This is a genomic window from Bacillus cereus group sp. MYBK79-1 (genome assembly GCF_051915365.1).
Classification (GTDB): Bacteria; Bacillota; Bacilli; order Bacillales; family Bacillaceae_G; genus Bacillus_A.
Map to the genome: position 1 here is coordinate 173,014 of NZ_JBQAEO010000002.1, position 216,429 is coordinate 389,442.

The window sequence follows — 216,429 nt, forward strand, 5'->3', positions numbered from 1 at the left end:
TGGTTTATGAAAGGCAATATACACCTTTTCCTTCTCTTCCTTTGCAATAACCTGCCCATCAATCGTTACAACATCACCATCGCTCACAAGTGCACCGTGCGTACACATTTCACCGTTAATACAGACGCGTCCTGCTTTAATAAGGCGGTCTGTTTCACGTCTTGAGCAGGATTTTGCTTCGCTTATGTATTGGTTGATTTTCATAGCTTATTCCTTTTCATATAGATTAAAAGCGTCAATCTATGGCAATATCACTCTGCCACGATTGACGCTCTTTTACTTCGCAAAAACAACTAAATAAATAACCCCAATCACCAAAAATATTCCGCAACAAGCTAACAATACTTTTGCAAGTTTGTCCATAAACATATAATGGTTTCCCCTTTGTTTCGTTGTTTGCTATTTTAATTCGACAACTGTTACGCCTAGGCCTCCCTCGCCCATGTCACCGTAACGGTAGTTCTTCACACCGCGATGTTTCTTCAAGTAATCTTGTACACCTTGGCGAAGCGCTCCTGTTCCTTTACCGTGAATAATTGATACACGAGGATAGCTTGCAAGCTGTGCATCGTCTAAATATTTCTCAACGCGCATCATTGCATCTTCATAACGTTCACCGCGGAGGTCAAGCTCTAAAGAAACGTGATAATCTCTACCCTTCACACTTGCAACTGCTTTTTTCTCAGTTTGCTTCGGTGTATTAATGTATTCCATATTGGATTCTTTCACTTTCATCTTCAGAATACCAATTTGTACGTTCCACTCTGTATCACTTACCTTTTCAAGTAATTGACCTTTTTGACCGAACGTTAATACTTTTACTTCATCGCCTGCGCGTAATTGTTGTTTTGGCGCAGTGTTTTTCACGTTTACTTTTTGTTTCTTCACAAGCTCTGGCGCCGCACCTTCTAGACGGCTCTTCGCTTCAATAAGCTCATGGTCTTTCACGTTTACAAGCTGTGCTTTACGCAATTGACGAAGTTCTTGAATAATGCCTTCTGCTTCTTTCTTTGCAGCTTCGACTTTTTCTTCCCCTTCTTTTTGCGCTTTTAATAATTTTTCATCGCGCTCATCATTAAATTCAATAATTTGACGCTGTAATTCGCGATGCAGTTTTTCAGATTGCTTACGAAGTGCTTCTGCCTCGTTCCAGTCACGCTCTGCGTTCTTTTGACTTTCTTCTAACTTCGCAATCATATTTTCAATTTTGTTTGTATCTGTACTAATGTGATTACGAGCTTGATCAATAACGCGATCAGATAATCCAAGGCGTTTTGAAATTTCGAAGGCATTACTACGCCCTGGTACACCGATTAATAATTTATACGTTGGGCTTAATGTATTCACGTCGAACTCTACACTCGCATTAATAACTTGCTCACGGTTATATCCGTATGCTTTTAGTTCTGGATAATGCGTCGTAGCAACAACGCGAGCACCGCGATTACATACTTCATCTAAAATTGAAATTGCTAGTGCAGCTCCTTCTTGCGGGTCCGTTCCAGCACCTAATTCATCGAATAAAACTAAGCTTTCGAAATCAGCTTTTTCTAAAATATCAACAATGTTCACCATATGTGAAGAGAACGTACTTAAACTTTGTTCAATCGATTGCTCATCACCGATATCAGCAAAGATATTTTTAAATACACAAATCTCTGACTCGTCCATTACTGGAATGTGAAGACCAGATTGCGCCATTAACACACAAATACCAACTGTTTTCAGCGTAACTGTTTTACCACCTGTATTCGGTCCTGTAATAACAATTGTCGTGAAATCTTTACCTAACATAATGTTATTTGGCACGATAATTTCTGGATCAATAAGCGGATGACGTGCTTGTCTTAAATCCATATAACGCTCGTTATTTACGATTGGCTTCGTTGCTTTTATACGCTTCGCATAAAAAGCTTTCGCAAAGATAAAGTCAAGATTCGCCACTACTTCTACGTTAGATAAAACGATATCCGCTTCTACTGCCACTTCTTCTGTTAACATCAATAAGATGCGTTCGATTTCTTGTTTTTCTTTCACTCGTGCTTCTTGAAGCGCGTTATTTAACTCTACAATGACTTGTGGTTCAATAAATAACGTTTGCCCAGAAGCTGATTGATCGTGGACAATACCGCCGTATACGCCGCGGTATTCTTGTTTTACTGGGATTACGTAACGTTCGTTACGAATCGTTACAATCGCGTCAGATAGCATCTTTTGCGCGTTGGAAGAACGCGTCATGTTTTCTAACTTTTCACGAATACGGCTTTCTGCAGTACGAATTTGAGTACGAATACCGCGCAGTTTATCACTTGCGCTATCGACTACTTCACCGCCATCACCGATACAATTTGTAATTTTCTTTTCTAAATCATATAAAGATACAATTTGAGCGACATGAGTTTCTAAAATTGGAAGCTCGACACCATTATCAACCATATCTTCGATGAAACGTTTCATATTACGACTACCGTACATCGTATTGGCAATATCAAGTAGTTCATTTGGGCTTAACATACTTCCAATCTTTGCACGCTTCACATTTGAGCGAATATCCGTAATACCACCTAATGGTGCACTACCTTTTAAACGAATGACTTTCGCTGCTTCATCCGTTGTATCTTGCATTTCTACAATTTCTTCAAAATCAGTGCTTGGCACTAAATGCTTCACTTTGTCACGGCCAAGTGAAGAGGCTGTATGTTCAAGTAATTGTTCTTTTACTTTATTATATTCTAATACACGCAACGTTCTTTCTAACATGTTGCAGGTCCCCCTTGTGTTACTTATTACGTTTAATATAGTCTAATAAACGTTCAATATCCCACGTGTTAATCACGTTATCTTTTTGAATCCAACCTTTACGTGCTGCTGCTACACCTGTTTCCATATCTTCTAACATTTCAAGTGTATGAGCATCCGTATTAATCGCTATTTTTACACCCGCATCTTGTGCTTGTTTTAATAATTTCGCGCTTAAATCTAGACGGTTTGGATTCGCATTTAATTCTAAAACTGTATTTGTTTCTTTTGCGAGCTCGATTAATAAATCTGTATCTACATCATAGCCTGCGCGGCGTCCAAGGAGACGTCCTGTCGGATGAGCAATCATTGTGACATGTTTATTCTCAAGCGCAGCACGAAGACGTTTCATAATCGTTTCACGGTCTTGTGAGAAGCTAGAATGAATCGCTCCAATGACATAATCTAATTCTGCTAACACTTCATCATCAAAATCAAGTGTTGCATCCGGTAAAATGTCCATTTCAATTCCGCGTAAAATTGTAATGTCTGGATACTTTTCGTTCATACGTTCAATTTCTTTCGCTTGTTCACGAAGGCGCTCTTTCGTTAAACCATTCGCTACTTTTAAGTATTGAGAGTGGTCGGTAATTGCCATAAATTTATAACCACGAGCACGACATGCTTGTACCATTTCCTCAATTGAAAAGGCACCGTCACTCCACGTTGTATGCATATGTAAATCACCTTGTATATTAGAGAACTGAATTAAATTTGGATACTCTTTAATTAATTCAATTTCTTTTCCATCTTCACGCACTTCTGGCGGGATAAATGGAAGGCCGAAATGAGCAAAGAATTCCTCTTCTGTTTCAAATGTCTTCACTTCGCCTGTTTCTAAGTTTTCTACACCGTACTCACTAATTTTCTCGCCTCTATCTTTTGCGATTTGGCGCATTTTTACGTTATGGTCTTTTGATCCTGTGAAATGGTGAAGAGTTGTAATAAATTCTTCAGGTTTTACTAAACGGAAATCGATTGAAATATCATATTCATATTGAAGACGAACAGAAACTTTCGTATCTCCACTTGCAATGACTTCAATCATATTATCAAATTGCAGTAAATGCTCACGCACTGCCGCTGGTTCTGTTGTCGCAATGATAAAGTCTAAATCTTTCACCGTTTCACGAACGCGGCGCAAACTACCAGCACGAGAGAAACGAATTACTTCAGCAATATTCGACAATTTCTCCTCTATTTCCCCGGCAATAGGCAATACCATTGAGATTGGTAAACGCTCTGGACGAGATCCTACTTGATCGATTGCTTCTAATATTTTCTCTTCTGTCTTCTTACCGAAACCAGCTAAAGCTTGTACTTTATTTTCCTCACAAACCGCTTTTAGCGATTCCATATCAACAACACCAAGTTCTTTATATAACTTAGCTACCTTTTTACCACCAAGACCTGGTAATTTTAATAACGGTAATAAGCTACTTGGCACTTCTTTCTCAAGCTCTTGTAATACTTCAGATGTTCCCGATTCTATATATTCTTGAATAACTGCTGCTGTTCCTTTTCCAATGCCCGGAATCTTCGTAAAATCTTCAATCTCAGAAAGACTACGATCATCACTTTCTAATGCTGCTGCCGCTTTACGAAATGCAGATATTTTAAATGGATTCGCGCCCTTTAGTTCCATAAACAGGCCGATTGTCTCTAATAATTTAATAACTTGTTTTTTATTTACCTTCATCATTGCCCCGCCTTTCTTTCATAGAAAAAAACTCCTCTTTCCGAAAAAAGAGAAGTTATACTCTGCTACCTGTCTGCCATAGTTCCTTCACCTTTTCAGAGAGAATCGGTGTATCGTCTACAATTATTTTGCTAATTGATGATTTTTGTAATGGTGTTTGTATTTGTTCAATTGGAAGAATATTTCCAACAATAATTAAAACAAACAAAATAATATATACTTCTAAAAATCCGAGGATTGCCCCCGCAAACGCATTGACTTGCTTTAAAACCGGTATTTCTGCAAACATATTTAACAAATTACCAAGTAATGAAAGTGCAATTTTTGTAATAATAAACAATATGATAAACGCAAGTGCTTGATAAAATACTGTCTCAATATTATTTGCATCAATCCATTCTGGAACAGATACGTTTTTATCAAATGGATACGGAATAAATTTCGCAAGTGCTGGCGCTAAATCTTTACAGTACCAGTATGCAACAAGGTATGCGATAATAAAGCTTGTTAACTTTACAAGTTGCAGAATAAACCCTCTGCGTAAGCCGAGGAAAAATCCCATAACAAGCAGTAAAATGATAATAATATCAATCATGTTATTCCATTCCTTTTTTTGTCATACTTTCTTTCAATTTCTCATGTTCTTCTTTTAATTTTATGTAATCGTGTATGACGTTTACCGCCGTCAATACCGCTAGTCTACTCGTGTCAAGCGAAGGATTCTTGGCATTGAGTTCGCGCATTTTATCATCCACAATCGCTGCTACCATGCGGATATGACTTGTACTTTCATCGCCAACAACTGAATATTGTTGACCATAGATTTCTACATTAATTCGACTTTTCTTTCCCTTTTGTTGTGACAACTCACCGGCCTCCAATCACGTACAGAATCCTAAAGTTTATCATACCATGAACCTTCATAATATGGAAACAGAAAGAACAATCCGATATGATAAAAATAACAATATAAAAAAGGAGTGACCATCTTGTCAAATTCTATCGTAATACAAACAAGTTCTACAGTAATTGAAGACATGAAACAACAATATAAACAAGCGCTTAGCCCAAAAACCCCACAAGGCGGAATCTTCATGGCAAAGGTGCCATCTTGCACGATTACAGCTTATAAATCTGGAAAAGTAATGTTCCAAGGAGGCCGTGCTGAAGCAGAAGCTTCTCGTTGGCAAACTGTCTCTCAAACACCGAAAACAGCTGTAAAAAAATCTGTCGATTCACACCGTTATGCACCCCCTGCTTCCATCGGTACAATGTCTATCGTAGGGTCAGATGAAGTTGGTACTGGTGATTTCTTCGGACCGATGACAGTCGTTGCTGTATATGTGGACGCGAAGCAAATTCCACTTTTAAAAGAACTTGGTGTAAAAGACTCTAAAAACTTAAATGACGATCAAATTTCTGCCATTGCGAAACAACTTCTACACGTTGTTCCTTACAGCTCTCTTGTCCTTCATAACGAAAAATATAACGAACTATTTGATAAAGGAAACAACCAAGGTAAGTTAAAAGCTTTACTACATAATAAAGCTATTACAAACTTATTAGCAAAAATCGCACCTACAAAACCTGAAGGCGTCTTAATCGATCAATTCACACAACCTGATACATACTACAAATACTTAGCAAAACAAAAGCAGGTACAGCGTGAAAATGTTTACTTCGCGACGAAAGGTGAAAGCGTCCATTTAGCGGTAGCTGCTGCTTCTATTTTAGCTCGTTACTCATTCGTAAAACAGTTTGACGAACTAAGCAAAAAAGCTGGTATGCCACTTCCAAAAGGAGCTGGTAAACAAGTTGATATCGCCGCTGCTAAATTAATTCAAAAACTTGGTGAAGAAAGATTACCTGAGTTTGTGAAAATGCATTTCGCTAATAGGGAGAAGGCGCTTCGCTTATTAAAATAGTATCGACAAAAACAGGAGCCTACAAACTCCTGTTTTTTGTTTCACTCTACTATTAACCTTATATTTTTGTTACAATTAAAATATACAGATTATTCTAACACAGGAGGAGATTCCCATTGCTACTTCTACAAATGATTCTAAATATTTTACTAGGTGATCCACACGAAAGACAGTTTGAAATTAGAGAAAACATTCAGCTACTAAGTGAGCAACGAGAGTTCAACGATTTAATAGAGCGTTACGGCCGGTCTTTCTTATTAAACTTTCGGATTCGAAGATTTATCGGAAAACACGATGCCCGCTTGTTAATACATAATCCAGCAAAACTACAACACTTCTGTGAGGAACTTGAATTTATGATTAGAAGAAAAGGATTGTTTACATAAGGAGGGAGTTCATATGAACGCTGTAAAAGTTAAAAAGTTATTATATGTTTTCGTACATCTCGTAGGCCCACTTTCTTACCTCACTATTTCTACCATTTGGGGAGCTTTTTTCACTACTAAATCCACATTCGAAAATTTATCTGATAGTCTTGGTGTGATGGCCATCTATTACGTGCTCATGAGCTTAATGTGGTTTTTCTATTTAGATCGATTAGACAAAGATGTAGATAAAATTACAAAAGAAATTAATGATAATAAGGTGTAATACATATAAAAAAGGAGAGCCGCCAAGACTCTCCTTTTTTATGTCAACTTCTTTTCTGCTTCTTATTTGATGAAGATACTTTATGAGAACCTGTTTCATGCGTCGTCGTTCCTTGTCCTTCTACTTCTGGAGAACCTAGGCTTGCTCTTGAATGATCTTTTTTCACTTTTTTACTCATTTATATTCACCCCTTCGCATTACTTTTTGCTATGAGGTAATAAACTATGCAAAATAAAAAGCGAGAGGAAACCCTCTCGCTTTTTTCATATTTTAGAATTCAGAAGAACCTGGAGTTCTTGGGAATGGAATTACGTCACGGATGTTAGCCATGCCAGTGATGTACATTAGGAAGCGCTCGAAACCTAGGCCGAATCCAGCATGTTTTGTACCGCCGTATTTTCTAAGTTCTAAGTACCACCAGTAGTCCTCTTCGTTCATACCTAGTTCTTTAATTCTGTCTACTAAAACGTCCATTCTTTCTTCACGTTGGCTTCCGCCGATTAATTCGCCGATGCCAGGAACTAGAAGGTCAGTAGCAGCTACTGTTTTTCCATCTTCATTCATACGCATGTAGAACGCTTTAATGTCTTTCGGATAGTCAGTTACGAATACAGGGCGTTTGAAGATTTCTTCTGATAAGTATCTTTCGTGCTCTGTTTGTAAGTCAATACCCCATTCTACTGGGTATTTGAAGTCAGCGCCTGACTCTTGAAGCACTTTAATTGCTTCTGTATATGTGATACGACCGAAGTCAGAGTTGATTACGTTATTCATGCGCTCTAGAACTGTTTTATCAACGAAGCTGTTGAAGAATTCCATTTCTTCTGGTGCATGCTCTAGTACGTATTTCATTGCATATTTCAGCATATCTTCTGTAAGATCCATTACATCGCCTAATTCAGCGAATGCAATCTCCGGCTCAACCATCCAGAACTCAGCAGCGTGGCGAGTTGTGTTTGAGTTTTCCGCACGGAATGTAGGTCCGAATGTGTATACGTCACGGAATGCTAATGCATAAGCTTCAGCGTTCAGCTGTCCACTTACTGTTAAGTTTGTTTCTTTACCGAAGAAGTCTTTTGATTCATCAACTTGTCCGTCTTCACCTTTTGGTACGTTGTTTAAATCTTGCGTTGTTACACGGAACATTTCGCCTGCACCTTCTGTATCACTACCAGTAATGATTGGTGTGTGAACATGTACGAATCCACGCTCTTGGAAGAACTGGTGAATCGCAAACGCTGCGACAGAACGTACACGGAACGTTGCAGAGAATGCATTTGTTCTTGGACGTAAGTGAGCGATTGTACGTAAGTATTCAAACGTGTGACGTTTCTTTTGAAGTGGGTAATCAGAATCTGATAAGCCCTCGATATCAATTTTTTCTGCTTTAATTTCAAATGGTTGCTTCGCTCCAGGCGTTGCAATTACTGTACCTTCTACTTTAACTGAAGAGCTAAGTGGAAGTTTTGCAATTTCTTTGAAGTTTTCTAACTCTGTATCGAAAACGATTTGAACGCTTTTGAAGAAGCTACCGTCGTTTAATTCGATGAAACCAAATGCTTTTGAATCACGTAAGTTACGAATCCACCCTGATACTTGTACTGTTTGACCTGCGTATTTATCTGTATCTCTATACAGACTTTTTACTAATGTGTTTTCCATAGTGAAATTCTCCTTTGCTGATATATTTAAATACAAAAAAACCTTTCATCCATAAAGGGACGAAAGGTTAAACTTCGCGGTACCACCCAATTTGTCATAAAGACCAACTTTAACTCGTATGTAATACATACTTCCCGGTTTGTAACAGGCCGGATTCCCGTCTAAGTCTACTCTTGAATATAAGTTTCAATTTCGGTTAGCAACTCCAAGGTGTTCTTCACATATACCGCCTCATCAGGCTCTCACCGTCCCTGACTCGCTTTGGATTATAGTATATACTACTTTTCCTTATCATCGTCTTTCATTTTGTTAAACTAAAATTAATGTACTACATTCGAGAGAAAGATGCAAGATACCTTAATATTTATCGGCGATTTTTATCATATATCGACAATCGTGCCATAAAAAAATTGCCGGACTGAATCCGGCAATCTTGTATTACTTACGTAACTCCGCACCAAATTTCTCTTCTACCGTTGTTAATACACGGTTATGTGCTTCTGTTACTTCTTCGTCTGTTAACGTACGTTCTGCATCAAAGTAGGTCATAGAGAATGCAAGTGATTTCTTACCTTCTTCCATTTTTTCACCTTCGTATAAGTCGAATAACGTTACGTCTTTCAGAAGTTCTCCACCAGCTTCAGCAATGACTTGCTTCATTTCGCCAGCTTTTGTTTCTTTCGTTACGACAACAGCCATATCACGTGTCATAGATGGGAAACGTGGAATTGCTGCGTAGTAAGTTTCTTCTGCGTCTGCACCGAATACTTTTACAAGAGATAGTTCGAATACGAATGTATTTTTTACATCTAATTGTTTTTCTGCTTCTGGGTGCAATTGACCGATGAAACCAATTACTTCGCCATCTAATACGATGTCAGCTGTACGACCTGGGTGCATACCTTCACGTTTTGCTGGTGCATATGTGATTTGGTTTGCAACGCCAAGTACGTCGAATAATCCTTCTAGTACACCTTTCACAACGAAGAAGTCTACTACTTTCTTCTCACCTTGCCATGCATGGTGAAGAGCAAGACCTGTCATAACACCTGCAAGATGTTGTTCTTCTTTCGGAAGTTCTCCTGCTTCTGTTGGTAAGAAGATAGAACCTACTTCGTATAAAGCAACGCTATCGTTTTTACGTGCAACATTGTATGAAACTGCTTCTAACAATTGTGGCACTAAGCTTAAACGAAGTTGGCTACGCTCTTCACTCATTGGAAGTGCAAGGTTTACAGGCGCCTTTTCGTTAGGCTCAACCATATATTGTTTCGCTTTGTCAGCGCTTGTTAATGAATATGTGATTGCTTCATATAAACCAGCACCTTCTAAGAAGCGACGTACTCTACGACGTTTCGTTTGTGCTGCTGTTAATTTACCACGAGTCATCGTTCCAGAAGGCAATGTAACTGGAATGTGATCATAACCGTATAGACGGCCCACTTCTTCGACTAAGTCTTCTGAAATTGTAATATCAGGACGACGTGCTGGTACATTCACATGGAATGTTCCTTCTACTTCTGTGAATGGGAACTTCAAGTTTGTGAACATCGTACCCATTTCACTTGCAGAAATATCTGTACCTAATACACGGTTTACTTTTTCAGCAGTAACAGATACTGTACGCTCTTGTACTTGTAAGTTGTCAGCTTCTACTACACCTTCAAGTGCTTCTCCGCCAGCGTATTTCGCCATTAAAGCAGCTGCGTGTTGAATGGCTTCAAATGTACGTGTTGGGTCGATTCCTTTTTCAAAACGTGCACTTGATTCACTACGAAGACCTAAGTCTTTTGATGTACGGCGCACTGTTTGACCTGCAAAGTATGCAGACTCGATTAAAACGTTCACTGTCTCATTTGTAACTTCAGAATCCGCTCCGCCCATTACACCAGCAACAGCTAAAGCTTTTGTTCCGTTTGTAATTACAAGGTGGTGGCTTTGTAACGTACGCTCTTGATCATCTAACGTTTCAATTTTTTCGCCTTCTTTTGCAAGACGAACAACGATTTCTTTTGAACCTAATTTATCGTAATCGAATGCATGTAACGGTTGACCGTATTCCATTAAAATGTAGTTAGTAATATCAACTACATTGCTAATTGGACGAATGCCAGCTGCCATAAGGCGCGTTTGCATCCACATTGGTGATGGACCAATCTTTACGTCCTTCACCATTTTTGCAATATATAATGGGTTTTCTTCTTTCGCTTCTACACTTACAGAAATGTAATCAGAAGTTTTTTCTGCTGTTTCTTGTAAGCTGATAGCTGGAAGTTTTACTTCACGGCCATAAATAGCAGCGACTTCATATGCAACACCTAGCATGTTTAAGCAATCTGCACGGTTTGGTGTTAAACCAAGCTCAAGTACTTCATCATGTAAATTTAAAATTTCAAGTGCGTCTGCACCAACTTCAGCGTCACTTGGGAAGATGAAGATACCGTCTGCGTATTCTTTCGCAACTAACTTTCCATCAATGCCAAGCTCTTGAAGCGCACAAACCATACCGTGAGAAGCTTCACCGCGTAGTTTTGCTTTTTTAATTTTGAAGTTTCCAGGAAGTACAGCGCCAACTTTTGCAACTGGTACTTTTAAACCTTTTGCAATGTTAGCAGCTCCACAAATAATTTGAACTGGCTCTTCTTCACCGATATCGATTAAGCATTTGCTTAACTTATCAGCTTCTGGGTGTTTTTCACATTCTAATACGTGACCTACTACAACACCTTTTACACCTTTATTTAATACTTCAACACCTTCTACTTCAATACCACTTTTCGTGATTTTGTCTGCTAGTTCTTGTGCTGTTACATCTTTAATATCTACATACTCTTGTAACCAACGATATGATACGAACATACTTATCCTCTCCTTCCCTTACGCTCGTTTGAATTGTTGTAAGAAACGTACATCATTTGTATAGAAATGACGAATGTCATCTACGCCGTATTTCAACATTGCGATACGCTCTGCGCCCATACCGAATGCGAAACCTTGATATTCTTTTGAATCATAACCAGCCATTTCAAGTACGTTCGGGTGAACCATACCTGCGCCTAAAATTTCGATCCAACCAGTTCCTTTACAAGTGCCGCAACCTTTGCCGTGACACATCATACAAGAAATATCCATCTCTACAGATGGCTCTGTGAATGGGAAGAAACTTGGACGAAGACGGATTTCACGATCTTCACCGAACATCTTTTTCACGAATACTTGCAGTGTACCTTTTAAGTCACTCATACGAATGTTTTTATCAATTACAAGACCTTCAATTTGCATGAACTGGTGTGAATGCGTCGCATCATCATCATCGCGGCGATACACTTTACCAGGACAAATAATTTTAATTGGGCCTTTTTCTTTATTATTTTCCATCGTACGTGCTTGCACAGAAGATGTATGTGTACGTAGTAACGTTTCTTCTGTAATGTAGAATGTATCTTGCATATCACGCGCTGGGTGATCTTTCGGTAAGTTTAATGCTTCGAAGTTGTAGTAGTCTTTTTCTACTTCTGTTCCTTCAGCTACTTCATAACCCATACCGATGAATACATCTTCAATTTGCTCAACAACAGCTGTTAACGGATGGTGACAACCTGTTTCAACAGGACGACCTGGTAATGTAACATCAATTGTTTCAGTAGCTAATTTCGCTTCAATTACTGCTTTTTCTAAGTTACCAATTTTGTCGTCTAAACGCGTTTGAATTGCTTCACGTACTTCATTTACTAATGCTCCCATACGTGGACGCTCTTCTGCTGATAATTTTCCCATGCCGCGTAATACTTCTGTAATTGGACCTTTTTTCCCTAAATACGCTACGCGTACGTCGTTTAAGCCCTTTAGCTCTTTCGCTTCTTCAATAAGCTCTAACGCTTTTTGCTTTAGCTCTTTTAAACGTGCTTCCATTTGGAACCCTCCTAATTTTAAAAATAAAAAAACCTCGCTCCCAAAAAGGGACGAGGTAAATTCGCGGTACCACCCTAAATTGACAGACCAGGTCTGCCCACTCATTAGTTATAACGATCAATTCTGACCGGAACGCCTTTACATATATATGGTCCTGGCGTCAACTCAAGAGGTGAATTCACTTCCGTCTACCATAAGAATGCTTTCAGTCTAAGGCATTCTCTCCCTATATGGCGATTTTGTAAGTTACTCTTCTCTATCAACGTTTTTCGTTATTTAACTTTTAATATAATATACTTCAACTTATTATAAGAAGTTTTTTATTTGTTCGCAACTGGGCTTTGTAAATAATACGTTAAAATCCCTGCTGCAACCGCAACATTTAATGATTCTGCCCCGCCGTAAATCGGAATATACAAGTTTTGATCACTTTTTGCAAGAATTTCTTGGCTTACGCCGCTTCCTTCATTTCCTACAATTAATGCAAAACTACCAGCTGGTGTTACTTCACCATACGGAACCCCATTTTCAAGAGCTGTTCCATATACAGGAACGTTATTTTCTTTTAACTTGTCTACCCATTCTTCTAAGTTACCTTTGACAACTGGTAAATGGAAAATAGAACCTTGTGTAGAGCGAAGCACTTTACTATTATATGCATCAACGCATCCTTCTCCAAGCACAACGGCATGAATACCAGCTGCATCAGCTGTACGAATAATTGTCCCTAAGTTGCCTGGGTCTTGAAGACCATCTAATAAAAGAAACTTCCCATCAGCAAGAGCTACTGCACTCTCGTGTTTCTCACAAACAGCAAATACCCCTTGCGTCGTTTCTGTTTCACGAAGTACTTTTACGATTGCTTCAGGTACGATATACATTTCCACATCATTAACTGTCCAATCTTTCGGAAGATCTGTCTGATCAGAAACGATAAGTTCTGTTACAACTCCTGCTTTTAAAGCTTCCTCCACTAAGTGGAATCCTTCTACAAAAAATAAACCTTTTTTATCGCGCTCTTTTTTCGTCTGCAGCTTTTTCCACTGCTTCACACGCGGATTTTGCACTGAATCAATGTTTTTCATAATATGTATTTCCCTCTCTTCTTGTCTTATCATTATAGCCTATTTTTCATACATATTTACATAAAAAAGAACAAAAACTAACGTCAGTTTCAATTCTGAAGAAGAGGTGAAGATAATGAGTTTTAATTTACGCGGTGCTGTATTAGCGAATGTATCTGGAAATTCACAAGATCAATTACAAGAAACGATTGTCGATGCAATTCAAAGCGGTGAAGAAAAAATGCTTCCAGGTCTTGGCGTTTTATTCGAAGTCATTTGGAAAAATGCTGATGAAAATGAAAAACACGAAATGTTAGGAACACTGGAGCAAGGTTTAAAAAAATAAACAATAAAAGGTCACCTTAGAAAAAAACTAAGGTGACCTTTTATGTCTATAAAATTTTTCTTCTCCTAAACATTTCTACTTTACTAACGCTATCCCTATGGAGTACAATGTTCAAAATACATTTAAACCGATCGATTTTCTTATAGACACCATTAGATAAAAAGGAGTGAATGTTTTATGCAACGTATTACGCTTGAACAAGTTTTTAAACATCACATTACACAAAAATATGTAAACCGTTCTGGAATGGTCCACGCGATTGCTGTCGCTTACCATGCGTTTCACTTAGCGAAAAAGCATCATGCCTCAGTCGATGCTGCAACAAAAGCTGGTTTCCTTCATGATATCGGACATCACACATGGTACAGTGAGGGAGAATGGGACTATGACTTGTACAAAAAGAATGATATACATGCGATTAAAGGAGCAGAAAGAGCTCATAAATTGCTTATTAGATTAGGAGAACATCCGAAACTAGCAAAAGAAATTTCTATTGCGATTCTTCTTCATACAGATTCTTTCTTAGTACAGCAAGAAATTGAAAGAACATCTCTTCAAAACATTATTAAATGGGCAGACGAAGCAGATGAAGAACCGGGCGGAGCGCACCATTATAGAACAATTTCTTATGAAAAAGCATTAAAAGCTATTCAGCAGTTAGATCGATTAGTAGAGCGTGAATTGCAAATAGAGCAATTAAAATCGAATAACAAGGCAGAACATAGTTATCAATGAGAGAGAGGCATCACTATAGGGTGATACCTCTTTTATTATTTTATGGAAAATACACCTTTATATGTAATATTTAAATGTTACATATAAAAATAAAATACTTTATAATTAAATATACAAATATAAAGAGGTGATTTTACAAATGCAACCCGCTACACAACTTTCTAATGAACAGAAATACTCTATGTCATGGGGACAATTTATTAGCTCCGTTTTATTCGCTTTTTTCGGAACTGGACTTATTACTGTGTTCCTCGCAATGCCCTTAACAATTTATACAGCCGGTCTTACAGATAAAAAACAAATCGCCCTGTATGAATCTATTGTAAATACCGCAAGTATCGGATTACAACTAGCCGTATTGTTATTCTTCATTTTTAAATTTCAACCCGCAAAAAAATTACTATTAAAATCATTTAACTTTAAAGCACTTAAAGAATGGCATACATACGTATACTTACTTCTTTTCTTCGCTATAAACATTTTACTCAATTACATCTTGTTAAATTATATGTTCCAAGACGCAACAAAGCAGCAATCTTTCGCATTAAACTTAGACGTTTTTAAGCAGTATCAAATATTATTACTTCTCGGTTTCGCAATACTTACACCAATTTTTGAAGAGCTTATTTTCCGTGGTTTTATACTTCGCTTCTTCTCAGAGCGCTTTCCCTTTTGGATTGCAGCCATCTTAACAAGCTTCTTCTTCGGTATCGCTCATACATACTCACTTGGGGTAATGGTAATTACTTTCTTCATGGGATTATTAATGGCTATTTTATGCAAGAAAACAAAATCCATTATTCCAGCTATGTTATTTCATATTATGAATAATACCTTATCTTTCTTATAAACTAACCCTTCAACTTATATAATAAAAAGGAGGATTCTTTTGCAATTACACACAAAATTAAATTACCATACTAACATATCATGGTTACACTTCATTGGAGTTTTATTCTTTCTCTTGATATGCCTCCCAATGATAATTGGGATATTTATAGCATTACCTTTTTGGTTATACGAACAAGCTAATCCAAATACAAATAAACTATTACTTGAGTCTATAAGCAGTAGTAGCTATGATTTAGCATCCTTACTATTATTAATCGTATATATTATGAAATACAAGCCAATGAGAACACTAGTATTACCTACCATTAATTTTCAAGTTTTAAAATCTTTTCAAATGTACATATATGTTCTCATTTATTATGCAATTAGCCTTTTTGTAGATATATTTGTATTAGATACATTATTCCCTTTAGCCCTACAAGAACAATCTGATGCATTAGAACTTTCAACACTAGAGCACTATCCGCTCCTCTTGATTCTATCTAGCGGTATTTTGGCACCTATTTTTGAAGAACTTATATGCAGAGGTATTTTTCTTCGTTTTTTTGAAGAAAAGTTTACTTTTTGGCCAGCTGCAATTCTCTCCAGTTTACTTTTCGGTATTGCCCATACATATTCTGTAGGAATTATGGTTAGTGCATTTGTCACTGGAATTTTCGCTTGTTTATTGTACAAACAAACTAAATCCATTGTTCCAGCAATACTATTACATATTTTGACCAATGTAATCGCTTTTTCATCTTAAGCAAGAGGTATCACTACAATACCTCTTTTTTACTCTTTTATAACAACTTCAAACTCTTCTTCCGTTAATACTTTTCGATAATTCGTTTTCCTTTCTCCCTCTTCACCAGAAGTTAGGACAGGTGTCAGTATAACTTTCGTTACACTATCCTCTAGTTTTTCAAATCGCCAATAACACATCATCCATACATTCCTCTTGGACATCTTGAAACGAAGCTAAATGCTTCTGAATAATACTTTTTATAAGTCCGCCGTATTGATCGATAATAAAGTATAATGCTTTTTCATTCTTTTTCCTTAGCTGCATTGCAACGTTATCTTCTGTAATTTTCATATGCACCCTCCTCTCTAACGTTCTCTATATCTATTAATTCGTATCATCACTTCTCATTTCTATCAAATTATACATATTTATTAATAATATCCAAAATAAACCTTATGTAGTAAAATATAACTCATTACATAGAAGGAGATTATATATGTTTAGCTTACTTTGGGTTGTTTATATGCCACTTCTTGTTTTATGTGGATTTTTCGGTGGTATTATTTTAATTGTTACTAGCGTGAAACATCGTAAATTATTTGCTGGTTTAATGGGGCTACTTAGCTTCTCCTTTGTCACACTACCTTTTGTTTTTTGGGGCATGGGAGTGGAGAACAATACAATCCTCCCTATTTCAACTACTTTATATTGGATACTGTTTTCTTTAACTGGGTTATCGGCAGGATTGAGTGGATTACAAGCAAAGATTAAAAGTATACGTAATACGGGATTCATTATTTTTATCGCCGGCATATTAGGGGTTATCTTCTGGGTACTTATGTCTGTAGGGGATTCATTCTATATATAATATTTTATCGGAGATAATACAGAAGTGTTTTAAATATTAACTTGGATGATTTTAGCTCTTACTTTGATGTTATGCCAATTCATCATTGGTATTTTTTAATTATTACTGGTATTAAATGTCGTAAATCACTTACTACTATAGCTGGTTTCATTAGCATATCGCTTATCGTTGTTCCTATCATTTGTATAGGTTCTGGAATAGATTTAGAGGGGATGGTTCCAATTTCAGGAACCTTATATTGGAGTTTCTTCTCTTTAGCTGGACTATTAGCTATTATAAGCGGAAGACAAATATCAAGTATTCGTTCTATGGGGACAATTTTATTTATAACAGGATTGTGCTCCGTAACTGGTTATCATTTTTTATATTTAACTCTTTAACAAGACAAAAAAGCAGGGAAATTAATTCCCTGCTTTTCTATTTGGTTTATTACCTGATGGTAAGAAGAACGATAACACCCAAGCAATCCCTGCGAGTATCGTTGCAATTAAGAAGGCATCGTTAATACCGTTAATTGCAGATAGCTTTGAAATTTGTCCATATAATAGTTGCGTGCTCATCGCGTCTCCTGCTTGCGCTGATCCAGCTAAGGCCGCTAAGCTTTGCCCCATGCCATGTACTTTATCAACTAAAATTGGATTTGTCGTTGTTAACAAATTGCCATAATCTGCTACGTGAGCAGTCGTTTGTTGCGTCATAAGCGTAATTAATATCGCTGTTCCGATTGAACCAGCTACTTGTCTTGACGTATTTTGCGTTGCTGTACCGTGAGAAATTAATTTCATCGGCAGTGCGTTCATACCAGCTGTCATAATTGGCATCATAATGAATGACATACCAATTGAACGTATAATATAATCCATCATAATAACGCCATATGGTGTATCCATCGATAACGTTGTGAATTCATATGTCGCAAACGTTGTAATGGCTAATCCGACAATTGCTAACGGACGAATACCGTACTTATCAAATAGTTTACCTGCAATAGGTCCCATGATCCCCATAATTAATGATCCTGGAAGTAATAATAAACCTGATTCTATCGGTGTGAAACCGCGAATGTTTTGCAGATATACCGGAAGCAATAACATACCTCCGAATAATGCCATCGTAACAATTGCATTAATTACTAAAGTAAAAGTAAATACTGGGTATTTAAACACTTGTAAATCAAGCATTTTATTGTCTGTTGTTAACTCTCTCCAAATAAACAACGCTAAACCAATTACACCGATAACAAGTGAAATAATGACTTCTGCACTAGTCCAACTATTATTTCCAGCTTCACTAAACCCGTACAATAAGCTTCCTAGTCCAATACTTGAACTAACAACACCAAATATATCTAATTTCGTTTTAGACACCGGCTGAGCTAGTGTAAAGAATTTTAAAGATAAGAACGTAATAATTAAACCGATAATAAACATCGCATAGAACATTAAGTTCCAGCTATAGTTTTCAATCACCCAGCCCGTTACAGTTGGCCCGATAGCTGGTGCTAAAATCATCGCTACACCTAGTAATCCCATCGCTGCTCCGCGCTTATGAGGCGGGAATAGTGTCATGAAGATATTCATACCAACTGGCATTAAAATACCTGCACCAACCGCTTGAATCACACGGCCCGTCATCATCATCGTAAAGTTTCCTGAAGTAGCACAAATGATAGATCCTACCGTGAAGAACAACATTGCCGCTACGAATAATTTGCGATACGTAAATCGTGAAACTAAAAAGGCACTAATCGGTACTAAAATACCATTTACAAGCATGAAACCTGTAATTAACCATTGTGCTGTTGAAGTTGATACGTTAAATTCATTCATTAACGGAGGCAATGCAACGTTAATGATTGTTTGGTTTAAAATAGAAACGAACATGCCGAGAATTAATACAGCTACAACTGCTTTTACGTTCACATTCTCTACAGGCGTAGACATTTGCTTTTTCGGCACTTCTTTTTCTTGTTTTACTTCTTCTTGCTTGCCTGTTTCTAACTCAACTACATTAGAAATTTTCGATTCTTGCTCTCGTTCAATTTCTTTCTCTTCTGTTTCTACTTTACTTACTTCTATTTTATTTACGGCTGGGACTTGTTCTTCTCCCACATTCGTTTTTTTCTTTCGTAAAAGACGATTTACAAGGAAGAAGACGATTATACAAAATAGTGCATATCCTACAATTACGATTGAGGACATCTCATCTCCCCCTTACTTATGAATACGAACTGTCACATTCATGCCAGGAACAATATTTACTGATTTGCTATGATCTAAAGAAATTTTAACTGGTACTACTTGTGTTACTTTCGTATAGTTCGCTGTTGCGTTGCTTGATGGTAACATAGAGAATGTGTTCGCTGTTGTTAATCCCACTTGCTCCACTTTTCCTGATAACGTTGTATCTGGGTATGCATCTACATACACATCTACATCTTGACCTTTTTGTACATCGTCAACATCTGTTTCTTCAATGTTTGCTGTTACCCATAAGTTGTTCATATCAAATGCATAAGCAATTGGGCTACCTGCTCCAACGAAAGCATTTGTCGTCGCGTTTGATTGTACAACTGTTGCATTTTGCGGAATTGTTACGTCTACTGTTTGCTCTCCATTTGCTGCCGCTACAGTAACAGCACCTAATTTATCATTCTCGTTGTAGTTCTTTCCTACTTCAGCTTTCCAGTCAGTTAATTTACCTGCTACTGGTGATGCAATCGGAATTACTTTTCCATCAATTTTTGCATTTTCTGTTTTCAAATAATTTTCCGCTTGATTGTAATAGTAATAACCGCCAATACCGCCGCCAACTAGTACAATTAATGTGATAATGTTGATAATCACCATTCTTCGAAACTGATTCATTGCATTCCTCTCCTTATATCGCATATAATTTTTTCTAAACTATTCATGTCCTTATTGTTTAGACTGTTTAATTGTTAATTATATTAACTTTTAAACAAAAAAATCACACCATTTACAGCGTAAACTAAAATATGTCTACCTGCGAGCGGTGCTGATTTCTGAAGGACTATCGTTTATAATTATAAATAATTATTTTGAATCTACAACCAACAATTTACGTATGAAATGTCGCTTAAACAACAATATAATACCATCGTGTTGTTTAAGTGTGAAAAATTAAACGAGGAGAAGCAAAAATGTCTATTAAAAATACAAATGATCCACGTGTAAAGCGGACGAGACAACTCATACAGGATGCTTTTGTCGCTTTAGTAGGCGAAAAAGGGTTTGAAAATGTAACTGTTCAACATATTGCAGAACGTGCTCCTGTAAATCGCGCTACGTTTTATAGCCATTACCATGATAAATATGATTTATTAGACAAAAGCATTGAAGAAATGTTAGAGAAGTTAACGGAAGTAATCAAACCGAAAAATAAAAATAAAGAAGAATTTCAACTTACATTTGATTCACCAAATCCAACCTTTTTAGCTTTATTCGAACATATTGCAGAAAATGTGAACTTCTATAACGTTATGCTTGGTGATAAAGCCGCTGGAAACTACTCTTATAAAATGATGAAAACAATACAAACACATTTAACATTAAGCTTGTCTATTTCACAGCCAGATGATAAAGACCTTATGGTTCCTCGTGATATTTTAATTAGTTATGTGACAGGAGCTCATATCGGGATGATTATGTCATGGTTAAAAAGAGGGATGATTTATACCCCGCATTTTATGGCCATGCAATTAACTCGTTTAATTATTTTAGGAGCTCATACTGCTGCAGGATTAGAAAGACCTTTTTAAAGCAGAAAAAGCGAAGGAGAATCTCCTTCGCTTTTTCTATTAATTAAATGTAATGTTATGTACAGCCTCTTTATCAAGACGTTTAATAACTTCTACAATTAACTTCACTGCATTTTCATAGTCATCACGGTGTAACATTGCCGCATGAGAATGAATGTAGCGTGTCGCAATCGTAATTGCCATAGACGGAATACCATTTACAGAAATGTGAATTGCGCCTGCATCCGTTCCACCGCCCGCTACTGAATCATATTGATACGGGATTTGTAATTCGTCAGCAACATCAACTACAAAGTCACGTAAACCTGTATGTCCAATAACAGAAGCATCATATAAAATGATCTGTGGTCCATCGCCCATTTTACTTTGCGCTTCTTTTGCCGTTACACCTGGCGTATCTCCAGCGATACCAACATCTACTGCGAACGCGATATCTGGTTTAATATAATTCGCAGATGTTTTCGCTCCACGAAGACCAACTTCTTCTTGTACAGTCCCTACGCCGTATACAATGTTTGGATGCTTTTCATCTTTTAATTGTTTTAATACGTCGATTGCAATTGCACAACCAATTCGGTTATCCCATGCTTTTGCAAGTAACATTTTTTCATTTTTCATCACTTGGAATTCAAAGTAAGGTACAACTTGATCTCCTGGTCGTACGCCCCACTCCATTGCCTCCTCTTGGCTAGAAGCACCAATATCGATGAACATGTCTTTAATATCAACTGGCTTTTTACGCGCTTCTGGCGGTAAGATGTGCGGTGGTTTTGAACCAATTACACCTGTTACATCTCCTTTACGTGTTACAATTGTCACGCGCTGCGCAAGCATAACTTGTGACCACCAGCCACCAACTGTTTGGAAACGAAGGAAACCTTTGTCATCAATTTGCGTAATCATAAAGCCAACTTCATCTAAATGACCTGCAACCATAATTTTTGGACCGTTTTCTTCCCCAACTTTTTTCGCAACTAAACTTCCTAAATTATCAGTAGAAAGTTCGTCCGCAAACGGCTCAATATATTTCTTCATTACTTCGCGTGGTTCACGCTCGTTACCCGCAATACCACGTGCATCTGTTAATTCTTTTAGCATTGTCAATGTCGCGTCTAATTTTGTCATTGCCAACACCCTCCTTTTTCTTCAGTCACTTCATTATACAAAAGGAAATTGAAATATTCAAAAATTAAATCAGTATCCTTGTGTTTGACGCTGATGATTCACTTCATTTTTATCTAAATATGCCTTTTCAATTTCTTCTTGCTCAAACTCTAGTGCTTGTCCAAGTCGAAGATAGCTTGTAAATAATTCAATATAGTTCGTAATAGATGGTTGATCTGTAAAACGAATTACTTTCGCATATGTGTCTAAGAAAATTTCTACTTGCGTTTTATTCGTTTGTGCACATTTATAGAATAGGAAGTTTTTATCAATACCTAAATCAATTCCGATTGATAAAATAAAATGCAAGCCATCTACGTATTCTTCTAATATTACTTCACGTTCTGATGCTGGTTTGTTGCTCCAATATTTAAAACAACGTGTTTCATTTGCAAGTTCTCCAATTTCTACAAGAAGAGCTAACATTTTTTCTTTTAACAACTTTTTCGGTTGTAAGTCATGCTCTTTCACAATACGGTCATCTAATTCTTTTTGTAATTTAAATAGTTGTAGTAAGTCCATTCTATTGTCCTCCTCCAACATCGCATTTTACGCAACAATGTTGTTTCATCTCAAAGTTCATTATTATTTTTTGTTTCTTATTAATAAGTCAGCCATTTATCTCTTTACAAAATAGCTTGTCCTTAATTTACAAATACGTTTCAATCATCACTATTAGATTGTTCACTCCGATTGGTGATAGTTAATCATTATCCGGGGATTGTCCACTGATAAAAAATTTATTTTATCTGATGAAAGTTCCATATCATCTTTCCATTATAGCAGTGTCGTTTCAGGTAGGAAAGATACTCTTCTTTCCAAAGGGGGATAATTGAAAAAAGCCAGGAGAATTTTCTCCTGGCTTCATATATATTCTTCTATATCGCTATAGCTTTTATATTGATTTTGTCATATCGATAACGACATACTTCTCTTTGCATACAAATAAAAAACCTTAGAAGAAAAATCTTCTAAGGTTTCAACTAATTAATTAGTTAATGTTGTTTTTTGCAACTGTTGCTAATTCAGCGAAAGCTTTTTCGTCATGAACAGCTAAGTCAGCAAGCATCTTGCGGTTAACTTCGATGCCAGCATTTTTAAGACCGTGCATTAAGCGGCTGTAAGAAAGACCATTCATACGAGCTGCTGCGTTGATACGTGTAATCCATAATTTACGGAAGTCACGTTTCTTTTGACGACGGTCACGGAATGCATACATTAGAGATTTCATAACCTGTTGGTTAGCAACCTTGAATAATGTACTCTTAGAACCGTAGTAACCTTTTGCTAATTTTATAACTTTTTTACGACGTTGACGAGTAACTGTACCACCTTTTACTCTTGGCATAATATTACCTCCTAATTGTTCTATATATCAGCCGAACTTATTTTAAGTTGTCAAGCATTTGACGAATGCGTTTGAAGTCACCAGCGCTTACTACACCAGCTTTACGTAGTTTACGTTTAGCTTTTGTAGATTTGTTAGCGAATAAATGGCTTGTGTAAGCGTGAGAACGTTTCAGTTTACCTGATCCAGTCTTTTTGAAACGCTTTGCAGAGCCGCGATGAGTTTTTTGTTTAGGCATAGGTATTTCCTCCTCTATCTATTACTTATCGTTTTTCGGTGCTAAAACTAAGAACATACTACGTCCTTCCATTTTAGGTTTAGATTCAATTGTACTAACTTCAGCACAAGCTTCTGAGAAGCGATCTAAAACACGTTGACCGATTTCTTTATGAGTAATGGCACGTCCTTTAAAGCGAATTGACGCTTTAACCTTGTCGCCTTTCTCTAAAAACTTGATAGCATTACGAAGTTTTGTGTTAAAGTCGTGTTCATCAATTGTTGGACTTAAACGAACTTCTTTCATGCTAATTACTTTTTGATTTTTGCGCTGTTCTTTTTCTTTCTTCTGTTGCTCAAAGCGGAATTTACCGTAGTCCATAATGCGGCATACTGGCGGTTTCGCATTTGGAGCAACTAATACTAAATCAAGATTAAGATTTGCAGCTAAGTCTAAAGCGTCATTACGAGACTTGATTCCAAGTTGATCGCCATTTGCACCAACTAAACGTACTTCACGTGCACGAATTTGCTCGTTAATCATCATATCCTTGCTAATAGTAAGCCACCTCCAAGGTTTTTTCAGAACATATTTTGTAGTCATAGAACCCGACAAAAAAAGTGCGGGCATACGACACCCACACTTGTAAATTCTTAAGTAAGAAATACATTTACCTGTAAACTGCGAATGCGTCCATCAGGTGAGAAGCGGGTGCTTCTACTTGTTCCACAAAACAATATTCTATTATCCTTGATGAGTTTATCATAGGACATGACGTCTGTCAAGAAGACGCGATGTGTTTTACTAACAACAAGAAATATTGTAACAAACAACTAACATACTTGCAATACTTTTTTACGATAAGTATAGTTTGGTTATTTTTTCTAGTTTTTCTTTTTTATAATACATACGAAAGCCGCGGTATACCGCGGCTCTGTCTTATCGTTTTCCTTCTACTTTAATCATATCAACAAAAGCATCTAATGCAATTGTTTCTGATTTTTGTTCACCATATTTACGTACGTTTACGCCGTTTTCAGTTACTTCATTGTCACCTACTACAAGCATGTACGGAATTTTTTGCATTTGTGCTTCACGGATTTTGTAACCAATCTTCTCTTCACGAGTATCTAATTCAACACGGATACCAGCACGACGTAATTCATCTTGTACTTTCTTCGCATAGTCTAAATGTACTTGCGGAGAAACTGGAATTACTTGCGCTTGAACTGGAGCTAACCAAGTTGGGAATGCACCTTTGTATTCTTCAATTAAGAAGGCTACGAAACGTTCCATAGTTGATACAACACCACGGTGAATTACAACTGGACGATGTTGTTTACCGTCTTCACCAACGTAAGATAATTCAAAGCGTTCTGGAAGTAAGAAGTCTAATTGTACAGTTGAAAGTGTTTCGTCTTTTCCAAGAGCAGTACGAACTTGAACGTCAAGTTTTGGACCGTAGAATGCCGCTTCACCTTCAGCTTCATAGTAATCAAGACCCATTTCATCCATAGCTTCTTTTAACATACCTTGTGCTTTTTCCCACATCTCGTCATCAGCATAGTACTTTTTAGTATCAGCTGGGTCACGATAAGATAGACGGAATGAATAGTTCTCTAAACCGAAATCTTTGTACACTTCTAGCGTTAAGTTTACAACACGTTTTAACTCTTCTTTAATTTGATCTGGGCGAACGAAAATGTGCGCATCGTTTAAAGTCATTCCGCGTACACGTTGTAATCCAGATAATGCTCCAGACATTTCATAGCGGTGCATTGTTCCAAGTTCCGCAATACGGATTGGTAATTCACGGTAGCTGTGAATATCATTTTTATAAACCATCATGTGGTGAGGGCAGTTCATCGGACGAAGTACTAACTCTTCATTATCCATTTCCATTGATGGGAACATACCATCACGGTAGTGATTCCAGTGACCAGAAGTTTCATAAAGCTCTCTGCTTCCTAGTACTGGAGTGTATACGTGATCATAGCCTAAGCTTGCTTCTTTATCAACGATGTAACGCTCGATAATGCGGCGGATAGTTGCACCTTTTGGTAACCAAAGTGGTAAACCTTGTCCTACTTTTTGGCTATTAGTAAATAGTTTTAATTCTTTACCTAATTTACGGTGATCGCGCTCTTTCGCTTCTTCAAGCATACGTAAGTGCTCATCTAATTCTGCTTTCTTAACGAATGCAGTACCGTAAATACGTTGTAGCATTTTATTATTGCTATCGCCGCGCCAGTAAGCACCCGCAACGCTTAATAATTTAAACACTTTAATTTTCCCTGTAGATGGAAGGTGAACACCACGGCAAAGGTCGAAGAATTCGCCTTGCTCATAGATTGAAATAACTGCATCTTCTGGAAGATCGTTAATTAAATCTAATTTTAACTCATCGCCGATTTCTTCAAAGCGACGAAGTGCTTCTGCACGCGGTACTTCATGACGAACGATTTCTAAGTTTTCGTTCACGATTTTTTGCATTTCTTTTTCGATTTTCTTGAAGTCTTCAACTGTAATTGCTTCTTCCATATCAATATCGTAGTAGAAGCCATTTTCGATTACTGGACCAATGCCAAGCTCAAGCTTAACATCTTTATATAAACGTTTTAACGCTTGTGCTAATAGGTGGGCTGTTGAATGGCGTAAAATGTATAAGCCATCTTCAGAATCTAATGTAATAATAGAAACTGCACCATCTTCTTCGATTGGTGTAACAAGATCGATCATCTCATCGTTTAATTTTCCAGCCACAGCTTTTTTCTTTAAGCCTGGGCTAATAGAAGCTGCGATTTCTTCAGTTGTTACGCCTTTTGGAAACTCCTTCACAGCTCCATCAGGGAAAGTAATTTTAACTACATCTGCCATCACTGGTCACTCCTCTTTTTTTTCAAAATAAAAAACACTCATCCCGTAAAAAGGGACGAGTGTTGAATTCGTGGTTCCACCCTTGTTCCAATTAACCTTATTGTTAATTGCTCAAGTTCAACATAACGGTGTTGTCCGTTAGCAATTACTAGAAAAAACGTTCACTGCTAAAGTTTAGAGGTGGTAAGTAATGATCCCGTACTAGGAAGCTCACACCCAAAGGCTTCCCTCTCTGAAAATCGTAGAAAACTACTCATGTCCTCATCATGACATTTCAATATATTTCATTTATGTAGGTAATTATATGCTCAAAAACTTAGAAAATCAAGGGCGTTACCTTTATTTTTTAAATTTTTCACATTGCGCTCAAACTCATGTAATCCATGTAATTGTACCCGTTCTTGAAATACATTTCGCAAAGTAATAATCATATTATGGTCTTGTTCTTTCGTATATAAATAAATTTTTTTCGGTGAAATAGAAAGAAGTGGTGCAATTACTTTCGTATCAATATATACATCCTTTTGCTTTAATAATTCCTCATCTATATATTGGACCAATTTCTCCTGTTTTAAACGTCTACCTTTATCGTCATAGAAAATAAAGCTTTCATCAAAAATAAGATGCACACAGGACAAACGTGATTTTCGGCTACGCACTTGTTGCCTTAGCGTCTCAATAAACATTTGATATTCTTGTTCCAACTTATACTCATCAATCGACAATTCAGCAAGCTTAGCTACCATTTCCCTATATGTACGAAGGCGAAAACGAACATATGATGAAAACGAGAACGAAAGCGGATCACAAAGCCAGTTATTTAAAGAAGATTCAATATATGATTCAAATGCGTGACGTGTTAATTCACAAGCAATCCCTTTTCTTCTTCCCTTTAAAATCTCTTGTGCCATATGCAATATTTGATGACATTCTTCCTCTTCTTCATAAAAAAACTTCTCTTTTAAGATTGTATAAATCCACTCATTTTGTTTTACATTCACAATGAAATATACCATTACTGGCAATAAAATCTTTTCAATATAATTCGATTCACATACTGGTATGTGAATCACCACTTTTTGTTCCTGTAAATACACACTCGTTTCCTTATATAACAATTCCGCTCTTTTCAATAGTTGTCTATATACATGCATAGCATCATTTTTTTCTTCGAAGCAAATTTCAATCACTTTTGTCCCCCCTTTTATCCCTGCTCTAAAGGATTGTATCTATACGTTACAAATCCTATAAGAGTCCGTTCCGCGTGAAGTTCACCCTTAGTAGAATTACATTTCCTATCGTTAGAAAATCCACTCGATATGGCTTGCTAATTTTATATATATTAAGGGAGGGAGAAAAAAATGATACAAGCTACAATGAATTTTCCATAAGAACTTTTCGTTTTACAATTCACCTAGTCTGAAAAGTGTTCAAAACGAAAAAAGAGCAAGCTTTTCAGCTTACTCTTTACTTATGACGTCGGTTTTTCCCGCCAATCGGAATTGGCTTCGCTAAATATTTAATTCGTTCCATAATACGCGCTGCTTTCATTTGTTCTGCTTCACCACGCTGTGTATACGTTAAATGATGTTCCAATTCCTTGAAATCAAAGTTAGACGTAAAGAACGTCGGTAAGTTTTCTAACATACGGAATTGCAAAATTGCACCAAGCACATCGTCACGCACAAAGCTTGACATCGCTTCTGCTCCGATATCATCTAGCATTAAAACTTGTACGCGTTTCACCGCATCAATCTTTTCCCCAATCGAATTATCTTGAATCGAACTTTTAATTTCACGTAAAAATTCAGGAAAGTATACGAGCATCGAACTTATTTTCTTTTGAGCAAGTTCATTCGCCATTGCTCCTAACAAATACGTTTTCCCTACACCAAATTTACCGTACAAATATAAACCTTGTACTTTTTTACCAGGTTCATATGTACTTAAAAATTCATTAGCCGCACCAATTGCATCAATACGCGCATCTAAATCTGAAGGATCTAAGTTTTCCATCGTTGCCTGTAAAATGTCCGTTGGCATATATACACTTTGAACGAGTTTTTCATATTTCTTTCTCTCGTCATATGCTACTTTTCTAACGCAACGATCGTATTGAATATCAATCATCTTCCCTTGGATAACGAGCTTTGGCTCATATCCTTGCAGCATGTTTTTACACGAACCTAGATCCGGACAATCCGCACAACCTACACTTTGTCCAATATATTCGTATAGCTTCACAAGGCTGCGCTCAATCATAGAAGTTGTTACTTCACCTTGATGTTCGTCTATAAATTCTTTCACACGCGGATGTGCCATTACTTCCGCCTTTAATACTTCATATCTATTTTTAAAATTTTTATTTTCCATTAACTTTGCAAATGAATTTTGAATATGCTCCATTTTCTCACCTCAAAGAGCGTTCATTCTCTTCTATTAATCACGCTTATATTTTTTTAACACTTCTTCTAGTCGTTTTCGTTCATCATCTAACGTACTTGCATCTTTTTTCTTACTTACATCTTTCTTCACTGTTTCTTTCTCTTGTTCTTTCGGCTCTTCTTTCAGCCAACCTGGTACCATTTCTTGTCGTACCGTTTTCTTCGACGTACGGCCTTTTTTCTTCGTCTCAGCCCATTCTTGATATTGACGATTTTCTTCTTTCGCTAACGCCATTGCTTCAGCTACTGTACCGACCTTTTTACGTGCCCAATGCCCAGCAATTTTCTCCACATACGTTTTCGCAAGTTTCATATCTGAGCGTAGCATAACGTAATAAATAAGTACATTCACAACACCTGGTGTTAATTTTTGATTAATCATTACATCTTCAACGATTTGCAAGTCAGCCTTTGTCGCCTCTGCACCACCAGAGATTTCTTTCAATAGTTGTTTTGGTGAGATTTCCTCTAACTGTTTTATTAACATCTCTTCTTGCGTAGAAGGCTCTTTCCCTTTCATCATACGTGCAGCGTGAGGCTGTACTCTTTCACTTAATACAGGTAACGCTTGACCGTTTTCAAACTGATACCAATCACGTGCTCCTTTTCTAAGCCTTTCGATATCAATTGTCTGCATCTCTGTCACCGTACCAAGAACGATATTTTGCATCGATAACACATCTACATCGTACACGTAAGCAAGTGTAATGACACATTCTCGCACTTGATCTGTAATCGCCTTTTTAGGAACAAGAGCGGACAAGCCATCTACAAATAAGGAGAAATCAAAGAAATCATTCCAAACTTTCGGAGCGTCTCCCTTCTCGTTACTTGGCATAGCTGTCGTTTTTGGAATACGAAGATCTTCTTGCGCATGCTCAAGCTGTCCTGGATTAAACGAACCAAACACATCATTGAAAGAACGCGTAACATTTTCATAAGAATCAAAATCAAATTCTTCTTCTAAGAAATATTGCTTTACTTGATTATATTTTGTCCGACTCAATCGATTGTATAAAAAGATGCTTAACACAATATCATCAAAAAACTGCTTCGGAGATAAAGGTGGTTGCAATTCGTATATAAACATTCGAACATCTTTTTCTTTCTTAATATATACCTTCAAAAGCCCAATTGCCTCTAACTTTACTCGTTCTTCATATATTTCGGGAAGCTGCATTTGCATGGTCACCATAAGGGAATGATGTGTATTCTCTTTTCCAAACACACGATCTTGCTCTAACTCTCCCCATAGCGTCATGTACAAGCTAAAAGCTCTACTACCTATTAACGGCTGATACAACATCGTTAACACTTTTCGGTCATAATTATGCAGTAACCCTTTCGCACTTACTTTATAACGATCAATTGGCAATAGCTCCATCCATGACTGTTTTTCCATTCTTGCTTTTCCTTTCTCTCATCCAATCTATCCTCTACTTCATTCGTTCTATCTTCATTATATAATTTCTTAGCGAAAAAGAGCTATTAGCTTTCGCTTCTAGCTCTCTTATCTTATTACTTACTGTATGTAAAGAGAATAAAATACAACTTCTACTCTCTTTCTTTTTGCAGTATATCTTTTAATTCTTCAATAAATACATTTAAATCTTTAAATTGGCGATATACAGAAGCAAAACGCACGTAAGCAACATCATCAATATCACGCAGTTCTTCCATAACAATTTCACCAATCATATCACTTTTCACTTCTGATATACCTAAATTACGAAGTTCACGTTCCACACTTTGAGTTACTTCTTCTAATTGTCTTAAAGATACTGGTCTTTTTTCGCACGCTTTAATTAAGCCGCGCAAAATCTTTTCTTTATTAAACTCTTCTCGTGTGCCTTCTTTTTTTACAACGATAAGAGGTGACTCCTCTACTCTTTCAAATGTCGTAAAGCGACTTAAACAACTTTCACACTCTCTCCTTCTTCGAATAGAGCGTCCCTCGTCTACCGGACGCGAATCTAACACTCTTGTACCATTATGAGAACAGGATGGACAACGCAATATATTCACTCCTTTACACTATACTCTTTATTTTTTCTCTACTTACTTCATCTGACAATATATATACAATATTATATAACTCATTCTAACTCTCTTACCACTTTAAGTTTAAGCACATTATTTTATCATCTCGTTTTCAAAAATAAGATGGTAGATGAGGTGCTAACTTATTCGTAAGAGCTCAATTTATTTACCTAACGAGTACGTTATATTTTTCCTTTTTTATAAACTAAAAAAGAGGTGCATTATACACCTCTTTACATTTTAAATCAATTATGTTCTTTTTTAAAGAGCTTTTGTTTCTCTCTGCTTAATTTCGAAGCTACCAGTGCCTCGAGGAAGCTCGATGCTCTCACGCGTTTTCGCGTTTAAACCTTCTGCAATATATTCTGCAGCAACATTTGGATCAATACGATCCCCACAAGTATAAACATCGATACTTGCGTAACCGTGCTCCGGAAAGCTATGAATTGTTAAATGTGATTCCGAGATAATTACTACTCCACTTACACCTTGTGGTGCAAATTTATGGAAAGCAACCTCACGCACTTCAGCACCAGCTCTCAGTGCTGCATCCACAAATAATTGTTCAATATACGGCATGTCATTAAGCTTGTCGAAATCGCAATCCCAAAGTTCAGCGATCACGTGACGACCCATCGTATCCATAGTATCCATTCTACAGTTCCCCCTTGTAAATTTATTCTAACTGTTCGAATTGAAAACTAATTTGCAATTTGGCTTGCTCCACTACCACGGGGGAAAGTTAGTCCAGAGAGGTCCTAACCCTTTAAGTAGTGACTACGTACCTCAGCTCTTAAGTTTACGAGTGTTAGTATACTTTGTTTATTTTCATTTTGCAACAACAGTTTTTTCGATTTTCTGTCATATTTTCCTCTTTACTTTTCCCTAAAAAAAATAAATGATTCACAAATACAGTAATCACAACGTTTCGTGGTATGTCCACTTCCAAAAATATACTCCTATAATTTTTTTCCTTTTCAGAAAAAAATAAAAAAAAGAGGGCAAATATTTACTTGCCCTCTCCGTTATTTACTTAAATATGTTGCACTTTTTTTTGCTTCGCTAATTCGTCAACAACTAACGTTACAAGATCTACAACACGACGAGAGTAGCCCCACTCATTATCATACCAAGCAAGTACTTTCACTTTACGATCACCCATTACCATTGTAGATAAACCATCAATAATAGCTGAGTGTGTATTTGTATTAAAATCAATAGATACTAAAGGCTCTTCGCTGAATTCTACAATACCTTTTAATGAACCGTTTGCAACCGTTTTGAATGCTTCATTAATAGCTTCAACTGTCACATCACGTTTTACATCTACTACTAAGTCAACAAGAGACACGTTTGGCGTTGGTACACGAAGTGCCATACCATGAAGTTTTCCGTTTAAGTGCGGAAGAACTTTTGCTAGCGCTTTCGCAGCACCTGTCGTTGTCGGAATGATTGATTGTCCGCAAGCACGCGCTCTTCTTAAATCTTTATGTGGGTTATCAATATTTTTTTGGTCATTTGTATAAGCATGAACAGTCGTCATTAAACCGTTTTCAATTCCAAACTGCTCATCTAACACCTTAACAACAGGCGCTAAACAGTTTGTTGTGCAAGATGCATTTGAAATAACAGTATGTTTTGTAATATCTAACTCGCCTTCGTTCACACCAACTACAATTGTTACATCTTCATTTTTACCAGGCGCTGTTAAAATAACTTTTTTCGCTCCAGCTTCAACATGAAGAATTGCTTTTTCTTTTGAATTAAATTTACCAGTTGCTTCAATTACAACTTCAACACCTAGATCTGTCCAAGGCAATTCCTTTGGATCGCGGTTGTTTAAAAGGCGAATCATTTTCCCATCAACTAATAAGTGATCTTCAAATGCTTCTACTGTTCCGTCAAACTTGCCGTGAACTGTATCATATTTAATTAAATGTGCTAACGTTTCAGATGGATAGCTTGCATTGATTGCTACAATTTCGAATGCGCTTTCTTTTATTGCCTGACGAAATACCATTCTCCCAATACGTCCAAATCCATTAATTGCCACACGAGTCATAATATGTTGTCCCCCTTGAATGCGTTATACTATTTATCTCCAATCCCAATAATAGTATAACACAAAAAGGAGGTATGTCACTAAGCATTTTCATTAATTTCACAATTTTTTAGTCAATAATGTTCCAATTCTTTAAAATAACCTGCAATTGTGTTTTCGTTCCCATAATTGTGCCATCATTATTTATCACTTCATCTGCATGTTTCACTTTTTCTTCTAACGGCATTTGAGATTGAATACGCGCTGTTGCTTCTTCTTCTGAAAAATTATTTCGTTTCATTAAACGCTCTAATTGCGTATGCGGCTTAACTGCTACAACTAAAACGCGGTCAACGAGACTTGTTAATTTGCTTTCAAATAAGAGGGGAATATCTAACACAACCGCTTGCACATCTTCTTTTATGTACATTTCCTTTTGCCTATTCATTTCCTCACGCACTGCAGGATGAACAATTTTATTTAACTGCAATCGTTTTTCTTCATTATAGAAAACAACACTTCCTAATTTTGAACGATCCAGTTCTCCATCTTCTTGCAATACTTCCGTTCCAAACACTTCTACAATTTTGTTATATGCTGGTTTTCCTCGTTCTACAACTTCTCGCGCAATAATATCTGCATCAATAACTGGTATACTCAGTTCACGAAACATTTGAGACACTGTACTTTTTCCACTTGCAATGCCTCCCGTTAATCCAATTACTACTGTCATCATAATCCTCCTCACAATATAAAAGGCGCGAAACTAATGTTCCACGCCCATACTTACATTTTCCAAATTCCAATAATAATGAGTAATACCCCAGGCAGGAATGTAAATTTTTGTAACCATTTCATATTTGATAAAACCGTTCCAAGTTTCATTCCAATAAATAAAAACAAAGAACTCATAACCGCAACTAATACAGCCATCATAGCAGGGGCATACCCTAATAAAGATGCACCAATTCCGGCACCGAACGAATCTATAGAAAGAGCGATACCAAGAAGCAATGCTTCTCCTGCAGAAATAGTGCCTGATTTATCAAAATCTGCTACAGTCGGTTTCCGTAAAATTTGAATCACTAGCCCAAGTGAAGCAATTTCTAATTTCCAAACCTTCTCCTCTTGCTTCGGTTCTTCTTTTTTCTCACTTCGAAAAAATTGGTATAATACCCAAATTCCTATTCCAATAAGAACAAGCCCACCGATACGCGTTGCAATAACAGGTGAAAATGCTTTCGCGATCATATGTCCAATTCCCATTGAAACAAGCATAACAGCTGCTGAACACATTCCGATAATTATAATTGACCTTAGTGGAATTCTTACGCTTCTTAAACCATATGTTAGCCCTACACTACAGCTATCTAAGCTTAATGTAAAAGCTAATAAAATAAGAGATAAATAAAGGTACATCGGTAAGCTCCTCCCTTATACATAGCTCTGCTGTATGTATATGACAAATGCCTATCCGATGTTATCTCTTTTCTATATTCTTGGCTGACAAATTGGGCAGTAATGCGTTCCTCGTCCGCCAACAACTGTTTTTTCTAATATCGTACCGCAAGTCACACACGGCTCTCCTTTTTTTCCATATACATTTAGAAGCTCCTGGAACGAACCAATTTGCCCTTGCGAGTTAATATACGTTCGAATTGTACTTCCGCCACGCTTCACCGCTTCGCCTAGCGTTGTAACAGTCGCCTCATAAATCCGCTCAACTTCTTCTGCTGTTAAAGACGATGCTTCTCGCTCTGGGTGAATTTGCGAACGGAATAAAACTTCATCTACATATATATTTCCAAGCCCCACTAAAAGACGCTGGTCTAATAATACGACTTTTATTTTACGATTTGTCTTTTGCAATCTCTCTTGTAAATACTGTGGTGTCAATTCAGCATCAAATGGCTCCGGGCCTAAGTCAGCAAGAGGCATTTGATTCAACTCTTCACCTTTTTTAAAGAGATGCATCGTACCAAACTTTCTCACATCTTTATAATGTAATTCAGTTCCATCTGTAAATAAGAAACGGACGTGCGTGTGCTTATCAATTGGCTCATCCTCTTGATGCAGTAAAAACTTACCTTCCATACGCAAATGTGAAACAATAACATAATTCGTTACATATAAAAGCAGAAACTTTCCTCTTCGCTTTATATTCTCAATCTTCTCACCTCTAAGCATTTCTTTAAAGATTTCTACATCATCCGGTCGTTTTACTATTTTTGGATATGTAACAATAACATCTTCAATCGTTTTTCCTGTTACAAGATTTTCAAGTGTCCGTCTGACGTTTTCAACCTCTGGTAATTCAGGCATTTCATCACTTCCTTATTTTGCGTCGTACCAAGTTGGACCGTAAGAATAATCAACTTTTAGCGGAACTGCGAGTTCAATTGCATGCTCCATTACTTCTGGTACAAGCTTCTCTAATTTTCCAATTTCTTCTTTTGGTGCTTCAAATATCAATTCATCGTGTACTTGCAGAAGAAGACGCGCTTGTAATCCTTCTTCTTCTAAACGATCTGCCATAATAATCATCGCTTTTTTAATAATATCTGCTGCAGTACCTTGAATTGGTGTATTCATAGCTGTACGCTCAGCAAAGCTACGTAAATTAAAATTACGACTCGTAATTTCTGGAATATAACGGCGGCGATTTAATAATGTCGCCACATATCCTTTTTGTTTCGCATCTTTTACGATGTCATTCATGTATTCTTGTACACCAGGGAAACTTTCTAAATACTTTTCAATAAATTCCGCTGCTGCTTTTCTTGTAATTCCTAAGTTTTGTGAAAGACCATAATCACTAATACCATACACAATTCCGAAGTTAACAGCTTTCGCTTGTCTTCTCATATTTGAAGTCACTTCATCTTTTGCAACGCCAAATACATCCATAGCTGTTTTCGTATGAATATCCATGTCATGTTGGAACGCGTCAACTAGCCCTTTATCATTTGCAATATGAGCTAATACACGAAGTTCAATTTGTGAATAATCCGCTGCATACATAATCCATCCTTCTTCCGATGGAACGAATGCCTGACGAATCTTTCTTCCTTCTTCTAATCGAATCGGGATATTTTGCAAGTTTGGATCCGTTGAACTTAATCGGCCCGTTTGCGTTAATACTTGATTGAAACGCGTATGGATTTTAGATGAATCTTCATGTACAACTTTTAATAAACCTTCAATATACGTTGAGTTTAGTTTCCCTAATTGACGGTAATGTAAAATGTTTGGAATAATTTCATGGTGATCCATCAGCTTATCTAGTACATCAGCTGACGTAGAATAACCTGTTTTCGTCTTTTTAATAACTGGTAAGTTTAAGTTCTCAAACAAAATAACACCAAGCTGCTTCGGTGAATTAATATTAAATTCTGTTCCCGCAAGCTTATAAATTTCCTGTTCCATTTCCTTTAATCTACCTGCAAGTTCTTCTCCCATATTACGAAGGCGCTCTGTATCAACTTTTACACCTTTTACTTCCATATCAGCTAATACACGTGCAAGTGGTAATTCTAACTCTGTAAACAGTTCATATTGCTCATTCTTTTGTAACTCTTCAACGAATGTTTGCTTTACATCATATAATACGTGCACTTTACGAGCTACATGCTCCGCTACTACTTCTAGCTCTGGAACAGCACGCTTCGCACCTTTTCCATAAACTTCTTCATCGGATTTCACAGCATGCGTTTCTTTCATTTTCGCTACAGTACGGAAATCTTTATCCGTATCGGCCGGGTCAAGTAAATAAGCAGCGATTAATAGATCAAAGTCAATCCCTTGCATATCTATCCCATTCCACTTAAGTGCAACGATCGCACGCTTCGCATCAAATGTATGCTTTCTCATTTCTCCATCTGCAAGCCACTCTTTAAAAGCGTCTGACTTAAGAGCGATGTCTGTTTGAATAAAGTAACAGCCATTTTCATTTTGAATACCAAAACCTTGAATGTCTGCTTTATGATAGTTATCTTCTTGTACTTCAACAATAAGTGCACTATCTTGCTGAAGCATTTCTTCTGTAACTTCTTCCACAATATCAAATGTAATATCATTTAATTCAGCTGGAGCCGTTTCTTCTGGCGTAACACCTAATTTATTTAAAAGAGATGTAAATCCTAAATTCTCGAACATTGGAATGACATCACTTGCTTCATATCCTTTATACTCCATATCATCCACATGCACAGCAATTGGCGCATCTGTAATAATCGTTGCAAGATCTTTACTCATAAGAGCTTGGTCTTTATTTGCTTCCAGTTTTTCTTTTAATTTCTTCCCGCTTACTTGATCTATATTTTCATACACTGCTTCAACCGTTCCAAACTGTGTTAACAATTTAATCGCAGTTTTTTCACCAACACCTGGTACACCTGGAATATTATCTGATTGGTCTCCCATTAAACCTTTCATATCGATAATTTGCGTTGGTGATAAGCTGTATTTCTCAAATAAAGCTTCTGTCGTATATTCATCTACTTCCGTAATCCCTTTTCGAGGAATACATACGAGCGTGTTATCAGAAACAAGTTGAAGTAAATCTTTATCTCCTGAAATAACTTTTACATTTGCTCCTTGTTCACTCGCTTCTTTCGCTAACGTTCCCATAATGTCATCCGCTTCATAATTTTCAAGTTCATAACGCGGTACGTTGAATGCATCAAGCATCTCACGAATAAACGGGAATTGCTCTGATAATTCAGGTGGAGTCTTTTGACGTCCTCCTTTATACTCACTATATGTTTTATGACGGAATGTCGTTTTCCCCGCATCAAACGCTACTAACATATGCGTCGGTTTTTCTTCCTCTAATATTCTCATTAGCATCATTGTAAAACCGTAAATTGCGTTCGTATGTATACCTTTGTCGTTATTTAAAAGCGGTAGTGCAAAGAAAGCACGATACGCGATATTATTACCATCTACTAATACGACCTTTTTTTCCAAATCAGAAACCTCCCCATGCAAATTTGAAATGATTTTTTTCACAGAAAAAAACCGTTCCTTTCTTCTCTCTATATTAACATGACTAATAGAGAGAAGAAAAATAACGGCTATTTTCTATCATATATAAAAACGTTTACTAATATAAAAGGGAAGTGACGAGAACAGCATAACTATTCTCGTCCAAAATTACTCCTTGGATGAAGGGGTTTTCATGTATTATATTAACAGAGCTTTATTAATATTTAATTAAGCCATTGTTAATATATTGTAAACATCCTTCATCCTATTTTTCAGTTGCTGATTTTGGTAAAACAACTGTAAATGTTGTCCCTTCCCCGACTTCACTATCCACTGTAATCGTACCGTGATGCGCCTCAACTAAATGCTTTACAATTGATAACCCAAGGCCTGTACCACCAGTATTTCTACTTCTCGCTTTATCCACTCGGTAAAAACGTTCAAAAATACGCGGAATTTCATCTTTACTAATACCAATTCCCGTATCCGATACTTTTATATACGCATTATATTTATCTTCTGCTAATTCAACAGAAACAACGCCTCCAGCCGGTGTATATACGATTGCATTATTAATTAAATTAATAAAGATTTGCTTCAAACGACTTGGATCCCCAATGACAGAGACTCGTTTTAGCGTATTTACTTGTAAAGAAATTTCTTTTTCTCCTGCTTTGTTATCAAGCACCATATGAATGTCTTCAAGAAGTCCCTTCATATCAACGGTCCCCATACTCAATTTAAACCCTTGTTGCTCAATCTTTGATAAATCTAATAAATCTTCAATTAAGCCTTGCATACGTTCACTTTCTTTTAAAATAATGTGTAAGAAATGTTCGCAGAATTTCTTATTATCCATAGCACCGTCCAAGAGCGTTTCTGAAAAACCTTTAATAGACGTAATCGGTGTCTTTAGTTCATGAGAAACATTCGCTAAAAAGTCTTTTCTCATTTGTTCTAATTTCTTTAACTCAGTAATGTCATGGAATACAAGGACAATCCCTTTCCATTCATGGTTCGTCCCGATAATCGGTGCTCCATACACTTCGAAATGCTTTCGCTCAATTCCAAGAGGCAATAACATTTGTTTACGCACTTTCACTTCTGTCATAAAGATTTCTTCCACGAGCTCTATAATTTCTGTATGATGAAACGACTCATAATATAAACGATCTAAATATTCTTCATCTGTAACGTGGAAAGTCTCCTTATACGAACGATTTACAAGATTTATATAACCGCGGCTATCAATTAAAATCATTCCGCTTCCCATATTTTCAATTAACGTATGCAGACGATCTTGTTGCATTTCTTGTTCAAGTGTCATCTCTTGTAAATTACGTGCTAAAATATTAATCGCTTTACTTAACATTCCCGTTTCATCCGAATGACTTTCATAAGCGCGTGCTTTATAATTTCCCTTCGCTAATTCGATAGCAACTTTCGTAACGGATTCAATCGGCCTAATATATTGCCCTGTAATTTTCATACCTAAAAATACGACTACGAGACACGCAATAACAAATCCGATAATTAATAATCCCCACGTTTTTTGATGAACAGCTTTCAAAGGCTCAATTGTACTTTTCACCAAAATGTATCCTTGTTTCCCTGCTACATCTTGAACGAATACCGCATGGTAAAATTCATTATTCTGATCTGTTTCTTTCGTAATGACTTTGTTTCTTTGTTTCGTGGTTTCAGAAGTAAGTTCTTTCATTATCTCTTGACTAAAAACAGACTGTTCTCCGCCGCTATATTGCACTTTCTTTTTTTCATCCAAAAATATAATAGAAGCTGATACTTTTTCTTCTAACTTTTCAAATACATATGGATTTTTTAAAACATCATCAAAACCTTGTTCTTCTGCTAATACCGCAACATACTCTGTCTCTTTTACCATTCTCTCTTTGGCATGATCTATATAGTAGTTTTCAAACACAGTTTCTAGCAATAAACCTAGTCCAACTAAAATAAATACAATAAGAGAAACAAATGTAAAAAGAAGCCTGGAACGAAATTTATTCATCCCCTTTTGGCTCCTCTAATTTATATCCTAAACCACGTATCGTTTTAATGTACGTCGGTTTTTTCGTATTTTGTTCAATTTTATCGCGCAAATGGCTAATATGAACGTCAACAATTCGTGTATCACCAGCAAAATCATAGTTCCATACAGCACTTAATAATTGATCACGTGTCAACACGCGACTTTTATTTTTCGCAAGATAAACAAGTAGTTCAAATTCTTTTGGTGTTAATTCAAGCTTTCTTCCTTGGAAATAAGCCTCATAAAATTCCGGCAAAATTTTAAGTTCAGCAATTGTGATGCTCTCTTCATCTGACGCTTCTTTAACTTGTTCTTCTTGTTGTAATTTCGTGCGGCGCAAAATTGCCTTCACACGCGCGACAACTTCCCTTGGGCTAAATGGCTTCGTCATATAATCATCTGCCCCAAGTTCAAGACCTAGCACCTTATCAAATTCATCATCTTTTGCTGTTAACATTAAAATTGGCGTCATAACGCGCTGCAATCGTAATTCTTTACACACTTCCATACCATCCATTTTTGGAAGCATTAAATCTAATATAATTAAATCTGGGCGTTCTGTTGTCGCTTTTTGAAGCGCCATTTCTCCATCCATCGCTGTTATCACTTCAAACCCAGCTTGTTGTAGATTAAATTCAATTAAAGTTAAGATAAACTCCTCATCATCAACTACTAAAATACGATTGTTCATTCTTTTCCTCCAAGTTATAGACTTGAAACCTTCTTCATCCTAGTATTTTCCCCGTTATTCTCATCATACTAGAAAACAAGGTCCCTCTCAATATAATTGTCTATTCATGGATTCAGATTGTTCTATTGTAATTACTCATGCACTCCAATTAACGTGTTGTTATCCATACTTTATACACTTCTATATTTTCACGAAATTCTACTTCCGTATGAATATTGAATTCTTGATTTTGTGCTAGAAAAAACGAAAGAGCATACGCTATTTTATAGTCCCGCGTTTCATATCCATCAAATACTCTTCCGTACATTTCATTCGCGACCCCGTCTGCCCACACTTCAGCTTCTCTTATCGTTTCAAAAATAACGTCTTCTCTTTTCCATCTCATCTTAAAAAACCATCCCTTCAATTGACTTCAATTATTAAATCACGATATAGTAAATATTATTAATCCAAAAATCCTAATATAAAAGATATGGAGACTCTATTATGCGACTAGTGCTACCTATTCTGTCTTTAATAGTAACGTGCATTCTTACATTCAACGCCACAAGCTGGGACACGATTAAAACAGGTTGTTCCGATTTCGCCGAAGGATTCACACAAGGATTCTTCAACTAAAAATAGCGCTAGCCCCCTTATAGAAAGGTACGCTAGCGCTATTCATATTTTTACTTTTTAAAAATTATCTAATGCTTTTTCCATAATAGAAACTGATTTAAAAGGCGGCGTTACTGTTAAAGAACCCTTTACAACCGTTTCTCCTTTTTCATCATGAGCAGATACAAGCATATCAATTGTATGTTCCTCCTCAGAAACAGCCACAACTTCAAAGTGGATTTGTAACGTTTCATAATGGTGAACATGCTTCACGAACGTAAGGTCCTTCCTCGTAATATGACTACCTGGACCTGGTAAATATTTCGTGACTGCCGTTGTAATCATCCCCGTTAGCATAATGCTTGGTACAATCGGCTTTTCATACGGAGTTTGGGATGCGTAATCATGCTGAATATATAATGGATTGGCATCATTCGTTAACCCTAAGTACAATAACAAATCTTTATCCTCAATTTTTTCAGTGATAGATAATTTCTCTCCTACTGTAATTTCATCCATTTTACGACCAATTTGAACTTTTTTCTTTAACATGTTACAACCCCCTCCGATTTTTTCACCTTATTATCCTACTAAAAGTGATACCTTATCCGAAATTTACTATGATGAGGGCAATGTATAGTATAAATCTATAGTTTCATTATAGGATACACCGAATGATAGCGTTTTCATATTATTTCAAAAAAACATTTACATATATAGTAGAAAAAGATTCGGGGCCCCGAATCTTTTTCCGCTTATATTTAATTATTAAACAAGAACCTTCATAACATTACGTACAGATTCTACAGAGCGATCTAACGCTTCTTTTTCATCTGCAAGAAGTTCTAATTCAATAATTTTTTCAATTCCGTTACCACCTAGAATTACTGGTACCCCTAAGTAAAGGTCGCTATAACCATATTCCCCTTCAAGGTACGCAATAGCCGGTAATACACGGCGTTGATCTTTTAAGATTGCTTCTGTCATTTCAACTAAAGAAGCAGCTGGTGCGTAATATGCACTACCGTTTCCTAATAAGCCTACAATCTCTCCGCCACCTTTACGGGTACGTTCTACGATTGCTTCTAAACGCTCTTTAGGAATTAACGTTTCTAACGGGATGCCACCTGCATAAGAATAACGTACAAGAGGTACCATATCGTCACCATGGCCACCAAGAACAAATCCTGTAATGTCTTTCACAGAAAGATTTAATTCTTGTGCGATGAATGTACGGAAACGAGCTGTATCTAATACGCCCGATTGACCGATAACACGCTCTTTCGGGAATCCTGCTTCTTTAAATACAGAATATGTCATTGCATCAACTGGATTTGTTAATACAACAATAATCGCATTTGGTGAATGTTTTGCAATGTCGCGCGTAATACTTTTCATAATTTTAGAGTTTGTTGCTACTAAGTCATCACGGCTCATACCAGGCTTACGCGCAATACCTGCTGTAATCACAACAACGTCAGAATCAGCAGTATCTGCGTAATCAGATGTTCCAATAATGTTAGCATCAAAACCTTGTACTGGGCTCGCTTCTAACATATCTAACGCTTTCCCTTTTGTTGGATTTTCCAGTTGTGGAATGTCCACTAATACAACATCTGCAAGTTCTTTTTGTGCTAATAAGAATGCTGTTGTTGCTCCTGTAAATCCTGCACCGATGACTGAAACTTTCTTGCGTTTGATTGTCATAATTTACCCCCCGCTTTAATTATGCGTTTTTGATTATCGCTACATCCATGTTTTTAATAAGTTCATTAGCGAACTCAGAACATTTCACTTCTGTTGCACCTTCCATTAAGCGTGCGAAATCATAAGTTACTACTTTTGAAGCAATTGTTTTCTCAACTGAAGCAGTTACTAATTTCGCAGCTTCGTTCCATCCTAAGTGCTCTAATAATAATACACCAGAAAGAAGAACTGAAGATGGGTTTACTTTATCTAAACCTGCATATTTTGGAGCTGTACCATGTGTAGCTTCAAAGATAGCATGTCCAGTCACATAGTTAATGTTTGCACCAGGTGCAATACCAATTCCACCTACTTGTGCAGCAAGTGCATCAGAGATGTAGTCTCCGTTTAAGTTCATTGTCGCAACAACATCGAACTCACGTGGACGAGTTAAAATTTGTTGTAAGAAGATGTCTGCAATAGAATCTTTTACGATGATTTTTCCAGCCACTTCAGCATCTGCCATCGCTTTATTCGCTGCATCTTTACCATCTTTCTCAACGATACGGTCATATTCAGCCCAAGTAAATACTTTGTCGCCGAATTCTTGTTCCGCTACTTCGTAACCCCAATTTTTGAAAGCACCTTCTGTAAATTTCATAATGTTTCCTTTATGAACTAATGTAACAGAAGAGCGTTTTTCATTAATTGCATATTGAATCGCAGCACGAACAAGACGCTTTGTCCCTTCTTCTGAGATTGGTTTAATACCAATACCAGATGTTTCTGGGAAGCGGATTTTATTAACACCCATTGCTTCTTTTAAGAAAGCAAGAACTTTTTCTGCTTCTGGAGATCCTTGTGCATATTCAATTCCAGCATAAATGTCTTCTGTATTCTCACGGAAAATAACCATATCAGTATCTTCCGGACGTTTTACAGGTGAAGGAACACCATCAAAATAACGAACTGGACGTAGACATACATATAAATCTAATTCTTGACGAAGTGCTACGTTTAGAGAACGAATACCACCGCCAACTGGAGTTGTAAGCGGACCTTTAATCGCGATTAAATATTCACGGATTAAATTTAAAGTTTCTTCTGGTAACCACTCGCCTGTTTGGTTGAATGCTTTTTCCCCTGCAAGCACTTCTTTCCAAACAATTTTCTTCTCACCATCATAAGCTTTTTCAACTGCTGCTTCTAGTACACGAGATGCAGCTGCCCAAATATCAGGACCAATTCCATCTCCTTCGATAAATGGAATAATCGGATTGTTTGGTACATTCATAACACCATTAGTTACAGTAATTTTTTCACCTGTCGTCAATGTGATAACCCCCATGTTTGAAATTTCATATGTATGAAACTGAGGGAATAACCCCTCAGTTCAAACCGTTATTCAAATTTAAATATTCTAATCATTACGTCTTTCCGAAAAAATCAGACTTTTGAAAGCTTATTTTCACTATCAAAATAGTGTTTTTCGCTTATCGTTGTGCAATTGGAACGTACACTTGGTGTGTTGGTCCATTATAATCAGCACGTGGACGGATTAAACGGTTGTTTTCATATTGTTCTAGAATATGAGCTAACCAGCCTGACATACGGCTAATTGCAAAAATAGGTGTAAATAAGTCATGGTCAATTCCTAAGCAATGGTATACAGAAGCTGAATAGAAATCAACATTTGGTGGAAGACCTTTTTCTTTTGTTACAATGTCTTCAATTTTGATAGACATATTATACCATTTGTCTTCTCCTAAAAGCACGCATAATCTCTTGGACATTTCACGTAAATGTTTTGCACGTGGATCACCCTGCTCATATACACGGTGGCCAAAGCCCATGATTTTCACTTTATTTTGAAAAGCATTATGAATATATGATTCTACATTTTCTTCTTCGCCAATTTCCGTTAACATCTTCATTACATTTTCATTTGCCCCGCCGTGAAGAGGACCTTTTAACGCACCGATTGCTGCTGTAATACCAGAATATACATCTGAAAGTGTAGCTACACAAACGCGTGCAGTGAATGTAGAAGCGTTTAACTCATGATCTGCGTGAAGTACAAGCGCCTTATCAAAAGCTTCAATTTCAACTTCATTTGGCTCGCGATCATTTAACATGTACAAGAAGTTTGCAGCTAATGATAAATCGTTTCTAGGCTCAACAATATCTAAACCTTTACGAATTCTTGCATAAGCAGCAACTAAAGTTCCCACTTGAGCCTGCAATTTAACCGCTTTCAAATAGTTGGACTTCTCATCCATAATTTCAGCGCTCTCATCGTATAATGATAGCATGGAAATTGCAGTTCGTAAAACAGACATCGGATGTGCGATTTTTAAATCTACTTGTTTCAAATATGTTAAAATCTCACCTGGGACTTTATAGTATTCCGATACAGTCTCTTTAAATTTCGCTAGTTCTTGTTCATTAGGAAGCTTGCGATGCCATAATAAGTACACTACTTCTTCAAATGTAGCATTCTCAGCTAAATCATCAATATTATACCCAACATAAGTTAATGTATCATCAATAATAGAGCTCACAGATGATGTTGTTGCTACTACCCCTTCTAAACCTCGAATAACAGTCATGACATTCTCTCCTTTTCCTGAAAATTCTCCCAACCTTGCTCCTTATATCTATTTGCTCTCCTTTTGAATTATGAACGCCCGTTCACTCTTTAGGCAAGCAAAATGCACGATCATGCAAATCTGTTGCAATGTTCCCCTCTTATGTCCATTGTCTACATGGAGAGCATGAGCGTGAATGTCTCCCCGAATCCTCACGCTCAAAACAACAAGTTAGTGAGGAAAATGAATTCCGAAGAGTTTTATGATAAAAACAACATAAAACAATATCATTATAAAATTGTTTTATGTTGTTTTTATTTTATCTGGTGTAAAGTCTCTGCTGTTATGTAACTTTTCAAAGTTTCTAATCCTATTATAAACAATTATCTGACTTTTGTGAACAGAAAGAATTCAAAATTTTTATATTACTATAAAATTCCTTATTTAAACATCTGTATAATACTCATAACTGCATAGGCAATTCCAGCCCCAATTAATGGACCTACAGCAACTCCATTAAATAAAGCAACCGCTATAATTGTCCCGAAAACGAGCGCAGTTGTAATATGAGGATCCGTCGTCAATAATTGTACGCCGCCTTTCGCTAACAAAGCAACCGCTATCCCTGAAGCTAAAGCAATCCATGCATAATACGATTTGGCTGCTTCTCCAAGTTGTTTAAAACCTATTTCCCCCGTCGCAATCGGTACGAGTACTGCTATTGTAATAACCGTAACACCGAGGTTAATCCCTTTCGTTTGTAGATAAGGAAAGACTTTATCTCCTAGAAACGTAAACTTCAATAAAAATAACACACCAATAGCTACAGTAAGCGATTGGTTTTTAGCAACAAGTCCGATAATAAGTAGTATGAATAAAAATAACGTTGACTGACTAATCATGTTTGCACTTCCTTTCTGAAAATAATGAACTCATTTCCAAACAAAAATACCTTTAAACCTATCGTTATACATGCTATATCGATGCCTATTCAACATAAACCACTTCATTTTTTTATGTATTTTAAAATGACAAACTGAGACTTTTACCATCAAAATTTAAGCATGTATACATTTTAAAAAACGATCGTCTCTCCTTTCTTTTCTAATAAGAAACAGGTAAAATAAAAAGAAGAGAAAATGAAGTTTTTACCATATAGTAGAAGCATCAACACCAAGCCTTTACAGTCACTCATGTACTGAAAAAGCAGGAAAAATCCATCATTCCACTATAACATAAAGTGAAACTTTAATCAGTGGGGCATTTTCCACTGATTATTAGCCTTCACCAATCGGGCTTTTACGGGAAGTTTATCTCCATCTAACTCCTTTGATCCAGCCGCACTTTGGGTAGCAGATTTACTTGCCCGCAAATAGCGGGGTAAAGTGAAACTTTAATCAGCGGGGCACACTCGTTATAAGTTGAACGAATTAGGATAATCCAAATTGGGATGGGAGGTATACATCTTTGAATCGAAACTTACTATATATGATATTGCGACTCATATTTGTCATTGTAGCGACGGTAGCCGGGTTCTATGCATTACTATATATGTCAGGACTTATCTACCCTTTTATTATCGCTTTCGCATTTGCTTATTTGATTAATCCTGTCGTCAATTTCCTTAATCAAAAACTACAATTTCCTCGCGCACTCGCAGTACTCGTTAGCTTAATTCTCGTATTCGGAGCTATCGTCGGACTCGTTACATACCTTGTAACCGAAGCAATATCTGCCACAACATACTTACTACAACTTGTTACAGTAAAGTTTCCGGATATCGTTGCATTCGCTCAGCAATTTGCACTTAATCATATTATGCCTCTCTATGATGATTTAATTTCTAAATTTAATCATCTTGGGGAACCACAGCGCTATACGATTACACAAAACATTCAAAACTTAGGAACAGAAGCAACGACGCAAATGAAAGAACTTTTAACTGCTATTATAAGCGGGTTAACAAATTTCATTAGTGCATTACCAACAACTTTAACTGTCCTTGTATTCGTTTTATTAGCCACCTTCTTCATTAGTTACGATTGGCACCGTCTTGCTCAGAAAGTAAGAAAATTTTTGCCCAATCGTGTTCATGGCTATGGAAAAACTATTTTTGTCGATTTAAGAAAAGCTTTATTTGGTTTTGTTAAAGCGCAACTTACACTCGTATCTATGACAACTATTATTGTACTAATCGGACTTTTAATATTACGCGTACCATATGCCATTACTATCGCGATTATTACAGGGGTTGTAGATTTACTCCCGTATTTAGGAACAGGCGCCGTCTTCGTTCCTTGGGTTATATACGTATTTTTCACTGGCGACACCGCTTTCGCCATCGGTCTTCTCATCTTATACATCGTCGTGATTGTCCAAAGACAAATTATGGAGCCTAAAGTACTTTCCTCTAATATCGGTCTTGATCCATTAGCAACACTGATCGCTCTATTTGTCGGCTTTAAACTTTTTGGCTTTTTAGGATTAATCATCGGTCCAGTCATCTTAGTACTACTTAATACATTGCACAAAGCTCGTGTATTTCATGATTTGTGGAAATATATTAAAGGCTCACCTTCAAAATAATAGTTTCTATTTCATATACAACAAAAAACTTACATGTAATCAGTGGGAAATTCCCACTGATTATTCCTTGTACTTATTTTTCACACTCATTACATGCAACGAGAGGATTTTCCCAAAAAAAGGATAATCCTCTTGTTTTTTGCATAGAAAATGTATATTCCGAGGTATTTTTACATATATATTCTATTATTTTCATAATTATTACTTACATTTATTACTTTTTATGTAAATGAATAAATATACAAAACAACATAGAATTAGACTTAAACTAAGCTTTTTACTACTCTCATTTAACTTTTTCACACTAATTAATTCTTTTCACACACAAAAACAAGCTTAAGTTCAGAAATTTTCTCTTAAAACACATTCATTAAGAGCTAATAACTCCTCCTATCACATATCCAATCGAAAAATACACAACAAATAAAACTTTAACTTAAGGATTTTGTCCCCACTCATTATTAATCTTCACCAATCAGACTTTTATCGACAGTCCGATCCCCCTCCACACTCACCAGATTTTAATCAACAGCCCTTTAACCATCCCTTTACCCTTTTGCAGACAAAAAAATAGTGCTTAGATCGCTATAATCTAAGCACTATTTCTGCACAATAATAGTAGAGTTCTTTCTAAACTTCCATTCCATCCACTTCATAACAAATGGCTTCAACAAAGCCCTCGTCATAGGGATAACAAAGATAAAACCCATTATATCCGTTACATATCCAGGAAGTACTAAAAGAATACCTCCTACAAAGATAAAAATACCATCCAGCACTGCCCCTCCTGGCATCTCTCCTCTATTCAACTTAGATTGAATCTCTCCAAGTACTTTAAATCCTTGCCTTTTCGCCAAATAAACACCTACAGCACCCGTAAATACAATCATAGCGAACGTAGACCATAAACCTATTACATGACTCGATCCAATTAAGACTGTAATCTCAATCGCCGGTATTAAAATAAACAAGAATAGTAACCACTTCATAGTTCTACACTCCTCTCACATACCATCACTTTAAACATCCTCACAACGCCCATATGCACCACATAAAAGCCGAATGCATTTCACATCAAACTTCATAATAAACAGCTTATAAAAGCAATTTCAGACGTCTCAAGCTAGCTAGTTTCGCCTCATTTTGTGTAAAAAAAAGAGAAGGACTCCGATCCTTCTCTCCGTATTACTTATAGCACTTCCGCATGTCCATTATAAACAATTCCGCGTGCTGCATCAACTGTTACTTCTTGGCCACTTTTTAAAGTTGCTGTTACGCCGTTTACACCAACGATAACAGGAATACCGATAGATACACCTACAACAGCCGCGTGGCTTGTTAGACCGCCTTCTTCTACAACTAGAGCAGCAGCTTTTTCAATTGCAGGAATCATATCTTTATCAGTGCTTGTTGTAACAAGGATATCACCTTTGTTTACGTTCGCTACAGCTTCAGCAGCTGTTTTCGCTACAACTACTTTACCTTTTGCAGCTTTACGACCGATCCCTTGTCCCTTCGCAACTTCTTCACCAACAACATGGATTTTCATTAAGTTTGTTGTACCAGTTTCAGCAACCGGTACACCAGCAGTGATTACTACAGTGTCTCCAAGTCCGATTAGACCTGCATCCATACCTGTTTGAATTGCAGTATCTAACATTTCGTCAGTAGACGCTGCACGTTTTCCAGCCATAAATGCTTGTACACCCCAAACAAGTGCAAGACGACGTCCTACTTGCTCGTCAGATGTTACAGCTACGATTGGAGATTTTGGACGGTATTTAGAGATCATTTTTGCAGTATGTCCACTTTCTGTTGGAGCTACGATTGCAGCTACATCAAGAGCAAGTGCTGTATGCGCAACAGATTGGCTAATTGCATCTGTAATTGTTGGAGTGAACTCTTTAATACGTTTTTTGAACATATCTTCATATTGTAATGATTTTTCAACACGTACTGCAATGTTAGCCATCATTGTTACTGCTTCTACTGGGTATTGACCAGCAGCTGTTTCACCTGAAAGCATGATTGCATCTGTACCATCGAAGATTGCGTTAGCTACGTCACTTGCTTCCGCACGAGTCGGACGTGGGTTACGTTGCATAGAATCTAACATTTGTGTCGCAGTAATAACTGGTTTACCTAACACGTTACATTTTTTGATTAGACGTTTTTGTACTAGTGGTACTTCTTCTGGTGGAATTTCTACACCCATATCACCACGAGCTACCATTAAACCGTCAGAAACTTCTAGGATTGAATCGATGTTATCGATACCCTCTTGGTTTTCGATTTTTGGTACGATTTGGATGTATTGAGCGTCATGCCCTTCTAATAATTCACGGATTTCTAATACGTCAGACGCTTTACGTACGAATGAAGCTGCGATGAAATCAACTTTTTGCTCGATACCGAAAACGATATCTTTTACGTCTTTTTCAGTGATACCAGGAAGCTTAATGCTTACGTTTGGTACGTTAACACCTTTTTTATTTTTTACAGTTCCGCTGTTTAAAACTTTTGTACGGATGTTTCCATCAGCTTTTTCGATTACTTCTAGTTCGATAAGACCGTCATCGATTAGAATACGAGAACCTGGGTCTACATCGTCATAAAGACCAGCATAAGATACAGAGAACTTCTCTGCAGTACCTAATACTTGCTCAGTAGAAAGAACTACTTCCGCACCTGTTACAAGCTCAGCTTGTCCGTCTACGAAGTCGTGAGTACGGATTTCTGGACCTTTTGTATCAAGTAAAATACCAACTGTTTTACCAGTTTTCTTTGAAGCTTCACGAATGTTTTTAATACGAGCGCCGTGCTCTTCATGGCTACCATGAGAGAAGTTTAAACGAGCAACGTTCATACCCGCTTCGATTAATTGTTCTAATTTCTCAATACTTTCACTAGCAGGACCTATAGTACATACAATTTTAGTTTTACGCATATTGCACCTCCGAAAATTATGAAACCGTTCCCAAATAAAAGACATTAAGCCGATTAGATGGATAATTCTTTAGATAATTGATACATATCTTTATCGATTGTATGCTTTTGAGCTAACGCTTCGATAATGTCATGATCAACAAGTTTATTATCTTGAATACCTACACAACGTCCACCTCTACCAGCAATTAATAATTCAACTGCTCTTGCGCCAAGACGACTTGCTAATACACGGTCTTGTGCACTTGGTGATCCACCACGTTGTACGTGCCCTAATACAGTTACACGCGTATCAAAGTTTGTTGCTTCTTCAATATGCTTACCGATGTCAATTGCACTTCCAACACCTTCAGCCACAATGATAATACTGTGTTTTTTCCCACGTTCACTACCGCGCTTCAGACGAGCAATAACATCTTCCATGTCATACTCTTCTTCTGGAATTAAGATTGTTTCAGCACCATCAGCTAAACCAGCCCATAATGCGATATCTCCAGCATGACGTCCCATTACTTCGATAACATATGTACGTTCATGAGATGTAGCTGTATCACGAATTTTATCAATTGCATCAATAACAGTGTTTAAAGCTGTATCGAAACCAATTGTGAAGTCTGTTCCAGGAATATCATTGTCGATTGTACCTGGTACACCAACACATGGGAATCCTTGTTCAGTTAATTTTTTAGCACCTTGGTAAGAGCCATCTCCACCAATAACAACAAGTCCTTCGATACCGTGTTTCTTTAATTGCTCGATACCTTTTAGTCGTACTTCTGGATCTTTAAACTCAGGACATCTTGCTGTATATAATTTTGTACCACCACGGTGGATAATATCGCCAACAGAACCAAGTTCTAATTTTTCAATATGACCAGAAATTAAACCAGCGTATCCATGGTAAATACCATATACTTCAATATCATGGAAAATCGCTTTACGAACAACTGCACGAATGGCAGCATTCATACCAGGTGAATCTCCACCACTTGTTAATACACCAATACGTTTCATTTGTACTCACCTCATAAAGATTATTTGCCTTATAATAAAATAACACGAAAAAATATAAAAACACAATGGAGAAGATGTGTCTTTTCATAATAAAAACGTGCATTCGCGAAGAGGAACGCACGCTTTTATTATTTTATCCCAATGGAAGCGTTTGAAAACGAAACTTGCCCAATTTTCATATATTTTTCATAACGTTTTTCGATTAATTCATCTTTCGAAATTCCGCTTAATTGTTCAAAAGTTTTCTTAAGCATTAAATCTATATTTTCTGATTGTTTTAAAATATTACGATGCGCTCCGCCTTTTGCCTCTGGAATGATTTCGTCAATTACACCTAATTCTTTCAAATCTAATGCTGTAATTTTCATCGCTTCTGCAGCTTCTTTTGCTTTACCAGCGTCTTTCCAAAGAATTGCCGCCGCACCCTCTGGTGTAATAACAGAATACGTGGAATTTTCCAGCATATGAATGTAATCTCCTACTCCAAGACCTAACGCACCACCACTACCACCTTCACCGATAACAATACAAATAACAGGTACAGTTAAACCCGCCATTTCAAATAAATTACGGGCGATCGCTTCACTTTGTCCACGTTCTTCAGCTGCTTTACCAGGATAAGCTCCCTTCGTATCGATGAAACAAATAATAGGACGATTAAACTTTTCCGCTTGTTTCATTAGACGCAGTGCTTTTCGATATCCTTCTGGATGAGGCATCCCAAAATTACGACGAATATTTTCTTTCGTATCTTTTCCGCGTTGGTGCCCAATTACAGTTACAGGCATCCCCTTATATTTCGCAATGCCGCCGACAATCGCTGCATCGTCGCCAAATAGGCGATCTCCATGACATTCAAAAAAATTAGTAAATAAGTGCTCAATATAATCGAGCGTTGTCGGTCGTTCTGCATGACGAGCAATTTGAACACGGTCCCATACTTTCATATTACCGTATATATCTTCCTCTAATTTTTCTAGCTTGTCTTCCAAAATACGAATCTCCTCACTGAAGTCCATCTGGCTGTTTTTCGTATAGTCTTTCAGTTCACGAATCTTATTTCTTAGCTCAACAACTGGTTTCTCAAATTCTAGCTCTGCCATACAGCCATTTCCCCTCCTTGATGAACTTCTAAAATCTTACGGAGCGATTCTCTCATATCATCACGATGCACCACCGCATCTAATTGACCGTGCTCTAATAAAAATTCTGCCGTTTGGAAATCTTCCGGTAGTTTCTCACGCACTGTTTGTTCAATTACACGTCTACCAGCAAATCCGATAAGTGCACCTGGCTCTGCAAGATTGTAATCACCAAGTGAAGCGAAACTCGCTGAAACCCCGCCCGTCGTCGGGTGAGTCATAACAGAAATAAATAATCCTCCTGCATTACTATGCTTTTTCAAAGCTACGCTTGTTTTTGCCATTTGCATTAAACTTAATATCCCTTCTTGCATACGGGCACCACCCGAAGCAGTAAAGATAATAAATGGAACTTGTAAGTCGTATGCTTTTTCAACTGCACGGGCAATTTTCTCTCCTACAACAGAGCCCATGCTGCCCATTCGAAAACGAGAATCCATTACTGCAACAACAACAAGCATGTCATCAATTGTTCCTTCACCAGTTACAACCGCTTCGTTCAATTCAGTCTTCTTACGATCGCTCTCTAGTTTCTCTTCGTATCCTGGAAACTCGAGTGGATTTAATGAAACCATTTCTTTGTCATACTCACGGAACGACCCTTCGTCCAATATACTATCAAGACGTTCCCACGCATTCATAGGATGATGATATCCACAATTCACACATACTTTTAAATTTTTTAGAACCTCTTTCGTATACATGATTTTTTTACATTTCGGACATTTTGTCATAACGCCATCCGGTACATCTTTTCGTACTTGTTCTGAAGGTATTGCAGCGTACTTTTTCTTTTTCACGAATAAATCTCTTAGCACAATTTGACCCCCTTCGTTGAGAGCTAAGGTTAGCGTAAGAAGAAAATTGGGCTAACACCAAAGTTTGATGTTAGCCTTATCTTCTCAATCTGTCTAATAACCTCACTCTTTACGTTTAACTTTAACCGCTATGCGATAGAATGTTTGTCATAACGTGTCATGGTCATTTCGACAAATTTTATACATTACGAGTGAAACTGTATATTCTCTACTAATTCATCGTAAATTTTTAGTGCATCATTTTCTTGTTTTTCTTCCAAAGTAGCATAAAGCTTTCTATACATATCGATAGAATCCCCTGAAACTTCACAAGAAAGAGTTGATACGTAATCATTTACGATCATCCAAATGCGATATAGTAAATAATTATCGACTTGTTCAATAAGTGTTTTAAAGAACGTTTGATGAAGCATCGGAATTGAGTTTTCATTTTCTTCAAGCACTTGATTTAATTTTCTTAGCACTTTAGAAAACGTTTCTTTCGGTAAATTACATACAATTCGAATCATATCTTTCTCAAGCAATCGTTTTGTTTGTAATAAATCACGAATTGTTTTCTCATCTTGCAGCAAGAACGGCGCAATCAATTGTACAAGACCGTTATCGTAAAAGTTTCGAATAAACGTCCCTTCACCACGTCTCGTTTCAATCAATCCTACCAGTTCTAAAGCACGCAATGCTTCTCTTACAGAGGAACGTCCTACGTTTAAACGTGAACTTAACTCACGCTCAGACGGCAGGCGATCCCCCGCTACCAATCCATCTTCTTCCATAATGGAACGGATTTTTTTTACAATTTCGAGATATACTTTTGTATTTGATGATGTCAATGGAAATTCCTCGCTTATTCTTTACCAATCAGCGCTAATTGTTTTGTTTTCTCAGCAATCTCATTTGGGTCTACTTGACGGCGAGCTACTCCTGTCTCCATTGCAGCTTTCGCAACGTAAGCTGCCACTTGAGGCGCTACACGCGCGTCAAACGGTGCCGGAATGATATAGTCTGCATTCAACTCATCTTCTGCTACAAGCTCAGCAATAGCCTGTACAGCTGCCATCTTCATTTCTTCGTTAATTTGTGTCGCATGTACGTCAAGTGCACCACGGAAAATACCAGGGAACGCTAGTACATTATTTACTTGGTTTGCGAAGTCAGAACGACCCGTTCCAACAACAGCTGCGCCCGCTGCTTTTGCCAATTCTGGCATAATTTCTGGAACTGGATTCGCCATTGCAAAAATAATTGCATCGTCATTCATTGTACGAACCATCTCTTCTGTTAATGCACCTTCTGCAGATACACCAATGAATACGTCCGCACCTTGTACAACATCAGCTAAAGAACCTTCGATACGATTCTTATTTGTATATTTTGCAACTTCATCCTTCACCGGATTCATGCCTGTAGGACGACCATCATAGATTGCCCCTTTACGGTCACACATAATAATGTCGCGTACACCATAGCGATATAAAAGTTTAATAATTGCAATACCTGCTGCACCTGCGCCATTTGCGACAACTTTAATGTCAGACATTTTCTTTCCAACTAATTTTAGCGCGTTCACAAGACCTGCTACTGTTACGATAGCTGTTCCGTGTTGATCATCATGGAAGATAGGAATATTTGTTTCTTTTTTCAAACGTTCTTCAATAATGAAGCAGTTTGGTGCTGCGATATCCTCTAAGTTAACGCCGCCAAAAGTTGGCTCCATTAATTTTACAGTTTCAACAATTTTATCTACATCGTTTGTATTTAAGGCAATTGGGAATGCATCTACACCAGCAAAGCTCTTGAATAATACAGCTTTACCTTCCATTACTGGAAGAGATGCTTCAGGTCCAATGTTACCAAGACCAAGTACAGCCGTGCCATCTGTCACAACTGCTACCATATTTCCCTTCATCGTATATTCATATACCTTACTTTTATCGTCATAAATTTCTTTACAAGGTTCTGCAACCCCTGGAGAATATGCAAGACTTAAATCTTTTGCATTTTCTACTTTTACTTTTGATACAGTTTCTAATTTTCCTTGATGCACTTTATGCATGTGAAGTGCTTCTTCACGAAGTGTTGACAAACTATCCACTCTCCTCAAATTATTCTAGCTGATATCAATTTCTCCAAGTGGTCTGACCACGAACACTACTACTATAATAATCGAAGTGTAGGGAAATTGTCCATTATATTTTCACAACCACATTTTCTTCCCCGACAATTTCACGAAGTGCTCCTAAACATTCTTCACTTGGATGAATCGATAAACTTCGAGATAATTGTACCATTTTATGTTCCTTTTCATAATAAATTAGTACTTTCGCAAAACCTGAATAGTCAAACAACATTTTAGTAACCTGATTTAAAAGCTTTTTCTCATACTGAGACGGTAATTTCACGTAAACAGATGCGTCTTTCTTTTCTTCATACACATCCATTTCTTCTAGTGGATATAGCCCGTTTACAATCCATTGTAACTTATGATTTCTTAGCTCAATCATGCCGTCAACTAAAACAATTGCTCCTTCTTGTAACTTATCTGAGAAATGTATATACGTTTCGGGGAACAGAACTGCTTCCATTTCATCATTTTGATCACAAAATGTAATAAACGCCATCTTTTGCAACTTTTTCGTACGAATCACTCTCACGCTTGTTATATACACGATAGCCCTTTGTACTTTTTTCTTATGTCGCATTGCCTGAGCGAGAGATGGAATTTCTAATTCTTTCGCTAACTTCACATACTGCGCTGTCGGATAGCTTGATAAATAAAAACCTAGTGCTTCCTTCTCTTTATTTAACTGTTCAATGAAAGAGAGCTCTTCTCCTTGTACGTATTTTGATTTTGGAACAGCATCTCCTAAATCACGTGCAAGATTTGCGTACTCTAACGCTCCTTTAAGGCTTTTCCATAAATTCGTTCTCGAAACACCAAAATCGTCAAAACACCCAGACCAGACGAACGCCTCTAGATTTCGCTCTGTTACAAACTTTGATGGCATGCGAAGACAAAATTCAAATAAATCTTCAAACATTTTTTTCTCTCGTTCTTCTAACAAAGCTGTCACTGTAGCCATTCCGATGTTTCGAATTGAAAGTAAGCTGTAACGTATCGCATTACCTTCTATTTGGAAATTGTAACCACTTCTCTGAAGAGACGGCGGCAATACGTGAAAACCCTTCCGCTTCGTTTCTCGTATATACTGCACAATCTTATCTTCATTTCCAATTGCACTTGATAATAATGCTGTCATAAATTCCAGCGTATAATTCGCTTTTAAGTAAGCAAGCTGATATCCAATCATACTGTAGGCTACAGCGTGACTTCGGTTAAAACCGTAATTTGCAAATCTTACAATCAAATCGTAAATTTTCTCTGCGGATGTCTCATCATAACCATTTTGCAAACAACCTTGTACAAAATGCTTACGCTCCTGATCTAAAATATCACGATTTTTTTTACTCACTGCACGGCGTAATAAATCTGCTTCTCCGAGCGAGAATCCCGCCAACTTCGACGCAATTTGCATAATTTGTTCTTGGTATACAATTACACCGTATGTTCTTTCTAAAATCGGTTTTAAATCCGGGTGTAAATATTCAATTTTTCTTTTTCCATGCTTTGATTCAATAAAGGTTGGAATTTGTTCCATTGGTCCTGGTCTATATAACGAGTTAACAGCGACAATATCTTCAAATTCATTCGGTTTTAACCCGCGAAGTACATTTCGCATACCACCTGATTCAAGCTGGAATACACCTGTTGTATCCCCTCTCCCTAACAATTGGAACGTCTTTTCATCTTGAAGTGGTAAATTTCTTAAATCAATTTGTGTCCCCGTCTTTTTCACGATAAACTTTATAATATTTTCAAGTAACGTTAAATTACGTAATCCTAAAAAGTCCATCTTTAACAAACCAAGCTCTTCTAATGCATCCGCTGGATATTGCGTAACATACACATCGTTATGCCCTTCTTGAATCGCAACACTTTCTGTTAATGGCTCTTGACTCATAATAACGCCAGCTGCATGAATAGACGTATGACGCGGTAAACCTTCTACACGTTTTGCAATTTCAAACACACGCTCATGTAACAGATTTCCTTGTATGAACTCACGGAGTGATTGCGATTCCTCATATGCATCTTTTAACGTTATACCGAGCTTTGATGGGATAAGTTTTGAAAAGATGTCAATATCTCGCGGCGGAAGCCCCATTACACGAGCAATATCTCTAATTGCCGCTTTCGCTGCAAGCGTCCCGAACGTTACGATTTGTGCAACACGAAGCTGACCATATTTATCTTTCACATATCGAATCATCTCATCACGTCTTATATCTGGAAAATCGATATCAATATCTGGAAGCGTCACACGTTCGGGGTTTAAAAATCTTTCAAATAATAGATCATATTCAATCGGATCAATATCTGTAATTTCTAATACGTAAGAAACGAGTGAGCCAGCTGCCGATCCACGTCCTGGTCCTGTTAAAATATGATTTTCATGCGCATACTTCATAAAATCCCATACGATGAGAAAATAATCACTAAACCCCATACTAGAAATAACGTTTAATTCATGATTCAAACGCTGTATATGTACTTCTTTCGGCGTACCATAACGTTTCTGCAACCCTTTTTCACAAACGCGGCGTAAATACATATCATTCGTCTCGTTAGCTGGAACAGGAAATTTCGGTAGTTGATTTATATGAAACGGTATTTCCACTCTGCAACGTTCTGCAATTTCTACTGTGTTATAGATCGCTTCTTCTAAGTGAGAAAATAGTGCGTCCATTTCATCTGATGATTTTAAATAATATTGATCCGTTTTCAACCTCGGTCTATCTGGATCAGTCATTTTCGTTCCGCTTTCAACAGATAATAAGCACTCATGAACAAGTGCGTCACTTTGATTGATGTAGCGTACATCGTTTGTTGCAACGACTGGAACATTTATCCTACTCATAAATGCAGGTAATTTCTCTTGCAGGAGCAGTTCATCTTGAATCGCATGATGCTGCAAACTCATATAAAAATTGCCGAACATACTTTGATACATGCGAGCTACTTCTTCAGCTTCACTCTCTTTGTCTTCTAATAATAATTGTTCAATTTCCCCATCTTTACCTGGTGAAATAGCAATTAATCCTTTCGCATAATGGGCGAGCCACTTTTTCGGAATCCCTTCTTTTGACTTCGTCATAATGCTACTAGAAATCTTTAATAAATTTTGATAGCCTATTTCATTTTCAGCAAGTAAAACAAGCGGATAAGATTTTTCGTCTTCTTCACTAAAAATAGAAGCTGTTAAGCCAATAATAGGCTGTATACCATGTTTCTTACATGCTTTATAAAACGGAATAACGCCATACATAACATTTTCATCCGTAATAGCGAGTGATGAAAAACCAAGTTCTTTCGCCCTGACTACAAGCTCATCAATTTTACAAGCACTTTTTAATAAACTAAAAACGGTTTGACATTGTAAATGCACAAACTTCACTGTTGTACCCTCTCTTTACCAATTTGACTACTTTTATTATAGGTGATGAGGAAAGCGGAAATCAAAACATACTTCTTATACTTTGTCCATATATATGAAGAAGAAAGGGGAATGACGATGGATGTAAGAGAACACACTTTTTTCTCTCTGCTTATTATTAGTTATTTTATTGCCTTTGGAGTGATACTCGGTGGTTCATTAATTGGCGGCTTTGGTGCATTTCTTATCGGAAAACCAACTCTCACTTACATTAATCAATTCGCCCAAAATTTAAGAATTTGGGCACTCGTTGCAGCAATTGGCGGAACATTTGATACTTTTTATAGCTTTGAAAGAAGCTTCTTTGGCGGAGATATGAAAGATATCGTAAAACAAATTCTCCTTATTCTTTTCGCAACGGGTGGTATGCAAACAGGTCTTATTATTATTAAATGGCTAACGCAGGAACATGCATGAGAGTACCAAGTGCCAATACAGCAAAAAGATGGTATTTAGTTTTAGCTGGTGCTGCTGTTGGAGGTGTATTGAGCTGGTTTATTTTTTTGTACATATACGGTGTTTTTCAAGAAGAACAAGCTATTAAAATAGCAGAACAAAAAGAAATTATTGAAAAACAAGAAGCAAAGCTCCACGTCCTTCTCGAAGATCAAGAAAAATTGAACACTGAAAATAAACGGCTCTTAACCATTCAAGAGATTAAAATAAAAATAATAAATCGAGAAAAATACGATTTAGACAATCTTACACTAGAAAATATGACTACTTCTATCCATAATGACCTCCAGCATCTTTTAACGAAAAACATTCAAAGTATCGCCAAAAATAAAGACCTGCTCAAAAAGGTAATCGAAAACAAGACGTACAAACATTACGATCGTCTATATCGTTTTAAAGTCGATACGATATCTTTTGATACAGTGCTTGAAATTAGTATTACGATAGAGAAAGAAAAATAAAGAAGGAGGGCTTTAGCGCCACTCCTTCTTTTCGTTTTCATATATAATCTCTTATCTACACAGCTCACGTAAATCAGTAAATAGACGATCCGCTTCTTCCCAAGAAGATGCTTTTGCACCAGAAGCCATCGGATGTCCTCCACCGTTATATTGCATTGCTAATTTATTTATCACTGGTCCTTTTGAGCGAAGACGAACACGAATCACGTCATCTTCCTCTAAAAATAGAACCCACGCCTTTAATCCATCAATATTACCAAGTGCTCCAACAACACCAGATGCCTCAGAAGGAAGTACATCAAACTTTTCTAATACTTCTTTCGTTAATTTAATGTAAGCTGCTCCTTCTTCTACCATCGTAAAGTTTTGTAAAATATAGCCGTTTAAACGAGCAATCTTTTCTTTCGTCTTATACATTTCGTTGTATAAATCTGTGAATTTCACATCCATATCAACAAGCTCACTCACGTAACGAAGTGTTTTTGCTGTTGTATTCGGGAATAAGAAACGACCTGTATCCCCAACAATACCTGCTAAAATAAGACGAGCTGCTTCTTTCGTTATCTGTAATCCTTTATCTTTTCCATAACTGTAAAACTCATAAATCATTTCACTTGTAGAACTTGCTGTCGTATCTACCCACGTAATATCTCCGTACGGATCTTCATTCGGATGATGGTCAATTTTAATTAACATCTTCCCTTTTGCGTAGCGTTGATCGTCAACACGTTCTTGGTTCGCAGTATCACATACAATAACAAGTGCATTTTCATATACACTATCTTCAATATCATCCATTACTCGTAAGTATGCTAGTGACGGTTCATTGTACCCAACCGTATAAATATTTTTCTCTGGAAACGATTCTTGTAGAATGGTACTAAGACCGCCCTGTGAACCTAACGCATCTGGATCTGGACGTACATGACGGTGAATAATAATTGTATCAAACTCTTTAATAGCTCCTAAAATTTGCTCATGCATATGTATAATCTCCTTTTTACTCAACTTCTTCACTTTATCTTCCATTATAACGGAAAGTATTTCATACATGCGAACAATTGCTTTATAATAAAAATTAGAAAGTTTAGATATTTCTTTTTTCTCCACTATTATTTTTCATAAAGCGATGGGAGTGTGCATTATGCCAGTATTAGTCTTCTGTATTATCGTCTCATTTATGTTGTACCTCTTCTATAAAACAAAATACTTTCGTACAAACCGCCCAATGGAGAAAGGTTGGCTCTCAGGAAAATCTGCAATGGCACTCGGTTCATTCGTCTTATTCTTCGGGATAAACCAATTCTTTTTAGACCTTTCAACCGCTCGTATTATCGTTGGTGTCTTATTTGTTTTATTTGGTAGTGCAAGTATATTTAATGGATTTCGCCAATATAAATATTTCTTACCATTAGCAGTGGAAGAAGCTGAATCTGCCTGAAGAAACGTAAAAAAGCATCAACATTGTGATGCTTTTTTACGTCCTCTAACTTTTAAAATCATATATGCAACAAACGCAGAAGGGATATTGAATGGGTTGCCTTGCACATGAAGGTGTAATTGTTCTTCCCCAAAAGACATTTTTTCATATAGCTCTCGCTGAGATAATCCTGTTTTTTTCTTTTTTTCATGTAAACCTTGTAAGTATAAATATTGAATCGGTATCATCACAAGAAAGTAAAATAGTGCGATACTACCAAAAAAGAGTACTGTTGATGACATAATGCATACCACCTTCCAGAAATCCATTTTCTTACAATATAATCATAACATAATATATAACCTAAATGAATTACTATTCTGTCTTTTCTTTATATAACTGTTTCTCCACATAACTCTTTTTCAGCATATTGAACATATCGCCGAATAAAAGCACCAGGATCTTTTCTAATAGGTTCAATATCAAGTCTTAATGGTATTTTTCCTGCCATATAAAAGATTCTTGAAGCAGTCCCAAGTCGAATGGTTGCTTCCGAAATATTTTCCCCATATCCCATCATGAAATTCCCCCATACGTCTTCTAACTGTCCCGAAGCAATTAAATGTAATCTTGGAACACCAATATCAAACTCTTTATACCCAAATCCACATTCATCAAAATCAAGTAAATACCAATCCTCTTTGTCTACAAGAACATTACCAAAATGCATATCCCCATGAATAAATTGTTTTTCTCCTAGTTGAGTTGAATTTGTGAGTTCTAGTATTCTTTCTGCAATTCTCATGCACTTACGCTTATCTGCATGCGATAGAAATGAAGTATTTAGTAATCGTTGTAAAGGCTCATGAATCATCTTTTGCTCGCTATATATAGGTCTTTCATAACCTCTCCAAGTTTGCGGTACTCTTTTGAGCACTTCATTTGTTTTTTCATGAAACATTCGCATGAATGAACCAAGTTTTTCATAATCCCTATCCCTTGGTTCTAAAATTTCACTTCCGTTTATAAACCTAAAGACAACAAAATACCGAGTACTTCCCTCATCTTTCATAACAGATGTGATCCAATCACCATTTTTATTTGCAACTACTTCTGGTACTAACATTTGTTTTTGCATCGCTATTAACCAATGTATTTCAGCCTCTATTTGCTCGGCTATATAACGTCCTTCTCTATACTGCCTAACTACAAATTTATTTTTGCCCGATTCGAATATATATGTTTGATTTTCTCCCCCATGCAACAATGAAACTTCCGTAAGACTATTTAAATTATATTGCTTACATAACTGTTTTTTAGTGTAAAAATCCATTCCTATCCCCCTAGTTCGTATAGTGAAGCATAGTAGTAATTAGTAGCTTAAACTCCTTATCGACTAATCACCAATTTTCTATCCGTACCAATACATATCCTGCTATTTGTTCACTCCTCTACCCAAACTCTTGCGTAGCTTAAATAATAATTTCAAAACCAAATAAAACAAAATAAAGTTAACAAAAAAGCCTAATGGATTAAAAGAAATTTCCCATCCGCCATAATAAATGAAATTTTCTGCTGGTATACCAAAGTAAAGAAAATCACTCTTATTTTCTCCAGTTGTAGGGATAAAGGAACAAATAATAGCAAAAACCAAACTTACTACATACAATTTCTTTTTATTTGCATCCATTCTTCTATGTGTTAACACATGAAAAGTTATTGCAAATACTACCCCTAAAAAGAGAACTATTACTCCCATTCGACACCTCCACAATTATTGTTCAAGCATCTTCAAGTGATTGCGTGCCCTATTTATAAATATGAAGCAAAACGTGATAGATTCAGTTGCTAACTAAATTTACAAACTCCCTACTGTAGCGTTCTTAAAAAAATGGAACAAACCAAAGCGGCTTGCTCCATCTTTTTATTTATCGATCAACTGCACCATAAGTAATGCTTTCCCGACAACATTACCTTCATGATGTACTTCTACATCCACCTTACCAAATTTACGTCCAATTTCTAATACTTTCGGATGGACCGATACAACATTGTCAATTTGAACTGGTTTTACGAAATAAATTGTTAAGTTCTCAACAATTAAATCACTCTTCTTTTGCGCACGAATAACGCGATTCGTTGCTTCCGTCACAATCGTTGCGAATACACCGTAAGATAACGTTCCGATTGAATTCGTCATTTGTGGTGTCACTGAAAATTGGTATAAATGTTCATTTTTCGCTTCTTTCGGCGTCATAAATTGATTCGTTACAATATCATCGATTGTTTCCCCAACTTGTGGTTGACGCTGAATCATTTGCAACGCCTGAAGTACATCTTGACGGCTAATAATACCTTGCAGTTTATTTCCTTCATCAACAACAGGAAGTAACTCAATACCTTCCCACACCATCATACGTGCCGCAGCCGCGACAGACATTTTCCCATTTACCGTAATTGGATGTTTTGTCATCACTTTATCAATCGGTGTTTCTTTTGCAACACCGATCATATCTTTTGAAGTTACAATACCTAATACCTTTTTGTTTTCATCAACAATTGGATATCTTCCGTGCATCGTCTCTTCGTTATACGCATGCCATTGCTGCACTGTATCATTCGGCTTTAAATATAAAGTCTCTTCAATTGGCGTTAAAATATCTTCAACGAGTACAATTTCTTTCTTAATAAGCTGATCGTAAATTGCACGGTTAATTAACGTTGCAACTGTAAATGTATCGTAACTACTTGAAATAATCGGCAGTTTTAATTCATCTGCTAATTTCTTCACATGATCTTCCGTATCAAATCCGCCCGTAATCAATACCGCAGCTCCGGCTTCTAACGCTAATTGATGTGCATTCGTACGGTTACCGATAATCAGTAAGTTTCCTGCTTCTGTATAGCGCATCATCGCTTCTAATTTCATTGCCCCGATTACGAATTTATTTAACGTCTTATGTAGTCCTTCTCTGCCCCCAAGTACTTGACCATCGACAATGTTAACGACTTCTGCATATGTCAGTTTTTCAATATTTTCTTTCTTCTTTTGTTCAATTCGAATTGTTCCGACACGTTCAATCGTACTAACATATCCTTTATTTTCTGCATCTTTAATTGCACGGTAAGCTGTCCCTTCACTTACACTCAAATCTTTCGCAATTTGCCTTACAGAAATTTTATGCCCTACTGGCAGGCCATTAATATGTTCTAAAATTTGGTTATGCTTGGTAGCCAAATGGTTTCACCATACTTTCTTTTCCCTAAATTCTTCATGTGTTGTATTTTCAGTATACTATATTTTCAAAACTGTTACACTCTCTCTTTATATATCTGTACTATTTTTTTTATAACAAAATACGCCTTACATTACACCGCTGCTTCCATTACAACAATGTAATGGTATTGTCATCTCGTTCGATAGTTTCTCCAGCCGCTTCCATATACAATTAAGACAAGAAATGAAACAAAGGAGCGGATACATGATGAAAAAATTATTAGAAGTTGTAGGTGCTGTATTTTTAGCTTTCGTAGACGGGAAAAAAGTTGCAATGGAATTGAATGAAACACCTGAACAGCCACTTCCAAAAAGGAAAGAGTCACCAAAACAAGTACAAACTTTAAAAGCTGTCCTACACACGTAAAAACCCTTCACTTGTCTTTTCAAATGAAGGGTTTCTTTTCTATAGTGTAATACTTTCTCCAGCTTCTAATACTTTCCCTGTACAATTTTGTAGCTTTTCTACAAATTGATATGGATCTTGTTCAATTACTGGGAACGTATTGTAATGCATCGGTACAACAGTTTTCGCCTGAACCCATTTTGCTGCTAACACAGCATCTTCTGGTCCCATTGTGAAGTTATCACCAATTGGTAAAAATGCTACATCAATGTTATTTAGTTCCCCAATTAATTTCATATCAGAGAATAGAGCAGTATCTCCTGCATGGTACACAGTTTTCTCTTCTGCTGTAAATAAAATACCTGCTGGCATACCTGTATATGTAATCGTCTTATTTTCTTCATCAATATAACTAGAACCGTGGAATGCTTGTGTAAACTTCACTTTTCCGAAGTCAAATTCATGCGAACCACCAATATGCATCGGATGTGTATTTACACCTTGCCAACTTAAAAATGTCGCTAGTTCAAACGGTGCCACAACAACTGCGTTATTTTTCTTTGCAAGCTCTACTGTATCTCCAACATGATCACCATGTCCATGCGATAAAAGAATCGCATCTACTTTTACATCTTCAGCCTTTAAATCTGTTTTCGGATTGCCCGTTAAAAATGGATCAATTAAAATTACTTTTCCATTCGTTTCAATCTTTACAACTGAATGCCCATGATAAGATACTTTCATTATTACATTCCTCCCCTATTCACATTCTCACTTTTTATTCTACATGATTTTTCAATTCCCTGTCTTTTCTAACATCTATTTACTTGTCATAACGCTTTCCTACGATGTAAAGTTATATTTGTAATTAAATATCTCGGGGGTGCCAATCGATGAATGCTAGATTAGAAAATTTAATGCAATGGCTAAAAGAAAAAAACGTAGAAGCTGCGTTCTTAACTTCTACACCAAACGTTTTCTACATGACAAACTTCCACTGTGAACCACACGAAAGACTTCTTGGTATGTTTGTATTCCAAGAAAAAGAGCCTATTTTAATTTGCCCTAAAATGGAAGAAGGCCAAGCACGTAACGCTGGCTGGGCACATGAGATTATCGGATTTACCGATACTGACAGACCATGGGATATGATTGCAAAAGCAATTAAAGACCGCGGTATCAATGCAAACGCAGTTGCGATTGAAAAAGAACATTTAAACGTAGAACGTTACGAAGAATTAACAAAACTATTCCCAAATGCAGCTTTCAAATCAGCTGAAGAGAAAGTTCGTGAACTTCGTTTAATTAAAGATGAAAAAGAACTTTCTATTTTACGCGAAGCAGCTAAAATGGCGGACTATGCTGTTGAAGTTGGTGTAAATGCAATTAAAGAAGATCGTAGCGAGCTAGAAGTATTAGCAATTATCGAACACGAATTAAAAACAAAAGGCATACATAAAATGTCATTCGATACGATGGTATTAGCAGGTGCAAACTCTGCTCTTCCACACGGTATTCCTGGTGCAAACAAAATGAAACGCGGCGACTTCGTACTATTTGATTTAGGCGTAATCATTGACGGTTACTGCTCTGACATTACACGTACAGTAGCATTCGGTGACATTTCTGAAGAACAAACTCGCATTTACAACACTGTACTTGCTGGACAACTACAAGCAGTTGAAGCATGTAAACCAGGTGTTACACTTGGCGCAATCGATAACGCAGCTCGTTCTGTTATCGCAGATGCAGGTTACGGCGACTTCTTCCCGCACCGCCTTGGTCACGGACTTGGAATTAGCGTCCACGAATATCCAGATGTAAAAGCTGGTAACGAATCTCCATTAAAAGAAGGTATGGTCTTCACAATCGAGCCTGGTATTTACGTACCAAACGTAGGTGGCGTTCGTATTGAAGATGATATTTATATCACAAAAGACGGATCAGAAATTTTAACGAAATTCCCGAAAGAATTACAATTTGTGAAATAAGAAAAAAGGCAGCGTGATTGCTGCCTTTTTCTATTTCTCTACTATTTCAAATTTCTCTACAATCATTTTTACTGGATAACTCTCAAGTGTTTGAGAAGACCATACTTTTATTTTATCCCCTGTTTTTAGTTTATTATATGCATCTTTATCCTTAAAACTCAGGACTATATCTGATGGCTGCTCTTTATCTATTTGTTGTTCTATATAATTTTGTAGCTCTACTTTCGTTTCAAACGTTTTATCACTGACGAAAAATACCGTGTCATTTTTTAATATGACATATCCTTCTTTAAGTACCTTTTTGACGGCTACTCGCTCTACTGGCTTTGTAGTGCACGCTGATAATATGATTAGAAATACACTAAAAAATATATACATGGCAACTCTCATATTCCTATTCATTTTTAACCCCTCACTCTACACTATTTCCGCTTTAAAACCATCTTCTCCTCATACTTATCATCCCATTTAATCACAACCTCTATCGGTTCATCTTTGGATAGGGGTGCACAACTTACACAAGACGACTTCATTTCAATCCTTGCTCCTTTATGAACTTCTGACGTTTGTGTCATCGTACGAAAGGTTTCATTAATAGCAATCTCTAAGTTTTTAAATTCGGTATTTCCATCTCCGCCCTTATACTGAAACGTAAACATTCCATCTTCACTGTCGTCCTTAATATGGCCTTTATATTGCCCCTTCCAACTTTTGCTCTCGCTAGAAAAAGTAACATATGAAATTGAACAACTTCCTAAAAAGAAAATAGTAATAAAAAAGAATAATGCTCTCTTCATCATGCCCCTCCATTCAAAAGCATTTATTTATTGTCTATTTCTTCCTCTTATTATATTATAAAAATACAGAATTTTCTAAAATAGGGGGTTTATATGTTACAACAACAGTTAGAAGAAATTCGTAATAATAATTACATAATGGATAACACAATTAACATTGATTCTTTAAGTTCCAATATGCTTGAGCACATCGGTGTTACCGATAGCTATTTAAGAGACAAACTCATCTACTCTACTTTTTATCATCTCATCAACAAAGACTACATTTCACATACACACTTACAGAAATTATTATTAGAAAGCATTAGTGAAAACTATTTATTTTATAAAATTCATTCAGATGATGAAGATGCTGTATTTACTCGTGCATTTACGACTTTATTACTTGCGCTCATTATTGACGCTGATACAAAACATAATTTCTTATCACAGACTGATATTTCAAATGTAAAAGATCAATTAATTCTATATATGAATAATGAGCATGATTTCCGTGGATATGTGCAAGAACACGGCTGGGCACATAGTATCGCTCATGCTTCCGATACATTTGAAGCGCTTGTTCGTAGTCCTAAACTGGAAACTTTACATTACGAAGAAATATTACAAACTTTATTAAACAAAGTTTGTGTCCATTCGATTTACTACCAATATGAAGAAGACGAGCGTCTCGTTTATCCGATTTTCGCAATGCTACAACGTGGTCTAAAGGAAGAAACACTCATATTAGCCCTTCATGATTTAGTAGCTCAATTACCCTTCCAAAAACAAACATTACATATTCAATCGTACGAGTACCTATACGGAAATATAAAGTCTTTCTTGCGCAGCTTATTCTTCAGACTACGTACACTGTCTATATGTAATGAAACAGAATACGAAATTGAAAAATTGCTACGAGAACTTCCAAAATATTATTAAAAAAGAAGGCCACTCAAAAAGTGCCTTCTTCTATTTCACTAATATTTAATTGAAATTTCACGATCCAAACTGAGAAAAGGTGGACAAGAAGCGCAAACGCCATACATGCTCCGCTTAAAAAAGTTAGTATAGGATGCGAATACACGTGCCCTAATCCATAGGATATCGCCACGAAAAACATAGTTATGTAAATATAAATTGCTCCATGTATTTGCCTCATACAAACCTCCTTTTCCCATATTATAACATAAATTTTCTGATTATTCACATTAATCGTTTGTGATTAATATTTCTCAACTGTTACACCTCTAACAGCCGCCTTAATATATGGTGCCCCTTGTAAACTTTGTAAATCTTCTGTTTTGCCTGTTACGACTACACCGTATATTTGTAAGTCTTTTGGTTCGGTGTTTTTTATTTCTTTATAATATTGTTCAAAATAATCACTTGGTATACCTTCACTATTTTTTGCTAAATACTTCATTTGGTATAGAAACTCTTTTGAGTTTATTGTTAAATCGTTTTTCACATCTTCTTTTACTTTTGCATAACTTCCTTCAAATCCAAAAACATTTTTAGCCATTTCCGCATTTAATATTGCGCCATTTTTAGGATCTTTTAACCCTACATAAGAATCACTTTTCTGTTCATTATATGTATCTACCCAAAACCAAACTGGCTGTACACTTTTCGGAAGCATCTCAGTAATTTGTTCAGCTGTATACGATTTATCAAAAGATAAGGCTACTTCTGCAACTTTATTTTGCAAATCCCCAATATTTTTCAAGTCATCTACATAATTTTTATAAGTAACGAAAGGTAAATAAAACCTCATCTCCCTTTGCATTGTTTGCACATTATAATCTGGTATCGTAACAGCCTCTTCACCTCTTTTTTCCTCATCTAAACTAACAAGCTCACCATTGTAGTGTTTCATACTATAATCCCATATACCAGATTCGTATATATCATTTACCCATTTCACTGGTTGACCAGCTATATTTTTGTAAGAGTTATATATTACTGTACTTCCTGTCATACCAAGGCTTAAATACATACTTCCGCTGAAACGGATATTAGGCCCTTGAACCATATGTAGTGCATTCATTTCTCTTTCCATTTTTCTAAACGTTTGCTGAGAAAAGTAAGCTGCTCCCAAAAACAAACTTACTATAACAATAATGGACGCACAAATAGAAATAAGCCAATTTCTCCAAAGTTGCTTCCGCTTCGCTCTCTTCATCAAAACTTTCATCTGCTTATCATCCATATTCAAATCAAAGTCCTTCCGACTCATCGTTTCTCCTCCTATACAATTTTTTAAATTGATTTCTTGCACGGTACAAACTTGTTTTCACTGTTTCTTCTTTCATACTTAATAAAATGGCAATTTCCTTATAAGATAGTTCATATTCATATTTCAACAGTAAAATATGACGATAATCCTCCGTCATCGTCTCCAATGTTTCTTGTACCTCACCTTGTAATTCACTTGTTAAAAGCACTTCATCTAACGACTTTTGACCAATAAGAACAACAGATTCAATCGCTATAGGATTTAGTCTTTTTTCTTTCCGGTGTAAATCTCGGTGCTGATTGATCGCAACTCTAAAGAGCCACGGTGTTAAATGCTCTAGCGGTATTTCCTCCATAAGTAATAAAGCTTTGTACAACGTATCTTGCACAATATCCTCTGCTTCTTTTCTATCTGCTCCAATCTTAATTAAATATCCAAACACAGCTTTTGACTTCTCTATTAATAATGTTTCAAACGTATCATGGCTCATCCTGCTCTCCTTTCTATATACTCAACGTTTGAGAGCGTAAAATGTATACAGCTTTTCTATAATTTTTTTCAAAATAAAAAAGCACACCTATTTTGATGTGCTTCTCTCCAACATACTATTCTATTATTTCATCGCTTCCTTCACAACATCTTGAATCATAACGACTTCTGTTTTCATATCAACAGACGGTACTTCCTCATCGATACATTCATACCAAAATTCCAAATGCTTTTTATCAATTTCATGATGAGAATTTTCGACAGGAGCTCCATCTTCTCCTTGCACAGAATACCAATATAAGTACTCTTCTTCATTTCTTATTTCCCGGAAAATTGTCTCAACGTACATCTTTTCGTCGTTTAATGTCAAAAGTACTTCTTTCATATTGTCATTCAGAAGCTGCATCCATTCATCTACACGATGACTTTTACCAGGCTTCACTTTAAATCTCGTTAATTCTACATTCATTTTTATTCCCCCGTTTTCTTACGTACAAACAATCTATATTCTATTGGATTATGAAAACTTAATTTACTAGCTAATTGTTGCGAAGGAATATTGTCTACATAACAATCCCAGCACGGTGTAATATCATTTTGCATGCAATGTTCAATAAACCGTGTTGCAACAGCTTGAGCTAATCCTTTCCCTTGATATGCTTTATGCGTCGCAATATCAATTTCAGCAAATCCATTCCCATTAAATATCGAAACACATTCAGCTACAATTATCCCATCTTGTTCTATACAAAATCCGAAACCACTGTTCAAAAATAGCTCTTTTGACCCCCAATATTCTTTATAGTACTCCTCTGTAAATTCATTGCTTCGTTCTATATCACTTTTATCAATACGCTTCACTTCATATGTATTTTTGTTTGCATCTCGTTTTCTCTCTTCAAAGATTTCTCTTTGGAATTTCATTCGTGGCATATTCCGAAGTACATTACTAAAACGCCCTTCAATCATCATTTCCCACTCTTCACTTGAAGCGAAGAGTGTAAATCTCTTCTCTGTTTTTTCAATAGCCATTTTTAAATACGCAAATAAACCTTCGTTATAATTGTGATCATCCGTATCACCAAATAAATAATAGATACCGTTAGCTGTACGAATTAATCCTGCTGTTAATTTCTCGTTTGTAAAAACCTCACCATCTATCATTTGATCACATACCGCATAAGCAAACGTCGTCGTTCTTGTATGACTTTCTAAAATCGGAAGGATTTTTCTATACTCATCTACAGATAATTTTTTCATAATTGCTCCACCTTAATCGTATCCGCCTCTATATTTTCAAAACAAAGATTTACCGTTCTCTTTAATGCTCTCGTTCTATGAATCGTACAAGCCGGAATTAAGATAGAATCATTCTGCTTTAAAACCACTGTTTCTCCATCTTCAAAATCAATAAGCAATTCTCCCTCTAATACAATGAATAATTCGTCGGAGTTAGAGTGATAGTGCCAATCATATTCACCAGTAAACACAGCGATTCGTAAGCAATGACTATTTACATTTGAAACGACGAAGTTTTTATGCTGATCTTGAATGTCCTTTGTTAATTCTATTAAGTTCACAGTTTCCATCTTTCGTCTCATCCTTTCATTAGTCGTTCTCCTGAAAAACTAGCTTAGTCTCCTCCACCATCACTTGATGAACTTGAAGCATATGAAGATTTTTTGCTCATTTTTCTTTGCTTATCTTTCTTACTTTCATGACTAGGCCATACTGTAGCAAAGAGTATAACGAATAAGGCTAATTCTATTATGACAAGTGTAAATTCTAAAATACTCTCAATAATATTAGGAGTTATCTCAAAACTGTAAAACACTCCAAATGAATACATACACAAAATTACATACAGAGCCATACAAATATACCGAAATGTTTTTTCTATTATAAGGACTACTTTTTGTGAAAAAGGTATGTTCTGTTCCTGTTTTTTCTTTATGTACTTTTGTCTTTTAGCTTGCTTTTGCTTCCTCTTTTTGCTCCCCACCGAATCTCCTCTTTTTTTATTATATAATTCTAAATTATCATAATGAAAATCGATTAACATCAATAAATACCCATTTTTACATGTTATTACCTATAAAAAAGACCCTCCCCATAAAAAGGAAGGTCTCGCATATATCTCTATTATGATAAAGCAGGAGCTTTTTCAAGTAGCTCTTTTGCATCAGCGTATTGTAAGCCGTGAGCTTCTGCAACTGCTTCGAATGTTACATATCCATCTAATGTGTTAATACCTTTTAATAATGCAGTATTACCTAAGCAAGCATCTTTATAGCCTTTGTTCGCAATTTGCACTGCATATGGTACTGTTACGTTTGTTAATGCAAGAGTTGATGTACGTGGAACCGCACCTGGCATATTAGCAACTGCATAATGAACAACGCCATGTTTTTCGTAAGTTGGGTTGTCATGAGTTGTAATACGGTCAGTTGTTTCGAAAATACCACCTTGGTCAATCGCGATATCTACAACGACAGAACCTGGTTCCATAGATTGAATCATTTCTTCTGTTACAAGTTTTGGCGCTTTTGCACCTGGAATTAATACTGCACCAATGACAAGGTCAGATTCTTTTACAGCTTCTGCAATGTTGTATGGATTAGACATTAACGTTTTTACTTGGTTACCGAAAATATCATCTAGTTGACGAAGACGTTCTGCACTTAAGTCGATGATTGTTACATCTGCACCTAAACCTACTGCAATCTTCGCTGCGTTTGTACCAGCTTGACCACCGCCGATAATTGTTACTTTGCCGCGTTTCACCCCTGGAACGCCTGCAAGTAAAATACCTTTACCGCCTTTATTTTTCTCAAGGAATTGTGCACCGATTTGTGCAGACATACGACCAGCTACTTCACTCATGGGTGCAAGTAATGGTAGTGAACGGTTTTCTAATTGTACTGTTTCATATGCAATTGATACAACTTTGTTATCAATTAATGCTTTCGTTAATTCTGGTTCTGGAGCTAAGTGTAAGTATGTGAATAAAATTAAACCTTCGTGGAAATAACCATATTCACTTGCAACTGGCTCTTTTACCTTCATAACCATATCTTGATTCCATGCTTCTTCAGCAGTTTCAACAAGTTTCGCACCAGCTTGTACGTATTCTTCGTCTGTAAAGCCTGATCCTATACCTGCTCCTTTTTGAACAAAAACTTCATGACCATTTTGCACTAAATGTACAGCTCCCGCTGGCGTCATTGCCACGCGGTTTTCATTGTTTTTAATTTCTGTTGGAATACCGATACGCATTATGAGTTCCCCCTTGAGTTATGAAATGACCCCTGAATCATTTTTTAAAGCGCTTTCTATGCTCTTATATTTTAACATAATATCTCAATATTTGACAAAAAATAATACAAGTTTTCCGATAGATTTAATCTTACATGAAAGGACAGTAGTATCCGCGCCTCTCAGCATAAAAGATAAACTGTCCAATTATTCGAAACTTCACTTTATTTGCTCTATCGATGTCTATGAATGACATCTACTGCACCAGTTACTTCAATAATTGTACCGGTAATCATATCGGAATCATCCTCACATAAAAACGAAATCGTTCTTGCGATATCTTCACCTGTTCCAGATCTACCAATTGGTGTGTTACGTTCTTTCAACTGACGTGCTTCTTGAATTGTCGCTTCTTTCATTTCACCAATAATATCACCAGGACATACCATGTTTGCAGTAATACTATATTCAGCTTCTTCATAAGCAACTGTTTTCGTTAATGAAACAAGTCCTACTTTCGCTGCTGCAAAAGCTGAACGATAAATCCATCCCGGCGCGCTATCTGCCCCTTGGAATCCGTAATTAATAATACGGCCAAAGTTCTGTTTTCTCATAACCGGAACGACAAGTTTCAACAAATGAAACACCGCTGTTAAATTACCCTGAATCATTTCATTCCATTCGTCTTCTTCATAATCGACTAACTTTTTTCGTTCAAATACATATGGACCAGCATTATTAATTAAAAAGTCAATTTTGCCAAAACGGCTTATCGCTTCTTCTACTATTTTATGTAAATCTTCCTTTTTCGTGACATCCGCTTGCACGAATTGTAGACGCTCTTCCATATTTTTATATGTTTCTTTCATCGTTTCCATAGCCGCTATATCGCTATGATATGTTACTGTTACTGAATATCCTTTAGCCAGTAACTTTTCTGTTACTTGCTTTCCTAAACCTTTCGTACCGGCTGTAATGAGCGCATGTCTCACAAAAAACTGCCTCCTTTTAAATTGCCATAGTTCATATGTAACAAGTTCTCACACCAATTACAACTAAAATGAATTAAAATGAAGTTTTCAAAATTCTGTAACGTTTCCGACAAGCACATTACCAAAATTTGTTTTATAATAAAGTTGTAAACAGTAATAAAAATGATTGGGAGGAATTTACTATGAATAATACATATACAAATATTTTAATCGCTGTGGATGGTTCTAAAGAAGCAGAAAAAGCCTTTAAAAAAGCAATTCAAGTCGCAAAACGCAACAATGCAACATTAACAATTGCTCATATCGTTGATGTAAAAGCATACTCAGCAGTAGAAGCTTATAGCCGTGCAATTGCTGAACGTGCCAATCTATTTGCAGAAGACTTATTAGAAGACTACAAAAAAACTGCGCTTGAAGCTGGCCTTGAAAAAATTGAAACTGTATTAGAATTCGGTAATCCTAAATCTAAAATTTCAAAAGAAATCGCTCCAAACCATAAAGTAGATTTAATTATGTGTGGTGCAACTGGTTTAAATGCTGTTGAGCGTTTCCTAATTGGTAGCGTCTCTGAACATATTATTCGCTATGCGAAATGCGATGTCCTTGTTGTTCGTGGTGATGAGGAGCAAGGTGATCTTTAATTTATAAATAAAACACCAAGTCCACATGGGCTTGGTGTTTTTCATTTAACATATTTCACTATAAATACAAGACAAGCCGCAATAACAACAGTAATTGCTAATACATAAGGCGGAAGAAATTTTAAGGACCAAAGTGCCATCATGATCGTAGCTACCGTTAAATACGATTGCCTTGCATCTTCTGTCATTTTTTTACGAAGCAAGAACACATACAAATAACCGATTGGCGGCGTGATGAAGCAAAGAACATAGATGATCTTGGACTTCAAATACCATTTTTGTTCTCCAAGTTTCTGTATATCTTCTTCTATTCTCTTATGCTCTTGTTCTCTCGCTTCTTCTACGAGTGGATCGTCCTCTTCTTCTCGCTTTTCTTTCATATAAGGAAGAAAGTTCCTGAAGAAATAGTATGCAAATACGAACGCTCCAAATCCAATATTTAATCTTTCTAATGGAATATTCTCATTTAAAAAAGCAGCAACAAGTATTAAAGAAAAACAATACGTTGTCATCCAAAATGAACGTTTTCTCTTTTTCCGTTCCATTTCTTTTTTATCTTGTACATCTTTTCTTTTCGAAAGCCATATCGAAATACAGCAATCTACTACAAATAGAATAAAGATAAATATCCCAACGTGTACTGTTTCTAGATCTTCAAATGAAAAGATATTTGGGAATGCAGCGTGTAATACGATTAGCATGTACAAAATTAACCCTATAAAATAAATACGTCTCATTTTCCATCCCTTTCTTATTTCCTAACATTACATTACCATACATTTTTTAGAAATAGACGGACAAAATATATATGTTTAAAAAGGAGGATGCTACATGGATGATTCTGAACGCATTATTTTAGATGTGAATGGGAAAGAAATCGAAATGTTAGAGACGATTCGTGCACATTTTAAAGAGACACACGGAATGGAACTCAGTAACGGTGCATTACTACGAGATTTAATGGATATTGAATATATTCGAATTACGGAAGATCGACATAAGTATGATTAATCAATACATTTTAAGCCTGGAGCCCATTGCTCTAGGCTTACTTACATTCATACGAAAGATGTTATAATTAGGAAAAAGTGTGGAGGATACAAAAATATGAAATCTGAAACTATCTCAAAACATTTTCATACATTACATGAACAAAGAAACGCGTTCCTTCCTCATCTCCATTCATTATCACAAGAACAACTATGGTATAGGAAAAAGGACAAAAAATGGTCTACTGGTGAACACTTTTATCACTTATATTTAATTGCAAGGATGCTCAAAGTAGCAATTAAATTCTCTCTCACTCTTATCCCTTATGCAAAACTAAGAAAAAATACCCCATTTGCAACTGACATACATGACATTTATGCTGAATATAAAGAAAAGCATGGTAAAGGAATGAAAGCACCTTGGATTTTAATCCCCTCAAAAAAAGTCTATCACTCTATGAATGTAACTGAATTAGAAGAATTACTTGCACGTGAAACAGATAAAATAAAAAAGCTAGTTCAAAATATAGAAGAAAGTATTGCAGGACATATCATATTTTTCGATCCAATTGCTCACTATCCTAACCTGATTCAATCTATTCAACTATTAGCGATACATGAAAAACATCATTTTATGATTATGAAATGCTCGACGCCTCTCTAAAAATACAAAAGACTGCTAATATTACCTATTAGCAGTCTCTCGTATCTATTTAAGTTCTTGATGCTTTCCGCCCATACCACCTGGCTCATTGCTATCTTGGTGTACAGTTAATTTATTTGTTTTAGCATCTTTCAAAACTCTATATGTATATGATTCATTTGGTTCATCTTTAAATTGGACATTCATACCGTATGAACCGATTTTGCTATAAAATGCCGGTTTTATGTATGAAATATCACTTTCTTTATATCCTTTCTCTTGCAAATGCCACATCGTTGCGATAATCGCTTCTTCTCTCTTCTCTTTTTCACCAACAAACATATATTTGTCCAAAAGAAATACTTTAACATTTGCAACTAAGCTAATTAACAGTAACACGATAAATACTATTTTTTTCATAGACTTCCCCTAAATTGTTATTTTTTACTATATTGTAACTTAAATACTAGTAAAAAATAAAGTACGCCATACTTTAACAGATTGGCGTACTTCCCAACTCAATTCCTAATAACTTCTTTCGTTAATCCTTTCGCCTTCTCCAAAGCTTTTTCAATTTGCTCAAACCCTGTTCCACCAGCACTATTACGACGTTTCACAGCTGCATATGGTGAAAGAACTTCATACAAATCTTCTTCAAATAACGAACTCATCTCTTTATACGTTTCAAGTGGTACATCTACTAAATAAATTCCTTTTTGTGTGCAGTGTAGCACTAGCTTCCCAACAATTTCATGAGCTTGACGGAATGGTAGTCCTTTACTTGCTAAGTAGTCAGCAATTTCTGTTGCATTAGAGAAATCTTGGGTTACAGCTTGCCCCATCTTTTCTTTGTTTATAGTCATCGTCTCTAACATGCCGGCCATAATATGAAGACAGCCCTCTACTGTTTTTACTGTATCAAACATTCCTTCTTTATCTTCTTGCAAGTCTTTATTGTACGCGAGCGGTAATCCTTTCATGACTGTAAGTAAACTAAATAAATTACCGTACACTCTGCCTGTTTTACCGCGGATTAGTTCCGCCATATCTGGATTTTTCTTTTGCGGCATAATGCTGCTTCCCGTTGCGTATTGATCGCTCATTTCAATAAATTGAAACTCTTGGCTACTCCATAAAATAAGTTCTTCGCAAAAGCGTGATAAGTGCATCATGAGCATAGATGAGTTACTTAGGAACTCCAGTATGAAATCACGATCACTTACTGCATCTAAACTATTTTCATAGATTCCATTAAATCCAAGAAGCTCCGCACTATATTCTCGGTCAATCGGGAATGTTGTCCCAGCTAACGCTCCTGCTCCTAATGGTGACATGTTAATGCGCTTTAATGTATCTTCATAACGATTTACATCACGCTCTAACATCCAAAAATAAGCGAGAATATGATGCGCAAATGAAATTGGCTGCGCACGCTGCAAATGCGTATAACCAGGCATAATGGTTTCAATATTATTTTCTGCTTGATGAACAAGAACCGTTTGCAATTGTTTTGTAGCTTTAATAATATGTTCTACTTTTTCTTTTAAATATAAATGCATATCAGTCGCTACTTGATCATTACGGCTTCGGCCTGTATGAAGTTTCCCTCCTACTTCGCCAATTTGTTCAATTAACATTTTTTCGATGTTTAAGTGAATATCTTCTGCTTCTACTGAGAATTGAAGCTTATTCACTTTTGCTTCTTTTAATAAATACTGAAGCCCTATCTTTATTTTCTCAGCTTCTTCTTTCGTAACGATACCTTGCTTTGCTAGCATCGTTACATGTGCAATACTCCCTTTTATATCTTGATTTACTAATTGTTGATCGAAGGAGATGGACGCTCCGAACTCCTCAACCCATGCTTCCGCTTCTTCTGTAAAACGTCCGCCCCAAAGTTTGCTCACGCTTCCACCTTCTTTTGATTCACTTGGCTGTATACTTTCGTTGGTAAACCAAATAATGAAATGAATCCAACCGCTGCATCATGATTGAATTCATCCTGGGCAGTATATGTTGCTAGCTTTTCATCGTATAGAGAATACTCAGATTTACGTCCTTCTACAATCGCATGGCCTTTAAATAATTTCACACGCACTGTACCCGTAACGTTCTTTTGCGTTTCTTGTAAGAATGCGTTAAGCGCTTGTTTTAAAGGTGAGAACCATAAACCGTTATAAATAAGTTCTGTTATTTTCTGCTCAATCATCGGTTTAAAATGCGCTACTTCTTTTACGAGTGTTAAATCTTCAAGTTCCTTATGCGCCGTAATTAATGTCATCGCTGCTGGGCATTCGTATACTTCACGCGATTTAATACCAACAAGGCGATTTTCTACGTGATCGATACGTCCAACGCCATGTTTTCCAGCAAGTGCGTTTAACGTTTTAATAAGTTCTGAAAGTGGATATGCAGTGCCATTTAAAGTAGTTGGTACGCCTGCTTCAAAACCGATTTCTACAAATTCTGGTTTATTCGGTGTATCTTCTAATGCTAATGTCATCTCATATGCATCTTCTGGCGGTGCTGCCCATGGATCTTCTAAAATGCCACATTCATTACTACGTCCCCATAAATTTTGATCGATTGAAAATGGGCTATCTAAATTAATCGGAATTGGGACATCGTTTTCTTTTGCATAAGCAATTTCTTCTTCACGTGACCATTTCCATTCACGTACAGGCGCAATCACTTCTAAGTAAGGATTTAACGCTTGAATAGAAACTTCAAAACGAACTTGATCATTTCCTTTCCCTGTACATCCATGTGCAACTGCAGTCGCCCCTTCTTGTTCTGCAATTTCTACTAATTTCTTCGCGATAAGCGGACGAGATAACGCAGAAACGAGAGGATATTTCCCTTCGTATAACGTGTGCGCTTGCATCGCCATCAATGCATATTCATTTGCAAATTCTTCTTGAACATCAATCATATATGATTTAATTGCACCTACTGAAAGTGCCTTTTCTTTTACAAATGCTAAGTCTTTACCTTCCCCTAAGTCTAAACAAAGCGCGATAATATCATAATTCTTCTCTTGTAACCATTTAATTGCAACGGAAGTATCAAGACCTCCGGAATATGCTAATACCACTTTTTTCTTCTCCATTTTGCATCCCCCTAAAGAATAAATATTCATTTTCTTTTATAATAATTCACACTTTAACACCTTTCACAAAATGTATCAAGAGTCATTTTCAAATTTTTTCAAACAATTTCGTCGAACTTCTTTCTGTTTTTATGTAAAATATAATCAGGAAAACGGGGGTGAACTTATGGAAAAGTATTTCTTATACGATGAACATCTAGGAATTGAAATTCCGCATTTACAAGAAGACTGGGAAAATATCCCCGAAAAAATGCAGCATGCTATTTTATTGAGATGGGAACAAGTTCGCGGAAAGATTCCTGATCGAATAAAAGAACTCGAGCACTCTATTAATGCAAAACAGCATCATTTAAATAACGAAGAAGACTTCGAAATTTCTTGCAAACTGAATTCAGAAATTGCCGATCTCGCTTCCATCATTAATGACCTTTGGCTTTGGTATCGACTCACTCAAAATGTATCTGAGGGGAAAGCACACCAATGAAAAAAGCATGCCCCTCAATTACTTTGGGTCATGCTTTTTTGTCGTAACACGATTTACAATATATTTCTTGTGCTGTTTTTGCCAAACATACATCAAATGGACCGACTAATATACTTTTTTCTTTCGGCAACTTTACAAAAGCGACAAGCTCTTCTTCGTATTGAATCTTTTTCTTACATGAAATGCATGTTAATTCTTTTCTTTTGAACATGTCTTTTAGCATATCTTCTCTCCCTTTCATCTATCTATACTGATATAATCTCATAACAATTAAGACTTGTAAAAAAAATGAAACATTCTGAAATAAATTATTCATATACTATGTACAAAAGGAGGTCTCAATTTTATGCGAGCTTTCATTATTATCGCTTTAACTTTTTTAAGTGTGATTAGCTGGGATGCGTTTTTTAAAGATAAAGGTGACCAGAAAGATACAACTGAATAAACGCCATCTCTTTCTTACTTATTGGACAAACTTTTAAAAACTGTCCGATTTTACGAAATAACTTAGGCTTTTCTACAAAAATATTTAAACATAACAATTTTTGTAGATTCCCTCCGTTTATTGTCGGTTTCCATCCGCATACATTTTTTGAAAGTATGATATAATAATATAAATCTTGAAGGAAGGGATTTTGATATCATGATCGCTCGAAGGAGCATGTGGCATCGTATTGACGAATCATACACGTAGCGTATTTTTCAGCTCAGATACTTTAGTCTAGCGAAAAAAATACGAGAGTGGGGAAATTATGATTGCCCGAAGGATAATTTGGCAAAAAAAAGACTCTTCTTACACATAGCGTTTTGTTTAGGACTTAATTGTTACTAGCTAAACAAAACAAAGAAGAGCAGGATTGCTAAATGAAGAATCCTACTCCGCGTTTTGTTTAGTCGTTTTAAGACTTAAACTAAAACGAAGGTAGGGAGAATTGATGGACGAGAGGATTATTCGTTATTTCTTCAGCGACATATAGCGTAGTTAGTTTTTTTCGTAAACTAACTGAAGCTACATGTGAGCTCGTAGTTAGTTTACAACACAAAAAGGACTACTAACTACGGAAAGAAGGAATAACGATGAGGAACATCCAAAGTCGACAAATTATTAAAGAAGTTTTTATGGTTTTAATCGGTTCATTTATTTTAGCAGCAGCGCTATATCACATTCACTTCCAAAACCACTTAACAGAAGGTGGCTTTGTAGGAATTGCACTATTTATCCAAAATTTTTATGATATTTCACCATCTATTTCAACTGTAATCATGGATATCCCAATTATTTTACTATGTGCTTCATTTTTAGGTAGAAAAATGGTTGGCTACTCATTCCTAGGTTCCATTTCATTCGGAGTATTTTATTCTCTTATGGAGAATTATTCTCCATTTACGGTCGATTTATCAAATAATTTATTTATAGCTGCAGTAGTTGGCGGTGCATTAGCTGGTATTGGACTCGGTTTTATATTGCGATTTGGCGGTGCAACCGGCGGAGACGACATTTTAACAATTGTATTAAGTAAACGAACTCGTTTTACAATTGGGCAAATTTTCTTCGTCTTTGACGCGATTGTTCTTGCGCTTTCATTATATTATTTAAATTGGACAGAAATTGCTTTTACTATTCTTTCGATTGCCGTACAGGCAAAAACATTGGATTTAATTTATTATCCAAAAGCAGAGAAGAAAGCAGAAAAGCAACCAGTATCTATTCCAATGTCCAAAAAGCATGCAACAAATTAAAAAAAGCGAAAGGCTTCGGCCTCTCGCTTTTTTTACGCTCTTTTTTCCTTCTCGACTATGTGGCGCACTTGATAAAATCTATTTGCAAATTCAGTAACGCTTCTTGTTAAACGATAGTTCACTGTAGACCCGATTGCCATTCCAATTACCGGAATACCTTGGAATAATTTACGACGAAGAGCATAAATTGAAAATGTTTTCAAAATTTGTTTTAACACAACTTCAGTAGAAGCTGGCTGTAACACCGCTTCGTCTCCTTCATAGAAGAATGAATCTTCTTGCTCTAGCTCTTGCAGTAAATTGTACCATGCGTATTGCTGAAGCCTTCCTGGTAGTAATGACGCATGAAACACCTTTAACGCAAGCATCATTTCATAAGGCTTGTTCACATCATGTCCAAATGATGTTGCAATAAGTTGAACAGCTTTCACATTTAACGCGATCATAACCGGAAAATCAGCTGTTAATAATAATAAACCTCCAGCACCCGTTGCTCCGCCTTGTACGAATGAATATAGACGATGTCTTGCTGTTTGCTGCTCTGCTATGTATGTTAACTGATCAATAGATAATGCTTTCAAATCTTCTAGTTGCTCAATCGATTCATCAAACAATCTCGATGTTCCTAAAATACGATTACGCGCATCTAACTGTGATTGTGAACTTTGAATCAATGCATGCAAATGAAAGAGCCATCCGTCTGCTTTCGTAAAGAAATCTTTTCGTTTTTTCTCAGGCAATTTCGCAATTGTAGTATGTACCCATTTATCAAACATTTTTTGAAAATCAGTCGCTTCTTGCTCAACTAATTGCGATTCCCATTCTTTTATATTGTCTAAAATGGCTTGTTCTCGCTTCGATCGCATCGTAACAACCACCTCGTTCGATTTTTTTCTATTGTAACATATTTGCAAATATGCTTGTACATCGCATGCTTTTTATTTTACAGCAACAATCTATCCAAATATATGTTATCAATTTCTACTTAACTATATATAATCATCCTTATACAGAAGAAATAAGGAGTGATTATATATGTATCCACGTGCAAAAGCTTTTGGCATTGCTATACATCACGATCGCCTTCTCGTACAAGAATATCATACAGGCGATGAAACATATTACCGACCTCTTGGGGGTTCAATTGAACTTGGTGAAAAATCAGCACATACCGTTATTCGTGAATTTCAAGAAGAGCTTCATACAGAAGTGGAAATCACCAATTATTTAGGCTGTTTAGAAAACATCTTTCATCTAGGTGAGGAAATTGGTCATGAAATCATTCAGCTATATTCTTTACGTTTATTAGACACATCACTATATGAAATGGAAATACTGAATATACAAGATGAACAAACAATATCATATGCAAAATGGATTTCCCTCACTGCATTCATTCAGAACGAAAAATCACTATATCCTGATGGGATTTTGAAATATATCCAACAGAAAAAAGACGAGATCCTATAGGATCTCGTCTTTCTTTTCATATAGTATATTAACCAATATCTCCAAGACGTAGTACGTCACGAGCGATCATAACTTCTTCGTCAGTTGGAATTACGATAATTTTTACTGGAGAGTGTGGGAAGCTGATGAATGCTTCTTCACCAAATACGTTATTACGTTTTACGTCGAAGTATACGCCCATGTACTCAAGGCCTTCTAATACGCGCTCACGAATAACTGCACTGTTTTCACCGATACCAGCTGTGAAGATGATTGCGTCTACACCTTTCATACGAGCTGTGTAAGAACCGATGTATTTGTGGATACGGCTTACGAATACATCAAGTGCTACTTTCGCACGGTGGTCGCCTTCTTCTTCTTTCGTGATGATGTCACGTAGGTCACTAGAATAACCAGTAAGACCTAACATACCACTCTTCTTGTTCAATACGTTAACTACTTCTTCTACTGTTTGGCCTGTTTTTTCCATGATGTATGGAATTAACGCAGGGTCAATGTTACCAGAACGTGTACCCATTGTTACACCAGCAAGTGGAGTGAAGCCCATAGAAGTATCGATAGATTTACCGCCTTCTACTGCTGCGATACTTGCACCGTTACCTAAGTGACAAGAAAGTAAGCTTAAGCTTTCAAGTGGACGACCTAATAATTCAGCCGCACGCTCAGTTACATATTTATGAGAAGTTCCGTGGAAACCGTATTTACGGATGCCAAATTTCTCATAGTACTCATATGGTAAGCTGTATAGGAATGCAGATTCCGGCATTGTTTGGTGGAATGCTGTATCGAATACTGCTACTGCTGGTACGTTTGGTAATACTTCTTGGAATGATTTAATACCAACAATGTTTGCTGGGTTGTGAAGTGGTGCTAAATCGCTTAATTCTTCGATATCAGCTAATACTTCATCAGTAATTAAAACAGAATCAGCAAATTTTTCGCCGCCGTGTACAACACGGTGACCGATACCGCCAATCTCATCAAGAGATTTTACGATTCCGTTTTCAGTTAATTTCTTAAGAAGCATGTTAACTGCTACTGCATGATCTGGGATGTTTGTAATTTCTTTTTGTTTTTCGCCATTTACAGTAATTGAGAAGACACTATCTTCTAAACCGATACGTTCTACTAAACCTTTTGTTAATACTGTTTCACTTGGCATTTCAAATAATTGGAACTTTAAGGAAGAGCTTCCTGCGTTAATCGCGATGATTTTTGACATCTAGTCTTTCGCCCCTTTTTCTCTTGGTAGTTGTGTGGATATGTCCACAAACCGCTCGATTTTATCTAATTAAATTCACTCAATATGAAAACGTTTCATCATTAGTAAATTTTATACTCACGATTTTAATTTAAACATCGTCCGACATATATTTCAAGTGAAAAAATTGTAACACCAAGAAAAAATATATATTACAGATTTCAAAAAAATTCAGTTTAATCTAGTATATATTTAAAAATATGACATATCATATAAAACTGTACTACATGAATTACTAACCCTGTTACATATACCTTGCCTTATTTGTGGGTTGCAAACCAAGTATTTAATTGATCCATAATGTTCTCCATCGCCTTCATGTTGGAGAATTTAGGTAACTCCACTAATAACGCCTGTTTTGGCATTGTTACACTAGGACCTTTCTTTTGGAGAACAAATATACTTTTTGCATTTTTCTCGTTTTTAAACATGGAAACAGGTAGCTGTAATAGCCCTTGAATAAAACATGTTTCTTTAATAAATGCATGTAATTTTGGCGCTTGATCACTTTCAAAAATGAAGTTTGGTACTAGGAAGAATAAGTATCCGCCTTCTTTCGTATGTTTCACACTTTGTTCAATAAATAGGTGGTGGGCATACGACATTCCTTCATCTGCTTTTAACTTATATTCACTTGCACCGATTTCATTTGGATAGTAACCAATCGGTAAGTCTGAAATGACTGCATCAACCGGATCGATATAAAGTGGCGCTAGTCCATCTTGATGGAAGAATTCGATTGCATGCTTTTGTAAATTCGCATTTACTAAAGCAAGTTTAATTAGCACTTCATCCACTTCTACACCAAATCCACTCATTGCTAGTCCTTCTTTGGCGCTATTAAACACTGTAGTCATTAAGTTACCTGTTCCAATTGCAGGGTCTAACACAGTAATTTCGTTTTGACCTTGCATAAATTTATGGAATAAGTAGCTCATGAACATGCCAACTGCATCAGGCGTCATTTCGTGATTCGCTTGTACGCCTTCTTTCATTCCTTTTAAAATGGCTAACTGAAATGCTTTACGAATTTCTTCACCTTTATATGTTTCTTCATTAAACGTACTATATTCACGATTCAGCCTTTCAATTGCTGATTCGGATAATTCCTCTTGTAAAATTGCTCCTTCAAACAAGTTATCACCTGTTTCTACAAGCGCCTCTAAATATGTTACATCTAATTCTTTACGTAAAACTACCGCAGAAGAATCAAAAATAGAAAATAATGTTTCTACTGTCTGACTCACGTACATTCCTCCTTCTCTCTTTTACACATAACTTATATCATACCACAAAGTGTTTTTTTCCAAAAAGAAAAAGCGACCTCCTGCAAAGAGCTCCCCTTTAAGTTATATATGAGAAAAAACGACCTCTTTATAAGAGGTCATTTCCTTCACATTATTTTGCCGATTTAGCTGCTTCTAATGCTGCTTCATAGTTTGGATGGCTTGTACCTTCGCTTACGTACTCTGCGTAAACTACTTTGTCGTTGCTATCTACTACGAATACTGCACGAGCAAGTAAACGAAGCTCTTTCATTACTAAGCCGTAAGCTTCACCGAATGAAAGGTCACGGTGGTCAGAAAGTGTTACAACATTTTCTAAACCGTTTGCTGCACACCAGCGTTTTTGAGCGAATGGTAAGTCAGCACTAATTGTTAATACTTTCGCGTTTTCAATACCTGCTGCATCTTGGTTAAAACGACGTGTTTGTGCATCACACACACCTGTGTCGATTGAAGGTACAACACTAATTAATTTTACTTCGCCTTTGTATGTTTCTAAACTTACTGGAGATAAGTCATTTGCTAATACTTGGAATTTTGGCGCTTGATCGCCAACTTTAACTTCTGTTCCAACTAAAGTCATTGGATTACCTTTAAAAGTTACGTTTGCCACTTGAAAATCCTCCCTTATTTAAACAAAATATGTACAATGTAAATGATAGTTTGTCCCTATTGATAATGCAAATAAAATCGCTTTATTTATAAAAAAAATAAAGAAGCTAATCCATTGATCAGCTTCTTTATTTGTTAAATTTGAAATTCAGGATCGTCTTCTTTTCGTTTATCCATCATTTCCTTCACTTTATCAACAGCTTGTGGCGCTAATTCAATTATTTTATCGATGACGTGTGTTTGCTTATCTAAATGCAATACTTTTACACCGTCTCCATTTATAACAAGAAAAGCAACAGGATTAATAGAAACTCCTCCACCACTTCCCCCGCCAAATGGATGACGGCCTGCCTGTTCTTTACCAAATTCACTTCCACCAGCGGCAAATCCGAAACTAACTTTCGAAACGGTAAGAATTACACTTCCATCTGCCGCTTTAATCGGATCACCAACAATTGTATTTACATCAGTCATTTGTTTTAAATGCTGCATTGCGGTTGTCATTAAACCTTGAATTGGATGGTCCATTCTATATCCCCCCTATGCTTGAACAGATTTTTCTGTCATACCTGATCTTTGCTTCCTCATAAAAATGAGTAATTTTACCGCTGTTTTTACAGTACGGAATATACGAAATGATGCTGTTAATTCACATCGTGACGCAAATCCTTTCCCTTGAAAAACAGGGGTAATTTCAAATTCTGGTACATCGACAATATGCATATATTGTCCTACAACTCCAGCAGCCATTCCTTTTGTCCCCCATGCATATCCAGTGAGAATTCCAGTACTAGCTGCATCACCTGCACCAATTTGCGTATGCCATCTCCAACCATTGATTTTCACTCGTTTGAGAAAATCTTTAACAATAGTATGAACTTCTTGCAGCTTTTTTATCAGCTCTCCCATACTATCAAGTTGCGCCATAATTTTATTATCTAATCCCCCATCTTCTTCAGCCTTCTTGATTTTTTGTCCCGTCTTCTTCTGTTGCTTTTCAATTCTTTCCAACACATCGAATGTATATCGAATCATCCATATTTTCACTTGAAACAAACATTGCTTTTCCATTTCTGAATATAAAAATGTCACTTTAAGCTTTATTTTCGACAATAGTATAAGCAAAATAAAAAGGAGAAGAATTATTATTCCAATTACGAGCCACTTCATACGTATCATCCTTTCACTCCGTACCCATTATCGACAAGTTTATTCATCATTAAACAGAATTCCATAAGATTGAATATAAAAATTTTTCTAAAAATAAAAAAGGATTTTGACATTTTATATCGAAATATATTATTTGAACATATCGTCGGGGAACGTATTCTGATGATATGTAGCACGAAGAACAGAAAATTTAACTGCAGTGGAGGGATACATAATGGCAGATCGTCGCAATTTATTTTTCTTTTATGGTGATGATAAAGCAACGCTAGTTGAAAAAATGAAACCAATCTATCGTATTTTAGAAGAGAATGGATTCACCATATTAGATCATCCAAAAAATGCAAACGCTATCGTCAGTGTTGGAGATGATGCAACTTTCTTACAAGCCGTTCGTAAAACTGGTTTTAGAGAAGATTGCTTATACGCAGGGATTTCTACGAAAGATGAAATTTCGTTCTACTGCGATTTCCATATTGATCACGTTGATACAGCCCTTCAAGAAATTACAAAAAATGAAATTGAAGTGCGAAAATACCCAACAATTCAGGTAGATGTAGATCACGGTACATCTTTCCATTGTTTAAATGAGTTCTCATTACGTTCTAGCATTATTAAAACATTCGTTGTAGATGTTCACGTTGATGATCTATATTTCGAAACATTTAGAGGGGACGGTTTAGTCGTTTCTACCCCAACAGGAAGTACCGCTTACAATAAATCGTTACATGGTGCGGTTGTTGATCCGCTTATCCCATGCTTCCAAGTAAGCGAACTAGCATCATTAAATAACAACACATACCGTACGCTTGGTTCACCGTTCATTTTAAATCACAAGCGTACACTAACTTTAAAACTAAAACCAAACGGTAACGATTATCCTGTTATCGGTATGGATAATGAAGCGCTTAGCATTAAACAAGTGGAAAAAGTTGTTGTACGCTTAAGCGATAAACAAATTAAAACAGTTAAATTAAAAAACAATTCCTTCTGGGAAAAAGTACAGAGAACGTTTTTATAGTATGAAAATAACCGCCGAATTATGGGATTCCATAATTCGGCGGTTATTTATTTCTCTCGCTACCGGCCACTATTCTTGTTAGCTGTTGTCGGTAAGTCAATATATTTTAACTCGTCTTTCCTATACACAATCTTCCCATCAATTACGGTCATTTCTGCTTGCATTTCTTTTATTTCTTCTGCCTCTATTTCAAAAACATTGCGATCTAATATCGTAAAGTCCGCTTCATATCCTTTCGCGATTTGTCCTCGCTTCGCTTCTTTTCCAATTGCATAGGCACTTCCTGTTGTAAACAGCGAGATAGCCTCGTATACTGTTAATCTTTCCTCCGGCATATAGCATACGCCGTCAATAAAACTTCTGCGTGTAACAGCACTATATATGCCTAAAAACGGATTCACTTGTTCAATTGGTGCGTCAGATCCACCGTTGCAGTGTAATCCTGCTTCCAGTAACGTCTTCCAAGCATACGCATAACGAAGACGATGCTCACCTAGCTTTTCAATGACTGACGGGAAATCTGATGAAACAAAGACCGGTTGTATATCAATAATGGCTTGCAAGTTTTTCATTCTCTCAATCAACTCTTCACGAGCAAGCTGACAATGAATAATGCGGTCACGTAATCCTTCTGCTGGTGGATATAATTCAAATGCATCAATGACATATTCTAGCGATAAGTCACCGATTGTATGAATCGCTACTGGCATATGTAAAGCTCGTGCTTTTTTCACTAACTCTGTAAGCTCTTTGCGTGAGAAGATTGCAACTCCATTTGTTTCCTTCGCATCTTCATACGGTTCACTTAATAAAGCTGTTCTTCCGCCAAAAGAGCCATCAGAAAAAATTTTCATCGCCCCAAATTCAATATAATGCTCATTTTCATATTCTTTTCGTTCATGTGCTACTTCATGGTGAACGAGTAAATGTGCTTTAAATGGCATTTCCTTTATAATATGAGAAAAAGCATTATGCGTTTTTCTAAAACCACCGTAATAATTTAAATCTTCCGTATGCCCGCCAACGAGTCCATATTGCCAGCAGTCTTTAATCGCTGTTTGCAGAGCTCTTTGTAAATAAGCTTCATCAATTTCTGGCTGCACATGTTTCATTAACTCTTGCCCTTGTTCATATAAAAGCCCTGTTAACATATTTGATGAATCCCGGCCGATTTTCCCGCCTTTCGGGTCTTGCGTCATTTCTGTTACGTTCGCCTCTTGCAATATGTATGAGTTCACCCATGTAACGTGACGACACACTCGTTTTAATAAAATCGGATGTTCTTTAGAGATTTCATCTAGATCACGTACGTGAACTTGTTTTGTATCTGTAAAGTTATTTTCATTCCAGCCTTCTCCAATAATCCAAGAACCTTTTGGCGCTTCTTCTACTCGTTTCTGAACGAGAGTAAGCATCTCGCTATAAGATGTACAATTTGATAAATCTAGACGAAGTAACCTCTCCCCATGACCAATAAGATGCATATGACTATCAACGAGACCTGGGATCATAGTTTTCCCTTTTAAGTCACACAGCTTCACGTCTGAATATTTGCTTGCTAACTCTTCCTTACTTCCAGTATCAACAATCATGCCATTTTCAACATAAATGGCTTCTACTTTTTCATTCTCTTCTCGCATCGTATAAATGGTGCCGCCATACCAAATTTCTCCCATATGCTCATCCCCTTTTCCCTTTAGTCTACGAAATTCGTTCGTATAAAAAAAGCACCATTTCGATTAAAAATGGTGCTTTTCCAAAAATTAATTTTGTTCAGTAGGGTTCGTTGTAATTTGCCATTCAATGCTAAATTTATCTTTTAGTTGTCCGTATGCTGGGCTCCAGAATGTTTCTTGAAGTGGCATAATAACTTCGCCACCTTCTTGTAACTTATCGAATACTTCTTTCGCTTTTTCTACATTACTAATTTGAATTGCGATTGTTACTTGAGATCCGATTGCATGCCCTTGACCTGGGAATGTATCAGAAATCATAAGTTTCGTATTACCAACTTGTAAAGTAGCATGGGCAACGCGCTCTTTTGCCTCAGCTGGAATTGGGTATTCTGGATTTTCAGGCATCTCACCAAAAGTTTGCATGACTTCTACTTTTGCATCTAACGCCTCTTTATAAAGTTGTACAGCCTCTTGTCCACCACCATCTAAAACTAAGTACGGATTAATACTTAAAATCATACGGACACCTCTTTTTTAATTTATAAAAACGAACGAATGTTCGTTTTTATCTTATCATTGTTTGCCATTTCATTCAACTATTTTCGAAATTATTTTGAAGGAATCTCCATCTCTTGTTTTCTAAGTTCAATACGGCGAATTTTTCCGGAAATCGTTTTTGGTAGTTCATCTACAAATTCAATTTTGCGAGGGTATTTATATGGTGCAGTGAGTTCTTTGACGTGTTGTTGGAGTGCTGGAATTAATGTTTCTTCATTCTTGTCTATATTCTCTCTTAATACGATAAATGCCTTCACGACACTTCCGCGAATTTCATCAGGGCTTGCGACAACCGCACACTCTCTTACATAAGGATGTTTTACGAGCGCATCTTCTACTTCAAACGGCCCAATTGTATAACCAGAACTAATAATAATATCATCACCGCGCCCTTCAAACCAGAAATAGCCTTCTTCATCTTTCTTCGCTTTATCACCGGTAATATAATAATCACCGCGGAATTGCATCGCTGTGCGCTCATCGTCTTTATAATATTGTTTAAAGAGGGCTGGTGTTTCAATGTGAACTGCAATATCACCAACTTCTCCTACCTGTACCGGAATACCTTCCTCATCTACAATATCAACGTGGTTGCCTGGTGTTGGTTTTCCCATTGATCCTGGTCTAATATCCATCCCTTTCATTACACCAACAAGCAATGTATTTTCCGTTTGTCCATAGCCGTCTCTTACTGTAATATTAAAGTGCTTTTGGAACGTTTCAATGACTTCTCTATTTAACGGCTCACCTGCGGATACAGCGCTATGTAACGCCTCTAAATTGTATTCACTTAAGTCTTCTACCTTTGCCATTAATCTATACTCAGTCGGCGTACAACAAAGCACGTTCACCTTATTATTATCTAATAAATTTAAATACGTTTTTGGTTCAAACTTACCGTGGTATACAAATCCTGTTGCGCCTGATCCGAGAGTTGCTACAAACGGGCTCCAAATCCACTTCTGCCAACCTGGACTAGCTGTCGCCCACACAACATCATTCTCTTCAATTCCGAGCCAGTTTGGAGCGCTCGTACGTAAATGAGCATATGCCCATGCATGTGTATGAACAACACCTTTTGGATTTCCTGTCGTCCCTGACGTGTAAGATAAAAAGACCATATCTTCTTTATCTGTCTTCGCCATTTCTAACAGGTCACTTTCTGTTTCTAACGCTGTTTTTAAATTAATCCATCCATCTACTGACCGCTCGCTCAGAACGAATTTTTGAAGAGATTCCATCGCTTCTATATCGTCAAACTGTCCAATGTATGGCTCATAGCTTACGATTGCTTTTACTTCCCCGTGCCCAATGCGATATTCTATATCCTTTTTGCGCAACATTTCCGAACTCGGAATTACGACAAATCCTGCTTTAATCGCAGCGATATACGTCATGTATGCTTCAATTAAACGCGGCATCATAATGAGGAGCTTGTCCCCTTTTTGCAGACCACTCTTTATAAAAGCGTTTCCAATTTTATTCGCACCTTTCATTAACTCAGCGTATGTAACTTCTCGTCTATTCCCTTTATCATCTTGCCAAATTAAAGCAAGCTTCTCTTTATCACCTGTATATTTCTCTATTTCAGAAACTAAATTATAAGACGCTGGCGCCAACAATTCTTCTCTCTTCATACAATATCCTCCTCCATTTCTATGCCTCCCTTATATAATAAAGAATTTTCAGTTAATTTTGAACCCTCTTCTTTTGACAAATTTTTTATGTCTATGTCGAAATAAAGTGAAACTTTAATCAGTGGGGGTTTTCTTCATCCCCCACTGATTATTAGCCCTCACCAATCGGACTTTAATGGGCAGCCCGACCCCCACCTAACTTCTTTGCTTTCGCTGAATTTTGAGGTGGGGGTCGGGCTGCCCATTAAAGCGGGATAAATGTATAACGTGCAAACAACAAAAAGAAAGAGCGGGAGAACCCGCTCTTTCTAAGCCATCATATATGGGATTATTTTTGGAAACCGCCTAATTGTTGCTCAGCTAGTGAAACTAGACGTTTAGTAATTTCGCCACCAACAGAACCGTTAGCGCGAGCTGTTGCATCAGCTCCAAGTTGAACACCAAACTCTTGAGCGATTTCGTATTTCATTTGATCTAATGCTGCTTGAGCACCAGATACTGCTAATTTATTTGTGCTTGCCATGTTGTATCACCTCCTTGTGAGTATAGAGTGTGATAAACAACATGACTTCATACATATTTTAGATATGGTAATTTATGGTTTTAGAAAAGTTCTTCGAATTTTTCTTCTTCCGCCACTACTTCTACCGTTTGTAATACCATTGTTTCTTTGTTCGCTACAGCTTCATCAATTAATGGTGTGAAATCGTATTTCGCTTCAAAACGATTCGCTTTTTCACGCTTCGGCTTCGTCGCTGGGCTTGCTGGTGTGAATACTGTACAGCAATCTTCGTACGGACGAATTGAAATATCATATGTGCCGATTTCTTCAGCGATTTTAATAATTTCTAATTTATCCATCGTAATAAGTGGACGAATAACTGGATAGTTTGTTACTTCGTTAATCGTATGCATACTATCTAACGTTTGGCTTGCTACTTGTCCAAGACTTTCACCAGTTGTGATTGCAAGTGCATTACGCTCCTCTGCGATACGCTCTGTAATACGCATCATCATACGGCGCATAACTGTCATTGAATAGCTAGATGGAATTTCTTTATTAATCGTTTTTTGCACTTCTGTAAATGGAACAAGGTGAAGTGTTACACGTTTACAGTACTTCGTTAACTCTTGTGCTAAATCAATTACTTTTTGTTTCGCACGCTCGCTTGTGAAAGGTGGGCTATGGAAATGAACTGCTTCCACAGACACGCCGCGTTTCATCGTTAAGTACGTTGCTACTGGGCTATCAATACCACCAGAAAGAAGTACCATTACTTTTCCGCCAACGCCAACTGGTAAACCACCAGCTCCCATATGCTCACCACACATAATGTAGCTGTAACCACTGCGAATTTCTATACGTACATTCACATCTGGATTATGAACATCTACTGTGATATCCTCTGTATTTTCTAAAATGTGCCCACCGATTTCTGGAAGTAACTCCATCGTCTTCATTGGGAAGCGCTTATCAGAACGGTGCACTGTAATTTTAAATGTTTTCACATCGCCTTTTACTTGTAAGAAGGCTGCTAATGCACCCTTTTTAATATCTTCTAATTCTGATGGTACTTTCATCGCTAAGTTAAACTTATGAATACCAAATACATCTTTCAATCTTTCAGAAATTGCTTCATGGTCTTCGCCATTTAATTGAATGTACATACGGTCATGCGTTGCATCGATTTTAATATTTGGGAACTTTTTCAGTTTAAACTTTACGTTATCTTTTAATGTGCTTACAAATTTAGAGCGGTTCTTACCTTTAGTCGTCATCTCTCCGTAACGAACTAAAATATATTCATATGTCATCATATTCCTTTACCTCATCACTTCATGTAATTTTGGCATTGTCTCTTTCACAATACCTTCAAATTGTTTTACTTCTTCCATCGTGTTTTCTGGTGCCAAACTAATGCGAATAGCACTTGCAGCAGCGGCATGCGGTACTCCCATTGACACTAACACTCTGCTCACTTCATTTGCTTTTGAAGAACAAGCAGACTTCGTCGATACATATACACCGTGCTCTTCTAAAGCATGAACGACCACTTCTGGTTTTAAACCAACAAATGATACATTTAAAATGTGCGGTGCTGCATATGCAAGCGACGTATTGATCGTTACATCTTCCATCTCTTTAAAGAAACGGACAAGCTCTGTTTGTAAATTGTGCAAATGAGCTATCTTTTCTTTCACTTGTTCCATTGTCATGCGAAGTGCTTTCACCATCGCTACAATGCCAGGTAAGTTTTCTGTACCAGAGCGATATTTAAGCTCTTGTTGACCACCTGATAAAATTGGATCTAACCTTACGCCATCACGTACATAAAGAAGACCTGTTCCTTTTACACTGTGGAATTTATGTCCAGATATTGAGCAAAGATCAATATGAGAAGCATATAAATCAAGCGGTACTTTTCCTATCCCTTGTACATGGTCCACATGGAATCTTATTTTCGGATAGTTCGATAATAACGTTCCAATTTCAGCAACAGGCTGAATTGCTCCAGTCTCGTTGTTCACGTGAATAATTGACATAAGAATCGTATCTTCACGAAGTGCTCGTTTTACATCCTCTACCGATACAATACCATGCTCATTAACCGGTAAATATGTTACATCAAAACCGAGATCTTCTAATTGTTTATATGCTTCAAACACAGACGCGTGTTCAATATTTGTTGTAATGATATGTTTACCGCGCGAACGATTCCTCATCGCTATTCCTTTAATCGCAAGGTTATTCCCTTCCGTTCCACCTGATGTGAAAATAATCTCAGAAGGTTTAACATGAAGAAGCTGCGCTGCAATCGTTCTTGATTGTGTTAATAGACGCTCTGCCTCTCCCCCAAGCGAATGAATAGAAGAAGGGTTTCCAAAATATTTTCCAGCAACCGTTACGTACGATTGAAGGGCTTCTGGATATGGCTTCGTCGTCGCACTATTATCAAAATAGATCATCGTTCTTCCCCTTTCAGCGCTGTCACATCATATAATCATATCACAAATACGTGTCATTACGCTAAGACTACTAAAAGGTTCCGTTATATTTTAAAACGAATAACCTTACTGTATTCCGCTATTCATTATAGCAACATCGCCCCTAAAATTACACAAAAAAACAAACCCTTATGAAAGGGTTTGTTCATTGTCTACATATTCAGCTATTTTTTGAACAACGCCAGGTTCAAGTTGCTCTAGTACAGAAGCCGCTTGTTCTAAAGCTGCATCGTATTGATATTCACGGAATAATTTCTCCGCATAATTTAAGCTCTCTGCAAGGTTCTCATCATGACTGCGGTAACGATTACCGTATTGAATTAATTTTTCAACTAAATACGCTTGTCCAATTAACTCTTCTGTCATTTCAGCTACACCATTAACAGTTGTGTACGCTTCTTCTAAACTGCTATTTACAGCGTTCATATTTAACGGTTTCACTTCTAACTGATCATATACAGCTTGCATTGCCATTTGTCCTCTTTTTAAATCTTCCATAATGCTCTCTGGAAGACCTGGCAAATTCGACTTTTGCATAAAACGTTTCGTTTCAAAAATGATATTTCGCATTTCTTGTAACTTCTCACGCACTTCAAATTCCTCTTTACGCATCGTTTGCAGCATTTCTTTATATTCTGCATGAAGTACTTTTAACGTTTCACATTGCTCATAAACCTCTTCTAGTTCCTCACGAATAATAGAGAAGGCAATATCTTGTTCCGCAACGCGTAATTGCAGCATTTCAAAACGTTTCATTAAAATGTGCATTTGTTTTTCAATTACTTTTTGAGACTCAATATCCTTATCTTGTAACTGATAACTTTGTTTCACAAGTTGTGTTTCTGCTTTTGTTTCAATCGTTTCAATGCGAATTTCTTCTAAGTCTTCATAAACAGAAAGTGTTTTTTGCTCCACATAATGTCTCGCATGTACTTCTTGTTCCAGCTGATCATAGAAGCCATCTAAACGCGTTTTTAAGTTTTCTACTTTTTCAGCCGCTTCCGTTATATGAAGCTCCTGTATATCCATTAAACATGTTTGTAGTTGTGTCGTCATATCACGAACTTCTTTAGGGACTTCCAAATACTCTAATACATAACCTTGTCTTACCATGTCATTATGTCCCTGTAATAAATCTTCCAACTGAACCGGTAAAGTCGCTTGACACTCTACCAATAAATCTGGAATTTGGTGAATAATGATTTCTAAACCTGCTAAACCTTCTTCTAAACTAATAACAATTTCTCTCGCTTTTAAATAGTCGCCATTATCTGTTGCCTCTTCAAAGCTTTTAAACTTATTAGATTCAGCATCTAGCATCTCTTCAATTTTCTGCTCTGCTGCTCCATACATATGTCTATGGGCAAGAACACTCTTCTTCATACTACGATATGTATCACGTAACCCTTCAATTTCCGAGCTATTTTTTTCATGGCTTTCTAACAATTGCTGTAATTCATTTAAAATGTCTGTAATACGATTATCAGCGTCATCTAAACCACTTATGGATTCATTCATCGCATGCTTTGCTTTTCGGAAGGAGAATTGCGAGGCGAATTTTCGCGCTTGCGCTAAATCTTTGTCTGCTTTCGGAAGGGTTGTTGATACAATCTCATCCCATTCTTCACGCCATTTACCAAACAGTTCTTCTGTTTGACCTGTCATATTTAAGTCTTTCACCCGTTTTAGTTCATCTGCCACAGGTTTATCTTTTATCTCTTGTTTCCACTGCTCAAGTGCTTCAATATCTTTATATGAACGATTTCTTATCACAAGCTCTATCATGAGCAGCACTAGAATAGAGCTTACTACAATGATAACGATCGTCAGGATAGAATCCATGCAAAAAAGCCTCCTAGTTATATCTCTTTTTTTGTCCGTTCCGTTTATGAAATGGAAGGCATTATGTATAAAAAGGGAATTCCCCTATATTTAACAACTAACAATGTACTAATCATACCATGTAATGGCTTGTTTTTGACCTAGTTTTTTTTAAAATTTCATGTTTCTTTCAATGCAATTGTAATCTTTCTCAATCTTCTGCTTGCTCCTCTACCTATCCTCAAATGATTGTAGTAGCAGGTTCCCTTTCATATGAGATGCGAAATAAATTTTGCGCACAAGTGGTGGTTCAATAGAAATTGCATGCACATTTCCTTGCTTTACCGCTTGCTCTACTGACATTTCTGGAAGTAACGTAATACCAAGTCCAGCACCGACCATCGCAAGCATCGGTTCTGCATAAGAAGTTTCAAATGCAATGATTGGTTTCGCACCTATCCCTTGAAACATATCCGTAATCATTTTCCTTACATCACAAATTTCTGGATATACGATTAACTTTTCATTTTGCAAATCTTCCATCCGGATTACTATTTTCTCTTTATAAAGATGATTACTTGAAACTACACAAACAATTTTTTCTTCTCGCATTTCTTTTATACACGTAGCGCCTTCTACTACTGAATCGACGAACATCGCTTCAATCTTCCGTTCTTTAAAGAGTCCCAGTAGTACTTTCGTATGCTCAATTTTCCATTCTACTTCGAATCCGTCACCTAATATATCTTTACATTTTGATATGTAATGCGCTGCTAAACTTGGCAATATGCCTATAGAAATTTTCCGCTTCTCTTGGAAATTCTTCATTTCGGCTTTCACTTCATGTATGTGTTCCAAAATGGGTAACATCCTTGTTATAAATAACTCTCCAGCCTTTGTTAACTCCACTCCTTGCGCGGAACGCTTGAGTAAAGTAACCTCTAAATCCGCTTCTAACCTTTGAATTTGCTTACTAAGCGCCGGTTGAGAAATATGTAACAGCTTACTCGCCTTTGATAAACTTCGCGTATTCTTCACTTCAAGAAACGATCGTACTGCCTCCAAATCCATCGTACACACCTCTAACAAAAAGTTATAACTGTCATAAAAAATCGATATTTCCTTCTATAAACAATTACTCTTTATACTTATTTCATCAACTTACTATAACGAAATGTAAAGGGGAAAGATACTCATGGACAAAAAACAAATGCTACTCGGATCCCTCCTATGCTTACTTGCCGTAACTGCTTGGGGATTTATGTTTCCTGTCATGGCAAATGCCCTGCAGTTTATCGATCCGTTCTTCTTCACAACTATCCGATACGGATCAGCAGCTATTATTTTTCTTATTTTTCTATTCATTACCGAAGGAAAAACTTCACTCCGCTTAGAAAAAAGAGCACTTTCGTTATTCTTTTACGGAACAGTCGGTTTCGCTGGATATGGTTTTCTCATTTTTTACGGCCAACAACTTGCCGGGCCTTCTGGGGCCATCCATGCTGCGATGATTCAATCTCTTATGCCGCTCATCGCTTTATTATTGCAGTGGATAACAAAAAATAAGCGCCCACAAAACTACACATTCCTTTGTATGTTCGTTGCATTGCTCGGTGTTATGCTTGTCATTTCAAAAGGAAATATTCACTTATTATTTGGAGCTGCCAGTCACCTCTCAACAAATATACTTATGCTATGCGGCGTTACTTGCTGGGTCATTTACACGAACGGCGGTGCTCGTTTTCAATCTTGGTCACCACTCAGGTATACGACGTTAACTTGTTTATTCGGCTCGATTTCACTCATCGTTATCGTCACTTTCTTCACTTACACAAACATCGTTACTATGCCGGCACTACGTACAATTATGAGCGTTCGTTTTGAACTCTTGTATATGTCGATTATTGCAGGTGTTATCGCTGTATTTTGCTGGAACACAGGAAATCGCTATATTTCATCTATTAACGGCATATTATTTATGAATTTAGTTCCTATACTTGCACTTATCGGTTCCATCTTTCGAGGTTATACAGTCGACAAAATTGAAATTGCCGGAGCCTCCTTAACAATTATCGCGCTATTATGCAACAATGTATGGCAAAGGAAAGCAAACACAAAAATCCCCACCTCAGTTCGTTAGGTGGGGATTTTTCACATATGAACAGCTCTTGGCAATTCATAGTACATATTGGTTGTACATAATGTTTGCTCCATCCATTGTTCAATTTCTTTCGTGTACATTTCTATGAAAAATGTCTCCGACGGAAAAGAATGCAGCACTTCTGATATATATTGTGGATATAAAAACGGCATATTTATCATGCCTTTTAATTGCGTCATAAACATTGTAAAAGATACCTTCTTAAACTCTCGTTTCATTTGTCCTTGCTTTATGATTTGCTCTATATAATATCTTTCTTTAGAAAAGTAAATGGTCATCACTTCGCGAATTAATGTCGTATCAAGTGAAAGCTCTCGGTAGAAGAAACGTGTCAGTTCCCTATTTTCAAATTGATATCGTAAAATCCCGCGCACCATTTGCACCATCACATCTTTAGCCGACAAATATTCTCTCTGTTCGAACGACATTTCAATCACATGAATATATCCTTCTAAAAAGTCAGTAATAAGCTGTTCTAATAAACCTTGCTTTCCAGCAAAATAATATGAAATATTCGCTACATTCACATCCGCTCGCTTTGCAATTTCTCGCACCGACGTTCCATCATAACCCTTCGTGTTAAACAACGATATTGCCGCATCAATTACTTTTTGTTTCGTCTGTTTCATGCGCTCACTTCCTCTCACTGAACAGCTATAGTGTAAATTTCTTGACTTTTAAGACAAATTCCTTTAATTTTCTATCGACAAAGTCATGTGAAATACATCGTATTTTGCTAATGTTTTACACATCTCGATAAAAAGGGAGTTGTTTCCATGTTTACAAAAGAAAGTTATGCAGGTTCTCGTGAAGAGCAATACGAGACAGTAATTAAACAACTGGATGCATTATTAACTGGCGAACCAAACGTAGTCGCAAACTTATCAAATGCGTCCGCATTATTAAATCAATTTTTAGATCGTGTGAATTGGGTTGGCTTTTATGTAACAGAAGGAAATCAGCTTGTTCTTGGACCTTTCCAAGGAATGCCGGCTTGCGTGCGCATTCCATTTGGACGAGGCGTTTGCGGCGTTGCAGCTGAAACGAAAACAACGCAGCTTGTAGCAGACGTTCACCAATTCCCAGGACATATCGCTTGCGATAGTGCTTCGAATTCAGAAATCGTTGTACCGATTGTGAAAGAAGAAACTGTCATTGGTGTACTTGATATTGATAGCCCTGAAAAAAATCGTTTTGATGAAGTAGATCAGCGCTATTTAGAAAAGTTTGTGGAAACACTCTTAAAACATATTTAAAAAAGAAAAGAGCGAGTTATCGATTGCGTACATCACGTACGAAACCGATAGCTAGCTCTTTTTTATTAATTACTAACAGTAGATATTTTCTTTAGTGCCTGTTCTAAATCAGAAACGATATCCTCCCATGATTCTAAACCGACAGATAAACGTATTAAATTATCGTAAATACCCATTTCTTGTCTTAGCTCAGCTGGAATTGCAGCGTGCGTCATCGTTGCTGGATGCTGAATTAACGTTTCTGTATCCCCTAAACTTACGGCAATTGTAATAAAGTGAAGGTCATTGATAAACGCTTGCGTCTCTTCTTTTCCGCCTTTTACTGAAAAAGAAACCACACCGCCGCCTCGTTTCATTTGGCGAGATGCTAACTCACCTTCTGGATACCAAACACCTTCTACTGCATCATGATTTTTCAGAAACGATACAATTTTTTCTGCATTATCACAATGACGGTCCATCCTTACCGCTAGTGTCTTTAATCCGCGTAACAATAACCACGCATCAAACGGCGCCATAATACCGCCGATATCTTTTCGCATCGGGCGAATTTTTTCGGCTAACGCTTTCGTTTTACAAATCGTTACACCCGCCACAACATCGCCATGACCGCCAATATATTTTGTCGCACTATGAACAACCGCGTCACAACCAAGCTCAAGCGGTCTTTGTAAATAAGGTGAACAAAACGTATTATCAACAACGACAAGTAATCCATTTCGCTTCGCAACCTGAATCACTTGTTTTAAATCGATTAATTTCATTGTTGGGTTAATCGGTGTCTCAACGAAAATAACCTTTGTATTTGGACGGATTTTATTTTCGACATCAGCCTCTGTCTCCATATCACAAAACGAATGCGTAATCATAAATTTCTCTTCTAACACTTCTAAAAAACCGTACGTGCACCCATATAATCCATTTGAACAAATAATATGATCTCCAGCTTTTAGAAAACCAATTAACGTTGCGGAAATAGCTGCCATACCGGATCCGAAAGCAAGCGCTTCTTCTCCTCCTTCTAACACCGCCATACGTTCTTCAAATAATTTTACAGTTGGATTTCCAAGCCTTGAGTAAATATAAGACGGATCCACTCCCGCAAAACTCGCCTCTCCTTGTTGCGCAGTCTCAAATGTAAATGTAGACGTCTGAAATAACGGTGGTGTTAAACTTCCTTTATGTTCCTCAGATGTATACCCGTGATGAATTAACGCTGTCTCCATATGCTTCTTTTTCATAAAAACATCCCCTTTTATGTTTTTACTGCCGCATATTCATCAAAAAAATTAATGAACATTTTTTACTACATTTTATGTAAGCGTTTTATTTGTGTTTCTATCACTTCTTTTATATCGTTTTAAATTCCTTCTTGTTCATTTCCAAAATTTATATGCATAAAACAAAAACGTACTCGCTTGACGAAACTCTGGGTAAAAGATATAATAGCGTTTGTGTAAAATAAAAAGGCAGCCTTGTAATGTGAGTTTATCGTTTGTATTTTGTTCCTCTACGGAGGTGTATCTCGTAACTCCCTGCTGCTGGAGCGAAGGTACATGAAAACAAAATGCCCGTAAATATCGATTACGTCTGTTTTTATTTTACGTAAATAAAAACATTTTTAAAGGAGGAGTCAACTATGGCTCGTTATACAGGTCCAGCTTGGAAACTGTCTCGTCGTCTTGGAATCTCTCTAAGCGGCACAGGAAAAGAATTAGAAAAACGCCCTTACGCACCAGGTCCTCACGGTCCTAACCAACGTAAGAAACTTTCAGAATACGGTTTACAATTACAAGAGAAACAAAAACTTCGTCACATGTACGGCATGACTGAGCGTCAATTCCGTCGCACATTTGACCAAGCAGGTAAAATGCCTGGTAAGCACGGCGAAAACTTCATGATCCTTCTTGAAGCTCGTCTTGACAACTTAGTTTACCGTATGGGCTTAGCTCGCACTCGTCGTGCAGCTCGCCAATTAGTAAACCACGGTCACATCACAGTTGATGGATCTCGCGTAGATATCCCATCTTACCGTGTAAAACCTGGTCAAACAATCAGCGTTCGCGAAAAATCTAACAGCCTTGTTGTTGTTAAAGAAGCGATCGAAGTTAACAACTTCGTACCAGAATACTTAACTTTCGATGCTGATAAATTAGAAGCTACTTACACTCGTCACGCTGAGCGTTCTGAGTTAGCAGCTGAAATCAACGAAGCATTAATCGTAGAGTTCTACTCTCGTTAATGACAAAAAGCCAATCCTCTGGATTGGCTTTTTTCGTTTATATATAAAATAAAATTATTTATTTTCCTCTTTCTGAACATATACATAAGCATCTTTCTGCTCTTTATGTACATCCACCTTCGAATTCTCTGCAAGCTGACCCGCGTTTAGCAAAGAAAAAATAATGAGCGCTTCTAGTGACATTTTGTTTTACCACTCCTTTCTAGTTGTTATACATTTATCATACCGCTTACATGTGATTTCCGTATGAACTCGAAAAGGAGATTACAACAAAAGGTTACAGGAATATGAATGCACGCTATAATAACCATTAAATAGGAGGTCGATTCATTTTGACAATAAATCAAATGGTTCAATTGGGTAGCGCATGTATGTTGTTTATTACTTCCGCGCTTATTAATTGGTATCAGGGGAGTAATTTGATAGATTATCCCGATGAGTGGAAATATAGCGCGAAGTTTACGAATTACTTTAAAGGCACCGTTTCAAATTACGAAGATATTTATCAAATTGATTTCTTTATATATGCGGCAAAGTTTTATCCAACAGCATTTATTGTTATGCTCATTAGCTTACTTTATATGATCGTATTAATTCTTCATATTCTATTTACAAGAACTCGTAAGGTAATCTAAATTCATACATAAAAACCCCGAATCATAAACTTTTCAGCCTACAATTCGGGGTACTATTTGTTTTATATTCGTTTCTAATTAGTAACGAATTAAGAAATATTTCTTTTTACCGCGGCGAATGATTGTGAATTTACCTTCGATGCGGTCGTTTTCTGTTACAACGTAGTCTAATGCTTGTGTACGCTCACCGTTTACGTAGATTGCGCCGTTCGTTACATCTTCACGTGCTTGACGTTTTGATGGAGAGATTTTGCTTTCTACAAGTAAGTCGATTAATACTGTATCTTCTGCAGTACGTTCTACAGATGGTACGTCTTTGAATCCTTGTTCGATTTCGCTTGCAGTCAGTTCTGCTACAGAACCGCTGAATAATGCAGCTGAAATTTTAATCGCTTGCTCTAATGCTTCTTCGCCGTGAACAAGTTTTGTCATTTCAGAACCTAATGCTTTTTGTGCTGCACGTTTTTCTGGTGCTTCAGCTACTTGCTTTTCAAGCTCAAGAATTTCTTCATGAGATAAGAATGTGAAGTATTTTAAGTATTTAACAACGTCGCGGTCATCTGTGTTAATCCAGAATTGGTAGAACTCGTAAGGAGTTGTTTTCTCTGGGTCTAACCAAATTGCGCCGCCTTCTGTTTTACCAAACTTCGTACCGTCTGATTTAGTAACTAGTGGAATTGTTAAACCGAATGCTTTCGCATCTTCTTCTGATTTACGGATTAATTCAAGACCAGCTGTAATGTTACCCCATTGGTCACTACCACCGATTTGCAAGCGGCAATTATGGTTTTGGTATAAGTTTAAGAAGTCGTATGATTGTAAAATCATATAACTAAACTCAGTGAATGAAATACCAGTATCTAAACGAGATGCTACTGTATCTTTTGCTAACATATAGTTTAAACCGAAGTTTTTACCGATATCGCGTAAGAATGAAATTACATCTAAGTTACCAAGCCAATCATAGTTATTAGCCATTGTTGCTGGGTTGTCCACGTTTTCGAACTCTAAGAAGTTTGAAAGTTGGTTTTTAATGCTTTCTGTGTAGTAAGCAACTGTATCTTTCGTATTTAATGTACGCTCTGCTTTTTTACCACTTGGGTCACCGATCATACCAGTACCACCGCCAACAAGTGCGATTGGTTGGTGACCAGCTAATTGGAAACGACGTAACATTAATACTGGTAACATATGACCGATGTGTAAGCTATCCGCTGTCGGATCGAAACCACAGTATAATTTAACGCTTTCTTTTTCTAATAATTGCTCAAGTCCCTCAGCATCTGTTTGCTGATTAATTAGACCGCGAAATTCAAGATCTTGTAAAATACTCATATCCTACATACTCTCCTTTAAGTTCATTACTGGCGTGAAGGTTGAAAACATAAAAAAATCGCCCCTTGAAATAAGGGACGATTTTGATTATCGCGTTACCACCCTAGTTGCAGGCAAAAAAAGCCTACCACCTTATTTACATAACGGCTTAGCACCGTCTTTTCCCTTTTGAATACCATTCAATCGAAAAAAGATGCTCTAGGGGCGTAATTCGCGATCATCTATGTGCTGATTTTCACCGGCCATCAGCTCTCTAAAACAGGGAAATGATCACTACTTCTCCCTTTCCACGCTCAATTATTCATATACTTTTCTTTATACCATCATTTATATAGGCGTGTCAAATAGAGGTGGGGTTTCTCTTCTTGCCAATCCTTTACAACGTCGCAAAGAGTATCGTAATAAGAGAAAGGATTGGAACCCCAACTAATAACGATACGTGAAACACAACCGATAAATCATTCCCAATCGTCGCCTCCACAGGATCTTTCGCTGGAGAACCGAGAAAGCCAATTAATCGATCGAAGCGACTTACCGTTTTTGGAAAATCCGGTATCTCTACATGGTCACTATCTAAATGTTGCTGTAATTTATATTCATTCTTAAAGGGATTTTCGCTCAATTTCATCCACCTCCAGCAATTGTTTCAATTTCTTTATTCCGTTATGGAGTCTCGATTTTACTGTTCCAATCGGAATGTTTAATATCTCAGCAATTTCTTTTTGCTGCATATCATGATAATAAGAAAGAATAAGGACAGCTCGTTGCTCTTCCGGAACTTTCAAAATCGCTTCTCTTACTGTGAGCCGTTCTTCGTGAGAGAATTCTTTTTCCTGAATCGGCACTAAAAATGGCAAAAGCGTACGCCACTTTTTTCTTCTATTTAATTTATTAATCATAAGACGATAACCAATTTGGAATAAATACGTTTTTATTTTTCCTTTTTCAGGTTCATACATATGTTTCTTTCGTTCTAGCATCAAAAACGTATCTTGCACAAGGTCTATACTTAATTGTTCATCTCGGTTAAATCGATACAAAAATGTATATAGCGCTGGTTTGATCAAAACATATAGTTTTTCTCCCGCCTGTTTATCTCCACTTTGATACGCAAGCATGAGTTCCTCCTCAATCCCAATCTGCGCCATGATTTTTGATCTCCTTTATTCCTTTTAACGTTAATGAAATGCGGGAAATTAAATAGCAACTTGCGACAATAATCCATACTTGTGATTGATTCGTAAAAAATTGAACATACGGGTTTTGTATTGTATGACCTGTTGAAACTAAAATATTTAATACCTGCACACATATGCATGCATACACTGCAAGACAAGCTGAAATCGTATCAAATACATTCCAGCGAAAATACACTTTTGTTTTTGTAAAATCAATTTTATATCCTTTTTTCCGTACTATATATTTTCTATCAAACGGAATAATGATCGAAAATATAACAATCATCATAACCCCAGCTGTAATCATTGATACTTTAAATCCGATTGGCATCGGTAATAGCAAACCACAAGAAAATACGACTATAATTCCAATTACAGCAAAAGTAAGAAGTAACTTATTAGACATATAAAAGCCTCCCTCATCTATTCTTTCATAAATGTATACAGACGAGAGGAAGGCACTTCGTTCAAATTTTATTTTATTTTTTTAATAATCTTCGCAGGATTTCCGCCAACTACTACATTGTCCGGCACATCTTTCGTTACGACGGCGCCAGATGCGATAACAGCATTATCTCCAATTGTTACACCAGGATTAATAATTGCTCTTCCGCCAATCCATACGTTATCGCCAATTGTAACTGGTTTTCCGTATTCTGATCCGCTTATTCGCTCTACTGGATCAAGCGGGTGTGTTGCTGTATAAATGTGAACTCCTGGAGCTAACATACAGTTCACTCCGATTGTCACCGGGCATACATCTAAAATGGTACAATCAAAGTTCGCGTAAAAATTTTCACCCACGTGAATGTTATAGCCGTAATCACATCTAAAAGAAGATTCAAGATGAATGCTATCTCCAGTCGTTCCGAATAGTTCTTTTACGATTTCGCTACGCTCTTTTAATTGTACTTCTGACGTTTCATTTAATTTTCTCGTTAATATACGAGCTTGCTCCCTCTCTTGAACTAAAACTGGATCAGCTGGTATGTACATTTCACCTAGTATCATCTTTTCTTTTTCTGTTTTCATTTCATTATCCCCCTTAACTTATATATACGAGTTTATAATAACATAAAAAAGGCCTGAACGTTATTTCGTTCAGACCTTCCTCTCTTAATCTTCCATCGTTGATAAGTCACCTGTTGGTAAGTTTAATTCCCACGCTTTTAATACGCGGCGCATAATTTTACCACTTCTCGTTTTCGGTAATTTATCTCTAAATTCAATTTGTCTTGGCGCTGCATGAGCTGCTAGGCCTTTCTTTACAAATTGACGAATTTCTTCTTTTAATTCATCAGATGGTTCGTATCCTGCTCGAAGCGCGATAAATGCTTTAATGATTTCTCCGCGCACTGGATCTGGAATACCAATTACACCAGCCTCTGCAACAGCAGCATGCTCGATGAGTTTGCTTTCTACTTCAAACGGACCAACTCGCTCACCTGACGTCATAATTACATCATCAATACGTCCTTGGAACCAGAAGTATCCATCTTCATCCATATAAGCAGAGTCACCTGATACGTACCAATCTCCTGGCATGAAATAAGACTCATACTTTTGCTTGTTATTCCAGATGCCACGCATCATCGCTGGCCAACCCTTACCAATTGCTAAGTTACCCATTGTATATGGAGGAACTTCATTTCCTTCATTATCAACAATCGCTGCTTTCACACCTGGAATTGGTTTACCCATTGAACCTGGACGAATTTCCATACAAGGGTAGTTACAAATAACTTGTCCACCTGTTTCTGTCATCCACCACGTATCATGAATACGAAGTCCAAATGCGCTCATACCCCAGCGAATTACTTCTGGATTTAACGGTTCACCAACGCTTAATACGTGGCGCACTTGTGATAAATCATATTTTTTAATTGCGTCTTGTCCAGCACCCATTAACATACGGAATGCTGTTGGCGCGCTATACCAAACTGTTACACCGTAATCTTGCAATGCTTCATACCACGCTTCTGGACTAAAGCGCCCGCCTAAAACAACATTTGATGCCCCAACTAACCACGGTGCGAAAATACCGTAAGCTGTTCCAGTTACCCAGCCTGGGTCAGCTGTGCACCAATATACATCGTCTTCTTTTAAATCTAATACCCATTTCGCCGTTTGATGGTGCTGCACCATTGCATTTTGCGCATGAAGCACACCTTTTGGCTTACCAGTAGAACCAGACGTGTAATGTAAAATTAAACCGTCTTCACGACCTAACCATTCAATATGTAATTCTTTTGAAGCTTGTTCAAATAAAGGATTGAACGCTACCGTTTTACCGCCTTCTTCTACATTATCTCCAACAAGGAAGACTGTTTTTAAAGCAGGTAAATCATTTAATGGTACGCGCTCTAACAATTCAGGCGTTGTAATTAACACCTTTGCTTCGCTATCTTCTAAACGATCGCGAACAGCGCCTTCCATAAATGCTTCAAATAGTGGACCAACGATTGCCCCTAATTTCACTGCACCAAGAAGTGCGAAATATAATTCTGGAGAACGCGGCATAAAAATAAAAACGCGATCGCCTTTTTCTACATCGCCATAATTTTTCAGGACGTTTCCTGCTTTATTAGAAAAATCCTTCATTTCCTTAAATGTATACTTCTCTTTTCGCGATCCATCTTGATAATAAAGGGCTACTTTATTTTTACGATCGGATTTCGCATGCTTGTCAATTGCCTCATACGCCATATTTACTCGGCCTGTCTCATTCCAAGTAAAGTTTTTATTAACCTCTTCCCAGTTAAAATTCGCGTATGCCTCATCATAATTCGGCAAATTATTTTCTCCTTTAATGACAGGAAGCGTTTCTACTTTCATACTTTACATCCCCCTCCTATGTATTCTATTATCTATTATAATAACATTATTTAAAATTTTCAGTATATTTGTTGATTTTTAGACAAATTTTTAATGACAAATTTCGATTCACATCGCATATATTATAAAGTACGATATTAATAGATTCACAAACCCTCAAGGTGGTGAGCAATACATTGATTCATAAAAAAATATATAATGCCAGAAACTTGAAAACAGCGAAAGGCACTTTAATTATTGAAGGGCCTGTCTCTACACATAACTTAGAAATGTATGAATTTCATCCAGATTTAGTTGCGTTTCGTCCTGCCGAGCAGCAATATAAAGCAATTGTCGAAATTTCTAAATTACCAGAAGCTCGTCTCATTATTGCGAGACATGACCAAACGATTGTTGGATATGTTACATACTTGTATCCTGATCCACTTGAACGATGGTCAGAAGGAAAAATGGAAAACTTAATTGAACTCGGGGCGATTGAAGTTGTCCCTGCCTTCCGCGGTTGCGCTGTCGGAAAGAACTTACTAGAAGTTTCAATGATGGATGATTATATGGAAGATTACATTATATTGACAACCGAATATTATTGGCACTGGGATTTAAAACAAACAGGCTTAAATGTTTGGGAGTACCGAAAAGTAATGGAAAAGATGATGAATGCTGGTGGCTTACAATGGATGGCTACAGATGATCCTGAAATTTGTTCGCATCCCGCTAACTGTTTAATGGTCCGCATCGGTAAACGCGTTGATACGGATTCTATTCAAGCATTTGATCGTCTACGTTTTCACAATCGTTTTATGTATTAATAAAGGGGGGCAACTGGAATGATTGTAGAAGAAATTATGAATCAAGATGTAGTGACACTACATCCAAACGATACAATCGAAACAGCAATCCGAACGATACGCACGAAAGGCATTCGGCACATTCCAATTGTCGATCAAAATAATCATGTCGTAGGCATTATTTCTGATCGGGATGTAAGAGATGCAAGTCCGTCTATTTTAGATGAACAAGTTTCACTCGATATGCTGAAGCAACCACTTGAACTTATTATGAAACATCCTGTAATGACTTGCCATCCTCTCGATTTCGTTGAGGAAATTGCTACTTTATTTTTTGAAAATAAAATTGGCTGTCTTCCTGTTACAAAGGCTGGAAAGTTAGTTGGAATCATTTCTGAATCTACTGTGCTGCACACGTTAGTGAAATTAACAGGAGCACATCAACCGAGTTCACAAATTGAAATTCAAGTAAAAAACGAACCTGGTATTCTCGGAAAAGTCGTTGCCATTTTTAGTGAATTACAAATCAATATCGTGAGCGTTCTCGTCTATCCAGCAAAAGATGAGAATGATAAAGTACTCGTTTTCCGCATTCAAACGATGAATCCGCTAAAAGTGATTGATGCACTTGAAGCAGAAGGCTACCGCGTATTATGGCCGAACATTATGGGGATGCAAGCATGAGTAGCGCGTTTATTTATTCGGATGACTTTCGGGGCTATTCGTTTAGCCCTGATCATCCTTTTAACCAACTGCGCGTCACACTTACGTATGATTTATTACAAAAGGGTGGTTTCATCTCTCCTTCTCAAATCATCTCACCACGGATGGCTACAGATGAAGAGATCGCCTACGTTCATACAGAGGAATACATAAATGCGGTAAAACGTGCTGGAGAAGGTAATTTAGAAAAATCAATTGCGATGACATATGGACTTGGAACAGAAGATACACCGATGTTTCCAAATATGCATGAAGCAAGCGCATTACTCGTTGGTGGTACATTAACGGCTGTCGATGCTGTTCTTTCCGGGAAAGTAAAACACGCGCTTAATTTGGGCGGCGGCTTACATCACGGATTCCGCGGCAAGGCATCTGGCTTTTGTATTTATAACGATAGTTCCATCGCAATGAAATATATTCAGAAGAAATACGGTTTACGTGTTTTATATATTGATACAGATGCTCATCACGGTGATGGTGTACAGTGGTCTTTTTACGACGATCCTAACGTATGCACTATTTCCCTACATGAAACCGGTCGTTATTTATTTCCTGGAACTGGCGCTGTAAATGAACGCGGACAAGGGAATGGCTATAGTTACTCTTTTAATGTTCCACTCGATGCTTTTACAGAAGACGAATCGTTCTTAGATTCTTATCGAACTGTCGTAAAAGAAGTTGCCGCATACTTTAAACCGGATATTATTTTAACGCAAAATGGCGCTGACGCACATTATTACGACCCACTTACACACCTTTGCGCAACGATGAATATTTACCGTGAAATACCGAAGCTCGCTCGTGAAATCGCTAATAAATATTGCGACGGTCGCTGGATCGCTGTCGGCGGTGGTGGCTATGACCACTGGCGCGTCGTCCCAAGAGCTTGGGCACTCATTTGGCTCGAAATGAACAACATCCAAAACATCTCAGGTTATCTCCCTCCAGAATGGATTGACGCTTGGAAAGGACAAGCTGAAACAGAACTTCCCCTCACATGGGAAGACCCAGACAACATGTACAAACCTATCCCCCGCAAACCAGAAATTGAAGAAAAGAATGCATTAACTGTAACAAAATCCCTTGAAATTATTCGGAATAATATGACAAAATCTTTGTACTAAACGAAAAGGAGGCTCGTTTTTGAATAGCCTCCTTTTATTTATAGTTTGTATTGTCGACTTCTGTCGGTAAGTCGATATATTTTGAGAATCGCTGATATATTTTACTTCACAATTAATCGGTCCAACCTTTATGAGAAAAGGCGTGATATTATGTGGAAGCAACAAATGATCTCCACAAAACGTGGCACATTTGAACTCTTTACAAAAGGAAATGGCAAACCACTTTGTATTACACATCACTATTCACAATTTAATGAAACTGGTGATTACTTTGCTGATGTTTTCACTTCTACGCATCGTGTATTTCTTATTAATTTACGAGATGCTGGTAACTCGACAAAAGCCCATTCAGAAAAAGAATTAATTATGATTGAAACAATTCACGATTTAGAAGCTATACGAGAAGCTTTACAACTTCCAACATGGCACTTCGCGGGTCATTCAACAGGTGGTATGCTTGGACTTTTATATGCAATTACATATCCAAATTCCTTACAATCATTAGTCGTGGCCGGAGCTGCAGCAAGTAACTATACCGAAACATCATTTTGCATTTATAACCGCGAACATCCACAGTTTCATTATATGCAACAACTCATCGAAAACTTAAAAAACCCTCACCTTACAAGTGAAGAACGGAAAGAAATATCTACTAAGAGAACAAAATTATCATTGTATAAACCCGAAAACTACAACTCTTATTTTTGTAAACCAATCCAAAAAGCAATGTCCGCTAGCCGGATGAACGCTTTCGCCAATGAATATCCGTCATTTGATTTAAGAGAAAATTTACCTTCCATCCAAACAAAGACTCTCATTATATGCGGAAGACATGATGTACAGTGCCCAATTCAGTATTCTATCGAGATGCATAATGGTATACGTAATTCTATCTTCATTCCATTTGAGAACAGCAACCATTATCCTTTTTTAGAAGAAGCTGCTCATTTTACTTCTACTACTCAGACATTTTATAAAGTGAAACTTTAATCAGTGGGGGTCTTACTTCCCGTTAAATGCGGGATAAATCGTTACACTAGTACCGTTATTATTAAGGAAAGCTCATAGTCTCTATAAGACTATAAGCTTTTTTCAAAAAAATATTTCACGCTAAAAACAGCAAGAAGAATACAAAAATCATTAAACCTACATCAATGAATATCGACTTTTTATCTCCTTCTTTTATACTCATCATAAAATTAGAAATTATTTTAATTCCAAAAAAGACCATCATAAATAACCCACCGAAATGATTATTTGTAGGGTCTTCATCATAAAACATTTGTATTGCACCAATAATTAATAAGATAAGTATGATATTAGTTCCAATCTTTAAAGCCTTGTTTGATTTATTATCTTTTAATGTATCCCCCAAAATGTAGCACGCCCTCTCATGCTCTCCTATGTTTTATCTCTCTTTATATTTTAACATAAATTACCTATTATTTCCTTTTCGTTCAAATAACATAAAAAACCTGCCAATTACTCGGCAGGTACATTACACGTTAAAGCGATAACCAGCTCCCCATACTGTTTCAATATATTGCGGGTGAGCAGGATCTCTTTCAATTTTTTCACGCAGCTTTCTAATGTGAACAACGACAGTAGCTAAATCGCCAGCTGAGTCTAGTCCCCAAATGCGTTCAAATAACTGTTCTTTATTTAATACTTGGTTTGGATGCGTTACAAAGAATGTTAATAAATCAAATTCCTTCGTTGTAAACGCGATTTCTTCATTATTTATAAAAACTTTTCTCGCTCGCTGATCAATAGAAATTCCGTGAATGTATAGCGTATCGCGTTGCTTACTCACATTTCCTGATAATCTTTCATAACGAGAAATATGCGCTTTTACTCTTGCGACTAATTCACTCGGGCTAAACGGTTTCGTTATATAATCATCCGCCCCTAAACCGAGTCCGCGAATTTTATCTATATCTTCCTTCTTTGCTGAAACAAGTAAAATCGGAATATCTTTGATAGCACGTATTTGTTTACAAATTTCAAAACCGTTCATTTTCGGAAGCATAATATCTAAAATAATTAAATCATAGTCTTCCTGAAGAGCCATTTGTAGACCTATTTCTCCTGAATGTTCTACATCCACTTGAAAATCACTAATTTCTAAATAATCTCGCTGTAATTCTGCAATACTTACTTCGTCTTCTACTAGTAAAATTCTTTTCATTCTACTCACCACATTCCTGTACTTTTTTCAATGAGAAGAAAATACTTGTACCTTCCCCAAGCTTACTTTCCGCCCAAATTTCCCCGCCATGCTCTTCAATAATTTGCTTCGCTATCGCTAAACCAAGTCCACTTCCACCTGTGCTAGAATTTCGCGATTGCTCTGCACGATAAAACCGCTCAAATATATACGGCAGCGTATCCGCTTCTATACCTGATCCAGTGTCCATCACTTTTACAATGACTGTATTGTTATCACTTAATACTGTTACAGTAATTTTCTTCTCTTCTTTATCCATGTATTTCACACTATTATGAATTAAATTGGATATAACTCTATTTATCTTTTCGCAGTCGGCCGTTACATATAGTGGTGATGAATGTAATTGTAAGTAAACTTCTATACCTTCCTCACTTAAATCCATTTGCATCTCTTCTAATAATTCCTGCATAAACACGTTTAATTCTATCGTTTCAAACTGAAAGGGAACTCGATTCAAATCTAGCTTCGAAAACAAAAAGAGCTCATCAATAAGTGTATCCATATGTTTTGCCTTCGTATGAATCGTTGTTAAATACTTATCCATTTTTTCCGGCGTATTTGCGACTCCATCTTTTATTCCTTCCACATATCCGATAATAGATGTAATCGGTGTTTTTAAATCATGAGATATGTTTGAAATGAGCTCTTTTCGATTTTCTTCATACTGTGTTTGCACTTCAATCGATTCTTTTAATTTCTTTCTCATTTCCTCAAACCCTTGATTTAATTGCCCGATTTCATCATGGGATGTAACTGGAATTTGAAAATCTAAATCCCCTTCTTTAATTCTCCCAGTCGCATCTTTCAATACAAAGATTGGTTTTATTACACTTCTTGAGACTAAATAACTTAATAGTCCTATAAGTAAAACGGCTAGCAGTAAAAGCGCTCCGAACAAAATCGGAAATAACTTTTGTGTAAGATCGACAAATGAACTTTGCCTTTTTAGTACAAATATACTCCCTTCTTCATCCCCTGGAAAATAAAAATCAAATTTTACATATCGATAAAATGTATCGCCTAGTTCTGTTGTACCACGGCTATTAATATTGGCTGATTCAAATTTCGGAAGGGCTTCTTTTAAAGATACACTTTCAAATACTTTTGTAGCATAAGAAATGGTTTCTCCCTTTCTTACAACTATTTTCACACCTTCTTTTTCAAGTGACGAAACGAACGATTCATCTAATAGTTGTGATTGATTTTTCTTTGCCGCTAATTTCAATTCAATATACGTATTCTCTTCTTCTGGCGTAAGCGGCTTTTGAATATAGGAACTTTTATAGAAATTTTTCACTGATTCCAAGTCTCCTGTTATGGAAAAAACAATTAAAAATCCCGCGACTAATATGAGCGTGATGGAAACGAGAATAACAGCGATATAAGAGAATAAAAATCTTGTTTTAATAGACATATGTTACATCCTCACTTTAACAAACCTTGTTATTCATAAGCATAAAAATATATGTTCAAATACTCAAGCGATTTTATAGTAATTTTAGCTTCAGTTTATCAAAATTTAATGTTCTTATTTTACAGTTGAAATGAGGAGGTTGAAATTCCATGTTTAAAAAAACATTAAGCATGATCTGTTGCGTAATTTTTTTGCAAGGATGCTCGCAAGAACAAGAAGTTAAAAAGGAGATGACAAACATGGAGACAGCGCTACTAGCAGCTACTGAGAAACAAGAAACAAATACTGTTATATCGTTACTCAAAAAAGGGGCTAACATAAATATAAAAGACAATAAAGGACGTACTCCTCTTATGATTGCTACATACAAAAATGATGTAAAAACCGCAAAAGCGCTTATCGAAGCTGGTGCTGACGTAAACATCCAAGATGATATGAAAAATAATCCCTTTCTATACGCCGGTGCTGAAGGTTACTTGGATATTTTAAAACTAACGATTGATGCTGGTGCAGATTCAGCGCTTACGAATCGTTACGGCGGAACAGCCCTTATCCCCGCTTCAGAACATGGCTATATCGATGTTATTAAAGAACTCCTTACGCGAACAACTATTGATGTTAACCATGTAAATAATCTCGGATGGACTGCTTTAATGGAAGCGATCGTACTAAGTAACGGAAACGAAACACAACAACAAGCCATCCGTCTTCTTATTGAGCACGGTGCAGATGTAACTATTCCAGACAACGATGGTGTTACCCCGTTAGAGCATGCGCGCGCTCATAACTTTGAAGAGATAGAGAAGATTTTGTTAGAAGGGCGTAAATAAAAAAGCTAATCTTTGCCTTCCTCCCCCGCCCTATGCTACATTTAACCCGTTACATCAATATTAATAGGGTGGGAATAAACATGAACAAACCTAAAATTGGGATGATTGGACTTGGCAGTATTGCACAAAAGGCCTATCTTCCAACACTTACAAAAGAAACAGATTGGAATTTTGTAGGAGCGTTTACACCTAACGTTGAGAAAAGAAAACAATTGTGCCAGCAATACCGCATTCAAGATTTTCATTCTATTGAAACGTTAGCTTCAGAATGCGATGCAATCTTCGTTCATAGTTCAACTGCTACACATTATGAAATCGTTTCTGAACTTCTGAAAAAAGGAATCGACGTTTATGTTGATAAGCCGCTAGCAGCTACAGTAGAACAAGCTGAGAAACTAGTCGAGTTGAGCGAAAAGCATAACCGAAAATTAATGGTCGGATTTAATCGCCGATTCGTTCCTATGTATGTTGCGGCAAAAGAGCAAGCTCACAATATTTCATGGGTTCGAATTGAAAAGCACCGTACAAATAAAGTTGGGCCATATACGTATGACTTTACTATGTTAGATGATTACTTACATATTGTAGATACTGCTCGCTGGTTAGCTAACGATGACCTTAACGTCGTTCATAATATGATGCAAACTAATGAAAAAAATGAACTTCTTTACGGACATCATACATATACAACGCCAAGTGGACTGTTGCTTTCTACTGCAATGCATCGCCATGCGGGTACAAATTTAGAACAAATTGAACTTGTAACAACAGGGAAAATCATTCGCGTAAAAAATATGAACACATTTGAAGTTGAGCAGGAAAATTCCGTTTCTCAAATTGGTTCACCATCATGGGATACAACGTTAAAACAGCGCGGCTTTGAAGATGCTGTTCATCATTTTATCGAATGTGTACATGGAGATACAAAGCCTGTTGTAGATGGATTAGAAGGATTAAAAACACAACAACTGCTGCAATCTTTACTGGACGATGCAAATAAAAAGTAAAACGGATACATTTTTCAGAATTTACTTTCATTCCCATTTCCTCTTTATTTCTCTCACAAATTTCTATAGAATATGTTGATAGGAATTATAAATTTCATATTGAATCGTGGAAAGGATGGGATTAACACATGTGGAACGAGTTTAAAAAATTCGCATTCAAAGGGAATGTAATCGATTTAGCTGTCGGGGTTGTAATCGGTGCTGCATTCGGTAAAATCGTTAGTTCTTTAGTAAAAGATATTATCACACCATTACTTGGTATGGTATTAGGTGGCGTTAACTTTACAGATTTAAAAATTACATTCGGTAAATCATCTATTATGTATGGTAACTTCATCCAAACTATTTTTGACTTCTTAATTATTGCAGCTGCTATCTTTATGTTCGTTAAAGTATTCAACAAACTAACATCTAAAAGGGAAGAAGAAGAAAAGAAAGAAGAACTTCCAGAACCAACAAAAGAAGAAGAACTTCTTAGCGAAATTCGCGACTTATTAAAACAACAAAATTCTTCTAAAGATAGAGCATAATTGAACGGATAAAAAGGCATGTCCCTCGGGACATGCCTTTTCTATATGCTATAACGTTTCCGAATTCATATGAATAAATAAAATAATACCAGCAACCATAAGTACCATGACACTACCTGCAAATAGTGTAATACCGATAAACATTAAACTCGTGCTCATGTCCACTGATACACTTTCAATAAAAATAGAAATTACATACGTGATAAGGGCAATTCCTGCAAGAATACTTCCTGGAACTAATCGCTTTAAGCCATTTTGTTTTAACGTCATATATGCAAAAATAGCAGTCATACAAAGCGTAATTATCCAAAGAACGATCATCTCTTCTCCCCCCTCACAAGCCTTTTCTTTCTATTATACATGACATTGCCCTATAATAGTTAAATTTGCACTTATGTGACATATAACAAGGAATCACTCCCACAATAGCGAAAACATTACAACATACACTTACACAATAAAGAGGCTTTCATTTGGAATACACTACCACATATAATTTGGAACTAACTGAACGATTTGATTACGTTACGATTGACTTAGAAAAACAATTTTTTTATATCGAAGTTATAAATTTACAAAGCAATACAGCTGTACTAAAAATATCAATCAACTTGGAAAAAGATGAAACGATGGTAGAGGGAAATATAGTTCAGTACGATACTTTTCACATAGAAGCATTATTACAAGGATTGAAATATACCGCTCAAACATGTATTGAACACAATTTAAGAAACCAAAGGGAACTGTTCGCATTTTTAGAAGAAAACTAGCTCCAAAAATGGTTATTTTTTCTATTAATTGATATAATTATCATATACAAATATTTTTCATGAGGGAGTGTTCATAATGATTTGGATTTCACTAATCGCATTAGCCTATTTCATCATTCTCGTCCCAATACAGTATAACTATATTAAGATGCTCAAAACAAAACAGAAAAAAATGAACATGTCACAAACCGAACTATACGACAACATGTCTTATGAAGAATCCCAAATACACTATCATTATCAAAGTAACGTATTTACAATACCTGCTTCACTTGTCGCAAGTATTATTTATAGAGTGAAACATGCAGCATAATATGTACGCTGTAAAGTTATTGTTTGAATCTGTTCATTCTGGTGAGCCTGATCCTACGAAAATTGATGAGCATTATGAAGAGAATCACGATACACTTTTTGAAGAAAGTATTATTCTTGTTAAAGCAAAAAGTTTAGAAGAAGCTCATGAACTAGGTGAAAAAATCGCTATGCAATCTGAAGAATCGTACGACAATGTGTACGGCGAGCAAGTCACATGGACGTTCCGGAAAGTGTTGCATGTGTTTGAATTAGACGATACACCATTTGAAACAGGAAAAGAATTGTACGCAAGATTTTTACATGTTAAGAAAAATGAAACGGTAGATACAGTCGTACAAAAATACTATCCTGAATACGAATAAAAGCTCACAGCAATCGCTGTGAGCTTTTTTATACTTACTTCGTTGAATCTCTAAATTGGATACGGTGAGGTAAGATAACAGTGTGATCTTCCACTTTCTCTTTGTTCATATACTTTGTTAATAGACGCATTGCTACTGCACCGATATCGTACATTGGTTGTACAACTGTTGAAAGCTGCGGGCGTACCATTAATGCAAGGCGTGTATTATCGAAACCAAGTACTTCTACATCCGTTGGTACGTTTAATCCAGCGTCTTGTGCTGCATGGATTACACCTAGTGCCATTTCGTCAGAAGATACGAAGATCGCTGTTGGCTTGCCATCAAGGCTCCAAAGCTTTTCAAATGCTTCGATACCTGAATCATATGTGTAATCTCCATCGATTACAAGATTTTCATCATATGAAATACCTGCTTCTTCTAGAGCTTTTTTATAACCTTGTAACTTCTTCGCACTTCCTGCTTTATCAATGAAAGGACCAGAGACGAAACCGATACGCTTATGTCCTTGCTCAATAAAGTGCTTCATTGCGTCGTAAGCTGCTTGTGTATAATCAATATTTACTGAAGGCGTTTCATTTTGCTCATCAAATGAAGCTGCTAATACGATTGGTACTGGAGACTTTTTGAATTCTTCAATGTGAATGTCTGTAATATCTTCACCCATGAAAACAATTCCGTCTACTTGCTTTCCAAGCATCGTATTTAATAAATGGAACTCTTTCTCTTTGTTTTGGTCAGAGTTACTTAAAATGATGTTATATTTGTACATTGTTGCGATATCTTCAATTCCACGAGCAAGTTCTGCATAAAACGTATTTGAGATATCAGGAATAATAACACCTACTGTAGTTGTCTTCTTACTTGCTAGTCCACGTGCTACCGCATTTGGGCGGTATCCTAAACGATCAATTGCTTCTAATACTTTCTTTCTTGTTGTAGGCTTTACATTTGGGTTACCGTTCACAACGCGTGATACGGTAGCCATTGAAACGTTCGCTTCGCGCGCTACATCATATATTGTTACGTTCATCTCATCGCACACTCCTTCTATTTTTGTTATCTATTTTTATGTATCGGTTACTTGAATGAAAAAAAGACATCAACTCTATTTGCAGATGCCACCAATCGTCCCGAGTTCTTCCTTTTACTAATGATACGATAAAAACGCAGGCTCATACAATATTTTCCCGCAAAAGTTTCGAAAAAATTCGCTTCTTTTCTCGTATTTTCGTATTTTTTATGAAAAAAAGGGCATTTTTTGTAAAAATATAGATATTTCATAAGTAGGAACTGTATATTAAGCCGTACGTTAGTATATGAAATTTATATCGGCGATTTTTCAAATATATCAACCACAACTCAAATTATATCAGCGATTTTCCAAATATATCGACTTACCGACAGAAACCGACAATGGTAGTCATTTGATATGCTAGATCTGGAGGTGCGCGGCGCCCTGTAGAATGCGTTATATCAAGAACGACAGGGATAACTATATTTCATCCTTTAAAATTGGCACAGCGTAAATATGACGCGCTCTTTCCCATCGTACATTTTCACTTACAATATAAAAAAAGACAGTTTAAACACTGTCTTTTTTTACAAGAAGGAAACAAACGGTTTATCGCTGTTTTTCTCTTTTATAATAATTGCCTCGATTTTACTCTCGGACTTGATCTGCAATTGTACTTTCGCATCTTTAGGTAATTTTTCTAGCATACTTTGAGCAGCCATTTGGGTAAGGGCCATTAATTCTGTTTTACCGTTATATTTAATAACAATATTCATATTTAATGCATCCATTTGATTTTTCTTATAAGACACTTTAGCATTTACTGGGATAAAATCTCCAGGCGAAAACTCTTTCATTGCCTTAGCGAAGTCAGTTATTTTTGTATTATCTTCTCCATGCGCTTTTGTAAATTCATCAGAAGGATATGAATACGCTTGCTCATCGATTGTACTCCAATTTCCAAGATTCGTATCATTCTTTTGAACGGTAGCACTAGCAATATATGTACCATTTTTCAAAGAACTCGTACTTTCTTGCTTAAAGATAGCAAACGTAATTGGAGATTTGTTATACTTGTCATTTTTATTAATAGCGTCTATAAGTTGTCCAGCAACTTCAGTACCTTTAGACATTGCTTCTTCATTTGATACAGTTGACGACATTGCTAACCCGATCACAACGCCAGATAAACTTAATTCATTTGAATTCTGCTTCCCGAAATAGTCTTGTTCTATAATATTTGTCAAAACTGGCGCTTCTACTTTCGCGACTAGCTCATCAATTAACTTCTCCGGAATATACTGATTTAATTGTAGTACATGATTTTCTGTATCAAATTGCTCTTTTGCAATACTCATTAAACCATTTTCATACTCTGCTAAATCTAATTTAGAATTTGTTTTTATATTGGCTGTATTTATAACCTTTTGTTCTTTTAAAGGAATTACAGTTCTATAATAATCTTTCGAAACAGCAGTTCTCGGAATCATGCTTTTTTCTTTCGTATCTTTCTGTATAACTTCATCCTTCTTACTAATCGTATCATTACTACAAGCTCCTAGTAATAAACTTACGACCGCGAAGGATAATGCCATTTTCTTCATTACTTAAAACCTACTTTCAACAATCTAGTTATTTAATTTGAACTAATAACAGTGTACCATTAAATATATTTCAACAAAAACAAAAAAAAGAAGCAAGCACCTTTAGCTTGCTTCTTTTTACTTAATATTCTCTTCTAAAGCGTCTTTTTTAATGTTCCAATGAGACGTATTCCATACTACCATCCCATCTTTTATGTATAACACTTGCGGAGATTCATGTTTCATGCTGTACTGTTCTGCAACACGATTTGAAACATCTCTCGCGTCTTGTACATATAAATAATACGCTGGTACTGCTCTTTCTTCACTGCAATACGCTTGAAATTCTGTATAGGCACCATGACTAATCGGGCATGTCGTACTATGTTTAAAAAGAACATAAGGTTCGTTTTTTTCTACTAATACTTCAAGCTCTTCAATTGTTTCAACTTTTGTCATATTCATCACGATTCACCTCTCATACGAAGTCTAGAGCGCTTCTCTTTCTTTTCAGCTTTTTTCTCAAGTCTTTCTAATTTACGCTCTTCTTTTTCAACCTTTTTCTCTTGTCTTGACGCACGATAATGGTTGTATACTTCAATTGCTGCGCTACTCCACTGTACAACTTGCGCTACTTTATCCGCATTATTTTCAATTTCGTCCGTAACAGACTCTGATACATTACGAAGTTTCGTATTTAAAGAATGGATTGTCGTTCCAATTCCATCTACACCTGATACTACTTTATTTAACGATTGTGACTTCTGTTGAATGTCATCAGCTAACGCATTTGTTTTATGTAATAATTGCTCCGTCTCTACGCTAATCCCTTGCATTTGCTTTTCTAAACCTTCTAACGTGCTTGCAACGTTTTCTAACGTCTTCTGAACCGATAACAACGTTCTGCATACATACACTACTAATACAGCGAAAGCAACCGCGATAATAGCCGCACTTACATATAAAAGAACTTGCATTTCATCACTTCCTTTATCTTTTTCTTACTTTCTCCTATTATACAATCATTTTCCGTTTCGTTCTAATCCCTATCTTTTCATTAGAATTTTCATACTTGTTCGTTAACTTTAACATAAATCATTCAACAAATTCCACTAAGTAGGTTACAATAAGAGAGGATACATAATTAGTAGGGAGGCTTTACATATGAAAGATCCACGCATTGAAAAGTTAGCATACAATTTAATTAACTACTCTATCCGCTTACAAAAAGGCGAAAAAGTATTAATTGAAAACTTTGGCTTACAAAAAGAACTTGTAACTGCACTTGTAAAAGAAGCATATGCAGCTGGTGGTTTCCCATTCGTTTCTTTAAAAGATCATCAAGTAGATCGCTCTTTATTAATGGGTGCTACTGAAGAACATTTCGAACAAATCGCTGCATATGAAGCAAGCGTAATGAAAGATATGGACGCTTATATCGGTCTTCGTTCTGGGGATAACATTAACGAACAAGCTGACGTGCCAAGTGAAAGAATGCAAATTCACGGTCAAACAGTTGGTAAGAAAGTTCATAGAGACATCCGCGTTCCGAAAACTCGCTGGGTTGTTCTTCGCTATCCAAATGCTTCTATGGCGCAGCTTGCTAAAATGAGCACAGAAGCTTTCGAAGACTTCTACTTCGAAGTTTGTAACTTAGACTACGGTAAAATGGATAAGGCGATGGATAGCCTTGTTACATTAATGAATAAAACAGATAAAGTTCGCTTAACTGGTCCTGGAACTGACTTAACATTCTCTATTAAAGACATTCCAGCTATTAAATGCTCAGGTCATTTAAATATTCCAGATGGTGAAGTATACTCTGCACCAGTTCGCGATTCTGTTAACGGTACAGTTTCTTACAACACACCATCTCCTTACAACGGTTATACGTTTGAAAATGTACAACTTAAGTTTGAGAATGGCCAAATCGTTGAAGCAACTGCAAACGATACAGAGCGCATTAACAAAATCTTCGATACAGACGAAGGCGCACGCTTCGTTGGTGAGTTCGCAATCGGCGTAAACCCATACATCTTACATCCAATGGGAGACATCCTATTCGATGAAAAAATCGATGGCAGCTTCCACTTTACACCTGGACAAGCTTACGACGATGCATGGAACGGCAATAACTCGAACATTCACTGGGATTTAGTATGCATCCAGCGCCCTGAATACGGCGGCGGCGAAATTTACTTCGACGACGTACTAATCCGTAAAGACGGACGCTTCGTTGTATCTGAATTAGAAGCTTTAAACCCTGAGAACTTAAAATAATAACAAAAACGCTCGGATGCACTCCGAGCGTTTTTCTATTAATAATTTAATAAATCTTTCGCCACATCTTCTGGCACTTTAAAACTCATTTTCTTATTTTTCATTTCAACTTCGACATAAGGGACATCTTTATATACTGTCATCGTACCAATTTCATGTAACTTCTTTTTATCTTTACTCGACTCCGATAATTTCGCTGTATCCTCTTGGTACATTTTAAATGTTTTCCCTTGCGGAGTATCTAAAGGAGCCGATTGCACTTCCCACTTATCCATTTTCATGACTTCAAACAGCTTTTCAATTTCTTTCTTATCGGTAATTACTTTTTTATCATTTGAATCTGTAAGTGATTCAATCTCAACCTTTTGTGCCTTTTCAAAGTTCATATCAGCCTTTTCCTTCTTCGCACTACACCCTATTAAAAGAACGGATGCGGTTAGCAGAAGTAAAAATAACGTAAGGACTTTTTTCATTTCTAATCCTCCTAACTACATAGAGCTACTTTTTTCGTTTTTTGTTTGCTGAAAATGAAAATAATATAAAAGCGCCACTGCAATAGTACCTATTAATATCGGTACATATAAGGGCAGATCCCATTTCATATATACTCTAGTGCAAATAGCAAGCACCAACAAAATTTCCAAACAAAACAAAGGTTTTACATATTTCATTTCTTACCTGCCATTTCTATTTTTACATGTGGATTCTCTTTTTGTACAAGCGATAAAAACCGCTCCATATGTTGCGGCATCGCAACCATATGTACTTTATATGCATTCGTCGTAATTTCAAGAGATTTCCCAACTTGACGAATGATTCTTATCTCTTTCAATACGATATCGTCATTTAAAATGCCGTACTTTAATACACCATTTTCTACTTTATGCTTTTTAATAAATACTTCCCAAACGAGTGGCACATTGACAATGAAGCATAAACCCATTCCAATTAACGCTGACATCCACTTTTCTTGATTGGTGAAAAGTATGACAAGTGGATACACAAACATAAAAGCTAACGTGAGAGCAACGAAAATTACTACTGACTTACTTCTTTGAATTGGAAAATTCATACCTACACCCCCTAACTAAATTATACCATTATTTCCATTTTAGTTCATAAAAAAAGGCCATTTCTGAATGACCTTCTTAAACGATATACATATAACATTTCTTACTTACCTTGAATCTCTTTCCACTCAGAAGCTAGTAAACTATATACAGCGATATCATGAAAATGATCATATAACCATTCATCATCTCTTAAAATACCATCTAACTTAAAACCTAAACGCTCTGGAATAGCACGGCTTTTCACATTTTCAACACCGCATCTAATTTCCATTTTATTTAATTTTAAATTCTCAAATACATAGTGAAGTACAGCCTTCACGCTACGCGTCATAATACCTTTCCCGCCAGCATCTTCCGCAAGGTAATATCCGAGACTCGCCGCTTTCTTTCCCCAGCTTACCGGATGAATGCCTACCATCCCAACGAGCTTTCCTTTGTAACGTATGCCACTTTCAAAACCGTCTCCCTCTGCAAACTTCTTTAACCACATCGGACAAATCTCATCATACGCACCAGCAGATTTCATCCCATCTACCCAAGGAAGCCATCTTCGTAAATGATTACGGTTTTGGTCTATTAATTGATATAGATCCTCTTTATGATGCTTCTCTAACAACTGTAATTCGATTTCATCGTCTACTCGAAGTGTGAACATGTTTTTTAGCTCCCTTTTAGTTTTCTTATTATTCTAACACTTACAGATGTAAATTGTTAAATATTCACACTTTCTTATAATTTTATATATGAACAACCACTATATATGATTGATATCTAGATATGAATCATATATAGTTAAAGTATGGAAAAAAATGATAATTTTATAATTCAATTACGTAAAGGTGTTTTTGATCTCGCTATTTTGTCTTTAATAAGTAAACAACCTATGTACGGATACGAAATTACAAGTGCATTACAAGATATCCCTGTGTTTCATATCCCAAACGGTTCGATTTACCCTATATTAAATCGAATCACGAAAAACAATTGGGCTGTTTCCTATTGGGAAGAGTCCGGTGATGGCCCAAAAAGAAAGTACTATCGCATTACAGACGAAGGGAGAGAAATTTTATATAGTCGCTTACATGATTATGATGCAGTTTATCAAGCTCTAATGTTACTAGCTAAAGGAGAGGATAAAAAATGAACAAGGAACAATTCTTCGCAAATGAACTCATTACTTCTTTCTTACAGGATTTCAACAAAGGTTTAATGAACTTACCTACCTCAGCAAGAGAACAACATGTGCTAGAAATCAAATCTGATTTATATGAAAATGCATTAAGTAAAGAAAGTGAAGGGATACCATTAGAAATCATCCCTTCACAAGTGATTGAAGAATTTCTTCCTCCAAAAGAATTAGCAAAGGAAATTGCAGTAGAATATACAGATGTTATTCAAAATGCACAGCAATCTACAAATACATTTATCAAATACTTTACAGGTCTATCAGTTGCTCCACTTGTTGCTTTATCAGTACCTATCGCACTTGGCTTTATAAATATTTCAGCTAATTTACCATTTTTATTAGCCTTTATCGCAAGCAACATTTGGTTCATCTGTAGAGAAAACCATTGGAATACACAGCAATTAAAATTTTTAAAAACAATGATTTCCTTTAGTACTAGCGTTTTAATCGCACTTCCATTTGCATTTTTTGCAGTTCGAATTATGATAACAAAACAATTCGATATGTTTTCATTCTATTATTTAATTGGATACGTACTTTTTAGTTCAATTTATATCGTTTTGTTGAAACAACTATACAAAAAGAATGAACAATACCAACATATCAACGCTTTTTAAAATATATCGAACACAACAAAAAAGACGCACAGCCACAGCTATGCGTCTTTTCTATTACTTCTCTGCAACTTGAACTTCTTTTACGTAAGCTGCTTCGAATTTTTGGATGTCTCCTGCGCCCATGAAAATTAGAACACCGTTTTTATGTTTCTTTAATACATCCGTTGTTGTATCTGTAATTAGTTCTGCACCGTCAATACGCTTTTGCAGATCTTCAATTGTTAATTCACCTTTGTTTTCGCGCGCTGATCCGAAAATATCACATAAGTATACTTGATCAGCTTTGCTTAGGCTCTCAGCGAACTCATCTAAGAACTTTTCTGTACGTGAGAATGTATGTGGCTGGAATACAGCGACAACTTCACGCTCTGGATGTTTTTGACGAGCTGCTTCAATCGTTGCATTAATTTCTGTCGGATGGTGTGCGTAGTCATCGATAATAACTTGCTCTCCCATCGGCTTTTCATTAAAGCGACGTTTTACGCCTTCAAAAGTTGTTAGCTGATGCTTAACTGCTTCTACATCAACGTTTTCATAATGGCAAAGCGCGATTACTGCTAATGCATTTAACACGCTATGGTTGCCGTACCCTGTAATTTTGAACGTGTCATAGTACGTATTACGAACGAATACATCGAAAATAGTACCATCTGTTCTCTTTTGAATGTTACGTGCTTGGAAATCATTATCTTCTCCAAATCCATAGAAAATAACAGGTACTTTCGCTTGAATTTTTTGAAGTTCTTCATCATCTCCACATGCAATAATACCTTTTTTCACTTGCAATGCCATCTCTTGGAATGCATTGAATACATCATTGATATCTGTGAAATAATCCGGATGATCAAAATCAATATTTGTCATAATCGCATAGTCTGGATAATAAGACAAGAAATGACGACGATACTCACAAGCTTCAAATACAAAATACTTACTATTTTCTACCCCATGCCCTGTTCCATCTCCAATAAGGTAAGATGTAGGGTGTGCACCTTGCATTACATGGGCTAACAAACCAGTTGTTGATGTTTTTCCATGTGCACCAGTTACAGCAACGCTTGTGTATTGGTTCATAAGGTCACCTAAGAAGTGATGGTAACGATGTACTGGGATGTTTAATTCTTTTGCTGCTACGATTTCTTCATGCGTATCAGGAAATGCATTTCCTGCAATAATCACTTGTCCTTCTTTTACATTATTTTTATCAAAAGGAAGGATCGAGATATTACGCTTTTCCAACGCTGTTTGTGTAAAGAAACGCTTTTCATAATCAGACCCTTGAACAGTATGCTTCATGTCATGAAGAATTTGAGCTAATGAACTCATTCCTGTTCCTTTAATTCCTACAAAATGGTAAACTGTCATCTTAAAGAACCTCCAACATTTCGAACTAATACAACGGCCTATCTATAAGACAGTATATGAATCTTTTCTTATTTTGGTAATCATCATACATTTTTGATGTAGTGAAGTTATTCTTTCCCTTCACTTATCAGGATAAACTCGTACGTACTTCTTTTTATGCCCATAACAAATCCATTATAGCAAAAAAGAAGCCGCTATACTATGATAACAGAAAAACTGATAGGGTCAATCACCTATCAGTTTTTCTCTCTTTTACATATCTTCTCTTTTTTCTAATTGAACACGCTCTAGACGTGGGTTTGGACGATATTTACGACCAGCTTTCGCTTCTGGTTTTCCATTTAATTCTACGTTATCACCAGTAAAGCCAATATTCATTTTTAATAAGCTACTTCCTACTCCGTATATATCAACAGGTACGTTTTGAGCTTCAAATTCACGAATACGTTTCTCATCAAATCCACCAGTTACAACGATGTCTACATGCTGGAATCCTTCTTCATCAAGTGCTTTACGAAGTGCGAATACAAGCGATGGGTTTACACCACGTGGATCGAATGTTCCAAGTACTTCTGGGTGGCGAATGAAATATTGATCAATCATCGTGCGCGACGTATCTACACGTACACCTTTTAATGTTAATCCAAATTCACGCGCTACGCGAAGTGCATCTGTAATGACATCATTGTTGTAATCAATTAATACAACTAATTCATCTTCTGGGAATTTCTTATGATATGCTTTTGCCGCTTCCACAACATCACCATTAAACATTTGAATTAATGCGTGAGGCATTGTCCCCATACCACTTCTGCCCCACCATTCATTCATCGCATGCGTCGCTTGTGCACTCATACCTCCGATGTATGCTGCATAACCGTCACCAGCTTGTTGTGTATAATGATCGTCACGATCTCCCATGAAAATAACTGGTTTTTCTTTATCTACACTACGTGCAGCTTGGACAACGTTATATACGTTTGTCGCAACTGATGTACGACGAGCTAAAATCCCATCAATGACACCTTCTAAAAATCCGAAATTTTCATAAGGACCATGAATTGTTAACACTGTTTCAAACGGACTAATATTATCGCCATCTTTTAAAGAGTTAATTTCAAGTTCCTCAGGATTTTTAGCGAATGTTTGTAGCAATGCAATCACTTCATCTGTTCCGCAAAGAACTGCATTTTCCTTTTGGAAAAATTGCATCGTCACAACACTTTTCGGGCGAAATTCTTCAATGATTTCTCTAGTCTTTAAAAAGTAAACGGCAGAGAACCAACCTTCTCCAACACGTTCGTCAAATTTAAATGTTCTATTTGTTAGTCTATTTATTTCACCTTTTAATTTTAATTCAATCTCTTTCATGTCGCTTTACTCCCTACTTTACTATCCAACATTTTCTATTAGTATACAGCAAAACCGTTTACTATACATTTGTTTCCTGCATAGCAGCGAATTCATCCTCAGAAATAAGGACGTCTCTCGGTTTCGTTCCTCTTCCTTCAGAAATAATTCCTTGCGATTCCATCTCTTCAATGAGACGTGCCGCGCGATTATAACCGATGCGGAATTTTCGCTGTACAGAAGATGTGGACGCTCCCCCTTGTTCTACAACAAATTGACATGCATCAAAGAACAATTCGTCTTCGGACTCAGCCTGTTCTGTTTTCGCTAATAAATCCTCTTGCTTAAATAAGTAATTCGGCTTCATTTGCTTTCTCACATGATCAACTGTCTTTTCAATCTCATCATCCGATACATATACACCTTGTACACGAACTGGTTTAGACGTACCGTTTCCTAAAAATAGCATATCACCACGGCCAAGTAATTTCTCCGCGCCTCCAATATCAATAATCGTACGCGAATCAACTTGAGATGATACAGTAAACGCAATACGCGTTGGAATGTTTGACTTAATTAAACCTGTAATAACGTCTACAGATGGACGCTGCGTCGCTACTAATAAATGAATACCACACGCACGTGCTTTTTGTGCAATACGACAAATCGCTTCCTCAACATCACCAGGTGCTACCATCATTAAGTCGGCTAACTCATCAATGACAATAACGATATAAGGTAATGTCTCTCCCGGAATTTCTCGCCCACTTACAATCGTATTGTAACGAGTTAAATCACGAGCACCAGCGTGCGCAAACAATTCATAACGGCGTTCCATCTCTTCGACTGCCCACTTTAAAGCCGCTGTTGCTGCTTTTACATCCGTAATAACAGGTGCTACAAGATGTGGAACAGAATTGTATGGTGCAAGCTCAACCATCTTCGGATCGATTAACATTAACTTCACTTCATGCGGTTTCGCTTTATATAAAATGCTCGTTAAAATCGCGTTAATACACACACTTTTACCAGAACCAGTCGCACCCGCAATAAGTCCGTGTGGCATTTTTCGAATATCCGTTACGATTGGATCACCTGAAATATCAAGTCCAAGCGCAACAGTAAGCGGTGATTCACTCTTTGTAAACACAGGACTTCTTAAAATTTCACGAAGAAATACTGGCTTACTTTCTTTATTTGGAACTTCAATTCCAATCGCACTCTTCCCTGGAATTGGCGCTTCAATACGAATATCTTTCGCTGCTAAACTCAGCTTAATATCATCGCTTAAGTTTGTAATTTTATTTACTTTCACACCTGGGTCTGGCTGTACTTCAAAACGAGTTACCGCCGGACCTTGTGACACATTAATAACATGTGCACCAACATGGAAATTATTAAACGTTGTATCTAATAATTCTTTCTGTTCATCCAACCATTCCGTATTATCTAACGCCGCTTGCTGCGGAATTGATAACAATGTTAATGGCGGAATTGCATATGTCGGTGGTGTTTGCAATACATTTCGCATATCGTTCTCTCTTTGATTTACAACATATGCTTTCTCTTGTACTTCCTTACTTGAAAGTGACTTTTGTACTTGCTCTACCACTACTTGCTGCACTGGACGTTCTTCCACTTGTGGTTCTACTGCCACTTGTTGCACTGGTTGTTCTTCCACTCGTGATTCTACCACCACTTGCTGCATTGGTTTCTCTTCCACTTGTGGTTCTACTGCCACTTGTTGCACTGGTTGTTCTTCCACTCGTGATTCTACCACCACTTGTTGCATTGGTTTCTCTTCCACTTGTGGTTCTACTGCCACTTGTTGCACTGGTTGTTCTTCCACTCGCGATTCTATCACCACTTGTTGCATTGGTGTTTCTTCCATTTTCGGTTCCACTACTTCTTGTTGCACTGATGTTTCTTCTACTTGTTGTATAGGCTTATTCTCTACTCGTTCGCTCATAGAAGATTGCATTGCATTCGCTCTAGCCGCATGTCTTTCCATTAATCGCGTTCTGTCTTGTTTCAACATAACAACATTAAATGGTACGTGACGCTTCTTCTCACGTTTTGGTTCTTCTTTTTGTACAATTGGTTGCTCTTCTGCAATCGGTGCTTCTTCTACAACTTGTTGCTCTTCTGCAATCGGTGCTTCTTCTACAACTTGTTGTTCTTCTGTAATTAAAACATTTGCAAAGCTTTGAACATCTTTTTTCGTTTGTTCATCAGCCTCAGCAACATGTATGAATTCATTCTTTTGTTCAATTGCTTTATTTAACAACATTTCTTGCTGCGTTTCCTCAAGTGCTACAGGTTCCGCTTCTTTTGCTTCTGTAATTACTTCCACTTCTTCTGACTCTTCTGTTTCCGCAATTACTTCTACTTCTTCTGACTCTTCTGTTTCCGCAATTACTTCTACTTCTTCTGACTCTTCTGTTTCTGCAATTACTTCCACTTCTTCTGACTCTTCCGCTTCTGCAATTACTTCCACTTCTTCTGACTCTTCCGCTTCTACAATTACTTCCGCTTCTTCTGACTCTTCTGCTTCTACAATTACTTCCACTTCTTCTGGCTCTTCTGTTTCCGCAATTACTTCTACTTCTTCTGACTCTTCTGCTTCCGCAATTACTTCTACTTCTTCTGGCTCTTCTGCTTCTGTAATTACTTCCACTTCTTCTGGCGCTTCCGTTTCCACAATTACTTCTACTTCTTCTAGCGCTTCCGTTTCCACAATTACTTCCACTTCTTCTGTTTCTGCAATTACTTCCACTTCTTCTGACTCTTCCGCTTCTACAATTACTTCCACTTCTTCTGGCTCTTCTGTTTCCGCAATTACTTCCACTTCTTCTGGTATTTCCACGATGATTGTTTCTTCAAGTTTTTCTTCTGCTTTGACAATCACTGATTCTTCTGGAGCTTGCTTTTCTACTTCAATAGTAGGTTGTTCTATTTCTGTATTACGTTTAATTTCTTCTGATAATATTGTATCCTCGTGCTCTACTTTAGAATCTACTAATTCCTCTTGTAGAATGTTTCGGGCCACTACATCACTTTCTGGCTTTGCATCTTCCATATGCCCAGCAATTGTTTCATGAAGTAATTCAGCCGCTGGAACTTCCTGCGGTGCACTCATTTCTTGAACCACTTCTTTTTCTTCTACTATAGGCTCTTGGCGTTCAATTTCATAACCGTTTTTCTCTAGCCATTGATCGACAACTGACTTTTCTTCCTTTTTACTTTGTTGATCTTGCTGATCAACTCCTTCATGACTGGAAGAAGTCGGTGCTTGTCCTTCTGAGAAATGAGATAATGTATATCCTTTTTTCTCTAACCATGCATCAACGACTGATTTGCCCTCTACAGATATTTCAAGATCTTCTCTTTCCTTTACTTCCTCCTGCTTTTCTTCCTTTTTCTCTACTGAAGGACGATTATATCCGTAAATTGGCGAAATCATTTCTGTTGGACGAAATGGTCTACGGTTACTTTCTTGCGTAGGTGCAGTTGCTTTCTTTATGACAGGCTCTCGCTCCGGTTCATATTGTATTTCCGGCTCTTCATATGTAGAAACTACCTTCTCCACATGCTGTCGTCTACTTCTTTCCGCTTTGATTCCTCTTTGAATAGGTTGATCTTCATATACTTCCCTTTGAACAGGTTGTTCTTCAAAGTGAGGTAATTCTTTTACATCATCCTCATCGAACCCATTATCCGGTACTAATGGAAAACGGCATTTACCTGCATTCCTACTTGCCATTTGTGCTTCTCTTGCTTCAGTATAGTGGTTTACACGAGGAATTTTCGGCTGACTTTCAATTTGCTTTGATACTTCTTTATTTATCGCTGTTTGTTCTTCCTCTTTGTTAAACAGCTTTTTCATCCAATCTAACATGCTTACCACTCTTTCTACTAAATAGTAACATCCTTTATTGTATCAGCATTCGGCAAAAAGTGCAGGTAAAATTAAGCATGTCATATTTATCCATAACATTCTAATTTACGAGTGTTTTCATATAGAAAAACGCACCCTTACATGTAAGACTGCGTTTAAGCTTTACTCTTCCGATATTCATCTACACTATCCGTTACACTTTGCAATAAAGAATTTACATACTGCGGGTCAGATAATTTTTTATCTTCTTCAGGATTTGACATAAATCCAAGTTCTAATAGTACGCCAGGTACTTTGGACCAATTAAATCCAGAAAGGTCATCCCTAAATTTAATTCCATTTACTTTCACTTGCTGATTCTCTCTCATTTTATTTACGATCGTTTGAGAGATTTGAAGGCTTTCCGCATAAATCTCTTTCGTATACGGACTTCCTTCGGCTGGTGTCAATACAGCAAATCCACTTTGATTCGGATTTTCAGAACCATCTGCATGAAGACGTAAAAATAAATTCGCTTTATGATCATTCGCCAATGTCGCACGTTCTTTATTACTTATATCAACCTCTTGCGACGTTCTTGTCATTAATACTTGCATTCCCTTTGCTTCTAACTTTTCTTTTAATAAGAAGGCCATTTCCAATACGAGAACAGCCTCTCTTTTTTTCGTCACAACACCAGTTGTACCATCTGTCACTTTATATTTTTGCGTCGTTGCTCCTGGTCCAATCGGTTCTAAATTTAAATTCGCTTTTTGTTGATGGCCCGGATCAATAACAATGAGAAACTTTCCTTGTTTTTCATTACTCTCTACTTTTTGTTCATTATTTTGCAGCGGTTGCTCTGTTGGCTGTACTGGCGTAGCTTCCTCTTTCTTTTCTTCGGCCAGCACTTCTTCCTGCTTCTGCTCCACTCTCTCATTCGTTTGAACTGCTTGCGGTTCTTCTTTCTTTTCTTGTTCTTCTTGCTGCTTTTCTACCGGTGCGTCTTCCTTGTTATCTTTGTTTGCTTCCTGCATAGAAGATGTTACTTCTTGTTTTGGCTCTTCTTGCGAACAGCCTCCCATATATATTCCAATGAATGCAATCATGCTCATTATTTTTATATACTTCATATTTTTCTCCCATCACTTTGCACCGGTCTCAAAGTTTTTCTTATAATTGTTTTATAATCTCATCCATATTTCCAATGTGAACAGGTTGCCACGTCTCTGTACCACGCTCTGCCGTATAAACTAAATACGCATCATCGGCCACATTTACGAAAATCGGATCCCCCATATCTGTTTCATATCCGATAACAATCCATTCCTCTTTCCATTTTCCATGTTCTTCACTTATTAATGAATTTTTATGTTTATCATATCGATAACCGATTTGTCCTTTTTCTAATTCATTTTCACTAAACAAATATATTTCATAAGAACCTAACTCGATATCTTGCTGTTTTGAAGTTTCAATTCGTTTCAGAAGTTCTGCGATTTTTAGTTGTTGTTTCATACGTCTATCCCCTTCTTTTTTTCTAAATTTTAACTAGATTGTTTATAAAATACAATATAGATTTTGTGAAAAATGGTGACATCCTTATAATATGAACAATTTTTTGAATATATCTGTCACAACTCGTAATATATCAACGATTCAATAGAAAATATAGATTCCCCGGCGAAAAGTGAAAATAAAGAAAAGAGAGGCTGCCCAAAAGGACAACCTCTCTTTCCTTACATCAATTAAAATTTGAACTCTTGTCCAACTTCAAAGCTATCTTCTAATACAAGAATACCTTTTTCTTGCGGAGCATCTGGAAGCTCTAACTCACGTGCTGAGCAAATCATTCCAGAAGAAGGAACTCCGCGAAGTTCAGCTGGTTTAATTAGCATACCGCTTGGCATTACAGCGCCGATTTTTGCAACGACAACTTTTTGTCCTGCATCAACGTTCGGTGCGCCACATACGATTTGTAATGTTTCTGTACCGATTTCTACCTTACAAATGTTTAACTTATCAGCATTTGGATGCTTCTCTTTTTCAGCTACATAGCCTACAACAAATTTTGGAGAAAGATCTGCTTCTACTTTTTCTTCAAAGCCGTTCTTCGCTAAAATTTCATTGATTTTTTCTACAAGTTCTTTCGTTAATGTAAGGTTACCTGTTTCTTTTACTTCTAAGTAAGAAGATGCATTAAAGATGTTGAATCCTGCTGTTTCGTTGCTTTCACGGTCATATACGCGTGCAACATCTCCTTTGCGATCAAAAGTACGGTTCTCTAAAGTAATATCTTGTAAGGCAACAATTAGAGTGTCACCAATTCCTTCAAGGTTGTAAAAAACGTTCACTTCGTTCATCCTTTCTCTTTTCCATCTGTCTTCTTCCGATTCTTCGCTAAAATAAAGATTGGTTCAAAGTCCCCATCTTCATATACGAATGAAAGTGATGTAATCGGAACATGCCCTTCGGCAAAAAATTTCATTGTCATTTGTGCAATAATATCATAACCGATTTCGTTGACGATATCAGCAATAATTAATACATCTTGGTGAGGAACAGCAACAACCATGTCACCAGAAATCTTTTCACGCATCGATTGTAGTAACGATTCGTTTAAAATACGCGTCGCATCATACCCATCATTTGTGTTTAAAAAGTAGAATGTATTCCCTGCTACGGTTTCTTGTTTAAATTCATAACCTAGTGAGCGAGCGTTAAATAATGCTATTTCACGCACTTGCTGCTCTGTAAGTTCTAATTTCTGTAATAGACGCTCATCAATTAGTCGATATGTTTTATTCGAATCTAGCGCATAGTAAATACGTGTTTCTGCCGTATGATCCGTCATAATAAACGGATTTCCTTCTTCTGCTTGTTTCGGGAAAGAAGTAGAGCGAATAACAGGTAGAATTTTCGCCGCGCTATTTTCTTCTCTATGCATCGCAATTAACGCTTCTTGTACGTAATAGGCAACCTCTTCAATCGCCTTTTCTTTATTCACTTCCCATTTTGCTACAACTCCTGGAAGCGATACGTTAATACCTTTTTTCGACTCTTTCTGTTCTATACGTAGAACTTCTTTCTCGCTATCATACTGAAAGTCCCATTCTGGGCGAGATAATTTCTTCATTAACTCGTCTTTCATCTTTTTACTTGTCATCTTCATCTCTTTTTCCTCCCTTCCAAAAAAACAACCTCCCCCGCGAAGGTAGAGGTTGTTTTACAATTCAATTGGCAAATTGCCTTATTTTAAACCTTCAATGAACTCTTCGATTTGTTCTTGTGTTTTACGATCTTTGTTTACATAGCGACCTGTTTCTTCACCTTTATTGTACGCTACAAAGCTCGGAATGCCAAATACGTCTAATTTTATGCATAGATCAATAAACTCATCACGATCTACATAGTAAAATGAGAAATCACTATATTTCTCTTCTACTTCTGGCATAAATGGATCTACAAAACGGCAGTCTGGGCACCATTCTGCTGAGAACATAAAGACTACATTCTCTTCATTTTTCAATTGTTGGAATTGCTCCATGCTTTCTAATGATTTCATCTATATTTCCTCCTCTAACGAGTGCATTTTTTCATGTTATAATCTTTCTTTTATACTACCATACATCGCGCACGGTGCAAGGTTTATGCTTGCTTTTCGTCATACTTATATTGCCCAACAAGTAACTTAACAACGTGTACAAATAATTCCGTACGGTCGACATAATCATCTGTAAAAATACCGATAGCACCTTCGTGGCTACGAATATCTTTTCTCTGCACAAACTCTTCCATCACTTCACTTAACTCCTTGCCATCTTCAAGAGGTGCTAAAAAATCATCTGGTAACTTAATACGTGCACCGCCGGCAACGAATGTTTTACCGTCACTTGTTGCTAGCGCGCCCCAGTTACACATAAATAAACCGTGCTCCGTTTTCATTACACCGCCCTCTAGCCCAATACCAATTTGAGCTTCTCCTTCTTGCAGCGCTCGCTTCGCTCTATTAACCGCTCCTTGCATCGTCTCTTCATCTGTAAACGGCTGGCTCGCTACTCCTGAAGGGACAGAAAGAGATGTAATTGTAGCCTCTTTCCAAACCTTCTCCACAGCTCCAACCTTCGTTTTATTCTTCGATCCAACTACTACTTTCATTTCATTCACCTCTATAAAAATTCATCATCTTACCTTAATCGAATTATTCTTTATATATGGGAGTACCGCCACCATGATCAATTACTCGGTCACCTCTTCACTCTAAAAAAGAAAAGTTTTTCTCACAAAATTGCCGACCTCGAATACAAAAACAGCCTTCCTCTCTCTCCATACTCGGGGTCTTAATACATCATTCGAACACCAATTAAGCTCTGACCGCTACCACACATCGCTGGCTCATCTCTCCTACCTAAAAATAGAAAGGTTTTTCTCACAACATCGCCGACCTCAAGTTCAAAAACAGCCTTCCTCTCTTTTCCTATCCAGTGTCTTAATACATCATTCGAACACCAATTAGGCACTGACCGCTTCCACACATGGATGGGTCATCTGTTCAACCTAAAAAAAGAAGGGTTTCTCGCCCTTCCTCTTTACGCGTTATTCTTAATTGTTTCTAACGTCGTTTTATCCGTTGCTCTTACAAGCTTCGTAATGAGTTCTTTTGCTGCCGCATAATCATCAACATGCAAAATAGAAGCATGTGTATGAATGTAACGCGCACAAACACCAATTACTGCTGATGGGATACCTGAGTTACTTGTATGTACACGGCCCGCATCTGTACCACCTTGTGAAATAAAGTATTGGTACGGAATGTTGTGTGTTTCTGCTGTATCTAAAATGAATTCGCGCATTCCTCTATGCGTTACCATCGTACGGTCGTAAATACGAAGAAGAGCACCTTTTCCTAATTGACCGAACTGTGTTTTATCACCAGATGCATCGTTTGCTGGGCTTGCATCAAGCGCATAGAAAATGTCTGGTTGAATCATATTTGCAGCAGTTTGTGCACCGCGAAGACCAACTTCTTCTTGTACAGTCGCACCAGAGTATAATGTGTTTGGTAATGTTTCGTCTTTTAATTCTTTTAACAATTCGATTGCAAGGCCACATCCGTAACGATTGTCCCAAGCTTTCGCCATAATTTTCTTTTCGTTTGCCATCGGCGTAAACGGGCAGATTGGCACGATTTGTTGTCCTGGTTTTACACCAATCTCAATCGCATCTTCATAGCTATCTGCACCTATATCAATTAACATATTTTTTATATCCATTGGTTTTGCACGTTGCGCATCACTTAATAAATGAGGAGGAATAGAACCAACAACCCCAATAACAGGGCCATTCTTCGTCATAACTTGTACACGCTGTGCTAATAGTACTTGGCTCCACCAGCCGCCTAACGTTTGAAAACGAAGCATCCCGTTTTTCGTAATTTGCGTAACCATGAAACCTACTTCATCCATATGACCTGCTACAAGAACACGTGGGCCAGTTTCGTCCCCTTTTTTCAGACCAAATACGCTACCTAAACCGTCTTGCACAATTTCATCCGCATATTTGCTTAATTCTTGCTTCATAAAACGGCGTACATCATGTTCGAAACCTGATGCACCTTGTAATTCTGTTAACGTACGAAATAATTGTAATGTCTCTTTATTCACGAAGTCCCCTTCTTTCAAACCTTAGTAGAATACCTCTTTTATTGTAACGAAATTTTCGAAATGTTTCTAGTTTCTTCTTTTTTAGCTGTATTTGCTTTATAATTATTATTGGTACACTATTTTTATTTTACAGAATTGAGGTGAATATATGAGCTGGAAAGGTTTAGTAGCAGGTCTTGGCGTTGGATTTGCAGCTGGTTATCTCGTTGCAAACAAAGTACAAGAACAATCCCATATTTCTTCAGAAAAAGCATTGAAAATGGTGAAACAAGCATTAAGTCATAAAGGTGAAATTACTGGCTCTTGGGTACATATGGTTCCAGAGACATTTGAAAAATATGATGTCGCATACGAAGTTTATCGCGGCGGTCTTACAACGATGTTAGATGATATACAAGAACGATTTGAATTTTTAGTTGATGCTAAAACAGGTACTGTTTTAGAGGTTATAGCAGCATAAAAAGGAAGGTTCCCATTAGGTGAACCTCTTATTTTTTTATCGTGGATAGTAATTGAAATTATATCGGCGATTTACCGAATATATCGACTTACCGCCCAAAAACGACAACAAAAAGGAGACTGCCCCAACAGACTTCCGGAACAACCTCCTCTTTTTATCCCGCTTTAATGGGCAGTAAGACCCCCACCTCAAAATTTAGCGAAAGCAAAGAATTTAGGTGGGGGTCGGGCTGCCCATAAAAGTCCGATTGGTGAGGGCTAATAATCAGTGGGGGATGAAGAAAACCCCCACTGATTAAAGTTTCACTTTATGCTTCTATACTCGTTTTCCGTTCTATTTTTTCTACAATCTGCCCTTCTTCATTCCACTTTACTGCACGGTAATACGCGTCATGATAAAACGTGAACCAAGCATTGTTTTCAGCACCGTACTTCATCCACTTTTGCTTATTTTCAATCGATGTCATCGGATAATCGTCGTAGGCCATCACCCATAGTACATTTTGATGTGCGTGCGTCGGCAATAGGTCTGCTAAATGAAGCATCGTTTCACCTTTGCTTTCTAAAGCAATAACTGCATGTCCATCACTATGACCACCTGTATGCGCCATTTTTATTTCATCCGTAATTTCTATTTCTTGCTGGAATGTAACAACTTGATCTACAATCGGCTCCCAATTTTCCTTCCAATATGTATTGCGTGATCTAATATTTGGGTTCCTCATTTCATTCCATTCTGTTTCGCTTACGTAAACTTTCGCATTCGGAAACGATGGTACAAGGTGATCACCTTCCCATTTCGTTAAACCAGATGCATGATCAAAATGCAGGTGTGTCATTAAGACGTACTGAATATCTTCAGGTTTTAAATCTAGTTTTTCTAATGATTTATAAACCGATGACTCTTCTGTTACACCTTGATTTCGCTTCATCTTCTCATTCAATTTACCGTTTCCTATTCCGGAATCAATGAGCATATTACCATCTTTCGTTTGCAAAAGTAACGGATCTGTTCGTAAATAAATATGATTTGTATCATTATGTTTATACTTACGTGACCAAAGTACTTTCGGCACAACTCCAAACATTGCTCCTCCATCTAAATGTGTGTTCCCACCTTTTAGCCACGTCACTTTTATATCTCCAATCTGTAACTGTTCCATTATGCATCCCCCTTTTAAATTAATATTAACATAAAATTCTGATTTTTTTAGTTACAAAAAACCTATGCATTACTGCATAGGCTCTGTACGATATTTCGCTTCCACTCGGTAAATACGATGACCTTTACTAGAGAATTTCTCTTCGTATTCAGTCATGATATTACCTTCATAATCACTATTATGAAGATCTAGGCTAAGGTAAGTTAATAACATACCATACTCAGCCATACTCATTAGAGAGTATTCAAATAAACCTTGGTTATCTGTTTTGAAATGAATTTCTCCGCCTTCTACTAACACTTCTTCATAATTGCGTAAAAACGTTTTATACGTTAAACGACGCTTCGTATGACGTTTCTTTGGCCATGGATCTGAGAAGTTTAAATAAACGCGATCAATCTCACCTTTTGCAAAGAAAACTGTTAAATCTTCAGCATCTTTATTAATTAACTTTAAGTTCGGTAATTCTTCTTCAATTAATTTATCAAGTGCATCTACAACAACACTTGTGAATTTTTCAATTCCAATATAATTAATATGCGGATTTGCTTTTGCCATATCATACATAAAGCGGCCACGACCTGTACCTACTTCAATATGAATTGGTTGTTCATTTCCAAATACTTCTTTCCAATTACCAGCGCGCTCCTCTGGGTTTCCGATTACGATATGTGAATACTCATTAATTCGATCCATTGCATACGGTTTATGTCTTAAACGCATAGATGTCTCCCTCTCTTTACATAGCTATTTTAAAGGAATAATTCCTTCTTTCTGTTTTAATCAATCTATCAAACAAAAAACCAAGTACGTACGAGCACTCGGTCCGTTTCTTTCAAGTATAAGATGTACCATTTTGATAAAAACTACATACAGCATTAAACATTCCATGACGAAACAGCTTTTTCTCTTACATTTGAAGAGAAAAACAATCGAAAGGATGATCCGTTCATGCCAATTAATCAACAACATCAATTAGAAGTGCTGAAAGATATTTTAGTCAATCACCAAAGTGATTGTTGCGGGACAGTTTCTGAATGCGAGCAATTAGAGCGTCTCATTCAATCGTTACTCGCAAACGATAGTATAAGTAGTGACGCTAAAGCAATGCTAAACGATGTATATTCTTATAGTCAATCGGGTAAATCTTCCTCTAATTTGGACAACCACATTTCCAATAATCAAGAACAACTTACTCAGTGGATTGCTGGAATGGACAATTTTTCTTAAGTATTACTCTGAAGCAAGTAGCTGCTGTAAATATTGATGCCAATATTCAGCTTCTGCTTGCTGTTTTTTTGTTGTGTGCCATTGCATAGACAAAATCGTTTGTGCTATTACATACCATCTCATACGCCTAAGCAGCGATTCATCCATTTCAATATCATAATATTCGAGCCACTCGCTCCATTCGTGGCGCGGAATGTACCAATATAATAACATACCGAGGTCTAGAGCTGGGTCAGCAATTACAGCTCCATCCCAATCAATTAAAAACAACTCATCTTCATCCGACAATAGCCAGTTGTTATGGTTTACATCACAATGGCATACAACGAATTCATTGTATTCAATATCTTTTAATGAATCCATTAAATATTGAAGGCCTTGCTGAATTGTTTCATCATCCCTTATATCTCCTCTTAAAACAAGTTGCAGTTGTTGTAATAACTCTTGTGCGTGAAGCGGCTGCTTCCCAAGTCTTTGAATCATCTGTACAAGCGCTTTAGAGGAGTGTATTTTCTTCAAAAGTTTTGCAACACGTTCTAGTTTCATATCCTCTGGCTCTAGCTTCTGTCCCGGAAGCCATTTTTGAGCAGAAATTACATCACCGTTCGTTACCCTTCTTGTCCAAAGTAATTTTGGAACAATTCCTTCTGCTGACAATACCGCTAAAAAGGGCGATGTATTCCGCTTTAAAAATAACTTCTGTTGTCCGTTTTGCGCAATATATGCATCGCCCGTTACTCCACCAGCCGGTACAAGACTCCACTCTTTTCCTAATAATTGTTCCAACCATTCCATATTCATTACCCGTTAACAAATCCTTATCTTTTATAGTTATGAAAAGAAAACCGCAACATTTTTACACATGTTGTGGATTCATATATTTTACTGTAAATGAAAAGAAAACTTGGCATAAGCCAAAAACTCTCTATTTTATTTTACAAAACCAGTCATAGAATGACAACTTATCAAAATCGTCACCTTTGTCAATTCTACATTTATTACATTCTCATCGTCAAGTAGCGATTTGTCACATTATCGTCAATATATACGTGCTAATTGGAGCGAGCCTAAGTTCCTTTCCTCTAAATGAAGAAATTGGCTCTATTTTCGCTTGCTTTTCGTTTACTAACACATGCCACGTTTCTTCTTTCGGAAGTTGCACCGTTTTAGCTTCTAAACCGCTATTAAATAAAACTATAATCTCTTTCCACGGCCCAAACGATTCTGCATGCTCTAGGTGATATGCAAGTACTTCTGGAGAGGTTTGCAAAAAAGTCATGTGCTTTTTTATAAGGTCTGCGTTTTGTAATCGGAATGCTCCGTGCTCTTTACGAATCGCAATTAAACCTTTTATATAGTTAACGGTCTCTATCTCTTTCTCTTTTTGATCCCAATCTAATTGATTAATTTCATCATTTGCATTATAACTATTTTCATTCCCTTGCTTCGTACGATAAAACTCTTGCCCAGCATGTAAGAAAGGAATACCTTGCGAAAGAATCACCATTGCGCTCGCTAGAAGGTGACGTTTTTTTAGAATCTCTTCTGGCTCTTCATTACTGCACATTAGTTTATCCCACATCGTCATATTGTCATGACATTCTACATAGTTAATGCTTTGCACAGGCTCTAGAAACAAACCTGTTTCTTTCATACGCAAAAGGCTTCCTGATGCTATATACTGCAAATGATTACAGTCTACATGCCCACCAAATGCAAAACCACGTTTATTTATATGAAAGGTACTCCCTTTTATCCCATCACGAAATTGATCATTAAATTGCGCAATATACGGCATTTTCTTTGCATTATTTAACGTTGCTTTTTCTTCGGCAGGAAGTGGTGTTTGTAGCTCCCACCCTTCTCCTAATAACAATGCATCTCGCTTTATGTTTCGCACTTCTTTTTCTATTATATTCATTGTATCAACATCTATAATTCCCATTAAGTCGAACCGAAATCCATCAACATTGTATTCAGTAAGCCAATATAAAATAGACTCTACAATGAATTTCCTCATCATTTTTCGTTCAGATGCTATATCATTCCCGACTCCCGTCCCATTAGAAGGCATACCATTTTCACCATGACGGAAATAATATCCTGGGACAAGCTTTTCAAATGATGATAGCTCTCTTTCATAAACATGATTATATACAACATCTATAATCACCCTAATGCCATGCTCATGAAATGTTTCAATTAACTGTTTACACTCTACTATCCTGTTATATGGATCAGAGGGATTTGTAGCATAATATCCCGTTGGCGCATTGTAATATAATGGATTGTAACCCCAATTATAGGCAGAGGAAGGATTCGCCTCATCTACACCACCGAAACAATATAAAGGTAATAATTCAACATGTGTAACACCTAAATCTTTTATATGAGACAAGCCTGTCAACGTCCCATTTTCCCCTGTTGTTCCTTCTTCCATTAGCCCTTTATACGTTCCTTTTTTACTCACTCCACTATTCGGATGAATAGTAGCATCACGAATATGCAGTTCATACAATATAGCATCTGTCATTGACTGTAATGGCGGTAATTGCTCTCGCTTTGTTACATTTGTCTTTTCCAAATCGATAACAATGCCGTACTTCCCATTTACAGTCAATGACTTTGCGTAAGGATCCACCGCTTCATTCCATATTAAATTAATACAAACAAGAAATGTATACTTTGCTCCGGCTAAATCGCCTTGTAATGTATGAGTCCAAACTCCATTTTCTCCTCTATACATTTCATGATCGATATACTCTTTATCACTTTTATAAATCCTTATTTTTGCAAGTCTCGCAGTTGGAGCCCATACTTTAAATATAGTTGCTTCTTTTTGATACACAGCACCTAAATCAGTACCTTCGTAATAATACTTTTCATCAAAAATCGCCGTTCTTATGACAGCACCTATTTGTAAATCTGTTTCTTCATTCCGTTCATCTCGTACTGTATAATACTTCCCCACATCTAGCGGCTCTTCTATAAAGCACTCATACTTCGTTGCATCCGGAAGCGCAATTGTATGAGCAATCGGTAAATCTTTCACGTTACTTCCTTCTTGCAAACGAAATGTCCGGCTTGTTCCATACGCATGTGGGAGCAAAATTGTAATTTTATTCATTTCATCTAAATAGGCATCAAATGGACGTTTTACTTTCAGCATAAAAAAATCACCATCATTCTTAAAGTTAAATGAAACGAGCTGCAAATGATAAGGCTTTTCTTATCAGCAACACCCTATACAGTAACACATTGTTCTTTATAGTATATTCACCTGTATAAAAAACGTTTTCATACATTCTATTTTTGTAATTTTATTTCAGCAATTGCTTTATACTTCGGTGTCTCCTTCACGTGAGATTCGTATAAAGTAATCGTATCCGCTTGAAATGATATTTCAGGCACTTCCTTTATATGTTCTAAATCAAACTTCTCTTCTCCTACCCATTTACGAGCAACAGTAATATGCGGATGATACGGGCGAGTTTCTAAAGAAAAGCCATTCCCTTCACAAATAGCGTGCACTTGCTTTTGTAATTGAAACAAATCGTGATTCTCGCTTACCTTCGACCAAAAAATACGCGGTCTATCTTCCATACCGAACGTTGAAAATCCTTGTAATGTGAACGATAGTTCCTTTGTTTCTGTAAGTGTTTGTAATCCATTCTGTATTCCTTCTAATTGTTCCTCTGTCGCACTACCTAAAAATGAAAGGGTAATATGATAGTCTTCTTTATGTACCCACGAACGAAATGGCAATTCCTCTTTCATTTCCTCTTTATGAATAGACAGCACTTCTTTTATATGATTTGGTAAAGTAATCGCGACAAAATAATGCGGCTCCATGTACATCTTCTCCTTCTTTCTATTGTTGCTTTTCTTTCTTATATCATTCAATGAAAAAGAATCGAACTTCCCTACAAGTCTAACCAAATTAAGGTTGGGCTAATAAATCAAATTATATCGGCTTAACAACAAACGATACGTAACAGAAAACCGTCCCAAATTATGTATCGGGACGGTCTCTTATTATTTATATATCTATTACTTCGCTAATTCATGAATTGCTTGCGCGTAAATTGCTGTCGCTTTTAATAAGTCTTCAATTTCAATGTACTCGTCTTTTTGATGTGCAAGCTCTTCTTTTCCAGGGAACAACGGACCAAACGCAACGCCAGCTTCCAATGAACGAGCGTAAGTACCGCCGCCAATCGCTAATAGTTCTGCTTTTTCACCTGTTTGTTCTTCGTATACGCGCTGCAACGTACGAATTAATACGTGGTCTTTATCAACGTGATGCGGGCGAGAGTTCGAATAGTCCGCTACTTCAAATCCATGAGTACCAACGTATTCTTTTAACTTCGCAATCATCTCTTCAAAGTTAGTCGTAACTGGATAACGTACATTTAATCCTAAATTACCACCAGTCTCTTTCGTATAAGAAAGACGACCAACATTCACTGTTAACGGACCGCTAACTTCATCTTTATAGGCGATAGTAGCCTTTTTACCATAAATATCACCAGTAAATGTTTCTGTTGCAAATGTTGCAAACGAAGCTCCTTTTCCATCAAGAGCGACTTTCGTTAAGAAGTTTGCCAGTAATAAACCGGCATTCTCACCCTTCTCCGGAGTAGATCCGTGAGCTGAAATCCCTTTAATTTGCAATGTCACCTTATTACCTTCTACAATGGCTTCACCTATTTTTTTAGCAGTTTGTAAATACTCTTCATATGCTACTGTAAGTGCATTTACATCTTCTCCTATAATAATTGCTTCTGCAAAATCAGGAACCATATTTAAACGGCGACCTGATTCAAATGAAACAAGTTCATATGTACCTTTCTTCTCTTCACTACCACTTTGCACAACTTGTATATCAGAAATTCCTTTTTCCGCATTAATAATTGGAAAATCAGCGTCTGGGGCAAAACCAATTGTTGGCATTTCTTCATTTTTAAAGTAGTGATCTACACATTTCCAATTGCTTTCCTCATCTGTTCCTAAAATCATACGAACGCGTTTTGAAAGAGGTAAACCTAATTCTTTCACAATTTTCATCGCATAATAAGCTGCCATCGTTGGGCCTTTATCGTCAATTGCACCACGTGCAAAAATCTTTCCGTCGCGAATATCTGCACTATATGCAGGAGTCGTCCAGCCATCTCCTTCTGGTACAACGTCAACGTGACAAAGAATGCCTACTAAATCTTCTCCTTGTCCCATTTCAAGATGACCTGCATATCCTTCTAAATTTTTAGAAGTAAAACCTTCAGTTTCCCCTTTATGTAACATGAAAGATAAAGCTTTTTCTACACCTTCACCGAATGGTGCGCCCTCTTTCGCCGATTCTTCTTCCCATACACTTTTAATTTGTAAAAATTGTTGTGTATCACGAATTAAATCATCTTTTCGTTTTGCAACTTCTTCTGTCCAATTAATTGCTGACATCACGCATCCATCCTTCACTATATTGTTTCTTTCATCATAACAAACCGAAATCTCTTATGCCATACACGAAACTTAAATACCGAACAATTGTAATATTTCAGATATTTCCCATTAGTTTTTCTTTTATTTTTTCAAAAAAATTTGCAGGAATTTGGCGTTTTACGTAGAATTTTATGTGTTAGTTGACTGACCATATATACAATGTCAACTACCAATATTTTTCTATATGAATATTTGTTAAACTTTTGTAAAATTTAAGTAGATTAAAGCATGAATTTTATCATGTAGAGTACAATGGTAGTAACGACCTTCTTTCCTGAATGGGGTCAAAAAAACTAGTAGAGGAGTGGTTTTCTCTTGAAACCTACAACTACTCGTATGCTAACACGCATTAAATCAATTTATATGTACATCAATGAAAACGGAACGGTAACGACGAAAGACCTTGTAGATGAGTTCGGGATCACACCGCGAACGATACAACGTGATCTAAATGTGTTGCAGTTTAATGAACTCGTGTATAGCCCTTGCCGCGGTAAGTGGACAACAACAGGAAAGAAAGTGAGAATGACCTCATAATGAAAAAATAATTGTATGTAAATAAATACATACCCCTTTCTAACTCATTAGAAAGGGGTCTTTTCTGCGCCGAAAAACAGCACTATTTCTCAGTATCTACTTGATATGTTTTTAACATCTCTACTTCTTCATCTGATAGCTCTCGGTATTCTCCAAGTTCTAACTCTGCATCTAATACTAACGGTCCCATCTCTGTTCTCTTTAGGTAGACTACTTTTTTCCCTACCGCTTCAAACATGCGCTTCACTTGATGGAACTTTCCTTCGGTAATGACAAGCTCAATTTCAGAAATCTCATCGCTTTTTAATATTGTAAGTGCACCTGGCTTTGTTTCATAGCCATCATCTAAAATAACACCTTTAGCAAACTCTTTTACATCTTCTTCTGTTACGACTCCTGCAACGTGTGCATAATATTTTTTCGGCACATGCTTTTTCGGAGATAACAATTGATGAGATAACTTCCCGTCATTTGTTATCAATAAGAAACCTTCCGTATCAATATCAAGTCGTCCAACTGGGAACGGATCAAAGATTGCATCTTCTAACTCTAATAAATCTATTACTGTTTCATGATTATCATCTTCTGTCGCTGAAATAACGCCTTGTGGTTTATGCAACATTAAGTAAACAAACTCTTTATATTCCACAACTTCTCCGTGAATCATAACTTCTTGCTCTTCTACATTTACATGAACCTTTGCATCTTTCACTGGCGTTCCATCAATTTTCACAACGCCGTCTTTCAATAATTTCTTTACTTCTTTTCTACTTCCATATCCCATATTCGCTAATAATTTATCTAATCTCACGTTTTTCACCTTCTTTGTTTATCATAGAAAAGGGGACGTAATTACGCCCCTTTTGATTTCAACTTTATTTTGAATCTATTGCCAAGTTTACGTTGGATTTTCTCTAACGCTTCTCCGCCAAATACTCTTTCCAGTACTCCTGTGCGAATCGCTAACAATCCGTACACAAGACCACCAATACCTGCACAAATCGCAACTGTAATAAGAGCACCCATTCTTCCATCAGACGAAATCATGAAGGATAGAATCCATTGTGATAACTTTACAGCAACGACCATTACAAGTGTTAATACTGCAATTTGGAATGTTCTCTTATATACAACACCAAATGAATAGTGTACATGTTTTTTGATTTGTCTATTCGTATACCATACGGAAGCTAAGAAGCCGACTGCAGTAGCTAAAATCGCTCCAACTGTACCGAAATAACGAATAAAGATTACATTACATACGAATTTCAAAATAACACCCATAATAAGCGCGACAATCGCATGTTTTTGTTGATTGATTCCTTGCAGAATTGCTGCTGTTACTGTAAATAAAGCGAATAATAACGCAACCGGTGCATACCACATTAACACTTGTCCACCTAATGGATCTGAGTCATAGAACGCAGTATAAATTGGATATGCAAGTGTAGAAATACCGACAACTGCTGGCAATGTTAAGAACATATTTGCCTGGAATGTTTGTGTAATTTGTAACTTTAAATAACGGTATTGTTTTTCAGTAAATGATTTTGTAATCGCTGGTACAAGAGTTAAACTAAACGCTGTTGCAAGCGATACAGGAATCATAATTAATTTATGCGTCCACATTGTGAAAATACCGAGAGCTCTCTCTGCAATATCACCTTGGCCAATCGCCTGCATAATTGAGTTAAAGGTCAATGTATCAATTTGTTGGTATAAAGGAATTGTTAACCCAATTACAACGTAAGGAATCGCATATGCAAATAATTCTTTAAATAATTGAACGGTACTCACTGTCGATTCTGGTACAGTTTGTTCAATTAAATATTGATCCAAATGTTTTTTACGTTTTAACCAGTACCAAATAAGTACACCGAGCGCTCCAACTGCTGAAACGAACGCAGCAAATGTCGCTACCCCAACTGCTGTTGCAACTGTACCGCCAAGTACTTTAATAACGATAAAACTACCCGCTAATAAAAAGACGATACGAATAATTTGTTCAATAATTTGCGAAACAGTAGTCGGCCCCATCGATTGGTGACCTTGGAAATAACCACGAATTAAACTCGCTGCTGGTACAACAATAAGTGCAAAACTTACAAGACGAATAATCGTCGTAACTTCTTCTACATTACTGTGTATACTTTGTTTACCAAGCATTGCTTCTGCAAACAGTGGCGCTGTCATGTATAGAACTAGGAACGAAAGAACTCCTGTTACTATCATCATAACCATTCCCGAGCGGAACATTCTCCGGCTCGTTTTATAATCGCCAAGCGCATTATATTTGGAAACAAATTTTGAAACAGCAAGCGGCACCCCTGCCGTTGCAATACTTAAAAAGATCGTATATGGAATGTATCCATATGTATAGAGCGTTCCGCCTTCTGTTCCTACTAATGCATGAAACGGAAAGACGTAAATCATGCCTAAGAACTTTACTAAAAATGTCCCTAGCGTAACAATAAGCGTTCCGCGCAGAAATTTCGAATCGGACATACAAAAATCCTCCTACATCTACATAAAGTGAAACTATAATTTGCAGGGAAGGTGTTAACTCCCTACTCTTTATTAGTTGAACTATTCGAGCATTTACAGGCTACCAAATTCCCTTTTTATTTCTCTTACATCTTAAGGTTTTTATATTATTGCCCACAAATAGCAGGATAGTGCTGAACTCTAACTTTTGTATTGTACCACAATTCTCTCCTTAAACAGTACTTCACTCTATTTTTCTTTTAAGGGAAAACATGCTATTCTTTTAGGCAGGAAATGTAGAAAATGAGGTCGATATATTATGCATTATGATGTTATTGTCATCGGCGGTGGGCCTTCTGGTCTAATGGCTGCAATCGGTGCTGCAGAAGAAGGCGCAAAAGTCTTACTTCTTGATAAAGGAAATAAACTAGGGCGTAAACTTGCGATTTCTGGTGGTGGCCGTTGTAACGTAACGAACCGTCTACCACTTGATGAAATCGTTAAACATATACCAGGAAACGGCCGCTTCTTATACAGCGCTTTTTCTATTTTCAATAATGAAGATATTATTACATTCTTCGAAAAGCTTGGCGTGCAACTAAAAGAAGAAGATCATGGTCGCATGTTCCCTGTATCAAATAAAGCACAATCAGTAGTAGACGCACTTTTAACACGATTAAAAGACTTAGGTGTAAAAATCCGTACAAATACACCTGTTGAAACGATTGAATATGAGAATGGTCAAACGAAAGCAGTCGTACTGCAAACTGGCGAAGTGTTAGAAACAAATCACGTCGTTATCGCTGTTGGCGGAAAATCCGTTCCTCAAACTGGCTCTACTGGAGACGGATACGCTTGGGCTGAAAAAGCTGGGCATACAATTACAGAGTTATTCCCAACAGAAGTACCAATCCTTTCAAACGAACCATTTATTCGTGATCGCGTATTACAAGGTCTTGCTTTACGCGATGTAAATTTAAGCGTATTAAACCCGAAAGGAAAAGCTATCATTTCTCACAAAATGGACATGCTCTTCACTCATTTCGGCCTATCTGGTCCTGCCGCTCTTCGCTGTAGTCAATTCGTCGTGAAAGCACTGAAAAAGTTTAAAACGAATACAGTTCAAATGAGTATCGATGCATTGCCAGAAGAAAATAGTGAACAACTATTCCAGCGCATGCTGAAACAAATGAAAGAAGATCCGAAAAAAGGAATTAAAAACGTTTTAAAAGGTTATGTACCTGAACGTTACTTCCTATTCTTATTAGAAAAAAATGAAATTGACGGTAGTGAACAAGCTGGACAAGTTTCTCACGAGAAGATTCGTGCACTTGTGAAAGACTTTAAAGAGTTTACTGTGAATGTAAATGGTACGCAGTCAATTGAAAAAGCATTCGTTACTGGCGGCGGTGTATCCGTTAAAGAAATTAACCCGAAAGAAATGTCTTCTAAATTCACGAACGGCGTATATTTCTGCGGAGAAGTTCTTGATATTCACGGTTATACTGGTGGCTATAACATTACATCTGCTCTCGTTACTGGTAGAATTGCCGGAACTACAGCTGGAGAAAACGCGAAAATGCAGTATTAAAAAAGAAACAGGGATTCCTGTTTCTTTTTTTATAGGTACATGAAATTATATCGGTGATTCCTCAAATATATCAGCGATTCTTCAACTTATATCGGCAATTTCCTGAATTGATCGACTTACCGACAAGAAGCGACAAATATACGCTCCACTTAACTTCCCATTGCTTTTTTGTTGCTTTATATACCTTAGTACCTTTATATTTTATATTGTTGAATATTTGAAAAAGGGTAAGGGGAAAAAATATGAGAAAAAAAGTCATGATGTCTTTAATGCTAATGACGTTTCTTTCTGCGGTAGAAGGAACGATTGTTAGTACAGCAATCCCTCGTATAACGAGTGATTTATCAGGCGTCGAACTTGTTAGTTGGGTATATGCAATTTATATGCTTGCAACAGCAGTTTCGACTCCAATATACGGAAAGCTTGCTGATTTGTTTGGCCGTAAAAAAGTTTTACTCATCGGAGCTACAATCTTCTTAATCGGTTCTGCGCTTTGCGGAGTCGTTACATCGATGGAACAGTTAATTTTCTTCCGCGCTCTTCAAGGTATAGGTGCTGGTGCTGTTATGCCGATCACAATGACGATTATTGGGGACTTATATAACGAAGCGAAAGACCGCGCGAAAGCACAAGGCTGGATGAGTGCCGTTTGGGGTGTATCTGGTGTTATCGGACCGTTAGTAGGTGGATTTTTAGTGGATTCCCTATCTTGGCGTTATATTTTCTTCTTAAACGTTCCATTCGGAATTATCGCTTGTTTAATGATTGCAATTTATTACAAAGAATCTATTAAGTCATCTAAGCAACATATCGACTACCTTGGTGCTACAGTCTTTTCATTAAGCACAATCGCTTTACTATACGCATTATTAACAGGTAGTAGTAAACAAAACTGGGGAGACATAACAATTATCGGTCTATTAATCTTCTCTGTCGTTTCATTCATTATTTTCTTATTCATCGAGAAAAAATCTCCGGAACCATTAATTCCGCTAGCACTTTTCTCTAATCGTACACTATCTACGATAAACATATTAACGCTTATTGCTGGCGCAATGATCATTAGTATTACAATGTACCTTCCAATTTGGAGCCAAGGTGTATTAGGAAAAAATGCAACGGAAGCTGGACTTATTTTAATGCCTATTCCTGTTATGTGGACATTTGGCGCTATTTTCTCCGGTAACTTAGTAGGCAAATTAAAAACGAAACAAATCATTTTACTTGGAGCTAGCATTTTATCAGTCGCTACGTTCTTATTATTTACATTATCAACACATTCACCATCGTTCCTTATTTATGTAGCAGTCGGATTATTCGGCTTAGGAATGGGGCTTGTGACACCAATTTATATGGTAACAATTCAAGCAGCCGTACCAGCTCATACACGCGGAACAGCCGTTGGTTTAAACACATTTATTAATACATTTAGTCAAACGTTAGGTGCTGCAATCTTTGGCACAATCTTCAATACGATGATTCACGCACGCGGCATTAAAAACCTTGATCTTGTATCTGGTGGACACGGCGGAACTACAGCAAATGTAGCAACTGAATCGCAATCCGCATTAGCAGCAAGTGTACATGTCATTTATATGAGTACTTTCGTATTAGCAGTATGTACATTAATTATCGCTTGGCTTTTACTAAAGCCAGCTACACAAACAAGTGAGCAATAATAAAGAGGATGACCATTTCGGTCATCCTCTTTTACTCTTCACTCTCCACAATATGTTTCAGCATGGACAACTTATTATCCCAAAAACGTTCATAATACGAGAGCCACTGTTGTAACTCCTCTAATGGTTCCGGATGCAAGCGATATATCTTCTCTCTTCCGCTCTTTCTTCCGCTTACTAAATTCGCTTCTGAAAGAATATGAAGGTGTTTTACAACCGCAGTACGACTCATCGGAAAATGATCCGTTATTTTGGAAATCGTTAACTCTTTATCACTTAATAACCGTATTACTTCTCGGCGGGTTGGATCAGCAATTGCTTGAAATACATCATATTTTGCTGCCGATGAGGACACTTAGCCTTCAACAACCTTTTTCAGTTTTTCATTTACAATCGCTACCCAGCCTCCGCTCATTCTGTCGCGAATAATAGAGCTCTTCGCATTCGCTTTCGGAAGAATTTCATCAGGATGTTTCCAGCCGCCGTGAATTAACGTAAATTCTGTTTTATTATCTCCTAGGTCTTTCAGATTAAATGAAACGACCCAGCCATCTGTATCCCATGAGAAAGACAGGTGATTTGGCTTATCGATTTCTAACACTTTACATGGTGATGGCCCAAATGGTGATTGCACATGAAATTCATGTCCTACCTCTAATACAAAATCATTTGGCATAAACCATGAGGCAATGCCTTCTGCAGTTGATACTACATTCCATACCTTTTGAATAGATGCGTTAAAAACGATCGTTTGTTTAATATCAGTTAATGTATTTTGTTGTTCCATTTTCATTCTCCTTTATTCGGCACTCAAATATAACACCTTTTGGTTACATTTCTGATAATATAACACCTTTTAGTTTCATGTCAACGCTAACTCTTTTTTAATGTTGAGAAATTCTCAACATTTTTTCAACAGGACAAACACCGATACGATAAACTTAACTAAATCTATACAATTCAATCAAATTTACACAAGTTAGTGCTTCAAAGTGTTCTCGCAACCCCGAGGGGACGAGGGGGTTAACACTCCACACGAGGCAGTATCGTTACCTCCTATTATCAAGCAATTATTTTACCCATCTTGATAAATTTATCGAAGCATTTACATCCCTATCGTGCTGGCTATTGCATGAAGCACAACGCCACTCACGTATTTTTAAACTCCACTGTCCTTCTGGTTGAACTGAATGGTCGTATTTCATGCCGCAACATGAACAAATCTTGCTTGAGGCGAACCATTTATCAGCTTTTACATACGCAATGCCATACTTCTCGCACTTGTATGATAAACATTGAAAGAAGAAGTGTAATTTTTGAAAGGAAAATGCTTTCGATAGTTTTTTGTTTTTTAACAGGTTTGAGATAGATAAGTCTTCCACAACAATCCTCATTGGTTTGGTTTTCACCAATTTAGCTGTTGCTTGATGGATATGGTTATTTCGGATATTCGTAATTTTCCTAGATAACCGCAGGTGTTCAGCTTTCGCTTTTTCATATCCGGCAGATTGAATTTTTACACCTTTTTTAAATCTCCTAGACATATCTCTTTGTGCTGACTTTTTCCTTTTCAAAAGCTTTTTAACCTTGGCATCTTTGTTTATATTTCGTTCTTTCATACCATTAGAAGCTACAAACAGCTCTTTTAAACCAACATCCACACCAATCGACTCATTGGTTAGTTCTTGTGATTCAAAGTCTTCTTGGAACCCCACACTAATCCACCAGTGACGACCATCAAAGGTAACTCTTGGATTAGATGGTTTTTTATTTCTTGGTAGTTGTTGGCTTGTTTTCACTTCTCCAATAGACTGAATATGAACTACTTTCTTTCCTATAATCAGTCTTTCATAATTAGCATAAAATCCTTGGATTACATCTTTTTTGGATTTATAAGAAGTGTGAGAACCATTTTTGTACTTTTTAAACGAATTTTTTCTCGCCGTATCAAAATCTTTTGAAGCCTGTTTAGGAACTTGTGCATTAATGTCTTTTAACCACTCATATCTCTTTCGCTTCTTGATCTTTGTAAATCGTTTCTGTAAAGCTAACTGTGAAACAGATTTTCCAAATAGCTTATAGTATCTATCACTCATTCTTTTACAATAGTTATAAGCGAATCTTGCAGCACCGGCATGGTTTCTAAGCACTTGTTCTTGTTCAGGCGTTGGAATCAGTCTAACTTTCTTCGCCAATATCATCAGAATGTAACTCCTTTAATGAAAGATTTGTTCTTCTGAATCGTAGCGTGTTCCACCAGCATTCTCCTTAGACTACTCGGATGCAAACCTGTTAATTCCGATACTTGACTAACTCGTGAAAATTTCATTATTATTCTCACCTCATCGAGCTAAATATAGCACATACGTTCGATAAATTCAATGAGGTTGGATAGATTTAATTAAATGTATCTCGTTCAACTAAGGGCGCAATTCCTTAGCCAGTTCTCTTATGAACTTCTCATGTTTTCACATGAGCGCAGACTATATGTTTATCTCTTTAGAGATAGAGGATTTTTCCACCACCATAGGCTTGTGATGTACTCTCGTCAGTTATACGAGATAGTCGCCCCGAATCATCTTATCAATTTTAACTTAGATGTTTCGATGCGGAAGACCCATTGTTCTAGTGTTTAGAATTTAACCTTGCACCTTCTGATTGTTTTTTTCTGGTTTCGCGACATTCACGCTCACCATTTCTAGCCACGTTGTAGTTCAATCAGCTTTAGTGATTGCCCGCAACCCCTCACTACTAGCCAATCACTTGACTAGCAGGGCTTACTGATATATTTAATTAACTTTCGTTATAATTGGTTAAATAAATCGTAACAGTTAGTTACCTCTCAGCATTCCTTCAACATTTCCTTAGGAGCGAAATGACTACCGACACATGTTGTCCCAACATAAAGCATAAAAAAGAGCTGGCTCACCCAGCTCTTTTTTATGCTTTATAAACGATCATTGCCGAAAAACAATAAATTTGGTTTTCGTCATCGTTAATGGAAACACCAACTTGATACTTAATATCTACAAAATTACTATCATCAATCTTTTTCAAAAACACATTTACAGCGTCTTCTAAGTCTTTTTCGTGACTTTCATCAAACACTTTCACACGAATCATGTTAACACCATCCTAGATCGCAGCCCTCCGCCGCTTGATTATTGCCACGGTGCGTATCTATGATGCGATAAAATTTTCCGTCTTCATATATATATCCGTCTTCTAACACATATTGTTTACCTTCAGTATAGACATAAAACTTACCTATCATAAATTTACTCGTATATAATTCCAAACAATCTGGTCTAAATTTAGCTACAACTTTATTTGTAATATCAATTTTTATTGTGCGCCCCACCTTCTCTCCCTCCTTTGCAAAGAACGGATTTAGGTATATTGTATTAGCGATTTTACATTTTATGCTTAAAAATAAGTGGATATGCCTACCTTTTTCACCTGTACTATTTTTCTAAAAAAATCATAGATAAGTAAGGGCAAAAAAAATATATATAAAAAGAGCTTTTACTTATTGACTCAAATATAATTATTATGGTATCATATAAAATTTGACATTTTTATCTGCTTGTGTTATCATTAAAGATGGTTACCACATATGGAGGTGGATGATTTGTTTCAAATTGGTGATAAAATCGTTTATCCAATGAACGGCGCAGGAGTCATCGAAGCCATTGAAGAGAAGGAAATATTAGGAACTATACGTCAATACTGTGTGATACGTATCATTAGTAAAGATATGCAAGTAATGCTTCCTATGGATCAATTACAAAAATCAGGTATTCGTTATATCGTAGATAAAGGTACGTTAGATGATATACTTCTTGAATTTCAAAACGGGGAATCAGATACATCACTTTCCTGGAAACAAAGATATACAATGAATATGGAAAAAATGAAAAACGGCAATCTGCAAGATAGCGCAGAAGTTGTTCGGGATTTGCTTCGCCGCAATAAAGAGAGAGCTTTAAATGCGAGCGAAAAACAAATGCTAGATAATGCCCGAAAAATGATGATTAGCGAAGTTGCACTCGTACAAAATGTTTCTGAACATCAAGCAACAGCATATCTTCAAGATACAATTAATCATTAAATTTAAAATAGCCGACCGCTATTTTTTTTGCTTAAAAAGGACAAAGAGATAAACCTCTTTGTCCTTTTTTATTACCCGCGTCCTGCTTGGAACGATGGATATAACGTCATTCCACCGTCTGCAAATAACGTAATTCCAGTTACGTAACTTGCCTCCGATGAAGCGAGCCACGTTGCGACTGCTGCAATTTCTTCCGGTTTTCCGATGTAACCCATCGGTATCATGCTTTCTACGTCAGCACGTTTTTTAGGATCAGCAAACTTCTCTGCATTAATGGGCGTATTTATTGCACCTGGCCCAATATTATTTATTCGAATGCCTTTTGGTGCGTATTCTAACGCTAACGTTTCTGTCATCAGTTTAATGCCGCCTTTACTCGCCGCGTAGTGCACAAATAGTGGCCACGGAATTTTCTCATGAACACTCGACATATTAATAACAGATCCTTTAATATCGTGCTCTACAAAATATTTAATCGCTTCTCGGCTTCCTAAAAAAGCACCTGTTAAATTTGTATTGATTACTTTATTCCAATCTTCAAGTGGCATTTCATGCGATGGTACCGCATTTTCTATCCCTGCATTATTAATCATAACATCGAGCGTACCAAATTCTTTCACAGCAGATTGAATGAGGTTCACAACATCAGACTCAACCGTCACATCACCTTTTACAGCAATCGCTTCTCCGCCTACTTTCTTAATTTCTTCTAATACATCATGCGCTTCTGACTCTCGTGAGCGATAGTTAATCACTACTTTCGCTTTCTCCTTAGCAAACCTCACTCCCATCGCTCTTCCAAGACCAGTTGCCGATCCTGTAATAACGACAACTTTCCCTGCTAAATCACTATACATTTCCATACCTCCTTTAACTTTTTGCAATACCTAACATAATTCCAGCTGCGATAATAAAAACGATACCGATAACAATACCCGTTAATTGGCGTTTCGTTTTTCTTTCACCTAATATAAGAATCCCACCAAGCGTTGAAATAATAATTCCCATTTGTGATAGCGAGAAACTTGTTGCCACTCCAACACGCGGCTGCGAAATGAATAAAAACATATTTCCAGCTGCCCAAATTAATCCTGGAATAATATTTCGTATTGCATATTTATTAAATGGATGATGTTTAAAAGTAAGCAAAATGCCCCCTAACACCATACCGACTGCTTGTGGCAATAAAGCTGACCAACCATCTACGTTAAATAGTCTAATTACTACTACATAAACTAAATAACCGACTGTTGAAATCAATAAAATGATAATGCCTCTTTTAAAATTCCCCGCTTGCTCTGCACTCTTTTCTTCTTCACTTTGAAGTGATGTTAAAATAACACCGATAATAATACAAATGAGCGCCAATACACCAAGGACAACTGATATCGTCGTGGACCACTCATGAAATACGATGACTCCAAATAAAGTCGTCGCAACTAATTGAAGTCCTGTTGAAATGGGCATCGTCCTCGAAACGCCCATTAAATCAATACTTTTTAATTGATTCGCCTGACCAAGTGCCCAAAATAAACCTGACACAATCCCAACCCCGATAACAGTAGGAGTTAATACGGGCTTCATAAAAATATAAACAACAATCGAGAAAATAAGTGCACCAAACGTTGTACCGAGCGTTTGACTATACGGTCCTCCGCCCAGTTTCACGTTAAATAGCACAATACTCCCCCAAAATAGAGCCGGTAAAATCGCTAAAAGTATGTCCATCGCTCATTACCTTTCTTTACTGAGTGTCATAGATTATCACTCTGAATCATTAGAGTGAGCTTTTATTTTTTCTTTTTCCCGTTCACAAACCTTTTCTGCAATAGAACCAGAAACATTCTTTTCTCGCTCTACTTTCTTTATCTTTACGTGATCTAAATGATCTTCCAAAGTAAGTGTAACTTTATCATTCGGCGGATTATGTGCACCTTGGAACGTAAGAAATTGTAGCGTAATTTCAAATCTAGGAACGAACTCACCATTCTTGCCGAGACGTTTTATATTTATAACTGAAGCACATTCATATTGATCTTCTGTCACTTGTCTAATAACCGAATAATACCTATTCGATAATGCACTCTCTAAAAGCTGTTCCCTTGATTCTTTCGCGAAAGAATCACTTGGAGAAGAGAAAAAGACCGAACATATCATTATAATAACTACACATATTTTTTTCATAACACCCTCCTTGTTCTATACGTTAGTGTTCACAAAACTGCTATAAAAAAACGACTTCCCCTATGTAGGAAAGTCGTTTTCATGAATCCAATATTAACCACCGCTCACCGGTGGGATTAGTGCAACAACATCACCAGATTGGACCGTGTCATCTTCATTTGCATATTCTTCATTAATTGCAACCATAATTGGCGCTGTCATTGGTACATTATATTCTTTAGCAACAACATCTTTTAACTCTGCAACCGTAATATTTTCTTTCTCTATTTGTAATTCACTTGTTCCTGCTTCCTCTTGCAAGTACGCAAATAACAATACTCGAATCATGCTTATAGCTCCTTCCCAGGCTCTCCCGCCGGATATGGCGTTTTTTCTAATTGATCACCAATCCATGAATCTCCATCTTCCCAAAACTCTTTTTTCCAAATCGGAACAATTTGTTTTATGCGTTCCATAATATATTCATTCGCCTCATAAGCCGCTTTACGGTGCGGCGTTGAAACTGCAACAACAACCGCGATATCAGAAATTTGCAGTGTTCCGGTGCGATGTGTAATCGCAACGTATGTACCTGGCCACTTCTCTTTCACTTCTGAACCAATTTTCTCTAGCATCTTTTCTGCCATCGTTTTATAAGCGACATACTCTAAGTATAATGTACGACGCCCTTTCGTAAACTCTCTAACCGTTCCAATAAAAGTTGTAACAGCACCGCATTCACGGCGTATAACTTTCTTCGCTACCTCTTCAACCAAAATTTCTGACTCAATTACTTCATAATACGTATTTGTCATTTCGTACTCCTTACCGTTTGTAAAAACCAGTCTATATACAACTCTTCTTCTGTTATATGAAATACTTTATATTTTTCTCGTAAGTTTGCGGGGGCATCATGCCACGTAATAACTGCTACTATATTTTCTACTTTATGTAAAAGTTCAACATCTTCCGCAGAACGAAGTAACACTACTTTCGGATAGTTCTCTTTTTTATAGCCCTCTATTAAAATTGTATCCACTTCAAAAAACTCATATAAGCGAATAATTTCTTGCAAGGACCATTCCTCTCTTAATGACGACAGTGAAAGTAATCCAGCGCCTTCTACACTACTAACGACAGCACCAGCCTTTCGATGCCTTTCACTATCTTTTTGCACTACTTCTGGAAAACCTCCGTGCCCATGATGTTTAATAGTAGCAACTTTCATTTTCCGTTCAGCTAACGCATGCACAATTTTCTCAACTAGTGTTGTTTTCCCGCTATTTTGATATCCTACTATTTGTAAGATTGAAGGGGCTTTGCCCATGGCCAATCACATCCCTCGTCGTGCTCTAACAATAATACAGATACTTTCATCCCTGCCTCAAATCCTCTCGTTCCTCCAGGCAATACAATAAAAGCATTCGCATCCGCGAGTGAAGATACCGCACTCGATTTATCTAAACCGACCGGCATCGCTTGTAATGCCCCGTCCGCGATTGTCACCTTTGCTCTTACAAAACGAGTGAACGGATTTGGCTTTGGAAAATCTTTTTGTAAAATAGCATCTGCTCTATATACGTGAGGCTCCTTCGCATATAAATATGTTTGAATTACCGGATGCACAAATAACTCAAATCCCACGTAACAAGCTGACGGATTCCCCGATAAACCGAAAAGTAACTTCCCATCAACTTCAGCTACTGTCGTTACACTTCCTGGTCTCATCGCTATTTTATTAAAGAGTACATTTGCCTTTAATCTTTCATAAATAGTCGGCAAGTAGTCATAATCTCCTACCGACACACCGCCTGTCGTAATTAAAATATCAACCTCATTCATCGCTGATTGAACGGCTGTAAAACATGCATCTAACTCGTCAGCAAGTTGACCATAATAACGAACTTTCCCTCCGGCTTTCATAATTTGAGCCGCAATCATATAAGAGTTGCTATTTCTAATTTTCCCCGGCTGTAACGACTCATGTACTTCTAACAATTCACTTCCTGTCGTCACAATACCAACAACAGGCTGTTTTACAACTTTCACAGTACTATATCCAAACGTCGCTAATAAAGCGGCAACACCTGGATTGATTGCAACGCCTTTCTGAACGAGAACTTGATTTTGTTTTATATCTTCTCCTTTAAATGACACATTGTCACCACTATGAAAAGGACGCTTTAACTTCATATATGTTTTTCCGTTCTTCTCAAAACCCTCTGTCAGTTCTAGCATTACGACTGCATTACAATCCTCTGGAATAGCTGCTCCTGTCATAATACGAACTGCCTGAAAAGACCCTACTTCTTCTGTAAAAACAAATCCCGCTCCGATCTCCCCTATTACTTCAAACTCAATCGAATTCTCTTGATTTGCTTCTTTCGTATCTTCTGCCCGGATTGCGAAACCATCGTAAGGAGAACGATCAAAATGAGGAACGTCATGATCAGAGACAACATCCTCCCCAAGAATTCTCCCGTAACTTTCCGTAATAGAAACCTCTTCTACCTCACCATTCTTCGCACATTCCATTACCCTCTCTACTGCCTCAGCAACTTGAATCGGAATTCGTTTTTCTACCATCGTTTCTCACCTCATATTTGCAATTTTTTTTATCTCGATTAAACTTTATATATTAAATAGAAATTACTTCAAGGAGGAATTCCATGTCTTCATTTACACACTTTAATGACCAAGGACGCGCGAAGATGGTTGATATAAGCGACAAAAAAGTAACCGTTCGAACAGCAATTGCGTGCTCTAGCATTATCGTTACAAAAGAAATTTACGATAAAATCTCTCACAATGAAATCGGGAAAGGTGACGTATTAGCAGTTGCGCAAATCGCAGGTATTATGGCTGCAAAACGCACTTCTGATATTATCCCAATGTGCCATCCTTTATTATTAAAGGGTGTTGACGTTTCTTTCGATTGGAAACAATCAGAAGAACAATATCGATTACTTATTGAAGTAAAAGTTAAAACAGAAGGTAGCACCGGTGTTGAAATGGAAGCTTTAACTGCTGCTTCCGCTACAGCTCTTACTGTGTACGATATGTGTAAAGCTGTTGATAAAGGTATGATTATTGGCGAAACGTACTTACTTGAAAAAACAGGCGGAAAAAGTGGCGATTATACGAGAAAATCTTAATCTTCACTCTGCTGAACCTAAAGGGTTTCCCTTTAGGTTCAGCCTATATATCTTGCATATAAACGTTTTGCTACATTTATATCATTCGTCCCATGAATAAACGCCCTGCCATCTGTAAATAAAACAAAACGAAATTCCTCTACCAGAAATGATAATAAATACGGAGTAGATTTTACATCCACACTTCTTTGTAAGCGCTTTTTAATTTCTTCTAAATTAAATTCATTCCTCACACCTGGACGGATTTGTACTGTATTTCGGCCACATAACACTTCTGTTTTCGTTTGTGCTTCAAACGTTAAACTCGGATATGTACGTAATCTTCCGCAAGATAAACATGTATCTTTTTTCTGCCTATTCACTTTAAAGGCCATCTGTTGATTATTCCAAAGATCAAACGATAACATCGTTTCGCGAAGTGCCCCATAGTCTTCTACTAATATTTTCAGCGCTTCCGTTATTTGATGCGCCACTACTAATTGTACTGCTGGCTGTATAATACCAGCCGTATCACATGTTGCTCCGCTCGCTGGATGCTCCATTAAACAGCGGAAACACGGTGTTTTTCCTGGTAAAATTGTATACGTTACTCCGTAGCTTCCGACACAACCACCATATATCCACGGAATATTATACTTTTGTGAAATATCATTAATAAGAAGACGCGTTTCAAAATTATCTGTCGCATCTAATATTAAATCTACATCATTCACTAGCTCTTCCATTTCTTGCACTGTTACATCAGTCACAACCGGATTTATTTTCACCTCAGAATTAATCGCTTGTAAATGTTCTGCCGCTGCTACCGCCTTCGGTTTATACTGCTTTGCATCTTCTTCTGTATATAATTGTTGCCTTTGTAAATTGCTCCATTCTACATAATCACGATCCGCAATTGTTATTTTTCCAACACCTGCTCTAACAATCGCTTCTGCATTTGCTGCACCGAGAGCACCAGCGCCGATAATAAGCACATGCTTCTCTCTAATTTTTCTCTGTCCTTCTTCTCCAACACCAGAAAATAATATTTGTCTTGAATATCGCTCCTGCATACGATATCCCCCTTTCTTATCCTCCTATATAAGACATTTCAATTTTCGGACGATTCTTTGCACTTTCTTCTGTCCGTTCATCTGAATACCTATCTTTTCTATTCATCCATACATCTTGTATAACGTTTACTAACTCATCATCCGAAAGATTTCCTCTAAGAAGTTCCCTTACATCCAATCCTTCTGTCGCAAATAAGCAAGTATAAAACTTTCCATCTGCCGAAATTCTCGCTCTCGTACAAGAAGAACAAAATGACTCAGAAACAGAAGTAATAAAACCGACTTCGACATTTGTTCCAAGATAACGATATCGCTTCGCAACTTCACCGAAATAATGCGCTTCAGCTGGCTCAAGTGGATACACGCTATGAATCATCTCAATTAACTCTCGCTTTGTAACAACTTGGTCAAAGTTCCATCCATTTGTACTACCAACATCCATAAACTCAATAAACCTAAGCGTGATTCCTTGCTCTTTAAAATAAGTAGCCATCGGAAGTACTTGATGGTCATTCATCCCTTTTTTCACAACCATATTTACCTTTACATCAAGCCCGGCCTCTTTTGCAGCCATAATTCCCTTTATAACAGGTTTCGTATTAATATTCCGGCCATTAATGTCCTTAAATACATCGTCATCTATTGCATCCAAGCTAACATTTACTCTATGTAATCCAGCTTCTTTTAATGCTTTTGCTTGTTTCGTTAAATGAATCGCATTTGTCGTTAACCCTATATCTACTAACCCTTCAATTTTCACGAGACGTGCAATAAGTTTTGTTAAATCTTTACGAAGCAGTGGCTCGCCACCAGTAATTCTAATTTTTCGTACACCGATGCTAACAAATATTTTTGCCAAACGCTCAATTTCATCAAACGTCAGTAAAAACTCATCTTTCAAAAAAGCATAATCTGGCCCAAACACTTCCGCTGGCATACAATATGTACATCTAAAATTGCAACGATCAATGACAGATATGCGCAAATCTTGAAGTGGGCGTCCAAAAAAATCTGTAACCATCTCCTGCATCGCCACCCTCCCTTTCTGCCAAATTTCTCTCTTTTCATTCTATTATAATATATTTTCGAACTGCGATGTTTTTGCTCAAGTGAATAAAGTGAAACTTTCCTAACCAATTAGACTTCCTACTTATAACGAGATAAAAAACCTTGAAGCATAAAAGCCCCAAGGTTTTCTCCCTATTAACTTAACCTAATAATAGTTAGCGTAGCTCCTGGTGTTGTCGTAGATAATGTAGCTATTGCAAGTAATCCAAATAACTGCAGACTAATAGCAGCTCCAGCAGGCAAATTGGCAATGATTGTCGCATTAAACGAACCTGTAGCTACTGCTGGTGAATTAACGGTTCCTGCAAGTTGAACCCCATTTACAGTTATACGTGAACTTACGAGTAAAGCTGCCGTTATATTAATTGTATAAGCTATATAATAATTCCCTGCGTTCGCCACTGTGAATACAGTATTCGTACCATTAACAGTGATCCCTGGACCAATATTTTGATTGTTCGGTAACGGTACATTCGTACCACCTAACAGAACAGAAATAGCACTTCCTGATGTATTATTTGCAAATGAGTACGTTGCAGTTGTACTAACTCCGGTGGTTCCTGTCACTCCAGTCGCACCGGTCGCTCCTGTTGGACCTTGGATTCCTTGCGAACCAGTTGAACCCGTATTCCCTGTTGGACCTTGGATTCCTTGCGAACCAGTTGGACCCGTATTCCCTGTTGGACCTTGGATTCCTTGTGGGCCTTGTATTCCTTGAGGACCGGTCGCTCCGGTCGCTCCGGTTGCTCCCGTGACTCCTGTTGGACCTTGAATCCCTTGTAAACCTTGTGTTCCAGTCGGTCCTGTGTCCCCTGTTGGGCCTTGTGGACCTTGCAATCCTTGCACGCCTTGCGGACCGGTTGGACCTATTTCTCCTTGAACTCCTTGAATTCCGGTTGGGCCTTGTGGACCAGTCGGACCTTGCACACCTTGTATCCCCTGAATTCCCTGCGGACCTTGTGCTCCGGTTGCCCCTGTCACACCTTGGATTCCTTGGGGGCCTTGATCTCCTTGAATTCCTTGTGGACCCGTTGGACCTTGAATTCCTTGTGGACCTTGGATTCCCTGTGGACCTTGATTTCCTGTCGCCCCAGTTACTCCTTGTATCCCTTGGGGACCTTGAACACCTTGCGGGCCTGTTGGACCTTGGATCCCTTGCACTCCTTGTATTCCTTGCGGGCCTTGTAAACCCGTAACCCCGGTTGCTCCCGTTTCTCCTGTCACTCCTGTCATTCCTGTTGAGCCCGTAGCCCCAGTATCTCCCGTTACTCCTGTCGAACCTGTTGCCCCTGTCGGGCCAGGTGGGCCACCAGATGGACCTGTCACACCAGTCGGTCCTGATGGCCCCGTCGGACCAGTCGGGCCTGCTGGACCTCCAGAAGGACCAGTTACCCCTGTTGGACCAGTTACTCCAGTTGGGCCTGTAGTTCCTTCCCCTGTCGCACCTGTTGTACCCGTATCCCCCGTTACTCCTGTCGGACCTTGGATTCCCTGTATTCCTTGTGGCCCTTGCACTCCTTGAGCACCCGTTGCTCCTTGAATTCCTTGTACTCCTTGAACTCCTTGTGGCCCCATTGGACCTGTTGGACCAATTACTCCTTGAGCACCTTGAACACCTTGCGGACCCTCTGGACCGGTTGCTCCTATGTTCCCTTGTACACCTTGAATTCCTGTTGCTCCTTGTGCTCCCGTTGCTCCAGTTTCACCTTGGGGTCCTATAGCCCCCTGTATACCTTGTGGACCTTCTGGACCCGTTGCTCCTATCGTTCCTTGAATTCCCTGTATACCTTGCGGACCCTCTGGACCGGTTGCTCCAGCTGGTCCTGGCACCCCTTGTATACCTTGCGGACCTTGAAGTCCTTCTGGGCCTTCTGGGCCTGTTGGTCCTATTTCACCCATCGGACCTTGTATTCCTTGAACCCCTTGTGGTCCCGTTTCTCCTGTTGGCCCTGGTACCCCTTGTATACCTTGCGGACCTTGATCTCCTGTTGCTCCGGTTTCACCTTGAGGTCCTATAGCCCCCTGTATACCTTGTGGACCTTGATCTCCTGTTGCCCCTGTTATCCCTTGAATTCCCTGAACACCTTGGATTCCTTGTGAACCAGTTACTCCCGTCGGACCAGGAATACCTTGAATACCTTGCGGACCTTCTGGACCCGTTGGTCCAATTGGCCCTTGAACCCCTTGTATTCCTTGCAGGCCCTGTGCTCCTGTTTCTCCTGTACTTCCAGTTGGACCTGTATTTCCCGTTGCTCCAATTGCACCTGTAATTCCTGTTACCCCTGTATTTCCTGTTGCTCCCGTCGCACCCGTACTCCCACTCGGTCCACCTCCTGGACCTGTCGCACCAGTTGGCCCTGTCGGACCTGGAGGACCTCCAGATGGACCCGTTATCCCTGTTGGACCTGTTATTCCAGTTGGGCCTGTAACACCTTGACCAGTTGCTCCTGTTGTCCCCGCATTTCCACTCGGTCCTTGTGGGCCTTGCATCCCCTGCACTCCTTGTATCCCTTGTGGACCAGTTGCTCCAGGTGCTCCTTGCACACCTTGAATCCCTTGAGGTCCCTCAGTTCCTGTTGCACCAATTGGACCTTGTAATCCCTGTACGCCCTGTATTCCTTGTGCTCCAGTCGCTCCCGTTGGACCAATCGGACCTTGTAACCCTTGCACACCTTGAACTCCTTGAGGTCCCGTTTCTCCCTGTGGTCCCCTCAATCCTTGTGGCCCCTGCTGTCCTTCTGGTCCTGTTGCCCCCATTTGCCCAACTGGTCCTTGAATCCCTTGGACACCTTGAGGTCCTGTCGGGCCCATCTCCCCCATCGGACCTTGTAATCCTCTTGGTCCCTGTGGGCCTGTTGGACCTTGTGGACCGGTTGGGCCTGTAATCCCTATACCAGTAAATCCCGTTGGAACGGGAGGAAAGGTAGGTCCAATAAGATTTGGTGAAATTCTAAAATTAGAGTTTAATGAATTTTGTTTATCGCGTTCTTTCACACTTTCACCACCTACACACCATCTTTTTTACATTAAACAAACCTCTTCTTAATATGTATTTACAAAAACAATCTCAAAGACTATTTTTATTTTGAATAATAAAAACTCCCTTAATTCCTTAAGGGAGTCCGGCAGTTGAATCCGTATTATCTGTATTCGGGACGCCTTGTGCTATACCCGATGTATTTACACTTTGCCCCATATTGGTTCCTGTTACAGTACCAGCAGGAGTACCTCGTGTATAGGTTGTCGTTACCGAATCACCCGGCTGTAAACAAAGCTTCGTCTCCGTTCCTATTACTGTAACAACATCGATCCAAGTGCAACCCATTGAACCACTATACGATTTCGTAGCAGTAAATGAATTATCACTCAAATTATCACCTGTAAATATATTCCCAGTATTATTCACAATAACAAACTCTTTTATATGCGCAGGCATAATTACACTCTACCTTTCCTCTACGAACCTAATGTACGTGTACTCGTTGCCAAAGGTGGAAGAAATACTGATGTTCGAATCACCGCTTCTGGTTGCCTTTTCCCATTTAAAAAAATAGCCGCACTCGACCCTCCAGCACCTGCATATATTTTTGCTACAGCTAAAGGTGAGATATCATAACAATCGCCGACATTAACAGCCCCTGTATTATTAATAATTTTTACTTTCCGCAAGTTAATCCCCATTTACCTATCCCCCTTTTGTACACTGTATGCAAAAGAAAAAAACTTGAAACAAACACATTTCAAGTTTTTTAAGCTACTTATTTAGTTTCTCCCTCATATTGAAGCATACCGCCAACCATGTTCACTGTTTTAAATCCTTGCTCATTTAAATAATGGCATACATTTTCACTACGCATTCCCGAGCGACAAATAAAGATATATTCATTCTCTTTATTAAAGAAATCTACTTTATTTGGGATATCGCTCATTTTAATATGTACAGCTTCTGGAATTTTCCCTGCCGCTACTTCTTCATCTTCCCTTACATCTACTAAAAATAACGTTTCTCCGCTTTCTAAACGCTCTTGCACTTCTTCTGTAGTAATTGTTTTAACTTCTGTCATATGTCGTTCCTCCTTATATACAATAAAACTTTTAATCTCTTCCTTAAACAAGCATGTCTAATCAATTTTAGCATGCGAAAGAAAGAACGCAAAGAATGGAAAATTTATTTCTCAATTTTCTCGTAAAACTTATTCTTTACAAACATAACTCGTGCATTGTATCCTCAATATACTTGTTTTATGAAAGGAGTCAATGAAAATGACACTTTTTCTTTTCATTGTGGGCATCATTTTCTTAATCGCCGCAATTATTGCACTTAGTATGAAAAATAATAAAAAGATAAAATCACCACAAGAAATGTCATTCTTATTTCTATTGCTTAGTATCGCATTCTTCGGTATAGCAATTGCCACATATATTTTCCGTCTACAAATCATGTAAAAAAAGGTGCCTACTACATACATTGCACCTTTTTCACACCATTTATTTTCTACACCAAACTAGATACTTTCCGATTTAAAAATTCATAAACTTTCTTTTCAAATAAATGAATATCAAACGCTCCCGCCATATGCCCATTTATACTTTCTATCTCATACACTTCCGCATATTTTCCTTGTTTTTGCAAAATATCTACCATTTTATAATTATAACGTGACGGCTGAAGCAGGTCTTGTTTGCACGGAATCATAAGTACATTCGCTTCTATGTTAGACAGTGCCTCTTCTAAAGACGAAAATCCATGCGCAATATCATGTAATAAAACTGCTTTCGCAGTGTACATCCACGAATTTGCATCTACTAACTCTATACTTTTATATGTCACTTTATTTATTTCTTTCTCAAATGATGTTAATGTAGAAAACCTTTCATAAGGGTCTACTTCTATACTATTACGAGGGAATGTTCTTTCATAAAAATGCTCATCAAATGCATTCATAAACATCATTCTATTTGCTAAATGAAGTCCCTTCATTGGCTGCCCTTCTCCATATTTTCCACCCTTCCAACTTGGATCCAGTTGAATAGCCTCAATTGCATTTTGCGCTACATTTACCGACGTAATAATTGGATTTTGCGGGTTCGTAATAACACCAATCATCCGCTCTACCATATGAGGATAATGAACAGCCCATTGCTGCGCAATCATCCCGCCAGCTGACGGTCCCATTACGGCATGCAGCCTTACGATTCCCATATCTTTTATTAACTCATATTGCATACGAGCTACATCAAGAAATGTAAAAACCGGAAAATCCATCGCATATTCATCTCCATTTTTCGGATCAATTGATTTCGGTCCTGTTGTAAACACATAAGGGTTTTTCACCTGCACATTACAAAGATTATCAGTACATATAACAAAGTATTTATTTGTATCAATTGCTTTTCCCGGTCCAATTAAACCATCCCACCAACCAGACTCCTCATCATGCGCTGTATATTTTCCTGCCGCGTGACTCGTTGCACTAAAATAATGGCATACCAAAATCACATTTGACCTTTCTCTATTTAAAATACCATACGTCTCGTACCCCATTTGAACAGGAATTTCCCTACCATTTTCAAACGTAAACTCTCTTAAAATAAACTTTTCTTTTTTTACAAATTGCACAGACTCGCCCTCTCCCTATCATAGTATGAACTGCTTACTAAAGGATTTTTTCTATGCAAACCAATCTCCTCCTTCTTTTCATAAATAAATGAATAATATACAAAATTAGCCACAAAATAGCACTATATTACACAATCAAAGAGGGCATACATATGATTTGGAATTGGCTACGTAAGAAAAAAAAATCAAATACGACAGAGAAAAACGAAACAGATAACTCAGAGCAACAACCTAACAATCAAGAGGATAATGACCCAAAACAGACTAGAAGTATGAAACATAGTAAAGGTAACAATGGCGAGCAAAAAAAAGAGGAACATCAGGATTCTTCTCAAGATAAACAACAAAGCTCTAAACAAGATGACTCGAATCAGGATAAACAACAACATTCTAAGCAAGGCGATTCAGCTCAGGATAAACAACAAAGCTCTAAACAAGATGACTCGAATCAGGATAAACAACAACATTCTAAACAAAATGACTCGAATCAGGATAAACAGCAACATTCTAAACAAGATGACTCGAATCAGGATAAACAACAACATTCTAAGCAAGGCGATTCAGCTCAGGATAAACAACAAAGCTCTAAACAAGATAATTCGAATCAAGGTAAACAGCAAAACTCTAAACAAGATGACTCGAATCAGGATAAACAACAAAGCTCTAAACAAGATGACTCGAATCAGGATAAACAACAAAGCTCTAAACAAGATGACTCGAATCAGGATAAACAGCAAAGCTCTAAACAAGATAATTCGAATCAAGGTAAACAGCAAAACTCTAAACAAGATGACTCGGCTCAAGATAAACAGCAACAACACTCTAAACAAGGTGACTCATCTCAAGATAAACAGCAACACTCTGGAAATAATAGTATTTATGATTTTACGAAACCAGAAAAAGACCGTATTCATTCTCTACAAGATTTAATAGAGAAGCTCAAACAGTCTAGTGATTTTGTTAATTATCACACATCTGACGATGAAACGATGCCTTATTGGATTTCTTACTATCGTCCTTCGCTTGATGGAGAGAAATTGCAAAAGTATTTAATGCCTACTCTTTTAGAACGACCTAACGCTTCACTAGAAGAGCTGAAAGAACATATTCCAATGAGCGGCATTACAATTACAAACGATTTACAAAAAATTGAGGACATGGTTTTAAAGGGGCATGCGATTATTCAGTTGAATCAGAAAGATCAAAAATGTATGCTCGCAAACATTGCAATTGATAATTATCGCGCACCAACTCCTCCTTTAAATGAATCAACTGTTATCGGTCCTCAAGAAGGTTTCGTGGAGGATATTGATACAAATATTAATTTAGTACGAAAACGTCTTCCAGTTTTAGATTTACATACAAAAGAAATGATTGTCGGCGAGTTTTCCAAAACAAAAGTTGTCATGATGTATTTGGATAACCTTGCTGAAAAAGAGAATATAGATTTTCTAGAAGATTCATTACGCGCTCTTGAATATGATCAAATTAATGATAGTGCTTATATACAAGAATTAATGGGAGAAAAGTCGATTTTTCCTCTCTATATCAATACAGAACGTACTGATAGAGTTACAAAAGCACTAATTGATGGGAAAATCGCTATTTTTGTTGATGGTTCTCCAAGTGTTTTACTAACACCTGTATCCTATTTCGACTTTTTCATTTCACCAGAAGACTATAACGTCTCTTGGCTATACGCTACATTTTCAAGAATTTTACGCCTTATCGCCGTTCTATTCTCGATATGTGCTACACCATTATACGTTGCAGTTTTAAATTATCATTATGAACTTATTCCAAGCGATTTACTTGAAACTTTAATTTTATCAAGGGCACAAGTACCATTCCCACCTTTAATTGAAGCACTCTTTTTAGAACTCGCAATTGACTTATTAAGAGAAGCTGGCGCGAGGTTACCGATGAAAGTTGGTCAAACGCTCGGTATTGTAGGCGGTATCGTAATCGGGCAAGCATCTGTACAAGCTGGCTTAACGAGTAACATTTTATTAATTATCGTTGCCTTATCAGCACTCGCTTCCTTTATTACACCTATTTATAAAATGGGTAATGCTGTTCGATTACTACGTTTCCCATTTCTCATATTTGCAGAAATAGGAGGACTGTTCGGGATTTCCATTGGATTTATCTTTTTATTTACTCATCTATTTAGACTTACGTCCTTACGTAAGCCTTACGCCTTGTTTTACCCGACAAGACAACAATCTGTTAAAGATTCTTGGATTCGTTTTCCTTTAACAATGATTGATACAAGAGATGTACAAGCAAGGCCACAACATGTAAAAAAAGCAGCAAAAGGAATTTCAACAAAACATCAATCAGACTTTGATGATTAAGGAATGAGGTGCATTGATGAGTAAAGTTCAAGAAAAATATCAAGTATCTCCTGTCTTTGTTTTCTTCTTAATTCACGGTGCACAGTTTGGAGCTGGCGTTCTCGGGTTCGCTCGAATTATCGCAAAAGCTGCTGGATACGACGGTTGGATGGGAGTTTTAATCACAGGAATCTGTATCCATATTCTTATATGGATGATGTATGTCTTATTAAAAGAAACAAACGGAAATTTAATTGATTTACATCGACAAACATTTGGAAAATGGCTAGGAAATGTGATGAACCTCATTTTTATGGCTTATTTCTTAGCCGTCAGCATTTCTGTCATTCGAACATACGTTGAAATTATTCAAGTATGGATGTTCCCTACCGCCTCTACCTTTATGTTAACAATATTTTTATGCTTAGTGAGTTATTACATTATTTCTTCTGGTTTTCGTGTCATTACTGGCATTTGCGTCATCTCTGTTGGCGGTACATTGGGATATTTGTTTCTTAGCTTATTCGTTTTTAAATACTCTCATTGGCCTAATTTACTACCTATGTTCACACATTCTTTTTCAGATATTTTAAAAAGCGCTCATATGTCAATCTACAGTATGACAGGATTTGAGATTTATCTTATGGTATATCCATTTGTAAAAAAGCCTATGCAGTCTCATAAATTCGCTCAATACGGAGCACTATTTTCAAACCTTCTATATTTATTTAGTACCCTTTTAGCCTTTTCGTTTTTTAGTGAGAAACAATTGTTAAAAACAATCTGGGCCCAACTTTCTATGACCCAAGTCATTCAATTACCATTCATAGAAAGGCTAGAATATATTGCAATTTCAGCTTATGTACTCGTTATTATTACGAGTTTTATCCTGCCTTTATGGGCGGCAACAAGAGGAACTCATGAAATATTTCGTGTAAAACAAAGAGGCATTTTAATTGCTTTTATGCTTATTACACTTATTGTTTCACAACTTTTAACAAACAGACACGATATTAACAATTTTATTAGTTATGCATCAAGAGTTAGTTTTTGGCTCATTTATGTATACATCCCAATTCTATTTATTATTGTGTGGGTGAAAAGAAAATGGAAAAAATCAAAAGCACAAGCAAATTAATACTTATTTCTTGTATAACACTCTTCAGTTTAACTGGATGTTTACAAAAAAATATTATCGATGATGTACATCTTATTCAAGGAACGGTTTTTGATGTAGCAAAAGATAATCAGGTAAAGGTTACATTCGTTTGCCCTGTTCAACAAAAAGGAAATAAAGTTCAAGTTTTTGAAGGATCCGCAAATGCAGTAAAACAAATAAAAGCAAACACATCTTTAGAGTCTTCCCAACCATTTGCAAGCGGACAGATGCGGGTCGCTCTATTTACTACAAGAATTGCAAAAAAAGGAATGGCCCCTTCCTTCGATACATTAATCCGCGATGTGAATATCGGGAATGCGTTATATGTCGCTTTGCTTGACGGGAATGGTACTGAGCTTTTAAAAGGAAAATACACAACTTCATCTAACGTTGCAATTTATATAAAAAAATTGCTAGAACATAATATGGAGACTGGTCCTTTACCAAGGGACAATCTACATTTAGGAGCATTTCGTTATTATCAAGAAGGTCGCGACTACTATGTTCCAATTTTAAAAAAACATAAAGATAAAATAAAAATTATCGGCATTGGTCTTTTTAAAAAGGATAAATATGTAGGTAAAATCAAGGAACAAGATATGTTTGTATTTAAGGGATTGTTAGAAAAACATAAATTAGATTCACATGAATTTAAAGCCAATCCCGGGTACGTAATGATTAATAATATCCGTTCAGTTCCAACATACGAAGTAACAATAAAAAATGGGAAGCCTTCTTTTTTCATTCATGTAACACTTGATGCCCGTATTCAAGAATTATCGAAGCAAATCAATTTAGACAATCCTAAAAACACAAAAAAAATTGAAAAAGCTATCCAAAAGCAATTGGATACACAAGGTGACAAACTAATTACGCAGTTTAAATCTTTAGGCGTCGATCCGCTCGGGCTAGGAGCTAAATATAAGCAACATTATCGTCCATTCAAGTTAGAAGAGTGGAGACGGATGTACAAAGATGTCCCTGTTACTATAAAATACACCGTAAACATTACAAATTCTGGTGTGATCGAATGAGAAATGATTGAACTCCTCTCTCCGGCATGATACAACGGAAAGAGGAGTTTTTATTTTAGATAGAGAGAGAAGATATTTATGGGGGAGCCTATGTCTAAAAAATTAGTAAAGCCTATTTTAAACGGTATTTTATTTCTCGGCGTCTTTTTATTTGCTCATACATACTTAAAAAATGTTTCCTTCACACGTTATTTACTTGTCGTTATACCAATGTTGCTCGTTGGTATGTTTGGCATCGATCTTATTTTATCCATTTTAATAAAAAAAGAAGAATAGCGCGCAGGGCCGTCCCAAAAGTATTCTGGGATGGCTTTCTTTTATTAATAGGTTATGTTTTGTCGTTTAGTTGATATAACCTTTCACTATCGCTATCTGAACTAAAAGATGAAACTTTTGGACAGTCCCTTTTTATTTCATAATCACCTTATGTTACAATGAGATTCGGCACAAAGCGAGAAAGGATGAAACAACATGACAAACGAAAAAGGTTTAGATAAAGGATACGAACTTGTTGCAAAAATGCATGAAGTATTCGGACATCCTGTGACAAATACTCCAACAAAATTAACAGAAGAACGTGCAAAAATCCGTGCGAGCTTTATGCAAGAAGAGCTAGAAGAATTTCTAGAAGCAACGACTGTTGAAGATCAATATGATGCACTGATTGACCTTATTTACTTTGCATTCGGAACGTTTGCAGAAATGGGCGTACGTCCAGATAAAGGCTTCGAAATTGTAAATAACGCAAACATGGCAAAATTATTCCCTGACGGGAAACCTCGATTCCGCGAAGGTGATGGCAAAATTCTAAAACCACAAGGCTGGCAAGCACCAGAACCACAACTTCGTGCTGAAATCGAACGCCAGCGCCAAGAAGCTGAAAAAAACTGCTAGGATTTCCTAGCAGTTTTTTATTATGTCTTTTTTTCTGCAATTCATTAATGACCCACGTGTCCCGCATGTCCTGCTGCTCCACTAATGCTAGCCGCTCCTGCCGCTGCTCCTGCTGCTCCCGCTCCAATTCCACCTGCCCAAGGAGAAGATTGTTGCTGTTGGTGATGTTGTTGGTGATGTTGACCGTGTTGGCCTTGATGACCGTGCTGACCATGATGACCGTGTTGGCCTTGATGACCATGATGACCTTGGTGACCGTGTTGACCTTGGTGACCGTGTTGACCTTGGTGACCGTGTTGACCTTGGTGACCATGATGACCTTGGTGACCGTGTTGGCCTTGGTGACCGTGTTGGCCTTGGTGACCATGATGACCTTGGTGACCGTGTTGGCCTTGGTGACCGTGTTGGCCTTGGTGACCATGATGACCTTGGTGACCGTGTTGGCCTTGGTGGTGGTGATGGCCTTGGTGCGTTTGATAAAGAACAGCTTGCGGATGAATGTGATGGTGTCCGTGGTGATGTACTTGTTGGTGATGACCATGATGGCCGTGTTGACCTTGGTGATGGTGATGACCATGATGGCCGTGTTGGCCTTGGTGATGGTGATGACCATGATGGCCGTGTTGGCCTTGGTGATGGTGATGACCATGATGGCCGTGTTGGCCTTGGTGATGGTGATGACCATGATGGCCGTGTTGGCCTTGGTGATGGTGATGACCATGATGGCCGTGTTGACCTTGATGATGATGTCCATGATGGCCATGAAGACCATCAATAACTTGCGGATACCCTCCTATTCCCCCAGCTACAACACCTACTCCCGGTACCGGAAATCCTGTCTGCACTCCTCCAACAAAAGAAGGAAATGTAGTTGGTGCTCCTACTGGAATTCCTGTCTGTACGCCAGCTACTGATGTCGGAAACCCTCCCATTAATGCAGGCATTCCAGTTTGCATGCCAGCTACCGATGTTGGAAATCCTCCTGTTGCTCCCCCCATCCAGCTCGGAATTCCACCGTATCCTTGTTGGCCAGCTCCTCCCATTAACATCATTTGTTCATAACTACCCGATCCACCTCCGAAGAAGCCATGTGGTGCATTATTGTCCATCCCTTTCATTCCTTTCACCCCTTGTTCTCAATTTAACCTACCTTTTTTATCATATTTCCTAGTCAAGAATAGGTGTTTGTCTGTATAAGAATTCCTTATCTTTTTCCTTATCCATGGTAGAATTGATGCACTGATTATTCTTTCTTCAATATTAAATAGGAGGTATTTCATTGAAAAATGTTACGAAAGCTTTAATCGATGATTTAGATGCAATCATACATATAGATATCGATGTAATCGGAGACGATAGTAGAAGAAGTTATATCCAGCACACTATCAATGAGGGCAGATGCGTCATTGTAAAAGAAGACAATTCTATCTCTGGTTTTCTAACATATGATACAAATTTCTTTGGTTGTACTTTTCTCTCATTAATCGTTGTTTCGCCAACTAAAAGAAGGCGAGGCTATGCAAGTTCGTTAATCTCATATATGTTAAGTCATTCTCCTACTCAAAAAATATTTTCTTCAACGAACGAATCGAATGAAAGTATGCAGAAAGTATTTAACGCGAACGGTTTTATACGCAGTGGAATGATTGAAAACTTAGATGAAGGTGACCCAGAGATGATTTTCTATACAAAAAAGCTCAGAGTATAAATACTCTGAGCTTTTATTTAGAATGAATTAGTTTGCAACAACGTTAACAAGTTTTCCAGGAACAACAATTACTTTACGAACTGTTTTCCCTTCAATTTGGTCTTGAATTGCTTCAAGTGCAAGTTGTTCCATTTCTTCTTTTGATGCGTCTTTACTCATTGTTAGTTTTGCGCGAACTTTGCCCATAATTTGAACAACGATTTCAACTTCATCTTCTACAAGTTTAGACTCATCAAATGTCGGCCAGCTTGCATATGTGATTGTTTCATTGTATCCAAGTTTGCTCCATAGCTCTTCCCCAATGTGAGGTGCAACTGGTGCAATCATTTTTACGAAACCTTCTACATATTCTTTCGGAAGTGTTTCAGCTTTGTATGCATCGTTGATGAATACCATCATTTGAGAAATCGCTGTGTTGAAGCGAAGCTCTGCATAGTCTTCTGTTACTTTCTTCACTGTTTGGTGGTAAGCTTTTTCAAGCTCTTTATTTGGTGCATCAGTAATTTTCTCACTTAATTCACCGTTCTCTTGAACGAATAGGCGCCATACACGGTCTAAGAAACGACGAGCTCCGTCAAGACCATTTTCAGACCAAGCGATTGAAGCATCTAATGGTCCCATGAACATTTCGTATAGACGAAGTGTATCTGCACCGTGGCTTGCTACGATATCATCAGGGTTTACAACGTTACCTTTTGATTTACTCATTTTCTCGTTGTTTTCACCTAGAATCATACCTTGGTTGAATAATTGTTGGAACGGCTCTTTCGTTGGAACTACACCGATATCGTATAATACTTTATGCCAGAAACGAGCATATAGTAAGTGAAGTACAGCGTGCTCTGCTCCGCCAATATAAATATCAACTGGAAGCCATTGTTTTACTTTTTCAGGATCTACAAGTGCTTCGCTATTGTTTGGATCGATGTAACGTAGGTAATACCAGCAGCTACCAGCCCATTGTGGCATTGTATTCGTTTCACGACGACCTTTTTTACCAGTTTCAGGATCAACAACGTTTACCCACTCGTCAATGTTAGCAAGTGGTGATTCACCTGTACCTGAAGGACGGATGTTTTCTGTTTTCGGAAGAACTAATGGTAATTCTTCTTCTTTCACAGCTGTCATTGTGCCATCTTCCCAGTGAATTACTGGAATTGGCTCACCCCAGTAACGTTGACGGCTGAATAACCAATCACGTAGACGGTACGTTACTTTTTGATTTCCTGCGCTCGTTACTTCAAGCCATTCAATCATTTTTGCAATTGCTTCTTCTTTATTTAAACCATCAAGGAATGCTGAGTTTACGTGAGCACCATCACCTGTGTATGCTTCTTTCGTAATGTCTCCACCTTTTACAACTTCCTTCATTGGAAGATTGAATGTTGATGCGAATTCATAGTCACGCTCATCGTGAGCTGGGACTGCCATTACAGCACCTGTTCCGTAAGTTGCAAGAACATAGTCAGCAATCCAGATTGGTAATTTCTCACCATTTACTGGGTTAACCGCGTAAGCACCAGTGAATACACCAGTTTTCTCTTTCGCAAGTTCTGTACGCTCTAGGTCACTCTTCATTTTAACAGAGTTAATGTAAGCTTCTACAGCTTCTTTTTGCTCTGCTGTTGTAATATCAGCAACAAGCGCATGCTCTGGAGCAAGTACACAGTAGCTCGCACCAAATAGTGTATCAGGACGCGTTGTGAAAACTGTGAATTTCTCTTCTGTACCATCAATATTGAAGTGTACTTCTGCACCCTCAGAACGACCGATCCAGTTACGTTGCATATCTTTTAAGCTTTCTGGCCAATCAAGCTCATCTAGATCTTCTAATAGACGATCTCCGTAAGCTGTAATTTTTAACATCCACTGTCTCATCGGACGACGCTCAACTGGATGTCCACCGCGCTCACTCTTACCGTCAATGATTTCTTCGTTCGCAAGTACTGTACCAAGTGCTGGGCACCAGTTTACAGGTACTTCATCAACGTAAGCTAAACCTTTTTCAAATAGTTTTAGGAAGATCCATTGTGTCCATTTGTAGTAGTTTGGATCTGTTGTATTTACTTCACGATCCCAATCGTAAGAGAAGCCTAATGCTTTAATTTGATTACGGAACGTATTAATATTAAGCTCTGTAAATTCTGCTGGGCTGTTTCCAGTATCAAGTGCATATTGCTCTGCTGGAAGACCGAATGCATCCCATCCCATTGGATGAAGAACGTTATATCCTTGCATACGCTTCATACGAGATAAAATATCTGTCGCTGTATAACCTTCTGGATGTCCTACGTGTAGGCCCGCACCTGATGGATATGGGAACATATCTAGTGCATAAAATTTTGGTTTTTCTGTCTCATCTGGCGTACGGAATGTTTTATTCTCTTCCCAGTACCCTTGCCACTTCTTCTCAATATTTTGATGATTAAAGCTCATGAGATACCCTCCTTGAAATTCTATTTATTTTCACCGCCCAAAATACAAAAAACCTCTCATCCCTAGAAAGGGACGAGAGGTTATAGATTCCCGCGGTACCACCCTAAATTAATGTAAAAATATACATTCGCTTAGATCCGTAACGTGGATTAACGGCAATTGCTACTACTAGTTTCACAACTGCAACTCAAAGGCGAGTTCATAACGAAACGTGGATTGACTTGCACCGACCGTCAACTCTCTACACCAGCTTCTATTACTACTACTCCTTCTCACTGTTATTACAAATATAAGTTAATGTGAACTACCCACCACTTCGTATCTCTTAAGAGCTTACTTAAAGCGAAGGCTTCTCGGTTAATCGTTACTCTTACTAACTAACGAATTCGTCTTAGGACAGCCGAGCTATCTCCCTTGTTCCAAAGGTTGTTTTATTTAAATATATTCTAAAACATGTTACATGTTCCGTCAAACTAAACTGCAATTTTTTCTTCAACTGTTTCTTCTACTTTTACTCGTTTATCATACATGCTCGTTGCAATAATCGCTACTACAAGCATTACCATGATCGCTATAAACAATACTTCCATATTGTATAAATCAACAATTGCTCCGCCAACGACTGGTCCGAACATTTTCCCTACAGTCGCCGCGCTATTTACAACGCCTTGATAAAACCCTAACTTATCTTTTGGCGCAAGTATATTTGCAATGGTCGGAACTGCTGGCCATACAAATAACTCACCAATTGTTAATGTTACCATCGCAACGAGGAACATCGTAAATTGCTGCGCTTGACTTAACACAATAAATGACGCCGCAAAAATGACGATCCCGATCATAATTTGTTGTTTTAAAGAACGCTTCATCCAGCGAATTAGCATGCTAACAAGTGGCTGCGCACAAACAATCATCGCTCCGTTTATCGTCCATAATAAGCTGTAGTGACGAAGGCTAATGTTTAATTCTTGCATATGTGTTGCAATTGCCCCTTGCCACTGTACGTATGTAACCCAGCATAAAGCGTATGCTACACATACGATAAGAAGTGCTTTAAATCCAGGTGTAAGCGTCCAGCCTTTTTTCGTTTCGACTTCTTTTTGCACGCCTGGCTCTTTTTTGTCTTCCATACCACGGAATCCGATAAAAGCAATCAAGAAGAAAACAAAGTATAAAATAAAGTTTGCTAAGAAAATATAATCAAAGCGATACGATGCAACTAATCCACCACACGCTGTTCCGATCGCAATACCAACGTTTTGTCCAACATACATCGCATTAAATGCTCGTCTTCCACCCTCTGGCCAAACCGTACCGACCATCGCATACATCGATGGGAAGACCATTCCAGAACCAAAACCGATTAATGCTAGCCACACAACATATAACGGCCAACCGTGGAAGAACACAAGACCTAAAATCGATACGAGTGTAATAACAATCCCTACTAAAGTTGATTTATAACCGCCCCATTTATCAAATAAAACACCGCCGAGCAAGTTTCCGATTACACCAGTAAGCGAGTTGATCATTAATACCATTCCGGCCACAGATAAAGATTTCCCTAGGTGATCATGCAAATAAATTGTATTAAAAGGCCATAAAAAAGAAGCACCCGTGACATTAATAATCATCCCAGCTACTAATAGCCATACTTTCCTTGGCATAGTCTCCCCTCCTATTCTATTTTTTCGTTCATCTATAACAGTAAAATTGTAGTCGTTTTTAAATAGGAAGGCAACTGATTAATAGTTGATGAAATTCAGATAATGAGTTGTCGGTAAATGAAATTATATGGATTGCCGCTTAAAAATATATGAGCGATTATTGAAATATATCGGCGATTTCCAAAATATATCAGCGATTATTAAAATATATCGACTTACCGACAAAAAACGACATTAGTAACAATATATAAATAAGGGGAGACCGCCTGAAATTCACACATTCTCCCCTTATTTATACTATCCAACTTCTTTTTCTCGCTTCGCACGTTCTTTCGCACTCCATTTAAATACCTTATCTAATAGAGAGTATATTCTCCCAGACTCTTTCGTTAATAACGGTCCTAACGATGCTAATATTAAAACGTACAGCGCCGAGAACGGTTTAATCGTTGCCATTAAACCGCCCGCAATCCCGATATTCGCGACTATAATGGAAAATTCTCCGCGTGATACGAGGGTTAATCCAATATTTGTGGAAGCCTTATGCGATAAGCCAGCTTTACGCCCTGCCATCATTCCCGCTGTAAAATTACCGATGAGCGTAATCAAAACTGCTCCTAAAGCCAACCACACTGCTCCTCCAAGTGAAAACGGATCTATACTTAAACCGAAGCTGAAAAAGAATATGGCTCCGAAGAAATCACGAAACGGAACGACGAGATGCTCAATCCGATCGCTATGCTCTGTTTCAGAGAAGACGAGTCCTAGCAATAACGCTCCAATCGCCTCAGCAACATGAATTGTTTCTGAAAATCCTGCTACAAAGAATAAAATAGCGAATATTACGATAATAAAAATTTCATTTGACGAAATATCAAATATTTTATTTAAGAACGGCGTAGCTTTTCTAGCGATTACAAAGAATAGGAGCATATACCCGACTGCGATTAACACCGATGTAAGAGCACCTACAAATGATGTTGCACCACCGAGTACTAATCCTGAAACGACTGATAAATATACAGCTAAAAAGATATCATCAAACATAATGATTCCTAATATTAATTCAGTCTCTTTATTACCAGATCTTCTTAAATCAACAATTACTTTTGCAACAATTGCACTCGATGAAATTGTAATGATTCCAGCAATAATTAACGTTTCTAATAGGGGGAAGCCCATAATATATCCATAAAGTAAACCTAATATGAAATTAAGCGATATATGAACACTACCCCCAAAAGCAATCGACTTTCCTGATTTAATTAATTTTTTTATTGAGAATTCTAAGCCTAAGTAGAATAAGAGGAATATGACGCCAACACGGCCGAGGAAGGAAATAACTTCTCCGCTTTCAATAAATCTTAAATCGATAAGTCCTAAATCTGGGGCATGAGGCCCCACTAACATACCGAGTATAATGAGAAACGGAATAATCGAGAACTTTAACTTCGCAGCGAGGATAGCTGCAAAAGCTACTAATACTAACGCAGTTCCAACTTCAAAGATTAAAGTATCCATCGATTAGGAATCACCTCCTGCTGAAAGCAATTCATTAATAATTCTTTTCACTTCATGTCTTTCACCCGACAACACGAGCATATCGCCAGCTTCAATAATAGAGTCTGGACCTGGATTAAAGAATTTCTTCATATTCTTTTTCAAAATAGCAATAATCGTTACGTTATATGTTTTTCTGACATGTAAGCTACCAATTGTTTGTTGTACTACTGGTGCATGATTCTCCACCTTAAACCATTCAATTGATAATCCTTCAAAAGCCATCTCAATTGTGTCTAACGCTTGCGGCCTATATACCATTCCGCCTAATATAGCCGCAATTTGTCTCGCTTCAGAATCACGAAGAGAAATGCTTGATACACTCTCATCGTGGTCCGCATCAAAATGATACATTTCTCTTCGGCCATCATCATGAATCACAATAACCATTTTCTCATTACCTTTTGTTATCACTTCAAATTTACATCCAATGCCCGGTAATTCACTCTCTCTAATATTCATATTTTCCGCCTCCTAAAGTTTTTAGTTACGGCTTTTACAAATCTACATCAATCTCTGTTTTAAACTTTTCATCTTTTGAGATTCCTAAATACTTGAGCGTCTCTGATGGAGTTGCGTGATGAAAATGCTTTTGCAATAGTGCAATCGCTATTCCTCTTTTGTACGCGTGAAATCCAAACGTTTTTCGCATTGAGTTCGTTCCAATCTTCCCAACAATTCCAACCGCTTCAGCTGCGCTATGAATAACGCGATACGCTTGTTGGCGTGAGATTGAATTTGTCGTTTTATTAGATTGAAATACGTAGTTTTCTCTTTGAGCATCAATAGATTGTACGTACTCTAAAAGTGCTTCTTTTACTTTTGTATTTAAATAAATATCTTGTTTAAACTTTTCATCTTTCACAGGAAGAGAATAAAACTCTTTAACAGTCTTATCTTCATTTAATATATCTTCAAATTTCATACTAAGTAGCTCAGTAATTTTTAATCCTGTATTAATTCCAATAACAAATAAAAGGTAATCTCGATGTGAGTGCTCTTTTAAATACTTTTTCATAGCCTCAATTTGGCTTATATCTTTTAATGCCTCTACAACTTCCATACATGTATTCTCCTCATCTTATGAACGGTAATTTTCTCATCATGTTGTCCATTTTACCTTATCATGCTATGAGATTTCCATGTATTATCCATTATTTTCACAATATACTCTTACGACAATTTTTCATTTGGAAATTTGTGATTGTACAAATACGGTGTGGGTATAAAAATAGGGGGGACAAGTTCAGCTTCTTTCTATAGATCGGATTCCTCCTTTCATTTTCCGGTTACTGATACTCACATATTATGTTACTTATTTACATTATATTATATATTTCAGTAACGTTAAAGTGTTTTTTCTGAAAATACAAAAAGCCGAGTGCTTTCACTCGGCCTTTTACGTATTAATCTTCTTTCGGAAGAACAATCCCTTTATACAATTGAACTGTAATGAAGTAATAAATCGCATAAATAACTACGAAAATTACGATTGGTACCCAAATACGGAAGTAAGGATCGATTAAAATAAATCCGAAAATATTCATACCAACTAATACGTGAGCAATACCCACAATTGCTGGGAATAAGAATACTAAGAATAACTCTTTATAAATCGATTTCGTTAATAACTCACGGCGCACACCGATTTTACGAAGCATTTGATAACGCGTAATATCTTTTGATGCACCAGAAAGAATTTTAAACATTAAACAACTTGCCATCATTGCTAAGAATGCAATACCAAGGAAGAATCCCATAAATACGGTTCCGCTCGCCATACCATACATTTCATCATACGCTTTATTTTTACTATCTATTTGTTCATCTTTTATATTTTTATATTTAACTACTTGCAACTCGTCAAGTTTTTTCCATTCTTTTTTATAAGCTACAAAATCATCTGTTTTCCCAATAAATGCTATACCTTCTTTACCCTTTATCCCATCATACATTTTTTGATCCACAATTTTAATTGCATGATCCTCATATAAATAAAATGGCTGGATTGTTCTGAATGCATCATCCCACTCTTCTGGAAGTGCTTTAGCGTTCGCATCTTTTTCATTCATTTCTCTAGAAACTGCACCTACTGGTAGTTCCTGTGAAGCCTTCTTCGTATTCGCTAAATCCTTCATCGACTTCATGTTTGCCATATCTTTTACGATAGGACGATTTTTCTCTAAATCTTCTTTTACATAGTAAACATATTTATCATCTACTTTGTAACGATATTCACTTTTCTCTTTAAATGTAATACCGTCTAAAATTTTCTTTTCTTCAGCTGTCGGATTATGAACTACTGAATCATATATTACTAAACCATCAACCATTTTTATAACGTTATTTTGAAATGCCATACCACCAGAAATCGCACCAGCTCCAAGTGCAACTAGCATCGCTACTGTCGCCAGTACTTTCGTTAAACTATTAATACGGAAGTTTAACTGTGCGTAAGTAAAAGCATTAAGCCCTTTTTCACTACGTTTTTTATTACTCTTTAATTTTTTAATAATAACTGGGAGAAGTGATCCGAATAACATGTAAGTACCAGTTGTTGTTGTAATTAATGCGATAAGAATTCCCATTTCTCTTAACGTTTCCATATTCATCATCGCTGCATAACCAATACCTAGTAAAATGACAGCAAGGAAAGCAACTACACCTGTCATTTTTCCTTTTACCGCAACTCGCTCTGTTTGCGCATCTGCATGTACAAGTTGTAATACAGAAATACGAGATAATGTAATACTATTCATAATTGCTGATAAGACAAATAGTGCAAAGAAGAAGATGCAAGTAACAGTCATAGATGGAATATAAAACGATTTATACCCTTCACCAGCAAACTCAAGCTGTTTCATTAATAACTGTCCAATGCCCGCTGCAAGTCCTACACCAACTGTAATACCAATCGCAAGGGACGCAGCACCTAATACGATTGTTTCAATAAACATAAGTAATGTAACTTTATGTTTTTTCGCTCCTAACATCATATACATACCGAACTCTTTTTGACGAAGAGATAATAAGAAAGAGTTCGCATATAAAATATAGAAGAACGTTATTATTGCTAGTAAAAATGAACCTGCTTGGAATACAAATCCAATTGATTTAATCACTGAATTAGATTCAAGAAACGCTTTATTCAGCGCTAACGTTTGAAACATATAAAAAATTGAAATCGACATGACAAGACCAACAAGTAAGACGATATAATCTTTTAGCTTACTTTTTAGCCCTGACATGGAAAGTTTGAATAACATACCTTAACCCTCCTTTCTTATGCTTTTTGTGTACCTAAATCTGCAAGTACGTCTAAAATTTCTTTATAGAATTCTTCACGTGTACCACCGCGGTGAATCTCTTTATATAACTCGCCATCTTGAATAAATAAAATACGCTGACAGTAACTTGCACTGTATGGATCATGTGTAACCATCATAATAGATACGCCTTGATCTTTATTTAAGTTTGTCATCGCATCAAGTAAACTCGTTGCATTTTTAGAATCAAGCGCTCCTGTTGGCTCGTCCCCTAAAATAATTGCCGGCTCATGTACTAATGCGCGTGCTGCTGCTGAACGTTGTTTTTGTCCACCAGATACTTCAGATGGATACTTTTGAAGTATTGCTGAGATTCCTAACATATCAGCTACTTTTTCTACTTTCGGTCCAATATTACGTGATGGAACACCTTGAAGAGAAAGTGGAAGTGCAATGTTTTCATAAATAGATAAGTTCTCTAATAAGTTAAAGTCTTGGAAGATGAATCCTAACTTTTGTGAACGGAAATCTGACAGCTCACCTTGTTTCATTTTCGTAATGTCTGTACCCGCAATTTCAACAACGCCGCCCGTTGCCTTATCAAGCGTTGAAATTACATTTAATAATGTCGTTTTACCAGAACCAGATGGCCCCATAATTCCAACAAACTCACCCTCTTGAATTGAGAATGATACACCTTTTAACGCGTGTGATTGGTTCTCACCTTTTTTACCGTACACTTTTTGGACGTTTTTCACGTCTACAACTGGTTTCGTCATATATATCCTCCTACGCTTGTTTTTCCATTACCTATTTTGCGCCTTTTTGGGGTGAACTGCTATTTGTTAACATTACATTTACCTTACACTTTTGTAAGATAAAAAAGGTGTGATTGTAAGCTTGGCTTTTACTACTAGTTCGTTTTTTAATACAGCAAATCGGTAAATGAAATTATATTAGCGATTTTTCAAATATATCGACCGTAACTCCAAATATATCAGCGATTTTCAAAATATATCGACTTACCGACAAAAGCTGAAAATAAAAAATGGGCTATTCCACAAAAAGAACAGCCCACTTCTCTCTTTATCCCGCTTTAATGGGCAGTAAGACCCCCACCTCAAAATTCAGTGAAAGCAAAGAAGTTAGGTGGGGGATCAACTGCCCATAAAAGTCCGATTGGTTCAACTAATAATCAGTGGGGGATGAAGAAAACCCCCACTGATTAAAGTTTCACTTTATTTCTTTAAAGGTGTTACCGTCCAGTACGTAATAACACGCCAAATCCATTCTAGCGGACCCATTTTAAAGATTTTCATCCAAATTACACTAAACACAATTTGAATTGCATAAATTGCGATGCATACGTATAACGTCTGCATGTATGTTAAGTTTCCTGCAAAGTTAAATACACTACCTGCAATTAAGATCATTGCAGTTTGTCCGATATAATTTGTTAACGCCATACGGCCATAGTATTTCAGTGGTGCTAACAATGTTTGAACTGGTTTTAGTTGAAGTAGTAAAATTAATGCTCCAACATAAAAAGCTGAAATGATTGGTCCGACAGCAACTCCAATTTTTAAGAAATGGCTTGCGGCAGCTATCTTCTCATCATCTGCCTCAATTATCATATTTATGAATGGATTTGCAGGCACGTGTTCATATTGATACCACAATCCAATTACACTTAGAACAAGCATAACTCCTGTAAAAATAGCAATTTTGTTTATTTTCGCTGAAAGATTTTCAAACACTTTATACTGTCCTGCAGCAAGCCCTAATAAAATTAAACCTAGCGGTAAAAATTCTTTCGCAGCAATTACGCTAAAGGCAATTGTCAAAATAAGACCAATTACTAAGTTCACTTCTTTTTTCACTTTATAAAATGGTAAAACGATTAACCCGCAAATTGCATATAACGTTAATGCTTCTCCAGGTTGAAACATTTGATGAATGTAGCCAAAAATAAATAATGCCACTATACGGCGTAAAAATAAAACATATCCATTTTTCCCTTTTGCAATCGCTCTTGAAATAAAGATATAGAATCCTACTCCAAATAAGAATGAGAAGATTGAGAAGAAACGACCTTCTACAAATAAGTATAGAAATCTTTGATAGCTCGCATCCACTGTATTTGGCTCTGGGATTTTAATATGAAGTAGTGCAAGAATATTTACTAAAATAATCCCCAGTAATGCGAAGCCACGAATGTAATCTAACTCATCAATTCGTTTGTTTGTAATATTGTTCCCCATAAAGCAACTCCTTGTATAAAATTTAATCCTTCCTTACTCTACTGGAGAATGCGGCTCACAACTATCGACAAACCTTACAGAAATCTTACATTATTGTAATATAATAAAATAAAACCAGGTCATATTGCGACCTGGTCTACTCTGATTGTTTCGATCTTTGAGGTTGTCCCTTTTTACTGTTACGCTGTTTCACTTGAACAACTGGATCAAGTTCATTCGAAAACTCAGCGTTATGTCCATTTTGCGTTTTTTGCTCTGGATTATTTTGATCTGAACGTTTCGCCATTACATTCACTCCTTATTAGCGCGGTGTAATAATCATTTGATGTTGCAATTGGCGAATTGCCATACGTGCTCTATTTAACTGCTCACGTTGCTCATCATTCGCATGTTGTTGCATCGTTTGTAAATCGTTATATGCTTGTTCTAATTGCAGCTGCGCATCTGAATACTCCATCGTATTGTAATGCTCTTGTCTCATACCTTGGTCTAATTGTTCTTTCGCATATTCCACCGCTTGTTCCGCTTGTGTAATATACGATTCAAGTGATTGACGCTCTGCCATAATTGTCCCTCCTTGCTTCAATTCCCCTTTAGTGTGTCCCTTCCATCTGAACCTTATGAGTATGTTATAATGTATTTTGTTTCATTTTGACTCGGCTTAGGAGGGAAAGTAATGAAGGTTCAAAACCCTTTTCCATATACAAACGACAATAAACGTTATCACACATGGAATTACCATTTACGAAATGAATTTGGTGAAAAAATCTTTAAAGTTTCATTAGATGCTGGCTTCGATTGCCCGAACCGTGACGGTACAGTAGCTTATGGCGGTTGTACATTTTGCAGTGCCGCTGGATCTGGTGACTTCGCTGGCGATCGCCGCGATGATGTTATAACGCAATATCATGAAATGAAAGAAAAAATGCGCTCAAAGTGGAAAGATGGAAAATGTATCGCTTATTTTCAGGCGTACACAAATACACACGCACCACTTGAAGTGTTAAAAGAAAAATTCGAACCGCTTCTAGCAGAAAAAGACGTTGTCGGTCTTTCTATCGCAACTCGTCCGGATTGTTTGCCAGATGATGTTGTTGAATATTTAGCAGACTTAAATAAACGCACATACCTTTGGGTTGAACTCGGATTGCAAACTGTTCACGAACGAACTGCAAACCTTATTAATCGCGCTCACGATTACCCATCTTACGTGGAAGGCGTAAATAAATTACGTAAGCATGGCATTAGAGTTTGCTCTCATATTATTAACGGTCTTCCCCTTGAAGATTATGACATGATGATGGAAACAGCTCGTGAAGTAGCGAAGCTTGATGTACAAGGAATTAAAATCCACTTACTTCATTTATTAAAAGGAACGCCAATGGTGAAGCAATATGAAAAAGGACAACTCGAGTTCCTTTCTCTCGAGGATTACGTAAGTCTCGTTGTTGATCAACTTGAAATTATTCCAGAAGACGTAATTGTGCACCGCATCACAGGTGACGGTCCACCTGATTTAATGATTGGCCCAATGTGGAGCTTGAATAAATGGGAAGTATTAAATTCCATCGATGCAGAATTTGTACGCCGCGGAAGCTGGCAAGGAAAATATGCAAATGAGGAGAAACAACAATGAAATTAGAACGTGTATTACCGTTTGCTCGCTCACTGCTGCAAACGGCAGTAAAAGAAGGAGATTACGCTGTAGATGCAACGCTTGGCAATGGTCACGACACTTGCTTCCTAGCCGAAATCGTCGGAGATAACGGAAAAGTATTTGGATTTGATATTCAAAAAGAAGCCATTGAAAGCTCTACTATTCGTTTAAAAGAAAAAGAGCTTTTTGAACGTACTGTTTTAGTTCACGATAGTCACGACACGCTTCTATCCGTACTACCAGAAGACGCAAAAGGAAAAGTAACAGGCGCTATCTTCAACTTAGGTTACCTTCCTGGCGGTGACAAGCATATCGTTACAAAACCGAACTCAACAATTTCGGCAATTGAACAATTACTAGACGTAATGGCACCTGAAGGAATCATCGTCCTTGTCATTTACCACGGACACCCAGAAGGACAAGTAGAACGCGACGCTGTTCTCAAATTTGCAGAAGAGCTAGACCAAAAACAAGCTCACGTATTGCGATACGGCTTCATTAACCAACAAAATAACCCGCCATTTATTGTGGCGATTGAGAAACGATAATATATCGACGATTTTTCAATTATATCTATCGTAACTCCGGATATATCAACGATTCGACACACTATATCGACTTATCGACAAAACATAACAAAAAAAGACGTGCACTCATTGCACGTCTTTTTCTTATTCTCCTATATAATGGATGTATACAATATTTGAAGAAAGAAGGATAGAACTTTGCTAGTAGAACTAAGGGGAATTCAAAAGAAGTATGGCAAATCACTTATACTAGACAACATCGATTTATCCATTCCAGAAGGAGAGGCACTCGCTATCATTGGCGGGAACGGGACTGGAAAAAGTACTCTACTCAAAATAATTGCAGGATTTATTTCACCTACAGCAGGGACACTTCAAAGAAAAGAACATATACAAATCGGCTATGTACCTGAACATTTTCCTGAAGGGATTCGTTTTACATTAGAGGATTATTTATATCATCTCGGCCATATTCACGGTTTATCAACAAAATATTTAAAAGATAAAATTCCGATGCTTCTTGAATCTTTTCATTTACATCACGCAAGACATTCCGTTGTACGAAACTTTTCAAAAGGCATGAAACAAAAAACAGGCATTATGCAAGCATTACTTACAGACGTCCATTTACTAATTTTAGATGAACCACTTTCTGGGCTAGATCCTAACTCCCAACAAGAACTAGAACATATTTTACTGTCATTAAAACAACACGGCATATCTATACTCTTCACATGTCACGAAAAACAACTACTAGAAAACTTCGCCGATAGAATTGTGTCGTTAGCAAATCATACAATCACGGAAGATATCTCTGTGCAAAAAGGGGCAGAACAAGTCTATATTGAAGCAATCGTTCACGACACATTTTCAGCGATAGAACTACGAAAGCAATTAGGATTTATACACGTTGCACACAATTCAAATCAAAACCTTATTCAATTACAAATCGAAAAAGAATATACGAACGAAATGCTTCAGTTTTTATTACATAAAAAAGCATCTATCACACTGCTACAACCTAACTTTTAAATCGAAAGAAGGTTTATTATGTTTGCGCTTATTCGTTACCATTTTCTCGACTATACAAAATCGTATAAATACGTCCCTCCTATTGCGATGTACTTTGTGAACTTACTTTTTGTATATACATATAAACCAACTCCTATTGTACCGACATACTTGGAAACGGCACTCGCACTTTATTTATTATCTGCTTGGATTACGGTCACAATTTTTCATACTGAAGACCCTGTACAAGAACAAATTACTATTTCTCACACAAATAATATTTCCGCACTATATGTTGGTAAATATATTACGGCTCTTCTCATTTGTTCTGTTTTATCTTTTATATCCGTAATCTACCCAATTATTTTACAAATGTTTAATGAAGAAATGACAGTTTCTTTATTTTTAGTCGGATTTCTCGCTCACATGTCTTTCTCTATACTAGGAATTTCAATTGCAACTTTATTTACTAGAAATATTATTCAAAAAGCAAGCACCGCTTGGCTTAGCCTTACATTTATATTACTTATAACAATCGCCTCCATCCGGTTTAAAAAAGAGTTACTATGGTTTTTACCACCTGTCGAAAGCTTTCTAATGCTTGGACAATACAAATTTAATATACTGACTCACACACTATGGCTCACAGCTTGGGCTATCGTATATTCATTTTTATTACTTACTTTATTTCTTTTTATTGTTCGCAAAAAACGTTTTTAATTACATGTTAAAGGAGACGAAACAATGATCGGAATACTAGCAGGAATGGGGCCAAAATCAACTGGACCATTCGTCGATACAGTTGTAGCAAAGTGTCAAACAATATACGGAGCAAAGCATGATATGGACTTTCCTCATATGATGATTTATTCTTGTCCAACACCGTTTTATATGGATCGCCCTATTAATCACGAAGCAATGAAAAAAGCGATTATTGAAGGAGCACAAAAACTCGAAAGTACTGGCGTAGACTTTATCGCTATGCCGTGCAATACAGCACATCTTTATTTCGAGGAATTACAGCATTCTCTATCCATTCCGATTTTAAATATCGTCGATGAGACGTTACAAGCAATTCCCGAAAATACAAAAAGAGTCGCTCTTCTCGCAACAGAAGCGACAATTCAAGCTGGTATTTACCAAGATGGGATTATAAAACGTAATATAGAGTACATTCATCATGAAAAATGGCAGGAAATGATTAATCAAATTATTACTTATATTAAAAACGGAGAAGTTGAAGAAGCTCGCAAATTATGGAGTACGCTCGTCTTACAATTAAAAGATGAAGTAGATACCGCTATTATCGCATGTACTGATTTGAATGTTGTGGCGAGTGAAGATTTTGTTGATTCCGCTCAATGTCTTGCTGAAGCGGTTGTGAGGATGTATCTATCAAATACAAAGAAATCTTCATAAACATAGAAAACATCCCTTTTGAAATGTGTTTTTTGTTTAATAAAAATCCCCAAAACTTTTAACATTTTTCACAATTACTTCAAAATATCCACACTTAATCTCGCTATATTAAAATGAGGAATCTATTCATATAGGGAAGGCTAGGGGAACTGAAAGTATGAAAGTAAATCGTTCGCTTCATTACATTTTTTGGCGTTGGCATTTTTACGCTGGGCTTTTTATTACGCCGCTTCTTATTACGTTGTCACTGAGCGGGATTGGGTATTTATTTCGGGAAGAAGTTGAAGATTTCATCTATAAAGATTTATATTTTGGGAAGAGCGCCCAAACAGAATCTATTTCGATGACTGATTCTATTTCCTTAACAGAGAAAAAATATCCACATTATAGTGTGGCGAAAATTAGTGAGTTTAATGGGGATTATAATACGAGGCTTACGATTGCAAATGAATATACAGGACAACAAAAGTATGTGTATTTGGATAGCAATAATCAAATTGTTGGGGATCAAAACGCAAGTGAAACGTTTGCCAATATCATGAGGGAATTACATAGTTCTCTTCTAGTTGGTGGCACTGTCGTTAACTATATTGTAGAACTTGCGGCATGCTGGACAATCTTTTTAATTGTGACCGGGTTGTATATGAGTATACGCCAATTCAAAAATACACCAGCATCCAATAAGCGAGAAAAAGCAAAACGACGTCATTCTATTATCGGTATTATATTTACAATTCCTCTCGTTTTGTTAGTTGCATCTGGATTGCCATGGTCAGGATTTATGGGTAACCAAATTTATAAAATCGCAGCGTCGAATGAATCAATCGGATATCCAAAATTGTATATGGCACCGCCTGAATCGAAGGTAAAAGAATTACCATGGGCAACAAGAAAAGAAGCTCCTCCTGAATCGAATTCAAATGAGCCAAAAGCCATTTCAATTGATGAGTTACAAAAAGGAATTGAAATAAAGAAGCCATATGTTATCTCACTACCAGCTGATCCGAAAGGTGTATTCACCGTTTCGAAATCAAGCGGTTCCGGTATTACGGGTATGCATGTCGCACCAAATGAAGAAATAACAGCTTACTTTGATCAATATAGCGGAGAACTTATTTCCAAAACGGACTATCGTGATTATGGCTTATTTGCACAATGGTTCACTTATGGTATCCCGCTTCACGAAGGACATTTATTCGGATGGCCAAATAAAATATTATGCTTACTAACAACATTATCTTTATTACTTCTCATTTATTACGGAATAAAAATGTGGTTAGCAAGAAAGCCGAAAGGAAAATTAGCAGCGCCGCCAAAGCAAAGAGACAAAAAAAGCATAATCGTTTTCTTTATCATGATGGTTATACTAGGCGTTGTCATGCCTTTATTCGGACTATCTGTTTTAGTTATTTTCGCAATCGAGCTTCTCATATATGTATTTTCAAAAATACGATCATAATAAAAAGCATTTGTACTCTCTTGTACAAATGCTTTTTATTTACTATTCGTTTGTTTCTTTCTATTACTTATTAAAAAAACAATATCTACAATAATAATTGCGCCAATTAACACTTGTGGCACATAATCCATCATAGTAGGACCACTTGACCTATTCATCATCATATACATTCCCATCACAAATGAAATGGAAAGTAGCACGAGTAATGTTACTTCAATATGGTCATATAGTTTTTGAAACAATCGCTTCATTTCCAACACCACCTTTACCATATTATAACAAAAAACCACTCTACATGAGTGGTTTTCTTCATCACTGCGCCATTTTCTTTCGGTACATCTTCCCGTTCCAATAGAAGAATCGTGAAGTGAGGCCTCCGTACTTTACAATGCGCCGTGCCATTTTGTGCATATTCTTTTGTGCAGATACCTTTTGATCTGATAAATAAATACCAAGTAACCCTCGGCTTATGAGACGATGAAACTTCGCATGAGGCAAATCACCAATGCTCTTCTCTGCTTCTTCTACAAAATGTTTCATACGATCTAATATCGCTTGCTCGTTTTCATAATAACTACAGAAATTCAAATCCCCGCCTATACGGTCTTCTTCTTGATCAATGAAATAATCAAGTAAAATGTGAAGTCCTTGTACGTAAGGGAAGTACCCTTGTCTAATTTTCGCAATATCTTCATCATGTAATTCATCATGAAATGCATATGCGACAAGACAGAAAATTCCAAGCGTAGAACCTGCACATGCTGAAAATTCAAACCAGCTCATTTCAGGTAAGTTTTCTTTATGTGCTTCAAACCATGTTTGTAAGCGCGGTTCTCTTTCTTCTAATTTCACGTGTTTATGAATTTGCAAATCACAATAATAACAAGCAAGTTCATGAAGAACAGGAGCAATTTTGTCATAGTGTTTCGTTTTCTTTAAAACGTCTTGGCATGTTTCAACAAGTTCATCTAAATAACCACCATCGTCTTGATCATCACGATAGCGATAATAATTACCGCCACCTTCTACTTCAGGTGATAATGCCATTAACATCGATTCATGCAGTGCGGCAAAATCATTTGGGTCAAGTGATGTACTGCGGTCACATAAATTATCTAAATAATCGCTGATTGTTTGATACGCTACGATAAAACGAATGCATTCCTCTCGGTGCTCATTTGCTAGCAGTGCTAAAATACCACCGCCTTCGCAATGGAACGTTTTATTCTCAATACTTGCGATTGCCTGACTATGAAGCTCATCATTCGGAATATGGTAGGCACGCTCTTTCCACACCGCTAGCTCATGGTGTACAACCGGAAACACATCACGGTATACTTTCGCCATGAGCGTTATGGGATTACTCGGTACGTTCACTTCTTCCTTCATCTCCTCTATTCAATGTACAAATAATTTACTTATTTGTTTCTATTATGTTATTGATGCGTATTTCAGTAAATGACTGAATATAATTCAAAATTTCATCGCGCTCATACTCATTTAATAACTCATGATAACAATTCGGCCATTCTTTAAAAGCCTTATCACTCATTTTAACATTATCAAACCACATGCGGACACGTGTTTTATCTACAAGTTTATCCTCACACGCCTGCATTAGCAAGAGCGGAACATCTGGAAAATCATCTATTTTTTTATGAGCAATTTCGATAGACTTAATCAATTCACTATACCAACGTACTGATACTTTACGCAAGAACAATGAATCATTCTCCATCGCGTCCCGAACTTCATGATTACGAGTTGACATTTCCACTGTAAGATTCGTTGCAAATTGCAATTTCGGAGCGATAACATTTAATATTTTTGAGGCAACTTGAAGCGGTGCTGAAGGTCCAGCTACTACACCTAAACATGGCGAACTTAAAATAATGCCGTCTACATCTTCTCTCTTCGTTTCTTGCATCATACGAATAACAATAAGACCACCCATACTATGACCAAATATAAAAATAGGTAACCGATACTTTCTTGCCTCTTTCACCCACAATTTAACTTCCTCTATGTATTCATCAAATGAATCAATATGTCCTCTATTTCTCGAAGTCGTTCCATGTGATGGAAGGTCCCCCATTACGACGTGGTAGCCGCTATGATTCCACATTTCCGCAACGGCTTCGTAACGTCCGTGATATTCCATTGCGCCGTGCACGATAACAACGACAGCTTTCGCTTCCTCTGCTTCATAATTCCACATACGGCTCTCCTCCATTTCACTCTTTCTCATAATTTGATACACTGAAACTAGTCTCTAGGAAAGGAAGGCTTTACATGATATACCCTTACAAAGAAAAAAATCCAAAAATTGCGAGTAGTGCTTTTATCGCTGACTACGTTACCATTACAGGCGATGTTTCCGTTGGCGAGGAATCAAGTATTTGGTTTAATACAGTCATACGCGGTGATGTGTCACCAACAATCATTGGAGACCGAGTAAATGTACAAGACCAATGTACACTTCATCAAAGCCCGCAATATCCTCTTATTTTAGAAGACGATGTTACAGTTGGGCATCAAGTTATTTTACATAGCTGCCATATTAAAAAAGATGCTTTAATTGGAATGGGATCTATTATATTAGATGGTGCTGAAATTGGCGAAGGAGCCTTTATCGGTGCTGGGAGTCTCGTTTCACAAGGAAAGAAGATCCCGCCAAATACGTTAGCGTTCGGTCGTCCGGCGAAAGTCATTCGTGAATTAACAGAGGCAGACCGTAAAGACATGGAGCGAATTCGCACACAATACGTCGAAAAAGGGCAGTACTATAAATCATTACAGAAATAATTTTATCGCTGCCATAAGATTGGCAGCTCTTTTGTATGAAAAACTAACTTTTTCTTTACAAAACATTATTACTCCCTCAATAAAATCTTATTAAAATAAAAGCTAATATCTCCATATATATGTAAGCGAGGGAGGAGAATTTCCATGAAGGTCAGTGGACTGTATAAAATAGAATGTTACATTTTCAAAGGAATTAACCGATACTTTGATCAAAAAACATTAAATATCTTTTTCAGCAATATTACTCATATCGGCGGTGCTACTTTTTCAATCGCACTCACACTTTTCTTTTTAATTTTCGCAAAAGGAACTTTGCATCAAGCTGCAATCGCAACTGCTATTTCTTTAGCAATTAGCCATATTCCTGTACAAATATTAAAAAGATGGTATCCGCGAAAACGTCCTTATTTAACAATTCAGGATGCGAAATATCCAGTCCATCCATTAAAAGACCACTCTTTCCCATCTGGTCATACAACAGCCGTTTTCTCTGTCCTTATTCCATTTATTTGCTATAATCCAAGCTTATTTGCTTTTCTATTACCGTTAGCATTATGCGTTGGTATTTCTCGCATTTATTTAGGACTTCACTATCCGTCTGATGTATTCGTCGGTATGTGCCTCGGCACTTGCTCTGGCATCATCTCTTTTTATCAATTCATCCCACTTTTCACATAAAGGAGTGATATGATGAGAGTCGCCATTTTTACCGATACTTTTACGCCACAAGTTAACGGGGTTGCGAAAACGTTAGAACGATTAACACGTTACTTTCAGAAAGAAAAGATCGCCTATTCTGTTTTCGCCCCTCAGCATACAGCTGAAGATAATTTCGTAGCTAATGTGAATAAGATGAGAAGTATCCCATTAACAATATTATATCCAGAATGCCGCTTTTCTTTTCCTACTCCGCGCATTAAACGAGAACTTCTTTCCTTTAAACCTGACATTATTCACATTGCTACACCTTTCAACATGGGACTTTGTGGATTGTATTATGCAAAAAAGTTAAACATCCCAGTTGTCGGTTCTTATCATACTGATTTCGATGCTTATTTACGCTATTACAAAATCGAATTCCTCTCCAATATGCTTTGGAACTATTTAAAATGGTTTCATAGTCATATGCACAAAAATTTCGTTCCATCCCCTGAAACATTACATCAATTAAAAAATAAAGGCTTTCAATCTCTTTATATATGGGGACGTGGTGTAGATTGTACACTCTTTCATCCATCTTATAATACAGACCTATTCCGAAAAAAATATAATATTACAGCGAAGTATATTCTTTCCTATGTTGGACGGATTGCTCCTGAAAAAGATATCGACACTCTTCAAACACTTATTCAAACGACGAACAAAGAACGTGACGATATTCATTGGCTCATCGCTGGAGATGGTCCTTTGGCAACAAATTTGTATGAAAATGTCCCGCAAACAAATGTAACCTTTACTGGATATTTACAAGGTGAAGATTTAGCTGAAGCCTATGCTTCTTCCGATCTAATGGTATTTCCATCTGCTACTGAAACATTTGGGAACGTCGTACTGGAATCACTGGCATGTGGTACACCTGTTATTGGTGCAAATAGTGGCGGGGTTAAAAATATTATTACAGATGGAAAAACGGGCGTTCTATGCGAACCCAAAAATGAAGACTCATTTTTATCATCTATTTATGGTTTGTTAAATAATGAAGAAATGCGGAAACAAATGAGCCTAGATGCTCACTCCTACGCTACCACACAAAGCTGGGATGAAATTTTCAATAATTTACTCATGCATTATAATGATGTTATTCAAAGTCGAAATGCGGAAATGCTAGCTTAAATTCAACTTATGTATCATCAATTCACAATATAAAGAGAGGTCACCCTTCGAAGGGGGACCTCTCTTTATATTGCGTTTTTATTTAACTGTTCCATTGGTACATAAATATAATGAATATCATTCGAACTTATTTTTCTTTACCTTTTGTTTGATTCGCATTAAACGTCCAGTCCAATTTCAATGTATCTCCTTGGAATACGTTTTGATCTTCTCCATTATCTTCAAATATGAATTTCACATAGAAACTGTCATCCTTGCCCGGAGCAAGTCCGTTTCCTTCCCAGTTTACGACACCTTTTTCTACAAGATCAGGAAAGCTGCCATCAGCAGTAGCCTTTTTCAGTTCAGACAAAGTAGTTTCCCATACAGGAACTGTGTTTTTGTCTATGTTCCACAAAAACTCCACTTTAACATGATCACCGAAATCAGCAGTTCCATTATCACCTTTTGCATCTGTTACAGTGTAATCAGTAAGAAGATGAACGTCCTTAATTTTCAAAGTACCGCTGTTGATTAAGTGGAAATCGCGTTCTATTTGATCACCTGGTTTGATTTTGTCAACATCGATGATAACTTGTGGATCAATGCTCAAATCTAACGTACCAGCCGCAAACGTGTTTTCTGATACTTCTTTATCACTGAAGTACGCAAACGTTCCGCCCCCAATTAAAGATAAACCAAGAGCTGCGGATGCAACACCCATACCAATTTTTTTCTTAAGACTCATTTTAATGATCCCCCTATTTTTATAATATTTAAAAGCCAATAAGTTCATATAAAGTAAAATCAAATGGCTTGTTTCCTTATTTAATGTCTGTTAGTTTTACCTCTAAGATAGCCACTATATTCTTAATAAAGAACGTTTTGTTTTATTTAAGAGCGACTATCGATATTTGCAGAAGATGAACTTTCTCCTTCTTTTATCAACAGCCGCTCCTAAGACACTTTATTTACTTCTTCGGTTCTAGACCAATCTGACGTAAGAAATCTGCCAGTCCTTTTTTACCAATTGTTTCTTTCGGTTTAACTACTTCTGGGACACCGACTTCTTTTTGCAAGAAGTTTTTCTCAATGAAGCGAACATCTATCTCGTTTACGACACCGTCTTGGTTGATGTCTTGCGACACGATAGAAGCATCCTTCTTGCCGTATGCTTCCACTACACTTTGCATATCGCGAATGTCAATCAATCTATCACTATTCACGTCGCCTGCAAGATTTTTAGCATTTATTCTAATATTTTGCCCGCGCAGCTCATCTCCTACAAAATACCCTGGAATGAATTTTTTCATCGCTTTGAGATGTCCCGGAACATCAATCACAACTGTGTAGGCTTCAGTAGAAGCTGGGATGCCTTTGATCTCGTAGGCTCCTTGTGTATCAATCGTTCCTTTATATTTTTTACCGCTTGGAGACATCGCATATACTTGGGCACCGATTTTTGTATAATCTGCTTTTTTCAAAGAACCTTCATTCAAAAATGCTTCCGGCGCGATATAACCATACGCTCTCGAATGCGTTGGAATGATGTTAAAGCTTTCCGTACCGAAAGAAGGTATGGCAGTAGCTACTGTTTGTCCCGCTTTCATATAAGACGCCTGTTTTACATTAAACTGGTAATCACCCACAACAATATCGTAATATTCATTTACTACTTTGAACGTGACATCAAGGAAAGGTAGATCTCCGTCCATACCACTAAATGCATTCCCTTTCATAGATGCGCCAACTTTCACCGTATTATAGGAAGTTCCTTCTGTCACCACAGGTTCTTGCATTGATACTTCCAAACCTCTTTCCTTCGCGTACTCGTTTGCCGCATTGTTCAGTTTCACATTCTCAAACTTGAGCAAATCTTTTCTAAAGTCGATCTGGAATTCCCCGGATACAAGCTGCTTCACATTATTGAGACTAAGTGTCCTCGTAACTGTATCGCCGACTTTTACGTCTTTCTTATCATAACTAGAAGTCGTATATTCTGTACCTTCTTTTACGAAAACATAGTTTTGTTTACCAATTGCCGTTGCAATATCATACGTAGCCAAAGTCAAATTTAGAGGTTTCGTTGCAATATCACTTTCCTCAATACCGAATTTTACATCTCCATTTGCTTGGATTGGGAAGTACCCAAGTATATTTGAGGAATTTGCATAGTAAGCCATTTGATTGGACGATTGATCATAGTTTAAACCTTTTGATTTCAATAGATCCACTGTCGCATCCTTGGCTGTTCCATGCAGCCATACTGCTTTTTGTCCATCCTCTACTGTGAACATGGAGTCATTAACCTCGATTACACCCGGTTTTTTATCCATATTTACTTCCGGTGCTGTATTGTCCACGATAAGCGGATTATCTATAACATATGATTTCCCTTCCTCATCGTGTGCAATCAGTTCCAGTAGATAATCGCCTGCCGGAAGCTTTACAGGAAGATCACCAATCGGCTTAGAAGGATCATTGGTAAATGGATAGACAGTACCGCTAAATGCATTCATAAGAAACGTGTCTACGTCTATCAATAATCTGCTGGCATCTGCTGTGCCTATAAAACCTACAGCTTTCCCTGTTGCACTATCTTTAACAAGCACATCAATGGTTTTCATCGGGCTATTCAACTTCATGTTGACATGAACGAACGGGTACATATATTGCCAGAAAGGTGTCGTATTCGTCACGGATGGATTGGTCGTTTTCGCATATTCAAATCCCTTTTCCGTCACCATGACAGCGAATGGAATTTGATATGTTTCAGCCGGATTGTTCGCATTCGTTACATGAATATATCCTTCATATCTGCCCTTTGCTGCGCTAGCAGGAATCGTAATTTTTGGCTGCAGTTCCTGTAATTTTCCGCTTGCTACTGTAAGAGATGCCGGCACCTCAACTTGTATACCGTTCTTTACTGCATCTTGAATGCCTGTACGCTCACCGTGATACTCCACTTCTACTTTAAAGGATTTTTCGTCTTTACTATTGTTCTGGACAACCACTTTTTTGCTCGCTTCAATCGGTTTATCCCCTTGCTTAACATGTCTGCCAAACACAATGGAACCTGTTTGTTCGTCAATTTCGACAACTTTGCCATTCTCGATATTTTGTGTTTTGTCTAATACTTTAATGGATGTGTCCGTATGGACGGCTTGATACGCATCGATGCGCCCAGCACCCACTTCATATACAGAATTCTTGCCATTCAAATCATCAGATGTATTCATAAGAGCCGCTTTTACATCGAAAGGAGTGTATTCTGGATGTTCCTGCAAAATTAACGCTACTGTACCCGCTACGTGCGGGCTAGCCATAGAAGTGCCAGACAAGCGTACATACGCATTACCGTAGTTTATGCCGTCCTGCGGATCGTTAATATATTCCGGAGCAGTAGAGAAAATAGACACCCCCGGAGCAACTACGTCTGGCTTAATGTCATAATTCCCATTTACCGGCCCACGGGAGCTGAAATCAGCTAAGTGATCGCCTTCCGTTTTTGTATTGCTCAGCGTTTCGAATTTGAAAGATACTTCACCTAGCGCCTTTAACCGTTCGCCATCTGCTTTTGACAGACGGAAAGATGGAATAAGACCTACCCCCTCACCTAAGTAAGCAGATATTTGTCCGTCAGCATTGTTATACACAATAACTGCTTTTGCTCCGGCTTTTTTGGCATTTTTAATTTTTTCATCAAACGTAATTTCCCCGCGCTGAATCAGCGCAATTTTTCCGTTAAGATCTTTCCCTGTAAAATCAGCTTCTTTACCAAGTCCCGCAAATACAATTGGTAACGATTGTCCTTGCAATTCTTCTAACTTATCAGGGAAATCTTTACCTAATAACTGCATATTTTCAAATTTTTCACTCGCTACACTCCCGCTGAATGTAGGAATAGACATAGAAACATCACTCGCCCCAACTGAAATGCCAAGAGCTGCCGTTCCCGGGGAACCGAGAGTTTTTTCGTTCGGTCCGGCGTTACCTGCGGCAACAACTGTCACCACACCTGAAAGCATGGCGTTATTTACTGCAACAGAAGTGGCATATAACGGATCGTTAGTCTGCGCACCTAGCGACATGTTGATGACATCCATATCATCCGCAATCGCTTTATCCATCCCAGCAAGGATTCCCGCTGTATTTCCTCCGCCCCATGGTCCTAGGACTCTGTAAGCATATAAATCTACATCAGGTGCCACACCTTTTACAGCGTAATCTGCATTATTTTTCTTTTGAGCTGCAATCGTTCCTGCTACATGTGTACCATGGTTTGTATAGTACACTAAGCCAGGATATTCTGGCTTGCCAGCTTTTATCCAATCCTCGTACGTTGTTTCCATCGGATTTGCATCGTTATCTACAAAATCATATCCGCCTTTATAAGCATCTTTTAAATCTGGATGATTATAGTCAACACCTGTATCAAGAACGCCGACTTTAATCCCTTTACCTGTAATGTTTTCTGCATGAAGCTTGTCCACACCAATTTGCGGAATACTGTCCGCCATTTTTGGCTGGATTTCTTTTTGTGTTTCTACTGGAGGTTCTACTTTTACCTCGTAATCTTTAAAGACACGGTTTACTACTCCAGATTGGATCAACTCTTGCACAGCCACACCAGGCAACGTCATCGCTACACCGTTGATTGCATTTTTATATTCGCGTGTGATTTCCACTTTTTTCGTATCGTAAGTGCCAACATCTTTCTTCGATTTTAAAGATTCGACATGTTGTTTGAACACTTTATGCTCTTCATCCACTTTTGCTTGCGCAGTAGTAGCAGCTATTTTCTTCCCTTTCGCCGCTTGTTTCATCACTTCAATTTTTGCTGGAGCTTGATTGAATTCCACGATAACATTAACTAATTTAGGACTATTCGTATCAATATCAGGTGAAATCGTAAAATTAGGATTTACATCTAACTGTTCCAACGCTTTTCTTTGTTCTGCAGACAGATTCATTAGCACCTGTTCCGCATTATCAACTGGCTTTAGTTCAGCCGGACTTTCTGCTAATACGTTATACGGAATACCTTGTGACAATAGCATACCAGCAACTAACGTTCCTGTAAGAACCCTCCCAAATTTCCCTCTCTTCATACAAGTTCCCCCATCTAAATTTATTTGTATCTGTAGCCATTTCATAACTTAAATTTACGAATCTATTAGACTACGATTCTACTCCCTTATCTTATTAAATTTTAAGTTTTCCGAAAATTATCAAAAAGGAATATTTTTTATAAGTATTAGTTCTATACCGTATAGTACAAAAGAACTACCCCATGCCTTATTATTTTGAGAAAAATAATAAAGCACAGAGTAGTTCTTTTAAATGATTTTCATTTAAGAAAATGGAACAAGTTGATGCCGAACAGCATATATGACTGCTTGTGAACGACTTTTCACATTTAGTTTTCTGAAAATCTTATTAATATGGATTTTCACTGTCTTGTCACTAATATATAAAGCTTCAGCAATTTCCTTATTGCTAAGACCTTTGACTAATTCAAATAGTATTTCTTTTTCACGCTCTGTTAGTTCATTCTCATTTGATTCTAATTTCGTTTGTTGATGATATGTAATTAACTTTTTAGTCATACGCGGATGAATCACCGAATCTCCTTGTAATACCATTCGGATCGCCGCCACTACCTGCTCGGATGATGAATCCTTCAGCAAATAACCGTCTGCACCTGCCCGAAGAGCAGACATCAAGTATTCATCATGTTCATACATAGTTAATACGAGAACACGGCAGTTCGGATACTGATTCTTTACGAGAGTTGTAGCCTCGATACCATTTTTCCCAGGTAAATTAATATCCATTAAGATACAATCAGGCTTACACTCTTCCACTTTCTTTACTACCTCATCGCCGGAAACAGCCTCCCCAACTACTCGCATATCAGATTCGAGTTCCAATATACTTCGAATTCCATCACGCAAAACAGTATGATCATCCACTACTAATATTCGAATCATGATACTCCTCCCCCATTTCTGAATCTGGAATTAACAATGTGATTTCTGTACCTTTTCCTGCAGAACTATCAATTTGAAGGGCAGCCCCTAGCTGTTCGGCCTGTTCATTCATATGTAATATACCATAATGCGGCTCATCCTTTGCTTTTATCATAGATTCAAAAAGAGAAAAGCCAATTCCATTATCCTTTACCTTTAAAAGTACATGTTCCCGTTGATAGCTTAGTAAAACATCAACTTTGTCTGCCTTTGCGTGCTTTACAATGTTCTGCAAGCTCTCCTGCAAAGTATCAAAGATGACTCGTTCTTTCGTAAAACTAAGTTTTCGAGAACAGCCTCTTTCATGATAAAGAATGGCTAAACCATATTCTTGTTTTAAGGATTGAACTTTATTTGTAATTGCTTGTTTTAGTCCTAATCTTTGTGTTGGATATGGCTTTAAAGCATAAATAGAATAACGAACTTCACTTAAACTCTTCCGTAATTTTTTTATGCTTGTATCTACCACTTGCTGCATATCTTTTGGTCGGTCTGCATATTTTTTCTGCGCTGATTCCATCTGAAATATCACTCCGGCCAATGCTTGTGCGATTCCATCGTGGATTTCACGAGCAATTCGATTTCGTTCTTCTAAAATCGTTCTTTTTTCCTGTTCAGAGACGAGTGTCCGCGTTTTAAGCAAGCTGCCTAATTGATTGGCAAACGTAGCTAAAGTTTGTACATCTTCCGTAATAAAACTCGCACTCCTACTTTTCCCTGCCACAAACATTCCAACTAATTCATGATTTACTTTAAGAGGTAAATATACGAGAGAGCGCATCGTATTTTCAAACACTTCATCTCCCGGAGCCATACCTGTTTTCCAATCAGTCACAACAACAGTTTCCGATATCTCTTCAAACTCCTTATACAGGTCAGAATAATTAGAAATATCACGGCGTACTTTTCCGTCCTTTAATAAAAGGGTCCAATTCTCTTCATCTTTTGCCCATAAAACATATGCCTGTATTCCTAGAAATCCTTTCAGTGATTGTTTCATCTGCTGTAAGTTTCCGGCAGATAATCCATGACTTAATTCCGTCGTAATAGAAAAAAGCTTATATAATCGTTCTTTTTCCACCCGTATTTGTCTAACGAAAGAGCTAATGATACAAATTGCCACAAGCGGGAAAAAGAAGAATAGAACCATGATTTCATCTATCACGCCATGATATCGGTAATCTAACATATGTATAAGTGAGGAATACAGTAAACAAAAACTCAAACTCAAGAGTACTAATATATTCTTTTTACGCCACTCTTCTAGTGGATAGGGCTGTGGAAGAAGTATGATTAAAAGATCGTAAAATAAACTGTTAAACAGGCAAAGAAACGCGCCGAATAAACATAAGATTATGAATTTTTCATATACAGCTGACAGATTCATTCCAGAAATAAAAAAAGAGAAACATCCACTGGCAAACCATTCTGCTAATACGATACTAAGAGCAAGTTGCGCACAATTAAATACCGTCCTTTGCATCGGTAATCGGCAAAACAATTGGATACTTAACATCACACCCACACATGAAACAACTGTTATATACATTCCAAACTGCCAATTCATTGTATAAATAAGCGTAAGGCTAAGTGTAATTCCACCTCTCCAAATACGGATAGGAAAATACTCAGTAATTCCCATAAACATAATTAACAACAAAAGCAGCATAAGATGGGAAGGCATTTCAATTAAAAATAAGGACATCATAACAGCCATTAAACCAAGAAAAGAGATAGAATAAATATAAAAACTAGCTACTTTCTCTCTCATAGAAGTAAAATCTATCTTTCTCAAAACGATCCCTCCCTCAAAAGTTTATTATCATCATTATCTAATAAAAAACCGGCACTGGCAAAATGAGAATGTTCCCATTAGCCAATCACCGGCTGTGCGCTGTCCCTTAGAAGGGATGACACAATATTAGTATAAAACAAGCCTCCCTATTCTACTACCCATCAAATGTTATATTTGTAAATATATTCTATACCTATCCTATAGAACTAAAGATGTACATGAATCACTTTCATAACAAAAAACTCCCTTCAAAAGACGAAGGGAGTTTTTTACACAATTATAAAATTTCGTTCACTAAATGATACACAAGGTGAAATATCTCTTTATTTCTATATTCATTATAACAAAAAGATACATAACTAAACAGACTTGTAATAAAAACCCATAAAAATTAATATATGGTTATACAGTATTTTTACTGTATGATGATTTTAAGCGATTCCCCTTAAAATCAACTTACTCACATACCTTTATACAGTAATTGTTCCCCAATTTCTGTATATCAAAAAACCTTTCATTTATTTGAAAGGTTTTTTTGAGCTTGCACATATTCTTCTTTCGTATTCACATTTATAAACCAATCTACATTCGCTTGTACATCTTCACCGGCAATATATTTCACATTACATTGCGATAGAAGCTGGCCCATACTTCTTTTTTCTTCTTGAAGCACAGCATAAATTTTCTCTTTCACACGGTTATGGTACGCTGCAAGTAACGGTTGTTTTCTTCCATTAATAATAGGTACAACCGCATCATATTCATTGCTCGTTTGCTCTAGTAAAATGGTAAACCATTCATGCGAAACATTCGGCGCATCGCAAGGCATAATAGCATACCAATCTGCTTCTATATATTCCATTCCTGATACAATTCCAGCAAGTGGTCCATTTCCTTTATAATGCGGAATATCTTCTATAACAGGAACTTGTACGAGTTGCTCTACTCGCTCCTTTATATCAGTATGACTAATGACTACAACTTCTTGGAGCGCACTTGTCATCACTTTCACAATATGCTCAATAAAAGTACTACCTTGCCAGCTCGCTAACGCTTTCGGCTCACCGAATCGACTCGACATACCGCCTGCCAATACAATTCCAGCATACTTACTCATTGGCGATGCAGCTCAAAGGTAATATGACCTAATTCCGGTAAAATTAATTTATTCATCGCAAGACGAACTGCTCCGCTAGATCCTGGCATGGAAAAGACAACTTTGCGTCCAATTGTACCGCCGATTGCTCTACTTAACATCGCGCTGCTTCCGATATCTTCTAAATAACTAATCATGCGGAACAACTCACCAAACCCGACAATTTCTTTATGTAATAACGCTGACACTGCTTCAATCGTCACATCACGTTTCGTAATACCAGTACCGCCATTTGTTAACACGACATCGACATCTTCCCTATGATAACCAGCTAACACTGCTTGCTGAATACTTTCTTTATCATCTTTTACAATTTCATAAGAGGTCACTGTATGCCCTGCTTCTTTTAATAATTCATGTAATAGTTGTCCACTCTTGTCCGTCTCTTCTGTACGTGTATCAGAAATCGTCACGATCTTGCAACGCACTTCTTTTGGTGCTTGTTTTTTATGTTCGGTTACGCTCATTTTTCATCTTTCCTTTCATTTAACTTTGTAAAATTATGTATAAATTAAAGAATTCAATATGATACAATATAAGCATATTTATCCATATAAAGGAGCTTTACATGATTCAAAATATAAAACGATACGTACCTATTATACCATTCCTAGTTATATTATCCCTTTTTCAATGGATCGCTTACGGGTTCGATATTAACTTTTAAAATTGTATGTGCTTATGCCGAATGATGGTATTCGTTACTATTTGACTAGCACAACCATTCCACTTGCCCTTGCCTACCTTGTAGATTTTGTATGGAAACAAAACCAAATTAAAGGAGGTAAACATGAAAAATAGTACAATTTATACACAACTATTATTTTTCATTTCTTTATTAGGGCTATGTTTTTCTTCTACCGTTCATGCTGAAGAAAAACATACGAATGTTATACGAGTAAATATAACAAATTAGATTGAATATAAAAATACGCCTGAACAAAAATTAACTCCCACACTTGAAACAAATTCTGCTGAAATCCAGCTCTATCATAATAATGGTAATCCCATTAAAACAAACATCTTAGAATCCTCTCCTAAAACAAATTTATATTTATTTGCGGTCTCTAATTATTATATAAATAAAATTAGCTATAGAGACTATTACTTCTCAGAAACGAAAACAGAAAGTATAGAAGCAGTTCAAAAAGAAACTATACGCACTTTAGAAAAAATTGCACACTCCACTTCATATACTACTGAGTCCTTTCAAGCAAGTAGAACTTATAATTACTCTTTTTATTCTGGGGCTAAATTAACAACAACTATTACATTTAGTCAGAACAGTTCTGACGCAGATATTAACGGAAAAGTAGGATCTGTGTGGGACATTACAGCATCTCATACTATTAAAAACACAGTTATAAATCCACCTTTTATAAGCTGGAATACACAATTATCTGTACCTTATTCATCTCAAAAGTTAATAAATTATGAACCAGATTCCACTATGCTTCCACTATTCTTTTTTCGAAATTTAACTGGATTCAGTATAAACAGCAACTCATTATTAAGTGAAAACTATGGCAGTTGGACGCTGGAGAAAAACCTATTTAACCCTGTACCCAAAACAGCTCAAATGAATACAAAAATTAGAACTTCAAATACTGCAGGAAATTTAGGTTTACAATTAAGCCACACTTACGTACGTGCTGGTGGTACTACTCACTCTACAGGAATAGTTTCCACATATATACCAGATAGATGATGCTATGCAAAAATTTCTTGATAAGGAGATTTATTCACTATGGAACTTTATAAAAAATTAACAACAACATTCATCCTCTTATTCGTCGCTTCCATTACTGTTGGCTTTTCTCTAAAAGGCGCAATTCCATACGCTACATTAGTAAGCATTATATTCGCAACCCTATTTTTACTAAGCAGTGCCTTTTGCGCGGGTAAAGCACGTCAAATGAAAGGTTGATTACATATGTTCAAGAAGAAACCAGTCCTTTGTAAATCATGTGAAAAGGAAATACAAACATATGAAAAAGCATGGATTCATATGCCATTTCCGGCAAGTGGTATGACAAATGTGAGAAAGTACATTGAGCTAGATGGAGAAGTTTATTGTGGTTCTTGCATCCAAGTGGTAAATAAAACAAAATAAAAAAAGCTTTGCGCTCACGGCGCAAAGCTTTTTTTCATATATTATAGACCAGCTTGCTCTTTTAAAGCTGCAGCTTTGTCTGTACGTTCCCATGTTAGATCTACATCAGTACGTCCGAAGTGGCCGTAAGCTGCTGTTTGTTTGTAAATTGGGCGACGTAAGTCTAGCATTTTAATAATACCGGCTGGGCGAAGATCGAAGTTGTTACGAACTAGTCCTACTAGTACGTCTTCAGATACTTTACCAGTGCCGAACGTATCAACTGAAATTGATACTGGTTGTGCTACACCAATTGCGTATGCAAGTTGTACTTCTGCTTTGTCAGCAAGACCAGCTGCTACGATGTTTTTCGCAACATAACGAGCTGCATATGCTGCAGAACGGTCAACTTTTGTTGCATCTTTACCAGAGAATGCACCGCCACCGTGGCGAGCGTATCCACCGTAAGTATCAACGATGATTTTACGTCCTGTTAAACCAGCATCACCTTGTGGTCCACCAATTACGAAGCGACCAGTTGGGTTAATGAAGAATTTCGTTTCTCCATCCATTAATTCTGCTGGAACTACAGCTTTAATTACATGCTCTTTTAAATCGCGATCGATTTCTTCCCATGTAACATCTGGATGATGCTGTGTAGAAATTACGATTGTATCTACACGTACAGGTTTACCATTTTCATCATACTCAACTGTAACTTGCGTTTTTCCATCCGGACGTAAGTATGATAATGTCTCATCTTTACGTACTTCAGTTAAACGGCGAGCTAATTTGTGAGCAAGCGAGATTGGAAGTGGCATTAACTCTTGTGTTTCATTACATGCGAAACCAAACATTAAACCTTGGTCTCCTGCACCAATTGCCTCAATCTCAGCGTCAGTCATTAGACCTTCGCGTGCTTCTAGCGCTTGGTCAACACCCATAGCGATGTCAGCAGACTGCTCATCGATAGATGTTAAAACTGCACAAGTTTCTGCATCGAATCCGTATTTTGCGCGTGTGTAACCAATGCCTTGAATTGTTTCACGAACGATTTTTGGAATATCTACGTAAGTAGAAGTCGTAATTTCCCCCGCTACCAATACTAAACCAGTTGTTACAGTTGTTTCACAAGCTACACGTGCATTTGCGTCCTTTGATAAGATCGCATCTAAAATTGAATCAGAAATTTGGTCACAAATTTTATCTGGATGTCCTTCAGTTACAGACTCAGATGTGAACAGATGACGTTTCTTTGTCATGTGGTAAACCTCCCTACAGTAATTGTATATATTGTACGGAACTCATCCTTAATTTGCCACAAACTGCGACATACATTTATTCTCCCACACAAGCATACAGAAAAACCTTTCCTACTTTACATAGAGGAAAGGTTTAATTTGCTACTTGCATACTGCTTTTTGCCCTTTGCTCTTATCGTTCGAGACCGTTAGCCTCGCACAGGTTTTAGCACCTATTCACCTGTATTTACCACTACAAATGAGGTTGCTGGGCTTCATCGGGCCTGTCCCTCCGCCAGCTCGGGATAAGAGAGTATCCGTCCCAACCTATACTAAAGAAATGATATTCATTTGTCAATTAATATTCACATTTTCCTGAAAGTTTTTCTCAATACGCCTGAAATGAAATATTAATAAGGAAATAATGCATTCACACAAACAAAAAGAAATAAATAGTATACATTATTTATATAATTGTGTTATACTCTTGTTGGGGATTACGAGAAATATTTCATTAAATGAAAAGGATGGTATATAAATATGAGTACTGTGAATGTCCAAATTGGTTTACACGAATTATTGAACGGAAGCAATGCACAGATTCAACTAAGTGTTCCGCAATTAGTGGAAAAAGTATTAATGCGAAATGAAGGGAAATTAACTTCTACTGGTGCCGTTTCTGCTTCAACTGGAAAATATACAGGACGTTCTCCTAAAGATAAATTTATTGTGAAAGAAGCATCGGTTGCTGACAAAATTGCTTGGGGAGCAGTGAATCAACCGATTTCTGAAGAACATTTTAATAAATTATATACTAAAGTTTTAGAATACTTAAAAGAAAAAGAAGAGTTATTCGTCTTCAATGGATTTGCAGGCGCTGACCGCAATTACCGCCTACCAATTCAAGTTATTAATGAATATGCATGGCACAATTTATTTGTACATCAATTATTCATTCGTCCAACTGAAGAAGAATTAACAACTCATGAATCAGAGTTCACAATTGTTTCTGCACCGAATTTCAAAGCTGATCCAGCTGTTGACGGTACAAACTCTGAAGCATTCATTATGGTTTCATTCGAAAAACGTATCGTACTAATTGGTGGTACAGAATACGCTGGAGAAATGAAAAAATCAATCTTCTCTATTATGAACTTCTTATTACCTGAACAAGATATTCTTTCTATGCATTGCTCTGCAAACGTAGGTGAAGAAGGCGACGTAGCACTATTCTTCGGTTTATCTGGAACAGGTAAAACAACATTATCTGCTGATCCAAACCGTAAATTAATCGGTGATGATGAGCATGGTTGGTCTGATAACGGTGTATTCAATATTGAAGGCGGTTGCTATGCAAAATGTGTAAACCTTTCTCACGAGAAAGAACCACAAATTTTCGATGCAATCAAATTTGGATCTGTTTTAGAAAACGTTATCATTAATAACCAAACGCGTATCGCAGACTATAACGATACTACTTTAACAGAAAATACTCGTGCTGCATACCCTATGCATGCGATTGACAATATCGTACTGCCAAGTGTTGCTGGACACCCAAATACAATCATTTTCTTAACTGCTGATGCATCTGGCGTATTGCCTCCAATCAGTAAGTTATCAAAAGAACAAGCTATGTATCATTTCTTAAGTGGTTACACTAGTAAACTAGCAGGAACAGAGCGCGGCGTTACATCTCCGCAAGCAACATTCTCAACTTGCTTTGGTTCACCATTCTTACCACTTGATGCATCTCGCTATGCTGAAATGCTTGGTGAAAAAATCGAGAAACACGATGCGAAAGTATTCTTAGTAAACACTGGCTGGACTGGTGGCGAATACGGCATTGGTAAACGTATGAACTTAGGTTACACTCGTGCAATGATTCAAGCAGCGTTAAGCGGCGAACTTGCAAAAACTGAAACAGCTAAACATGACATCTTCGGTCTTGAAGTTCCACTTCACGTACCAGGTGTACCTGACGAAGTGTTAATGCCTGAACAAACTTGGGCTGATAAAGCTGCTTACAAAGCGAAAGCAATCGAGCTTGCGAGCGAATTCAAAGAGAACTTCAAAAAGTTCGACAGCGTTTCTGAAGATATTATTAACTTAGGTGGTCCAATCGCTTAAGTACAAACTTTCTGTTGGAATAACCCTTTTACTCATATGAATAAGTGTCGTGTAACCGTAAAGTTCCGCGTACTCACCGACAAAACCCAATGCGGCTTAACGGTTATACACACTTACATAAAAAAGAAGCTTACGTTTTTTACGTAAGCTTCTTTCTATATCTTATCTCTTCATCTATAGCTTAGTTTATAAAATCACAGAAAATTCTATTTATAATCATTCGTTTTTAATTTTTTATGATACAATTTACATATACAGGAAAGGGTGAGACCTATGAAAAATTTTTCTCGTACAGGAAAAATTTTATTCAGTTATGGAGTGATCCAAATGTTTTGGGGACTTGTGATGCTTAACGTTAATTTATTTGAGCATACTAGTGAAACGATAAAATACATTATTCTAATTACCGGAATAGTTTGTTGTATTATCTCCAACTTTTTTAAAGAACATAAGAGTCATACTAATAAGTGATTTCATGTTAACTTATTGGAAGCAGAAACCTATATTTTATAAAAAGTTACGCTTCCTGTTGTACTATCCATCACTAGATTCCTCATTTTCACACATACAAATCACGGCTTGGAACATATAAATTATATCTCTACTCACTACATCCCTCTGGTTTCACATCGTATGGGGCTAAAAAAGGTTCTGACCGCTTCTGTCCTTCGCTGGATTCTCTATTCCATAGTAAAGCAACTTTCAATTTATATACTTGAATTTTCACACATACAAATCACGGCTTCGAACATATAAATTATATCTCTACTCACTACATCCCTCTGGTTT

230 protein-coding genes, 3 pseudogenes, 1 riboswitch and 6 other annotated features (1 of these 240 only partly in view) are annotated in these 216,429 nt (G+C 37.1%); of the genes and pseudogenes, 70 read left to right on the plus strand and 163 right to left on the minus strand.

Annotated features, from left to right (window positions below; translation table 11 throughout):
- The 5 genes from ACTFOB_RS05580 to zapA form a co-directional block, all read right to left on the minus strand.
- A protein-coding gene (locus ACTFOB_RS05580; RefSeq protein ID WP_440024943.1) for a 23S rRNA pseudouridine(2604) synthase RluF crosses the window boundary here: on the minus strand, positions 1-204 show its 5' portion. The gene continues 486 nt to the left of window position 1, outside the view; only the first 204 of its 690 coding nucleotides appear in the window; the start codon lies at positions 202-204; its stop codon lies beyond the left edge, outside the window.
- A 195-nt stretch (positions 205-399) separates the two neighbouring features.
- Complete coding sequence (locus ACTFOB_RS05585) at positions 400-2,760, minus strand: endonuclease MutS2 (protein ID WP_440024944.1); 2,361 nt, start codon at positions 2,758-2,760, stop codon at positions 400-402.
- 19 nt (positions 2,761-2,779) lie between these two features.
- On the minus strand, positions 2,780-4,498 hold the full coding sequence (gene polX, locus ACTFOB_RS05590) for a DNA polymerase/3'-5' exonuclease PolX (protein WP_440024945.1): 1,719 nt from the start codon (positions 4,496-4,498) through the stop codon (positions 2,780-2,782).
- 55 nt (positions 4,499-4,553) lie between these two features.
- Positions 4,554-5,093, minus strand: coding sequence for a CvpA family protein (locus ACTFOB_RS05595; protein ID WP_000565411.1), 540 nt, complete (start codon positions 5,091-5,093; stop codon positions 4,554-4,556).
- Position 5,094: 1 nt separating this feature from the next.
- Complete coding sequence (gene zapA / locus ACTFOB_RS05600) at positions 5,095-5,364, minus strand: cell division protein ZapA (protein ID WP_000082701.1); 270 nt, start codon at positions 5,362-5,364, stop codon at positions 5,095-5,097.
- Positions 5,365-5,487: 123 nt separating this feature from the next.
- Between zapA and rnhC the strand changes: the two genes are divergently transcribed.
- The 3 genes from rnhC (at position 5,488) to ACTFOB_RS05615 (ending at position 7,074) form a co-directional block, all read left to right on the plus strand.
- Entirely contained in the window at positions 5,488-6,423 is a 936-nt protein-coding gene (gene rnhC / locus ACTFOB_RS05605) for a ribonuclease HIII (RefSeq protein WP_440024947.1), read from the plus strand.
- Positions 6,424-6,539: 116 nt separating this feature from the next.
- Positions 6,540-6,809 carry a hypothetical protein gene (locus tag ACTFOB_RS05610; protein ID WP_088315488.1) on the plus strand — a complete coding sequence of 90 codons (270 nt, stop codon included), beginning with the start codon at positions 6,540-6,542 and terminating at the stop codon, positions 6,807-6,809.
- A gap of 13 nt (positions 6,810-6,822) precedes the next feature.
- Entirely contained in the window at positions 6,823-7,074 is a 252-nt protein-coding gene (locus ACTFOB_RS05615) for a hypothetical protein (protein WP_440024948.1), read from the plus strand.
- Positions 7,075-7,117: 43 nt separating this feature from the next.
- On the opposite strand, the gene ACTFOB_RS05620 is transcribed toward ACTFOB_RS05615, so the two are convergent.
- From ACTFOB_RS05620 to ACTFOB_RS05640, 5 genes are all read right to left on the minus strand, one after another.
- Positions 7,118-7,252, minus strand: coding sequence for a YuzL family protein (locus ACTFOB_RS05620; RefSeq protein WP_098275892.1), 135 nt, complete (start codon positions 7,250-7,252; stop codon positions 7,118-7,120).
- Positions 7,253-7,344: 92 nt separating this feature from the next.
- Positions 7,345-8,736: an asparagine--tRNA ligase gene (gene asnS / locus ACTFOB_RS05625; RefSeq protein WP_000432172.1), complete on the minus strand. Its 1,392-nt coding sequence runs from the start codon at positions 8,734-8,736 to the stop codon at positions 7,345-7,347.
- Between the two features lie 52 nt (positions 8,737-8,788).
- Positions 8,789-9,040, minus strand: a binding site (T-box leader).
- A 134-nt stretch (positions 9,041-9,174) separates the two neighbouring features.
- Entirely contained in the window at positions 9,175-11,595 is a 2,421-nt protein-coding gene (gene pheT, locus ACTFOB_RS05630) for a phenylalanine--tRNA ligase subunit beta (protein ID WP_440024950.1), read from the minus strand.
- Positions 11,596-11,613: 18 nt separating this feature from the next.
- Entirely contained in the window at positions 11,614-12,648 is a 1,035-nt protein-coding gene (gene pheS, locus ACTFOB_RS05635; protein ID WP_000388217.1) for a phenylalanine--tRNA ligase subunit alpha, read from the minus strand.
- Positions 12,649-12,691: 43 nt separating this feature from the next.
- Positions 12,692-12,920 (minus strand) — a binding site (T-box leader).
- Positions 12,921-12,968: 48 nt separating this feature from the next.
- On the minus strand, positions 12,969-13,766 hold the full coding sequence (locus tag ACTFOB_RS05640; RefSeq protein WP_440024952.1) for a TrmH family RNA methyltransferase: 798 nt from the start codon (positions 13,764-13,766) through the stop codon (positions 12,969-12,971).
- A gap of 82 nt (positions 13,767-13,848) precedes the next feature.
- Between ACTFOB_RS05640 and sspI the strand changes: the two genes are divergently transcribed.
- The 4 genes from sspI to ACTFOB_RS05660 all read left to right on the plus strand — a co-directional run bounded on the left by sspI (position 13,849) and on the right by ACTFOB_RS05660 (position 16,390).
- Positions 13,849-14,058, plus strand: a complete 210-nt coding sequence (gene sspI, locus ACTFOB_RS05645) for a small acid-soluble spore protein SspI (RefSeq protein WP_000009511.1) — start codon at positions 13,849-13,851, stop codon at positions 14,056-14,058.
- A 177-nt stretch (positions 14,059-14,235) separates the two neighbouring features.
- A complete protein-coding gene (locus tag ACTFOB_RS05650) occupies positions 14,236-14,793 on the plus strand; it encodes an HD domain-containing protein (RefSeq protein ID WP_440024954.1) in 558 nt (185 codons plus the stop codon).
- Between the two features lie 139 nt (positions 14,794-14,932).
- On the plus strand, positions 14,933-15,643 hold the full coding sequence (locus tag ACTFOB_RS05655; RefSeq protein WP_440024955.1) for a lysostaphin resistance A-like protein: 711 nt from the start codon (positions 14,933-14,935) through the stop codon (positions 15,641-15,643).
- 39 nt (positions 15,644-15,682) lie between these two features.
- Positions 15,683-16,390: a lysostaphin resistance A-like protein gene (locus ACTFOB_RS05660; protein ID WP_440024956.1), complete on the plus strand. Its 708-nt coding sequence runs from the start codon at positions 15,683-15,685 to the stop codon at positions 16,388-16,390.
- Positions 16,391-16,419: 29 nt separating this feature from the next.
- On the opposite strand, the pseudogene ACTFOB_RS05665 reads toward ACTFOB_RS05660, so the two are convergent.
- Positions 16,420-16,563: pseudogene (locus ACTFOB_RS05665) on the minus strand (DUF4179 domain-containing protein); the annotation flags it as partial.
- Positions 16,553-16,723: pseudogene (locus ACTFOB_RS05670) on the minus strand (sigma-70 family RNA polymerase sigma factor); the annotation flags it as partial. The pseudogenes ACTFOB_RS05670 and ACTFOB_RS05665, both read right to left, overlap by 11 nt.
- A 145-nt stretch (positions 16,724-16,868) precedes the next feature.
- On the opposite strand from ACTFOB_RS05670, the gene ACTFOB_RS05675 reads away from it, so the two are divergent.
- Both ACTFOB_RS05675 and ACTFOB_RS05680 read left to right on the plus strand, forming a co-directional pair.
- Positions 16,869-17,240 carry a DNA-binding protein gene (locus ACTFOB_RS05675; RefSeq protein WP_440024957.1) on the plus strand — a complete coding sequence of 124 codons (372 nt, stop codon included), beginning with the start codon at positions 16,869-16,871 and terminating at the stop codon, positions 17,238-17,240.
- 45 nt (positions 17,241-17,285) lie between these two features.
- Positions 17,286-17,620: pseudogene (locus ACTFOB_RS05680) on the plus strand (ammonia permease).
- A gap of 21 nt (positions 17,621-17,641) precedes the next feature.
- On the opposite strand, the gene ACTFOB_RS05685 reads toward ACTFOB_RS05680, so the two are convergent.
- Together ACTFOB_RS05685 and ACTFOB_RS05690 are read right to left on the minus strand one after the other, a co-directional pair.
- Positions 17,642-19,441: a DHA2 family efflux MFS transporter permease subunit gene (locus tag ACTFOB_RS05685; protein WP_440024959.1), complete on the minus strand. Its 1,800-nt coding sequence runs from the start codon at positions 19,439-19,441 to the stop codon at positions 17,642-17,644.
- Positions 19,442-19,453: 12 nt separating this feature from the next.
- Positions 19,454-20,107, minus strand: a complete 654-nt coding sequence (locus ACTFOB_RS05690; RefSeq protein WP_071710402.1) for an HlyD family secretion protein — start codon at positions 20,105-20,107, stop codon at positions 19,454-19,456.
- A gap of 296 nt (positions 20,108-20,403) precedes the next feature.
- Here ACTFOB_RS05690 and ACTFOB_RS05695 point away from each other — a divergent pair, with 296 nt between their 5' ends.
- Complete coding sequence (locus ACTFOB_RS05695; protein WP_151633341.1) at positions 20,404-21,021, plus strand: TetR/AcrR family transcriptional regulator; 618 nt, start codon at positions 20,404-20,406, stop codon at positions 21,019-21,021.
- A gap of 39 nt (positions 21,022-21,060) precedes the next feature.
- Here ACTFOB_RS05695 and ACTFOB_RS05700 read toward each other — a convergent pair whose 3' ends face one another.
- The 24 genes from ACTFOB_RS05700 to ACTFOB_RS05815 form a co-directional block, all read right to left on the minus strand.
- Positions 21,061-22,146, minus strand: coding sequence for a M42 family metallopeptidase (locus ACTFOB_RS05700; RefSeq protein ID WP_151633339.1), 1,086 nt, complete (start codon positions 22,144-22,146; stop codon positions 21,061-21,063).
- 69 nt (positions 22,147-22,215) lie between these two features.
- Positions 22,216-22,707, minus strand: a complete 492-nt coding sequence (locus ACTFOB_RS05705; protein WP_000365057.1) for a dUTP diphosphatase — start codon at positions 22,705-22,707, stop codon at positions 22,216-22,218.
- A 469-nt stretch (positions 22,708-23,176) separates the two neighbouring features.
- Positions 23,177-23,533: a 50S ribosomal protein L20 gene (gene rplT / locus ACTFOB_RS05710; RefSeq protein ID WP_001138364.1), complete on the minus strand. Its 357-nt coding sequence runs from the start codon at positions 23,531-23,533 to the stop codon at positions 23,177-23,179.
- Positions 23,534-23,570: 37 nt separating this feature from the next.
- Positions 23,571-23,771, minus strand: a complete 201-nt coding sequence (gene rpmI / locus ACTFOB_RS05715; protein WP_001125946.1) for a 50S ribosomal protein L35 — start codon at positions 23,769-23,771, stop codon at positions 23,571-23,573.
- Positions 23,772-23,792: 21 nt separating this feature from the next.
- Entirely contained in the window at positions 23,793-24,296 is a 504-nt protein-coding gene (infC, locus tag ACTFOB_RS05720) for a translation initiation factor IF-3 (RefSeq protein WP_000973214.1), read from the minus strand.
- A gap of 62 nt (positions 24,297-24,358) precedes the next feature.
- Positions 24,359-24,479: a sequence feature (ribosomal protein L20 leader region), on the minus strand.
- A 210-nt stretch (positions 24,480-24,689) separates the two neighbouring features.
- Positions 24,690-26,627, minus strand: a complete 1,938-nt coding sequence (gene thrS / locus ACTFOB_RS05725) for a threonine--tRNA ligase (protein ID WP_440024960.1) — start codon at positions 26,625-26,627, stop codon at positions 24,690-24,692.
- Positions 26,628-26,675: 48 nt separating this feature from the next.
- Positions 26,676-26,904, minus strand: a binding site (T-box leader).
- A 31-nt stretch (positions 26,905-26,935) separates the two neighbouring features.
- Positions 26,936-27,817, minus strand: coding sequence for a putative sporulation protein YtxC (gene ytxC, locus ACTFOB_RS05730; protein ID WP_440024962.1), 882 nt, complete (start codon positions 27,815-27,817; stop codon positions 26,936-26,938).
- A gap of 277 nt (positions 27,818-28,094) precedes the next feature.
- The gene (dnaI, locus tag ACTFOB_RS05735) at positions 28,095-29,033 is read right to left on the minus strand and encodes a primosomal protein DnaI (protein ID WP_000400114.1); all 939 of its coding nucleotides are present in this window, start codon (positions 29,031-29,033) and stop codon (positions 28,095-28,097) included.
- 33 nt (positions 29,034-29,066) lie between these two features.
- Positions 29,067-30,473, minus strand: a complete 1,407-nt coding sequence (locus tag ACTFOB_RS05740) for a replication initiation and membrane attachment family protein (RefSeq protein ID WP_440024963.1) — start codon at positions 30,471-30,473, stop codon at positions 29,067-29,069.
- Between the two features lie 152 nt (positions 30,474-30,625).
- Positions 30,626-31,087: a transcriptional regulator NrdR gene (gene nrdR, locus ACTFOB_RS05745; protein ID WP_001203687.1), complete on the minus strand. Its 462-nt coding sequence runs from the start codon at positions 31,085-31,087 to the stop codon at positions 30,626-30,628.
- A gap of 285 nt (positions 31,088-31,372) precedes the next feature.
- Complete coding sequence (speD, locus tag ACTFOB_RS05750; RefSeq protein ID WP_002003660.1) at positions 31,373-31,756, minus strand: adenosylmethionine decarboxylase; 384 nt, start codon at positions 31,754-31,756, stop codon at positions 31,373-31,375.
- A gap of 388 nt (positions 31,757-32,144) precedes the next feature.
- Complete coding sequence (locus tag ACTFOB_RS05755; RefSeq protein WP_440024964.1) at positions 32,145-33,173, minus strand: glyceraldehyde-3-phosphate dehydrogenase; 1,029 nt, start codon at positions 33,171-33,173, stop codon at positions 32,145-32,147.
- 109 nt (positions 33,174-33,282) lie between these two features.
- Entirely contained in the window at positions 33,283-33,885 is a 603-nt protein-coding gene (gene coaE, locus ACTFOB_RS05760; RefSeq protein WP_440024965.1) for a dephospho-CoA kinase, read from the minus strand.
- Between the two features lie 53 nt (positions 33,886-33,938).
- Positions 33,939-34,571, minus strand: a complete 633-nt coding sequence (ytaF, locus tag ACTFOB_RS05765; protein ID WP_440024966.1) for a sporulation membrane protein YtaF — start codon at positions 34,569-34,571, stop codon at positions 33,939-33,941.
- Positions 34,572-34,643: 72 nt separating this feature from the next.
- Positions 34,644-35,474: a DNA-formamidopyrimidine glycosylase gene (mutM, locus tag ACTFOB_RS05770; RefSeq protein WP_151633325.1), complete on the minus strand. Its 831-nt coding sequence runs from the start codon at positions 35,472-35,474 to the stop codon at positions 34,644-34,646.
- 12 nt (positions 35,475-35,486) lie between these two features.
- Positions 35,487-38,120 (minus strand): DNA polymerase I, encoded by a 2,634-nt coding sequence (gene polA / locus ACTFOB_RS05775; protein WP_440024968.1) that lies wholly within the window; start codon positions 38,118-38,120, stop codon positions 35,487-35,489.
- A gap of 283 nt (positions 38,121-38,403) precedes the next feature.
- Positions 38,404-40,167, minus strand: coding sequence for a sensory box histidine kinase PhoR (gene phoR / locus ACTFOB_RS05780; protein ID WP_440024969.1), 1,764 nt, complete (start codon positions 40,165-40,167; stop codon positions 38,404-38,406).
- Complete coding sequence (gene phoP / locus ACTFOB_RS05785) at positions 40,160-40,879, minus strand: two-component system response regulator PhoP (protein ID WP_001065222.1); 720 nt, start codon at positions 40,877-40,879, stop codon at positions 40,160-40,162. Before phoP ends, phoR begins: the two co-directional genes overlap by 8 nt.
- 148 nt (positions 40,880-41,027) lie before the next feature.
- Complete coding sequence (locus ACTFOB_RS05790; protein ID WP_440024970.1) at positions 41,028-41,264, minus strand: hypothetical protein; 237 nt, start codon at positions 41,262-41,264, stop codon at positions 41,028-41,030.
- Positions 41,265-41,554: 290 nt separating this feature from the next.
- Positions 41,555-42,028, minus strand: coding sequence for a MaoC family dehydratase (locus ACTFOB_RS05795; RefSeq protein WP_000914180.1), 474 nt, complete (start codon positions 42,026-42,028; stop codon positions 41,555-41,557).
- A 216-nt stretch (positions 42,029-42,244) separates the two neighbouring features.
- Positions 42,245-43,183, minus strand: a complete 939-nt coding sequence (mdh, locus tag ACTFOB_RS05800; RefSeq protein WP_000153232.1) for a malate dehydrogenase — start codon at positions 43,181-43,183, stop codon at positions 42,245-42,247.
- Between the two features lie 19 nt (positions 43,184-43,202).
- Positions 43,203-44,495 carry an NADP-dependent isocitrate dehydrogenase gene (gene icd / locus ACTFOB_RS05805; RefSeq protein ID WP_440024971.1) on the minus strand — a complete coding sequence of 431 codons (1,293 nt, stop codon included), beginning with the start codon at positions 44,493-44,495 and terminating at the stop codon, positions 43,203-43,205.
- A 160-nt stretch (positions 44,496-44,655) separates the two neighbouring features.
- A complete protein-coding gene (gene citZ, locus ACTFOB_RS05810) occupies positions 44,656-45,804 on the minus strand; it encodes a citrate synthase (RefSeq protein ID WP_192797615.1) in 1,149 nt (382 codons plus the stop codon).
- Between the two features lie 386 nt (positions 45,805-46,190).
- Positions 46,191-46,652 (minus strand): DUF441 domain-containing protein, encoded by a 462-nt coding sequence (locus ACTFOB_RS05815; protein WP_440024972.1) that lies wholly within the window; start codon positions 46,650-46,652, stop codon positions 46,191-46,193.
- A 565-nt stretch (positions 46,653-47,217) separates the two neighbouring features.
- Between ACTFOB_RS05815 and ytvI the strand changes: the two genes are divergently transcribed.
- Positions 47,218-48,336: a sporulation integral membrane protein YtvI gene (gene ytvI / locus ACTFOB_RS05820; protein WP_440024973.1), complete on the plus strand. Its 1,119-nt coding sequence runs from the start codon at positions 47,218-47,220 to the stop codon at positions 48,334-48,336.
- A 599-nt stretch (positions 48,337-48,935) separates the two neighbouring features.
- Here ytvI and ACTFOB_RS05825 read toward each other — a convergent pair.
- The 8 genes from ACTFOB_RS05825 to dnaE all read right to left on the minus strand — a co-directional run bounded on the left by ACTFOB_RS05825 (position 48,936) and on the right by dnaE (position 59,769).
- Entirely contained in the window at positions 48,936-49,325 is a 390-nt protein-coding gene (locus ACTFOB_RS05825) for an FxsA family protein (protein WP_440024975.1), read from the minus strand.
- A 200-nt stretch (positions 49,326-49,525) separates the two neighbouring features.
- Complete coding sequence (pyk, locus tag ACTFOB_RS05830; RefSeq protein ID WP_151633307.1) at positions 49,526-51,283, minus strand: pyruvate kinase; 1,758 nt, start codon at positions 51,281-51,283, stop codon at positions 49,526-49,528.
- A gap of 53 nt (positions 51,284-51,336) precedes the next feature.
- Entirely contained in the window at positions 51,337-52,296 is a 960-nt protein-coding gene (gene pfkA / locus ACTFOB_RS05835) for a 6-phosphofructokinase (RefSeq protein ID WP_000821162.1), read from the minus strand.
- A 128-nt stretch (positions 52,297-52,424) separates the two neighbouring features.
- Positions 52,425-53,399, minus strand: coding sequence for an acetyl-CoA carboxylase carboxyl transferase subunit alpha (gene accA, locus ACTFOB_RS05840; RefSeq protein WP_000818786.1), 975 nt, complete (start codon positions 53,397-53,399; stop codon positions 52,425-52,427).
- Positions 53,387-54,256 carry an acetyl-CoA carboxylase, carboxyltransferase subunit beta gene (gene accD, locus ACTFOB_RS05845; RefSeq protein WP_000942872.1) on the minus strand — a complete coding sequence of 290 codons (870 nt, stop codon included), beginning with the start codon at positions 54,254-54,256 and terminating at the stop codon, positions 53,387-53,389. Before accD ends, accA begins: the two co-directional genes overlap by 13 nt.
- A gap of 185 nt (positions 54,257-54,441) precedes the next feature.
- Positions 54,442-55,086, minus strand: coding sequence for a FadR/GntR family transcriptional regulator (locus tag ACTFOB_RS05850; RefSeq protein ID WP_000204434.1), 645 nt, complete (start codon positions 55,084-55,086; stop codon positions 54,442-54,444).
- Positions 55,087-55,100: 14 nt separating this feature from the next.
- Positions 55,101-56,309 carry an NAD(P)-dependent malic enzyme gene (locus ACTFOB_RS05855; RefSeq protein WP_161796084.1) on the minus strand — a complete coding sequence of 403 codons (1,209 nt, stop codon included), beginning with the start codon at positions 56,307-56,309 and terminating at the stop codon, positions 55,101-55,103.
- A gap of 133 nt (positions 56,310-56,442) precedes the next feature.
- Positions 56,443-59,769: a DNA polymerase III subunit alpha gene (gene dnaE / locus ACTFOB_RS05860; protein WP_440024978.1), complete on the minus strand. Its 3,327-nt coding sequence runs from the start codon at positions 59,767-59,769 to the stop codon at positions 56,443-56,445.
- Between the two features lie 42 nt (positions 59,770-59,811).
- Between dnaE and ACTFOB_RS05865 the strand changes: the two genes are divergently transcribed.
- Positions 59,812-60,225 carry a YtrH family sporulation protein gene (locus ACTFOB_RS05865; protein ID WP_151633303.1) on the plus strand — a complete coding sequence of 138 codons (414 nt, stop codon included), beginning with the start codon at positions 59,812-59,814 and terminating at the stop codon, positions 60,223-60,225.
- Positions 60,222-60,725 carry a sporulation membrane protein YtrI gene (ytrI, locus tag ACTFOB_RS05870; protein ID WP_440025100.1) on the plus strand — a complete coding sequence of 168 codons (504 nt, stop codon included), beginning with the start codon at positions 60,222-60,224 and terminating at the stop codon, positions 60,723-60,725. The genes ACTFOB_RS05865 and ytrI overlap by 4 nt, the downstream gene beginning before the upstream one ends.
- Positions 60,726-60,776: 51 nt before the next feature.
- Here the strand turns inward: ytrI and ACTFOB_RS05875 are convergent, their stop codons facing one another.
- Positions 60,777-61,709, minus strand: a complete 933-nt coding sequence (locus ACTFOB_RS05875; protein WP_440024980.1) for a DHH family phosphoesterase — start codon at positions 61,707-61,709, stop codon at positions 60,777-60,779.
- A 160-nt stretch (positions 61,710-61,869) separates the two neighbouring features.
- On the opposite strand from ACTFOB_RS05875, the gene ACTFOB_RS05880 reads away from it, so the two are divergent.
- The gene (locus ACTFOB_RS05880; RefSeq protein WP_440024982.1) at positions 61,870-62,166 is read left to right on the plus strand and encodes a YtpI family protein; all 297 of its coding nucleotides are present in this window, start codon (positions 61,870-61,872) and stop codon (positions 62,164-62,166) included.
- A gap of 17 nt (positions 62,167-62,183) precedes the next feature.
- Here the strand turns inward: ACTFOB_RS05880 and ACTFOB_RS05885 are convergent, their stop codons facing one another.
- The 4 genes from ACTFOB_RS05885 to ACTFOB_RS05900 all read right to left on the minus strand — a co-directional run bounded on the left by ACTFOB_RS05885 (position 62,184) and on the right by ACTFOB_RS05900 (position 65,383).
- The gene (locus tag ACTFOB_RS05885; protein ID WP_000099739.1) at positions 62,184-62,447 is read right to left on the minus strand and encodes a DUF3949 domain-containing protein; all 264 of its coding nucleotides are present in this window, start codon (positions 62,445-62,447) and stop codon (positions 62,184-62,186) included.
- 89 nt (positions 62,448-62,536) lie between these two features.
- The gene (locus tag ACTFOB_RS05890) at positions 62,537-63,478 is read right to left on the minus strand and encodes a phosphotransferase enzyme family protein (protein ID WP_440024984.1); all 942 of its coding nucleotides are present in this window, start codon (positions 63,476-63,478) and stop codon (positions 62,537-62,539) included.
- Positions 63,479-63,580: 102 nt separating this feature from the next.
- Positions 63,581-63,904: a hypothetical protein gene (locus ACTFOB_RS05895; protein WP_440024986.1), complete on the minus strand. Its 324-nt coding sequence runs from the start codon at positions 63,902-63,904 to the stop codon at positions 63,581-63,583.
- A gap of 165 nt (positions 63,905-64,069) precedes the next feature.
- On the minus strand, positions 64,070-65,383 hold the full coding sequence (locus ACTFOB_RS05900) for a CBS domain-containing protein (RefSeq protein WP_000201565.1): 1,314 nt from the start codon (positions 65,381-65,383) through the stop codon (positions 64,070-64,072).
- A gap of 244 nt (positions 65,384-65,627) precedes the next feature.
- On the opposite strand from ACTFOB_RS05900, the gene ACTFOB_RS05905 reads away from it, so the two are divergent.
- Positions 65,628-65,789 carry a hypothetical protein gene (locus tag ACTFOB_RS05905; protein ID WP_000976299.1) on the plus strand — a complete coding sequence of 54 codons (162 nt, stop codon included), beginning with the start codon at positions 65,628-65,630 and terminating at the stop codon, positions 65,787-65,789.
- Positions 65,790-65,828: 39 nt separating this feature from the next.
- Here ACTFOB_RS05905 and ACTFOB_RS05910 read toward each other — a convergent pair whose 3' ends face one another.
- Positions 65,829-66,512: a metal-dependent hydrolase gene (locus ACTFOB_RS05910; RefSeq protein ID WP_212955785.1), complete on the minus strand. Its 684-nt coding sequence runs from the start codon at positions 66,510-66,512 to the stop codon at positions 65,829-65,831.
- 149 nt (positions 66,513-66,661) lie between these two features.
- Between ACTFOB_RS05910 and pepQ the strand changes: the two genes are divergently transcribed.
- A complete protein-coding gene (gene pepQ, locus ACTFOB_RS05915; RefSeq protein ID WP_048531663.1) occupies positions 66,662-67,759 on the plus strand; it encodes a Xaa-Pro dipeptidase in 1,098 nt (365 codons plus the stop codon).
- A 30-nt stretch (positions 67,760-67,789) separates the two neighbouring features.
- Here the strand turns inward: pepQ and ACTFOB_RS05920 are convergent, their stop codons facing one another.
- A complete protein-coding gene (locus tag ACTFOB_RS05920) occupies positions 67,790-68,161 on the minus strand; it encodes a DUF3221 domain-containing protein (protein WP_440024989.1) in 372 nt (123 codons plus the stop codon).
- Positions 68,162-68,181: 20 nt separating this feature from the next.
- A complete protein-coding gene (locus ACTFOB_RS05925; RefSeq protein ID WP_440024991.1) occupies positions 68,182-68,556 on the minus strand; it encodes a hypothetical protein in 375 nt (124 codons plus the stop codon).
- A gap of 93 nt (positions 68,557-68,649) precedes the next feature.
- Between ACTFOB_RS05925 and ACTFOB_RS05930 the strand changes: the two genes are divergently transcribed.
- The gene (locus tag ACTFOB_RS05930) at positions 68,650-69,477 is read left to right on the plus strand and encodes a DUF2785 domain-containing protein (RefSeq protein WP_440024993.1); all 828 of its coding nucleotides are present in this window, start codon (positions 68,650-68,652) and stop codon (positions 69,475-69,477) included.
- Positions 69,478-69,490: 13 nt separating this feature from the next.
- Here the strand turns inward: ACTFOB_RS05930 and ACTFOB_RS05935 are convergent, their stop codons facing one another.
- The 9 genes from ACTFOB_RS05935 to ACTFOB_RS05975 all read right to left on the minus strand — a co-directional run bounded on the left by ACTFOB_RS05935 (position 69,491) and on the right by ACTFOB_RS05975 (position 75,510).
- Positions 69,491-69,697 carry a hypothetical protein gene (locus ACTFOB_RS05935; RefSeq protein WP_001248905.1) on the minus strand — a complete coding sequence of 69 codons (207 nt, stop codon included), beginning with the start codon at positions 69,695-69,697 and terminating at the stop codon, positions 69,491-69,493.
- A 63-nt stretch (positions 69,698-69,760) separates the two neighbouring features.
- Entirely contained in the window at positions 69,761-70,774 is a 1,014-nt protein-coding gene (locus ACTFOB_RS05940; RefSeq protein ID WP_166688951.1) for an anti sigma factor C-terminal domain-containing protein, read from the minus strand.
- Positions 70,755-71,264: an RNA polymerase sigma factor gene (locus ACTFOB_RS05945; protein WP_048531674.1), complete on the minus strand. Its 510-nt coding sequence runs from the start codon at positions 71,262-71,264 to the stop codon at positions 70,755-70,757. The genes ACTFOB_RS05940 and ACTFOB_RS05945 overlap by 20 nt, the downstream gene beginning before the upstream one ends.
- A 123-nt stretch (positions 71,265-71,387) precedes the next feature.
- Complete coding sequence (locus ACTFOB_RS05950; protein ID WP_440024996.1) at positions 71,388-71,732, minus strand: DUF6176 family protein; 345 nt, start codon at positions 71,730-71,732, stop codon at positions 71,388-71,390.
- A gap of 2 nt (positions 71,733-71,734) precedes the next feature.
- On the minus strand, positions 71,735-72,523 hold the full coding sequence (locus tag ACTFOB_RS05955; protein WP_440024998.1) for a GNAT family N-acetyltransferase: 789 nt from the start codon (positions 72,521-72,523) through the stop codon (positions 71,735-71,737).
- Positions 72,520-72,852, minus strand: coding sequence for a cupin domain-containing protein (locus tag ACTFOB_RS05960; protein ID WP_440025000.1), 333 nt, complete (start codon positions 72,850-72,852; stop codon positions 72,520-72,522). Before ACTFOB_RS05960 ends, ACTFOB_RS05955 begins: the two co-directional genes overlap by 4 nt.
- 44 nt (positions 72,853-72,896) lie before the next feature.
- Entirely contained in the window at positions 72,897-73,265 is a 369-nt protein-coding gene (locus ACTFOB_RS05965) for a hypothetical protein (protein ID WP_440025101.1), read from the minus strand.
- Between the two features lie 140 nt (positions 73,266-73,405).
- Positions 73,406-74,539, minus strand: coding sequence for an alanine dehydrogenase (gene ald, locus ACTFOB_RS05970; protein ID WP_087957172.1), 1,134 nt, complete (start codon positions 74,537-74,539; stop codon positions 73,406-73,408).
- 212 nt (positions 74,540-74,751) lie between these two features.
- Positions 74,752-75,510, minus strand: coding sequence for an SDR family oxidoreductase (locus ACTFOB_RS05975; RefSeq protein ID WP_440025003.1), 759 nt, complete (start codon positions 75,508-75,510; stop codon positions 74,752-74,754).
- 182 nt (positions 75,511-75,692) lie between these two features.
- On the opposite strand from ACTFOB_RS05975, the gene ACTFOB_RS05980 reads away from it, so the two are divergent.
- Positions 75,693-76,151 carry a universal stress protein gene (locus tag ACTFOB_RS05980; protein ID WP_001066672.1) on the plus strand — a complete coding sequence of 153 codons (459 nt, stop codon included), beginning with the start codon at positions 75,693-75,695 and terminating at the stop codon, positions 76,149-76,151.
- A 41-nt stretch (positions 76,152-76,192) separates the two neighbouring features.
- Here the strand turns inward: ACTFOB_RS05980 and ACTFOB_RS05985 are convergent, their stop codons facing one another.
- Positions 76,193-76,888, minus strand: coding sequence for a hypothetical protein (locus tag ACTFOB_RS05985; RefSeq protein WP_440025005.1), 696 nt, complete (start codon positions 76,886-76,888; stop codon positions 76,193-76,195).
- Positions 76,889-76,982: 94 nt separating this feature from the next.
- Here ACTFOB_RS05985 and ACTFOB_RS05990 point away from each other — a divergent pair, with 94 nt between their 5' ends.
- Positions 76,983-77,162 (plus strand): ProA domain protein, encoded by a 180-nt coding sequence (locus ACTFOB_RS05990; protein ID WP_440025007.1) that lies wholly within the window; start codon positions 76,983-76,985, stop codon positions 77,160-77,162.
- Between the two features lie 96 nt (positions 77,163-77,258).
- Entirely contained in the window at positions 77,259-77,804 is a 546-nt protein-coding gene (locus ACTFOB_RS05995; protein ID WP_440025009.1) for a DinB family protein, read from the plus strand.
- Positions 77,805-77,849: 45 nt separating this feature from the next.
- On the opposite strand, the gene ACTFOB_RS06000 is transcribed toward ACTFOB_RS05995, so the two are convergent.
- From ACTFOB_RS06000 to ACTFOB_RS06010, 3 genes are all read right to left on the minus strand, one after another.
- Positions 77,850-78,203 (minus strand): DUF3139 domain-containing protein, encoded by a 354-nt coding sequence (locus ACTFOB_RS06000; RefSeq protein WP_440025010.1) that lies wholly within the window; start codon positions 78,201-78,203, stop codon positions 77,850-77,852.
- 98 nt (positions 78,204-78,301) lie between these two features.
- The gene (argH, locus tag ACTFOB_RS06005) at positions 78,302-79,690 is read right to left on the minus strand and encodes an argininosuccinate lyase (protein ID WP_440025011.1); all 1,389 of its coding nucleotides are present in this window, start codon (positions 79,688-79,690) and stop codon (positions 78,302-78,304) included.
- Complete coding sequence (locus tag ACTFOB_RS06010) at positions 79,687-80,892, minus strand: argininosuccinate synthase (protein ID WP_042512163.1); 1,206 nt, start codon at positions 80,890-80,892, stop codon at positions 79,687-79,689. Before ACTFOB_RS06010 ends, argH begins: the two co-directional genes overlap by 4 nt.
- Positions 80,893-81,058: 166 nt before the next feature.
- On the opposite strand from ACTFOB_RS06010, the gene ACTFOB_RS06015 reads away from it, so the two are divergent.
- Positions 81,059-81,376 carry a radical SAM protein gene (locus ACTFOB_RS06015; RefSeq protein WP_440025013.1) on the plus strand — a complete coding sequence of 106 codons (318 nt, stop codon included), beginning with the start codon at positions 81,059-81,061 and terminating at the stop codon, positions 81,374-81,376.
- Between the two features lie 28 nt (positions 81,377-81,404).
- On the opposite strand, the gene ACTFOB_RS06020 is transcribed toward ACTFOB_RS06015, so the two are convergent.
- Positions 81,405-81,599, minus strand: a complete 195-nt coding sequence (locus ACTFOB_RS06020) for a hypothetical protein (RefSeq protein ID WP_440025014.1) — start codon at positions 81,597-81,599, stop codon at positions 81,405-81,407.
- Positions 81,600-82,453: 854 nt separating this feature from the next.
- Between ACTFOB_RS06020 and ACTFOB_RS06025 the strand changes: the two genes are divergently transcribed.
- The gene (locus tag ACTFOB_RS06025; RefSeq protein ID WP_076540691.1) at positions 82,454-83,116 is read left to right on the plus strand and encodes a YitT family protein; all 663 of its coding nucleotides are present in this window, start codon (positions 82,454-82,456) and stop codon (positions 83,114-83,116) included.
- Positions 83,117-83,148: 32 nt separating this feature from the next.
- Here ACTFOB_RS06025 and ACTFOB_RS06030 read toward each other — a convergent pair whose 3' ends face one another.
- On the minus strand, positions 83,149-83,982 hold the full coding sequence (locus ACTFOB_RS06030; RefSeq protein ID WP_098586020.1) for an EcsC family protein: 834 nt from the start codon (positions 83,980-83,982) through the stop codon (positions 83,149-83,151).
- Positions 83,983-84,151: 169 nt separating this feature from the next.
- On the opposite strand from ACTFOB_RS06030, the gene ACTFOB_RS06035 reads away from it, so the two are divergent.
- Positions 84,152-84,586 carry an NUDIX hydrolase gene (locus ACTFOB_RS06035; RefSeq protein ID WP_151633255.1) on the plus strand — a complete coding sequence of 145 codons (435 nt, stop codon included), beginning with the start codon at positions 84,152-84,154 and terminating at the stop codon, positions 84,584-84,586.
- Positions 84,587-84,614: 28 nt separating this feature from the next.
- Here the strand turns inward: ACTFOB_RS06035 and ackA are convergent, their stop codons facing one another.
- The 5 genes from ackA to ACTFOB_RS06060 all read right to left on the minus strand — a co-directional run bounded on the left by ackA (position 84,615) and on the right by ACTFOB_RS06060 (position 88,924).
- Complete coding sequence (ackA, locus tag ACTFOB_RS06040) at positions 84,615-85,808, minus strand: acetate kinase (protein ID WP_151633253.1); 1,194 nt, start codon at positions 85,806-85,808, stop codon at positions 84,615-84,617.
- Positions 85,809-86,107: 299 nt separating this feature from the next.
- On the minus strand, positions 86,108-87,094 hold the full coding sequence (locus ACTFOB_RS06045; protein ID WP_000084361.1) for a class I SAM-dependent methyltransferase: 987 nt from the start codon (positions 87,092-87,094) through the stop codon (positions 86,108-86,110).
- A gap of 151 nt (positions 87,095-87,245) precedes the next feature.
- Positions 87,246-87,746, minus strand: a complete 501-nt coding sequence (gene tpx / locus ACTFOB_RS06050; RefSeq protein ID WP_098275937.1) for a thiol peroxidase — start codon at positions 87,744-87,746, stop codon at positions 87,246-87,248.
- 134 nt (positions 87,747-87,880) lie between these two features.
- Positions 87,881-88,273 (minus strand): GerW family sporulation protein, encoded by a 393-nt coding sequence (ytfJ, locus tag ACTFOB_RS06055; RefSeq protein ID WP_063260710.1) that lies wholly within the window; start codon positions 88,271-88,273, stop codon positions 87,881-87,883.
- A gap of 12 nt (positions 88,274-88,285) precedes the next feature.
- The gene (locus tag ACTFOB_RS06060; RefSeq protein ID WP_151633249.1) at positions 88,286-88,924 is read right to left on the minus strand and encodes a DUF2953 domain-containing protein; all 639 of its coding nucleotides are present in this window, start codon (positions 88,922-88,924) and stop codon (positions 88,286-88,288) included.
- Between the two features lie 205 nt (positions 88,925-89,129).
- Here ACTFOB_RS06060 and ACTFOB_RS06065 point away from each other — a divergent pair, with 205 nt between their 5' ends.
- On the plus strand, positions 89,130-89,933 hold the full coding sequence (locus ACTFOB_RS06065) for an NAD kinase (RefSeq protein WP_440025017.1): 804 nt from the start codon (positions 89,130-89,132) through the stop codon (positions 89,931-89,933).
- A 59-nt stretch (positions 89,934-89,992) separates the two neighbouring features.
- On the opposite strand, the gene ACTFOB_RS06070 is transcribed toward ACTFOB_RS06065, so the two are convergent.
- The 8 genes from ACTFOB_RS06070 to ACTFOB_RS06105 all read right to left on the minus strand — a co-directional run bounded on the left by ACTFOB_RS06070 (position 89,993) and on the right by ACTFOB_RS06105 (position 99,702).
- Positions 89,993-91,609, minus strand: a complete 1,617-nt coding sequence (locus ACTFOB_RS06070; RefSeq protein ID WP_440025019.1) for an amidohydrolase — start codon at positions 91,607-91,609, stop codon at positions 89,993-89,995.
- Between the two features lie 87 nt (positions 91,610-91,696).
- Positions 91,697-92,128, minus strand: coding sequence for a VOC family protein (locus ACTFOB_RS06075; RefSeq protein WP_440025020.1), 432 nt, complete (start codon positions 92,126-92,128; stop codon positions 91,697-91,699).
- 89 nt (positions 92,129-92,217) lie between these two features.
- The gene (gene mbcS / locus ACTFOB_RS06080; protein WP_440025021.1) at positions 92,218-93,804 is read right to left on the minus strand and encodes an acyl-CoA synthetase MbcS; all 1,587 of its coding nucleotides are present in this window, start codon (positions 93,802-93,804) and stop codon (positions 92,218-92,220) included.
- 328 nt (positions 93,805-94,132) lie between these two features.
- On the minus strand, positions 94,133-94,327 hold the full coding sequence (locus tag ACTFOB_RS06085; RefSeq protein WP_151633239.1) for an alpha/beta-type small acid-soluble spore protein: 195 nt from the start codon (positions 94,325-94,327) through the stop codon (positions 94,133-94,135).
- Positions 94,328-94,407: 80 nt separating this feature from the next.
- On the minus strand, positions 94,408-95,622 hold the full coding sequence (gene thiI / locus ACTFOB_RS06090) for a tRNA uracil 4-sulfurtransferase ThiI (RefSeq protein WP_000989277.1): 1,215 nt from the start codon (positions 95,620-95,622) through the stop codon (positions 94,408-94,410).
- Positions 95,623-95,628: 6 nt separating this feature from the next.
- Positions 95,629-96,771: a cysteine desulfurase family protein gene (locus tag ACTFOB_RS06095; protein WP_151633237.1), complete on the minus strand. Its 1,143-nt coding sequence runs from the start codon at positions 96,769-96,771 to the stop codon at positions 95,629-95,631.
- 168 nt (positions 96,772-96,939) lie between these two features.
- Positions 96,940-98,652: a septation ring formation regulator EzrA gene (ezrA, locus tag ACTFOB_RS06100; RefSeq protein WP_440025022.1), complete on the minus strand. Its 1,713-nt coding sequence runs from the start codon at positions 98,650-98,652 to the stop codon at positions 96,940-96,942.
- A 210-nt stretch (positions 98,653-98,862) separates the two neighbouring features.
- The gene (locus tag ACTFOB_RS06105; RefSeq protein ID WP_440025023.1) at positions 98,863-99,702 is read right to left on the minus strand and encodes a LysR family transcriptional regulator; all 840 of its coding nucleotides are present in this window, start codon (positions 99,700-99,702) and stop codon (positions 98,863-98,865) included.
- Between the two features lie 124 nt (positions 99,703-99,826).
- Between ACTFOB_RS06105 and ACTFOB_RS06110 the strand changes: the two genes are divergently transcribed.
- Positions 99,827-100,771, plus strand: a complete 945-nt coding sequence (locus ACTFOB_RS06110; RefSeq protein WP_440025024.1) for a DMT family transporter — start codon at positions 99,827-99,829, stop codon at positions 100,769-100,771.
- Between the two features lie 11 nt (positions 100,772-100,782).
- Here ACTFOB_RS06110 and refZ read toward each other — a convergent pair whose 3' ends face one another.
- The gene (refZ, locus tag ACTFOB_RS06115; protein WP_440025025.1) at positions 100,783-101,421 is read right to left on the minus strand and encodes a forespore capture DNA-binding protein RefZ; all 639 of its coding nucleotides are present in this window, start codon (positions 101,419-101,421) and stop codon (positions 100,783-100,785) included.
- A gap of 147 nt (positions 101,422-101,568) precedes the next feature.
- Here refZ and ACTFOB_RS06120 point away from each other — a divergent pair, with 147 nt between their 5' ends.
- Positions 101,569-102,048 (plus strand): GAF domain-containing protein, encoded by a 480-nt coding sequence (locus ACTFOB_RS06120; protein WP_087982424.1) that lies wholly within the window; start codon positions 101,569-101,571, stop codon positions 102,046-102,048.
- A 65-nt stretch (positions 102,049-102,113) separates the two neighbouring features.
- Here the strand turns inward: ACTFOB_RS06120 and megL are convergent, their stop codons facing one another.
- Positions 102,114-103,289, minus strand: a complete 1,176-nt coding sequence (megL, locus tag ACTFOB_RS06125) for a methionine gamma-lyase (protein ID WP_440025027.1) — start codon at positions 103,287-103,289, stop codon at positions 102,114-102,116.
- A gap of 398 nt (positions 103,290-103,687) precedes the next feature.
- On the opposite strand from megL, the gene rpsD reads away from it, so the two are divergent.
- Positions 103,688-104,290: a 30S ribosomal protein S4 gene (gene rpsD / locus ACTFOB_RS06130; protein WP_000135322.1), complete on the plus strand. Its 603-nt coding sequence runs from the start codon at positions 103,688-103,690 to the stop codon at positions 104,288-104,290.
- A gap of 54 nt (positions 104,291-104,344) precedes the next feature.
- Here the strand turns inward: rpsD and ACTFOB_RS06135 are convergent, their stop codons facing one another.
- The gene (locus ACTFOB_RS06135; RefSeq protein WP_000050944.1) at positions 104,345-104,473 is read right to left on the minus strand and encodes a hypothetical protein; all 129 of its coding nucleotides are present in this window, start codon (positions 104,471-104,473) and stop codon (positions 104,345-104,347) included.
- A gap of 149 nt (positions 104,474-104,622) precedes the next feature.
- On the opposite strand from ACTFOB_RS06135, the gene ACTFOB_RS06140 reads away from it, so the two are divergent.
- Positions 104,623-104,925, plus strand: a complete 303-nt coding sequence (locus ACTFOB_RS06140) for a YjdJ family protein (RefSeq protein WP_440025028.1) — start codon at positions 104,623-104,625, stop codon at positions 104,923-104,925.
- A 78-nt stretch (positions 104,926-105,003) separates the two neighbouring features.
- On the opposite strand, the gene tyrS is transcribed toward ACTFOB_RS06140, so the two are convergent.
- From tyrS to acsA, 6 genes are all read right to left on the minus strand, one after another.
- Positions 105,004-106,260, minus strand: a complete 1,257-nt coding sequence (gene tyrS / locus ACTFOB_RS06145) for a tyrosine--tRNA ligase (RefSeq protein WP_440025029.1) — start codon at positions 106,258-106,260, stop codon at positions 105,004-105,006.
- 70 nt (positions 106,261-106,330) lie between these two features.
- Positions 106,331-106,559, minus strand: a binding site (T-box leader).
- A gap of 77 nt (positions 106,560-106,636) precedes the next feature.
- Positions 106,637-106,882, minus strand: coding sequence for a hypothetical protein (locus ACTFOB_RS06150; protein WP_088048001.1), 246 nt, complete (start codon positions 106,880-106,882; stop codon positions 106,637-106,639).
- Positions 106,863-107,408 (minus strand): RNA polymerase sigma factor, encoded by a 546-nt coding sequence (locus ACTFOB_RS06155; RefSeq protein ID WP_440025030.1) that lies wholly within the window; start codon positions 107,406-107,408, stop codon positions 106,863-106,865. Before ACTFOB_RS06155 ends, ACTFOB_RS06150 begins: the two co-directional genes overlap by 20 nt.
- Entirely contained in the window at positions 107,389-107,844 is a 456-nt protein-coding gene (locus tag ACTFOB_RS06160; protein WP_440025031.1) for a hypothetical protein, read from the minus strand. The genes ACTFOB_RS06155 and ACTFOB_RS06160 overlap by 20 nt, the downstream gene beginning before the upstream one ends.
- Before the next feature lie 68 nt (positions 107,845-107,912).
- Positions 107,913-108,470, minus strand: coding sequence for a maltose acetyltransferase domain-containing protein (locus ACTFOB_RS06165; protein ID WP_440025033.1), 558 nt, complete (start codon positions 108,468-108,470; stop codon positions 107,913-107,915).
- An 84-nt stretch (positions 108,471-108,554) separates the two neighbouring features.
- Positions 108,555-110,273 carry an acetate--CoA ligase gene (gene acsA / locus ACTFOB_RS06170; RefSeq protein ID WP_151633213.1) on the minus strand — a complete coding sequence of 573 codons (1,719 nt, stop codon included), beginning with the start codon at positions 110,271-110,273 and terminating at the stop codon, positions 108,555-108,557.
- A gap of 176 nt (positions 110,274-110,449) precedes the next feature.
- Between acsA and acuA the strand changes: the two genes are divergently transcribed.
- The 4 genes from acuA (at position 110,450) to ACTFOB_RS06190 (ending at position 113,898) form a co-directional block, all read left to right on the plus strand.
- Positions 110,450-111,082, plus strand: coding sequence for an acetoin utilization protein acetyltransferase AcuA (gene acuA / locus ACTFOB_RS06175; RefSeq protein WP_000581396.1), 633 nt, complete (start codon positions 110,450-110,452; stop codon positions 111,080-111,082).
- Positions 111,083-111,100: 18 nt separating this feature from the next.
- Positions 111,101-111,745, plus strand: coding sequence for an acetoin utilization AcuB family protein (locus tag ACTFOB_RS06180; RefSeq protein ID WP_000634568.1), 645 nt, complete (start codon positions 111,101-111,103; stop codon positions 111,743-111,745).
- A complete protein-coding gene (gene acuC, locus ACTFOB_RS06185) occupies positions 111,742-112,908 on the plus strand; it encodes an acetoin utilization protein AcuC (RefSeq protein ID WP_440025034.1) in 1,167 nt (388 codons plus the stop codon). The genes ACTFOB_RS06180 and acuC overlap by 4 nt, the downstream gene beginning before the upstream one ends.
- A gap of 150 nt (positions 112,909-113,058) precedes the next feature.
- On the plus strand, positions 113,059-113,898 hold the full coding sequence (locus ACTFOB_RS06190) for an alpha/beta fold hydrolase (protein ID WP_440025036.1): 840 nt from the start codon (positions 113,059-113,061) through the stop codon (positions 113,896-113,898).
- A gap of 115 nt (positions 113,899-114,013) precedes the next feature.
- On the opposite strand, the gene ACTFOB_RS06195 is transcribed toward ACTFOB_RS06190, so the two are convergent.
- The 3 genes from ACTFOB_RS06195 to ACTFOB_RS06205 form a co-directional block, all read right to left on the minus strand.
- Complete coding sequence (locus tag ACTFOB_RS06195) at positions 114,014-114,283, minus strand: hypothetical protein (protein WP_440025037.1); 270 nt, start codon at positions 114,281-114,283, stop codon at positions 114,014-114,016.
- Positions 114,284-114,406: 123 nt separating this feature from the next.
- The gene (locus ACTFOB_RS06200) at positions 114,407-115,096 is read right to left on the minus strand and encodes a response regulator transcription factor (RefSeq protein ID WP_440025039.1); all 690 of its coding nucleotides are present in this window, start codon (positions 115,094-115,096) and stop codon (positions 114,407-114,409) included.
- A gap of 1 nt (position 115,097) precedes the next feature.
- Positions 115,098-116,552: a sensor histidine kinase gene (locus ACTFOB_RS06205; protein ID WP_440025040.1), complete on the minus strand. Its 1,455-nt coding sequence runs from the start codon at positions 116,550-116,552 to the stop codon at positions 115,098-115,100.
- Positions 116,553-116,701: 149 nt separating this feature from the next.
- Here ACTFOB_RS06205 and ACTFOB_RS06210 point away from each other — a divergent pair, with 149 nt between their 5' ends.
- The 3 genes from ACTFOB_RS06210 to mscL all read left to right on the plus strand — a co-directional run bounded on the left by ACTFOB_RS06210 (position 116,702) and on the right by mscL (position 118,919).
- The gene (locus ACTFOB_RS06210) at positions 116,702-117,382 is read left to right on the plus strand and encodes an ankyrin repeat domain-containing protein (RefSeq protein ID WP_440025041.1); all 681 of its coding nucleotides are present in this window, start codon (positions 116,702-116,704) and stop codon (positions 117,380-117,382) included.
- An 80-nt stretch (positions 117,383-117,462) separates the two neighbouring features.
- Complete coding sequence (locus tag ACTFOB_RS06215; protein ID WP_440025042.1) at positions 117,463-118,389, plus strand: Gfo/Idh/MocA family protein; 927 nt, start codon at positions 117,463-117,465, stop codon at positions 118,387-118,389.
- Positions 118,390-118,517: 128 nt separating this feature from the next.
- Complete coding sequence (mscL, locus tag ACTFOB_RS06220; protein ID WP_151633761.1) at positions 118,518-118,919, plus strand: large-conductance mechanosensitive channel protein MscL; 402 nt, start codon at positions 118,518-118,520, stop codon at positions 118,917-118,919.
- 48 nt (positions 118,920-118,967) lie between these two features.
- On the opposite strand, the gene ACTFOB_RS06225 is transcribed toward mscL, so the two are convergent.
- Complete coding sequence (locus ACTFOB_RS06225; protein WP_048531801.1) at positions 118,968-119,240, minus strand: DUF3917 domain-containing protein; 273 nt, start codon at positions 119,238-119,240, stop codon at positions 118,968-118,970.
- A gap of 152 nt (positions 119,241-119,392) precedes the next feature.
- On the opposite strand from ACTFOB_RS06225, the gene dhp61 reads away from it, so the two are divergent.
- The 3 genes from dhp61 (at position 119,393) to ACTFOB_RS06240 (ending at position 120,366) form a co-directional block, all read left to right on the plus strand.
- Positions 119,393-119,689, plus strand: coding sequence for a protein Dhp61 (gene dhp61, locus ACTFOB_RS06230; RefSeq protein WP_440025044.1), 297 nt, complete (start codon positions 119,393-119,395; stop codon positions 119,687-119,689).
- Positions 119,690-119,765: 76 nt separating this feature from the next.
- Positions 119,766-120,002: a DUF3949 domain-containing protein gene (locus ACTFOB_RS06235; protein WP_440025045.1), complete on the plus strand. Its 237-nt coding sequence runs from the start codon at positions 119,766-119,768 to the stop codon at positions 120,000-120,002.
- Position 120,003: 1 nt separating this feature from the next.
- Positions 120,004-120,366, plus strand: a complete 363-nt coding sequence (locus ACTFOB_RS06240) for a DUF4288 domain-containing protein (protein ID WP_440025102.1) — start codon at positions 120,004-120,006, stop codon at positions 120,364-120,366.
- Between the two features lie 34 nt (positions 120,367-120,400).
- On the opposite strand, the gene ccpA is transcribed toward ACTFOB_RS06240, so the two are convergent.
- The 4 genes from ccpA to ACTFOB_RS06260 all read right to left on the minus strand — a co-directional run bounded on the left by ccpA (position 120,401) and on the right by ACTFOB_RS06260 (position 123,941).
- Positions 120,401-121,399 (minus strand): catabolite control protein A, encoded by a 999-nt coding sequence (ccpA, locus tag ACTFOB_RS06245; protein ID WP_060632566.1) that lies wholly within the window; start codon positions 121,397-121,399, stop codon positions 120,401-120,403.
- A gap of 569 nt (positions 121,400-121,968) precedes the next feature.
- Complete coding sequence (locus ACTFOB_RS06250) at positions 121,969-122,985, minus strand: CamS family sex pheromone protein (RefSeq protein WP_440025046.1); 1,017 nt, start codon at positions 122,983-122,985, stop codon at positions 121,969-121,971.
- 117 nt (positions 122,986-123,102) lie between these two features.
- Entirely contained in the window at positions 123,103-123,429 is a 327-nt protein-coding gene (gene ytxJ / locus ACTFOB_RS06255; protein WP_063222461.1) for a bacillithiol system redox-active protein YtxJ, read from the minus strand.
- Positions 123,429-123,941, minus strand: coding sequence for a DUF948 domain-containing protein (locus ACTFOB_RS06260; RefSeq protein WP_048531826.1), 513 nt, complete (start codon positions 123,939-123,941; stop codon positions 123,429-123,431). The genes ytxJ and ACTFOB_RS06260 overlap by 1 nt, the downstream gene beginning before the upstream one ends.
- Before the next feature lie 187 nt (positions 123,942-124,128).
- Here ACTFOB_RS06260 and ACTFOB_RS06265 point away from each other — a divergent pair, with 187 nt between their 5' ends.
- A complete protein-coding gene (locus ACTFOB_RS06265) occupies positions 124,129-125,244 on the plus strand; it encodes an aminopeptidase (RefSeq protein ID WP_000654737.1) in 1,116 nt (371 codons plus the stop codon).
- Positions 125,245-125,282: 38 nt separating this feature from the next.
- Here the strand turns inward: ACTFOB_RS06265 and ACTFOB_RS06270 are convergent, their stop codons facing one another.
- The 4 genes from ACTFOB_RS06270 to ACTFOB_RS06285 all read right to left on the minus strand — a co-directional run bounded on the left by ACTFOB_RS06270 (position 125,283) and on the right by ACTFOB_RS06285 (position 126,972).
- Positions 125,283-125,717 carry a hypothetical protein gene (locus ACTFOB_RS06270; protein WP_440025048.1) on the minus strand — a complete coding sequence of 145 codons (435 nt, stop codon included), beginning with the start codon at positions 125,715-125,717 and terminating at the stop codon, positions 125,283-125,285.
- Positions 125,718-125,732: 15 nt separating this feature from the next.
- A complete protein-coding gene (locus ACTFOB_RS06275; RefSeq protein WP_151633771.1) occupies positions 125,733-125,915 on the minus strand; it encodes a hypothetical protein in 183 nt (60 codons plus the stop codon).
- The gene (locus ACTFOB_RS06280) at positions 125,912-126,316 is read right to left on the minus strand and encodes a PH domain-containing protein (RefSeq protein ID WP_440025050.1); all 405 of its coding nucleotides are present in this window, start codon (positions 126,314-126,316) and stop codon (positions 125,912-125,914) included. The genes ACTFOB_RS06275 and ACTFOB_RS06280 overlap by 4 nt, the downstream gene beginning before the upstream one ends.
- 101 nt (positions 126,317-126,417) lie before the next feature.
- Positions 126,418-126,972: a GNAT family N-acetyltransferase gene (locus ACTFOB_RS06285; protein ID WP_440025052.1), complete on the minus strand. Its 555-nt coding sequence runs from the start codon at positions 126,970-126,972 to the stop codon at positions 126,418-126,420.
- A gap of 144 nt (positions 126,973-127,116) precedes the next feature.
- Between ACTFOB_RS06285 and ACTFOB_RS06290 the strand changes: the two genes are divergently transcribed.
- Complete coding sequence (locus ACTFOB_RS06290; protein ID WP_151633777.1) at positions 127,117-127,461, plus strand: PadR family transcriptional regulator; 345 nt, start codon at positions 127,117-127,119, stop codon at positions 127,459-127,461.
- Positions 127,458-128,120, plus strand: coding sequence for an HAAS signaling domain-containing protein (locus ACTFOB_RS06295; protein WP_440025053.1), 663 nt, complete (start codon positions 127,458-127,460; stop codon positions 128,118-128,120). Before ACTFOB_RS06290 ends, ACTFOB_RS06295 begins: the two co-directional genes overlap by 4 nt.
- Positions 128,121-128,174: 54 nt before the next feature.
- Here ACTFOB_RS06295 and murC read toward each other — a convergent pair whose 3' ends face one another.
- The 11 genes from murC to ACTFOB_RS06350 form a co-directional block, all read right to left on the minus strand.
- The gene (gene murC, locus ACTFOB_RS06300; RefSeq protein WP_151633781.1) at positions 128,175-129,485 is read right to left on the minus strand and encodes a UDP-N-acetylmuramate--L-alanine ligase; all 1,311 of its coding nucleotides are present in this window, start codon (positions 129,483-129,485) and stop codon (positions 128,175-128,177) included.
- Positions 129,486-129,737: 252 nt separating this feature from the next.
- The gene (locus tag ACTFOB_RS06305) at positions 129,738-130,856 is read right to left on the minus strand and encodes a nicotinate phosphoribosyltransferase (RefSeq protein ID WP_149237463.1); all 1,119 of its coding nucleotides are present in this window, start codon (positions 130,854-130,856) and stop codon (positions 129,738-129,740) included.
- Between the two features lie 61 nt (positions 130,857-130,917).
- The gene (locus ACTFOB_RS06310; RefSeq protein WP_440025054.1) at positions 130,918-134,733 is read right to left on the minus strand and encodes a DNA translocase FtsK; all 3,816 of its coding nucleotides are present in this window, start codon (positions 134,731-134,733) and stop codon (positions 130,918-130,920) included.
- A 155-nt stretch (positions 134,734-134,888) separates the two neighbouring features.
- A complete protein-coding gene (locus tag ACTFOB_RS06315; RefSeq protein WP_440025055.1) occupies positions 134,889-135,845 on the minus strand; it encodes an N-acetylmuramoyl-L-alanine amidase in 957 nt (318 codons plus the stop codon).
- A gap of 40 nt (positions 135,846-135,885) precedes the next feature.
- Positions 135,886-136,230, minus strand: a complete 345-nt coding sequence (locus ACTFOB_RS06320; RefSeq protein WP_151633787.1) for a thiamine transporter — start codon at positions 136,228-136,230, stop codon at positions 135,886-135,888.
- A gap of 230 nt (positions 136,231-136,460) precedes the next feature.
- On the minus strand, positions 136,461-137,075 hold the full coding sequence (gene ytpR, locus ACTFOB_RS06325) for a YtpR family tRNA-binding protein (RefSeq protein ID WP_151633789.1): 615 nt from the start codon (positions 137,073-137,075) through the stop codon (positions 136,461-136,463).
- On the minus strand, positions 137,072-137,884 hold the full coding sequence (locus ACTFOB_RS06330) for a DUF1444 domain-containing protein (protein ID WP_440025056.1): 813 nt from the start codon (positions 137,882-137,884) through the stop codon (positions 137,072-137,074). Before ACTFOB_RS06330 ends, ytpR begins: the two co-directional genes overlap by 4 nt.
- A gap of 78 nt (positions 137,885-137,962) precedes the next feature.
- Entirely contained in the window at positions 137,963-138,277 is a 315-nt protein-coding gene (locus ACTFOB_RS06335; RefSeq protein WP_046958699.1) for a thioredoxin family protein, read from the minus strand.
- An 83-nt stretch (positions 138,278-138,360) separates the two neighbouring features.
- On the minus strand, positions 138,361-138,870 hold the full coding sequence (locus ACTFOB_RS06340) for a DUF84 family protein (RefSeq protein WP_440025058.1): 510 nt from the start codon (positions 138,868-138,870) through the stop codon (positions 138,361-138,363).
- A 182-nt stretch (positions 138,871-139,052) separates the two neighbouring features.
- A complete protein-coding gene (locus ACTFOB_RS06345) occupies positions 139,053-139,247 on the minus strand; it encodes a hypothetical protein (protein ID WP_440025059.1) in 195 nt (64 codons plus the stop codon).
- 54 nt (positions 139,248-139,301) lie between these two features.
- Positions 139,302-140,375: a M42 family metallopeptidase gene (locus ACTFOB_RS06350; RefSeq protein WP_001031515.1), complete on the minus strand. Its 1,074-nt coding sequence runs from the start codon at positions 140,373-140,375 to the stop codon at positions 139,302-139,304.
- 148 nt (positions 140,376-140,523) lie between these two features.
- On the opposite strand from ACTFOB_RS06350, the gene ACTFOB_RS06355 reads away from it, so the two are divergent.
- Positions 140,524-140,835 (plus strand): PepSY domain-containing protein, encoded by a 312-nt coding sequence (locus ACTFOB_RS06355; RefSeq protein WP_000118541.1) that lies wholly within the window; start codon positions 140,524-140,526, stop codon positions 140,833-140,835.
- Between the two features lie 307 nt (positions 140,836-141,142).
- Here the strand turns inward: ACTFOB_RS06355 and ACTFOB_RS06360 are convergent, their stop codons facing one another.
- Positions 141,143-141,997 carry a YtnP family quorum-quenching lactonase gene (locus ACTFOB_RS06360; protein WP_440025060.1) on the minus strand — a complete coding sequence of 285 codons (855 nt, stop codon included), beginning with the start codon at positions 141,995-141,997 and terminating at the stop codon, positions 141,143-141,145.
- A 69-nt stretch (positions 141,998-142,066) separates the two neighbouring features.
- Positions 142,067-142,720 carry a tRNA (guanosine(46)-N7)-methyltransferase TrmB gene (trmB, locus tag ACTFOB_RS06365; protein WP_001239381.1) on the minus strand — a complete coding sequence of 218 codons (654 nt, stop codon included), beginning with the start codon at positions 142,718-142,720 and terminating at the stop codon, positions 142,067-142,069.
- Between the two features lie 228 nt (positions 142,721-142,948).
- On the opposite strand from trmB, the gene ACTFOB_RS06370 reads away from it, so the two are divergent.
- Positions 142,949-143,227 carry a YtzH-like family protein gene (locus tag ACTFOB_RS06370; RefSeq protein ID WP_001122236.1) on the plus strand — a complete coding sequence of 93 codons (279 nt, stop codon included), beginning with the start codon at positions 142,949-142,951 and terminating at the stop codon, positions 143,225-143,227.
- 3 nt (positions 143,228-143,230) lie between these two features.
- On the opposite strand, the gene ACTFOB_RS06375 is transcribed toward ACTFOB_RS06370, so the two are convergent.
- From ACTFOB_RS06375 to pepV, 4 genes are all read right to left on the minus strand, one after another.
- A complete protein-coding gene (locus ACTFOB_RS06375) occupies positions 143,231-144,028 on the minus strand; it encodes a phosphotransferase family protein (RefSeq protein ID WP_002096266.1) in 798 nt (265 codons plus the stop codon).
- Positions 144,029-144,254: 226 nt separating this feature from the next.
- A complete protein-coding gene (gene pulA, locus ACTFOB_RS06380; protein ID WP_440025063.1) occupies positions 144,255-146,396 on the minus strand; it encodes a type I pullulanase in 2,142 nt (713 codons plus the stop codon).
- A gap of 137 nt (positions 146,397-146,533) precedes the next feature.
- The gene (thpR, locus tag ACTFOB_RS06385) at positions 146,534-147,079 is read right to left on the minus strand and encodes an RNA 2',3'-cyclic phosphodiesterase (protein ID WP_151633801.1); all 546 of its coding nucleotides are present in this window, start codon (positions 147,077-147,079) and stop codon (positions 146,534-146,536) included.
- A gap of 198 nt (positions 147,080-147,277) precedes the next feature.
- On the minus strand, positions 147,278-148,684 hold the full coding sequence (pepV, locus tag ACTFOB_RS06390) for a dipeptidase PepV (RefSeq protein WP_440025065.1): 1,407 nt from the start codon (positions 148,682-148,684) through the stop codon (positions 147,278-147,280).
- A 357-nt stretch (positions 148,685-149,041) separates the two neighbouring features.
- On the opposite strand from pepV, the gene ACTFOB_RS06395 reads away from it, so the two are divergent.
- Positions 149,042-149,263: a DeoR family transcriptional regulator gene (locus tag ACTFOB_RS06395; protein WP_000805512.1), complete on the plus strand. Its 222-nt coding sequence runs from the start codon at positions 149,042-149,044 to the stop codon at positions 149,261-149,263.
- Between the two features lie 82 nt (positions 149,264-149,345).
- On the opposite strand, the gene ACTFOB_RS06400 is transcribed toward ACTFOB_RS06395, so the two are convergent.
- Both ACTFOB_RS06400 and ACTFOB_RS06405 read right to left on the minus strand, forming a co-directional pair.
- Complete coding sequence (locus ACTFOB_RS06400) at positions 149,346-150,074, minus strand: pseudouridine synthase (protein ID WP_426832062.1); 729 nt, start codon at positions 150,072-150,074, stop codon at positions 149,346-149,348.
- Between the two features lie 41 nt (positions 150,075-150,115).
- Positions 150,116-151,768, minus strand: a complete 1,653-nt coding sequence (locus tag ACTFOB_RS06405; protein WP_440025067.1) for a putative polysaccharide biosynthesis protein — start codon at positions 151,766-151,768, stop codon at positions 150,116-150,118.
- A 298-nt stretch (positions 151,769-152,066) separates the two neighbouring features.
- On the opposite strand from ACTFOB_RS06405, the gene ACTFOB_RS06410 reads away from it, so the two are divergent.
- Positions 152,067-153,338, plus strand: a complete 1,272-nt coding sequence (locus ACTFOB_RS06410) for an NAD(P)/FAD-dependent oxidoreductase (protein ID WP_440025069.1) — start codon at positions 152,067-152,069, stop codon at positions 153,336-153,338.
- Positions 153,339-153,580: 242 nt separating this feature from the next.
- The gene (locus ACTFOB_RS06415; protein ID WP_440025070.1) at positions 153,581-155,017 is read left to right on the plus strand and encodes an MDR family MFS transporter; all 1,437 of its coding nucleotides are present in this window, start codon (positions 153,581-153,583) and stop codon (positions 155,015-155,017) included.
- A gap of 31 nt (positions 155,018-155,048) precedes the next feature.
- On the opposite strand, the gene ACTFOB_RS06420 is transcribed toward ACTFOB_RS06415, so the two are convergent.
- From ACTFOB_RS06420 to ACTFOB_RS06445, 6 genes are all read right to left on the minus strand, one after another.
- Positions 155,049-155,372 (minus strand): ArsR/SmtB family transcription factor, encoded by a 324-nt coding sequence (locus ACTFOB_RS06420; protein ID WP_440025072.1) that lies wholly within the window; start codon positions 155,370-155,372, stop codon positions 155,049-155,051.
- Positions 155,373-155,804 carry an SRPBCC family protein gene (locus ACTFOB_RS06425; RefSeq protein ID WP_440025073.1) on the minus strand — a complete coding sequence of 144 codons (432 nt, stop codon included), beginning with the start codon at positions 155,802-155,804 and terminating at the stop codon, positions 155,373-155,375.
- Between the two features lie 283 nt (positions 155,805-156,087).
- A complete protein-coding gene (locus ACTFOB_RS06430; RefSeq protein ID WP_440025075.1) occupies positions 156,088-157,218 on the minus strand; it encodes an RNA-guided endonuclease InsQ/TnpB family protein in 1,131 nt (376 codons plus the stop codon).
- Positions 157,218-157,346 carry a hypothetical protein gene (locus ACTFOB_RS06435; protein ID WP_000672785.1) on the minus strand — a complete coding sequence of 43 codons (129 nt, stop codon included), beginning with the start codon at positions 157,344-157,346 and terminating at the stop codon, positions 157,218-157,220. Before ACTFOB_RS06435 ends, ACTFOB_RS06430 begins: the two co-directional genes overlap by 1 nt.
- A 611-nt stretch (positions 157,347-157,957) precedes the next feature.
- Entirely contained in the window at positions 157,958-158,140 is a 183-nt protein-coding gene (locus ACTFOB_RS06440) for a sporulation protein Cse60 (RefSeq protein WP_000621751.1), read from the minus strand.
- Between the two features lies 1 nt (position 158,141).
- Positions 158,142-158,378: a DUF2553 family protein gene (locus ACTFOB_RS06445; RefSeq protein ID WP_000533797.1), complete on the minus strand. Its 237-nt coding sequence runs from the start codon at positions 158,376-158,378 to the stop codon at positions 158,142-158,144.
- 255 nt (positions 158,379-158,633) lie between these two features.
- Here ACTFOB_RS06445 and ACTFOB_RS06450 point away from each other — a divergent pair, with 255 nt between their 5' ends.
- Positions 158,634-159,128: a CarD family transcriptional regulator gene (locus ACTFOB_RS06450; RefSeq protein WP_192797619.1), complete on the plus strand. Its 495-nt coding sequence runs from the start codon at positions 158,634-158,636 to the stop codon at positions 159,126-159,128.
- A gap of 71 nt (positions 159,129-159,199) precedes the next feature.
- On the opposite strand, the gene ACTFOB_RS06455 is transcribed toward ACTFOB_RS06450, so the two are convergent.
- The 7 genes from ACTFOB_RS06455 to moeA all read right to left on the minus strand — a co-directional run bounded on the left by ACTFOB_RS06455 (position 159,200) and on the right by moeA (position 163,877).
- On the minus strand, positions 159,200-159,985 hold the full coding sequence (locus tag ACTFOB_RS06455; RefSeq protein ID WP_440025078.1) for a glucose 1-dehydrogenase: 786 nt from the start codon (positions 159,983-159,985) through the stop codon (positions 159,200-159,202).
- 13 nt (positions 159,986-159,998) lie between these two features.
- On the minus strand, positions 159,999-160,856 hold the full coding sequence (gene glcU / locus ACTFOB_RS06460) for a glucose uptake protein GlcU (RefSeq protein WP_151633819.1): 858 nt from the start codon (positions 160,854-160,856) through the stop codon (positions 159,999-160,001).
- Between the two features lie 36 nt (positions 160,857-160,892).
- Positions 160,893-161,312, minus strand: a complete 420-nt coding sequence (locus tag ACTFOB_RS06465) for a DUF3888 domain-containing protein (RefSeq protein WP_440025079.1) — start codon at positions 161,310-161,312, stop codon at positions 160,893-160,895.
- A 93-nt stretch (positions 161,313-161,405) separates the two neighbouring features.
- A complete protein-coding gene (gene moaD / locus ACTFOB_RS06470) occupies positions 161,406-161,639 on the minus strand; it encodes a molybdopterin converting factor subunit 1 (RefSeq protein WP_151633823.1) in 234 nt (77 codons plus the stop codon).
- A gap of 2 nt (positions 161,640-161,641) precedes the next feature.
- Complete coding sequence (gene moaE, locus ACTFOB_RS06475) at positions 161,642-162,106, minus strand: molybdopterin synthase catalytic subunit MoaE (protein WP_440025081.1); 465 nt, start codon at positions 162,104-162,106, stop codon at positions 161,642-161,644.
- Positions 162,103-162,618: a molybdopterin-guanine dinucleotide biosynthesis protein B gene (gene mobB, locus ACTFOB_RS06480; RefSeq protein ID WP_440025104.1), complete on the minus strand. Its 516-nt coding sequence runs from the start codon at positions 162,616-162,618 to the stop codon at positions 162,103-162,105. The genes moaE and mobB overlap by 4 nt, the downstream gene beginning before the upstream one ends.
- Positions 162,588-163,877: a molybdopterin molybdotransferase MoeA gene (gene moeA, locus ACTFOB_RS06485; protein WP_440025083.1), complete on the minus strand. Its 1,290-nt coding sequence runs from the start codon at positions 163,875-163,877 to the stop codon at positions 162,588-162,590. Before moeA ends, mobB begins: the two co-directional genes overlap by 31 nt.
- Positions 163,878-163,960: 83 nt before the next feature.
- Here moeA and moaC point away from each other — a divergent pair, with 83 nt between their 5' ends.
- On the plus strand, positions 163,961-164,446 hold the full coding sequence (moaC, locus tag ACTFOB_RS06490) for a cyclic pyranopterin monophosphate synthase MoaC (RefSeq protein WP_440025085.1): 486 nt from the start codon (positions 163,961-163,963) through the stop codon (positions 164,444-164,446).
- A gap of 38 nt (positions 164,447-164,484) precedes the next feature.
- Here the strand turns inward: moaC and ACTFOB_RS06495 are convergent, their stop codons facing one another.
- The 6 genes from ACTFOB_RS06495 to ACTFOB_RS06520 form a co-directional block, all read right to left on the minus strand.
- The gene (locus tag ACTFOB_RS06495) at positions 164,485-165,498 is read right to left on the minus strand and encodes a molybdopterin-synthase adenylyltransferase MoeB (protein WP_440025086.1); all 1,014 of its coding nucleotides are present in this window, start codon (positions 165,496-165,498) and stop codon (positions 164,485-164,487) included.
- 16 nt (positions 165,499-165,514) lie between these two features.
- Positions 165,515-166,528: a GTP 3',8-cyclase MoaA gene (moaA, locus tag ACTFOB_RS06500; protein WP_440025088.1), complete on the minus strand. Its 1,014-nt coding sequence runs from the start codon at positions 166,526-166,528 to the stop codon at positions 165,515-165,517.
- A 173-nt stretch (positions 166,529-166,701) separates the two neighbouring features.
- Positions 166,702-169,560 (minus strand): BclA-related collagen-like exosporium protein, encoded by a 2,859-nt coding sequence (locus ACTFOB_RS06505; protein ID WP_440025090.1) that lies wholly within the window; start codon positions 169,558-169,560, stop codon positions 166,702-166,704.
- Between the two features lie 118 nt (positions 169,561-169,678).
- Entirely contained in the window at positions 169,679-170,002 is a 324-nt protein-coding gene (locus tag ACTFOB_RS06510; RefSeq protein WP_440025091.1) for a hypothetical protein, read from the minus strand.
- A 20-nt stretch (positions 170,003-170,022) separates the two neighbouring features.
- A complete protein-coding gene (locus ACTFOB_RS06515; protein WP_000512461.1) occupies positions 170,023-170,247 on the minus strand; it encodes a spore germination protein in 225 nt (74 codons plus the stop codon).
- Between the two features lie 77 nt (positions 170,248-170,324).
- Complete coding sequence (locus ACTFOB_RS06520) at positions 170,325-170,630, minus strand: rhodanese-like domain-containing protein (RefSeq protein WP_440025092.1); 306 nt, start codon at positions 170,628-170,630, stop codon at positions 170,325-170,327.
- A 199-nt stretch (positions 170,631-170,829) separates the two neighbouring features.
- On the opposite strand from ACTFOB_RS06520, the gene ACTFOB_RS06525 reads away from it, so the two are divergent.
- The gene (locus ACTFOB_RS06525; protein WP_440025094.1) at positions 170,830-171,012 is read left to right on the plus strand and encodes a hypothetical protein; all 183 of its coding nucleotides are present in this window, start codon (positions 170,830-170,832) and stop codon (positions 171,010-171,012) included.
- Between the two features lie 49 nt (positions 171,013-171,061).
- Here the strand turns inward: ACTFOB_RS06525 and ACTFOB_RS06530 are convergent, their stop codons facing one another.
- The gene (locus ACTFOB_RS06530; protein WP_440025095.1) at positions 171,062-172,186 is read right to left on the minus strand and encodes a homoserine O-succinyltransferase; all 1,125 of its coding nucleotides are present in this window, start codon (positions 172,184-172,186) and stop codon (positions 171,062-171,064) included.
- Between the two features lie 152 nt (positions 172,187-172,338).
- On the opposite strand from ACTFOB_RS06530, the gene ACTFOB_RS06535 reads away from it, so the two are divergent.
- From ACTFOB_RS06535 to ACTFOB_RS06555, 5 genes are all read left to right on the plus strand, one after another.
- Positions 172,339-174,543 carry a spore germination protein gene (locus ACTFOB_RS06535; protein WP_440025096.1) on the plus strand — a complete coding sequence of 735 codons (2,205 nt, stop codon included), beginning with the start codon at positions 172,339-172,341 and terminating at the stop codon, positions 174,541-174,543.
- Positions 174,544-174,559: 16 nt separating this feature from the next.
- Positions 174,560-175,660, plus strand: a complete 1,101-nt coding sequence (locus tag ACTFOB_RS06540; protein ID WP_151633847.1) for a spore germination protein — start codon at positions 174,560-174,562, stop codon at positions 175,658-175,660.
- On the plus strand, positions 175,630-176,715 hold the full coding sequence (locus ACTFOB_RS06545; protein WP_440025097.1) for a Ger(x)C family spore germination protein: 1,086 nt from the start codon (positions 175,630-175,632) through the stop codon (positions 176,713-176,715). Before ACTFOB_RS06540 ends, ACTFOB_RS06545 begins: the two co-directional genes overlap by 31 nt.
- Before the next feature lie 90 nt (positions 176,716-176,805).
- Positions 176,806-176,991, plus strand: a complete 186-nt coding sequence (locus ACTFOB_RS06550) for a hypothetical protein (protein ID WP_000038783.1) — start codon at positions 176,806-176,808, stop codon at positions 176,989-176,991.
- A 195-nt stretch (positions 176,992-177,186) separates the two neighbouring features.
- A complete protein-coding gene (locus ACTFOB_RS06555) occupies positions 177,187-177,609 on the plus strand; it encodes an HAD family hydrolase (RefSeq protein ID WP_440025098.1) in 423 nt (140 codons plus the stop codon).
- Positions 177,610-177,653: 44 nt separating this feature from the next.
- Here ACTFOB_RS06555 and ACTFOB_RS06560 read toward each other — a convergent pair whose 3' ends face one another.
- Positions 177,654-178,727, minus strand: a complete 1,074-nt coding sequence (locus ACTFOB_RS06560; protein WP_440032714.1) for a hypothetical protein — start codon at positions 178,725-178,727, stop codon at positions 177,654-177,656.
- Positions 178,728-178,888: 161 nt separating this feature from the next.
- Between ACTFOB_RS06560 and ACTFOB_RS06565 the strand changes: the two genes are divergently transcribed.
- Complete coding sequence (locus ACTFOB_RS06565) at positions 178,889-179,317, plus strand: N-acetyltransferase family protein (RefSeq protein WP_440029843.1); 429 nt, start codon at positions 178,889-178,891, stop codon at positions 179,315-179,317.
- A gap of 27 nt (positions 179,318-179,344) precedes the next feature.
- On the opposite strand, the gene leuS is transcribed toward ACTFOB_RS06565, so the two are convergent.
- From leuS to ACTFOB_RS06615, 10 genes are all read right to left on the minus strand, one after another.
- On the minus strand, positions 179,345-181,753 hold the full coding sequence (gene leuS / locus ACTFOB_RS06570; protein WP_440029845.1) for a leucine--tRNA ligase: 2,409 nt from the start codon (positions 181,751-181,753) through the stop codon (positions 179,345-179,347).
- A 65-nt stretch (positions 181,754-181,818) separates the two neighbouring features.
- Positions 181,819-182,038, minus strand: a binding site (T-box leader).
- A 188-nt stretch (positions 182,039-182,226) separates the two neighbouring features.
- The gene (locus ACTFOB_RS06575) at positions 182,227-183,420 is read right to left on the minus strand and encodes an MDR family MFS transporter (RefSeq protein WP_151631628.1); all 1,194 of its coding nucleotides are present in this window, start codon (positions 183,418-183,420) and stop codon (positions 182,227-182,229) included.
- A 297-nt stretch (positions 183,421-183,717) separates the two neighbouring features.
- The gene (locus ACTFOB_RS06580; RefSeq protein WP_440029849.1) at positions 183,718-184,941 is read right to left on the minus strand and encodes a cation:proton antiporter; all 1,224 of its coding nucleotides are present in this window, start codon (positions 184,939-184,941) and stop codon (positions 183,718-183,720) included.
- A 3-nt stretch (positions 184,942-184,944) separates the two neighbouring features.
- Entirely contained in the window at positions 184,945-185,442 is a 498-nt protein-coding gene (locus tag ACTFOB_RS06585) for a cation:proton antiporter regulatory subunit (protein WP_212955483.1), read from the minus strand.
- A 34-nt stretch (positions 185,443-185,476) separates the two neighbouring features.
- Positions 185,477-186,043, minus strand: a complete 567-nt coding sequence (locus ACTFOB_RS06590) for a tyrosine-type recombinase/integrase (protein WP_440029851.1) — start codon at positions 186,041-186,043, stop codon at positions 185,477-185,479.
- Positions 186,044-186,386: 343 nt separating this feature from the next.
- Entirely contained in the window at positions 186,387-188,246 is a 1,860-nt protein-coding gene (locus ACTFOB_RS06595; RefSeq protein WP_440029853.1) for an FtsX-like permease family protein, read from the minus strand.
- 17 nt (positions 188,247-188,263) lie between these two features.
- Positions 188,264-189,025, minus strand: coding sequence for an ABC transporter ATP-binding protein (locus ACTFOB_RS06600; RefSeq protein ID WP_076875162.1), 762 nt, complete (start codon positions 189,023-189,025; stop codon positions 188,264-188,266).
- 459 nt (positions 189,026-189,484) lie between these two features.
- Positions 189,485-190,507, minus strand: coding sequence for a DUF418 domain-containing protein (locus ACTFOB_RS06605; protein WP_440029856.1), 1,023 nt, complete (start codon positions 190,505-190,507; stop codon positions 189,485-189,487).
- 136 nt (positions 190,508-190,643) lie between these two features.
- Positions 190,644-190,793, minus strand: coding sequence for a hypothetical protein (locus tag ACTFOB_RS06610; protein ID WP_001129345.1), 150 nt, complete (start codon positions 190,791-190,793; stop codon positions 190,644-190,646).
- A gap of 15 nt (positions 190,794-190,808) precedes the next feature.
- Positions 190,809-191,072, minus strand: coding sequence for a YtzC family protein (locus ACTFOB_RS06615; protein WP_000840870.1), 264 nt, complete (start codon positions 191,070-191,072; stop codon positions 190,809-190,811).
- Positions 191,073-191,183: 111 nt separating this feature from the next.
- Between ACTFOB_RS06615 and ACTFOB_RS06620 the strand changes: the two genes are divergently transcribed.
- The 6 genes from ACTFOB_RS06620 to ACTFOB_RS06645 all read left to right on the plus strand — a co-directional run bounded on the left by ACTFOB_RS06620 (position 191,184) and on the right by ACTFOB_RS06645 (position 196,580).
- A complete protein-coding gene (locus ACTFOB_RS06620) occupies positions 191,184-192,143 on the plus strand; it encodes a TIGR01212 family radical SAM protein (RefSeq protein ID WP_000868034.1) in 960 nt (319 codons plus the stop codon).
- Positions 192,140-192,712 carry a class I SAM-dependent methyltransferase gene (locus ACTFOB_RS06625; RefSeq protein WP_151631636.1) on the plus strand — a complete coding sequence of 191 codons (573 nt, stop codon included), beginning with the start codon at positions 192,140-192,142 and terminating at the stop codon, positions 192,710-192,712. The genes ACTFOB_RS06620 and ACTFOB_RS06625 overlap by 4 nt, the downstream gene beginning before the upstream one ends.
- Positions 192,713-192,889: 177 nt before the next feature.
- A complete protein-coding gene (locus ACTFOB_RS06630) occupies positions 192,890-193,723 on the plus strand; it encodes an ABC transporter ATP-binding protein (protein ID WP_151631637.1) in 834 nt (277 codons plus the stop codon).
- Between the two features lie 18 nt (positions 193,724-193,741).
- A complete protein-coding gene (locus ACTFOB_RS06635; protein WP_440029859.1) occupies positions 193,742-194,422 on the plus strand; it encodes an ABC transporter permease in 681 nt (226 codons plus the stop codon).
- A gap of 24 nt (positions 194,423-194,446) precedes the next feature.
- Positions 194,447-195,121, plus strand: coding sequence for an aspartate/glutamate racemase family protein (locus ACTFOB_RS06640; RefSeq protein WP_440029861.1), 675 nt, complete (start codon positions 194,447-194,449; stop codon positions 195,119-195,121).
- Between the two features lie 157 nt (positions 195,122-195,278).
- Complete coding sequence (locus ACTFOB_RS06645; protein WP_440029863.1) at positions 195,279-196,580, plus strand: PepSY-associated TM helix domain-containing protein; 1,302 nt, start codon at positions 195,279-195,281, stop codon at positions 196,578-196,580.
- A gap of 35 nt (positions 196,581-196,615) precedes the next feature.
- Here ACTFOB_RS06645 and ACTFOB_RS06650 read toward each other — a convergent pair whose 3' ends face one another.
- The 3 genes from ACTFOB_RS06650 to ACTFOB_RS06660 form a co-directional block, all read right to left on the minus strand.
- Complete coding sequence (locus tag ACTFOB_RS06650; protein ID WP_440029864.1) at positions 196,616-196,831, minus strand: hypothetical protein; 216 nt, start codon at positions 196,829-196,831, stop codon at positions 196,616-196,618.
- Between the two features lie 61 nt (positions 196,832-196,892).
- Positions 196,893-197,957, minus strand: a complete 1,065-nt coding sequence (locus ACTFOB_RS06655; protein WP_001102483.1) for a tetraprenyl-beta-curcumene synthase family protein — start codon at positions 197,955-197,957, stop codon at positions 196,893-196,895.
- A 37-nt stretch (positions 197,958-197,994) separates the two neighbouring features.
- Positions 197,995-198,798 (minus strand): lysophospholipase, encoded by an 804-nt coding sequence (locus ACTFOB_RS06660; RefSeq protein WP_440029866.1) that lies wholly within the window; start codon positions 198,796-198,798, stop codon positions 197,995-197,997.
- A gap of 74 nt (positions 198,799-198,872) precedes the next feature.
- On the opposite strand from ACTFOB_RS06660, the gene ACTFOB_RS06665 reads away from it, so the two are divergent.
- The 3 genes from ACTFOB_RS06665 (at position 198,873) to ACTFOB_RS06675 (ending at position 201,218) form a co-directional block, all read left to right on the plus strand.
- Positions 198,873-199,385: a gamma carbonic anhydrase gene (locus ACTFOB_RS06665; protein WP_440029868.1), complete on the plus strand. Its 513-nt coding sequence runs from the start codon at positions 198,873-198,875 to the stop codon at positions 199,383-199,385.
- Between the two features lie 144 nt (positions 199,386-199,529).
- Positions 199,530-200,063: a phosphatase PAP2 family protein gene (locus ACTFOB_RS06670; RefSeq protein ID WP_098110781.1), complete on the plus strand. Its 534-nt coding sequence runs from the start codon at positions 199,530-199,532 to the stop codon at positions 200,061-200,063.
- A 12-nt stretch (positions 200,064-200,075) separates the two neighbouring features.
- On the plus strand, positions 200,076-201,218 hold the full coding sequence (locus tag ACTFOB_RS06675; protein WP_440029871.1) for a glycosyltransferase family 4 protein: 1,143 nt from the start codon (positions 200,076-200,078) through the stop codon (positions 201,216-201,218).
- Between the two features lie 127 nt (positions 201,219-201,345).
- On the opposite strand, the gene ACTFOB_RS06680 is transcribed toward ACTFOB_RS06675, so the two are convergent.
- The 6 genes from ACTFOB_RS06680 to ACTFOB_RS06705 form a co-directional block, all read right to left on the minus strand.
- Entirely contained in the window at positions 201,346-201,945 is a 600-nt protein-coding gene (locus ACTFOB_RS06680; RefSeq protein ID WP_440029873.1) for a TasA family protein, read from the minus strand.
- Between the two features lie 223 nt (positions 201,946-202,168).
- Positions 202,169-206,308, minus strand: coding sequence for a S8 family serine peptidase (locus ACTFOB_RS06685; RefSeq protein WP_440029874.1), 4,140 nt, complete (start codon positions 206,306-206,308; stop codon positions 202,169-202,171).
- A 243-nt stretch (positions 206,309-206,551) separates the two neighbouring features.
- Positions 206,552-207,190 carry a response regulator gene (locus ACTFOB_RS06690; protein ID WP_440029876.1) on the minus strand — a complete coding sequence of 213 codons (639 nt, stop codon included), beginning with the start codon at positions 207,188-207,190 and terminating at the stop codon, positions 206,552-206,554.
- Positions 207,165-209,024: a sensor histidine kinase gene (locus ACTFOB_RS06695; RefSeq protein WP_440029878.1), complete on the minus strand. Its 1,860-nt coding sequence runs from the start codon at positions 209,022-209,024 to the stop codon at positions 207,165-207,167. The genes ACTFOB_RS06690 and ACTFOB_RS06695 overlap by 26 nt, the downstream gene beginning before the upstream one ends.
- 514 nt (positions 209,025-209,538) lie before the next feature.
- Complete coding sequence (locus ACTFOB_RS06700; RefSeq protein WP_440029879.1) at positions 209,539-210,141, minus strand: molybdenum cofactor guanylyltransferase; 603 nt, start codon at positions 210,139-210,141, stop codon at positions 209,539-209,541.
- Positions 210,138-210,647 carry a MogA/MoaB family molybdenum cofactor biosynthesis protein gene (locus ACTFOB_RS06705; RefSeq protein WP_000117134.1) on the minus strand — a complete coding sequence of 170 codons (510 nt, stop codon included), beginning with the start codon at positions 210,645-210,647 and terminating at the stop codon, positions 210,138-210,140. The genes ACTFOB_RS06700 and ACTFOB_RS06705 overlap by 4 nt, the downstream gene beginning before the upstream one ends.
- Before the next feature lie 323 nt (positions 210,648-210,970).
- Between ACTFOB_RS06705 and ACTFOB_RS06710 the strand changes: the two genes are divergently transcribed.
- The 4 genes from ACTFOB_RS06710 to ACTFOB_RS06725 all read left to right on the plus strand — a co-directional run bounded on the left by ACTFOB_RS06710 (position 210,971) and on the right by ACTFOB_RS06725 (position 212,293).
- A complete protein-coding gene (locus ACTFOB_RS06710; RefSeq protein ID WP_440029881.1) occupies positions 210,971-211,096 on the plus strand; it encodes a hypothetical protein in 126 nt (41 codons plus the stop codon).
- Between the two features lie 405 nt (positions 211,097-211,501).
- Positions 211,502-211,888: a hypothetical protein gene (locus ACTFOB_RS06715; RefSeq protein ID WP_440029883.1), complete on the plus strand. Its 387-nt coding sequence runs from the start codon at positions 211,502-211,504 to the stop codon at positions 211,886-211,888.
- Positions 211,889-211,927: 39 nt separating this feature from the next.
- Entirely contained in the window at positions 211,928-212,107 is a 180-nt protein-coding gene (locus ACTFOB_RS06720) for a hypothetical protein (protein ID WP_000424805.1), read from the plus strand.
- Between the two features lie 6 nt (positions 212,108-212,113).
- Positions 212,114-212,293: a hypothetical protein gene (locus ACTFOB_RS06725; RefSeq protein ID WP_151631647.1), complete on the plus strand. Its 180-nt coding sequence runs from the start codon at positions 212,114-212,116 to the stop codon at positions 212,291-212,293.
- A 41-nt stretch (positions 212,294-212,334) separates the two neighbouring features.
- Here ACTFOB_RS06725 and metK read toward each other — a convergent pair whose 3' ends face one another.
- A complete protein-coding gene (gene metK / locus ACTFOB_RS06730; RefSeq protein ID WP_440029885.1) occupies positions 212,335-213,534 on the minus strand; it encodes a methionine adenosyltransferase in 1,200 nt (399 codons plus the stop codon).
- A gap of 169 nt (positions 213,535-213,703) precedes the next feature.
- Positions 213,704-213,825: riboswitch (SAM riboswitch) on the minus strand.
- Between the two features lie 228 nt (positions 213,826-214,053).
- On the opposite strand from metK, the gene pckA reads away from it, so the two are divergent.
- Together pckA and ACTFOB_RS06740 are read left to right on the plus strand one after the other, a co-directional pair.
- Positions 214,054-215,640, plus strand: a complete 1,587-nt coding sequence (gene pckA / locus ACTFOB_RS06735) for a phosphoenolpyruvate carboxykinase (ATP) (protein ID WP_144612162.1) — start codon at positions 214,054-214,056, stop codon at positions 215,638-215,640.
- 273 nt (positions 215,641-215,913) lie between these two features.
- Entirely contained in the window at positions 215,914-216,111 is a 198-nt protein-coding gene (locus tag ACTFOB_RS06740) for a hypothetical protein (protein ID WP_151631649.1), read from the plus strand.
- Positions 216,112-216,429 lie beyond the last annotated feature (318 nt).

Bases quoted from the DNA above. Each gene is read 5' to 3' on its own strand.
- ACTFOB_RS06250 (WP_440025046.1), bottom strand. From the start codon at position 122,985: ATGAAGAAAATGGCATTATCCTTCGCGGTCGTAAGTTTATTACTAGGA.
- ACTFOB_RS06525 (WP_440025094.1), top strand. From the start codon at position 170,830: ATGACACTTTTTCTTTTCATTGTGGGCATCATTTTCTTAATCGCCGCA.
- ACTFOB_RS06615 (WP_000840870.1), bottom strand. From the start codon at position 191,072: ATGGCAGAGCGTCAATCACTTGAATCGTATATTACACAAGCGGAACAA.
- ACTFOB_RS05985 (WP_440025005.1), bottom strand. From the start codon at position 76,888: ATGAGACGTATTTATTTTATAGGGTTAATTTTGTACATGCTAATCGTA.
- ACTFOB_RS06585 (WP_212955483.1), bottom strand. From the start codon at position 185,442: ATGAATATTAGAGAGAGTGAATTACCGGGCATTGGATGTAAATTTGAA.
- ACTFOB_RS05940 (WP_166688951.1), bottom strand. From the start codon at position 70,774: ATGAGTCGGAAGGACTTTGATTTGAATATGGATGATAAGCAGATGAAA.
- ytrI (WP_440025100.1), top strand. From the start codon at position 60,222: ATGAGAGTACCAAGTGCCAATACAGCAAAAAGATGGTATTTAGTTTTA.
- ACTFOB_RS05740 (WP_440024963.1), bottom strand. From the start codon at position 30,473: ATGGAAAAACAGTCATGGATGGAGCTATTGCCAATTGATCGTTATAAA.
- ACTFOB_RS06000 (WP_440025010.1), bottom strand. From the start codon at position 78,203: ATGAAAAAAATAGTATTTATCGTGTTACTGTTAATTAGCTTAGTTGCA.
- ACTFOB_RS06590 (WP_440029851.1), bottom strand. From the start codon at position 186,043: ATGGAAGTTGTAGAGGCATTAAAAGATATAAGCCAAATTGAGGCTATG.
- ACTFOB_RS05685 (WP_440024959.1), bottom strand. From the start codon at position 19,441: ATGTCCTCAATCGTAATTGTAGGATATGCACTATTTTGTATAATCGTC.
- trmB (WP_001239381.1), bottom strand. From the start codon at position 142,720: ATGCGTTTAAGACATAAACCGTATGCAATGGATCGAATTAATGAGTAT.
- ACTFOB_RS06165 (WP_440025033.1), bottom strand. From the start codon at position 108,470: ATGAAAACAGAAAAAGAAAAGATGATACTAGGTGAAATGTACATACCA.
- ACTFOB_RS05795 (WP_000914180.1), bottom strand. From the start codon at position 42,028: ATGTTAAAGAAAAAAGTTCAAATTGGTCGTAAAATGGATGAAATTACA.
- ACTFOB_RS06625 (WP_151631636.1), top strand. From the start codon at position 192,140: ATGAAATTAGAACGTGTATTACCGTTTGCTCGCTCACTGCTGCAAACG.
- ACTFOB_RS06640 (WP_440029861.1), top strand. From the start codon at position 194,447: ATGATCGGAATACTAGCAGGAATGGGGCCAAAATCAACTGGACCATTC.
- ACTFOB_RS06455 (WP_440025078.1), bottom strand. From the start codon at position 159,985: ATGTATAGTGATTTAGCAGGGAAAGTTGTCGTTATTACAGGATCGGCA.
- ACTFOB_RS06495 (WP_440025086.1), bottom strand. From the start codon at position 165,498: ATGCAGGAGCGATATTCAAGACAAATATTATTTTCTGGTGTTGGAGAA.
- ACTFOB_RS06370 (WP_001122236.1), top strand. From the start codon at position 142,949: ATGCCAATTAATCAACAACATCAATTAGAAGTGCTGAAAGATATTTTA.
- ACTFOB_RS06020 (WP_440025014.1), bottom strand. From the start codon at position 81,599: ATGCTAAAAGACATGTTCAAAAGAAAAGAATTAACATGCATTTCATGT.
- moaD (WP_151633823.1), bottom strand. From the start codon at position 161,639: ATGATTCGAGTATTGTTATTTGCGTACTTGCAAGAGGAAGCAGGAACA.
- ACTFOB_RS05910 (WP_212955785.1), bottom strand. From the start codon at position 66,512: ATGAAAGTATCTTATCATGGGCATTCAGTTGTAAAGATTGAAACGAAT.
- rpmI (WP_001125946.1), bottom strand. From the start codon at position 23,771: ATGCCTAAACAAAAAACTCATCGCGGCTCTGCAAAGCGTTTCAAAAAG.
- accA (WP_000818786.1), bottom strand. From the start codon at position 53,399: ATGGCAGAGCTAGAATTTGAGAAACCAGTTGTTGAGCTAAGAAATAAG.
- ACTFOB_RS06560 (WP_440032714.1), bottom strand. From the start codon at position 178,727: ATGAAAGGGATGGACAATAATGCACCACATGGCTTCTTCGGAGGTGGA.
- ACTFOB_RS06670 (WP_098110781.1), top strand. From the start codon at position 199,530: ATGAAGGTCAGTGGACTGTATAAAATAGAATGTTACATTTTCAAAGGA.
- ACTFOB_RS06650 (WP_440029864.1), bottom strand. From the start codon at position 196,831: ATGAAGCGATTGTTTCAAAAACTATATGACCATATTGAAGTAACATTA.
- ACTFOB_RS06550 (WP_000038783.1), top strand. From the start codon at position 176,806: ATGTCTAAAAAATTAGTAAAGCCTATTTTAAACGGTATTTTATTTCTC.
- thiI (WP_000989277.1), bottom strand. From the start codon at position 95,622: ATGATGACATATGAATATATTTTAGTTCGTTACGGAGAGATGACGACT.
- ACTFOB_RS06635 (WP_440029859.1), top strand. From the start codon at position 193,742: ATGTTTGCGCTTATTCGTTACCATTTTCTCGACTATACAAAATCGTAT.
- ACTFOB_RS05855 (WP_161796084.1), bottom strand. From the start codon at position 56,309: ATGCATAAAGTGCATCAAGGAAAATTAGAAACTGTATCAAAAGTAAAA.
- ACTFOB_RS05755 (WP_440024964.1), bottom strand. From the start codon at position 33,173: ATGACTCGTGTGGCAATTAATGGATTTGGACGTATTGGGAGAATGGTA.
- ACTFOB_RS06535 (WP_440025096.1), top strand. From the start codon at position 172,339: ATGATTTGGAATTGGCTACGTAAGAAAAAAAAATCAAATACGACAGAG.
- infC (WP_000973214.1), bottom strand. From the start codon at position 24,296: ATGATGATTAACGAGCAAATTCGTGCACGTGAAGTACGTTTAGTTGGT.
- ackA (WP_151633253.1), bottom strand. From the start codon at position 85,808: ATGTCAAAAATCATCGCGATTAACGCAGGAAGCTCTTCCTTAAAGTTC.
- ACTFOB_RS06265 (WP_000654737.1), top strand. From the start codon at position 124,129: ATGAAAGATCCACGCATTGAAAAGTTAGCATACAATTTAATTAACTAC.
- ACTFOB_RS06710 (WP_440029881.1), top strand. From the start codon at position 210,971: ATGAAAAATAGTACAATTTATACACAACTATTATTTTTCATTTCTTTA.
- ACTFOB_RS06675 (WP_440029871.1), top strand. From the start codon at position 200,076: ATGAGAGTCGCCATTTTTACCGATACTTTTACGCCACAAGTTAACGGG.
- ACTFOB_RS06510 (WP_440025091.1), bottom strand. From the start codon at position 170,002: ATGCCTGCGCATATAAAAGAGTTTGTTATTGTGAATAATACTGGGAAT.
- ACTFOB_RS05790 (WP_440024970.1), bottom strand. From the start codon at position 41,264: ATGAGATGGAAAAGAGAAGACGTTATTTTTGAAACGATAAGAGAAGCT.
- ACTFOB_RS06520 (WP_440025092.1), bottom strand. From the start codon at position 170,630: ATGACAGAAGTTAAAACAATTACTACAGAAGAAGTGCAAGAGCGTTTA.
- ACTFOB_RS06215 (WP_440025042.1), top strand. From the start codon at position 117,463: ATGAACAAACCTAAAATTGGGATGATTGGACTTGGCAGTATTGCACAA.
- sspI (WP_000009511.1), top strand. From the start codon at position 13,849: ATGAGTTTTAATTTACGCGGTGCTGTATTAGCGAATGTATCTGGAAAT.
- ACTFOB_RS06285 (WP_440025052.1), bottom strand. From the start codon at position 126,972: ATGTTCACACTTCGAGTAGACGATGAAATCGAATTACAGTTGTTAGAG.
- ACTFOB_RS06425 (WP_440025073.1), bottom strand. From the start codon at position 155,804: ATGGAACAACAAAATACATTAACTGATATTAAACAAACGATCGTTTTT.
- ACTFOB_RS06205 (WP_440025040.1), bottom strand. From the start codon at position 116,552: ATGTCTATTAAAACAAGATTTTTATTCTCTTATATCGCTGTTATTCTC.
- rpsD (WP_000135322.1), top strand. From the start codon at position 103,688: ATGGCTCGTTATACAGGTCCAGCTTGGAAACTGTCTCGTCGTCTTGGA.
- ACTFOB_RS06580 (WP_440029849.1), bottom strand. From the start codon at position 184,941: ATGGATACTTTAATCTTTGAAGTTGGAACTGCGTTAGTATTAGTAGCT.
- ACTFOB_RS05920 (WP_440024989.1), bottom strand. From the start codon at position 68,161: ATGAATAGGAATATGAGAGTTGCCATGTATATATTTTTTAGTGTATTT.
- ACTFOB_RS05935 (WP_001248905.1), bottom strand. From the start codon at position 69,697: ATGAGGCAAATACATGGAGCAATTTATATTTACATAACTATGTTTTTC.
- ACTFOB_RS06095 (WP_151633237.1), bottom strand. From the start codon at position 96,771: ATGATCTATTTTGATAATAGTGCGACGACGAAGCCATATCCAGAAGCC.
- ACTFOB_RS06295 (WP_440025053.1), top strand. From the start codon at position 127,458: ATGAACAAGGAACAATTCTTCGCAAATGAACTCATTACTTCTTTCTTA.
- ACTFOB_RS06180 (WP_000634568.1), top strand. From the start codon at position 111,101: ATGATTGTAGAAGAAATTATGAATCAAGATGTAGTGACACTACATCCA.
- ACTFOB_RS06410 (WP_440025069.1), top strand. From the start codon at position 152,067: ATGCATTATGATGTTATTGTCATCGGCGGTGGGCCTTCTGGTCTAATG.
- ACTFOB_RS06075 (WP_440025020.1), bottom strand. From the start codon at position 92,128: ATGATTTTAAGTATTAATCCGTACTTAGTTTTAGATGGTGGTGGACAA.
- ACTFOB_RS06660 (WP_440029866.1), bottom strand. From the start codon at position 198,798: ATGTGGAATTATGAAGCAGAGGAAGCGAAAGCTGTCGTTGTTATCGTG.
- glcU (WP_151633819.1), bottom strand. From the start codon at position 160,856: ATGGACATACTTTTAGCGATTTTACCGGCTCTATTTTGGGGGAGTATT.
- ACTFOB_RS06200 (WP_440025039.1), bottom strand. From the start codon at position 115,096: ATGAAAAGAATTTTACTAGTAGAAGACGAAGTAAGTATTGCAGAATTA.
- acuC (WP_440025034.1), top strand. From the start codon at position 111,742: ATGAGTAGCGCGTTTATTTATTCGGATGACTTTCGGGGCTATTCGTTT.
- ACTFOB_RS06645 (WP_440029863.1), top strand. From the start codon at position 195,279: ATGAAAGTAAATCGTTCGCTTCATTACATTTTTTGGCGTTGGCATTTT.
- ACTFOB_RS06440 (WP_000621751.1), bottom strand. From the start codon at position 158,140: ATGATTCGTGTGAAAGTGTTTGATGAAAGTCACGAAAAAGACTTAGAA.
- ACTFOB_RS06690 (WP_440029876.1), bottom strand. From the start codon at position 207,190: ATGATTCGAATATTAGTAGTGGATGATCATACTGTTTTGCGTGATGGA.
- ACTFOB_RS05620 (WP_098275892.1), bottom strand. From the start codon at position 7,252: ATGAGTAAAAAAGTGAAAAAAGATCATTCAAGAGCAAGCCTAGGTTCT.
- pyk (WP_151633307.1), bottom strand. From the start codon at position 51,283: ATGCGTAAAACTAAAATTGTATGTACTATAGGTCCTGCTAGTGAAAGT.
- polX (WP_440024945.1), bottom strand. From the start codon at position 4,498: ATGAAGGTAAATAAAAAACAAGTTATTAAATTATTAGAGACAATCGGC.
- ACTFOB_RS05890 (WP_440024984.1), bottom strand. From the start codon at position 63,478: ATGGATTTTTACACTAAAAAACAGTTATGTAAGCAATATAATTTAAAT.
- refZ (WP_440025025.1), bottom strand. From the start codon at position 101,421: ATGAAACAGACGAAACAAAAAGTAATTGATGCGGCAATATCGTTGTTT.
- ACTFOB_RS06725 (WP_151631647.1), top strand. From the start codon at position 212,114: ATGTTCAAGAAGAAACCAGTCCTTTGTAAATCATGTGAAAAGGAAATA.
- ACTFOB_RS05675 (WP_440024957.1), top strand. From the start codon at position 16,869: ATGTTTAGCTTACTTTGGGTTGTTTATATGCCACTTCTTGTTTTATGT.
- ACTFOB_RS06160 (WP_440025031.1), bottom strand. From the start codon at position 107,844: ATGTCTAATAAGTTACTTCTTACTTTTGCTGTAATTGGAATTATAGTC.
- ACTFOB_RS06705 (WP_000117134.1), bottom strand. From the start codon at position 210,647: ATGAGCGTAACCGAACATAAAAAACAAGCACCAAAAGAAGTGCGTTGC.
- ACTFOB_RS06685 (WP_440029874.1), bottom strand. From the start codon at position 206,308: ATGAAGAGAGGGAAATTTGGGAGGGTTCTTACAGGAACGTTAGTTGCT.
- ACTFOB_RS06430 (WP_440025075.1), bottom strand. From the start codon at position 157,218: ATGATATTGGCGAAGAAAGTTAGACTGATTCCAACGCCTGAACAAGAA.
- ACTFOB_RS06540 (WP_151633847.1), top strand. From the start codon at position 174,560: ATGAGTAAAGTTCAAGAAAAATATCAAGTATCTCCTGTCTTTGTTTTC.
- ACTFOB_RS05930 (WP_440024993.1), top strand. From the start codon at position 68,650: ATGTTACAACAACAGTTAGAAGAAATTCGTAATAATAATTACATAATG.
- ACTFOB_RS05585 (WP_440024944.1), bottom strand. From the start codon at position 2,760: ATGTTAGAAAGAACGTTGCGTGTATTAGAATATAATAAAGTAAAAGAA.
- ACTFOB_RS06225 (WP_048531801.1), bottom strand. From the start codon at position 119,240: ATGATCGTTCTTTGGATAATTACGCTTTGTATGACTGCTATTTTTGCA.
- ACTFOB_RS06700 (WP_440029879.1), bottom strand. From the start codon at position 210,141: ATGAGTAAGTATGCTGGAATTGTATTGGCAGGCGGTATGTCGAGTCGA.
- metK (WP_440029885.1), bottom strand. From the start codon at position 213,534: ATGACAAAGAAACGTCATCTGTTCACATCTGAGTCTGTAACTGAAGGA.
- pepV (WP_440025065.1), bottom strand. From the start codon at position 148,684: ATGTCAGCAATTAATTGGACAGAAGAAGTTGCAAAACGAAAAGATGAT.
- ytpR (WP_151633789.1), bottom strand. From the start codon at position 137,075: ATGAACGAAGTGAACGTTTTTTACAACCTTGAAGGAATTGGTGACACT.
- mdh (WP_000153232.1), bottom strand. From the start codon at position 43,183: ATGACAATCAAACGCAAGAAAGTTTCAGTCATCGGTGCAGGATTTACA.
- ACTFOB_RS06065 (WP_440025017.1), top strand. From the start codon at position 89,130: ATGGCAGATCGTCGCAATTTATTTTTCTTTTATGGTGATGATAAAGCA.
- rplT (WP_001138364.1), bottom strand. From the start codon at position 23,533: ATGCCAAGAGTAAAAGGTGGTACAGTTACTCGTCAACGTCGTAAAAAA.
- ytfJ (WP_063260710.1), bottom strand. From the start codon at position 88,273: ATGGACCATCCAATTCAAGGTTTAATGACAACCGCAATGCAGCATTTA.
- ACTFOB_RS06595 (WP_440029853.1), bottom strand. From the start codon at position 188,246: ATGTTATTCAAACTTTCCATGTCAGGGCTAAAAAGTAAGCTAAAAGAT.
- ACTFOB_RS06060 (WP_151633249.1), bottom strand. From the start codon at position 88,924: ATGATACGTATGAAGTGGCTCGTAATTGGAATAATAATTCTTCTCCTT.
- ACTFOB_RS06680 (WP_440029873.1), bottom strand. From the start codon at position 201,945: ATGAGTCTTAAGAAAAAAATTGGTATGGGTGTTGCATCCGCAGCTCTT.
- murC (WP_151633781.1), bottom strand. From the start codon at position 129,485: ATGACAGTTTACCATTTTGTAGGAATTAAAGGAACAGGAATGAGTTCA.
- ald (WP_087957172.1), bottom strand. From the start codon at position 74,539: ATGCGTATCGGTATTCCAACAGAAATTAAAAACAATGAAAACCGCGTG.
- ACTFOB_RS06575 (WP_151631628.1), bottom strand. From the start codon at position 183,420: ATGCCAAGGAAAGTATGGCTATTAGTAGCTGGGATGATTATTAATGTC.
- thpR (WP_151633801.1), bottom strand. From the start codon at position 147,079: ATGGAGCCGCATTATTTTGTCGCGATTACTTTACCAAATCATATAAAA.
- moaE (WP_440025081.1), bottom strand. From the start codon at position 162,106: ATGACAAATACGTATTATGAAGTAATTGAGTCAGAAATTTTGGTTGAA.
- ACTFOB_RS06740 (WP_151631649.1), top strand. From the start codon at position 215,914: ATGAAAAATTTTTCTCGTACAGGAAAAATTTTATTCAGTTATGGAGTG.
- dnaI (WP_000400114.1), bottom strand. From the start codon at position 29,033: ATGGAGCATATTCAAAATTCATTTGCAAAGTTAATGGAAAATAAAAAT.
- ACTFOB_RS06720 (WP_000424805.1), top strand. From the start codon at position 211,928: ATGGAACTTTATAAAAAATTAACAACAACATTCATCCTCTTATTCGTC.
- ACTFOB_RS06360 (WP_440025060.1), bottom strand. From the start codon at position 141,997: ATGGAACAGTTACAGATTGGAGATATAAAAGTGACGTGGCTAAAAGGT.
- ACTFOB_RS06085 (WP_151633239.1), bottom strand. From the start codon at position 94,327: ATGGCAAGCACAAATAAATTAGCAGTATCTGGTGCTCAAGCAGCATTA.
- ACTFOB_RS05615 (WP_440024948.1), top strand. From the start codon at position 6,823: ATGAACGCTGTAAAAGTTAAAAAGTTATTATATGTTTTCGTACATCTC.
- ACTFOB_RS05995 (WP_440025009.1), top strand. From the start codon at position 77,259: ATGAAATCTGAAACTATCTCAAAACATTTTCATACATTACATGAACAA.
- ACTFOB_RS05950 (WP_440024996.1), bottom strand. From the start codon at position 71,732: ATGAATGTAGAATTAACGAGATTTAAAGTGAAGCCTGGTAAAAGTCAT.
- ACTFOB_RS06665 (WP_440029868.1), top strand. From the start codon at position 198,873: ATGATATACCCTTACAAAGAAAAAAATCCAAAAATTGCGAGTAGTGCT.
- tyrS (WP_440025029.1), bottom strand. From the start codon at position 106,260: ATGAGTATTTTACAAGATCTTGAATTTCGCGGTCTAATTAATCAGCAA.
- ACTFOB_RS05595 (WP_000565411.1), bottom strand. From the start codon at position 5,093: ATGATTGATATTATTATCATTTTACTGCTTGTTATGGGATTTTTCCTC.
- ACTFOB_RS05960 (WP_440025000.1), bottom strand. From the start codon at position 72,852: ATGGAAACTGTGAACTTAATAGAATTAACAAAGGACATTCAAGATCAG.
- ACTFOB_RS06110 (WP_440025024.1), top strand. From the start codon at position 99,827: ATGGACAAAAAACAAATGCTACTCGGATCCCTCCTATGCTTACTTGCC.
- ACTFOB_RS05885 (WP_000099739.1), bottom strand. From the start codon at position 62,447: ATGTCATCAACAGTACTCTTTTTTGGTAGTATCGCACTATTTTACTTT.
- ACTFOB_RS05875 (WP_440024980.1), bottom strand. From the start codon at position 61,709: ATGCATGAGCAAATTTTAGGAGCTATTAAAGAGTTTGATACAATTATT.
- acsA (WP_151633213.1), bottom strand. From the start codon at position 110,273: ATGAAAGTAGAAACGCTTCCTGTCATTAAAGGAGAAAATAATTTGCCG.
- ACTFOB_RS06330 (WP_440025056.1), bottom strand. From the start codon at position 137,884: ATGAAGATGACAAGTAAAAAGATGAAAGACGAGTTAATGAAGAAATTA.
- pfkA (WP_000821162.1), bottom strand. From the start codon at position 52,296: ATGAAACGTATTGGTGTATTAACAAGTGGTGGAGATTCACCTGGTATG.
- ACTFOB_RS05955 (WP_440024998.1), bottom strand. From the start codon at position 72,523: ATGAAAAAATTATCTGTAGATGAGTATAGAAAAATCCTTCCGATTTTA.
- ACTFOB_RS06030 (WP_098586020.1), bottom strand. From the start codon at position 83,982: ATGCGATCGAAGCGAGAACAAGCCATTTTAGACAATATAAAAGAATGG.
- ACTFOB_RS05695 (WP_151633341.1), top strand. From the start codon at position 20,404: ATGTCTATTAAAAATACAAATGATCCACGTGTAAAGCGGACGAGACAA.
- moaA (WP_440025088.1), bottom strand. From the start codon at position 166,528: ATGCAGGAGATGGTTACAGATTTTTTTGGACGCCCACTTCAAGATTTG.
- ACTFOB_RS06610 (WP_001129345.1), bottom strand. From the start codon at position 190,793: ATGGCGAAACGTTCAGATCAAAATAATCCAGAGCAAAAAACGCAAAAT.
- asnS (WP_000432172.1), bottom strand. From the start codon at position 8,736: ATGGAAAACACATTAGTAAAAAGTCTGTATAGAGATACAGATAAATAC.
- pckA (WP_144612162.1), top strand. From the start codon at position 214,054: ATGAGTACTGTGAATGTCCAAATTGGTTTACACGAATTATTGAACGGA.
- ACTFOB_RS06605 (WP_440029856.1), bottom strand. From the start codon at position 190,507: ATGGGGAACAATATTACAAACAAACGAATTGATGAGTTAGATTACATT.
- ACTFOB_RS06450 (WP_192797619.1), top strand. From the start codon at position 158,634: ATGGAGGTGGATGATTTGTTTCAAATTGGTGATAAAATCGTTTATCCA.
- ACTFOB_RS06240 (WP_440025102.1), top strand. From the start codon at position 120,004: ATGTACGCTGTAAAGTTATTGTTTGAATCTGTTCATTCTGGTGAGCCT.
- ACTFOB_RS06620 (WP_000868034.1), top strand. From the start codon at position 191,184: ATGAAGGTTCAAAACCCTTTTCCATATACAAACGACAATAAACGTTAT.
- ACTFOB_RS05945 (WP_048531674.1), bottom strand. From the start codon at position 71,264: ATGAGCCATGATACGTTTGAAACATTATTAATAGAGAAGTCAAAAGCT.
- pulA (WP_440025063.1), bottom strand. From the start codon at position 146,396: ATGCTGAAAGTAAAACGTCCATTTGATGCCTATTTAGATGAAATGAAT.
- ACTFOB_RS06280 (WP_440025050.1), bottom strand. From the start codon at position 126,316: ATGAATTTTCCAATTCAAAGAAGTAAGTCAGTAGTAATTTTCGTTGCT.
- phoP (WP_001065222.1), bottom strand. From the start codon at position 40,879: ATGAACAATCGTATTTTAGTAGTTGATGATGAGGAGTTTATCTTAACT.
- ACTFOB_RS06010 (WP_042512163.1), bottom strand. From the start codon at position 80,892: ATGGAGAAGAAAAAAGTGGTATTAGCATATTCCGGAGGTCTTGATACT.
- ytaF (WP_440024966.1), bottom strand. From the start codon at position 34,571: ATGTACCTTTATTTATCTCTTATTTTATTAGCTTTTACATTAAGCTTA.
- coaE (WP_440024965.1), bottom strand. From the start codon at position 33,885: ATGACAGTAGTAATTGGATTAACGGGAGGCATTGCAAGTGGAAAAAGT.
- ACTFOB_RS05980 (WP_001066672.1), top strand. From the start codon at position 75,693: ATGAATAATACATATACAAATATTTTAATCGCTGTGGATGGTTCTAAA.
- leuS (WP_440029845.1), bottom strand. From the start codon at position 181,753: ATGAGCTTTAATCATCAAAATATTGAGAAGAAGTGGCAAGGGTACTGG.
- ACTFOB_RS06555 (WP_440025098.1), top strand. From the start codon at position 177,187: ATGACAAACGAAAAAGGTTTAGATAAAGGATACGAACTTGTTGCAAAA.
- ACTFOB_RS06135 (WP_000050944.1), bottom strand. From the start codon at position 104,473: ATGTCACTAGAAGCGCTCATTATTTTTTCTTTGCTAAACGCGGGTCAG.
- speD (WP_002003660.1), bottom strand. From the start codon at position 31,756: ATGGATACGATGGGTCGTCACGTGATCGCTGAACTTTGGGATTGCGAT.
- ACTFOB_RS06270 (WP_440025048.1), bottom strand. From the start codon at position 125,717: ATGAAAAAAGTCCTTACGTTATTTTTACTTCTGCTAACCGCATCCGTT.
- ACTFOB_RS06305 (WP_149237463.1), bottom strand. From the start codon at position 130,856: ATGAAAGAGATTGAATTAAAATTAAAAGGTGAAATAAATAGACTAACA.
- ACTFOB_RS05690 (WP_071710402.1), bottom strand. From the start codon at position 20,107: ATGAATCAGTTTCGAAGAATGGTGATTATCAACATTATCACATTAATT.
- ACTFOB_RS06375 (WP_002096266.1), bottom strand. From the start codon at position 144,028: ATGAATATGGAATGGTTGGAACAATTATTAGGAAAAGAGTGGAGTCTT.
- ACTFOB_RS05640 (WP_440024952.1), bottom strand. From the start codon at position 13,766: ATGATAAGACAAGAAGAGAGGGAAATACATATTATGAAAAACATTGAT.
- ACTFOB_RS06545 (WP_440025097.1), top strand. From the start codon at position 175,630: ATGGAAAAAATCAAAAGCACAAGCAAATTAATACTTATTTCTTGTATA.
- ACTFOB_RS06335 (WP_046958699.1), bottom strand. From the start codon at position 138,277: ATGAAATCATTAGAAAGCATGGAGCAATTCCAACAATTGAAAAATGAA.
- ACTFOB_RS06235 (WP_440025045.1), top strand. From the start codon at position 119,766: ATGATTTGGATTTCACTAATCGCATTAGCCTATTTCATCATTCTCGTC.
- mobB (WP_440025104.1), bottom strand. From the start codon at position 162,618: ATGGGCAAAGCCCCTTCAATCTTACAAATAGTAGGATATCAAAATAGC.
- pheT (WP_440024950.1), bottom strand. From the start codon at position 11,595: ATGTTCGTATCATATCGTTGGTTACAAGAGTATGTAGATATTAAAGAT.
- ACTFOB_RS05880 (WP_440024982.1), top strand. From the start codon at position 61,870: ATGCCAGTATTAGTCTTCTGTATTATCGTCTCATTTATGTTGTACCTC.
- ACTFOB_RS06290 (WP_151633777.1), top strand. From the start codon at position 127,117: ATGGAAAAAAATGATAATTTTATAATTCAATTACGTAAAGGTGTTTTT.
- ytxJ (WP_063222461.1), bottom strand. From the start codon at position 123,429: ATGAATATGACAAAAGTTGAAACAATTGAAGAGCTTGAAGTATTAGTA.
- ACTFOB_RS06015 (WP_440025013.1), top strand. From the start codon at position 81,059: ATGGAAAAGTATTTCTTATACGATGAACATCTAGGAATTGAAATTCCG.
- ACTFOB_RS05705 (WP_000365057.1), bottom strand. From the start codon at position 22,707: ATGGACTTACTACAACTATTTAAATTACAAAAAGAATTAGATGACCGT.
- ACTFOB_RS06035 (WP_151633255.1), top strand. From the start codon at position 84,152: ATGTATCCACGTGCAAAAGCTTTTGGCATTGCTATACATCACGATCGC.
- ACTFOB_RS06515 (WP_000512461.1), bottom strand. From the start codon at position 170,247: ATGGGGATTAACTTGCGGAAAGTAAAAATTATTAATAATACAGGGGCT.
- pheS (WP_000388217.1), bottom strand. From the start codon at position 12,648: ATGGAAGCACGTTTAAAAGAGCTAAAGCAAAAAGCGTTAGAGCTTATT.
- ACTFOB_RS05700 (WP_151633339.1), bottom strand. From the start codon at position 22,146: ATGACAAAATTAGACGCGACATTGACAATGCTAAAAGAATTAACAGAT.
- thrS (WP_440024960.1), bottom strand. From the start codon at position 26,627: ATGGCAGATGTAGTTAAAATTACTTTCCCTGATGGAGCTGTGAAGGAG.
- ACTFOB_RS06025 (WP_076540691.1), top strand. From the start codon at position 82,454: ATGAGGAACATCCAAAGTCGACAAATTATTAAAGAAGTTTTTATGGTT.
- ACTFOB_RS06320 (WP_151633787.1), bottom strand. From the start codon at position 136,230: ATGAAACAACAACTAAAAATCGCAGAACTTCTGAAACGAATTGAAACT.
- ACTFOB_RS06315 (WP_440025055.1), bottom strand. From the start codon at position 135,845: ATGAAGTATATAAAAATAATGAGCATGATTGCATTCATTGGAATATAT.
- ACTFOB_RS06600 (WP_076875162.1), bottom strand. From the start codon at position 189,025: ATGACGAAACCAGTTGTAGACGTGAAAAACGTCCAAAAAGTGTACGGT.
- ACTFOB_RS06310 (WP_440025054.1), bottom strand. From the start codon at position 134,733: ATGTTAGATTGGATGAAAAAGCTGTTTAACAAAGAGGAAGAACAAACA.
- moaC (WP_440025085.1), top strand. From the start codon at position 163,961: ATGTCTTCATTTACACACTTTAATGACCAAGGACGCGCGAAGATGGTT.
- ACTFOB_RS06355 (WP_000118541.1), top strand. From the start codon at position 140,524: ATGAGCTGGAAAGGTTTAGTAGCAGGTCTTGGCGTTGGATTTGCAGCT.
- ACTFOB_RS06340 (WP_440025058.1), bottom strand. From the start codon at position 138,870: ATGAAAGTAGTAGTTGGATCGAAGAATAAAACGAAGGTTGGAGCTGTG.
- ACTFOB_RS06190 (WP_440025036.1), top strand. From the start codon at position 113,059: ATGTGGAAGCAACAAATGATCTCCACAAAACGTGGCACATTTGAACTC.
- ACTFOB_RS06070 (WP_440025019.1), bottom strand. From the start codon at position 91,609: ATGGGAGAAATTTGGTATGGCGGCACCATTTATACGATGCGAGAAGAG.
- ezrA (WP_440025022.1), bottom strand. From the start codon at position 98,652: ATGGATTCTATCCTGACGATCGTTATCATTGTAGTAAGCTCTATTCTA.
- ACTFOB_RS05895 (WP_440024986.1), bottom strand. From the start codon at position 63,904: ATGGGAGTAATAGTTCTCTTTTTAGGGGTAGTATTTGCAATAACTTTT.
- moeA (WP_440025083.1), bottom strand. From the start codon at position 163,877: ATGGTAGAAAAACGAATTCCGATTCAAGTTGCTGAGGCAGTAGAGAGG.
- phoR (WP_440024969.1), bottom strand. From the start codon at position 40,167: ATGAATAAATTTCGTTCCAGGCTTCTTTTTACATTTGTTTCTCTTATT.
- ccpA (WP_060632566.1), bottom strand. From the start codon at position 121,399: ATGAACGTAACAATATATGATGTAGCGCGCGAAGCGAACGTTTCAATG.
- ACTFOB_RS06260 (WP_048531826.1), bottom strand. From the start codon at position 123,941: ATGCAAGTTCTTTTATATGTAAGTGCGGCTATTATCGCGGTTGCTTTC.
- mutM (WP_151633325.1), bottom strand. From the start codon at position 35,474: ATGCCTGAATTACCAGAGGTTGAAAACGTCAGACGGACACTTGAAAAT.
- ACTFOB_RS05650 (WP_440024954.1), top strand. From the start codon at position 14,236: ATGCAACGTATTACGCTTGAACAAGTTTTTAAACATCACATTACACAA.
- ACTFOB_RS06275 (WP_151633771.1), bottom strand. From the start codon at position 125,915: ATGAAATATGTAAAACCTTTGTTTTGTTTGGAAATTTTGTTGGTGCTT.
- ACTFOB_RS06415 (WP_440025070.1), top strand. From the start codon at position 153,581: ATGAGAAAAAAAGTCATGATGTCTTTAATGCTAATGACGTTTCTTTCT.
- ACTFOB_RS05655 (WP_440024955.1), top strand. From the start codon at position 14,933: ATGCAACCCGCTACACAACTTTCTAATGAACAGAAATACTCTATGTCA.
- ACTFOB_RS05925 (WP_440024991.1), bottom strand. From the start codon at position 68,556: ATGAAGAGAGCATTATTCTTTTTTATTACTATTTTCTTTTTAGGAAGT.
- mbcS (WP_440025021.1), bottom strand. From the start codon at position 93,804: ATGAAGAGAGAAGAATTGTTGGCGCCAGCGTCTTATAATTTAGTTTCT.
- ACTFOB_RS06210 (WP_440025041.1), top strand. From the start codon at position 116,702: ATGTTTAAAAAAACATTAAGCATGATCTGTTGCGTAATTTTTTTGCAA.
- ACTFOB_RS06435 (WP_000672785.1), bottom strand. From the start codon at position 157,346: ATGAAATTTTCACGAGTTAGTCAAGTATCGGAATTAACAGGTTTGCAT.
- ACTFOB_RS05905 (WP_000976299.1), top strand. From the start codon at position 65,628: ATGATGAAAAAATTATTAGAAGTTGTAGGTGCTGTATTTTTAGCTTTC.
- ACTFOB_RS06155 (WP_440025030.1), bottom strand. From the start codon at position 107,408: ATGGCGCAGATTGGGATTGAGGAGGAACTCATGCTTGCGTATCAAAGT.
- ACTFOB_RS06120 (WP_087982424.1), top strand. From the start codon at position 101,569: ATGTTTACAAAAGAAAGTTATGCAGGTTCTCGTGAAGAGCAATACGAG.
- ACTFOB_RS05815 (WP_440024972.1), bottom strand. From the start codon at position 46,652: ATGATTAGTCAGTCAACGTTATTTTTATTCATACTACTTATTATCGGA.
- ACTFOB_RS06105 (WP_440025023.1), bottom strand. From the start codon at position 99,702: ATGGATTTGGAGGCAGTACGATCGTTTCTTGAAGTGAAGAATACGCGA.
- pepQ (WP_048531663.1), top strand. From the start codon at position 66,662: ATGAATGCTAGATTAGAAAATTTAATGCAATGGCTAAAAGAAAAAAAC.
- ACTFOB_RS05825 (WP_440024975.1), bottom strand. From the start codon at position 49,325: ATGAAGTGGTTACTATTCTTGTTTATTTTAATACCGGCGATTGAGATT.
- ACTFOB_RS06405 (WP_440025067.1), bottom strand. From the start codon at position 151,768: ATGTCCGATTCGAAATTTCTGCGCGGAACGCTTATTGTTACGCTAGGG.
- ACTFOB_RS05990 (WP_440025007.1), top strand. From the start codon at position 76,983: ATGGATGATTCTGAACGCATTATTTTAGATGTGAATGGGAAAGAAATC.
- megL (WP_440025027.1), bottom strand. From the start codon at position 103,289: ATGAAAAAGAAGCATATGGAGACAGCGTTAATTCATCACGGGTATACA.
- mscL (WP_151633761.1), top strand. From the start codon at position 118,518: ATGTGGAACGAGTTTAAAAAATTCGCATTCAAAGGGAATGTAATCGAT.
- ACTFOB_RS06465 (WP_440025079.1), bottom strand. From the start codon at position 161,312: ATGAAAAAAATATGTGTAGTTATTATAATGATATGTTCGGTCTTTTTC.